A 230686-nucleotide genomic window follows, 5' to 3' on the forward strand; every position below is an offset into this window, starting at 1 on the left:
GCGCCGATGGTACTGCACTCGACAGGGTGTGGGAGAGTAGGACACCGCCGAACACAATTTGAGTAAGCCCCCCAACCATTCGTGGTTGGGGGGCTTTCTCGTACCCAAAACACCCCACACCACCCGCCCGGGATCGAGCGAACGACACTGTCGTCGCCTCAGATCGACCGAACGTACCGTTCGCACGATCAGGGCAGGGGTCCGAATGACGACGCCTCGGGATGCTTTCGACGGATTACTCGATTCCATCGGCGGTGGCTGTTGCATACTGCGGCCGGCCGGTAGGCAGATACCGCTGAATCGTCACACCCTTTGGAGTGGCTCGCGATTCGGCCAGCTCGAGTGCGATGTCTCGGCCGGAGTCGGGAAAGAGTCGCGTGCCCTGGCCAACGACCACGGGCACGATCAGCAGGATCATCTCGTCGACGAGATTGTTCGCGAGAAGCCAGCGGCACAAGTTGCCACTGCCGTGCACCTGAAGCTCACCGCCGGGTCTGGCTTTCAGTTCGCCGATCGCGGCGGCGGTGTCACCTGAAAGGGCTGTCGTGTTCCTCCATTGCGGATCGGTGAGCGTCGTCGACGCAAGATACTTGGGCCGCGAATTCAGTGCGCTTGCAATGGGGTTGACCTCCGGATTCTCTAACGCGCCCCAATAGCCGGCAAAGATCTCGTAGGTTCGCCGGCCGAACAGGAAGGCGTCAGCTCGCTGGTAGACCTGGACGAGGTAATTCATCGCTTCGGTGTCCACCAATGGCGCGGACCATCCGCCTCGCTCGAATCCACCACGGCGGTCTTCGTCCGGCCCACCGAGTCCTTGCATCACTCCGTCGAGAGTGACGATGGTAAAGGTCGTCAGTTTCATAGTCGTACCCTTCTCCCCGGCGTCGTCGGATTTCCGCTGTTCCGATATAGACCGTCGGGAAGCGGGAAAGTCATCGAGCGAACGTGGCGTTCGTCGCCTTGGATCGACCGAACGTGCCGTTCGCTCGATTGGGGGTGGGGGTCAGGGCTGAACGGGGACCGAGTCTGCCGGGGTGGGCTCGGGCTCGGGCTCCAGGGCATCGCAAGGAATCGCGAGCTCGGTCTGTTCGAGGCGTCCACGAAGGGTGATGTTCTCGGTGATCGACCACTGCGCAGCTTCGGCGTTGTCAGCGGCAGCCACAGCCCGTCCGGATGCGGCGAGGTTACCCGGAACCGTCTTTGCGACCTCGGACAGTCGCGCTGCTTCGTTGACCGGATCACCGATGACGGTGTACTCGAATCTTTCTCGCGCACCGACGTTTCCGGCAACGGCAATACCCGCAGCGACGCCGATTCCCGCGCTCACTTCCGAAACTTCGGCACGCAGGCGCTGCTGAATCTTGCGAGCGGCGGCAAGTGCACTGCCGGCGTGATCGTCGAGTGTTGTCGGCGCTCCGAAGATCGCCAGCGCTGCGTCGCCCTCGAACTTGTTGACGAATCCGCCGTGAGCATCGACTTCGTCGACGATGACGTCGAAGAATCGGTTGAGTAGCGCGACCACCGCAGTAGGGGAGTTGGTGGCGGCAATGGTGGTCGAACCGATGACGTCGACGAAGAGAACAGCAACGTCACGCTCTTCGCCGCCGAGTTCCGGGTTTCGGCGCACCGCGTTTGCGGCAACCTCGTGTCCGACGTGGCGCCCGAAAAGGTCGCGAATTCTCTCGCGCTCACGCAGACCCTCGGCCATGCGATTGAAGCCGGTCTGTAGCAGCCCCAGTTCGGTCCCGTCGTAGACGACGACGGACGCGGTGAGGTCACCACGGGTGACTTGTTCCATGCCTCGTCGCACAGACCGAATGGGAGCCGCGGCGGACCTGATGTTGATGTAGGTCAGCCCGAGTCCGACGCACAGGGTGATCCCACCGATGACGAGGATGGCGATCGCGAGGGCTTGCCACGAAGCAGGTCGGATGAAGCTGAAGACCGCCACGAGCATCAAGCCGGCTACGGGGACACCGCTGCCGAGCAGCCAGATGAGGATCGTTCGGCCGGTGAGGCCGAGGACGGCGGCCTTGCGGGGAGCTCCGGATTCGAGTGCGCGTGCGGCGATGGGGCGCAGTGCGAACTCGCTGAGCAGATAGCAGAAAGCACAAGTGGTGATGCCGCTGAAGGCCACGGTGAACAGGACTTTCGGAATGGTGTTGGGATCGACGATTCCGTACATGGTCGTGAAGGTGATGAGCGCGGCCGTCCACAGGACGGCTTGAACTCGGGTCAGCCGCCACGGCCCGCGCAATGCCGCGCGTTGATTCTGCTCTGTCGGCGGGTGATCCTCGGTGGCCCACCGGAGATCTCGCATGAGGCGTTTGGTTCCCCAGAGCAGCCCGATGAGAAAGACACACCCGATGAAGATCGGTACGGCGATGAAGTTGATCCACGCGAATTCGGGGTCGATGATCTCAGGCCCGGGAACCACGAATCCCACGAGGACAATCGACAGCACCGCTCCGATCAGGTTGGTGACCAGGAGAGGGGCGGTCAGTAGTGCCTGGACGCGGATTCGGCGCCGCCTGGGGCTTTCGTCAGTGGATCCGAGCAGCCACGACCCCAGGGGCGCACTCGGGACACGGCTTCGCTGCATAGTGTGTCGAGAGTAGTCGTAATGATCGCTTAGGGTGGTCCGGTGCGCCTAGTTATTGCTCGTTGCCGTGTCGACTATGTGGGACGCCTGACTTCCCACCTCCCTACCGCAAGACGACTGCTGTTGGTCAAAGCCGACGGATCGGTCAGCATTCATGCCGACGATCGGGCGTACAAGCCGCTCAACTGGATGAGTCCGCCGTGCTGGTTGGTCGAGACCACCGGAGACGGCGACGACATCCTGTGGGTGGTCACCAACAAGGCGGGCGAGGAACTTCGGATCACTCTCGAAGAGGTCGAGCACGATTCGTCGTATGAACTCGGTCTCGATCCGGGTTTGATCAAGGACGGTGTCGAGGCACACCTTCAAGAACTTTTGGCGGAGCATGTCGAGACGCTCGGCCCCGGCTACACCTTGGTACGACGCGAGTACATGACGGCCATCGGGCCGGTCGACCTTCTGGTCCGTGACGCGGACGGCGCCTCGGTGGCGGTGGAGATCAAGCGGCGCGGCGAGATCGACGGCGTCGAACAGTTGACGCGCTACCTGGAGTTGCTCAACCGTGACCCGCTGCTCGCGCCGGTCACGGGAGTGTTTGCGGCGCAACAGATCAAGCCGCAGGCAAAGACTTTGGCAAACGATCGTGGAATCCGCTGCCTGGTCCTGGACTACGAGGCCTTGCGCGGCACCGAAAGCACCGAGTTCCGACTTTTCTGACGCTGTTTAGACTCGAACCATGCCGCGCCGCAAACCTTCGCCGAAGCAAACCCGTCGAACGGATACTCGGCGTGCTCAGAATTCGAGCGCGGAGTCGGCGTCACCTGGCGGTGTGTTGTTCGGCGGAGCGCTGGTCCGGGAGGAGCCAGGGCCGGGCGGTGAAATGTACATGGTGCGGCCGATACCCGGCTCCAACGCGACGAAGTTCTACCGGTGCCCCGGCTGCGATCACGACATCAGGCCGGGTGTCGCACACGTGGTGACCTGGCCTTCGGAACCAGGCGGCGCGAACGAGCGCCGGCACTGGCACACCGGGTGCTGGTCAGGCCGCGGAACTCGCAGCCTGACCAGACGGTGGTCCTGAGCGGCGATCAGTTCCTGGACTGGGCTCGCTGCTCGACGGCGCGGGTGTTGATCTCGGCGGTGTTGGTGTCGTCCGAGTCCTCGAGAACGTCGTCTTCGACGATGTTCGGCCCTGATTTGACCGGATCCGCGTCGGCCGGATCGGAGTCGGCTTTCTTGTCTTCGATCTCGAGATCTTCCTCGGCTTCGACGATGACCGGAGCAGGCGGTGAATCGAGAAGTTCGCTCTCGCGATTGACCGATGCGAGCATGGCCGGAACCGAGTCGAGTTGTCCACGAATTCCCAAGAGCTGGGCCAGGATTCGGCCGCGGAGAACGCGCAGTTCTTCGGTGAGTTCCTTCGCGTGAGCGATCTTGCGCTCGGATTGATCGGTCGCGGCTTGCAGCCTGCGCTGAGCTTCGTGCGACGCATCGGCGAGTCGACGCTCGGCCTCTGCCTTGCTCGACGACTCCAATTCGTTGACGGCGGCGACGACCTTGGCGCGGCGCTCCGACATCGAGATGTCGAAGTCTTCGCGGATCTGAGTGCGCTTGGCCTCGGACTCGGCAGCCAGTCGATCCCGCTCGGCCTGTGCAGCTTCGACGATCCGGGCGGCTTCGGTACGGGCCTGCGCCATGGTCTGCTCGTGCATGGTTTCCATCGCGTTGCGACGGTCCTCGAGCTCGGCGATCAACGACTCGTAGTGCCCACGTAGACGGGCGCCGTCCTGTTCGGCGATGGAGGTCATCTCGGCTGCGTCGGCCTCGGCCTTCGCGCGAACCTCCGATGCCTCGTCTGAGGCAAGGCGCAGCATGCGGCTGATGCGATCGCTCATGCCCTCCGCAGTGGTGGGCGGAACGGAGAGACGGTCGACGTCCTTGCGGAGGTCGTCGATGTCGTCGCGCGCATCGTCGAGCTGCTTGGCAAGGTCACGGGCCTGCGCAGCGGCAGCATCACGATCGGCTGCTGTAACTCGCAGCTCCGCGTCGAATCGCTCGAAGTAGTTACGTACCTCGTCGCGGTCGTATCCCTTCCGTGCGATCTGGAACGGAAGTTGGATCGAACCGCGGTCCTGCTCGTATGCCATGGCGACAATCTACCTGGCATACGAGCTGGAGTCGGGTCTGCTAGTGGCTCGCGTCGGGTTCGACCAGTTCCACCAGGACGCCGCCGGCGTCCTTCGGGTGAATGAAGTTGATGCGTGAGTTGGCCGTACCGCGTCGGGGAGCGTCGTACAGCAACCGAACACCGCGGTCGCGAAGCTCGGCGGAGATCGCGTCGATGTCGGTGACTCGGTAAGCGAGCTGCTGCAGTCCGGGGCCGCTTCGGTCGATGAACTTGGCGATCGTCGAGTTCTCGTCCAGCGGCGCGAGCAGCTGAACGGCAGTGGATCCGGCGGGGGAGCCGACGACGGAGAGCATGGCCTCACGCACGCCCTGCGATTCGTTGATTTCCTCGTGGGTCGACACCATGCCCAGGTGCTGCGTGTACCACGCGATTGCCACGTCGAGATCGGGCACCGCGATTCCGACGTGATCGATCGCGACGACGAGGTCGGAGGACAAAGGCGCGAGTGCAGAACTGGGGGAGGTCTGTGTCATACCTTTCACGGTAGCGCTACCGTTTGAGGAGTACACGTCGGGATGTGACTTGGCTCTTAGGCCGCACGGAACCGACGACTATGTCTCTTTTGCAGCCGGAGGAAATCGTGACCAGTTCTGTGATTGTTGCGGGAGCTCGTACCCCGATGGGTCGACTCCTCGGATCGTTGAAAGACCTCTCCGGGTCCGACCTCGGCGCCGTCGCCATCAAGGGCGCCCTGGACAAGTCCGGAGTCGCACCCGAACAGGTCGAGTACGTCATCATGGGACAGGTCCTCACCGCCGGCGCCGGCCAGATGCCCGCCCGCCAAGCCGCCGTCGCCGCCGGCATCCCCATGAACGTGCCCGCCCTGAGCATCAACAAAGTGTGCCTGTCCGGCATCGACGCCATCGCCCTCGCCGACCAACTCATCCGCGCCGGCGAATTCGACATCGTCGTCGCCGGCGGGCAGGAATCGATGTCCCGCGCACCCCACATGCTCGAAAAAAGCCGCGAAGGCTTCAAGTACGGCGACGTCACGATGCGCGACCACATGGCCTACGACGGCCTGCACGACATCTTCACCGACCAGGCCATGGGCCTGCTCACCGAACAGGTCAACCAACACGAGACCGCCCACATCACCCGCGCCGAGCAGGACGCGTTCGCCGCGGCCTCGCACCAGAACGCGGCCCGCGCCTGGAAAGACGGCTACTTCGACAACGAAGTGGTCCCCGTCTCCATCCCGCAACGCAAGGGCGACCCCATCGTCTTCGCCCAGGACGAAGGCATCCGCGCCGACACCACCACCGAATCCCTCGGCAAACTGCGTCCCGCGTTCAGCAAGGACGGCACCATCACCGCCGGCTCCGCGTCGCCGATCTCCGACGGCGCCGCCGCCGTCGTGGTGATGAGCAAGACGAAGGCCGAAGAACTCGGCCTGACCTGGATCGCGGAAATCGGCGCCCACGGCGTCGTCGCCGGACCCGACTCCACCCTCCAGTCCCAGCCCGCGCGGGCGATCGCCAAGGCCTGCGCCAAGGAAGGTATCGACCCCACCGACCTCGACCTCGTCGAAATCAACGAAGCGTTCGCCGCCGTCGGGATCGCCTCCACCCGCGAACTCGGCCTCGACCCCGCCAAGGTCAACGTCAACGGCGGCGCCATCGCCGTCGGACACCCCCTGGGCATGTCCGGTGCCCGCATCGCCCTGCACCTCGCCCTCGAACTGCAGCGCCGCGGCGGCGGCATCGGCGCAGCCGCACTCTGCGGCGGCGGCGGACAAGGCGACGCACTCATCGTTCGCGTCCCCAAGGCCTAGGTCCACAAGGCTTAGGTCCGCAAGGCTTAGGTCCACAAGGCTTAGGTCCGCAAGGCTTAGGTCCACAAGGCTTAGGTCCACAAGGTCTACGTACCGAGGCATAAGCGTCACCCTGAATACACCTGAACGAGCGCTCTCGCTCTGCGACGCCCCGTGGTTTTCCTCACACAACTACGGGGCGTCGTAGTTGTTCGGGCACAATGGCCTGATGGCGAACATCTTTGACGTATCCACTCCCGCGAAACGCTTCCGTCTGGTGGCGTGGTGGGAAGCTGTGACCTGGGCGGCCTTGCTGGTTGCCATGTTCTTCAAGTGGGTTCTCGGACACGAAGAAGCGATTCGCATCCCCGGAATGGTCCACGGCACCGCTGGCTTCCTGGTGTTCATCGTTGTTGCGCTGCTGACCGCGTGGTCGCTCAAGTGGGACATCAAGACCACGATCCTTGCGCTGATCTCGAGCGTTCCGCCGTTCGGCACCGTCATCTTCGAACGCTGGGCAGTGCGAAACGGCAAGCTCGGTGAGCTGTCCACGGAGTTCGAGGCTGCCAAGGGCAACGCGGCGCTCGTCTGAGTGCTGCATCCCTCTACGTAGCTTCACTCAACTCGTGACAAACTGGGAGTCGTGACTCGACCAGGTTCCAGGCCCCCCGCGCGTTCGTCCGCAGTTGCTGCCGCCATGAGCGGCGCAGTCGACTTGTCCGCCTTCAAAGAGCGGGCTACGGCCCCACCACCGCCGCGTGACACCAGCGGCGACGGGGCCGTTTCTGCTGTCTCCGGGGCAGTGATCGAGGTGACCGAGGACAACTTCGAAAGCGAAGTCCTGCTCAAGTCGAGCCAGGTCCCGGTCATCGTCAACATCGGTGGCCGCGCATACGAGCCCTCCGTTGTCTTCACCGAAGTTCTCGAATCGTTTGCAGCGCGTGCCGGCGGCAAGTGGATTCTTGCCAACGTCGACGTCGACGTGAGTCCTCGCATCGCGCAGGCTTTCGGCGTCCAGTCGGTGCCGACGGTTGTTGCCGTCGCGGCCGGTCAACCGTTGGCCGATTTCCAGGGCGCTCAGCCAGAGGAGCAGCTCAGCCAGTGGTTCGACGCAGTGCTCCAAGCTGTCGAGGGCAAGTTGAGTGGTCCTGCCCCCGACGGTGACGAACCGGTGGAGGAGGTCGAGGATCCTCGATTCGTGGCCGCTGAAACCGCGCTGGACGAGGGCGATCTCGACGGCGCCATCGCCGCGTACCAGGTGATTCTCGACGCCGAACCCAACAATGCGGAGGCCAAAAGCGCTGTCCGCCAGGTGAAGTTCATGGCTCGGGTTCAGGGCGTCGATCCCGAGTCGATTGCGGCCGCGGATGCTGATCCGTCCAATCTCGAACTCCAGTTCGCAGCGGCCGACCTGGAAATGTTCGCGCAGCAACCAGAGGCGTCGTTCGCCCGCTTGATCTCGGTGGTCTCGCGAACTGCCGGCGACGACAAGGCCGCGGCTCGCACACACCTGCTCGAGCTGTTCGAACTGTTCGACCCGGCAGAACCGATCGTCATCGCGGCCCGCCGTAAGTTGGCTTCCGCTCTCTACTGACTTGTGAAGAGGCAGCCGCTACTCCGTGTAGCGGCTGTCGCACACTTCCCGCCCACCCAGTACGCCGGTCCGGAACGCGTCGACGCGCGCAAACCCGCTCGGAACCGTCTCGCCGTTGACGTCACTGGCGGCGAGGCCGTCGGTCAGCAGTCCCGATACGGCTTCGTCGAGGTCGCCAGGGGAGAGCGTGACCTGAGCTCCGGACGCCGCGGCGTTGGTGGGGCTGAGAGCTGCGGTGATGACGCCGGACAGGCACGCGGCGCGCAAGGCTGTCTGCGGGGTGTCGAGGGATTGGCCTTTCTCCTTCTGCATCGCGAGGGTGTATCGCGACGCGAGCAGGACGTAGGCGTTGTAGTCACCGGTGATGTTGGTCTGGATCAACTCGCGTCGTCCGACGCGGCCCGGCGTGCCGCGCTCGGCCAGTTCGTCGACGCTTATTCCGATGGTGTTCGTCGACGGGCAGTACGAGACGGGTTCGGTTACAACGGCGTCGCTGCACCCGGTGTCCGCGCCGGTGAACACGACCTTCGGCGGCTCGGGTAGATCGAAGATCGCTTGGAACGTCTTCACGAACTCGTCGAGAGTTGCCTCGGTGACCGGCAGTTCTCCGGAATCGTTGCCTTCGGCGAACTGCTGCGGGAGGTCTGCGCGTCGTGACTCGATTTCGTCGGCGTCCATCTTCGCACAGGCGCCGCCGCCGTCGGTGAATCCGATCTGAGTGGCGGTGACGCGCTCGAAAGCCGAACCATGGTGGCTCTCAGGATCATTGGGGTCTTCGTCGCGGATGGCGACGGCCGAGGCCAACACCTTGTTGAGGCCGTCGGAGGTGTTCATCGTGAAGTGCGCGGCCTTGTCCTCGGCGACCTGCCGCAAGAAGGCCCCACCGAAACAGTCGGCTTGCTGTTCGCGCACCAGGGCGGCATCTCGTTTACCGCCGACGATCCCGGCTTTGCGTTGAACGGCGTGGCCGTACTCGTGCGCGAAGATGAAGGCAACGGCCACTTCACCGAACTTCTCGCGCACCTCGGGCAGCAGCAGTTCGCGATCCCAACCGATGGTGTGATCGATGCTGCAATACCCGGCGTTGATGAGTTCTTCGGTGGTCTCCTCGCAGAAGTCCGGGCCGTTCGATTCGGTGGGGTCCCACGAGATCAGCTCGTCGACCGGTTCGAAGGGCTTGTCGAACAGTGCCGGGTACTCAGCGGCCCAGTAGGTTTCGATGTCGGTGATGGCGTTGGCCGCCAGGGCGTCGATGTCCCCGCCGTCGGTGCCGGTGATCGCTCGGTCGGCATTGGGGGCTCCCGGGCGCAACCCGCTCGGTCCTGCCGTTGCGTCGAGTCCAGCGACGCGGAACGGATCGTGATAGATCGAGACGGCATGGCCACTCGTTCCGCGGGCACAACCGGCGAGCAGTGCGGCCACTGCCAGCAGTGACGACGTGACAATGACTACTCGCCGGCCGACCATCAACGCTCCAGACTTATCCAAATCGCTCCAGCAGCTGGCAGCGCCACCTGTGCGGAGGCTGGCCGACCGTGCCACGAACGCGACGTTGCCGTGACCGCTCCGAGGTTCCCGACTCCGGAGCCGCCGTACACCTCGGCATCGGTGTTGAGAATTTCCACCCATCGGCCGGGCTCTGGTAGCCCGACGCGGTAGCTCGAGTGTTCGCTGCCCGAGAAGTTGAACAGGCAGGCGACAATCGAACCGTCAGTACCGTAACGCAGAAAACTGAGGACGTTGTTCTCGGTGTCGTTGGCGTCGATCCAGGAGTATCCGCCGGGGGAGGTGTCGAGTGTCCACATGGCCGGATGGCGTCGGTACGCGGAGTTGAGATCGCCGACCAGTCGCTGGACGCCGCGATGGAGAGTTCCCGTGTACTGATCGTCGAGCTGCCACCAGTCGAGGCCGCGCTCTTCGGACCATTCCGCGCTCTGGCCGAACTCCTGTCCCATGAACAGCAGTTGCTTGCCAGGATGCGCCCACATGTAGGCAAGCAGTGAGCGTAGGCCGGACGCCTTGGCGAAGTCGTTGCCGGGCATCCGCGTCCACAGAGTTCCCTTGCCGTGCACCACCTCGTCGTGGCTGATCGGTAGCAGGTAGTTCTCACTCCACGCATACATCAGCGAGAAAGTGATCTCGTGATGGTGGTAAGTCCGGTGCACCGGGTCGTGACCGAGGAACCCGAGAGTGTCGTGCATCCACCCCATGTTCCACTTCATGTTGAACCCGAGGCCGCCGACATTGGTCGCCCGTGTGACTCCGGGCCACGCTGTCGACTCCTCGGCGACGGTGACGACTCCTCGATGATTCTTGTGGACGGTGGCATTCATCTCCTGCAGGAACGCAACAGCTTCGAGATTCTCGCGGCCACCGTGAATATTGGGAGTCCATCCACCTTCCGGACGTGAGTAGTCCAGGTACAGCATCGATGCGACGGCGTCGACGCGCAGTCCGTCGATGTGGAACTCCTCGAGCCAGAACAAGGCGTTGGCGACGAGGAAGTTCCGGACCTCGCGGCGACCGAAATCGAATACGTATGTGCCCCAGTCCAACTGCTCGCCGCGACGCGGATCGGCGTGCTCGTACAGGGGAGTTCCGTCGAAACGGGCAAGCGCCCACTCGTCTTTGGGGAAATGCGCGGGAACCCAGTCGACGATGACGCCTATTCCTGCAGCGTGCAGGTGGTCGACGAACCAGCGGAAATCGTCCGGTGTGCCGAAGCGGGAGGTCGGTGCGTAGTACGACGTGACCTGATATCCCCAGGAGCCACCGAACGGGTGCTCGGAGACCGGCAGGAGTTCGATGTGGGTGAATCCGGTTGTGGTGACGTATTCGGCGAGTTGCTCGGCCATCTGACGGTAGTCGAGCCCGGGGCGCCACGATCCGAGGTGCACCTCGTACACGCTCATCGGCGACTGCGAAGGGTCGACACCTGCGCGGGTTTCCAGCCAGGCCGCGTCGTTCCACACGTGGGAACTGGTGGTCACCCGCGACGCCGTCGCCGGCGGGACCTCGGTACCGAACGCCATGGGATCGGCCTTGTCGCGAACCGAGCCGTCGTGGCCGTGGACCCGGAACTTGTACAGCGAACCGACTGCGATGTCGGGTAGGAAGATTTCCCAGACTCCGGTGGAACCGAGGACTCGCATGGGAGCGAATTGCCCTCCCCACCCGTCGAAGTCGCCGACTACGGTCACGCCGCGGGCAGCCGGAGCCCAGACGGCGAACGAGGTGCCGTCGACGGGTCCGTCCGGTGTCTCGTAAGAACGCGGGTGTGCGCCGAGAATGTCCCACAGTCGTTCGTGTCGGCCCTCGCCGAACAGGTGGAGGTCGAGTTCGCCGAGGGTTGGCAGGAATCGGTAGGGATCCGCCGCGAGAACGGTATGTCCACCCGGGTAGGTCACCGCATAGCGATAGTCGATCAGTTCGGGGTAGGGGACCAGCGCCGCGAAGATGCCGTTCGAAACGTGCTCGAGGGGAAAGGTTTTGCCGCCGATGACAGCGTTGACGGACTCGGCGTGGGGACGCAACGCTCGCAGAACCGTGCCGTCGGCATGGGGATGTGCACCGAGGACACTGTGCGGATCGTGGTGTTCACCACTCGCCAAAAGTTCCAGATCGTGACTGTCCGGGGCAATACCCGACGGGGACTTGTCTGTTGGCATCACTTGCCTCCACTCGCGCGGTGCGCATTGCGTGCTTGATAGGCCAGCGAGATCCGGGCCGGATACGGAACGGGCGGGAGCGCGAGGATGTGCGCCACCGAACGCCAGGGCTCGAGGCGGACGAAATTGGCTTGGCCCCAATTGAACTGCTCGCCCGTCACTTCGTCGAGCACGGTCATATGGTCGTGCCATTCGCGTCCGAGCGCCGGCATGTCCAACCAGACGGTGCCCTCCTCTGCCGCGAACGGGTTGAGGTTGATCACCGTCAGGACGGCATCGCCGGTCGAGGCGTCGAACTTCGAATAGGCGATCAAAGCGTCGTTGTCGATGTGGTGAAAGTGCAGGTTCCGCAACTGCTGCAGCGCGGGATGCGCACGCCGGATCCGGTTGAGCGCGGTGATCCACGGCTCGAGAGATTCGCCTCGCGCTGCTGCTTCGGCGAAACGGCGCGGACGAAGTTCGTACTTCTCGGAGTCGAGGTACTCTTCGCTGCCGGGGCGAACGGCTTGGTGTTCGTAGAGTTCGTAACCGGAGTAGACGCCCCAGGTCGGCGCCAGGGTGGCGGCGAGAGCTGCTCGTAGCGCGAACATTCCGGGCCCACCGTGCTGGAGGGACTCGTGCAGGATGTCCGGTGTGTTCACGAAGAGGTTCGGTCGGGCTTCGTCGGCCTTTGCCGCCAGCTCGTTGCCGAATTCGGTGAGTTCCCACTTCGCCACTCGCCAGGTGAAGTACGTGTACGACTGGGTGAATCCGCGTCGCGCCAGGCCGTACATGCGTGCCGGACGGGTAAATGCCTCAGCAAGGAACAGGACGTCGGGGTCGGTCTTCTTGACCTCGGAGATGAGCGTCTCCCAGAAGTTGGGCGGCTTGGTGTGTGGGTTGTCGACCCGAAAGATTTTGACGCCGGCGCTGATCCAGTGTCGGACGACTCGCAGGATTTCCTTGTCCAGGCCGCGCGGATCGGTGTCGAAGTTGACCGGGTAGATGTCCTGATACTTCTTGGGCGGGTTCTCGGCGTAGGCGATGGTGCCGTCGGGAAGGACGTTGAACCACTCCGGATGCTTTTTGGCCCATGGATGATCCGGGGCGCACTGCAGCGCGAGATCCAGTGCCACTTCGAGATCGAGCTTGCGGGCCGTGGCGACGAAGGCTTTGAAATCCTTGAGCGTGCCGAGTTGCGGGTGGACTGCGTCGTGCCCGCCGTCGACCGAGCCGATGGCCCACGGCGAACCGACGTCACCGGGTTCGGGGGTGAGGGTGTTGTTGCGTCCCTTGCGGTTGATCTCTCCGATGGGATGGATCGGCGGTAGGTAGACGACGTCGAAACCCATTGCGGCGATGCGGGGCAGATCCTCGGCCGACGTGCGGAACGTACCGTGTTGCGGCACCCCGTTCTCGTCCCATCCACCGGTCGAGCGAGGGAAGAACTCGTACCAAGAGCCGAACAGTGCACGGGTGCGATCCACGACGACGGGGTGAGACTCGCCCTTGGTGACCAGTTCACGGAGCGGAGTGGCGCGGAGCAGTTCGGCCACGTCGGAGGCGAAGGCCGGAGCGACGCGAGCAGTCAGCGTCTGATCGCTGCGCAGCGACGCGGTGACGGCCTCGAGCCTGGAACGGTTGCCCCGCGGTACCTCGTGCGCGGCCTGTTCGAACAGGCGCGCACCGATTTCCAAGTCGTTGGCCAACTCGGCTGCACCTTGCCCGACGGCCAGCTTTGCTTCCACCGCGTGCTTCCAGCTGGCGATGGGATCGCTCCACGCCTCGATCCGGAACGACCACATGCCTTCGGCGGACGGCGTGAAGACTGCATCGACGGTGTCCGGTTCGGTGCCGGGATCCATCGGAATGCGCAGCGGCTTGGTACCGCGCGGACCACGCACGACAAGAGTGGCGGAAATGGCGTCGTGGCCTTCTCGCCACACGGTGGCGTGCACCGGGAAGACTTCGCCGACCACGGCCTTTGCCGGATAGTTACCCGAGATCTCGGGTACCACGTCGTCGATACCGAGGCGTCCTGACACGGGAAGCTCCATTTCTGATGATGGATCGCGGTAAAACTTTCTTTCGCCGCGTTCAACCGTAGTGGGTGTGGCGCTGGAGTGCTGATAACGACGAATTCGGGTCTGTCGGTGGTGAGGTCGGGTCGGGCATCAAGTTCCACCAGACAGAGTCCAACGAACTCGACTAGGGTTCGCGGGGTGAAAGCCTTGCGTCGGTTCACTGTCCGAGCCCACCTTCCGGAGCGCCTTGCCGCGCTCGGCCCCCTGTCCACCAACCTTCGGTGGTCGTGGCATCCCGAGACACAGGATTTGTTCTCGCGACTCGACCCCGAACTCTGGCAAGCAGTCCAGTTCGATCCGGTCCGCATGCTCGGGGAAGTCGACCCCACTCGGCTCGACGAACTCAGCGGTGACGAGGCATTCCTCGGTGACCTCGACACTGCAGCAGCCGATCTCGACGCCTACCTGAGCACACCGCGCTGGTATCAGTCCCAGCAAGCCAAGGGCACGTCGCTGGCGGGCGGAATTGCGTACTTCTCCATGGAGTTCGGCGTCAGTGAAGTTCTGCCCAACTACTCGGGTGGATTGGGCATCCTTGCCGGGGATCATCTCAAGGCCGCGTCCGATCTGGGTCTGCCGCTCATCGGCGTCGGACTGCTCTACCGATCCGGCTACTTCCGCCAGTCCCTGACTGCCGACGGTTGGCAGGCCGAGCACTACCCGCCCCATGATCCTCAAGGGTTGCCTCTTCGTTTGCTGACGGACGCAGGCCCGACTTCCGACGACGGATCACCGGTTGTCATTCACGTCGCGATGCCCGGTGGACGAGTGCTGCGCGCGCGCGTGTGGATCGCTCAGGTCGGACGAGTGCCGTTGCTGCTGCTCGATTCCGACATCGCCGAGAACGACGCGGACCTGCGCGGCGTCACGGACCGTCTCTACGGCGGGGACCAGGATCACCGCATCAAGCAGGAGATCCTCGCGGGTATCGGCGGCGTCCGCGCGGTGCGTGCCTACACCGCGGCCTACGGATTGCCCGATCCCGAGGTGTTCCACATGAACGAGGGGCATGCCGGATTCCTCGGCATCGAACGGATTCGGGAACTTGTCACCACCAGCAGTCTGGACTTCGATTCCGCTCTGGCCGCGGTCCGCGCCGGAACCGTCTTCACGACACACACCCCGGTACCCGCCGGAATCGACCGCTTCCCGGCGGATCTGGTCCGTCACTACTTCGGTGGCGCAAACGGCGAGAACGAATCGAGTTTGCTTCCCGGTCTGACCGTCGACCGCATCGTCGGGATGGGGCGCGAATCCGATCCGTCGATCTTCAACATGGCGCACATGGGCCTTCGCCTGGGTCAGCGCGCCAACGGTGTATCGAAGTTGCACGGCATCGTCAGCCGCGACATGTTCAACGGACTCTGGCCGGGGTTCGACGCCGACGAGGTTCCCATCGGTTCGGTCACCAACGGTGTTCACGCGCCGACGTGGGCCGCGCCGGAGTGGATGGACGTGGCCAGGCGGATCGTCGGGCAGGAGCAACTCGAAGAAGCACGCGGTTGGGAGCGCCTGCACGAGTTGTCGGCCACCGAACTGTGGGAAACACGTAATGCGTTGCGCGGCAAGTTGGTCGAAGAGGTGCGTCGTCGCGTCCGCGCATCGTGGCTCGAGCGGGGCGCCACCGAAGCCGAACTCGCTTGGACCGCTGGAGTTTTCGATCCGAACGTCTTGACCGTCGGATTCGCCAGACGCGTTCCGACGTACAAGCGGTTGACGCTGATGCTGCGTGATCCCGAGCGTCTGCGTGCGATGTTGCTCGACGAGAAGCGTCCGGTGCAGTTGGTGGTGGCCGGTAAGTCGCACCCCGCCGACGACGGCGGCAAGGCGCTCATCCAGCAGGTCGTGCGATTCGCCGACGAAGCGGATGTGCGTCATCGCATCGTCTTCCTGCCCGACTACGACATGTCCATGGCCCGCTACCTCTATTGGGGCTGCGACGTGTGGCTCAACAACCCGCTTCGACCGCTCGAAGCCTGTGGAACGTCGGGCATGAAGTCCGCGCTCAACGGTGGACTCAACCTCTCCATTCGCGACGGATGGTGGGACGAGATGTACGACGGTGAGAACGGGTGGGCCATTCCGACGGCCGACGGTGTGCTCGACGACGTGCGGCGTGACGATCTGGAAGCCAGCGCACTCTACGAACTTCTCGAGCACGCGGTACTGCCGACGTTCTACGACCGTGATGCTGCCGATCTGCCGACGCGCTGGGTCGAGAGGGTTCGCCACACCCTCGAGAATCTGGGCCCGAAGGTGTTGGCATCACGGATGGTTCGTGACTACGCGGTCGACTACTACGCCCCGTCGGCGGAATCAGCTCGCGCTGTGGTGGCCGACGATTTTGCCGGCGCCCGTGAGGTGGCCGAGTTCCGTCGCCGTATCGAATCGCAGTGGCCGTCGGTTGCGGTCGAGCAGGTGGACGGTTCCGGTTTGCCGGACACTCCGGAGATCGGTGCGACCATCTCGTTGAAGGCCAAGGTTCGCCTCGGCGGCTTGTCGGTTTCGGATGTCGAGGTCCAGGCAGTCCTCGGACGCGTCAGTCCAGGCGAGGAACTCACCGACGTGGTGACGTTCCCGATGACGCACTTCGGCGCCGAGGACGGAACCGAGATCTTCGAAGCCGAGGTTGCGCTTCCGGTTTCCGGTTCCGTGGGCTACACCGTGCGGGTGCTACCGCATCACCGGTTGTTGGTCGATGCGTCCGAACTCGGTTTGGTGACCACTCCGAACGCCTGACGTATTACATTCTGCCCCGGTCCGTTCGGTCGGTACCGGGGCAGAATTGTGCCCTGTGAGAACTGGGTCAGGGACGTGAGTCGCGGATGCGGGTGAGCGCCTTGCGGACGACTTCGGGGTTGGTCGTCTCCCAGAACGGAGGCAGTGATGCGCGAAGGTAACCCGCGTATCTGGCCGTTGCCAGACGCGGATCGAGCACGGCCACCACGCCCTTGTCGTCGGTGCTGCGAAGCAGACGGCCTACGCCCTGTGCCAGGAGCAGTGCGGCGTGATTGGCCGAGACGCTGAGAAAGCCGTTGCCGCCATGGGATTCGATAGCTTGCTGACGAGCCATCAACAGTGGATCGTCCGGGCGTGGGAACGGAATACGGTCCAAGATGACCAAGCTCAGCGAGGGCCCCGGGACGTCGACGCCCTGCCACAGGGACAGAGTGCCGAACAGCGACGTGGGTTCGTCCTTGGCAAATGCCTTGACGAGGGTGCCGGTGGCGTCGTCTCCCTGGCACAGGATCGGGGTGTCAAGGCGTTCGCGCATCGCCTCCGACGCCGCTTTCGCGGCACGCATCGACGAGAACAAGCCGAGAGTGCGTCCGCCCGCAGCCTCGACAAGTTCGGCGATCTCGTCGAGATAGACCGGGGAGAGGCCGTCGCGGCCGGGGGTGGGCAGGTGCCGGGCAATGTAGATAATGCCGGCCTTGGCGTGGTCGAACGGTGACCCGACGTCGAGTGAGTTCCAGCGGAAAGCCGAAGCGTCAGAAGGTGCTTCGGTACCGATGGCAGTGCCCGAGTCGGGGCGCACCGACGATTCCGCCGGCAGACCCCAGTTGACGGCGAGCCCGTCGAACGATCCGCCGACGGTCAGTGTCGCAGAGGTGAGAACGACGGTGGATTCGGCGAACAGTCTCGAGCGAAGCAATCCGCCGACGGAGAGCGGAGCCATCCGGACGGAGCGCCGCACCGATCCGCGGAGTTCGTCCGAGGACAGCCAGACGACGTCCTTGCGCTTGGCCGGGTCGGGTTCGTCGAAAGCTGTGAGGATGCGCACGGCGCTGTCGTGGACGTCGTCGACGGACGAGAGCGCAGCGTTGCGGGCCGCCGCGGCTTCGGGGTCTGCGGCTGCCATGCCAGGTTTGGCGGGGCCGATCGCGGTGCGCAGCGACCAGGCTGCATCGCGGATCGCGGCCAGTGCGGGCGCCGCCCCGTCCGGGAGGCCTTCCCATCGACCTGGACGCAATTCCTCGAGGAGTCCCGCCCAACCCTCGCCGGCAGCTTCGAGTCGGTCGGCGTCCTGTTCTTCGGCGATCTTGCCGCAACGCCTGGCCGCGGCACTGATCGAAGAGGCGGTGAGATCGGCCGTCGCCACGCCGGTGACGCGGTCGACCAACTCGTGGGCTTCGTCGATCACCACGACGTCGTGGTCGGGCAGGATCTGAATGCCGGTGATGGCGTCGATGGCGAGCAGTGCGTGGTTGGTGACGACTATGTCGGCCTTCGACGCCTCGACGCGGGCGCGCTCGGCGAAGCAGTCCTCACCGACCGGGCACTGGTTCTTGCCGATGCACTCGCGGGATGTGACGCTGACCTGCCGCCACGCCTGATCGGACACACCTGGCACCAACTCGTCACGATCACCGGTTTCGGTGTCGGAGGACCATTCGGTGAGGCGGACGACCTCGCGGCCGAGACGCGAGACCGTGAACGGATCGAACAGTTCGTCCTCGGGTGGCTGCTCGGACGCACCGGTGTGGATCTTGTTCATGCACAGGTAGTTGTTGCGGCCCTTGAGGATTGCGAACTCTGCGCGTCGGCCGAGTGGCTTCTTCAGGGCGTCGGCGAGCCGTGGCAGATCTCGATCGACGAGCTGACGTTGAAGCGCGATGGTGGCGGTGGACACGACCACGGTACGTCCCGATTCGACCGCGTGGCGCAGGCTTGGGACGAGGTAGGCGAGTGACTTACCGGTACCGGTGCCGGCCTGAACGGCCAGATGCTCGCCTGTGTCGATCGAGTGCGCCACGGCCGACGCCATCGTCAGCTGGCTGGTTCGTTCGGCACCGCCGAGCGACCGCACCGCTGTCTGGAGCAGTTCGGGAACGTTCGGGAGTTGATCGGCCACCCACGAAGGTTAATGGATCCCTACGTCAGAAACGTCCACGGCTTGCGGCCGGGACCCTTCGGTGGCATCCACGCCTTCTGCCGACGAAGCCTCGTCGCGCCCGACCAGCAGTACACCCGCTTCACGCATCTGCACCAACGCTGTCTCGATCGTGGCGGTCGACACACCGGCAGTGAAGGGGAGAAGGACTGTCGTACCGAATCCTGCGCGCGCCGCATCGATGGCCGTGGCCTTGACGCAGTGATCGGTGGCAATGCCGATCACGTCGACGTCGGTGATCTTGTGGGCGCGGAGCCAGTCCTCGAGTGTCGTGCCGTCCTCGGCTGCTCCTTCGAAACCGGAATAGGCCGCGCTGTAGGCGCCCTTGGAGAAAACTGCCGAACCGGCGACGGAGGCGTCGAATGCCGGATGGAACTCGGCGCCGGCCGTCCCGACGACGCAGTGAACCGGCCAACTGTCGACGAAGTCGGGAGTCTCGGAGAAGTGCGCCCCAGGGTCGATGTGGAAATCGCGGGTCGCGACTACGGCGTCGTACTCGTGGGAGTTGACGAAATCGTTGACTGCCGCCGCAACCGCAGCACCGCCGTCGACTGCGAGAGCGCCACCTTCACAGAAGTCGTTCTGGACGTCGACGACGATCAGTGCTTTTGTGCTCACCGGTGCTCACCCCCGGAGAATCGAACGGGAACAGCCGAGTCTCCGCGTGAAAGCCCTAGCCCTTCCCACGGCAGGCTCACGAGCCCTGCCTTCAGAACTGCGCGGCTCTCTTCGAGTGTCGGTGCGCTCTCGACGACCTTGCCTTCACGAACCAACGGGATCAACAGCTCGGTCGCGCCGTCCGCCTCGGAAACAGGAGAAGTTGATCCGGCGGGGTAGATGACTTCTTCGACGATCGTTCCGGTCGGACGCACTACGCGCAGTGCCTTCTTGGCGCCGCCGCGAGATGCCTTGTTGGTACTTCTCTTCTCGACCGCAATGCCGTCGACCTCGACAAGTTTGTAGACCATGCCTGCAGTGGGCGCGCCCGATCCGGTGACCAGTGAAGTGCCGACGCCGTACGAGTCGACGGGTTCGGCGCGCAGAGCCGCGATGGCGTACTCGTCCAGGTCGCCGGAGACGACGATGCGCGTCTTGGTGGCACCGAGGTCGTCGAGTTGTTGGCGTACCTGGCGAGCAAGGACGCCTAGGTCGCCGGAATCGATGCGCACGCCGCCCAGTTCGGGACCGGCAACGGCGACAGCAGTTTTCACACCTTCGGTGATGTCGTAAGTGTCGACCAACAACGTAGTGGATACGCCGAGAGCGGCGACCTGACCGCGGAATGCCGCCGCCTCGTCCGGACCGTCTTCGGTGGTGTGCAGCAGGGTGAAAGCGTGTGCACTCGTTCCTGCGCTGGGCACGTCGTGACGCCGCGCGGCCTCGAGGTTCGAGGTGGCGTCGAAACCGGCGAGATACGCGGCACGTGAAGCGGCAACCGCTGCCTGTTCGTGTGTACGACGCGAGCCCATCTCGATCATTCGTCGACCGCCCGCTGCGCTGACCATGCGGGCTGCGGCCGAAGCGATCGCGCTGTCGTGGTTGAGGATCGAGAGAATCAAAGTTTCGAGGATGACGCACTCGGCGAACGTTCCGCGGACCGAGAGGATCGGTGATCCGGGGAAGTAGAAGTCGCCTTCGCGGTAGCCGTCGATGTCGCCGGAGAATCGGTAGTTGCGCAGCCACTCGACGGTCGTGTCGTCGAGGAATTTCGCAACGATCGCCAGTTCCGGTTCACCGAATCGGAACTGCTCGAGCGCGTCGAGTAGGCGCTCGGTACCGGCGACGACGCCGTAGCGGCGGCCGTCGGGCAGTCGCCGTGCGAAGACCTCGAAACTGCAGTTGCGGAAGGCAGATCCGTCGGCGAGAGCCGCCGAGAGCATGGTGAGTTCGTACTGATCGGTGAGCAGTGCGGTGCTGGCACCGGCGTCGCGGATGTCGGAAATTTGCGTAGGCACGCACACAACTCTAGGCGCGAGACGACGTGGGTGGGTGTTGTCGCCTCTCGCCGCGCCGTACCCTGGATACATGGTTTTCGGCGGCGCGACTGTGTCCGACACTTACTCGGCGAACGTAACGATGAGAGGCGCTACGGCTTCCTCTCCTCAAGCCACGCCCGAGCAGTCGGAGGCTGTGGCGACCATCGAAGCCGCCGATCGGCCCTGGGTGACCATCGTCTGGGACGACCCGGTCAATCTCATGCACTACGTGACTTACGTGTTCCAGAAGCTGTTCGGCTACAGCAAAGCCAAGGCCACCGATCTGATGATGCAAGTTCATTCGGAGGGCAAGGCCGTGGTCTCGAGCGGTTCGCGAGACAAGATGGAGGCCGATGTGCGTCGCCTCCACGCGGCCGGTCTCTGGGCCACCATGCAACGCGACGACACCTGAGAACGTTTTTCGACCGAATTGTTCGCCCAACTCGTAGACGGGAGTCCGACGCGTGCGGACGTGGAGTAGGAAGAGTTCACTCGGCGGAGTGAAGTTCAAGTCCGAGATGGACGGTCACGAAGCGGCGGTTCTACGCTCGCTCGTGGAGTCGGTGACGGGGCTGCTCGACGAGCGTGCGTCTTCGGCGCCGCAAGACGAGCTCGCCGCGCTGACCGGCCTTCGGACCGGTAATTCCGAGACACCCGACAATCCGGTGTTGGCGCGGTTGCTTCCCGACTTTCAGCGCACCGATCCGGACAAGGTCACCCCGAACAGCGACGATCTCGACGACGCGGGTGCCAATGTCAATGGTGCCCTGCGCAGTTTGCACGAGCCCGAGATCATCGATGCCAAACGCGAGTCCGCCCGTATGCTTCTGGCTTCACTTCCCGAGGCCGGCGGCAAGGTCGTTCTCACGCAGGAACAGGCCGACGCCTGGTTGTCCTCGCTCAACGACGTCCGTCTCGCGCTCGGAACCAATCTCGGCATCGACGCCGACACCCCGGAGAGCCTCGAACCCGACGACCCGCGCGCCCCGCATCTCGACGTCTATCACTGGTTGACGTGGATGCAGGACTCTCTCGTCCAGGCGCTCATGCCATGACTACGACGCGAACCGGGCCCACTGATTCACTGACAGATGTCGCCGGCCTCGCAGTCGGTCATCACCACAAGCTCGACGAGGGCGTCACCCTCGGAAGCGGCGCAGCCACCGGCTGCACAGTTGTGCTCGCATCGGCGGGTGTGGTTGCCGGAGTCGACGTCCGCGGCGGTGGGCCTGGTACCCGTGAGACCGACCTTCTCGACCCGAGCCATTCGGTTCAGCAGGTCAACGCGGTGCTGTTGACCGGCGGCAGTGCATACGGATTGGCCGCGGCCGACGGCGTGATGCGCTGGCTCGAGGAACACGATCACGGGATCGCGATGGGGACTCCTGGTCAGGTTGTACCGATCGTGCCTGGCGCCGTGATCTTCGATCTGCCGGTGGGGGACTGGACCGTTCGTCCGACCGGAGACTTCGGTTTCCTCGCTGCCGACACCGCTTCGCGCGAATTCGCCACGGGCACGGTCGGCGCCGGAGTAGGGGCGCGAGCCGGAGCGCTCAAAGGTGGGGTGGGAACGGCCAGCGTCGTGATCGCCGACGGCCCCGCCGAGGGCACGACGGTCTCCGCTTTGATCGTGGCGAACCCGGTGGGTTCGGTCTTCGACCCTCGAACAGGTTTGCCGTGGGGCGTCGGCTCGGACGGGGCGGAGTCGTTCGGCCTCAGGCTTCCCGACGCGTCCGAACTCGCCGCGGCCAATGCCGTCGCGGCCAAGGGCACCGTCCTCAACACCACGATCGGCGTCGTCGCGACCGACGCCGCCCTGACCAAAGCCGGGTGCCGACGCGTCGCCGTCGCCGGTCACGACGGTCTGGCTCGTGCGATTCGGCCCGCACATTCGCCGCTCGACGGCGACACGATCTTCGCGCTCGCTACCGGTGATCACACTCCGAATTCGGAGATCGCGGTTCCGGCCGCTTTCCCGAACGATCTGCCGATACTCGACGCGGTGTGCGCGGCTTCGGCACAGGTGGTCGAACGGGCGATCGTGAAGGCCATTCTCGACGCCACGTCGGTTGCCGGAATCCCGAGCTATCGCGAACTCTTTCCGTCGGCATTTCTCTAGGCAGCGCTCCTGGAATCGGCGGTAACCTCGAATTGAGCCTGGTTGCAAGTGACCGATCAGAAAACCGGATCGACGGTGGAGGACGCACACGATGACGATGGATTTCAACAATCCGGATTTCGGCACCCGAACGCCGGCACCGAAATCCGGTCCGCCTTCGGTGTGGAAGCAGTCGGCCGTGTTGGTGGGCGGCTTCGCGATCCTGCTCTACGTGATCGAGATCGTGGATGTCATCTCCGGTCAGAACGTCCAGAATGCCGGCGTCACCCCGCGCACGCTCGACGGACTGTGGGGAATCCTGTTCGCCCCGGTGCTTCACGACGACTGGGGTCACCTGATCGCCAACACCATTCCGGTGCTGATCCTCGGATACCTCGTGCTGGTGTCGGGAATTGCGCGCGGACTCGCGGCTACCGGCATCATCTGGGTGATCGGCGGTGTCGGGACCTGGTTGTTCGCGGGTTCGAATTCGAATCACGTCGGTGCGTCCGTGCTGATCTTCGGCTGGGTGACCTACCTGTTGGTGCGCGGATTCTTCACGCGAAGTTTCACGCAGATCCTGATCGGTGTTGCTGTCTTCGTCGTGTACGGCGGAGTGCTGTGGGGCGTTCTGCCGAGCGAGCCCGGTGTTTCCTGGCAAGGACATCTGTTCGGAGCGCTCGGCGGCGTGGTGGCCGCCTGGGCGCTGACGTCGGGGGAGAGGGCCAAGCGCGCAGGGTCGGCGCCGGCCGTTCGACCACCGAGTTTCTGAACGGACGTGGGTCACACCCTCACTGCGGTGTGACTTCGACGCGCCAAAACCACCAAGAGCTTTTTCCCAGACGGGTAGACGTGGCAGCATGACCGGTATGCGCATGACCGTCCTGGGGTGTTCCGGCAGCGTCACGGGTCCGGATTCACCGGCTTCGGGATACCTGCTCACGGCACCGGGAACTCCGCCGCTCGTGATCGACTTCGGCCCGGGAGTTCTGGGGGCGTTGCAGCGGTACGCCGATCCGGGCGAGGTGACGATCCTGCTTTCGCACCTTCATGCGGACCACTGTCTCGACATGCCCGGCCTGCTCGTCTGGCGTCGCTATCACCCCAACCCGCCGGTTGGCCGTGCTCTGGTCTACGGCCCCACCGACACCGCCTGCCGCATCGGAGTGTCCTCCGCTGAGTGCGCAGGCGAGATGGACGACATCTCCGACACCATCGACGTCCGGCTCTGGGCCGAGAACGAACCGGTGACCTTCGGAGAACTGAGCGTCGTCGCGCGCCGGATGAACCACCCGCCCGAGGCTTACGGTTTTCGGATCACCGGCGCCGACGGCCGCGTGCTCGTCTATACCGGCGACACCGGCATGTGCGACAACGTCGTCGAACTCGCGCGCGATGCGGACGTGTTGCTCTCCGAAGCGTCGTGGACCGACGGTCCCGATCGACCCGAGGGAGTTCATCTCTCCGGCAAGGAAGCCGGCCGAGTGGCCGCGCTCGCCGGCGTCAAGGAACTTCTCCTCACACACATCCCGCCGTGGACGTCCCGTGAAGACGTGATCGCCGAAGCGAAATCCGAATTCTCCGGACCGGTCCATGCCGTCTCGGCCGGAAGCGTCTACGACATCTGATTCCTCTCACATTCGATGCAGTGCCGACCGGACGACCGCTAGGCTCACGAAGGTGACTACACGAGAAGACGGTAGGGCGGACGACGAGCTCCGCACGGTCAAGATCACCCGCGGGTTCACCAGTCATCCGGCCGGATCCGTTCTGGTCGAGTTCGGGAACACACGCGTCATGTGCACAGCCAGCGTCGAAGAGGGTGTTCCCCGCTGGCGCAAGGGTTCCGGCTTGGGTTGGCTGACAGCCGAATACGCGATGCTTCCCGCCGCGACGCACACGCGCAGTGGCCGCGAATCGGTCAAGGGAAAGGTCGGTGGCCGCACTCAGGAGATCAGTCGACTCATAGGCCGGTCACTTCGAGCGTGCATCGACCTCGCGGCAATCGGCGAGAACACCATCGCCCTCGACTGTGACGTTCTCCAAGCCGACGGCGGCACTCGCACCGCGGCAGTGACGGGGGCGTACGTGGCCCTGGTCGACGCCGTGACGTACCTGCGCGCTGCCGACCTGCTCTCCGACCCGCAGCCCATCTCGTGTGGCATAGCGGCCGTCAGCGTCGGTGTCGTGGACGGACGAGTACGTCTCGATCTTCCGTACGAAGAGGATTCGCGTGCCGAGGTCGACATGAACGTCGTGGCCACCGATACGGGCACCCTCGTGGAAATCCAGGGAACCGGTGAGGGCGCCACGTTCCCACGCTCGACGCTGGACAAGCTGCTCGACTCAGCTCTCGCAGGTTGTGAGCAACTTTTCGAGATTCAGCGTCAGGCGTTGGCCGAGCCGTATCCCGGGGTGCTACCCGAACCGAAGAATCCGGAACCCAAGAAGAAGTTCGGTGCCTGAGCTGTGAGCGTACGAGTGTTGGTTGCAAGCCGAAATGCCAAGAAACTGAAGGAACTTCACCGAGTTCTCGACGCCGCCGGAGTGAACGGAATCGAGCTGGTCGGGCTCGACGAGGTTCCGCCGTTTCCCGAAGCTCCCGAGACCGGTGCGACGTTCGAGGAGAATGCGCTCGCCAAGGCGCGTGACGGCGCTGTGGCTACCGGAATGCCTTGCATTGCAGACGATTCCGGTGTCGAGATCGATGCGCTGAACGGTATGCCGGGTGTGCTGTCCGCGCGGTGGTCGGGCACTCACGGAAACGACGGCGCGAACACCGCCCTGGTACTGGCTCAGCTGGGAGACGTGCCCGACGAGAGGCGCGGCGCAGCGTTCGTCTCCGCCTGTGCGCTGGTGATTCCTGGTGGCGACGAGACCGTGGTGCGCGGCGAATGGCGTGGGGCAATCGGCCGCGAACCGGCCGGTGACGGCGGTTTCGGATACGACCCGATCTTCCGTCCGGACGGCGACACCCGCTCTGCCGCAGAACTCACCCCGGCCGAGAAGGACGCGGCGTCACATCGGGGGAGAGCGCTCGTGCAGCTCGTTCCAGCGTTGGCAGCACTGGCCGGCTGATCCGAATCCGAAAAGTACAGCCCTGAACGTGTCTGCGTTCAGGGCTGCACTTCGTCGAAACTCTCAGAGCTGGTAAGCCTGCTTCACCTGGGCGGTTCGCTTGTGCTCGAACACGAACGACAGGAACGGGATCGTGCCGGCGAGCGCGGTGGCGACCGTCGTACCGGGCTTCCACCGTGCCTTGATCGCGAGGTCGATCGTGAAGACGAGGTAGAGCATGTAGAACAGGCCGTGGATCTGGCCGATGTAGAACAACCACGCCGGTGCATCCGCAGAATTGTCCAGAATCAGGTACTTGTAGACCATCTCACCGGTCAGGAACAGCAGCCACAGGCCGGTGATCCAGGCGAGAACGCGGTATCGGACGAGCGCCGACGCAACCTTCTTCTGCTTTTCTGCGTTGACTGCGGGGGTAGCGATGCTCGCTTCCGAACCGGTACTCACGTCGTGCTCCTATCGGACTCGCGAGCGGCGAGCTGCGCAAGGTAGTCGTTGTATTCGAGCATTTGGCGGGCTTCGGGATCGTCGACGTCGAGGTTTACATCGTCGAACTCGACCTGCGGGCGTTGCGGCAAGAGGTCGGCGGGAATCTCACGCGGCTCCGCTGAGGCTTCCTCGGCTTCGGCCTCTTCGGGGTCCACGTCTTCGAGCTGAACGAACTTGCGATACGCGTACACGACAAACGCCGCGAACAGCGGCCACTGGAACGCGTACCCGAGATTCTGTCCCGAGCCACCGACGGCTTCGAAGCGCTCCCACTGCCACCAGCCGAGCGCGAGGCAGCCGGCGGCTGACACGATGACCAGCAGAATCAGCGCAGGTCGGCGTTTAGTAGCGTTCTTGGACACACTAAGACGGTACCTGAGAGCTATAGTGCCTCGCCCTGCGATCTCCGACACGGTGTCGTAGAGGCCGTGCCACGGCGTGTCGTAGAGGCCGTGGCGTGGACGGTGTGTTCATCACGTGTTTCGCCGATCCTGGGGTGCACGCTGCCCGAGAGATCACCGACGCACCGGTAGCTGGCGGCTTCGAGCCGTCATTTCTGACAGCGATGAGTCTGGGTGATCGCGTCGGTGTCGTGACCATCCTGCCGAACGTCGTGCCGATGCTCCGATGCTCCGATGCTCCGATGCTCCGATCGCTCACTCGGCGGTACGGGCTGGACAATCGGCTGGGCAGTATTCGAGTCGTGGACATGCCGGTGCTGGGCCTCACCGATCGGGAGGAACCTATCGATCGACTGGCTGTCCAGGCGACAGCAGCGGTGGGGAACGGCGAGGCTGACTCCATCGTTCTCGGTTCCACCGGGATGCTCGGTGCGACCGGCGCTGTCCGAGACAGGCTGCATCGCAAAGGTATTCATGTTCCGGTTGTGGATCCGACGGCAGCGGCGATCACCTGGTTGGAGAGCTCGATCCGTTTGGGACTGACGCCCAGCCGGACGACGTACATGACTCCACCGGTCAAGGCTCGAAAGCGCTGAGCTTGATCAAGGGATGAAAGACCCCTGATCGAGAATTGAAAAAGCCCCGCCGGATCAGATCCGGTGGGGCTCTTCGTTGTGCGCGAGGGGGGACTTGAACCCCCACGTCCTGAGACACTGGAACCTAAATCCAGCGCGTCTGCCAATTCCGCCACTCGCGCGCGGAATTCAAAGGATACGCGAGTGGAATCGCTCGCGGGAACACCACCCTGGTCGGGATGCGCCCGCCTGTCCTCACGCCGTTGCGGCGAGTGGATCCGTTGCCGGTGGGGTGGTGGTTTTCTTCGATCGGCGCGGTTGCTCAGCCGTGCGTTGATACCGCCACGCAGCATGGGTGAGTGTCTGAATGTCGATGCCCATGGCGTCGGACACCGCAACAAGCAATTCGGCTGCGCCGGTGCTCGACAACAATTCCTCACTGTTGCTCGCCTCGGTGGCGAACCGTGCAAGCAGATCTATCGAGGTTGCCGTCAACTTCCCGGACAGGAACACCAGTGTCTCGAAGGTCCTTGGGCCGAGGCCCGGAACGGAGACAACTGCCGAGCGGAGGCTTTCGGTGTCCTCGACGTCGGCACTGGACCGGCAACCGGCTTCGACGAGCGCCTTGGCTGCGCGAGCCACGCCTTCGGCTTTGGTGGAGTAGTTGCCCGGTACGCGCTGGCGATTGCCGAGAATCGTTGCGAGTTCGCCACGGTCGGTGAAGGCGGCGAGAGCGGACAAGCTGTCAAGGTGTTCGCCGGCGGCCACCGACCGGTGCGTGCGCCAACGGTCGACGACAGCGCGGACTCCGGTCTTCGGCGTTCCGTACGCGGCGCGTGACGAGAAGATCGCGTCGAGAAGGGCCGCTTCGGACTCGCGCGGCCAGCCTTGATTCCAGTGCGGCCACGCCTCCCGCGGAAGTTCGGCGCCGATGAATTCGACGGCTCTGACTACGTCTGTGTCGTCCATGATTTCTCCCCCCGAGAAGTTGTCCTGTGTGGACGCGCTGAACGTAGCGAGGGGGTCCGACAGATTGTGGCCCCAAACGCACGGGATCGACCGTCCGTCAAGGAGGTCACGAATTGATAACAATAAATATGAGGGGTTCCTCAGGTTTCTGAAAATCGCAGTAACAGTCCCAGGCAGGGCGTTCGTGACCTACTCGCGAGTCACTTTCTCGAAGTCTCGTGAGGAAGATCACGGCCCTGAAAGTCCAGATTTCGAGGGCGTCGACAAACGTGAGGAAATCCTCATGATTCTGTGTAAACCTTGTCTTGCACGAACGCCCTGACTCCGTCGATTCTCTCGACGAATTCGCGAGCACTTCAGCCGGGCAGCACACCGCAAATCCCACCTCGCCGCAGAGGTGACCAGGAGAGGACGTACGCGTGACGATCGATGACACGACACCTACAGGAAACGGACGCGACTCGAAGGGTGGACGCCGTTTCGGCGTCGATGGGGGACAGTCCCGCACGACCAGCAAAGGTGCCCTCGTCGATTCGCTGAACAACGGCGTTTCCTACGCAATCGCTTTCGGCGGACAGGGTGCTCCCTGGCTCACCTCGCTCGAGGAGCTCAGCCGTGACAACGGCCTGGAGCCCGTTCTGACCGATCTGGTCAACCACGCAGCCGCACGCCTCGCGCCCGTCGCACAGGATCTGCTCGTGGTTCGCCCGGTCGGATTCGATCCGATCGCGTGGATGCTCGAAGCCGAGATCGTCGACGAAGAAGAAGGTGAGAAGTCGGCGGGGCCTTCCGCTGCCGCGCTCACCGCTGCTCCGGTGTCGCTACCCGGCGTCTTCCTCACGCAGCTTGCGGCGTTGCGTGCTCTCTCCGCTCAGGGTCTGGATGTAGCCGGCAACCCGCCTGCTGCCGTCATCGGCCACTCGCAGGGCCTTCTTGCTTCGGCCGCCGTAGCCGCGCAGGGCAACGACGACGGTGAGCTCCTCGCCGTCGCACAGCTCGTCGGTGCTGCTGCCAGCTTGGTCGGCCGTCGCCGCGGCGTCATCGCCGGCGCCTCCGCAAAGCCGATGGTTGCGGTCTCGGGTGTCGATCCCGAGCGTCTCGCTGCCATCGTCGCCGAGCTTGCCGAGGGTGTTGCGCCCGAGCGTGCAGCAGTCCTCGCCATCCGCAACGGCCGTCGGCGTGTCGTCCTAGCCGGGCCGCCCGCTCAGTTGGCACGCGTGCAAGAGCGCTGCGAGCAGATCGAAGCCGAAGAAGCCCGCGAGCGTGAGGGCAAGAAGCGTGGCGGTTCCGTCTTCGCTCCGTCCTTCGATCCGCTCGACACCGAAATCGGCTTCCATCACCCCGCGTTGGCCGAGGCCGTCGAACTGGTCGGCAGCTGGGCAACCCGTTGCGGTCTCGACGCGGACCGGGCGCGCGAACTTGCCCAGGGTGTCCTCGTCGATCCTGTCGACTGGGTCGAGGCTGTCGACGGTGCAATTTCCGCCGGCGCCCAGTGGATTCTCGATCTCGGACCCAGCGATCAGCTGACCCGCATGACGTCCTCTTCGCTGCGCGGACAGGGCGTCGGCATCATCGCCGCAGCCACGCGCGGTGGACACCGCAATCTGCTCACTCCCGGTGCTGCGCCTGAGGTCTCACGTTCGTGGACCGAATTCGCGCCGAAGCCCGTTGCGCTTCCCGGCGGCCGCATCGGCGTCGAGACCGCGTTCACGAAGCTGACCGGGCGTTCGCCGATCCTGCTCGCAGGCATGACGCCGACGACGGTCGACGCCAAGATCGTTGCCGCGGCAGCCAATGCCGGTCACTGGGCCGAGCTTGCCGGTGGCGGACAGGTCACCGAAGAGATCTTCGAAGACCGTGTCGCAGAACTGAAGATGCTGCTCGAGCCGGGCCGCGCGGTCCAGTTCAACTCCCTGTTCCTCGACCCGTACCTGTGGAAGCTGCAGCTCGGTGGCAAGCGCCTCGTGCAGCGTGCCCGTACTGCCGGTGCTCCCATCGACGGCGTCATCGTCACCGCCGGTATCCCGGAACTCGAAGAGGCTGTTGCCCTTATCGACGAGCTGTCCGAGATCGGCATCACCAACATCGCATTCAAGCCCGGCACCGTGGCGCAGATCCGCTCCGTGATCCGCATTGCCAACGAGGTTCCGAACTTCCCGGTCATCGTCCACATCGAAGGCGGCCGCGCCGGCGGACACCACTCGTGGGAAGACCTCGACGATCTACTCCTCGATACGTACGCCGAGCTGCGCACGCGCCCGAACCTGGTCATCTGCGTCGGCGGCGGCATTGGAACGCCCGAGCGCGCAGCCGATTACCTGACCGGCCGCTGGTCTGCCGCAGCCGGTTTCCCGGCCATGCCCGTCGACGGCATCCTGGTCGGTACTGCAGCCATGGCGACTCTCGAGGCCACCACTTCTCCCGAGGTCAAGCAGCTTCTCGTCGACACACCCGGTACGCCGGACTGGGTCGGTGCGGGTACCGCTGAAGGCGGAATGGCCTCTGGCCGTAGCCAGCTCGGTGCCGACATTCACGAGATCGACAACGCGGCTTCGCGTACCGGACGCCTCCTCGACGAGGTTGCCGGCGATTCCGAGGCAGTGGCCGAGCGCCGCGACGAGATCATCGCCGCCCTCGACGTCACCGCCAAGCCGTACTTCGGCGACGTCGAGACCATGACGTACGGACAGTGGCTGCGCCGCTACCTCGAGCTGACCGTCGGCATCGACGCGGCGAAGGAATTCGACTGCGGCGCAGATATTCAGGACGCCATCGTCGAGGCGACCTCGAGCCCGTGGCTCGATATCACCTGGCGTGCTCGCTTCGGCGAGATGCTCCGGCGCGCCGAGGCGCGTCTGCACCCGGTCGACCGCGGTCCCATCCCCACACTGTTCGGCGATGCCGAGACCCTCGAGCGTCCCGAGGCTGCGATCTGCGCACTGCAGGCGTCGTACCCGGACTACTCGACGACCGTTCTGCATCCCGCAGACGTCTCGTTCTTCATCTCGCTCTGCAAGACACCGGGCAAGCCGGTCAACTTCGTTCCCGTCGTCGACGGTGACGTGCGTCGCTGGTGGCGCAGTGACTCCTTGTGGCAGGCACACGATCCCCGCTACACAGCAGATCAGGTCTGCGTCATCCCCGGCACCGTTGCCGTCGCCGGCATCACCCGTGTCGACGAGCCGGTCGGTGACTTGCTCGATCGTTTCGAGAAGGCCACCTACGACGAATTGGTTGCTGCCGGAACCACTCCGGTTGCACTTGCGAGCCGTCGCCACCAGGATTCCGCACCCGGACTTCTCGACGCCGTCCTCTCGGCTCCTGACCTCCAGTGGGCCGGCCGCCTGACCCAGAACCCCGTCCGTCGTCTCGGCGACCTCGAGGAGTGGAGTGCAGAGTCTGCCGACAAGGCAGTACACGGCACCACCGGGTCCAGCCTGACCGTCGTCGATTCCTCGCACGTGCTGCTCTCGGTTCCGTTGGTGGCAGACAAGTCCGTCGACATCACGATCACCATCCCCGAGTCCGTCATCGACGGCGGCGCTCCGGTTGTCACCGAGGCCGACGCCGAAGGTGCGATGTCCGCACTCCTGGCAGTTGCTGCCGGGCAGGAATTGCCTTCAGTCAAGAACGGCAAGGCTCGCCTCAACGTCGCGTGGGTTCCCGATCGCATCGCCGATCATGCCGGTGTCACCGGTTCCGGTCTGCCCACCACGCTCAGCGTCAGCGGCAAGGCCGTTCCGGACGTCGTCGTCGGAGCATGCTGGCCCGCCGTCTTCGCCGTCCTCGGCGCAGCCAAGCTCGACACTGAAACATCCCCCGTCGCTTCGCTCGCCCCGGTCCCAGTCATCGAAGGCATGCTCGATCTGGTCCACCTCGACCACGCCGTCGACTTCGTCGGTGAGCTGCCCTCCGAGACAAGCATTCTCGTGGTCAACGCCGAGGTCGCCTCGGTTCTCGACACCGACCTCGGTCGCGTCGTCGAGGTCAAGGTCGAGGTCGGTGCCATGCTCGGCGAGGGCCTCGACGCCCCCGCCGTCGTCACCATGACCGAGCGTTTCGCCATTCGTGGCCGCACCGGAGCAGGCGAACTCGCCGACCCGGCTCGCGCAGGTGGATCGATCAGCGATGCAGCTGTCGACACCTCACGTCGTCGTCGCCGTGACGCGAAGATCCTCGCGCCGGTCAGCATGGGCGCATTCGCTCAGGTTTCCGGTGACCACAACCCGATTCACACCTCCGACAACGCAGCTCTGCTGGCCGGCCTCGGAACCCCGATCGTGCACGGCATGTGGCTCTCCGCCGCAGCGCAGCAGGTTGTCACCGCAGTCGACCCGGCCGAGACCCGCGTTCCCCCGCGCCGCCTGACCGCCTGGACCGCCCGCTTCCTCGGGATGGTTCGCCCCGGCGCCGAGATCGACGTCCGCGTCGACCGTGTCGGTATCGACCAGGGCGCAGAAATCGTCGAGGTCGGCTGCCGCATCGACGGCGAACTGGTCATGGTCGCCACCGGTCGCACCGCGGCGCCCAAGACCGTCTACGCCTTCCCCGGTCAGGGCATCCAGCGCCCGGGCATGGGCCTCGACGCCCGCGCCCGCTCCAAGGCTGCGCGCGACGTCTGGGAGCGCGCCGACAAGCACACCCGCAAGGCGCTCGGATTCTCGATCCTCGCTGTCGTGCGCGACAACCCGGTGACCGTCAAGGCCCGTGGTGTCGAGCACAAGCATCCCGACGGTGTCCTGCACCTGACGCAGTTCACCCAGGTGGCCATGGCCGTTCTCGGTGTGGCTCAGGTTGCCGAGCTGCGCGAGTCCGGAACCTTCATCGAGGATTCGCTTCTGGCCGGTCACTCGGTCGGTGAGTACAACGCACTCGCCGCTGTTGCCGAGGTCTTCCCGCTCGAAGCACTTCTCGAGGTCGTCTTCCAGCGTGGCTCTGCGATGCACCAGCTCGTTCCCCGTGACGAAGCCGGACGCTCCGACTACCGCATGGCCGCTATTCGCCCGTCGCAGATCGGTGTCTCCGACGACGACGTGCAGGGCTTCGTTGCCGGTGTCGCCGAGGCTTCCGGTGAGTTCCTCGAAATCGTCAACCTGAACCTGCGCGGCAGCCAGTACGCCATTGCCGGTTCGGTAGCCGGTCTCGACGCACTCGAGATCGAAATCGACCGTCGCCGAGCAGAATTCGGTGGCAAGCGGGCATACATCCAGGTCCCCGGCATCGACGTGCCGTTCCACTCCACCGTCCTTCGCGGCGGCGTGGCGGACTTCCGCGTATGCCTGCAGGACTTGCTCCCGCACGACATCGACCCGGACATCCTGATCGGCCGCTACATCCCGAACCTGGTTCCGAAGCCGTTCTCGCTGCGTCGTGACTTCGTTCAGGAAATCGCCGACTTGGTGCCGTCCGAGCCGCTGCAGGAAGTCCTCGCAGACTTCGACAGCTACGCGGCGCGCACTCACGAGTTGTCCCGCATCATCCTGATCGAGCTCCTGGCTTGGCAGTTCGCCAGCCCGGTTCGCTGGATCGAGACGCAGGACCTGTTGTTCGGCGACGAGTCCGAAGGTGGACTCGGGGTCGAGCGCTTCGTCGAGATCGGTCTCGGCGCTGCCCCGACCGTCGCGAACCTCGCGTCGCAGACCCTCAAGCTGCCGGGCCGCTTCGGCTACCCGGTCGAGGTTCTCAACGTCGAGCGCGAAGCCGCGATCGTCTACGGCACCGACGTCGATCCGGCCGTCGATGACGACGACGAGATCGAAGCCCCTGCCGTGCAGGCTGCCCCGGTCGCCGCAGCTGCCGCTCCGGTCGCTGCTGCTCCCGCGGCACCTTCGGGCGGACCGCGTCCGGATGACCTCACCTTCAAGGCGCCCGACGCCACGAAGGTACTGATCAGCCTGTGGACCAAGCTCCGTCCCGATCAGGTCGGCCCTGCCGACACGATCGAGGCACTGTGCGACGGCGTCTCCTCGCGTCGTAACCAGCTGTTGGTCGACCTCGGCTCCGAGCTGTCTCTCGGAGCCATCGACGGTGCCGCAGACGCCGACATGGGCTCCTTGGGAGCAACCGTCGACAAGCTCGCCCGTACGTACAAGCCGTTCGGACCGGTGCTCTCCGATTCGATCAACGATCACCTGCGTAAGGTCTTCGGCCCCTCGGGCAAGCGCCCCGGCTACATCGCCGACCGCGTCAAGAAGGTCTGGGAACTGGGCGACGGCTGGGCCCACCACGTCACCGCAGCAGTTGCTCTCGGCACTCGTGACGGCGCCAGCATCCGCGGCGGCGAGCTCGGTGGCCTGAGCTCCGGCGCACTGGCCGACCTGGCAGCAGTGGACGCAGTCATCGACAGCGCAGTTGCTTCGGTCGGCTCTGCTCGCGGAGTCAGCGTCTCGTTGCCGGCTACCGGCGGCGGAAGCGGCGGAACCGTCGACGCAGCGGCTCTGGGTGAGTTCACCGAGAACATCACGGGCCGCAACGGCGTTCTGGCCTCGGCCGCACGCCTGGTGCTCGAGCAGCTCGGACTGAACGAAGAAACGGCAGTCGCGACGGTCGAGGACACCGAACTGGTCGACCTGGTCTCGGCTGAACTCGGCTCGGACTGGCCGCGTCTGGTCGCTCCGGCATTCGATGCGCAGAAGGCCGTGCTGCTCGACGACCGTTGGGCAAGTGCGCGTGAGGATCTCGCTCGCATCTGGCTCGGTTCCGACACCCTGTCGGTCGAGAACTTCATCGGAGCCGGTAACACCGTTGCCGCTCAGGCGAAGTGGTGGGCAACCCGTGCCACAAACGAAGGCCGCACGGTGCTCGCCGAGGTCTACACCCGCATCGCTGATGCGGCTGTGACGGCGGAATCCGACGCACCCGAGTGGGCAGGCGAGGTCGCAGTCGTGACCGGCGCCAGCAAGGGCTCCATCGCGGCAGCGGTCACAGGCAAGCTCCTTGGCGGTGGCGCAACGGTATTCGTGACCACCTCGCGACTGGACGGTCAGCGTCTCGGCTTCTACCGCGACCTGTACCGCGAGAACGCTCGCGCCGGTGCCGCCCTCTGGGTGGTTCCCGCGAACATGGCGTCGTACACCGACGTCGACGCGTTGATCGACTGGATCGGCGACGAGGCCACCGAGAACGCAGGCGGCGCAAAGAAGCTCATCAAGCCGGCCATGACGCCGACGATGCTCTTCCCGTTCGCAGCTCCCCGCGTCGGCGGCGAGCTTTCCGACGCCGGCGCTCGCGCCGAAATGGAAATGCGCGTGCTGCTCTGGTCGGTGGAGCGCCTCATCGGCGGTCTGTCGAAGATCGGTTACGACAGCGACGTCGACACGCACCTGCACGTAGTGCTGCCCGGTTCGCCGAACCGCGGAACGTTCGGTGGCGACGGTGCTTACGGTGAGGCCAAGGCTTCGCTGATCGCCGTGGTCAACCGTTGGAAGGCCGAGCGCAACTGGGCCGAGCGGGTCACGTTGGCACACGCGGTCATCGGTTGGGTTCGCGGAACCGGACTCATGGGTCACAACGATCCGATCGTCGACGCGGTCGAAGCTGCGGGCGTCCGCACCTGGTCCACCCAGGAGATGGCGACCCAACTGCTGAAGACGGCAACCCGCGAGTCGCGTCGCGCTGCTGCAGAGGCTCCGCTCGAGGTCGACCTGACCGGTGGGCTCGCCGAGGCGAACCTCGACCTCGCCGCACTGGCCAAGGAAGCTGCCGAGGTTGCCGAGATCGCCGAGGCTGTCGACGAAGCCGTCGACGAGTCCAGCATCCTGGCACTGCCCGCGCCGGCTCGCATCGACGACTCGGTCAAGGCTCCGAGCTGGCCCGAACTGGACGTCACCCCCGCGGACCTCGTAGTCATCGTGGGCGCCGGAGAGCTCGGACCCTACGGTTCCTCGCGTACCCGATTCGAGATGGAGGTCGACGAGCAGCTCTCTGCCGCAGGCGTTCTCGAATTGGCATGGAACACCGGACTCATCGTCTGGGAGAACGACCCCAAGCCGGGTTGGTACGACGTCGAATCCGGTGATCTGGTACCCGAGGCGGAAATCGCCGACAAGTACCACGACGCAGTCGTCGAGCGTTGCGGCATCCGTCGCTACGTCGACGAGGGCGCGATGATCGACAACACCGCGCCGCTGCTCACCTCCGTGTTCCTGGACAAGGATCTGAGCTTCGTGGTCGGCAGTGAGGCCGAGGCTCAGGCCTTCGTCGAATCCGATCCGGAGAACACGACGGCGACGGTTTCCGCCGAGTCCGGAGACTGGACGGTCACCCGCCGCGCAGGCACCGAGATCCGCGTCCCGCGCAAGATGAAGCTGACTCGTAGTGTCGGCGGCCAGATCCCGACCAACTTCGACGTCACCAAGTGGGGCATCCCCGCGGACATGGCAGATTCGGTCGACCGCGTCGGACTCTGGAACATCGTCGCGACGGTGGATGCCTTCCTCACGGGCGGCTTCACCCCGAGCGAACTGCTCCGTTGGGTACACCCGAGCCTGGTCGCCAACACGCAGGGCACCGGCATGGGCGGTATGACCTCCATGAGGAGCCTGTACATCGACACGCTGCTCGGCGAGAACCGCCCGAACGACATCCTGCAGGAAGCGCTGCCGAACGTCATTGCAGCGCACGTCGTTCAGTCGTACGTCGGCGGTTACGGCGCGATGGTTCACCCCGTCGCCGCCTGCGCCACGGCAGCAGTATCCGTCGAAGAAGGCGTCGACAAGATCCGACTCGGCAAGGCGCAGTTGGTTGTTGCCGGCGGGTTCGACGATCTGAGCACGGAAGGCATCATCGGCTTCGGTGACATGTCGGCCACTGCCAAGACCGAGGACATGCACGCCAAGGGCATCGAGGATCGCCGCTTCTCGCGGGCAAACGATCGTCGCCGCGGCGGATTCGTCGAGTCGGCCGGTGGCGGAACGATTCTGCTGGCTCGCGGTGACCTGGCACTCGAGATGGGTCTGCCCGTCCTCGGTGTGGTCGCCTGGGCCGGATCGTTCGCCGACGGTGTCCACACCTCGATCCCGGCACCGGGACTCGGAGCACTGGGCGCCGGACGTGGGGGAGCGGATTCACAGCTCGCACTCTCGCTCAACGCCCTCGGAGTGAGCGCCGACGACATCGCCGTGATCTCCAAGCACGACACCTCCACTGCCGCCAACGATCCCAACGAGGCAGAGCTGCACGAGCGCCTCGCCGGGGCATTGGGACGCAGTGAAGGCGCGCCGATGTTCGTGGTCTCGCAGAAGAGCCTGACCGGTCACGCCAAGGGTGGTGCCGCAGCCTTCCAGCTGATCGGACTCTGCCAGGTACTGAGCCAGGGCATCGTCCCGCCGAACCGCAGCCTCGACTGCGTCGACGACAAGATGGCCGAGTTCGAGCACCTCGTGTGGGCGCGTCAGCCGCTCAAGTTCGGTGAGCAGCTTCCGCTGCGCGCCGGCTTGCTGACCAGCCTCGGCTTCGGTCACGTTTCCGGACTGATCGCAGTCGTGCACCCGCAGGCATTCGTCGAGTCGGTTCCGGCCGACAAGCGCGCGGACTATGTTGCGGCGGCGCAGCAGCGGACGATCGACGGTCAGCGTCGCCTCACCAAGGCGATGTGCGGCGGCGACAGCCTGTACGAGCGTCCGGCGGATCGTCGCCTCGGCGCCGACGGAACGCCGGCCAAGGCGTCGCGTCAGCTCGAAGCGGACATGCTGCTGAGCGAGGACGCACGACTCGGCGCAGATCAGGTGTACCGCTCGAATCTGCCCGGCTGCAAGTAATAATCACGGTATGGGAGTTCTGGGTATCGGCTTCGACCTCGTGACGGTGTCGGAGTTCGCCGAGCAATTGAACAGGCCGGGAACGGCAATGCTCGACAACTTCACACCGGGCGAGCGTCGAGACGCCGCTACCCGGAGCTCCGAACCGGCACGACACTTCGCGGCGCGGTGGGCAGCGAAGGAAGCAGTGATCAAGGCTTGGTCAACTGCTCTCTTCGCCAGCCCGCCGGTGCTGGGGGAGATGATCCACAATCAGATCGAAGTCGTCTCGGACGCCTGGGGTCGCCCCGGCATCCGGCTTCGCGGTGACGTGGCCAAACACCTCACCGGCGTCAAGATCCACATCTCACTCACTCACGACGGGGACATTGCCGGCGCGTTCGCGGTCATCGAATCCGAACCGGAGTAACACCGCCGGATACGAAAGAGCCGGTCTCCCAAGGGGAGACCGGCTCTTTGCCGTTCGACTAGTCCTTCGTGCGCGATTCCTTCTCGGCAACGAGGAGATACGCGATCATCAACCTCTTCAGTTCGGCGACGGCGTCGGCATGCGACTGACCGTCCTGAACCGAGAAATTGAGCATCGAATACACCACGTGGACAAGGACTTCCGCCATCATCAGGCGACGATCTCGCCGCGTACGCGGCGTCAACGGGCCCAGCATTTTCGCGACAGTCTCGGCGAACTGCTTCTCGTGAATGACGCCGGTTGCCCGAGTGGACGGCGTCGACTGCATCGCCAGCCAGACCTCGCGGCGCGACGGATCAGACGTCCACAGCCCGGCCATGTGATCGACGAAACTGTTCAAGAACCGCAACCAGTCGAGCGAGGGCACTTCGCCGCCGAACTGTGCAAGCTCGTGCTGGACCCCGACGAGGTCCTGGCGGTTCAATTCGCACACGATGACGTACTTGTTCGCAAAGAACTGGTAGAGCGTCCCAATCGGGACGTCAGCACGTGCCGCGACTTCTTCACAGGTGAACGATTCGAATCCGACATCGGTGAGGAGTTCACGTGACGCCGCCAGGAGGGCGTCGAACTTACGCTGGCTGCGCTCTTGCGTCGGACGCTTGCGCGGCAGTAGTTCTTGCGGCTCTTCGAGGCTTTGTGGGTTTTCCAGCGCAGGGTCGACTCGTCGCCGCGCGCGGTGACGAGTCGTGGGCTGCACGTCTTCCAGGCTATCGGTGTTTTCTGTCGAATTTGGGACTTGTGCGTTATCCGGTGTCATCGGCCACCTACTTCGGCGATCGTGATCGGTCGAAACGCACCGCGCAGGTGCGCGCACACGAGTCCCGATGCTGTTGCCACAACTCGATACTAGGTGACCACCTGTCCAGTAGCCGAAGAGGTTGCTGCGCGGTGTGGCGCAGCGGCGATCCTGCCGACTCCATTCGTCTGATTCGGGCAGACTGAGATTCTTCGGGCACACCGAGATTCGATGCCGAGAAGAGGGAGACGATGACGGAAGAACTGCGAACCGCGGTACGTGAACTCATGCCGCGTGCCCGTGAAGATCTGAGTGCACTTGTGGCAATGAAGTCCGTCGCCGATGCACGGCAGTACCCGCCGGAAGAATGCGCGGCCGCGGCACATTGGGTCCTGGAGGCATTCCGTGAACAGGGTTTCGCCGATATCGAGGCGATCGAGACCTCCGACGGTTCGGCCGCCGTCGTCGGGCGTCGACCAGGTCCGGGCGGTGCTCCGACCGTTCTGCTGTACTGCCACTACGACGTTCAGCCGCCGGGAAACGAAGAGCTCTGGGGCTCGCCGCCTTTCACACTCACCGAGCGCGACGGACGGTGGTACGGACGAGGTGCTTCCGACTGCAAGGGCAACGTCGTCATGCATCTGACGGCGCTGCGAGCGCTTGCCGCTGCCGGTGTGGATCCGAGCGCGCATCTGACGATCGTCGCCGAGGGTTCGGAGGAGATGGGCACCGGCGGTCTCGAGGATCTGGTGCGGGAGCGGCCCGAACTCTTCGCGGCAGACCTGATCCTGATCGCCGATACCGGCAACACCGAGGTTGGGGAGCCGACGATCACGACGTCACTACGCGGGATCGCCAACGTGGTGGTCCACGTGTCGACGCTCGGGGGTGAGATTCATTCCGGTGTCTTCGGTGGACCGGCGCCCGATGCGATCACCGCGCTGGTGCAGATTCTGTCGACGCTGCACGACGGCGCCGGAAACACCACCGTCGAAGGCTTGACCAACGACCAGGAATGGGCCGGGGTCAGCTACGACGACGATCAGTTCCGCTCCGATGCGGGAGTACTCGACGGCGTGCAGCTGACCGGTTCCGGTTCGGTCGCCGAGCAGGTGTGGGCTCGTCCGGCGTTGACCATTCTGGGTATCGACTGCCCGCCGGTCGTGGGCTCGGCGGCGGCGATCACGCCACGCGCGTCCGCACGCCTGAATCTTCGCGTCCCGCCCGGCACGGATCCGGCGCAGGCCCAGAACTTGTTGACCGACCACCTCCTGGCAGAGGCGCCGTGGGGCGTCCACATCGAGGTCGTACCGGAATCGACGGGATCACCGTTCTCGTCCTCGACGGACGGGGCTGGTTTCGCGCAGCTGAAGTCAGCGCTCACCGATGCCTATGGCCGCGAAGTGGGATTTGCCGGCCAAGGGGGATCGATACCGCTGTGCAGTGCACTGGCCGAGCAGTTCCCCGACGCGGAGATCGCGTTGATCGGCGTCGAGGAACCGCAGTGCCGCATTCATGCACCTGACGAAAGCGTCGACCCGTCGGAGATCGAGAATCTCGCTTTCGCGGAGGCGCTGTTCTTGAGCAGGTACGGGAGTTAGACCGACAGATCGCGTCGTAGCTTGGCGACGTGGCCGGTGGCCCGGACGTTGTACTGGGCCACCTCGATCTTGCCTTCCGCGTCGACGAGGAACGTCGAGCGGATGACGCCCTGGACCGTCTTGCCGTACATCTTCTTCTCACCGAACGCGCCCCAGGCTTCGAGCGTCGTCTTCTCGGGATCGGAGAGAAGCGGGAAGGTCAGTTCTTCGGTATCGCGGAACTTCGCGAGTTTGGCGGGCTTGTCCGGTGAGATTCCGATGACCTCGAGGCCGGCGCCGTTCAGTTCGACGAGGCTGTCGCGGAAGTCGCAAGCCTGCTTGGTGCATCCCGGGGTGCTGGCCGCCGGGTAGAAGTACACGATGACCTTGCGGCCGCGGTAATCGTGGAGCGAAACCTCGTTGCCGTCGGCGTCGGGGAGCGTGAAATCCGGCGCGACGTCGCCGGCGGACAATCTACTGTTCTCGGTCACGGGAATCGAGGTTAGTCGACAAATTGCGCGGCAGGTGGGCGCGAGGGCATTCTGCTCCTCTACGGTAGAGCGAAGTGTCGGCGCGCTGCGTCCACACAGCAGACCGCACACAGAGCAGCAGAACACAGACAAGTTGGAGGACACGTGCCCAGGGACACCGAGAGCATCGAGCGCGAGATCGAGAAGGCGCGTAACCAGCTCGCGAGCACACTCGACGAACTGACGGTCCGCACCAACCCGAAGCGGCTGGTCGAGAACACCAAGAAGACGGTGCTCGCCAAGCTCAACGAGCCGGCCGTGAAGTACGCGCTGATCGCAGTCGGTTCAGTGGTGGGACTACTCGTGGTCCGGAAGATCATTCGCTGACCCGAGCTTTTTCGAAGACAGAACATGAAGAAGGCCCCCACCTCGTGAGGTGGGGGCCTTCTTGCAAGTGCGCCCACAGGGACTCGAACCCCGGACCCAGTGATTAAGAGTCACTTGCTCTACCAACTGAGCTATAGGCGCTCGCTCTTGCGAGACAGAACATTAGCCGACGGGCTCAGGAGTTTGCAAAACGCGTGTTCATCGTGGTGACGATGGTTACACCGCTTCCGAAATTCACGAGTGTGGCGGGCGCGAATCCGGCCAGCGGAGGGTGCTTTCCAACTCCTGTGCGACGGCGAGAATCGCCGGTTCGCCACCGCTGCGCGCAACCAGTTGGACGCTCAGGGGGAGCCCGCCTTCGGAGAATCCGGCGGGTACCGCGGCCGCCGGATTGCCGCAGACATTCCAGATCGAACAATAGGCTGCGATCGGCAACGCCTTACGGATTGCGGACAGAAGGCCGGTTCCTTCGAGCTGTCCGATCGGGCGTGGCAAGGCGGGCGTCGTCGGCATCAGGACCAGGTCGAAGGTGTCGAAGACCTGGTTGACCGCCGCTGCAATTCGCTCACCTTTGCGGTAAGCGAATTTTCCGACGCGCTCGGGGGCGGCTATCCGGCCGATGGACGCGAGTGCGCGCGTGCGCTTCTCGAGGAGCGCCGGATGATCGACGCGCAGTGCCTCGTCGCGGACGCCGCCGAGCACCTGGGGGAGAAATGCTGCAGTTGCATCCGGGTACTCGGGATCGTGCTCTTCGACGTGATGTCCCAACGCGCTCAACATCTCTGCGACGGAGCGCACCGCGCCAATCACCTCCGCGGACGGGCGGACGCCCCGGACCGGACTCCGGGTGGACACCGCGATGCGGAGCGGCCCGGGTGCCGACTCGGCCGATTCGGCAAAGCTGGTTCGGAGCGGCGCAGCTGTGTAGTCGTCGGTCCCGGTGGTGCCGGCGATCGCGTCGTACACGAGCGCGCTGTCCTCGACGGAACGAGTGAGAGGGCCGAGTGTGCCGAGTCCGCGCCAGAGATTTCGGTTCGGCGCAGTGCTCACCCGGCCGCGTTGCGGCTTGAGCCCGAACAACCCGCAGAACGCCGAAGGCAACCTGATGGAACCGCCGCCGTCGCCGCCAATCGCCGCCGCGACCATTCCCGAGGCGACGGCCGACGCAGATCCTCCGCTCGATCCGCCGGTGGATACGCCAGTGTCCCAAGGGTTTCTGGTGTAGCCGTTTGCGGCAGTCTCGGTGAAGGGCCAGATGCCGAACTCGGGCATCGTCGTCTTGCCGACGATCACCGCGCCCGCCTCGCGCAAACGGCGAACGACCTCCGAGTCAGTGGAGGCGATGCGAGTTGCTGCCGCACCGCCGTAAGTCGTCGGCGTTCCGGCGACGTCGTTCTCGTCTTTGATCGCGATCGGGACTCCGTGCAGTGAGCCCAGGCTTTGGCCGTCGGCCTGGCGCTGATCGAGCCGTATCGCCTCGTCGAGCGCTTCGTCTGCGAGAACTCGCACAAAGGCGTTGAGCGTCGAATCGAGGCGTTCGATCCGACGAAGCGTGTTCTCGGTGAGTTCGCGGGCGGACAATTCTCCGGACCGGATCAGAGCGGCCTGAACCGCCACCCCGGCAAATGCCAGCTCGCGGCCAGGTGTGGTTCCGCGCTCAGTCATCAGTCCTCCAGGCCGTGGTTCCGATATCTGTGAAGTCTATTCACCACAACCTGTTCACCACGACACAAAGAAAAATCCCCACCTTCCGAAGAAGGTGGGGACCTTTGCAAGTGCGCCCACAGGGACTCGAACCCCGGACCCAGTGATTAAGAGTCACTTGCTCTACCAACTGAGCTATAGGCGCTCGCTCTTGCGAGACAGAACATTAGCCGAATCGCCGGTTCTGGAGCAAATCGCCAGGTGGAGGCTTCACTGCCGTAGTCCGATCGGAGGAAATCCGCCGGAAGCGGTAACAAAACGGACGGTTCGGAGCGATTGATACTTGAACGTTACTGACGGCGTGGCCCTTCATGACCGTTGGTAACGAGCGCGCCTGGCATCATTGGTGCAGCGCAGTCATACCGCAAGTCCCACTTGCCTTCCGGTAAGTGGGATTCGCATGTGACGCGGAAGTTAGTCGGAGAAATTGTGAAGCGGAGTCGAACGATGAGTCGTCAAAGGTGGGGTCTGTCCGTGCGCGGGGGGAACGGTCGAGCGTCGAAGGGCGCGGCGATTCTCGCGGTGTCACTCGGTGCGCTCGTTCTGATGACCGCGTGCACGTCGGGTGGCAAGGACGTCAGCACGGAGGGGTCGGCGCCGATCGATTCCAATCCGCTCACCGAACTCATCAAGCCGAAGCTCACTTCGACCGCCGCAGACGGGGCTGTCGGCTTCTCGCCGGGTGACCCGGTCAAGATCAACGTCGCCGACGGCGCCCTGTCCGACGTGACGATGGTCAATCAGGACGGCAAGGCAGTTGCCGGCGCTATCACCGCCGACGGTGCGTCGTGGACGACCACCGAGCCGCTCGGATACAACCGCAAGTACAAGATCGAAGCCCGTGCGTACGGATTGGGCGGCGCCAGTACGACGGTCACGTCCTTCACCACCAGCGCGCCCGGCAACGTCACCAAGCCGTACGTCTTGCCGAACGAGGGCGACGTGGTCGGCATCGGTCAGCCCATCGCCGTGCAGTTCGACGAGAACATCCCGGATCGCAAGGCTGCCGAAGCCGCGATCACCGTCACCACGACTCCGGCCGTCGAAGGTGCGTTCTACTGGGTCAACAATCGTGAGGTCCGTTGGCGTCCGGAGAACTACTGGGCACCGGGCACCAAGGTCGACGTGAACGTCAACGTGTACGGGCGCAGTCTCGGAAAGGGAGTCTTCGGGCAGGAAGACGCGAAGAGTTCCTTCACCATCGGTGACGCCGTCATCGCCACGGCAGACGACAACACCAAGCAGGTCACGTTCCAGGTCAATGGCGAAACCGTCATGACCATGCCCACCTCCATGGGCAAGGACAGCACTCCCACCGACAACGGCGTCTACATCATCGGCGACCGCTTCGCGAACATGATCATGGACTCGTCCACCTACGGCGTCCCGGTCACCTCCGCTCAGGGTTACAAGACCCCCGTCGACTGGGCGACCCGAATGTCCTACAGCGGCATCTTCTTCCACTCGGCACCGTGGTCGGTCGGGCAGCAGGGCTACTCCAACACCAGTCACGGCTGCCTCAACCTGAGCCCGTCCAACGCCAAGTGGGTCTACGACAACACCAAGCGCGGGGACATCGTCGTCGTCAAGAACACCGTCGGTGGCACGCTCTCCGGCACCGACGGCCTCGGCGACTGGAACATCCCGTGGAGTGTCTGGAAGACCGGCAACGCGGACGTCTGAGCGCGTCGCTGAAGCACTGAACGTCAGAATGCCCCCGACCGTCCGGTTGGGGGCATTCTGCATCTGCCTCCTTTTGTGAGCGAAAGTGCCTCTCGGTCTATCTGAGGCGACGAGAGGTACGTTCGCTCGGTGTCAGCGTCGATCGAAGGCGTTCACTCCGGTCATCTCAGCGGACAGTGCCCACAATCTGTCTGCGTCGGCGGGATCGGTAGCCCAAGGCTTCACGCCGCCGACGCTCATGTCATCGGTCTGCGCGACGTCCGCGATGTTGCAGTCCTGGAGGTACGCGCCGGCGTGATCGGCGAGTATCGGTGCCGTCGCCGCCCACACCGTTGTAGCGGCGCCCTGGGCGGGAGTCTTGAATCCCGGCATGGCGTCACCCTTCGACGTCGTCCATCCGAGCTCGTGTTTCTCCGATGCGGAGAAGTGACGTTGTAGGGGAGTGAGGATGCTCCCGGGATGGACGGAGAACGCAGTGATTCCGCGTGAAGTACCGGCGTTCGCGAGCTGTACAGCGAAGAGGGCATTTGCAGTCTTGGCTTGACCGTACGCAAGCCAGCGGTCGTAACCGTTGCGGAAATGTAAGTCATCCCAACGCACTCCCGACAGAAAATGTCCCGCCGACGAGACAGCGACCACGCGAGAACCGTTTGCGGGCATGGCAGGCACAAGCAGGTTCACCAGTACAAAGTGCCCGAGGTGATTGATCGCGAACTGTGATTCCCAGTCAGACCCGACGCGGACCTCCGGACAGGCCATAATCCCCGCATTGCAGATGATGATGTCCGGTCTGATCCGGGATTCGAGAATTTCTCGCGCACACGATCTGACACTGCTCGTGTCCGACAGGTCGCACCCTCGTATTTCGATACCCGGAAAGTCTGCCACCGCGCGCCGTGCCTGTTCCGGTCGACGGGCAAGAACTACAACTCGCGCGCCGACCGACGAAAGTGACCGCGAAATCTCGAATCCGAGTCCGGAGTACCCGCCAGTGACCAATGCGGTGGTGCCGGTCAGATCTAATTCGGAAAGCACGTCGTCGGCGGTGGAGGTTCGGCCAAATCCGGTGTTGATTTTGCGCTGGATGGAATTCATGGCCGCGACCGTAAAATCTGGAGTGCACTCCAGGTCAAAGGAAAGGTAGCCGGGCAATGCGCGAACTTCTAATCGGTGATGTAGCCGTCGAGACCGGTATCAGCATCGATTCTCTCCGCTACTTCGAGCGCGAAGAGTTGCTCGTTCACGAGGTTGCCCGCTCGGCAGGTGGGCGCCGGGTGTACTCCGAAAGTGATGTCTCTTGGTTGAAGCTGTGCAATCGCTTCCGAGACTCGGGTATGCCGATCGCCACGATCCGCGAATTCGCCGCACTCGTCAGGTCAGGACCAGGAAACGAGAAGGAACGGCTTTCACTTTTACAGTCGCATGAGGAGTTGATTCGATCCAGGATCTCTGCGATGCAGGACAACCTGACCGTCATTCACGACAAGGTTTCGGCATACGAGCGACACGTGTGTGAGGGGACCGTAGCGGGAGTCTGGGAGCCCGACCCGCGAGTCGAATGATCGTCGGGTGGGTTATTTGTGGTGATTTCCCGGCTGCCCCCAGGTAAGCGAAAGTGCCTCTCGGTCTATCTGAGGCGACGAGAGGTACGTTCGCTCGGATAGGGGTGGGTTGGGGAGGCGACGAGAGGCACGTTCGCTCGGATAGGGGTGGGCTGGGGAGGCGGGGTAGCCGACGAGACGTGCCCGGGCATTCGGGCTTGCGCAGAAACCAAAAGAACCCCCGAAAATGTCTTTCGACATTCTCGGGGGTTCCGCTTGGGTGAGCGACGGGACTCGAACCCGCGACAGCCAGGATCACAACCTGGTGCTCTACCAACTGAACTACGCCCACCATTGCCTCGGCCACCGGTTTGACCCGGCTGCTTTGACGAAAGAGATACTAGCGCGAAAGTCGGTCAGGAAGCCAATCGGCAGGTCAGGCGGGACCCAAGCCCTCTACGACTGCTGCGATCTCTGCGCTCGACGGTCCGGGCGCCGCGACGAATGCAGTGCCTCGGTAGTACTTGAGTTCGCGGATGGATTCCTTGATGTCGGCGAGCGCTCGGTGGGCGAGACCTTTTTCGGGCTGACCGAAGTAGATTCGCGGGTACCAGCGACGGGAGAGCTCCTTGATGGAGCTGACGTCGATCATCCGGTAGTGCAGGTAGGTGTCCAGCGCCGTCATGTCTCGTGAGATGAACCCACGGTCGGTGGCGATGGAATTGCCTGCCAAGGGCGCCGTACCGGCGACGGGAACGTGCTTGCGGATGTACGCGAGCACCTCTTTCTCCGCCTCGGCGAGGGTGACCGTCGACTTTCGGACCTCTTCGGTCAGTCCCGACTTTGCATGCATCTTCTTCACGACGTCGGGCATTGCAGCCAGTGCGTCGTCGTCGGTGTGGATGACGATGTCCACACCCTCGCCCAAGATGTTCAAGTCGCTGTCGGTCACCAGAGCCGCAATCTCGATGAGTTTGTCCGACTCGAGTCGCAGCCCGGTCATTTCACAATCGATCCATACCAATTTGTCCTGCACCAGGAACACAGTAGTGCGCGCGGGCGCGGGATAAGGTCTGCGGTGGAAACTCGACGTGTGTAAGACGGCGTTCGGGTGATGACAAGAACTTCGCCGCATTGCAACGAGGAGGGCTTTTCGATGACCGTGGATCCGAAGGACGGAGCCGCGCCGCTGACGCCGGCGGAGAAGGCCAAAGCTGCAAAGGCCGCAGCTGCCGAAGCCGCTCGAGTTGCAGCTGAAGCTGCCGCAGCAGCTGAGGAAGCAGAGAAGGAAGCGGCTGCCGCTGAGGCCGAAGCATCTACAGGAGCCACCCCCACCGCCCTGGCGCCGTCGGGTGCTGCAGCTGAAATCGCGGCGGGCTACTCATCCGAGGGGCGGGCACTCGAGCTCGGCTCGGTGGTGATCGACGGAGTGGCAGATCCCTCCGCGCGGGTGCGGATTCCGTTGGCGACGATCAACCGTCACGGCCTGATCGCCGGTGCGACGGGTACCGGGAAGACCAAGACGTTGCAGGGCATCGCCGAGCAGCTGTCCGCCGCGGGTGTGCCGGTCGTGATGGCCGACGTCAAGGGCGACCTCTCGGGGCTGTCGAAGGCGGGGGAACCGAGCGAAAAGATGAAGGCTCGCGCAGTCGAGACGGGCGACAATTCGTGGACTCCTGCTGGGATGCCGGTCGAGTTCTTGTCGTTGGGTACCGACGGAATCGGTATCCCGGTGCGCGCAACGATCACCAGCTTCGGGCCTATCCTGCTGAGTAAAGTGTTGGGCCTCAACGAGACCCAGGAATCAACACTCGGACTGATCTTCCACTGGGCTGACACTCAAGGCCTCGCCCTGCTGGACCTCAAGGATCTGCGTTCGGTCATCGCCCACCTGACGAGCGCTGAGGGCAAGGCGGATCTGAAGGGTATCGGCGGGGTTTCCTCGGCGACGGCGGGAGTGATTCTGCGCGCGTTGGTCAACCTCGAAGCCGACGGCGGTGACACCTTCTTCGGCGAACCGGAACTCGAAACCGAGGACCTACTGCGGGTCGTCGGTGGTGCCGGTGTGATCACGCTGTTCGAACTCGGTGCCCAGGCGGCGCGTCCGGCGATGTTCTCCACCTTCCTGATGTGGGTGCTCGCGGATCTGTTCCAGACGCTGCCCGAAGAGGGGGATCTGGACAAGCCGAAGCTCGTGTTCATCTTCGACGAGGCGCACCTTCTGTTCGCGGACGCGTCGAAGGCCTTCCTGCAGCAGGTCGAACAGACGGTCAAGCTGATTCGCTCGAAGGGCGTCGGCGTGTTCTTCTGCACGCAGCTTCCGACCGACATTCCCAATTCGGTTCTGTCGCAGTTGGGGGCGCGCGTCCAGCACGCTCTGCGTGCATTCACGCCCGACGACCAGAAGGCACTCAACAAGACTGTCCGCACCTACCCCAAGACCGAGCACTACGACTTGGAGAAGGCGCTGACTTCACTGGGCATCGGCGAAGCGATCGTGACCGTGCTCTCGGAAAAGGGTGCGCCGACGCCGGTGGCCTGGACCAAGATTCGTCCTCCGAGGTCGCTGATGGACACGATCGGAAACGACGCGATCAAGGCGGCCGCCTCGTCGAGTCCCCTCAATCAGAAGTACGGCCAGACGATCGACCGCGAGTCGGCGTACGAGAAGTTGACGGAGAAGGTTTCCGGTGCTCCGACGGCGGATCAGTCCCTGGATCTTCCGTCGCTACCCGACCTGCCGCCACCGCCGCCGGCCGAACCGGAGGGCCCCAACATTGCCGAGCAGATCTTGGGCAACTCGGCCGTCAAGAGTTTCCTGCGCTCCGCGGCTTCGGCTGCGGGACGGGAGATTTCGCGAAATATCTTCGGTACCGGTAGCCGCCGCAAGCGCTGAGGGTTCGACGCCCGCGAGGTCAGATGCCGACCTCGCGGGTCAATAAGTCGTTGATCGATTCGCGTCTGATCAACGGCCGCGCGATCCCGCCGAGCACAGCGACGACCGGTGGCCGGCCGACGCTGTTGTAGGTAGAGGCCATGCTGTGGTGATAGGCACCCGTACACGGCACTGCCAGCAGATCGCCTTCGTGCAGGTCGGCGGGAAGCTTGGCGCCGACGGCGATTTCGTCCCCCGATTCGCAGTGCCGCCCGGCGACCGTGACCTCCTGGAGCGGTGCGCTCGAATGTCGGTTCACCAGTTCGACGTCGTAGTGGCTGTCGTACAAGGACACTCGAGGATTGTCGCTCATCCCGCCGTCGACGGAAACGAAGGTTCGTCCGCCGCTGATCGATTTGATGTTCTGTACGCGATAGAGCGTGACTCCGGCGCGCGCAGCGATCGCTCTGCCAGGTTCGAGCACGATTTCGGGGCGAGGGAAGCGGTTTCGGGTGCAGGCGTCGTCGAGAGTGTCGTCGATGACGTGAGCGAGGCGGGTCAGATCCAGTTGGGCATCCCCCGGCAGGTACGCGATCCCGTGGCCACCGCCGAGATGGAGCTCGGTGAGGATGATTCGGTGTGCGCGTCGAATGTCGTCCATCTGCGCGATCATCGTCTCGATCGCGGGGCGGAAGAGTTCGGGATCGGTGATCTGGGAGCCGAGATGGCAATGCAGGCCGATGAGTTGCAGGTGCGTCGCGGTGGCGACCACGGACACCGTACGTTCCAGTTCTTCGGAAAAAGCTGGTAAGCCGAACTTTTGGTCCAAGATGCCGGTGGACACTGCCTTGTGTCCGTGTATGTCGATGCCGGGTGTGACTCTGATCAGTACCTTCTGCGGACGGGTGCATACCGACGCCAGGCGTACCGCTTCGCTGGGGGAGTCGAGGGCAATTCGGCCGACACCGGCGTTGACTGCTGCTCTCAGTTCGGCAACCGATTTGGCGTTGCCGTGCAGGATGATTCGCTTCGGGTCCACGCCCGCGGCCAGAGCAATGGCAAGTTCACCGGAGGAACAGACGTCTACCCCGAGGCCCTCGTCGGAGACCCAGGTGGCCATCGCACGGATCATCAGCGCCTTGCCGGCGTACACGATCTCCGAGTCGGGGAAGATCTCTCGATACGTGCGGCAGCGGTGCCGCACGTCCGCCTCGTCGACGACGTACGTCGGAGTGCCGTACTGGTCCGCGATCTCTTCGAGGGAGACGTCGCCGATGCAGACACGACCGCTGTGATCGTGGCGAGTGCTGATGGGCCATAACGCAGGATCCATACGAGGGGTCATTGCGCCACGTAGGGAGGGGAAGATTTCGAGTAGCGTCACGTCGATCTCCTGAAGGTGACCCGCCGTGTTGCGGGCTACTTTCAGATCTACTCCCGAAGACCACCGGTGGGGCGGGTCTTGACGCTTACTTGACGCGCCGCCGAACGAGGTTGACGCGGCCCTGACGGCCTCGACTCTGTGCCCGTCGACTCACTGTGCACCTCGCCGCTTCCATCCGAACCAACCGAGCGCCGCGAGTAATGCCACCGCTACGGTTCCGCCGATGACCGTCGATCTGTCGACGGACACACCAACGGATGGAACTCCGCCGGCGCGCGGGGCGTAACCGGCGCCGTACACGGACTCGACCGCTGCTTGGACGTCGAAGTCGGTCCCGGTGTAAGGCTCGCAGCCGTACCCCTCGTGCTCGGCGTCGACGTCGTACGGCGCTGAAACGAACATCAGGCGCTCGGTGCCGAGTACGTAGCTTGTGCCACAACCGTTCCCGTCGGCGAGTGTTCCTACCGACGTCACCGACGCGAGATCACCCTTGTAGACACGGCTGACGTCGAACAGATAGATGTCCGCGAACCCCTCCGAGGATTTCTCCGTCGGAGTGCCGAGAAAGACAGTGCTGGCGACGCTCACGGCTTCTTCCGGGGACTCAAAAGAAGCGCACGAGCACGCATACGCTGTCGTGGGCAGCAGTAAGGGCAACCCTCCGGTCAAAAGAAGGATTGCCCCTACTGCCAGTGTTCTTCGCATCGCCATTAACCGACTATACGGTCTGCTCTGAGAAGTTTGCGTGAATCAGCCGCCGAGCTTCTTGTAGAACGTGCCCACGATGGGCGCAACGACAGCGCGGGGGCTGTAACCGCCGGCGACAGACATCGCCTTGCTCAAGATGCCTGGTACGACGCGCATCTTGTTCTCGGCCAGGCCGTCGAGCGAGACCTTGGCGGTGTACTCGCTCGAGATCCAGAAGAAGTCCGGAACGAGCTTGTCGACGATGGACGCTTCGGCCGGGTCCGGAGTTTCGGTGCGTACGGGGCCCGGAGCGAGGAGGGTGACGTTCACCCCGGTTCCCTTGAGTTCACCACGCAACGATTCCGCGAACGTGTTCACGAACGCCTTCGTGGCGGCGTACGTCGCGTTGTTGGGGATCGGCATGTTGCCGGCCGCGGAACCGACCATCAGGATCGCTCCGGACTTGCGGGCGAGCATGCCGGGCAGCACGGCCAGGGTGAGGTCGTGCACCGCGACGGCGTTGAGCTCGACCTGGTCGCGCTCGTATGCCGGGTCCAGCTCGGCGATCGGGCCGAAGGTGGCGATCCCGGCGTTGTTGCACAGGATGCTGATGTCGCGCCCACCGAGTTCCTCGACGAGAACGGCACGCGCCGCGCTGTCGGAGAGGTCCGATGCACGGACTTCCACCTCGACGCCGTGTGCGGCGCGAAGGTTCTCGGCGAGGACCTCCATGACCTCGCCGCGACGGGCGACGAGGATCAGGGAGTGTCCGCGTGATGCCAGATCAGCGGCCAGTGCCTCTCCGATGCCGGAGGAGGCGCCGGTCACGACGGCGCGGGCTGTGGTTGTGGGTGTCGGCAGGCTCACGATCAGTCAGCGTAGCCGGTCAGATCTTCGCGGCCAGTCGTGTGCCCTGTTCGATGGCACGCTTGGCGTCCAGTTCTCCTGCCACGTCGGCGCCGCCGATGATATGGGTCACCACACCCGCGACGGTCAGTTCGTCCACGAGGTCGCGAACCGATTCCTGCCCGGCGCAGATGACGATGGTGTCGACCTCGAGGAGCCGGGGCTTCTCGTGCTTCTCACCGAACGTGATGTGCAGACCGGCGTCGTCGATGCGCTCGTAGTTGACGCCCGAGAGTTCGTGCACGCCCTTGTTCTTGAGGGCTGCCCGGTGGACCCAGCCGGTGGTCTTCGCGAGTCCCGCGCCGATGCGTCCGGGCTTGCGCTGGAGGAGGTAGACCTCACGTTCCGAGAGCTCCGGTACCGGTGTGGTGAGTGCGCCCGGCGCCATTTCGGGTTCGGTGACGCCCCATTCCTGCTTCCACTCCTTGAGATGAAGGGTGGGGGAAGTCGGGTGGGTGAGGAATTCACTGACGTCTACGCCGATGCCGCCGGCACCGATGACGGCGACGGACTTACCGACCGGCTTGCCCTCTCGGACGACCTCGGCGTAAGTCAGCACCTTCGGGTTCTCGATGCCGGGGATCTTGGGAACGCGCGGTGTCACTCCGGTGGCAACCACCACTTCGTCGAAGGAGCCGATGAGATCTGCCGGTGCGACGCGGGTTTCGAGCTTGACCGTAACTCCGGCCACGTCCAGCATGCGCGTGTAGTAGCGAATGGTTTCGGCGAACTCTTCTTTACCGGGAATGAGCTGTGCGATCCCGAACTGTCCGCCGATCTTGTCCGAAGCCTCGAACAACGTGACCGAATGACCACGCTGAGCAAGATTGAGTGCCGCGGAAAGTCCTGCAGGCCCGGCACCGACGACGGCGAGGTTCTTGGTCCGCCGAGTGGGGGAGAGGATCAGTGTGGTCTCGCGGCCGGCGCGCGGGTTGAGCAGGCAGGAGACCTGCTTGTGCACAAATGCGTGGTCGAGGCAGGCCTGGTTGCAGGCGATGCACGTGTTGATCTCGTCGGACGCTCCGCGCTCGGCCTTGTTGACCCAGTCGGGATCGGCGAGCATCGGCCGGGCCATCGAAATCAATTGTGCGTCACCGCGGTTGAGGATTTCTTCGGCTGTCTCCGGCATGTTGATCCGGTTCGAGGCCGCTACCGGAATGTCGACGTGCTTCTCGAGCTTGCCGGTGATGTCCACGAAGGCTGCTCGGGGAACCGAGGTGACGATGGTGGGAACTCGCGATTCGTGCCACCCGATGTCGGTGTTGATGATCGTAGCGCCGGCAGCTTCGACTTCCTTTGCCAGTGAGACGATGTCGTCCCAGGTCTGGCCACCCTCGACCAGGTCTGCCATCGACAGCCGGAACACGATGATGAAGTTCGGGCCGACGGCCTTGCGTGTGCGTCGCACGATTTCGACAGCAAGGCGTCGACGATTCTCGGAACTGCCTCCCCATTGGTCGGTGCGCTTGTTTGTGCGCTCGCAGAGGAACTGGTTGATGAAGTAGCCCTCACCGCCCATGATTTCGACGCCGTCGTAGCCCGCGGACTTGGCCAGGCGCGCGCAGCGAATGTAGTTGCGAATCTGCCAACGCACCCCGCGGCCGGTCAGCTTGCGCGGACGGAACGGGTTGATGGGCGCCTTGATCGACGACGCGGAGACACTGAACGGCTGATAGCTGTACCGACCCGCGTGCAGGATCTGCATGGCGATCTTTCCGCCCGCGTCGTGAACCGCCTTGGTGATCCGGCGGTGACGGCGCGCTTCGACGCGGTTGGTCAGCTTGGCGCCGAACGGCAACAGCCAACCGGTGCGGTTCGGCGCGTAGCCGCCGGTGATGATCAGACCGACACCGCCACGTGCGCGTTCGGCGAAGTACTCGGCCAAGCGGTCGGTGTCCTTCGCGCGATCCTCGAGGCCGGTGTGGATCGATCCCATGACGACGCGGTTCTTCAGCGTCGTGAATCCGAGGTCGAGCGGTTCAAGAAGGCGGGGGAACCGTGTATCCGTCATGGCTGGGGATGTCCTTCCGTGGCGTACTCGCCAGTGGCTTCGGCGGCGTAGTCGCCGGTGTCTTCGGTGGCGGGCTCGCCGGTGTCTTCGGTGGCGGGCTCGCCGGTGTCTTCGGTGGCGGGCTCGCCAGTGGGCAGTGCGTCCAGAACTTCTTGGCACCAGTCGGTGAAACCTTCTTCGACGCGGATGCCGCCGCGAAGTACGAGGTACTGGTGCAGCGAAGAGCCGGAAAGTGCTGCTGGATTGGGGAAGTCACGCTTCTCGATGAGTCGGTAGACGTCGAGGCGGGCGGCGTGGCCGTCGCGGTGGCGAGCGACTTCGCGTCGTAGAGCGGGAAGATCGGCGTGCGCTGCGGCCCTGATCTTGATGGCCAACTCGTTGCGCAGGTGGTTCGGTTCGGACGGCTCGGCGATCCATCGGGTCAGTTCGGCACGGCCGGCGTCGCTCACGCGGTACATCTTCTTGTCCGGGCGGCCGTCCTGCGCGATGGCCTCCACCTCCACCCAGCCGGCCTCGTCCATTCGCTTGAGGACTCGGTAGATCTGCTGGTGCGTCGCGCTGTGGAAGAAGCCGATCGACTTGTCGAACCGGCGTGTGAGGTCGTATCCCGACGCATCCTGTTCGGACAGGGAGACGAGCAACGCATGTTCGAGTGCCATGGAAAAAGTATCTATGCACTCAGGTGCGTATGCAACTAAGTGCGTACTAACTTGGGTGCATAGAACGTCGTGTATGTCGACTTCGGAGAGAGGCGCCGAGTCGCCCGCGCGCAGTTAGGCTTCGCCGTATGAGCGCCGAGTCCACGAGTACCCAGGCCGAGCCACCCGCAGGCATCGGTGGTGCGGCCACGAAGAGTCAAGTGTTCGCGTGGGGGCTGTGGGATTGGGGATCGGCCGCATTCAACGCAGTGATCCTCACTTTTGTCTTCTCGGTCTATCTCACCGACGCGGTCGGCGACGACCTGCCCGGCACGATTTCGGCAACGACGTGGCTCAGTTGGGCCCTTGGAATTGCCGGCTTCTTCATCGCGATACTCGCCCCGATCACCGGACAGCGCTTTGATGCGTCGGGTAAACGCAAACTCTCGCTCGCGATACTTACCGGCATCACCGTGCTCTCGATGGCGGGCCTCTACTTCGTCGAAGACAACTACCGCTACCTATGGCTCGGATTGGTTCTGCTCGCAATCGGTTCGGTGATCTTCGAGCTTGCCGGCGTGCCGTACAACGCCATGATGCGGCAGGTGTCGACACCGGAGAATCTGGGTAGAGTCTCCGGCTTCGGCTGGGCCATGGGATATTTCGGCGGAATCATGCTGCTGTTGCTGTGTTACTTCGGATTCATCGTCGGCGACGGTGACACTCGGGGATTCCTGGGATTGACCACCGACGGCGGCATGAACATCCGGATGGTGGCACTGCTGGCCGCAGTATGGTTCGCGATTTTCGCGATCCCGGTATTCTTCAAGGTTCCCGAGTTGCCCAGCCCCGCAGTCGATCCTGGTGCGTCGAAGGCTGGATTCCTCGACTCCTATCGGGTGTTGTGGCGTGATTTGCGTGAACTCTGGAACGTCGACAGGCGAACGATCTGGTACCTGATCGCGAGCGCACTCTTCCGTGACGGTCTGGCGGGTGTGTTCACCTTCGGAGCCGTGCTGGCCGTCAACGTCTACGGAATCAGCGCAGCAGACGTCCTGCTGTTCGGTGTTGCCGCCAACGTGATTTCCGCAATCGGTGCATTGGTGGCCGGACGCTTCGACGATCGGATCGGACCCAAGCAGGTCATCACCGTCTCGCTTGCGTCGATGATCGTGGTCGGCGCGATATTGATCGCGGTGTCAGGGCCGGTGATGTTCTGGATCTTCGGACTCGCCCTCTGCCTGTTCGTCGGGCCTGCTCAGTCGTCGGCACGAACGTTCCTGGCGCGCATCACCCCGCCCGGGCGTGAAGGTCAGATGTTCGGCTTGTATGCGACAACAGGCCGAGCAGTGTCGTTCCTCGCGCCGACACTGTTCGGCCTGTTCGCCTGGCTCTTCGGCGCCGACCGCGCCGGCATCATCGGACTGCTGGTAGTGCTCGGTGTCGGCCTTGCCGCCCTGTCGATGGTCAAGGCGCCAGAAGGGGACAGCGCGGTGGTTGTCAGTCCTTGAAGTAGACCAACTGGTGTGTCGTAGCGAGCAATGCGCCGTCACTGCCCCATATTTCTGCCGACTGATCGAAGTACCCGTTGCCGAACCGCTGAGTCCGCGCGGTGCCCAGGACGGAATTGTCTGCCTGTTCGATCAGTGCCTGAGCGTCGGCGTGGAAGTAGATTGTCATCGAGACCGTTCCGGCTGGTGCCATCTTGCCTCGGCGCAGGAAAACTCGCGGGAAGAAGACATCGCACAGTGCGGTCAGTGACGTGTAGCCGAGAGCGCGTGCAGGCTGATCGCGCACCCAGAGTGTCGTAGTCGAGTCGGGGTGCTCGCCTGACTCCAGATCGGGGATCGCACCTTCGACAAAACGCATCTCGTAGTTCTGTGCCCAGGCGATGAACTCGGGGAACGGCAGTAACGCAACGTCTTCGGCTGACGGAACCTCCGGCATCGTGATCTCGGTCGACGACCACGTCTCCCGCCTGGTGCCGAATACCGCCGTCGCGGTGGTGGCGACGGTTCCGTCCTGAGACAGTTCGATCGACCAGTGCTGCGTCGAGCGGTTCGTGCGCACCGGGCGGGCGGAGATCTCGAACGCACCCTCGGTGATCGGACCGGCAAAGTTGACGGTCAACGACAGCGGATCGCCCAGTCGCTCGGGGTGCTTCAGCACAGATTCGAGCAACGTGGCAGCAGTGACGCCGCCGAAAGGTCCGACCATGTTGTTGTACGCCGCATTGGTTTCGCCGGTCGACAAGCCGGCGGTGAGCGGCGTCAATCCGACAGCGGTGTCAAACGGATGGGGTGGCGCAACGGTCTCGCTCATCGCAGAACTCCTGGTGGTGGAATCAATTCGGCTCTATGTATGACAACATACATAGAGCCGAATTCTTCGCTTCGGTCAGGATCCCGCACGCGCGAGGATTGCCTCGGCCAACTCTTCGGCTCGCTCTTCCGGGATCCAGTGACTTCCGCCTTCGAGCACGACGAACTCGTAGGGCGCGTCCACGAATTCACCGCAGCGCTCTGCGCCTGCCCGGCCGAGCGCCGAGTCGCCGGTGCTCCAGACGTACGTGGTCGGCACCGTGGTGCGATCGATGTCGCCGAAATCGCGCGTCATCGCGCGATACCAGTTCAAGGCGCCGGTCAGCGCGCCCTCGCCGCTCAGAACACGAATGTGCTCGTCGGCGAATTCAGGATCGATCTGGCCGTCGAACATGCCGCGCAGCCGGCGGAAGTTGTCCTCCGACAACACTTCCTCGGCCTTGCCCTCCTGTCGGAGAAGTCCGATGTACGACGAGCGTTGCTTCTGGTCCTCGTCCTCGCGTAGTGCCCAGCCGAAAGCTGTGGGGTGGGGGACCGAGATCGCGGTCAGGCTACGGATCCGGTTCGGGTGGCGGCCGGCGACCTGCCAGGCGACCGCCGAACCCCAGTCGTGGCCGACAAGATGTGCGTCTGGCAGACCGAGTGCGTCGAGCAATCCGACGACGTCGGCTACCAGGTGCTCAATGCGGTAGGCATCCACACCTTCCGGGCGTGCGCCGGCGGAGTAGCCGCGCTGATTCGGTGCGATCACGCGGTATCCCGCTTCGGTGAGTAGTGGCGTGACCTTGCTCCAGGATGCGGCGCTCTCCGGGAATCCGTGCAGCGCTACCAGCGGAATACCGTCGTCCGGGCCCGAGATCAGTACGTCGAAGGTGAGGTCGCCAACGGGGATTTCGAATGTACTCGTGGAAGACATGGCTCTCACCGTACGTCGAAAAGGTGAACCCGAGGTCAGTTTCGAGGTGGATTCCAGGTGGCCATTCCGAGCATGATGATCCGCAGCTGCTTCTCTGCTCGTGTGATGACAGCGGCTTCGTCGCGATATCCGGCAGTCCCGGCGTCCAGGAGCTCGACGACGGCACCGAACATCGTCGAGACGATCAGATCGGCGGCCATTTCCAGATCGTCAGACGACCAGCTTTCGAGTCCGGAAATTCTGGACAGATCGAGGGTCAATTCGCTGACGAACAACCGCATTTCAGTGGCTATCGCGCGTCGCACCTCGCTGACGCCGCTATAGCGTTCACGGCAGAGGAACCGAAACTGTCGTTCGTGTGTATGCACCTGTCGCACAAGGATGCCCAGTGACGTAGTGGCGTCCTTCGTGCTGGGGTTGCGCCTGGCGTCGCGCAGCATCTGACGCAACATGCGCATGCTTTCCTCGACGAGGACAACGCCGAGGTCTTCCAGTGAGGCGAAGTGGCGATAGAACGCAGTCGGAACGATCCCGGCTTCCCTGGCAACCTCTCGCAGGCTGATCCCGGCGAAGCCTCGGTCGGCCGAGAGATCCATTGCCGTGTCCAAGAGGGTTTGGCGCGTGCGCTCCTTTTTGGCGGCACGGCTTTCCGGTTCCCTGTTGTCAGGTTCCCTGCTCTCAGGGTTCACCGGTCCGGCCTTCGTCACGACGTCGAGTGTAGGTACAGGCATCCCGGCTCCTTTCGGCAACTCGTGTAACTCGGGTCACATTCTTGTTGACATGTACTTGTGTGCACCTGTCACACTATCTTCGGTGAACATTTGTACACTGAATTCACGCAGTCGGGGGAAGCTAGCCCGGCAAACGATTTACCCGGCAATCGAAACACGAGGAGGGTCATGACAATCGCATCTGCTCCTGAGAACACGACACCGAAGCCCACAGCTCGGCGCGGACTGTCCTTGGTGGGACTGATCGAAGCCATGGCCGCTCCACATCAGATCGATCGCTACCTGGAGCTGATCAACCCGATGGCGACCGTTCGTGACATCCGCGCACAGGTTGTTGCCGTCGACTATCCGACCGCGGACTCCGTCACGCTGACGCTGCGTCCGACTCGCCAGTGGCGCGGATTTCAGGCGGGCCAGTTCGTGCAGTTGGGCGTGGTGATCGACGGTATTCGTCACACTCGGTGCTACTCGCCGGCCGGGGGCGCGTCTACCCGAAACGGGCTGATCGAGCTGACCGTGAAGGCTCATCCGGGTGGATTGGTGTCGCAGTATCTGTACGCCAACGCGGTGCCGGGACTTGTAGTCAGTCTTTCGCAGGCAGACGGGGTGTTCTCCCTCCCGGTCGACCGCCCGCGTCGGGTGTTGTTGATCAGCGGTGGCAGTGGAATCACCCCGGTGATGTCGATGCTGCGGACGCTCGTCGATGAGGAGCACTCGGGCGAGATCGTGTTCGTGCACTACGCGAACACCGATGCCGACGTGGCGTACACGCGCGCCCTGAAAACCATCGCCGAGCAGAACTCGAACGTGAAATTGGTACTCGTGTACACCGAAAGCGGTGGAGGGGACCTCCAAGGTTTCTTCGATCGTGGGCATCTCGACGCGGTGGCCCCATGGATCGCTGATCCGGAAACGGTCGACGCCCAGGCTTATCTCTGCGGGCCTCCCGGACTGATGCGGGGGGTGCGCGAGGTGTTCCGTGAGGTCGGCGTCGAGCACTTGCTCAATACCGAGGAGTTTGCACCTGCCGTGGCCGAGCCAGGTGAGGCCGGCGGCGAGGTGTCATTCACCAAAAGTGGAGTGGTGGCCGAGAATTCGGGCGAAACACTGCTCGAACAAGCAGAAGCTGCGGGCCTCGATCCCGAATACGGATGCCGGATGGGAATCTGCTTCTCCTGCACCTCCGTCAAGAAGGCGGGTCGTACCCGCAACGTGCGCACCGGTGAGACCGACGACGAGCCGGACAAGAAGATCCAGCTGTGCGTCAGCGCTCCCGTCGGCGACGTCACCGTCGACATCTGAAGTCCCATTTTCCTCACGACTGTCTGGAGACCGACATGTTTGGACTTTCACTTCCCACCCTCCCTTTCCTCGGCAACGGTTCCGATGCGAAGAACGACGCTCCTGTTGTCCTGACGTACGAGCAGGTCGAGGAGATCGGCCGCGAGTTGGACGCACTGCGTGATCGCACCGTCGCCTCGCTCGGTGCTGAGGATCGGGAGTACATCTACCGGGTCATCAAGGCGCAGCGTGGTTTCGAGGTCGCGGGTCGCGGCTTGATGTACCTCGGCTTCCTGCCGCCGGTTTGGCTCGCCGCCGTCGGTGCACTGAGTGTGTCGAAGATTCTCGACAACATGGAGATCGGCCACAACGTCATGCACGGTCAATACGACTGGATGCGTGAGCCCGGGCTCAATTCCGAAGTCTTCGAATGGGACACGGTGTGCCCGGCCGACCAGTGGCGCCACTCGCACAACTACATGCACCACACGTACACCAACATTCTCGGCAAAGACCGCGACATCGGATACGGCATCCTGCGTATCGACGACGCGCAGAAGTGGAACCCCTATTACCTCGGTAATCCGGTCTGGGCTTTTGCGTTGATGGTGCTGTTCGAGTGGGGCGTGATGATGCACGACCTCGAGATCGAGAACGTCATCCAAGGTAAACGCAAGTGGCACGACGTCAAGCCGCTACTCAAGGGCTGGTGGAACAAGGCAGGCAAGCAGGTCCTCAAGGACTACGTCATCTTCCCGGTTCTCACGGGACCGCTGTTCGTGACCACACTGGCGGGGAACGTCACCGCCAACCTGGTGCGAAACGTGTGGACTTACTCGATCATCTTCTGTGGCCATTTCCCCACCGGCGTCCAGAGCTTCACCGAGGACGAGACGGCTGACGAGACTCGCGGTCAGTGGTATGTGCGGCAGATGCTCGGCAGCGCCAACATCGAGGGAAGCCCGCTCTTCCACATCATGTCCGGCAACCTCTCGCACCAGATCGAGCACCACCTGTTCCCGGACTTGCCTGCGCATCGTTATCCGGAACTAGCTCCCCAGGTGAAAGAATTGTGTGTGAAGTACGGTTTGCCGTACAACACCGGTGGGTTCTTCAAGCAGATCGGTTCGGTGTGGGGCAAGATCTTCAAGCTCGCTCTGCCGCCCGGTTTGGTCAAGTCGAAGACCCCTCCCGGTGTTATCGTCGAGCGCCAGCGAACAGCAGCCTGAGAGGCACACTTTGATGGTCGGGAAATTCGAGCGCCGCAAGGACACCGTCCAGGAGTTGACGGAAAGTGCAGCCAACCACGTCGGCTCCATCGCGATGATCATCGCCGGGGCAGTTCGAGACGTGACGCGCGAGATCGGTGACTGGGTGTCCGACGGTATCGAGATGCGTGAAGCGGCGAAAAAGGCTGCGGCTGACGATCGTTCGGAATCCGTGACTATCGAACACGACGACACCGATCCACCTGAAGACTGGCGTTGATCCTACTGCGCCGCACCCGTTCGGCGTGACCGACGACGTTGCCCTCCGTCCTTTGTGGCGGAGGGCAACGTCGGTTTCACGGACTGCATACCGATCAATGGCGGTGAATCAACCTTCGATCAGCGGGAGATGCTAAGCAGCGCTCCCGAGACTCGCCGAGTCGAAGCTGCCGAGCCCGGTGCTACCGAGACCGCTGCTGCCGACCCCGCCCAAAGCGAGCGCGTTGCTGCTGCCCGCGCTCAGTAGCTGGACGATGATGTTGATGACGATAGGGTCGCCGGTGAGCGGGATTGTAGGCACAGGGAGACCTGCTTTCTGTTTCGAGATGTGGTGAGAATGTGAGCGGCAACGGGATCGTCGACGTAGTCGGGACGGCTTTTTCAGGCACTTCCGGTGCTGCCGAGCGACACGATCGAGCCGTTGCCGAAGCCGAGTGCCCTGGAGAGCGAGCCGAAGTCGATAACCAGGCTGCCCTGGGTGTGCGGGTTTATCACGGTGATTCCTGTCTGCGCCGCGACGTTGTGGTGCGAGCGGGTAAGTCGATCAGGGAGCAGGCGTCGTGGGAGTTTCGCCGCCGCCGATCGGAGAGTTGTTCGTGTAGAGGAAGCTGCTGCCCGCGTTGAACATCTGAAGGACGGTGTTCAAGACGACGGCCAAAGCGCCTGTGGTTGGTGCGGCGATCATGTGCTGGCTCCTGGTTTCAGCGGTGGCGACATGGTGGTCACCGTGGTCACCGCCCTCACAGTGTCAGGCGGCTTGGAGCGGGCCCCGTGCGAGAGAATCTCGCACAGGGCCCGCGATTCGTCCTAGGAGACGCCGCCGCCATCCGTCGAGCCCGTGCCGGTGCTGCCCGCGTTGAAGAGCTGCAGGATGGTGTCGAAGAAGGCACCGAGGAGAGCGTTGTCCTGGCCGTTGATCATGTGGTTCCCCTTAATTGTTACTGGTTTGCGCGGTGATTCGCACCACACTTTTATAGCCCGGCTCGGTGCGGAAAAGTGGGGTCGAGGCCACCATTCGTGGAGAGCTAATAGTGAGGGTGTGAGTGTTCACACTTTCGCTGGACGGTTGTCCACATCAGTGCTGGCGAAAGAAAGCGAGATCATCGCGGCGCGCAGTTTGAGCAGCTCAGAGGGCAGAGCCGGATCCAATCCGGTCAGGGCGGCGATGCGCTTGATCCGGTTGTCGACGGTGTTCGTGTGCAGGCCCAGTGCTGACGCGGTGCGCTGGCGATGCTGGCCGTTGGCGAGATGTATGGACAGTGTCTGCAGCAGTTCCGGGTTGCCGTGGAGTGGCTTGAGTAGGTTGATCAAGCTGTCGCGGCCTGCGCCGCTCCGCGTCAGTTGGTACTCGAGCGCGAGGTCCTCCATCCGGTATGACCGCGCCGGCAGTCTCAGGCGCCGCACGATTTGCGCCAATTCATGTGTGGTTGCCTGGGCGGCGGCGATGTCTCCGACGGCGGCACTCTCGCCGATGGCAGTGATCTCCACGCCGACCGTCGCACGCGCATTTTGGATGATCTCGCACACCGATTTCCAGTCGGGTGTGCCCTCGATCAGGACCAGGCCGCGTTGCGGTGCAGGCGCTTCGAGCAGCGCCGAGCCGAAGTGGGCCGCGATCTTTGCCTGAACCACCGTGAGATCGCGATAGGCATGTATGCGCTGGTGCGTGCCGTTGCGGGCCCCTGTTCGCGTGGGCGGCAGGTTCACCATCAGTCGTAGGACGAGATAGCGGGGTGCGAGTTCAATGCCCATCTGGAGCGCGAGTTGGGTGGGATCGTCGCCGTCCAGCATGGCTTTCACGAGGGCGCCGGCGGAGTATTCGCCGAGTTGGGAACCGGCCGGAAGAGCCGCGAGATAGCTGATCGAGATGAACGAGTGAAGCCGCTGCGCCAGTGCAAACAAGAACTCGTTGAGATCTCCGAGATTGGCGGAGTCCCCGGCGTCGGCCCGACTGAGGATGAGGGTGCGAAAAGTGCTGATGCCCTCGTTCGTCAAGCTGAGAATTGCGCTGAGTGGCACGCCTTTCAGTGCCTGCTGGACGGTCATGGTGTGAATGCCGTCCAGGTCTTGGTCGGTGGGGAGTTTGCGGTGATCCAATAGCTGGATCCCTACTTGAAGCCCCTGCACGATTACCGCGATCAGCTCCCGACGTACTGCCTCCGTTTGGAGGGAAGTCAACGTCGGGTTGGCACGGGACAAGTGATCTACGAGATCGCTTGCCAGTGGGATGACGTCATTGACCGCTGTGGAGGCGGGCTTGCCTCCCAACATGAGCGGTCCCGGGTTGTTCAGCAGCGCTGGGGACATGGGTGGCCTCCTCTAGACAGATGCGTCGCGCGGCACAGGCACCCCGAGGCTCGGCGCGTTACGAAGCGGGGTACACGCTGAGGCCATGTTCGGGGGCATACTCGCCGCTGAAATCTGCGGATCGAATTGCGCCAGGCGTTGTGATTTCTACCACATGAACGAATGTCCAACTATGAAATGGACAAATGTGAAGATAAGTCCATATGCCCCACGCGTCGCCGAACTAAACAATCGTCCATTTATGATGTTTTTCGACGTCAAAGCGGAAACGGATTCGGAGGACACCGCAAGTTCCGTCTGGGATCATTGCCGTCGCCAACGGCGTTCGTCGCGGGCGATTTGCTCAGATCATGGTCGAGGGCCCTGGGTCCGACGCTGTCGCGGACCCAGGGCCCTCGAGGCCTAGGTGTTGATTCGACCAGTCCGACGTACGGGGACCGGTTCAGGGTGGAGGCAACCTTTTTGTGCTGCCGTCTGTGTTGCGAAATCTCTAGATGACGCCCAGCGAAATCATGGCGTCGGCGACCTTCACGAAGCCGGCGATATTGGCGCCGTGAACGTAGTCGCCCGGCTTGCCGTACTCGGCAGCGGTGTTGATGGTGCGCTTGTGGATACCGCGCATGATTCCGGCAAGGCGCTCGTCGGTGTACTCGAAGCTCCAGGAATCACGCGAAGCGTTCTGCTGCATTTCGAGAGCAGAGGTTGCAACGCCACCGGCGTTGGCTGCCTTGCCGGGGGCGAAGGCCACGTTCGCGTCACGGAAGAGCTGGATTCCGCCGGGGGTGGTGGGCATGTTCGCGCCCTCGGCAACGGCCTGAACGCCGTTGGCGATCAAGCTCTTTGCGGCATCTTCGTCGAGCTCGTTCTGAGTCGCGCAGGGGAGCGCGACGTCGCACGGCACGTCCCAGATGGACCCGTCGGCGACGAACTCGGCGTGCGGAACTGCATCGGCGTACTCGCTGATGCGGCCGCGGCGAACTTCCTTGATCTCCTTGAGGAGGTCGAGATCGATGCCCTTCTTGTCCACGATGTATCCCGAGGAATCCGAGCAGGCGATTGCGACGCCGCCGAGCTGGTGAATCTTCTGGATGGCGTAGATGGCGACATTGCCGGATCCGGAGATCACGACGTTCTTGCCTTCGAGGCATTCACCCTTCGCCTTGAGCATTTCGGCGACGAAGTACGCGACGCCGTAGCCGGTGGCCTCGGTGCGAACCTGCGATCCGCCCCAGGTGATGCCCTTGCCGGTGAGGACGCCCGACTCGTACGTGTTGGTCAGCCGCTTGTACTGGCCGAACAGGTAGCCGACCTCGCGACCGCCGACGCCGATGTCACCGGCCGGAACGTCGGTGTATTCACCGATGTGGCGCTGCAGTTCGGTCATGAAGGACTGACAGAAGCGCATGACCTCAGCGTCGGAGCGGCCCTTCGGGTCGAAGTCCGAGCCGCCCTTACCGCCGCCGATGGGAAGGCCGGTGAGGGAGTTCTTGAAGATCTGTTCGAAGCCGAGGAATTTTACGATGCCGAGATTGACGCTGGGGTGGAAGCGCAGGCCGCCCTTGTAGGGGCCGAGTGCACTGTTGTACTGCACTCGGAAGCCGCGGTTGACATGAACACTGCCCTGGTCGTCGGTCCACGGCACGCGGAAGATGATCTGGCGTTCCGGCTCGCAGAGCCGCTCGATGAGTCCGGCGTCGGCGTAGCGAGGGTGACGTTCGAGCACTACGTGAAGAGACTCGAAGACCTCTGCGGCGGCCTGATGAAACTCGGGCTCTCCTGCATTGCGAACCAAAACCTGATCGTAAATCTGCGCTACGCGGTCACGTACGGACACCGCTCACCTACCTCGTTGTGAGAACTCTTTTACATTTCCGTTACATACTAGGCGCCCTTATTGCTGTATCGGACAACTGTCGTGTGAAGGTGAAATCGGACACAGCTGTCACTTGTGTCAGTTGAACGGGCGATTTATAACAATTTGCTCAGCTTTCACTCTCTTAACACAATCCAAGTGGTTTGCTTCTGCGGTCGGGGATCACTGTGCCTGTGGTCCGAACGCGATTCGAAATGATCAGAGGGGCTGCACGTGCGTAAAAAACACTCCATGTCGGCGATGTTGTCGATAGGCGTCGTCACGATTGCCGCGACGATTGCCGCAGCACCGTCCGCGTCGGCGATCGGTGGACCGTGTGGTTCGGGAGGAAGTGGTTCCGCCGGATCGATGACGGGTTCGCTCGGATCACTCGGCAGTGGTTCAGCCGGTACGGGATCCCTCGCCAACGCGTTGCCTTGGATCACCGGCGCCCCCAACGGCGCTCTGCCGGTGCTGACCGGCCGGACCAAGGCGATCGAAATGGTCACTGGCCCAGGCAGTCCCAACAACACCATCGAGCGGTTCAACGTGTCGGGAACCGACCTCGGAATCATGTGGGACAACGGCCTTTCTGGGCCGGATCACGACGTGTTGATGGCCTTCGGCGATACAGTGGGCGACTGCGACACCCCGGGCGACGACTGGCGCAGCAACGTGTTGTTCCGCAGCAACGACACCGCCATCGCCGACGGCATGAAGATCGACAGTTCTCCTTTGGATGGCCCCAATCATTCCAAGGAGATCGTTCCGGGATTCGGCATTCCGGGCGAGTTCACCACCATCCCGACCGCTGGAATCTCTTACGGCGGTGTGCAGTACATCAGATTCATGTCCGTTCGGTCGTGGGACGAACCCGGAGCCTGGACCACCAACTACTCGGCTCTGGCGTTCTCTACGGACAACGGCGAGAACTGGGAACTCGAGCCGGCGACGGTTCGCGCCAATACAGAAGGACTCGGTATTCCGGGGATTCCGGCAGTATCGCCGATCAATTCCAACTTCCAGCAGAGCGCCTTCCTCGACGGTCGGGACGGCTACATTTACGAATACGGAACTCCCTCAGGCCGTTTCGGCAAGGCGATCCTGGCGCGAGTGGCCGGCGCAGACATCAGAAACCTCGGCGCCTACGAATACTGGGACGGCTCCGATTGGAGTCCGCGAGATACCGATGCCGTTCAGGTCATCAAGGCACCGGTCAGTGAACTCGCAGTGCAGTGGAACGACTACCTGAACAAGTACGTTGCCATGTACACCAGCGCCGAGGGCAACCTTGTGATCCGTCAGGCCGACCAACCGCAAGGCCCGTGGAGCGGTACGCAAACTCTGCTGAGCGGAATCACTTTGCCTGCGTTGTACGGCGGATTCATGCACCCGTGGGCGAGCGGTCAGTTCCTCGAATTCGTCGCCACCACGTGGGACCGTTACAACGTCATCTACATGCGGACCGATTTGAACGGACTCCAGATGGCGTCGTCGGATTCCCGCGATCGTCCGGACCCCGCGACCACCGGTGAGGCTCGCGTCCTCGAAGTCACGATGCCGGAAAACCGCTAGCCCGAACAACGCTCAACAACTGTGGCCTGCAACTCGATCGAGTTGCAGGCCACAGTTCTGTGGGCGTTGATATTCGGGTGATGCTCAGAGAATGAAGAGCATTTCCTGATACGTCGGGAGTGGCCAGTGATCGTCGGCGACGATGGTTTCAAGGTAGTCGGCTGCGGCGCGCACCTCGGCCATCGCGGGCAGGAGTGCGTCCTGTGCGTGCTTGGCCTGATTGAATGGTGACTCGCCGGCATCGGCGTCGATGGCGGCGCGCAGGGCAGCGAGCGCAGTTCGCAGGGCCGCAACGGGTGCCGACACTTCTTCGAGTGGAGCAGAATCCGGTTCGAGGCCGGCGGACTTCAGCGCGACGAAGTTTTGAGCAACTTCCGTCTGGTGGCGCACTGCCGCCGGAAGGATAAGCGTCGTACCGATTTCGGCGGCCAGGCGTGCTTCGACTCCGATGCTCAGTGCGTACTGTTCGAGTCCGACCTCGTAGCGGCTGTGCATCTCTCGGTGGTTGAAGACCTTGTACTTCTCGAAGAGCTCCATCGAGGACTCGGTGATCAGTTCGGGCAGGGCGTCCAGCGTCGTGCGAAGGTTCGGCAGGCCGCGAGACTCGGCCTCGATCTGCCAGTTCTCGGAGTAACCGTCGCCGTTGAAAACAACCGCGCCGTGATTGGTGATGATTTCGGTGAGCAGATTCTGGACGGCGGTGTCGAAATCGGCACCGTCGGCGACTGCCGCCTCCAGTTCGGTGGCCATGTAGTCGAGAGCCTCGGCCATGATCGTGTTGATGGTGACCATCGGACCGTTGACTGTTTGCATCGATCCCGGCGCGCGGAACTCGAAACGGTTGCCGGTGAAGGCAAATGGGCTGGTGCGGTTGCGGTCGCCCGGGTCGGTCGGCAAGACAGGAAGGGTGTCGGCGCCGATCATCATGGTGCCCTTGTCCTTCGACGACGTCGCCGCACCCTTGGCAATCTGCTCGAAGACGTCGGCAAGCTGATCGCCGAGGAAGATCGAGATGATCGCCGGGGGAGCCTCGTTGGCGCCGAGACGGTGATCGTTGGTGGCCGATGCGACCGACGCGCGGAGGAGTCCCACGTACTTGTGGACGGCCCGGATGACAGCGGCACAGAATACGAGGAACTGGGCATTGTCATGCGGATTGTCGCCGGGGACAAGCAAACTGCCGAGTTCGGAGTTGCCCAGAGAGAAGTTCACGTGCTTGCCGGAGCCGTTGACACCTTCGAACGGCTTCTCGTGGAAGAGGCATTCCATGCCGTGCTTCTTGGCGATGGTTTTGAAGGTGGTCATCAGCAACTGCTGGTGGTCGGCGGCAATGTTCCCGCGCTCGAACATCGGGGCGATTTCGAACTGACCGGGCGCAACCTCGTTGTGCCGCGTCTTGGCGGGGATACCAAGTTTGAACAGTTCACGCTCGGTGTCCATCATGAATCCGAGCACACGTTCCGGAATCGCCCCGAAGTAGTGGTCGTCGAACTCCTGGCCCTTGGGCGGCTTTGCGCCGAAGAGTGTTCGGCCGGCGTTGAGGAGGTCGGGGCGGGCGAGGAAGAAGTGTCGATCGATCAGGAAGTACTCCTGCTCGGGACCGCAGAACGACACGATGTGCTCGGGGTCGGTGTGGCCGAACAACTTCAGGATTCGTTCGGCGTGGTAACCCATCGCCTGCTGTGAACGCAGCAGGGGAGTCTTGTGGTCGAGCGCTTCGCCGGTCATCGAGACGAACACGGTCGGGATACACAGTGTGTTGCCGTTGGGGTTTTCGAGAACGTAGGCCGGGCTGGTGACATCCCAGCCGGTGTATCCGCGAGCCTCGAACGTGTTGCGCAGTCCGCCGTTCGGGAAACTCGAAGCGTCTGGTTCACCTTGGATCAAGGTCTTGCCGGCGAACTCCGCCAGTGCACTGCCGTCACCGACCGGTTCGAGGAAGCTGTCGTGCTTCTCGGCCGTCAACCCCGTCAGCGGATAGAAGACGTGGGCGTAGTGGGTCGCGCCCTTCTCCAGTGCCCAGTCCTTCATAGCGGATGCGACTGCGTCGGCGACCATGGGATCGAGCGGTTTGCCTTGCTCGATCGTCGCCATCACCGATTTGTAGACGAGCTTGGGCAGTCGCTTCTGCATGACCACCTTGTTGAAGACGTTGGCACCGAACACTTCACCGGGCGTTTCATCGGTCGTGAAACTGACCACCGGAGGTGTGTAGGCCTCGACGTCCTTGATCGCTTGCAAGCGAACTGCATTTCCACTCATGTACTTACCCCTCGCCCGGGCCCAGGGCTGCGCTGCTGATTGCGAGCCCGACTTCGGCAAACCCTACGAACCTCCGGTATCGGGGGTGTTTCGTAGATATTGCGCCTGTCCGCAAACTTCGAGTCACAACGGAAATGTCGATCTGTCGTAGGTTTACGGCACACTACGATCCGACGGGCTAATGCGGGACAGTCGAATCGGAGAGTGTTTGTGATCAGGGTTTTGGTGCCAACCTCGGTGGAGCAGACCGACCTCGCAGAAGTACTTCGGTTGTACGACGAACTTGTCACCGAGACCCGAAAAGAGGCCGGCTGCATCAACTACGAGTTATTGCAGCGCACTGACAATCCGTGTGAGTTCGTCCTGGCAGAGGAGTGGGAATCGCAGGAGCACCTCGACGCCCACACCCATACCGAGCACTTCGTCAGGTTGGTCGCGGCGCTGGACAAGCTCGAGACAGCAGCGCCGGCGCAGATCTACACGAAGGTTCTGTAGCGGCGAGGTCAGACCTCAGTGTCTACCATCATTCAGGCCGGAGCGAGCGTGCCGTCCAATTTGGGGGCCACGGTGCCGCAGTGAAAGCAGTGGGTTCGTCGAGGAATCGCACCCCGTGTCTTCCGTCGTGAAAAGAAGTTCGAATCGAATGACAGGCGGCTGTGACGTCGACTGCGAGAGAGCCGTCGACCGCCGATAGCACCCATGTGTCGAATTCTTCGAGCAGTACAGCGAACCCCCTGTCGCATCCGTCGCAGGCGCAGTCGGGAATGGAAGCCATCGCCACAGCCGGGTTGCCCGCGGCGATCGTGACATTGAATGGATGGGCGCTGTCGACCGGAGTGTGCGTCGTCAGCACGAGCGGAACCGCACCGTCACTTGAAGGCGCCAAAACGGTGTCGACCCCGCCGGATTCCAATGGACGGAGCGCCCACCGCACATTCGATGCCTCTCGTGCCCAGACGCGATCAAGAAGAACCCTTGTCCACGCTCGAGCTCTTGCCACCACGATCAGGAATTTCTCGGGATCGGTAGAACGCTCGTACGAGTCCTTGCCGGGTTGGGTGTCGCCGCTGAACGGGCTCAGCCACCCTGGTGTCTGTGCGCCCGTGATGGCGAATGCGGCAGCGACGTCATCGAGTAGGTCGCACAGTTCTCGAGAGAGCGTGGAATCGTCTTCGCTCCAGCCATTTTCGCGGGCGGAGAGGACATCGTTGTTGTAAGTCTCCCACCACGGCGTCGGCGGGTCCGTATTCATGACGGCGACATGACAAGCAGGTCCGAAAATCAGTCGCCGATATATCCGGTCTCTGGGTTGATCTGGCTGAGGAAGTCGCGGATCGACGCGTGGTGTTCCTCGATGGTTTCGCGCTGAATTTCGTTGGATGGGCTGCTCGCTCGGTCGAGAACACTGTAGTAGGAGACACGCTGAAAACTGGAAAGCCCGTACCCATCATTCGGCCCAGATTTCCAATTCTTAGTCGCACGCGCCCGGTTCCCCGGGGCGGAGCGTCACCGTGAAGATTTCTCCATCGACTTCCAGCGTGAGTGGCCCATCATCTGCAATCGGACGGCTTTCACCTGTCGACTCGTCCTGTCCCTCGAACTTCATGTGTCGACCCTGTCACAAGGGATGCGCTACAACGGTTGGTCGGGTCCGGTCAACGACGCGGGACCGGCCGTCGGTTGGTGTGCGCCGGTGAACCGCTCGACAACGGATACAACGACGATCGCGAGTGCCAGGATTCCAACGGTCCGGGCGAGTGACTTCAGCGTCTTCGGGAGTGCCTTCTTCATGCGAGGCAGATTACTGCGGGCGGCTCGCGATTTATGGCCTACGTTTCGGACCGTATCGCGATCGCTCTGCCGGGAAGTCGCTCATCCATGCAGTGTGACCATCCGTATTGCAAATCTTGTGGTGCCCCCGGCAGGATTCGAACCTGCGACCAGGTATTGGCGGAGCAAACCATGATGGTTTCGTTGCCGCCGCTATTCCTCTCGTCAGGCAGGCGTAGACGGCGCGTGATCGTCGAACTCATCGCTCTTGGCGGCATGCTTGGCGCGAAGGGCCTCGAGTTGGGCAGACTTGGCCGCGGCCATGCGTTCGCGGGTAGCGGCGGTACGAGCCGGAGCCGGAGCGGGGTCGACGAGGTCGGCGTCGAGGTCGGGGGAGGACGCCCCGGGAGGCGCGGGGACCTCGACGGTGCGCATCGCCTGGCCCAGCAAGATGAACGGGAGGATGAAGACCCAGAGGAAGATTCGGTACTCGCCACTGTGGAAGAACACAGCCAGGTAGATGCCGTAGCTCAGGAACGCGGTGCCGATGAGACCGTTGACAACGCGGCGGCCGGGGTGCAGTTCGGAGGTCACCAGCGCCAAAACGATCACGCCGATTCCGCTGACGAACAGCGCCGTCACATAGAAGCCGAACACGTATTGCCTTTCACGATCGACACGACCGGGTTTACCCCGTTGGTACTCGTGGTGCAGAACGTCCGCGCGAGGCCAATTGCAGTCTCGTCGTCATACTCACCGGTGAGGCTCTGATTCTCGAGGCTCGACAAGAACAATGCATCGCCAGTGAGCGGCTCCGCTTCTGCCTTTCCCGAGTCGCCCGAACCGCAACCAGTCAGCACCAATCCTGCAAAGGCCGGTACCTCCACGAGTGTCTTGTACATGGGGGTATCCAACCAGACAAACCGGACGGTTGTTAATCGGTGAGCGAAGTGCCGTCCAAATGACCCGCAAACCCGAAGTCGTGTCGGGCCGAAACCACCCGCACTTCAGCGAACTCACCCCTGGGGAGTGACACCCGGTAGGCGAGCGGTTGCGGCGGCGCTTGAGTCCGACATCAAACCGCCGCACCGCTGGTATTGCCGCTCGTATGGACGGTCAACCCCCGACCTAGGAAGCACACGGGCCGGGGGTTCGTCGATCGTCATCCGCATTGAGCACACAACACGGCGACCCACTATCGGTGCCGAGCCGCCCCCTCATGACTCACCCCGCACTTCCAAGGTAAGCCGCCCGCCGACACATCGCTCGACGTAGCGAAATTTTGTAATGCGTTTGCAATCCAAATACTTTGGGTAAAAGGTTTGAAGGTCGGGACACGCGGATCCGAGAGTGACTACGGACCTTGGATCGCACGACTTAGGCACCCGGTGGTTGAGCACACAGCCGTCGGGAGCTGCCTGTTGGTTTTCGCCGACATGGCTAGGCATCCAATCCATTACGGGATTCGGGACCTCGCATGTCATGTCAACATTCCGGAGGCTTCAACGGACCTTTCCGCTGCCCTGCAGGCGACCCGCCGGTCATACACGGCGATGTCATTCCGGCGGGCCAAACGGTAGTGCCCTCGCCGCTCGGGCTGTAAACCCGAAGCGACCCGCCGAGGTGTATGCGCGTTCACCCCGACGGGTCGGCGCGCCTGAACTGTCGGGACCGACGCGCTCGGATTGGCCCATCAGGCGACCGGCCAGGGTCGAAGCCGGTGAGTCAATGTGTGTCGAATTGGTAGAAGGCGCGACATTCCGTGATCGCTCGCCCGGCGAATTCGACACCTCGAACATATTCCGCAAGGGCGAATCAATCGTGCAGATTGCGCAGAAATCCACCTAATGGTCGAGACGGCCCTCACCTCGCTGCACACAACGGCTGGGATCGGGTAGTCCGGGGCTGGCGTTGGGGACCCGGCCTGGCCATGTTGTGACCGGGTCCCGTCGAACGCCACCCGTGTTGAGCACACAACACGCATGACCAACCACATGTCGGATTCGACCCCTCGATTGAATCCGACTCATCGAACGTATTCGGCAAGCATCAGGCAAACACGCAAATCGGACAGAAATCCACCAAACGAACGAAGGAGACCCCCCGACCTCGATGGGAGATTGGGAGGGCAATTCAATCCGTTGGCGATCCAGGCTCCTTATCTCGCATCCGGCGACAGTGGCCCCGCCGAGGTAGTAACAAGGCGGGACCACCGCGCTTGGCATGTCAACATCCGTGAAGGGTCAACAGCCATCACGCAGAGTACAGAACCGGACGAACGTTTTCTTTCTGGCGATTTGCGCATGATTGGTGCAGTTAAAGCGTGCGCGCAAATCGAACAAGAATTGCGGAGCCCGGCTGGTCTTCCCTAACCGTCCGGACTCCGCGAAACCGATGCTACCGTCTATCGAACGTGTGTGCGAACCTTTCGGTATGCCGTCCGCTGAACGATCCCCGCAACGCTGCCCCAATGGGCATCCGTTGGCGGCCAACACATTGTCTCGTCGGACGGGAAGTCTGCGGCTGCAAGACAGCGCACAACGGTGGGCATCGAACCTGCTACTGCCGCCGATGCGGCAAGACTATCCGGACGCCCGAGTGTGTCGGCGCCAGTCCGCAGAAGTCGCGATGGACTAGCTCCCGGCCATCTCGATGATGCCGATCTTGAACTGAGGAACCGTCAACTTGTAGTCCGCAGTCGACGTGTACGAATACTCGCCATCGACAATAACGAACATTTTCACTTCGTCATCCCTAACGAACGGCTTCAGTGTGGCAGGGTCGCCAACCATGTGAGCCGACTCGTAGTTACCGATACCGAGCGCGGAGGTTCCGACATCCGCGAGGAACTGTCCGGGACCGGTTGCACTGTCGAACTGCGCAACCGATCCATAGAGGATGATGCGCTGGCCAGCGTGTGCTCGCATGTCCTTCAGGATCAGCGCCAGCTCCCGCTCGTCGACCTCCTTGTAGGTCGATGCATCTGCGAGGTTCGGTTCGATCTTTGGCGGCGTCGTCTCGGAAGCGGTGTTCTTCGTTGTCGACGACGGGCTTGTGACGATCGATAGTCCGACGATGATCACGATCAGCCCACCGAGTACGGCAAGGATCGGTATCAGCACCTTGCCTTTCTTCTTCGGCGGTTGCCCACCGAAGGGAACCGGCTGCCCTGGCTGCGAGTGCTGGGTCCACTGGTTGCCGTCCCAGTAGCGCATAGCCGCGAGATTTTGAGGATCTGGATACCAACCGGGCTGTGAGTTCATCGTCGCGTCCTTACTCGGCCCCGTGGCGGGGAAGTGTCAGCAATACATACCAGACAGTCGGGACGGCGGACGCGTTGCATGTCGGACGCGGGTAGTGATTCCGGGATTCAATTAGCGCATGATCCATAGGGATGAATGCGACTGCGCATCTGACCGCAATGGCGGATACCGGACGCAATTCTGCCGAAGGTGTAGTGAGACGATCTGGACGCCTGAGCGCGCCGGCGGGCGTCCGTAGAAATCTCGGCGGGCTAGCTGAACAAATTCTCCCAGGGTGACGACATTCCGGCCTGCGCGCGCGCACGTCGGCGATCTGCACGCCGCTGCTTACGGGCAGCTCGACTCTCCACCGTGTTCTCTCGATACAAGACGTAGAGGCCGATCGCGAGCGCGAAATAGGGCCACGCGCCGTACCCGCCGAAGAAGAGTAAGACGATGCCGATCGCGAGAAGTGTGGTGCCAATCGGTTTCACTGCGAATCCAATCAGGATCGTCGAAGACTAAATGTAGGTCGGCTTGACGATCCGGCCGCCCAATTGTGCCTTCACGTCCGTGCATGTGTTCGTGGCTTTCGTATCGCCACAGTTGATCATCCACTTCGAACCGACCAGCAATCCGTATTCCATTTTGACCGGCTCGAAGGCCCCCACAAAGCTTGCGATGTTCTCCTCTTGCAGATCATCGGAGGTGAAGATTGATAGAACCATCTCGTGTCCGTCGATGGTGCAACGACCCGCGTCGGCCGAGTATTTCGTCGATTTGTCCTTTGTGAAGTTCTCGCAGGTGATTCCGGCGGCAGTTAGTCATCTGCGATGGCCTGTGGGGAGTCGTATTGCTGAGTCCCCGACCGGGCCTTGAAGTCCTCTGCGTCGCCCGATGAACATCCGGTGGCAAGTAGGACCGCTCCAATGGCTGCAACCGCGGCGAAGGTCTTCTTCATGTCAGTATCAAACCAGACGGACAGTACGTAACGACCATTCGAACCCTTACTCGGTTGGTGCGCTGTCCAGCGCCTGCAATCTCCGACTTGTATCGGAGTCGGCGCAATCAAACCGATCGGGCGTGCAGGTTGATCGGCTCCGGCCGGCCCCTAGCCCCATCCTGACTCCGCGCTTACTCCGCGCTTTGGTCGAAATAACTCGACATTTCTCGACCTATGTCGAATTGGCGCTGGCTTTTCGGTGCAGGTCAGATGAATATCGTGACCTGCGAGAAGGCAAAGAAAAGTGCCCCCGGCAGGATTCGAACCTGCGACCAAGAGATTAGAAGGCTCTTGCTCTATCCCCTGAGCTACGGAGGCGCGTGGAACATCATACTCGAGGGTTCGGGATGTGACGCGCGCCGCCCAACTCCGACGCGTTGTCGTAGTCGGTTCGCGAAGGTCCTACCCTTGAGGTATGGCTACACCCGACCTCGCGCCGACAGATTCCCCACCGGAGTCCACACCGCACAGCGGTGCACCCGCTTCTTCGACCGCCATATTTGTGGTCAGTGGACTCATCGCAGGGCTCACCGCAGCCATTGTGGTGGGATTCTCGGCGTCGCAGGCGCTGACACTTCTGGGCATCCCGGATCCAGGTCCGATCACCACGTACGGCCTGCCCGCGATGCGCGCAGTGGGGGAGATCGCCGCGGTCATTGCGATCGGCTCACTGCTGCTGGCCGCGTTCTTCGTGCCGCCGCAGAAGTCGGGCGTCCTCGACGTCGATGGCTATCGAGCAGTCCGAACCGCCTCGCAGGCCGCCATCGTGTGGGCGATCTGTTCGTTCATGATGGTGCCTCTGACGCTCTCTGACACGTCGGGTCAGCCATTTGCCGAAGCCGTCAAACCGGCGAACCTCTGGTCGGGACTTGATCAGGTCGAGATCGCCGGCGCTTGGCGTTGGACGGCCATCATCGCGGTCGTTCTGGCGATCCTGGCCCGACTGACACTGCGCTGGTGGTGGACTCCGCTCCTGCTGCTGATCGGTCTCCTCGGGCTGATGCCGCTCGCTCTCACCGGTCACTCCTCTTCGGGCGGCTCGCATGACATCGCCACCAACAGCCTGATCCTGCACCTCGTGGCCGCTTCGCTCTGGGCCGGCGGCTTATTCGCGTTATTGGCACACGCCCGACGCGGTGGCGATTACACCGACGTGGCCGCCCGACGCTTTTCGACGGTCGCATCCATCTGCTTCGTCGTCATGGGATTCAGCGGCGTCATCAATGCGATTGTCCGTCTGCCTCTCGACGACGTTTTCACCACGACGTATGGCCGCTTGATCGTCGCCAAAACCGTTGCACTGATCATCCTCGGGTTCTTCGGTTGGGCTCAGCGGAGTCGGGCGCTGCCGGCATTGGCCGAGAACCCGAAGAGTCGCTCTGCACTGATTCGGTTTGCCGGCGCTGAAGGGATCGTGATGGCGGCGACCATCGGGCTCGCGATCGGCCTCGGTCGTACCCCGCCGCCCCCGCCGCTGACCATTCCCTCGATCCCCGAGGTCGAACTCGGCTACAACCTTCCCGACCCGCCGTCGTTCATGGCGTTCGTGACGGATTGGCGATTCGACCTCATGTTCGGCACCGCTGCCGTTGCTGCGGCGATTCTTTACGGCATCGGCCTGCGTAAGTTGGCCAAGCGAGGAGATTCCTGGCCCGTCGGCCGAACCATCGCCTGGATGAGCGGTTGTGCGGTGCTCTTGATCGCCACGTCGTCGGGCGTCGGCAAGTACGCGCCGGCAGTCTTCAGCGTTCACATGGGTGCGCACATGGCGCTGTCGATGTTGGGCCCTGTCCTGCTTGTTCTGGGTGCGCCGATCACCCTGGCGCTGCGAGCACTCGATCCGGCAGGCAAGGACGGCGTCCCAGGCATTCGCGAGTGGATTCTGACCGCGCTGCACAGCCCGTTCTCGCGCTTCATCACCCACCCGATCGTGGCGGCAGTTCTCTTTGTCGGCGGCTTCTACGCGCTCTACCTCGGCGGAATCTACGGTGCGACGGTCGACTCGCACAGCGCTCACCTGCTGATGAATCTGCACTTCATCCTGAGCGGCTATCTCTTCTACTGGGTGGCGATCGGAATCGACCCGTCACCGCGTCAATTGCAGCCGGTGACCAAGCTGGCGATGGTTTTCGGCTCGCTTCCGTTCCACGCGTTCTTCGGCGTGGCATTGATGAGCACCACCGCTGTGATGGGCGGCGCGTACTTCCGTTCGCTCGGCCTCGGTTGGAACAACGACCTGATCGGCGATCAGCAATTGGGCGGCAGCATCGCCTGGGCGACCGGCGAGATTCCGCTCATGGTGGTCATGCTCGCGCTTCTGGTGCAGTGGTCGCGCAGCGATGGTAGGACGGCGCGCCGAACCGACCGTGCGGCCGAGCGTGACCACGACGCCGACCTCGCCGCGCACAACGCGATGTTCGCTGAATTGGCCAGGCGGGACCGCGAGGGTTGGAAGCCCAGTGAGACTGCTGACGCGGAGACTCCCGGTGTGGACACTGCGGACCAGATATCCGGCAACAAGAAATCCGACGAATCCTCGACTAGCAGCTAGCTCCGACACTGCCCGGGCCGTTTGGCTCGGGCAGTGCTGTTTCTCCACAGCTGTCCCGCCGATGTACAGGTGGAAATCGAAATCCCGAGCTACGTGTTTGTCGTTCCATAATCGAAACTGCCGACGCAATGATCGGCCCCGCGGCAGTTGGCGGGTTCTGGAGTTCGAAGGGGGATCGGACATGTACGAAACGCATGCAACCGTTGTCGGCACGGTCATCACCAATCCGGTGAAGCGGCAGACCACCAATGGTGAAGAGGTGCTGAGCTTTCGGATGGCGAGCAACACGCGTCGCAAAGACGCGGTGACGGGGGAGTGGACGGACGGAGCGACCCTGTATCTCACGGTCAGCTGCTGGCGGCGGTTGGTCACCGGCGTCGGCGCATCGATCATGAAGGGTGATCCGGTGATGGTGGCGGGGGAGTTGCGCACCAACGAATACACGACCAAAGAGGGTGTGCCTCGTTCCGATCTCGAGCTACGGGCGACGGCAGTAGGCGCCGACCTTGCTCGTTGCATCTCGAAGATCGAGCGTCAGAGCAAGCCGACGTCAGCGGAGAACACGGAGAACGCCGAGGATGCAGTCGACACCGTCGCTGCTTGAGAACTCAGACCGAGGGTTTCGGGTAGTCGCGGGGCCGAGAGCAATCGTGCCCCGCGTCCACTCGCTCGAGGAGTTCGGTGAGAGTTGTTCGCTCCGACTCGTCGAGGTCGTCGAATACATCGGAGGATTCGCGTCGTTGAGCTTTCGCGACGTCCGCAGCCAGGGCAGCGCCGGCGCCGGTCAACTCGAGCAGTACTGCTCGCCGATCGTTCGGGTCGGGAGTGCGGCGCACCCATCCGGCATCTTCGAGGGAATCCACGACGTCGGTCGCCGACCGCGGAACTATGCGCAATCGCTCGGCAAGAAAACCGAGTCGAACCGGTTCGCCCACTCGGGTCAGCACTCGCAGCGCTCGGCTTTGCGACGGCGAGAGGCCGAATGGTTCCAGCGCTGCCACTTGGCGTCGGCGGATGAGCCGTGCCACGGACATCACGACATCGGTGAGTTCGCGCTCTCGGGAATGCATGGCGCCATTCTAGCGTTGTTGGTGTCAGCCTCATAGTGAGGTAACCTCATCAAAATGAAACTAGGGTGAGAGAGCCTCCAGGAGGTAAACGTGAAACCAGATCACATGCGAAACATCGAACGATCCGCTGTCGAGATCACTCCGGCGGAATCTGTACCGGCAAAGCGCGTACTCGGACTGTTCGCGCCGTATCGAACTCAGATCGCCATCGTCACCGCGGTCATCACACTCAGCGCGATCGTCGCGTTGGGCAGTCCGCTGCTCCTACGCGAAATGCTCGACAAGGCGATCCCGGACAAGAACCTCGGACTCGTCAGCGTTCTGGCCATCGGCATGATTGCCATTGCCGTGATCACGAGCTGTCTCGGCGTGGCGCAAACCTGGATGTCCAACAGCATCGGCCAGAAACTGATGCACCAATTGCGCGTGCGGGTCTACTCGCATCTGCAAAATCAGTCGCTCGGATTCTTCGCTCGAACCCGAACCGGGGAAGTTCAGTCGCGCATTGCCAACGATATCGGCGGTATGCAGTCGGTGGTCACCAACACGGCAACGTCCATCGCGCAGAATGCAACGACCGTGGCAGCCACCATTGTTGCTCTGTTCCTTCTGGATTGGCGACTCGCCATCTTCTCGCTGGCAATCTTGCCGGTGTTCATCCGTATCGCACGCAAGATCGGTGACGAGCGCCGAAAGATCTCGGGCAAGCGGCAGAAGCTGCTCAGTGATCTGTCGGTCCAGGTAGAGGAATCCCTTTCCGTCAGTGGCATTCTCCTCGGCAAGACGACCGGCGCGAAGTCGGCTTTGACGGATCGATTCACCGAGCGTTCAGCGGAAGTCGCGGACGTCGAACTTCGGGCCATGATGGCCGGCAAGTGGCGCATGGCGACCATGTCGATCACCTTCGCGGCCATGCCTGCATTGGTCTACTGGTTTGCCGGTTTCACTCTCGATCACGGCAATACCATCACCGTCGGCACCCTCGTTGCATTCACTACGCTGCAAACACAATTGTTCCGGCCCACCATGATGCTCCTCAACACGGGCGTCGAGGTGCAGAGCTCCATGGCTCTGTTCAGTCGCGTGTTCGAGTACCTGGATCTGCCGATCGACATCGCGGATCCGGAAGAGTCGAAGAGCTTCGACCGCACGAAGATGTCCGGTGAACTTCGGTTCGACCACGTCGACTTCTCGTACCCGGGAACCGACAGCAAGACTCTGGACAACATCGACCTCACGGTCCCGGCAGGCGGAACCTTGGCGCTGGTCGGTTCCACCGGCTCGGGCAAGACCACTCTCGGATATTTGGCCGCACGTCTGTACGACCCGACGGCGGGATCGGTGAGGATCGACGACGTCGATCTGCGGGACCTTGATCTGGCGACGGTCTCCGACCTGGTGGGCGTGGTGTCGCAGGAGACGTACCTCTTCCACACGACAATTCGTGAGAACCTTCGGTTCGCGAAACCCGACGCCACCGACGCCGAGATCGAGCAGGCAGCGCGCATCGCGCAGATTCACGAGTTCATCTCCGGTCTCGACGACGGTTACGACACCATGGTCGGAGAGCGCGGCTACCGATTCTCCGGTGGTGAGAAGCAGCGCATCGCGATCGCGCGCACAGTCCTGCGGAATCCTCCGATCCTCGTCCTCGACGAGGCGACGAGCGCCTTGGATAACCGCACCGAACGTGCGCTGCAGGACGCGCTCGACGAACTGATGGTCGGACGCACCACTCTTGTTGTAGCGCACAGGCTTTCCACGGTTCGGGATGCGGATCTCATCGCGGTCCTCGACCAGGGCGTCGTTGTGGAAAAGGGTACCCACGACGAACTGGTGCAACAAGGCGGGCGGTACGCGCAGCTGCTTACGGCTTCAGGTAGCGACGCAGTCGAACTGCCTGCGGAATTGCAGACCGTCTGAGTGTGAGAAATGTCGACCGTTCCACTTCCGTAAGTTTCTAGAACATGTTCTACTTTAGTGGTCGTTGGTCGAATATCGGTGGAGGCGGAAAGATCATGGGTCAGGTTCTGGACAACATTTCACAGTTCGCCGACGAGATCCGCGCCGACGGAGTCGAGGGCGACAAGCTGATGCGCTTGACGGACGGCAGCGCGAAGCGTCTGCGCGACTCCGGTGTCATCCGGATGTTCCAGCCGAAGGAGTTCGGTGGGCTCGAGGCGCATCCGCGTGAATTCGCCGAGACGGCAATGGCTATCGGTGCGATGGACGGTGCCACCGGCTGGGTCAGCGGCATCGTCGGGGTCCATCCGTGGGAGCTCGCGTTCTTCGACCGCAAGGCTCAGGAAGAGGTGTGGGGAACCGATCCCGATACGTGGATGGCGTCGCCGTATGCGCCGATGGGTGTTGCGAGGCCCGTCGAGGGTGGGTACATCCTCAACGGCCGCTGGTCGTTCTCCTCGGGTACCGATCACTGTGACTGGATCATGATCGGCGCGATGGTCGGTGACGAGTCCGGCAAGCCGCTGATGCCGCCGAAGCACCTGCACGTGCTGTTGCCGCGCTCCGATTACGACATCGACCAGGACAGCTGGAACGTCGTCGGCCTGCGCGGAACGGGTTCGAAGGATCTGATCGTCAAGGACGCATTCCTGCCCACCTACCGCACGATCGACGCCGGAAAGGTGTACGACGGGACGGCGTGGAAGGAAGCGGGCCGTACGGAGACGTTGTACAAGTTCCCGTTCTCGTGCATTTTCCCGTTGGGGATCACCTCGTCGTTGATCGGTATCGCGGAAGGTGCGTTGGCGTGCAACATGGCGGCGCAGCGTGAGCGGGTGACGGTCAGTGGTGTTCCGATCAAGGAGGATCCGTACGTGCTCTTCGCGATCGGTGAGGCGGCTGCCGAGATCGCTGCTTCTCGGGCAGCGATCTTGGAGACGGTGGATCGTTTCTGGGACATGACCGAGAAGGGTCAGGAAGTTTCGTTCGAGCTTCGTGCGATCGGTCGGCGTACGCAGACTGCTGCGGCGTGGCGTGCGGTGCGGGCGGTGGACGAGATCTTTGCTCGTTCCGGTGGTGGCGCGTTGCAGTTGAGCACGCCGATGCAGCGGTTCTGGCGTGATGCCCATGCCGGTTTGGCGCACGCGATCCATGTGCCCGGTTCCATTTTCCATGCGTCGACGCTCTCGCAGCTCGGTGGCGAACCGCAGGGCATCCACCGGGCAATGATCTGAGCCGTCCGGGGGACTCTCGGAAGTGTCCCAATCACGGTTTTCGTGGGGGTCGATAAGCATGTCGGTGAATCTGGTCGGTGACCTCGGACTGTCCGCAGAACCCGCATCTGAGTGACAGCCAACGCGCAATGTGGGTTATAGGACAAACACCGATAGGCTGGCGGTCATGGCTGAGTTCATTTACACGATGTTGTTGTAGACCCTACGCACAATGTGAATCCATTGTCAATGGTAGAGGGCGTATTTGCAGTTGATAGCCCATTTTGTGCTCACGAGAGTGTGCGCGTTTGCGGCACGTTCGGCGTGCAAAGTTTGTTTCGGTCGGGGGATATGTGGGAGTCCCCCGCACCCGATACACTCCTCGAATGGGATCGATACAGCGCCGCACGTACGCCGAGGGGAAGCCGCCCCGGTACATTGCGCGGACGCGTGTCGGCGGCAAGGAAATCTCGAAGAGCTTCGCGAAGCAGAAAGAAGCCCGTGACTGGATCCGGGATCGCGAAGGACTCAAGCCAACTGGCGCACGCGTAGACAATCAGATGCTCAGCAAAATCCTCGAAGCCCACATTGAACAATCTGCAACCGAGTCAACTCGGGCAGTACGCACGCATCTTGCCGCGAACCTCGGTGATCTTGAGTTCAAAAAGCTAGGCGACATCGACGCCGACGATGTTCGGGGATGGCGAGCAGTCCTTGCGAATGGGCGTCCGTGGGTTGATGGTCGGCCGCTGTCGAACAGTTCGATCCGTACGCTCACTGGGACCTTGTCGGCTGTGTTCAATGATGCAGTAGCCCAAGGCCAGATCGTTAGAAATCCGGTGACTGCGGTGCGTCGAAAAGGGACCGCGAATCAGGCTGTCGAGCCCCATCAGATCCTATTGCTCGATGAGATTCGAGCGCTGATGGCTGCGGCTGATGAACCATTCGTAACAATGCTTGAGTTCGGTGCGACAAGTGGTCTGCGAGCTGGTGAGCTTGCCGGATTGCGTGTCCGTTCGATCGATTTCGAACGTCAAGTCGTGGACGTAACCGAGCAGGCTGACGGACATCACACCGCGTTTGGTTGGCGACCCCTGAAGTCGGAGAAGTCTCGGCGAACGATCCCGCTGCCGGATTCCACGATTCGAGCCATCGAGGCGCATCTCGAATCTCATCCGGACTACGGCCCGAGCACGCCGCTGTTTCGTGCCACTCAGGGCGGTCAATGGTCGAGCGCGCACATTGCGAAAGTGTGGCGAGCAGTGGCTTCGGAGGCTGGCGTTGAGAATCACTCCTGGCATTCGTTACGTCACTTCTTTGCGTCCGCGTTGATCGCGTCAGGTGCTTCGGTGACGACGGTTCAGCAGAGGTTGGGTCATGCATCGCCAATGGTGACGTTGGCGGTTTATTCACATCTGTGGCCAGGGGAGGACGAGAAGACCCGCGCTGTGTTCGATGGTCTGCTTTGAGTGCAGGGATTGCATTGAACTAAGTCACTGACCTAACTCAGGTGTCCCAATTGGCGCACCTCGTCTATGTCGGTTGCTTCCCGGAGCGCTCACTGCAAGTAGCTCTGGCCCGGCCGCCCCAGAGCTACTTTGCGCCGATTCCCGACACCCTGGGAATGCTCCCGACTATGTCGCCTGGATCCGTGGCGGGCGCTTGAGCTCTGCTACAGCGGGTGCTTAGCGGGTGCTAGCGCTTTGCTACAGAAGGTGCTTGGAACCCTGGTCTATCACCGCCCGACGACAAGCCAGTGTGTGGCCTGAGTTTGGCTGTGGGATTCCGCGTCTACCTGCGGTGATGGCGTTTTTGTCCCGGTGGGAATTCTCGGGGAGTCCCCGCATGTGTCCCCAGGGGACATGTTGTTGCGGCAGTCTGTTGCAAGTTGTCGCAAAGGGCCGTCGCAGGCAGGCCCGTGGCGAATTATTGAGAGTCTCGGAGATCCGATGTAGATCACCGCAGGGGACTCGGAGGGATACGCCGGGGGCTCGGAGGAGTCCTGTGGGGAGAGCGAATCATCGCAGGTCAGCCAGCCTGTGACTCGGCATGCACTTGGTTCTGTAACGCACGTGTAGCGCCGCTACATGTGGTTATCGTGGCAGGTAGGCGCGGTATTGCTCGGCATGAACTGTCACCGCGCCGGCATAGGTTCGGCAACAGCGAGGATGGGGTGGCAAATTTACGACCCCGGGGGGTGGCAAATTTACGACCCCGGGGGGTGGCAAATTTGGGGTACAAACAAGAACCACTACTAAACAAGATCCATTAGTAACTATGGGCCCACACGAGGTGGGCGACCAGGTGACGATCTTGAAGAGATGAAAAGCGGCATGGGCGGGATGAGGCACACGATCGTGATGTGCAAAACGCCGATCGGATTTATCGGATCCGATACAAGCCTCAACTGACCTGCATCCTTAGTGGATCTGACTCACAACATCTCGCGTTATGTGTTTCTGTCGGCCACGAGGGCTACGCTTGCGGTAGAACGGAACAACGTGTACCATGCCGATTGAGCAGACTCGTCGGGGCGACATCTAACAGTCCCGCACCGCAGCTCATTCTTGTGACGCAACGCCCGCACAATGCGGATTTCGTTGCGTCATTCTCCGTGCCGATTTGTCGGCTACAGCTCTGCCCGCTGCCAGGTGGGGGATCCTTGTCAATTTCACAGCGTCAGATCTATCGCTGCATGCCATCAAGGCGTGTGGCGCGTACGTGCATTTTCAACTCGATCGAGTGCAATCGATCGTCAACTACCTGGAAAAGGAGGCTATCAGCCTATGGACTTTTTGGACAATCTGGCAGCCGCGATGGGCTGGACCAGGCATGAAGTTCTTGAGTCCCTTGGCGAACTCGAGAAGTCTCACGCCATCACCACAATTCGATCTGAAGATGACGTTGCCGGCGTTTGGCTTAACGCGCTCGGGGCGGCGGTGAAATTTGACTAGCGCCGACATGTTCGCGCGGATCCCCTTCTCAGTGATCAAGATGGCCGGCGTCCAAGGCGACGGAACGAAAGGGTTTGGCTACAAAGCTCTTTCGCTGTACGCGGTGATGGCAATGCATGCCGATTTCGAGACGGGCGAGTTCTATGCGAAGCGTGAGACGTTGGCGGCTGAGATGGGCCTCAAGGGCGGAGACGCCATCGACAAAGCATCAAGTGCACTCGTCGCGGCTGGACTGCTCACTGTCCGACACCAGTGGAAGGACGGCGGCAACCCGCCGTCCTTCTCGTTCACGAAGGACGATCGGTTCAGCACCCAGGCAGCCAACCATTACACGCTGCATTGGACGCCGCACTCGACGGAACGGCCACCCAAGGCGGAGCGAGAACCGCTGCCCGACTGGCTGGATCCGAACGATGATGAGGCTGTGCTCGCCTGGATCGATGAGGTCGTCGGTGGCATTGATGATGAGTCGACTGTCTTGGGGATCCTGGCGACCGGGACTTACTCGCCTCGGTTCGCGGTGCAGGTTGCTCTTGAGTCTGCTCGGAAGCTGAAACGCGAAGGGCCAAGGTCTCTGGCGAGTCCGGGAGGTTCAGCCTCTAGAGGTGATCTGGGCGGGTGGTAGCCCAGCAGCCAACGGATCTCGACGGAACCCATAACCGGCGAAAGTTGCCAGCAGTTGAAGTGCGCAAATTGCGCACCAGAACAGGAGGAAGAATGGCAGAGACAACGTTTATAACTGTGAAGGACCTTTCGATGCGATGGGTGATCTCCGAACGAAGAGTCCGTGACCTCGCGGCGTGCGGTGAAGTTCCCGCGATGCGGATCGGAAAGTTGTGGCGTTTCAACGTGGACAAGATCGTGGCGTGGGAGAGGGCAAACGCGTAACCGCACTTACCGCTGAACAGATTTGTGCCTTCGAATAGGAATATTTTGTCTAAACTTGAACGCCCCCAGGTGGATCCACGCATCGCCGAACTACTCGCTGCCGCTCCACCCCTCACTGAGGAACGGTGGAGTCGACTAGCTGCACTCTTCCGCGCAGGAACCGGCGAATCTTGACGTAAACCGGTGTGAGACATGCAGATGCAATGATCTAAGTACTACTGGTTTGAACCAGAAAACATCACAGCCAGGCCGCCACTGAGACCGATTTCAGAGGTGGCCATCTTCATGCCCAAAACTGCCACACCACCCACAGAGAAAGGCACGCCAACGCGTGAACGAGAACCATGAACGAGATACCTGGATGACGCGGTACGAGGCAGCTGAACGCCTCTCCAGATCGACACGAACCATCACAAAATGGGCGACCGACAACAAGCTGGAATCCAAAGGCGAAGGCCGCTATGCGAAGTGGCGACACTCCGACCTTCTGCGGATCAAACTACAGAGCGAGGCCAACAAGGCGAGTGGACTGTTCACTTCGCAACGACGCCCCGAAGGCGCAGGCCGGCCGAAACCGTGCCCTGCAAACGACTTTGACTACTGACTACATGGAAGCTTCACCAAAATCTCGAAGGAGACACATGAGTATCGTTGGAGTCCACCCGTATGCGGACAAGTTTCCGATGTTGTCGGATGGCGAGTTGGATGAGCTTGCGGAGTCGATCAAGACCGTCGGCTTGCTCCATCCGCTGACAGTCACCAATGGCGGCCTGTTGTTGGATGGCCGCAATCGTTTGGAGGCGTGTAATCGGGCTGGTATCGAGGCTCGAACCGAGGTGTACGCCGGCGATGATTTCGCCGAGTTCGTCATCGCCTGCAATGTGGGTCGTCGTCACATGTCAACTGGTGCGAGGGCGATGAGTACGGCATTAGTATTGGCCGCCGATGGACGCAGGAAAGATAATGGACGATGGGAACGCCACTCAGTTCATATTGGAGAATCTTCCAATATAGATCTCTGGCGCAAGGCATTGAACCAGGCCGGCGTTGTCCTCGACTTCGCGCCTGACCTTGCTTCTGAAGTGGTTGACGGCACCCTGGCTCTCGATGCGGCATTCAAACGTGCCTGTGAGAATCGGGATTACGAGACCTCGCTCCTCGAGGAAGAGAAGCGCGCCGAGCAGCGTGAGACCGATGCGCGCACGTTCCTCGAAGCCAAAGCGCCCGACTATCTGACAGGCAATGAAGCGCCGTCTGTCTCAAAAGCTCGCTGGGAAGCGGACTTCAAAAGGGAGGCCGCGACGGCTCGACGTGAAGCTGAGGAAGCCGAACGCGCCGCCAAAGCCGAACGCGACATTCGCTACAGCCTGTACACCGGCTGCGCGCAATCCATCCTCCCGCTCGCAGCGAAACGCAACATCCCAGCTGCAGAATTCATGGACGGATTCAATGCTAAGGAGCTGGCCGACCTGAACGCATCCGCATACACCGCCGACAAAATTGAGGGCGCGATCAGCTTCCTCAGCGACCTCCTGGAGTGGACAAAGAAATGAACCAAGACCTCAACAAGTTCTTCAATGAGACTGTCGCCCAACTGGCAAACGACGCCGACGGCATCGACGAGACACACCTATGGTCGTCGGTCGAAGCAGACTTCCGATCCAAAGTTGCAGCAGGCTATTTTCCCAACCTAGACCCGATCGCCCAAATGGTAAGGGCGCAACAGAAACGGTGGGTCGACTACTCGCGGAGCACGTTTAACCGGAACCTGGCGGAACTAGTTCAACTATTGAAGCAAGCGGGAGAAGGGCTTTGGGGTTCCGCCTCGAAGCACCTAGAGCTTCCGGTGCGCGTCAACGGGGTGATCATCCCGACGGGGAGCTTGACCGCAGAGGACCTGCTCCACCTGTTGGAAAATCGTCGCGGCAATCTTCAGAAGCAGCAAGGCGCATTCGACAACTCGGAGAACTCAACGGCATATCTGGTCGACGCGATGTCGATAACTGGTTCCCGGGTTCTCAGTGGGGTATTCCTTGACTCCATGGCAGTCGCGGCATAAACCGGCTCGGGCGACCGGACCGTAAACTTTAGTTGTAGCTGGTTTGAAGTTGGGTGTCTCAGATACTAATCGCGACCCGCCAAACCAGCTGCTGCATCCCCGCCCACAAAGGGCGGAAGATCTGCCCCGTTACGCAAACAGGCAAAGCGGCATTCCACAAAGGAATGTGTGTGCGAGTTCAACTCTCGCACGGGGTACGGCTCACATGTCGGTGTGAGAACCTGCGGGCGTTGGCCAGTCGCGGCAGGGTGGTGTTGACCCGGTGAGCTTGTGGGTGGTTCCCGTGGTCCGCCTTGGCGGGTGGCGGTCTGGTTCAGGCCACCACCCTGCCTACAAACAGGGTGGCTATGCGCCCAACGCTTGAGGCAGTTGTATCAGGACGCCGAACGCCGAAAAAGACAACCCCAGCACGGCGGTCCTCAGTTCGATAACCGCATGCCCGGCGTGTTCGCGGGATTGTTCCGACAGTGCCGCGAGAAAACTCCGCTCGATACGCTGATCCTCGGCCACGAGCTTCTCAGTTTGTTGCTGCACGACTGAAGTGAGTGCGGCGATATCCCGACGTGCCGCATTCAGATTGGCTTCCAGTGCAGTCACACGTGGCCTAAGCGGCAGATCTGGATCGATGCTGACTTCCACTAGCGCAGTGGAACTGCCTATCCCGATGTTGGAGGCCGTGGCGTAGACGGTGGCATGTTGTCTACGTCGAAACGGATTCAGATTTCGGATCCGTTCGGGAAGCAGGTGCGCACCATCGGCTGAGTGTCTCCATGCGAGGAATAGCCCTCTGGCAGCCAGGGTGAGGCCTCCGATTTCGAGGACTTTGCCTACGAACACAACCCACATATGCCTGCACAGTCCTTTGATTCGGAAGCAGCTTTGGATAGCACCGTCAAGACAAGAAGGGTAGATGAGTTGAAACGATTTCGGGAATGGGTCGTTGAGACGTACTACGACTGGTTGTGCAAGTTTTTGTGCCATCAGATGCAGGTTTGAGCGAGTGCCCCAGGCGATCAGTCTGGGGCACTTTTTCTGTATCAGAACGTGAGTGGCGTTAAGAGCAGCGATTTCGAAAGCCTCGTCTGCGGTTAACGGGCGGGCTGCGACTCGGAGCTGTCGTGATCTGAAACAGTGTCATCCCCGGCTACGGGTGCTTCCGAGTTTTCGGCGTGAGCCTGATCTGTTTCACGGGCTTGCTGTTTAGCTTCCTTGTGACGAGCGATCTCGGCCTTGTTGCCGTTGCTCCGCCCGAATCCTCGCACCGTGAAGGGGGCCTGAAGGAGGTTAAGTGCCCCTCCCACCAACGCGATCAAGGCAGCGGGCCATGGGACGTCCTCAACGCGTTGTGCGCCGTCGATCTTTCCCAGGACGACGTACGATCCAAGGGCAATGCCTATGATCGATATAGCGCATAGTATGCCGATATATATTTTTTGTTTGCGAGTGAGAGGAAGCGGTTTGACTCTTCTCACATACATGTTCCTGACGTATTCGGTTAGTCGATCGTCGAGCAGCTTTCGCAGCAAGTTGCTTGCCTCGTAGTCGGGGAATTTATCAAGCAACTCCGCGTCCGCGACGAGGGTTGAGCGTTCATCCATCGCCTCGATCCTTCGAATCACCATTGCTGCGACCCCTGCGATAAACGGACCGAACAGCAGCGCTGTCAATGCGACTATCCACGGCATTTGCTGCCACCAATTCATGTGACAAGTGTGCACTATGCGCCGTGAAGCGGCAGCAGTATCCCGCATTCGCCCACTAGCTGTCCCGTGGCGGCACATCCTCACCATCAGAGTGAAATGACAGTCGACTCGCAGGCGGATCATACTTCGTGCGCAACCGATCAAGCGTCCGCTGACACGACCGAACCAGATCGGTGAGAGCATCAGTAGCCCGCAGCTGAAATCTGCGATGATTGAACTTCAATCCGAGGGGACTCATGCCAACCGCCAACACTTCCTCGAGGATCGCGGTATGGGTATCTATCAGTTTCCTCATCGACTGGTTGGAATCCAGCCCAAGCAGTCGCAGTTTCATCTCCACAGGCCGGCACTTGTCGATGTACTCGCGGACATAGGTGTAGGTCGGTATGGGATCTGTTGATTCTCCTCGTGCCCCAGCGGCCATGCTAACCGCGAGAACAGCATCATTTGCCGCTGCCGCTACGTCGAGGGCTTCCACCAGAACGCTCATGGCTTCCTCGCGCCTTCTCTCAACAGCTGCCGATGTCTCCTTTTCTTTATGCTGCTGGTGGTTGCGTCGGATTCCGAGCCATGTCACTCCTGCGACGACGAGGGCGACCATTGCCGCTATCAGAGTCGCTACAGGCTGGGTGAGCCATGTAGAGGATTGCGCGGGAATATTTTGCACGATGACGGGCGCAACCTGGGTGTGGAGAAAGTTCACCGACGAATCGTTGCATACGGGGTAGCGATTCTTGACTTGGGCTGAGCAAAACCGGTGTGTCCCTGCGACTGCCATGATGGACATATAAGCCTTACAGCCCACGCGTCAAACAAATCTTGCCCTGCCAACCTTCGGGTCGGTGGGGCTTTTTTGTGCCCCAAAACAAGGAGGTGCCCGTGAGTGAACGACTAACCCGGGCATACGAACAAGTCGACGCCGCGATCAAGGAACTCACCACCGCAGCCGACGAAGCCGAAGGCACACAAGAAGCCTGGATCGTCTCCCACTATGCACTCGTGGTTGGGCAGCAACGCTTCACAGATGAAGGCACTGTCGACTCAACCCAGTACTTGGCCTTGCCTTTCGGTGGGCCGCTCACATATTCCATCAAGGGACTGTTGAGCGAGATCCCGGAGTTGATCGGGCAGACAGAAGAGGCAGACCTCGAATGACTCCGAAGCAGGCGATCGGGATGGAGCGATGAGAGCCCGGCAAAGAGTTTGCAGCCAACCAGGATGCCCACTCATGCAACCAGAGCCCGAATGCCGACAACACAGGGCAGCACGCAACGCCCACCAATGGGCAACCACACCCACCAAGCGCACACGCACAGCAGCCGAACAGAAACGCAGAGCCACAGCAGTAACCGAACACCGAACACGCGAAGGCAACTGGTGCCCAGGGTATGAGAAGCGTCAACCGCACCCGGCGACTGACCTGACTGCTGACCACACCACGGCGATCGCTAACGGCGGTGCACCAGATGGGCCACTTCAAGTCCTGTGCAGATCATGTAACTCCGCACGCAGCAACAGATTCTAGACAGCAGCCTCCAAACAAAACACTCAAACAAAACTTCTGAATCAAATTTTCTAAACAGATTTTCTAAACAGAATCTTCCGCAGGCACAACCACTGCGGTGGACGAAGCCTGCCCTGACGCCAACAGGAGCACCATGTCACGGCGAGCAGACGGCACACTCCACGGCACGTGCTACGACCGCACGTGCATACACTGCGGCCACACATTCCGCACACGCAAAGCAGACGCCAAGTACTGCGGATACCGATGCGTCAACCTCGCACGCTACGACAGGACAGGAAGAACCGGCAAAGCCGAACCAGTCCGATCCTCGAAGGTCTACCCACGGGACTGCGACCTATGCCGGCAACCGTTCATCGCAAGACACTGCGACGCATACCAATGCATCATATGTAGAGATGCAACGAAGACCTGCCGAGTGTTCATCACCGAATGCGCCACATGCGCAACCCTCTTCACATGTAGATACACCAGACGCACATGCTCACCCGAATGTGCAGAGACCGCACGACTCATGGCCAAGCGTGAAGCGAAGCACCGCCGCCGAGCCATCAAGCGAGACGCCTACATAGCAAACGTCTCACCTCGAAAGGTCTTCGAACGAGACGGATGGAAATGCCACCTATGCGGTAAGGCACTGAACCGCAAAGCTGTCGTTCCACACCCCAAGGCCCCAACCATCGACCACATCATCCCACTGTCATCGGGCGGCACACACGAACCGCTCAACTGCAGGTCAGCGCACTTCCAGTGCAACAGCATCAAAGGTAACCGTGGCGGTGGAGAGCAGCTCCTCCTGGTCGCCTGACCCACCCCACCCCGTTACCCCCAAAACGCGAAACGAAATTCACCGCGGGGGAGGGCGCGCAATGGTGCGAATAGTTCAAAAGTTTTCAGGTCGGCGCGATGCTGGCTTGGTTTGATGCGGCGCGATGCTGCTGAAGGTGGTGGTTGTGGTGGCTCGTGGTGGTGCTCGTAGTAGGTCTGGGCCGCAGCCTGATCCGACTTCTGGTCGTTCTGATCGGCGTGGTGTGGGTGGTGGTGTGGTGTTGCCGGCTGAGGGTTATTCGGGGCCGGTGCCTGATTGGCCGTTTGGGTCTGGGACTGCTCGTGAGCTTGAGGTGTGGGGGAAGGCGTGGGAGTCGCCTCAGGCTGCTGCGTGGGCTAGGGAGTCGTGGCGTTGGGAGACGGTTGCGATGTGGGTTCGGTGGAAGGTTCGTGCTGAGTCTGCTGATGCTGGTCCGGGGGAGGCTACTGCGATGTTTCGTTTGGCTGATCAGGTGGGGATGTCGCCGGCGGGGTTGCGTGAGAATGGTTGGTCGATCGCGTCGGATGAGGTTGGCGTTGTTCGTGAGGAGAGTTCTGGTCCTGTTGTTGCGGTGGGTACTCCTGAGCGTCGGTTGCGGGCTGTTGATGTCGGGCAGTGAGTTTGTGGTTGATTTTCCGACGTTGGGTGATTTGCAGGATGGGTGGGTGCGGCAGCATTGTCGTGTTCCGAATGGGTTTCAGCGTGGTAAGCCGTTTGAGATGGCGGACTGGCAGTTTTGGTGTACTGCTAACCATTACAGGATTCGGTCGGATGCTGAGTGGGTTCCTGAGAATCCGTTGTTGAATCAGGCGTTTACGTATCGGCGTTCGCAGATTGTGGCTCCGCAGAAGACGGGTAAGGGTCCGTGGTCGGCGGGGATTGTGGCTGTGGAGGCTGTTGGTCCGAGTTTGTTTGCTGGTTGGGCTGGTGAGGGTGATGGCTATGCCTGCTCCGATTGGGGTTGTGGGTGTGGTTGGGAGTACCCGTATTTGCCTGGTGAGCCGATGGGGATGCGTCATCCTTCGCCGTTGATTCAGTTGACGGCTACGTCTGAGGATCAGGTTGCGAATGTGTATCGCCCGCTTGTGGCGATGATTAAGTTGGGTCCGTTGTCGGATTTGATGTATCCGCGTGAGGGTTTCATTCGTATTGCTGGTGAGTCTGGCGATGATGATGGTGACCGTATTGATGTTGTGACTGCGTCGGCGAATTCGCGTCTGGGCAATCCGATTAGTTTCGCGTTGCAGGATGAAACCGGTCTGTACACCAAGACAAATAAGATGGTGAATGTTGCTGATACGCAACGTCGTGGTGCTGCTGGTATGGGTGGTCGGACGTTGGAGACCACGAACTGTTGGGATCCGTCCGAGAATTCGGTTGCGCAGGCTACGTATGAGTCTCAGGTGCAAGACATTTTCCGGTTCTATCGGAAGCCGCCGGCTGGGTTGTCGTATCGGAATAAGCGTGATCGTAGGAAGATTCACCAGTATGTCTACGAGGGTTCGTGGTGGGTGAATCTGGATTCGATCGAGGCTGACGCGGCCGAGATTTTGGAGCGTGATCCGGCTCAGGCTGAGCGGTTCTTCGGTAATCGGCTGGTGTATGGCCAGGGGTCTTGGCTTCGTGATGGTTTGTGGGAGTCGAGGTTCGCTGGTGTCGAAGAAAGAGGCGTTGCCTAATCCTGCTCCTGGAACTGCTATCTCGTTGGGTTTCGACGGGTCGGAAAATAATGACTGGACTGCGATTCGGGCTGAGACGCGTGATGGTTTTCAGTTCACGCCTTTGTATGGTCCTGATCGGTTGCCGACGATTTGGAAGCCTGTTGATTGGGGTGATCAGATTCCGCGTGGCGAGGTGAATGCTGCTGTGGATGAGATCTTTTCGACGTGGCGTGTTGGCCGGTTCTATTGTGACCCGCAGGACTGGTATTCGGAGATCGGTGATTGGTCTCTTGCTCATGGTGATGGGCATGTGTCGGAGTGGCCGACGAACAAGATTGATCGAATGTTTCACGCTATTAGGCGTTTTGAGACGGATCTGGCTAGTGGGCGAATCACTCAGGATGGTTGTCCGATTACGGCGATCGCTATGGCGAATTGTCGGAAGGTCGCGAAGCCGGGTCAGAAGTATGTGTTGGGTAAGCCGGCGGATCATCAAAAGATTGATCCTGCAATGGCTTCCATTCTTGCTCATGAGGCTGCGGCTGATGCTCGTGAGGCTGGTTGGTCGGATGCTCCGAGTAGCCGAATGATTGTTTTCTGAAAGTGGGTGGTTGTGCCGATGGCCGACACTGTGAACGCTATTGACCTGATCCCGGTTCTTGAAAAGGGTTTGACGGCTGATCTGGCGAATCTGACGAAGTGGGACAACTATTTGGAGGGCGAGCAGCCTCTCAAGTACATGTCTGAGGCGATGAAGGAAGAGCTTGGTGACACCGCTGTCGAGTTGGTGTTGAACTGGGCTCGTCTGGTTGCTGATGCGTATGAGAACCGTTTGGATGTCGAAGGTTTCCGGTATGCGGACTCGGACACTGAGGATGCAGATCTGTGGGCGTGTTGGCAGTACAACGACATGGATGAGCAGTCTCAGCAGGGGCATCTGGATTCGTTGGCGTTGTCGCGAGCCTATGTGCTGATTTCCTCGAATGAGGAGAAGGACAAGCCGCCGCGGAATACGGTCGAGTCACCGTTTCAGGTGTGGGCGCAGCGCGATCCGAAGACCCGCAAGGTGAATGCGGCGATCAAGAAGTGGAAAGACCTGGACAAGGTCGAGCATGTCCTCGTGTACACGCCTGCTGAGACAGTGGAGTTCGTCAAAGACGGTGGCGACTGGAAGCAGGACGGGTTCGAAGACAAGCACAACTTTGGGATTGTTCCTGTTGTGCCGCTGGTCAATAAGCCTCGCCTGTTGCGTCCGGATGGGATGACGGAGTTCAGGGACATCATTCCGTTGGCTGACGCGGCGAACAAGATGGCTACGGACATGATGACTTCGGCTGAGTTTCATGCGATGCCGCGCAGGTGGGCGTTCGGGTTGAAGGCGAGCGACTTCGTTGATCGTCAGGGCAATCCGGTGAGTTCGTGGTCGAAGATCAAGGGGCGTCTGTGGGCGTCTGAGAACAAAGATGTCAATGTTGGCACGTTCCCTGAGGCTGACCTCGCGAACTTCCACGGGACAATAAAACTGTTGGCGCAGTTGACTTCCCAGCTCGCTGCGCTGCCGCCTCACTACATGGGGTTCAACAGCGACAATCCTCCTTCGGCGGATGCGATGCGTTCTTCGGAGTCGCAGTTGGTGAAGAAGGTTGAGCGCAAGCACACGTTCCTCGGTGGGGCATGGGAGGACGTTCAGCGCATCAACTTGATGTTCATGCGAGGGAAGCCTGAGCTGGAGGATCGCGATTACCAGTTGGAGACGGTGTGGCGTGATCCATCGACACCGACTGTGGCGCAGGTTGCTGATGCTGCGGTGAAGAAGTATGAGTCTGGTTTGGTTCCGTTGGAGCAGACGCGTATCGATCTGGGGTACAGCGCTACTCAGCGGGAGCAGATGCGGAAGATGGATGAGGAATCCTCTCCTGCGAATCAGATTGCCGGCATTGTGAAGGCGAATGCTGCCTGATGCTGCGGCCGCGCACTACGCGGAGCAGCGGGGGATTACGGCTGAGGTGTTGGGGATCGCCGCCGATATGTGGGGTTCTCGACCGCCTTCCGATTTCGATACGTGGTTTGACCGGAATTTGCCGATGCTTATGCAGTTGGTGGCTTCTGGTCAAGGTCGGGCGATGGCCGGGTCGGGTGTGTATGTCGCTGATGTGCTGGACGAGTTGGGTATTGGCGTTCAACCGGATGCGGTGCCGAATCTTGATGGCTTGATCGGTGTGGCCTCTGATGGGCGTGCGCTGGAGTCATTGATGTACGGCGCTGTGATCACTGCTAAGGGGCAGGTTGCGCAGGGTGCTTCTACTGCTCAGGCGTGGGCGTCGGGGCTTTCTGCGTTGCTTGTGAGGATGCAGGTGCAGGTTGCAGATGCGTCTCGCGCTGCAACGTCGCTGCATATCGCATCGAGGCGACGAGTCGGGTACGTGCGAATGCTCAATCCGCCGTCATGTCCGCGGTGCACAGTGTTGGCGGGCAAGTTCTACAAGTACAACGTGGGGTTCCTTAGGCACCCGGGGTGCGATTGCCGGCATATCCCTTCTACGGAAAACCGCTCTGGTGATCTGACCACCGATCCGAACGAGTATTTCGAGTCGCTTTCTGTGGAGCAGCAGGATAGGCAGTTCACTGTTGCTGGCGCTCAGGCGATTCGCGATGGTGCTGACATTAGTCAGGTTGTGAATGCACGTCGGGGGATGTCCACGGCTCAGGTGTTCGGCGAGGAGCTGCTTGCGACTCACGAAGGTGTGACTCGTAGAGGTGTCGCTTACCGGGCGATGTCGAACGCGGGGTCTGCCCGTAGATCGACTGATGTTCGCGGCCGACGTTACTTTCAGGCGCGTCCACCTAGGTTGATGCCTGAGTCGATTATGGCGATGGCCGAGGATCGTCCTGATGCTTTGCGTCTCCTGAAGCTGTATGGCTACATGGCAGACGAGGTTCCTATGCGATCGAAGCCGGTTCCTTTGACCGGCGCTGGTGGCGGGAAGCCTCCCGTTAAGCCTCCGACGCGTGGGCAATCGATCCAAGGTGGCGATCCGCCTCGCAAGGGCAATGTGGACCGCACGCAGGTTAAGCATGTGGAACAACACGAGTTGGACACTGCTGAGCGGCTGGCGCTGCTGGGTCATAACGTGACGTTCCGCCCACCGATCGCAGCTCGCCGTGAAGATGTTCTGATCGAGGGACCTGACGGGGCTGTCGCTTGGGAGTTCAAATCGCCTACGTCTTCCAGCAGAAACACCATCATGCGGCAGATCACCAAAAGCATGGGCGAACAGGCGAATCGTTGGATTCTGGATATCAACCGGTCGGATATAAGTTTCGAGGCCGCTGAAGAGCTGTCATCGAACTTGATTGGTAGATATGCTGATGTGCACGAGATCTGGATCATCGGTGCCGCCGGCGCAGATGGTTTGCCGTTACAACGAAGGATTGGAGGCTCTGATGGCTAACGTCGATTACGTGGAAGTGTCAGGCGCTTCCTCCCTGAATGATGTTGTTTCGGCGGTTTCGGATGTTCTCGGGGCTGCGGTGCTGGATGGGCCGCAGCCGTGGATGGCTCCGGATGATCGCACTCGGGTGGGGGTTTCCCCGGATCCTGAGGATGCCGGCACTGTGTTGGTGGAGATCTACTACGCGGGCGGTTTGGCTGCTCGCCGGCGGTGCGCACAGTCCATCTTCGATGCGCTGGTTGCACGTACTCGGTGGGGTTTGCTGTTGACGTCTGATGACGCTCCTGGTGAGGGTGTTGTTGCTGAACGGGTCCGCTCTGCTGCGTAAGCGCGAGCTTTGCCGTTGAACCCCGAAGTGTTTGATGCTTCGGGGTTTTTTCATACCCGAAACCGGTGAAATCTTGGTAACCAACGCGACTTGATAGATCCCAATCTTTGAGGCCCCGTGAGCTTTCTGCTCCGGGGCCATTTTTGTACCCAAATTCTTTTGGTCACGTTCTGTGGCTGTTCTCATTCCCGCCCGGGCGATCCGGTGCGGGCCAATTCCCCCGCGATGGAGGCGTTCTACCTATGTCTGAAGTTACCCCTGCTGTTCCTGTTGTTTCTGATCCGAATGTTGTGCCGCCGGTTCCTGGTGTCACTCCTGAGGCTGTTCCTGTTGTGCCTGCAGCTCCTGCGCCGACTGCTCCTGTTGTTCCTGCCGCGACGGCTGAACCTCAGTATCCCGAGGGTCTCGGTGACCCCGGCAAGAAGGCGCTCGATGCCGAACGTGCACGTGCAGAAAAAGCTGAACGAGATTTGAAGGCTTTGCGCGACAAGGCTGCTGCTGATGCGAAGGCGGCTGAAGATGCGAAGCTGTCGGAACTTGAACGGGCGCAGAAGATTGCGACTGAAGCGACCGCTGCGGCGGAGAAGCAAGCGCAGGAGAATTTGCGTCTTAACTTCGCTTACAACAATGGCGTCCCCAAGGAATGGGTGAATCGCCTCGAAGGCTCGACTCCTGAAGAACTTGCGGCTGACTGGGCGATCCTGCAGCCGACGTTGGTGGCCCCGGTGGCTGCTGTCGATCCGAACGCACCTCGCGTTCCTGCTCCGGTTCCGTCTCCGGGACCGCAGCCCAGTCCGACCAAAACTGAGGATCAACTCCTCTACGAGCAGGTCTACGGGTCTGCTCCGAATCGAAAGTGAGACAAAACTTATGGTTGAATATACTCCGATCCGTAAGCCTGGCGCTGATGTGCCGATCGCTACGTCTGCTGCTGTGACTGGCGGGCAGGTGGTTGCCATTTCCGGTAACAGCACTGTCGCTCCCGCAGGTGCCGCGACTGCTGCCTGGTTTGGTGTTGCGGCGTTCGATGCTGCAGTCGGCGAGACGGTGACTGTGCATCGCGGCGGTGTTCACGAGTTGACTGCAACGGGCCCGATTGTTGCCGGCGCGAATGTAATTACTGCTGCTGCTGGCGCTGTCGCCACTGCTGGAGCTGGCACATTCGATCAGGTTGTGGGAATTGCGATTTCCGCTGCTGCTGGCGGCAAGGTACGTGTCGCGCTCCGCTGAGTGCCGCTCCCTTTCTCTTATTTCATTCTTCGAAGCCCTCACGTTCTCGTGTGGGCTTCTTTAGGCTCTGGAGGGCCGAAATTTGTCTATTACCTATCCGGCTGGTCCGCCTACTTTCGCTGCGGACACTGCGACCATCAATCGATTCCTCAACAGTCCGACGGCTGTTGCTACTCGAGTGAATGAGATTGCCCGTCAGCGTTTCATCTCCGATTTCATTCTGACTTCTCGCCAGGATGTGTCGGGCGGCGCGATCGTATTCGAGCAGGACGATCCGCTCTACACGGATCGTCCTGTTGAGGCGATTTCGCCTGGCGCTGAGTACCCGCTGGCTGGTGTCGGGTCGAGTACCCCGCAAGCTGTTCGGGTCACCAAGTGGGGCCAGGACGTGCCGATCACGGATGAGAAGATCAAGCGGTCGAACTTCTCCCCGGTCGAGAAGGCGTTCAACAAGATCGTCAACCAGCTTGTGAAGACGGTCGATTCGTTGTCTTTGTCGCTGATTGCTTCTCAGGTCACTGCCACTCAGACAGTCACAGGCGGTAAGTGGGATGTCTCCACGAAGATTCTTCGTGACATCATGCTCGCGAAGGCTAAGGTGGTAGGGCTGAACAAGGGCTACGACCCGAATGTCATGGTCGTGGACGATAATACGTGGGCTCTCCTCGCATCCGATGACAAGCTGTCCACCCTGCTTGCTCGCGAGGACAAGAGCAATACCGTGTACACGGGTGAGTTCCGCACTATCGCGGGTCTGACGATTCTCCCGACCCCGAACCTGCCCGCTCCCGGCGCGTGGATCATCGACACCAACGCCCTGGGCGGTATCGGTGACGAGAAGCTCGGCGAAGGCTATGCCGGTGACATCGTGGAAACGAAGTCCATCCGTGATGACAACAACGATCAGTGGCGTGTCCGTGGCCGCCGTGTCTGCGTCCCGTATGTGAACGAGCCTGGCGCTGCTATCAAAATCGACGGAATCGCGGCCTGACCATGACAAATTACGTTGTTGTGGCCCCTCTTGTCGGGGTGAATGGTGCTGACGGCAAGCTGAAGTACCTGTTTGCGGGTACTCCGGTTCCTGTTGATGTGTCGGAAGCGGATGTTGCGCGTCTCGCTGCGGGTGGCCTGATCGAGAAGATCGAAACCGAAACGGTTGAGCCCGAGGAGGTCGAGACCGAGAAGGTTGAGACTGTCGTGAAGGCAACTCCCGCAAAGGCAGCCCCCAAGAAGCCCGCAGGGGCATCGAGTGACAGCACCGCTTAGCCCGCTCATCACAGTTGAAGACGTTCAGTTTCGTCTGGGGGAAACCTTCGATGACGCTGAACGCCTTCAGGTTGAGTCGTTGATCGACTTCGCGTCGGCTCGACTGCGTGCGTATCCGCTGGACATTGACACCCGTATCGCGCAGGGCTCACTGAGTCCTGCGCTCGTAACGGGGGTCCTGGTCACTGCGGTGGCCCGCGCTGTAGATGCTATGCGAGTGGGGTTGCGGGTCCGCTCGGAACAGTACCCGGAGATCAGCACCACGTATGTGGATGTCGATCCGTCGCTGATCTTCTTCTCCGCTGATGATCTGACTGTGCTCGATCCAGCCGTGGGAGTTCAATTCGGTGGCGCTTTCACGATTGTGCCGGGCTGATGTCGAAACTACCTGAGAAGTGGGTGTTGTTGCAGGACAACCCCCCAGAGCTTGATCCGTCTACGGGCAATCGACGGCCTGTTGCCCCTACTGAGGTGCCGTGGACAGGCCTGTTGCAACAGCGACAGCTCGCCTCGTCATCCGTTGATGCCGGCAACGTGGAGATCGTGGACGGCCACGTGGTGAGTTCGTATGTGCTGCTGTTGGATCCGGGTCTAGTTCCGCATCCTGTGCCACGCTCCAAGTTTCGCGACGAGGACGGCACTGTGTTCACGGTTGTCGGAAAACCTCGGGTTAGGCGTCCGGTTCGCGGGTCCCGCAAACCAAAGTACATTTCCGCGATTGTGCGGAGTTCAACTGATTACCAGGAGTGACTATGGCGATTGTGTCCTATACCGACGAGGACGGTGTGCATTTCACCGATGAAGACTCGAAGACGTACGAAAAGCATCTGAAGGCTGTGGCCGAAAAGGGTGCGGTGAAGCCGGCGGAAACGTCGAAGCCGGAACCTGTGAAGCCCGTCTCGAAGCCGGATGTGAAGTCTGACCTCAAGGTCAGCTAATGGCGCGGGTCACGATCTACCGTGACAACGCGCAGCGGGAGGCTCGGGAGCTCTCCACCGAAGGCCGCAAGGACATCGCGGAGAAGATCAAATCCGAGTTCGATGCGACAGCTCCCAGGCGCACAGGGGAGTTCGTTGGGGGTTCGGCGCTGGTAGTTGAAGGTGACCGCGTGTTCGTCGAGGACAACGATCCTGAGGCGTTCTGGAAAGAGTACGGAACGTCGCGGATGCGCGGCATTGCGGCGATGACGAACGCTGCCCGCAAGCACGGCAAGTATTCCGGGTTCAAACCTCGGGGATCGAGGGCCTGATGACTGCTTTCACACCGTTCGCTCCTGGAGCTATCCGCGACTTCCTGATCAACAATGCCGAGTTCACTGCACTTGTTCCTGCGGTAAACATTTCGACGCGGGACATCCCTGATCCTCTGACTGGTCCGTTCGTGACTTTGTCGGCTCCCAGTAATTATGGGGAGGATCCGATGTTGCGCCGGCCGATGATTCAGTGCGATGTGTGGGTGCCGAAACTTGAAATCCTGGGCGGGGATACAGATCCGGAAGAGTTGGCATGGAACATTGCTGACATTGCTGGGCGGCTGGTGCACAAGGCTCCGTCGTCGCAGCGCCGGTTCCGTAACGGCTCTTGGAAGGCTACGTGGATTGACGGTCCGATTACGGATGTCGACAAAGAGCGTGGCCCCGAGAATCTGTTGTTCCGTGCGCTTGTGCGTTGGGACTTGAAGATGATCGTCCGCTAACTCGCCACCGATGTGTGGCGTCTCAATTGTCCTGCCCTGAATGTTTGCCGCGCCAGGCGCATTCGGGGTGGGACTCACTTATTTCTGCCTGCGCTTGGTGTGGGCTTTTCTGGAGGTTTTTGTGAGTACATATGCAGATCCGAATAAGGCTTATGTTTGGCAGGATGGTGACGCGTTCCGCGCTCCTGCTGGCACTGCTGTGCCGACTAATCCGTTTGCCCCAGTTCTTGTTACTGGCACTGCGCCTGGTGTGACGTGGGATGCGTTCGGCGGCATTGAGGCTGGGTTCGAGCAGAATCCCAGCCAGGACACCAAGGAGTTGCCGATCTGGAACTACCGTCAGTCGTCTTACAAGATTGCTCGCGGCCCGCGCTCTGATCGTCTGAAGCTGAAGCCTGTCGATTACTCGAAGGCGACTGTGCTCACGCTGCTGCAGGGCGGCGAGATCGTGACCACTGGCACAGCCCCCAACGAGGTCCATAAGTGGGTCATCGGCGATTCGGAGGAGTTCGCGATCCTGCTGCGCCTCGAAGACGAGGACGACAAGCAGGTTTTGTATTGCGAGCGGGCGACGTTGTTCACTCCGCCTCCGCGTTCGCTTGGTGGCGACAAGATCGATGGCTTTGAGATGGAGCTGCTGGCGTTGGCTCCGGTTCAGCTTCTGACTAGCAGTAATCCGCTCGTTCCCTGATTTGAGGAGTTGTTTGTATGCCTGGCGCACCCCGTAAGTCCGCTGCGACAAAGGTTCAGCCGAAAGCGGTTGAACCGGTTGTGGATGAAGTGGATGAAGATGTATTCGACTTGCTGTCGGTTCTCGATACCGAGGATCTTCCGCCCGTTCCTGTGACGCTCCGTGGCGTCAAAGCTCAGATCCGGCGCAGTTACAGCGGTGCCGAATCCGTGCTGTTCACCGAGTACCTTCGCCAGGAAAAGGTGGAGGAATTGCTCACGTTGATTGCTGGCGATGAAGGTGGACCTGCGTTGTCGAAGGCTCTCGCTGCGTTCAACACTGAGCAGGGGGTCAAGCTGTTCAACTGGTTGGCTAAGACTTCGACGCTGACTTCGGGGGAAGCCATGGCGCTCTTGCCTGCCTACGCACGCGGGATGGATGGAGCGCAGCCCACGCAGGATGCGAACGCTTCTACGGCAGAGCCCTCCGTGAAGTCCTAAAGGAACGCAGAGAAGAAGCCGGTGTGCTAATCGCTCAGGCAGTTGAGTGGTTGGCTGCCGAGAAGCGAGATTCAGAGAATCTCGCGATGCTCGTAGACCGAGACGACTACTGGTTGAACTCGGAGTATGCGTCCTGGATCGCGGATCCTGATGACAAGGAAGCGCAGAAGGAGCGGGAGCGTCGAAAGCGCGAGGGGATTAAGCCTCCGCCTGTTCCGGTGTTGCCGCCGGTCGCCAAGCGGTCCGCTAAGGACATGTCTGCGCTGGCAGCCGAGTTTCTTGAGAAGCGTGCTGTAGTCGAGCCACCGAAGCCCAAACCGAGTTTGGCGAATCTAGTGACGCAATGGCAGATCGGTTGACCGATGACTTCTATGGCCTGACGCCATCGTTCTCAGATTCGATATTTACATCGCAAGCAAAGCCCGAAAGCACATCGCTTTCGGGCTTTCTGCATTTCTATAGGAGGTGGCCGTGGCTGGTGGCCGCATTGATGTCGAGGTCGCAGCAGACCTGTCCGAGTTTAATTCTCAGTTCGAACAAGGCCTTGAAGGTGCGGGTGACGCGGCTTCGAACTTCGCAGGAAAAATCGCTGGCGTACTCGCCTTTACTGGCGCGGCGGTCTCGTTCGCTTCTGTTATCGACAAGGGTAACGAGTTCACGCGAACCCTGAACGCGATGTCAGGTGTCACCGGCGCTACTGGCGAGCAGATGGATGTCATCAAGGCGAAGGCGATGGCACTCGGCAACGATGTTGAGTTGTCTGCCACCTCAGCTAACGATGCTGCTGCTGCGATGACGGAACTCGCCAAGGGCGGGTTCTCTGTCGACCAGTCGATGGAGGCAGCGAAAGGCACTTTGCAGCTTGCTGCTGCGGCACAGATAGATGCTGCTGAGGCGGCCACAATTCAGTCCCAGGCGTTGCAGGCGTTCGGACTTGACGCAAGCTACGCCGCTACTGCATCGGATGTGCTGGCGAATGCAGCTAACGCATCTAGCGCTGAAATCACCGACATTGCTGCGGGACTGCAGCAGTCGGGCACGGTGGCGAACGGCTTCGGCGTGTCAATGGAAGACACGGCCACGATGCTCGGTTTGTTTGCAAACGCAGGCATTACGGGTTCGGACGCGGGAACTTTGCTGAAGTCCTCCCTGTTGGCGTTGACCGATCAGGGTAAGCCCGCTCAAGCCGCAATCGAAGAACTGGGTCTTACCGTTTACGACGCTCAGGACAAATTCGTCGGAATGCGGTCACTGTTCGAGCAGCTGTCAAACGCTTCAAAGAACATGTCGCAAGAACAGTTTCAAGCTGCAACGGCGACACTGTTCGGATCGGATGCGATCCGGCAGGCAATGGTCGCAGCTGAGGGAGGTGTCGAGAAATACGACGCAATGCGGCTCGCGATCGGCCGGCAAGGTGCCGCGGCTGAACTCGCTGCTGCACAGAACCAGGGCCTGCCCGGCGTGTTCGAGAAGATCGAGAACACATCCGAGCGACTGCAACTGCAGTTGTATGACCTGATTGATGGGCCACTGACTTCGTTCGGCAACGCAACGGTTGGTTTGGCGGATGGTGCGCTGGACAAGTTCGATGTGGCACTGGGTAACTCAGGCGGCGTGCTGGTTGGGCTGAACGACGTCATCTTGAACTCCCTAACTGGTCTCCCTATTCTGGCGGGAATTTTTGACGACGTTGTGAGTTCGGGCCAGTCCTTGTGGGCGATAGCAACCGACATTGGCGGCGGGCTCGGGAGCCTGGCAGGCGGTGCGTTGAAGTCTGGCGGGGCCCTGGATGTCCTGCAAACGGCTCTCTCGGGAGTGACTGCATCAGTTTCAATTGTGTTCAACGCTATCGAACCGATCGTTGGGGTTGTTGCCACAGCCGCAGGAGCATTCGGTGCACTTCCTGCGCCCATCCAGGCCGTAGTCACGGGTCTTGTTGCGTTGAAGTTGGCTTCGATGGCCAGTTCGGCGTTCATGGCGCGGAACACAGATGGTATGGGGCGGATGGCCACTGCGGCGCACGGTTTGGGCACTCGGATACAGGGTGTCGGTCCTGGGTTGCGCGCTGCTGGTTCAAATGTTGCTGCATTTGGATCTGCAGTCCGAACTTCCGCACAAATGGTCAGTCAGGCCAACCCGCATATGTCTACGTTCGGTCGGACCATGACTGTGCTCACAGCGCAGTCGTCAGGTCTGACGAGCATGCGAACAGCCTTTACGGGCGCAGCAACAGGAGCAACTCGGTTCAGTGGCGCTCTTGCTGCTGCCCAGGTTGCCGGTAGAGGCATGGTTACTGCCGCGGGCAGCATGGTTTCCGCTCTTGGTGGCGGACTCATGATCGGAATTGTTGCTGCAACAGTCGCGATTACACAGATCAGTAGGGCATCGGCAGATATGCGTGCTCAGCAGCAGGCAGTTGTTGAGGGGTCAAATGCTGTTGGCGCGGCGCAGCGCGACATGGCCAAGGAGATTCAAGCGGCGAACGGCGCTGTGTCCGACGCCGTTACGGCCGCGGTCGCAATGCAGGTTGACGCGATCCAAACGGAACAGAAGAAGCTTGCTGATGCGAAGCCTTCAAAGTTTTGGTCCACGATCAAAGACAACTTTCAGGATGATGCTAAGGGCGCACGTGACGCGACTGACGCTGCGATCGCTTTGGGCGAGCAGGCTGAACGGATCAACACATCGTTCAGCGAGGTGGGACTAACCTCCGCAGAGCTAAGCGGGAAGATAACCGGCACTGATGCCGCGTTTCGTGGCCTCGTTGGCAGCCTGGAGGGAACCAGCAATGGCGGGGCGGATGCAGTTGCAGAGATGCAAGCACTCCGGGACAAGTTTGTTGCAGCCGAGAAATCGGCCAAGGATTCTACGCCTGGATTCTTTGATCTAACTGAAGCGGTCCGGGTCCTCGGCGATGAGTCGTCTAGTTCGGCGGACCGTGTTAGCGCGATCAAGACTGCTCTTGATGTGTTGTCAGGCAAGGCGATTCCGCTCTCCGACGCTGTGCAGCAATACAACAAGACATTGAGAGAAACGGCCGAGGCTGCCGCGGCGGGTATCGATCCCGCTAAAGGGTTCGGTGACGCGCTTGTCGGCGAGGGCGGCGTTCTCAGCACCGCTACAAGCAATGGTTCGGCGTTGCGTGATTCGCTGACCGGGATCACTAGCTCGACAGTCACGTTGACTGAGGCGACGATTTCGGCGGCGCTGGAGCAGGGAAAGTCTCTGCCTGAGGCGCAAGCCGCTGCCCGTGCAGCAATGGCGCAGAACGAGACTGCTCTGCAGAATTTGGCAAAGCAGTACGACCAGCCCATCTGGAAGATCAAGGAATGGGCGGCGGCCGAGGGGCTCTTGCCGGATCAGATCATCATGTTGGCATCGCTATCTGGTGCGACCGATGTTGAGCAACAGATTTCGGTCATCTCTGCGATGCTCAAGGGAGTCGGCCAACCGGTCGATATCCCCGTTGACGCTCTCACTGACGAGGCGAAGCGGAAGCTTCTCGATACCGGTGCGACGGTAGACGCGGTCACGGGCAAGCCTGGGATCGTTCGGGTAACCGCACCCAACCAGCAGGCGCTAGATCAGATTCGGGCCGTACAGCTGGCACGGGATGGATTGCAAGACAAAACCGTCACGATCAGCGTTCAGTACAACTCGATCCGAGACGTGGCGTTGGCGTACGGACCTGGTTCGCCCGAAGCGTGGGCGGAGATGGCTCGGCAGCAGCAAATAAGTGGGCGAGCCCTCGGTGGCCCAATTGAAGGCGGCATTCCAGGTAAGGACTCAGTTCCGATTCTGGCGATGCCTGGCGAGCACATGCTCACCACTGCGGATGTCGACAGTCTGGGCGGGCAAGAAGGGGTCTTCCGATTCCGTGCTGCACTAGCGCAGGGCAAGGTCGGGAAGTTCGCAGATGGTGGGGCTATCGGCTCTGACGGTCTCGACAACATGATCAACTTTGCCCGCGCCAAGGCCGGTATCGGTTATGACTACGGGCCGTGGGACTGCTCGATGTACATGTCTCACATTGCTGCAACGGGCATGGGGCAGCAAGCGCGGCGTTTGTGGACGACCTACTCGATCCTCGGCGGCGACCTGCAGGGCATGCAGCCTGGTGGCAGTGAAGGTCACTTCCGGATCGGTGTCAGCCAGGAACATATGGCTGGAACGTTGTTCTTCAAGGACGGTTCTCGGGTCGATGTCGAGAACGGTGGCAGTAACTCCGGTTCGACGTTCGGCGGTAACGCTGCCGGCTATGACGACAGTCAGTTTCCTGCGCAGTTCCATCTTCCGGATTCGGCACTTTCGCCGGCGTTGCAGATGGCTCTCACGGGTGGTTCTGGCGCGTCGTACTCGGGTGGTGTCGCGAAGGAGCCGTGGACTGAGAAGGATGCTCTGGCGCTGGAATCGGCTCGTGTAGCGGTCATTCAGGCGAAGGAAGCTCAGGACAAGGTCAACGCGAACGAGAAGAAGTCTGATGCTGATAGGCAGCAGGCTGAGTTGAAGGTTCAGCGGGCTGAGTTGAAGGTCCGTGAGCTTGAAGGGAAGCGTGACGGTACGGGTTCAGGTAAGGCGATTGGTCCTGCTCCTGAGCTTGCAGGCGCGATGACTGATGATGCGATCTCGTTGCGGAACGCTGAAATCGCTGTTGTTGACGCGCAGTTGGCGCGTGACAAGACGTATGCGGCGGCCGAGTCCACGTCTATCGACCGAGAGAAAGCCGACATTGCCGTGTTCTCGGCGACGAACGCTCTCGAAAAGGCCAAAGCGGGGGACGGCGCGAAGACCTTCAACCTGAAGGATCGCGTGAAGAGTTACGGCACTGACGTTGTCGGCATCCTGGTTGACGCTGCATTCGAACAACTTCCTAGCGCTCTTTCGGAGTCTCGTTGGATCACAACAGACTGGGAAGGGTTGATGGGGGTTAAGCCTAAGCCTGTGGCTGCGGCTCCGTCGTTCTCTCAGGCCGAGATTGATGCGCAGTTGCCGGCAACTCCGGGTGCGCCTGGCTGGCAGACAGCCATTGCTTCTGTGGCTGGCGATGATTGGCAGAAGCGACTTGCTGACGCCTTGAACATGCCGACTGTCCTTCGTGATGGCGGTGGGCCTGTCCCTCACGGCACGGCGGCGCTGAATCTGTCAGGCGCTGAGGAATGGATGCTGACGGCGGACGAGCGACTGAATTTGTCTCGTGACTTCGCGTTGATGCGCGGCGCAACGAACCGTGGTGGCGACGGTGCGTCTCTGGATCTGTCTGGGCTGATGTCGCAGGTAGATCGCCTGGTCGAGCATGCCGACCGACCGAACGTCACCTATCAAACCAGGGATATCGATGCGGCATTGCGGCAGGACCGCCTTGATCGCAGGAAGCAGTCTCTGACGTTTTCACGAAGATGAGGTAACGAATGCCCGACACTCTTGTCGAGCTGGAGGACATTCGTGGCAACTTGTTTACATTGGCAGGCCCAGGACAAGGCGATCGTGGCATTGTCCTGGGTACTGATGTGGACGGTATCTACGATGCTCCAGTCAAAACGATTCATAATTCGCACGCGTTCCAGACGGGTTCAACGTATGGCGGCAAGCGAAACCTGCAACGCGACATCGTATTCGGAGTTTACGCACACCATGATGATGGTGACAAGAACTGGAGTTTCAATGACTCTGAGTGGCGTAAAGGCTGGTCGTACGAGCAGGACTGCAAGCTGTGGATCACTACTGAGGATTCGCGGCGCTATCTGAAATTGCGGATGTCTCAGCATCCAGAGTTCAAACCTGAGCACGATCCGAATGGGACGCAGATCGAAAAGGTTGTAATGACCTGTGTCGCAAACGATCCGTGGTGGTACGAGAAGAACGATGTGACCGACCTCTGGGAGTCGCCGACAAGCACTCTCAATGGTTCGATCAATTACGGGACTGTGTCGGTGTCGAACCCGACGGATGTCCCGATCTGGCTGAAATACATCGTGCATGGTGCAGCGAAACCGATGTTGCCGGACTTCAGTTTTGGTGACGACCGATATGAGCGTGCCGAGATCGATGCAGATCGGAAGCTTTGGCTGCCGAAGATTACGGCCGGCGACACGATTCTGTACGACACCGATGAGGAAGCCGATCAGGCCACCTCACGTCTGAAGATCCCGTATTGGCAGCAAATGAAGGGGGTGACGTTCTGTTACCCAATTCGTCCTTACACGAAAAAGATTCAGCTGCCGGTGGGGATGACGTTGGCTGCGGCCGGCATGGGAATTCAGGTGCGTTGTCCACGCCCGTGGTCACGTCCGTGGGGACTTCAATGATTGGGGGTGTTCGATGACGGCACCTTCGATTACTGATTACGATGCTGCGTTCGCCGAGATCACCAATCGCCTGAAGGCCGAGAAGAAACGTCGGCTGGTTCCTCCTCTTGTCCGGTTGTGGGATGGGGATTGGAATCTCCGCGGCATTGTGAAACGCGAAAACAACGCATCGTTCCAGTATCTCGATAACGAGACTGGGATCGGTTCGTTGGAGATGCCGCTGGACTATTTCATGTCGAAGTGGCTTGTAGACGTTGACGGCCGCGGTACGACGAATGTTCACATCACGGTCGATAAGGACGGCTCCCGCTGGGGTGGCCGGATGGATGAGTTCAAGATCATCAAAGATGATCAGGGACGCAAGTTCATTCGGGTCTTCTTCAAGAATGACTATGAAGAGCTGAAACACATTCTGGCGTGGTCGAATCCGTTTCTGCCGGCTGAGATTCAGTTCCCGCGTTTGTGGGTGTGCTTCGGGCGTGCTCGTTGGGCGTTGAAGACGACTCTGCTGGTGAACCTTATGCGGCTCGAATCGTCGTTGTTCATGTTGCCTGATGATCCGATGGATCCGGGGCAGTGGTTCAACTTCGATCAGTCGACGTGGTGGAACGTCGTCAAACCTGATCTGACACCGGATCATTCGGTGGGTGCGCTTGTGCATTCGCGTTTCAAGAATATGCATGAGGTTTCGAAGAAGATTGTTGCGGATGCGCAGTTGTCTTGGGAGCCGCGGCGTTTCTTGGCGGGTGATCCGCCTCCGTGGCCGGGTGCGAATGTGCGTCACGGTTGCCTTGTCTGGGATTTGATCGACAAGTCAGGTTGGAATACTGGTACATCGTTCGGCGGCAACATCTTCAGTGGTCTCATCCATGAACTGATCAGTATCGGTGCGGATGGCAAAACAGAGAATGTTGAGCAGGTTGATGATCCGAATGTTCCGGGCGAGTATCTGACTCCGGGCTACAAGGGCACGATTCCGTCGATGCCGGGTGTTGTTTACCGCGAGGGTGAGCACACGGGCATTCAAGCATCCGAGTTCAGCCATAGGCCGGCTACTGATGTTGGGGTTGTGGCTGGCGGCCACTCTATGCCAGGAATGAACGAGTTGATCTCTGCGACTGTGCAGATGGTCGGCGACCTCACGGCAATGATACCGGGTGTGCCACCTCTAGGTGGCGTGGCGGACGCGGTGTTGAAGCCGCTGTACACCGATGTGTTCATGGCGTTCGGGAAGTGGAAGAGCCCGCAGAGGGCGCAACGTCTCGGCAAGAACCACTATCACGAGCGGTGGGCTGACGGGGCGGACAAGGCGTACACGCTGTCGTTCCTGTTGGCGATGCGTTCGGGCATGTGGTCGACGCGTGAAACGAACAGTGTCACTTTGACTGTCGCTGATGGTGCGCCGTGGCGTATCGGTCAACTTGGTCACGGGCATTTCTTCCTTGGCGATCGTGTGGCGTTCTCAGTTCTGGGGATGAAGCCGGGACGTTTGTTCGTGGAACGTGTTTCGGAGTTGACGCTTGCTTGGGATCGGGACACCACTCCCACTTGGCAGATTCAGATCGGCCAGCGTGAAGCCGAGGATCCGATTGCTCGTATGGCTGAAGATTTGCAGGACTTTTTGGGGATGCTTCAAGAATTGGGGGTGGTCTAGTGTCGGATCGTATTCCCACACTGGAGAATTGTGATCAGTCTGATCCTGAGCAGGTGCTGCAGTGGATTGCGGTGCAGCTGCCGTTTGCTGGGAAGCAGGAGTACACCCCTGGCCCTGATCAGCGTGCTGCGTGGTCGAAGCGTTGGGATTCGCTGGCGATTGTGTATGCGCCGAGTTTGGCGAACTTGGCTGACGAGAACGGAAACATTCATGTCAGCCAGCTTCCGCAGCCGAAGCTGAAACTTCGTGTTCCGCATCGTGGTCAGCAGCATTATTTGAATGGTGCGATGCAGTGGGTTGATATTGATGAGCCTGAGCTGGATCCGGTGGCGTTGCCTGACATGGCTGAGTACACGCGGCATGAGCAGGAGTTCGTGGCCGAACAGCTGCGGTATCACGGTGTTTTGAAGGATGTTGCGTCGGAGTCGGATTCGGCTGAGGTTGTTGACTCTTCGGAGTTGTTTGATCCGGCTGATCATACGGTTTCTGGCGTTAATGGATATTTGTTGGCTCCGATTCCGTTGTCGGAGAAGCGGCGTGTGATTGCTGCGGAGATGGCGTCGAAGAAGCCTCGGCAGGGGATTCTGAATGCGCCGCAGAATAGGGGTTTGTGATGGCTGCGAAGTTTTGGCCGTTGGAGCGAGGACTGGTGGTGACTTCAGGTTTCGGTTCGCGTTGGGGGACCACTCACTGGGGTACTGATTTCGGTAAGGATGGTGGCTCTGGTGGGCTCCCGGTGTTCGCGGTTCAGGGTGGCACTGTTGTCAACGCTGGGGCGGCGTCGGGGTTCGGTCAGTGGGTTGTGGTGGATCATCCGACTGCTGACGGATCCGGCACGACTGTGTATGGGCACGTGATCCCCGAGGTTGCGGTCGGCGCTCGTGTTGAGGCTGGTCAGCGCATTGCCCGTATCAACCCTGTGAAGGGTGCGGGGAACGGCAATGTTGACCCGCATCTGCATTTGGAATGGCACAGATCGGTGTGGTCGGCGAATGGTGCCGACCGTATGGATCCGTTGCCGTTGTTGGATGGTGCGTCGTATCCCGGTGAGGGTGCGCCGAAGCCTGAGGTTGGGGGTGAACGGGTGACGTTCTTCGGGATTGATATTGCGTCGTATCAGGCTGGTTTGGATATGTCGCGGGTGAAGTCTGAAGGCTTCTCGTATGTGATTGCGAAGGCAACTGAGGGTGCGAGTTACACGAACCCTGAGTACCGCCGGCAGCGTGATGGGGCTCGGGCGAACGGACTGTTGTTCGGGTCGTATCACTATGTGAAGTCGGCGGATTCGGCTCGGGCGCAGGTTGACCGGTATGAGTCGGTTGAGCCTGACCGAAGTATTCCGGTGATGCTGGATCACGAGTTGTCGTCTGGTGATGTGGGTGTTCTGCGGGCGGTGTTAGCAGAGTTCGTTGCTCGCGGCTATCGGGTGAATTTGGTGTATTTGCCGCGCTGGTATTGGTCTGGGCATATCGGTTCACCGGATCTGTCGGGTTTGCCGCCTTTGATGGCGTCGAACTATGTGACCGGTGGCGGTTTCGCCAGCGTCTTGTACGACAGGGCGGGTGGCGACGGGTCTCCTCGTTGGGATGGCTACGGCAACAACAGTGTTGCGGTGCTGCAGTTTTCTGATCAGGGTCGTGTGGCTGATTACTCGTTGGATGTGAATGCCTTCCGGGGCACAGTGGAAGATTTGGCTGCCCTGTTTGGGGTGGCCCCTTTGGAGGTTGTTATGTCTCTTGCGGATCAAGAGTTGGGGAAGTCGTTCCCTTCGCGGTCGATTTATCGTGATCACGATCAGGTCGTGGACACGTTGGCCGGGTTCGTGCTCAACATGGATGCACGCATTCATGAGGATTTTGTTGTGGCTCAGGCGAAGTTGGGTGTGTCTGAGTATGTGGAGAAGGTTCGTCGTGTGGCGGCGAATGGTATGGCTGGTGTGAGTGATCAGGATTCGAAGAACCGCGCTCAGGCTGTGTTGGATGGGCTGGCGGTGAGCGATGTCTGAGGTTACGCAGGTTGCGAATTCGTGGCGCACTACCGTGCGCACTGGGTTTCAGGTGGGGTTGGCGTTGGTGTCGATTCTGCCGGTGTTGTTGTTGACTTCGGGTTTGTCGGCGACTGTGGTTGGTGCGCAGTTGATTGCGGTGTCGGCGGTGGTGGCGAAGGTGATGGCGTTGCCGCAGGTGAATGGGTTCATCGAGAGGTTTGTGCCGTGGTTGGCTGCTGAGCCGGTTCCGGTGACTGCGAAGCATCGGGCGATGCCTGCGGGCGGCGTCGGTGAATCCGCCTGAGACGCATCCTTTGGTCTTGTGGGTGGGGGTGATCGCGGCGGTACTTGCTGTCGTCGCGGTCATTGTCGCTAAGACCAAAGAGATTGCTGCTCCGATTGCTGTGTGGTTGTCCAGCATTGAGGAGCGCAGGATTGAGCGTCAGGCTCGTATTGAGGCTGCTGCACGAATTTTGAATGATGCTCGGGTGGATACGCTTTCGGTGCAGGTGCGTGGTTTGGCTGGGCAGTTGGATGAGGCGTTGCGGGAGATTGTGTCTTTGCGTGCGGAGTTGCATGCGGAGCGTTCTGCTCGTGAGCGGTTGGCTGAGTTGGAAGCGGAGAATGCGGTGTTGCGTACCCGCGTGAATGGCTTTGGGGGTGTGTAGTGACTACTCCTGGTATTGGCGCTCCGGATGGGGCGTATGTCGTTGGTTCGCGTTACGGCCAGGATGTGCCGAGAACTGAAGCCGGTGTGATGGCGTTGGTGAAGGGACAGACGACTGTCCCTTGGCAGCGCACTCAGGATAAGTTTCGGGTGAATGGCCGGGCGCTAGAGGAAGATTTGCGACTCATCAACAAGCATGAGTCGGAAATTGGGGAACTGGTCGACGCTTACCGTCAGCTAATCCTTCAGGGCGAGGCTCAGGTGTTCACCAAGTCTGGCATGTATCGCAAGACTGAGGGCTGCGTGTCCATTGAGGTCATCATGATCAGCGGTGGTGGAGGCGGCGGCGCAGGCAAATGGGACATTCGCGGTGGAGACTGGCGTGGCGGTGGGCACGGCGGCGGCGGTGGTGGTGAACTGTATGCGAAGATTCCGGCGATGCTTTTGCCGGATGAAATGCTGGTGGAGGTTCACTGGGACGGGCTGGGCGTCGGCGGCGTTGGTTCCGAAGCGTCTGGCGTTGGCGGCGGCACCGTCAAGTTCGGCAATGTTCTCACTGCGGTTGGCGGCACTGGTGGCCTCGGCGCTAGCGGCAACCTCCGACCCGCTGCGACTGGCGGCACTGGCCTAATCGTTGGCGGCACTGGCGGGTTGGGCTGGGTGGTCAATGCGGACAATGCGGAGTCTCCGCAAGGACGCGGTTCGGTTGGCGGCAATTCCACATATGCTGGTGAGCTTCGCGGCGGTGGTGGTGGCGGTGGTGGCGGGTCGCCGTACATTGGCTATTCGTGGCGCGGCGGGACCGGCGCGGCCTTCCCTGGCGGTGAACCTGGATTCGATGGAACTTCTCCAGCACAGATCATTGCAACTGGCGGTGGTGGTGGCGGCGGCGGAACTGACGCTCGAAGGAATGGCGGCAATGGCGGCTGGCCCGGTGGTGGCGGCGGTGGCGGTTGCGGCGGGACGAATTCCAGCAACAACGGCTATGGCGGAAATGGCGCTTCTGGCGTTGTTTACATCATTGAGCGGATGACGTAATGCCTTACGTGGAGCTGAAACTATTTGGGGAGAACGGAATTTGGGTGAAGCCTCCACGGCTTTACGCTGTTGAATTCGTGTGCCGTGGGGCTGGTGGCGGCGGTAGTTTGCTAACTGGCACTGGTGCCGGCCATGGAGGCGGAGGTGGTTCCGCTACCCGTTCGTTGCGCAGGGTACTGGCTTCTGACTTGCCTGATTCACTGGAAGTTGTTGTGGGTCAGGGCGGTGCGGGTGGACGCTCTGGTGGCAATCGGAATGGCGCGGATGGCGGCGAGTCGAAGTTCGGCGATTTCATTGCTGCTGGAGGAGGAACGGGCGCAACTACTTCAGGTCCAGGCTCTGGTGGTATCGGTTCATTCGTTGGCGCTAACGGTGGAGTCGGCGGCCAGAGAGGGCGGGACGCAGTATCCAGCAAGCGGGACATGTTCACTGGCGGGGCTGGCGGCGGCGGTGGTGGCCAGCCTGGCGGTTCCGCCGGTTGGCGCTTCCCAGGCGAAGGCGTTCCCACAGCGGGGAATAACGGAATCGGATGGCGCACATGGTGGCAGGTTCTCAGCTCTGGGTGCGGTGGAGGTGGAGCTACTTCGTCCACATCTGGCATTGCTGGGGCTGGAGGTTTCCCCTCTGGCGGTGGTGGCGGCGGCAATGGGAATGTGGCGGCCGGCAATGGCGGGAATGGTTGCGTCACGGTCATTGAATACATTTATGACAATGAAGGGTAGTGGCTACGTGAGCAAAATTGCGAAGGTACTGGTTGACGACTACAAGGGCGCACCGGGCCGGGCAAGACTGTTTCGATTGTCGGAAACGCTGGATGGTTACGATGAAGTTCTGATTTGGCTTCAAGATTCGATTGGCCCGATGGGACCTGAAGTCAATGTGGTTGGCACCAACCTTATTACGGGCAAGCCTAAGCTGGGTTTTCCGCTTCCGGGTTCGTGCAAGCTACAGCACATGGTTGAGTTTGAAGACGCCTGTTCCTGGGCGTTGGCGACCGCTGGCGGATACACGATGGAACCGGCTGACTTGAAGCCGGAACCCGATGAAGTGTCATTTTCTCGGGATTTGCGCGTCTATGAAGTGGCTTACAAACTTGATGTTCCATCAGCTCGCGTAATCGAGGCGCTCGAAGCTCTTGGCATTGAAGGTAAGACACCGAGTTCGAATGTTGGCCCTGCGGATGCTGTGCGTGTTCGCGACTACCTTAGTGAGGCGACAGATGGCTGACATTCGCAAACCAACACCCAAGGGCGCATTAAACCTGCCTACGGTCGGAGATTTTGTGTACTGGTACGCGTTCGAGGACGGTACTGAGTTCCCAAACGGCACTCAAATGTACTTTCTGTTGGGCGATCCTGAAGACACACAGTTGAAGTGGGACTTCGCAATTACGGGCGATACAGCGTCGATCAAGATTGAGTCTGAGGTGGTCGCAACTGTCGACACGGGAACAAAGTATTGGTTGATGCTGAAAGACACCACAACAACCCCGACAACTGAGACTGAGTTGCAGACCGGAACTGTGAAGAAGGTGAACGCATGATTCTGGTTGGTAGTGACGGTGATCGGATTGTGTTGGGGGAGGAGGCTTCGCAGAGCGGCGGCATTCTGGTTCCTTCTCCGGGACGCCCTGGCAACAAGGGCGACAAAGGCGACCAGGGCGACACTGGCCCAAAGGGTGATACTGGCGCTGCATCCACCGTTCCCGGACCGCAGGGTATTCAAGGCGTACAGGGTGAGCGTGGCGAGAAGGGCGATACCGGCGCTGATTCGACAGTCCCAGGCCCTAGAGGTGATCGCGGTGATGTTGGCCCGAAGGGCGACAAAGGCGACACGGGAGCTGATTCCGTAGTCCCTGGCCCTAAGGGCGACAAGGGAGATCAGGGGGAGCGCGGTCTCCAGGGTGAGGCTTCTACGGTTCCTGGCCCGAAGGGCGATAAGGGTGATCCTGGTGGCGTGACGACTGTCGGCGGATTTGATGGTGTGGTCACGAAGGCGCAGCTTGGCATTGATCAGGTGGACAACACCCGAGACGCGGACAAGCCCGCTTCAACTTCTGTAGCTGCGGCGCTCGCGGGCAAAGCTCCAACGACACATACGCACACCGAAGCTCAAATCACTGGTCTGACAGCGAAACTTAACACGAAGGCCGATGTAGACAGCAACGGTTTCCTAGTCCAGTCCCAGATCCCGGCCGTTGCAATCCGAGAGTTCCTTGGGTCAGTCGCAACACAGTCCGCGATGCTCGCGCTTGTGGGGCAGAAGGGCGACTGGTGCTCAAGGTCTGATCGAGGTTCTGATTTTCAGATCATCGGCAACGATCCGACACAGCTCGCGAGTTGGCGCGAGAACACCTATCCCGCGTCACCAGTTTCGTCGGTCAACGGACGCCAGGGTGCTGTCACTACGCAGGCTGTCGACATCACCGACTCCACGACAGTCGGCCGAGATGTTCTCAAGGCCGCCGATGCAGCAGCTGGACGGACCGCAATCGGCGCGGCCTCGTCAACGGATGCTCGCCTTTCCGATACTCGTACCCCGACAGTGGGGACTGTGCCGTACGACATCACGTTTGTGGCGCAATCCGGAAACCGGGCAACCGGGCTCGGGGATGTTCCCGCGGGAATCAAGCTGCGGCGCGCAGTCACGTTCTCCGAGGTGCTGTTCCATTGCGAGACTGCAGATGCGTCGGGGAACCTCGTGGTTGAGGTACGTAAGAATGGTTCGGCGGTGTCGGGTACTTCGACCACGATTGCTGCGGCAAATCAGGTTGCGGGTGGCACGTCGACAGGTACGTGGGCGTACGCGGCCGGCGACTTCCTGACTATCAATGTCACTGCAGTTGGCGCGACTCCAGGCAAGGGCGTGACTGCCGAGTTGAAAGGGCTGTGCTGATGCCCCACATTTTCGTGCGTGGAAACGGCCTGACATTCGTGCCGGTCGGCATGGTCAAAAGCGCTGACTCGAACATCACCTCTGCCACGGCTGCACTTGTTACCGGGATGGCGGCGAACATCAATTTGCCTGGATCTGTCGTGACCTCTGATGCACTCATCAGCGGTTTCGCTGGATCCGCGCGAGTTGGGTTCTCGATACAACTGTCGTCCAGTGGTGGCACTACCGGTTACGCTGCGGTGTTCAAAAATGGTGTGCAGGTTGGTGATACGTTCACGATGACTGTGCCGTACAACGGTGCGTCGCTGATCACAGGATCTGCGACGTTCACTGTGGTTATGGGTGACGCCATTACTCTGCGATATTGGTCCGCCTCGACCTCGTATCCCGTCAGCGTCAAAGCCACGACTACTCGACTCAACATGTCCAGCGGCGACTCGGTGGCCCTTGGCGGAACAGTGAGCGCCAACTACACACCTGGTGATGGCTGGACCGATATGCCTATCGTTGCCGATTCGGGCACGACTTTGAGCGGCAACGCGGTTGTAGTCCCGGCGGCACACCCGAACGCGATACTGACAGCGGCGGCGGTCATCAGCTCGGGCTCACCGATGGCCTTGCGTTTCCTCGTGAACGGCAGTGTTGTCCACACGGGGCCGACAGCACCCGCGTACGACGTTCGCATGGTCGCCGCAACCGGCCTGGCACTCGCAGCTGGCGATCTGGTCAAGTGCCAGGTGCAAAGGGTCAGCACTTTTGCTACGACTGTTTCGGCCGGTGCATCTTTCAGGATTGTGTGACGACCTGAGAGGATCGGGGTATGGCTTTCGAACCTGACCCTGACACCGGCGAACCCGGCACTGTGAAACTTGCCGATGGGCGCTGGGCGTACCGATGGAAAGATGCATCAGACGCCGAACTGATCATCATGAAACAACCAGAAAACTAAACAAATACGAGCAAAGGGTGCCGCCCACAGAGATTGTGGGCGGCACCCTTTTGTGTATCACCATCAGAAAGGGCGACCAAATGCCGCTCGAATACTGCACTCTCCGAATCAATCTCACCACCATCGCCGCGGATGGCATCGACGTGGACGACATCCCCGACGACACACCGCTCACCGGCACCCTGGAACTAGCTCCGATGATCGCGACCGGATCCGCAATCCAATATAGCGACGGCGAGACACTCAAACTCAAAACCGTCTCAGTAATCAACGTGGACATCGGAATCACCGGCGACATTGCACACCAAGGCCGCGACTACGTGAAGGTACTTGCGCCTACTGCAGCCACGACGAACCTTGCTCAATTGCAGTGGCGCGCAAGCTTCAAGAACCTGCGTTTCGGCAGTCAAGCAATCACGATGCAGCCCATCTACTTCTACGCGACCCCTGGCGCTGAGATTAATCTGGCTGAACACGTAAATGTTGCACCGTCATCGTTGGCTGTCCAACTGTCGCGTGGGCCAAGAGGTTTCGGTATCGCAGAAGTAGCAACGGACGTGGACACCGACGAGTTGGTGTTCAAACTTGACGATGATTCGGGCACGGAAGTCGGCCGTGTCGAAATCCCCGAGATTGCGGTATCGGACGGAGCTGTCGCCGATCTAATCGGTTCGAGCACGGCCACGAAAGCAATCTTGGATGGCACCTATGTCACGGCGGCGGCACAGTCCCAACGGCTTCTGTCCAAGCTCGAGCGAGGTGTCGAAAACTCGGTGATGGCACTCGTGGGCGACTCGACCGCCAATGAACCTACCGAGCACGCTTACCTCGAGTTCGCGAAGCTTGCCACCAGATTCCCGGCCGTCACTTTCATCTACATGCTGGTGAATCCCACCACGGGCGCGTACGACAACGCTCCGGTGATGGTGCAGACGGGCACAGGTCCGGCCACCTGCACCCTGTACAACTGCTCCATCTCAGGCTCGCGCCCCGGCTATGTCCTCGGCTCCCGATATGCTGCCGCCATTGCGGCGATACCTGACCCCGATTTGGTGATGATCAGTCACGGCCACAACCTCGCCGATCCCACCACCGCAAACGGCAGGATGGGTGTTCGAGGTAATTACCTGGCGCTGACCGAGGCGGTCTCACAGGAGTTTCCGAAGGCCGGGATCATCCTCGAATCGCAGAACCCCAGCGGCATGGCAGGCAGGGAAACGTGGCAGGCGATCAAGGCTGGGATCGTGCAGCAGATCGCCGCCCAACGAGGCTATGGGTTCATCGACGTTCATCAGGCGTTCGTCAAGTACATGGCCGAGCACTCCGTCACGATTGCCTCACTGCTCCTCAATGACGGGACGGACACCCACCCGAACGCAACCGGATCGCAGATCTGGGCCGATGAGGTCGGCAAAGCGCTGGTGTACTCGCCAACGAATCTCGCCCCCGGACAGAACTCGTCATCACTGTCTCAGGTCGCAGAATCGCTGATCGAAGACCCCTCGTTCGAGGATTGGACAGGATCACTGCCCGCGGGTTGGACTGCATCGAATGCGACGGTGGAGAAGGATTTCACCAACTTCGAGACCGGCACGTACAGCTTGAAGGTCACATCATCCGCCACCAGCGGGGGCGCGTACGCGGAACTGTTGGTAGACCCGGCCACTCTGGGCATTAAAGGCAGGGTGTCGGGGAAGGTAGTCACCTTCGCTGCCCGCATGTACGCGCCGGCCGCGAACACTGGAACTCCCAGCGTCATGCTGAGAGATCAGACGGAGTCGACCAACCAGCGGCAGACGGACATGGACTCATCCACCCGTGACGGATGGGTATGGGTGATCTGCACCAAACGCTTGACCTCGCCGACGACCAGCATCCGAGTTCGGTTGCATTCGAAAACGTCTGGTGTCACCACGGGTTCGGTGAGCATCGACCGGGTCGCCTTCGCTGTTGGCGATCTTCCTCGGGCTGCGGTGTCACCGAAGAAGGTCACCACCGTCAACTCGATCGCCTTCAACGAGACGTACACCCCACTGCTCGATCAACTCTCCACTCTCGGAGCGGGTATCCCGGTCGGGATCGTCGCAGGTGTCGACCAGACATTCACGACAGCCGGCACAGGGTCGGCGGTGCTGATCGTGCCTCCACGCAACTATGTGGTGAAGTACCTCGATTGGCGCACTGGCACTGTCTCGGCGGGCAACTACGACATCGGGGTCCTGGATTCGACAGGGCATGTCCTCTGGAGCAAGGGTGGCACCGCATTCCCTGCGGTGTCCACCGACGTGACCGAAGACTTGTCGGCCACACCCCTGACTCTCGCTGCTGGTACTCCGTATTGGGTTGTGATCGCCGGCGACTCGGCTACGGCGAATGTTCGTGGCTTGAGCGCTCCGACTGCCGCGTTCAATCGTTTGGCGAATGGCACTTACAGGTGCCGTGGTGTGGCGGGCGCGTATCCGCTGGGTGCGGCAGGGACGGTGAAGACGCTCGGATCGACGGGCAGTGTTCGCACTCCGATCATCATGCTCCGTGAGGCATAGTCTGTGAGCCGGATGGTGCGATTACAGGGGGAGGGTTCTCGAGAAACCCAGCCTTGGCAGTTGAACGAGTTTCTGATGGAAGGCCGACTGCCCCCTCGCCTGATGGAACAGGAGAGCCAACCCAACCGTTGAACTGGTAGATGTCATACTTCAGTCGAGTGTCAGACCTTGATGCGAGACTGGGCGCACCAGCAGGGATCTGCTGGAGTGAAGTGGAAAGGATGGAGTCATGGCTTTCGATGCAACCCTAGTTTGCAACAACATCCTGAAGCGAGCGTTCGAAGAAGATGTCCCTGTCACCCCGATGAAGCTGCAAAAGATTCTCTATTTCGTGGCAAGTGAATATGCGAAGGACACCGGAAGTCCGCTCCTCCGGGAGCCGTTCCAGCAGTGGCAGTATGGACCTGTGGTTGCGTCCGTGTACTCGGAGTTCAAGCCGTTCGGGAGTGGGGCCATTCGCCGATACGGAAAGGACTCGCAGGGGAAAGCGTACGTGGTGGACGAAGACCAGAGCGGGGAGCTTCGTGAGGTTCTAGGCCGAGTCTGGCCTGTGGTGAAATCTCAAGGTGCTGTTCAGTTGTCTCGAATTACGCACCTTCCTGGATCTGCGTGGCGGAAGGCGTTTGACGCCAATGAGCAGTACATCGATGATGCTGACATTCGCGCAGACGAAAGCTATCGTTCGATGTTGGGCTTAGCTTGAGCGACGCTGTCGTCGGTGCAGGTGGAGACCCCCTGCCCATACCGAACTCGGCTTCTGTCGATATTCCGCCTGGTTCAGCAGGTAGTCCAACTGCTGTAACTCCTGTCAGGGATCCTGAGGCGGATCACCGCAGGGATATGGATAAGACGAAGCTGAAGTTCGCCATCATTTTCACCTCCGTGACCGCGGCGGGGGCCGTGGCGATCGGGGTCGTTGAATTCTATGCACCTGGGTATGTTGCAAAGTCGGGTGGCACTCTGGGTTCAACGTCCGATGTCTTGAAATTGCTTGCCACAACATCTCTCGGGTTCGTGTTCGGTCGGACTCTCGGTAACGGCGACTCGTGATCTAGTTGCAACTGACGCCCCACCCTCACCGCGAGGGTGGGGCGTCAGTTGTCGTTTGTGCGGGGCCGAGCTGGTCTTCCCTTACCCTCCCGACGCCACGGAACCGACGCTACCACCCATCGAACAGGTGTGCGAATATTGGGATGTGCCGTCGACTGAACGATCTCCGCAACGTTGCCCGAATGGGCACCTGTTGGTGGCGAACACATGCCTCGTCGGGTGGGAAGTCTGCGGCTGCGGCACCGCGCACAATGGCGGTCATCGGACGCATTACTGCCGGCGGTGTGGTGAGACGATCCGGACGCCTGATTGTTTGGGGGCGGATCCACAGACAGACCGCTGGAACTAGCCACCAATAGACATGAACGGTCCGGATCGAGCATCCTCGTTTGAGTAAGTGACGACTCCGCGATGCGACACCTCGACCTGATAGAAGTCCAGGTCCGCGGGGACCGGAATCGAGAACGTCAGCATGCATGCGCCGTCTATGTACTCACTACCTGTGATCGATCCTGTTGCGACAGTCTTTCCCGCCTCATCGCCGATTGTCACGGAAGCACCTTCTGACAGGTCTTTGTATCCACCCTTTCCTGCGCAGCGATTGTCTGACAACTCGCTTGCGCCGTCGATGATCCCGACATTGCCTTCCAAGTTGAATGTCTTGGGCTCAGTGTCCCGCAGTGTGAACACCGCAATGATCGCGATGACTATGGCCGCGATAACAACTCCGCCGATGATGAGCACGCGCTTGTTGTTGTTCGACGCTGGCTGCGGAGCTGGGGTAGGGAAGCCCGTTTCGGGGGGTGGGGGATATGTCATTGGACTGACCTTCTGTTGATGTAAGTGGATGCTAGCTAACCGAATCGGGATCGAACGTGAATGTGACTCACGGGTTTCGGCCCTCGGAGGGCACTGATCGTCGCAGAGTTAACCATGCAGCTCCCGCGCCAATAATGCCGATCAATCCGATGACGAACACGATCAACCCGCCGCGATTGGCGCTCACGCACCGCCCGATATTGATTGACGTGTCCACGCAGTCAGAGAATTTATTCGTCTCGTAGATATCGAATCCAAGGCCTAGCAGTATGAGGGCTGCCGATACAGCGAGGGTTGCCGCTGTCAGGGCTTTGGTGTTTGCGTTCATGGGTGTTTACTACCAGATGAGTCGGACATTGCGAACTGTCCGGTCTGAAATCTGCCAGAGCCTAAAGGTTCGGCTGACCGAAATCTGACTCATCTTCTTGACCTGGATCCACCTGGCGCGAGCCCCACACAATGTTGCCTCGGTTGAGGCGCTCCCGGCTGCCGGTGTCGCCGGCCAGCCATTCGTCGAATTTGGCACTGTCGATGATCCACTGAGTTCCGCGAAACTTGTAATTGGCCAGTTCGTTTGACCACAGTGCTCGGTAGATGAACTCCTGATGGCAACCGAGTCGTGCGGCAGCATCTTGAGGAGTCATGATCCGCTCCAGAGGAAACCCGCCGGTCCGCCACTGTGTGAGGTCTTCGAGTTCCGTGCGCCAGTGACCGTTTGGGGATTTGTGCTGGTACCCGCTTAGCTCTCCGTCTTGCAGTGCGAAGATGACTGCATTTCGACTACATCGCGCCAATTCGGCCGCTTCGGATGTGGTGAGCCACGTCCTACGGTCCGGTACAGGTTGCTGGTCTGTTTTGTCGCGCTTGTTGATCCATCGGTCAATGTCCGATTGCAGGAAAAGCCACCTGGAATGGGCTTTGCGTTGATGTCCTACGAGTTGTCCCGAGTTGGCGGCGAGCGTGATTGTGCTGCGGTTACATCGGGCGTATTCAGCTGCCTCGGTGCTCGTCATCCAGGGGCTTTGCAGCGGGACATTCGGTGAATGCTTCGTCATTGCCGTGCACGGTAACGAAAGATTGCGGTTCAATCAAACCTGTCCCATATCTGAGACATTTCGGCCCAACAATGCTGCCGTTCTTGGTCTTTCACGTGTCAAGTTGGGACCTGCTTGAGCCTTCGTTTCAGCATTTGATTTGAATCACTCGCCGCGAATCCACCGATCCAGATCTGCAGGATCAATGAGCCACGGGCCCTTGACTGCGTTATGTCGTTTGCGTTGAAACCCTTTGAGTTCACCTGCTGTCAGAGCTGCGTAGATGTGAGTCCTGTTGCAGCGTGCGATCTTTGCGGCTTCGAGCGGCGTGATCCATTGAGCCGCCATGGTGTTCCTCCTATGCCGAGGTTGCGTAAGTGTCGGGGTGGAGTCCGTAGTGACGTATTGATAGCAGGTTGTGTGCACGTGCCCTGCCGATCGGTCCGAAACGTGTTGAATGTGGTACCACCTACGAATGAGATTCTCACAGGACATCTACGACACGCACCGCGAACACCTAAGCGACAGCGGGACGCTCGTACCCACGGCCGTCGCAGTTGCACTTCAAAGCCTTACCCCCGGCGAGTCACCGAACGCTTCATTGATTGCCCGTTCGTCGACGGCAAACGAGACGACGTGGAAGGTGTTCTGGCTTGCTGGATCAGACCTGGTCTTCGTGGAGGCGACGGCGGCGCATCACGCGTGGAACGGCAGCGATGACGGTGATGATGTCTTGGATGCCGCGGTTGCCGGATGGGTGCGCCCGGTTCTCGACATTCGTGCGTTCGAGATTGTTAGCCAGAAGACTTCGCATGAGGACGGGCGCCGCCGCATGTCGGTGGGTGCCTCCGATTGGGTGCTGAAATTCCCTGATGTGCGGGTGCCGTTGTTCTCTTCGACTGGCTTGGGCAGTCTTGATGATTTCGTTTTGTCGTTGCGTCAGGCGTGGATTCGCGAGGATTGATGGCGGATGCCGAGTGGCTGGACATCGAACGTTCCGATTGTCGCCCGTACGAGTCTGATCAGGTCGTGCGGAGTCGAAGCACAATCGAATCGATCAGGGCGGACAGCGGCAGGGGGCTGCGGAGGGCTGTTAGGGGTGTGCCCCACCTGAGGATGTCCAGGTGGGGCACGGTCAGGTCTACGGTCTCGGATCGGACCGTGTGCGTGACGAGTGGATCTGCGACCAGAAGTTCAGCACCAGAGCTACTACTGTTGCGCCGGCAGTGGGATCAGGGGAATGCGCTATCGCAAGGCCTGCTCCGACCGCTACTGCTGTGACCAGTATAAACACCAGGATGTGCGGAACTGTTAGCGTCGTGTTTACACTATTTTCGTTGTCAGGGCCCCCAGGCCCCGGTACGTTTGAACTTGTCAAAGCTCGTCCAATCTAGCTGTAGTGGGCGGATGGGGAGTTTTGAGAAGAATCGCCCCGGCCTTTCGTAGAGGTCGGGGCCCTTCTCGTATTTGAGCCTATGTGCCGAAGGCGCAAGACGCCACGGAACGAGCCGCACATCCGGTGAACGCCAGGTAACAAAATGCCACTCGTGTGATTCAGTGTGACTCAGGGTCATTCACTCGCCCCGAATCCAGCGCTGCAAGTCGTCGGGATCGATCAATCAGCGGCCCCTCGGCTACGCCTTTCAGCTCACCGGCCAGCGCCTCGCAGGTGAAGTTCCGGTCCCACCGGGCGATCGGTGCCGCCTCGGCCGGCGTAAGCCACTGAGGTGATGGGTGGTTGTGTGCGTTGGTTGCCCTTCGTGCCCGATATGGAGCGCAGTCTTGGCAGGTCGAAAGGTCTCAGACATGAGACGAACGCCCCAGCCGACGCATAGTCAGTTGGGGCGTTCGTTCGGTGCAGAACTAGCAGATGCTGGTGGTCACAGCGCGATGTTGAGGGCGTTCGAGATCCACATGCGGAACGCCTCTGTATCCACTGGCCCCAACTCCGGAGCCTTCTCCCGCAACCATGCTTCGACGGTCTCTGCCGCCAATGCCTTCTGCCGCTGTTCCTGCTCCTCGTGTTTGCGGGTGTGCTCGGTAAGTAGCGCTTCTGCGTGTGCGTCGAGCGTTTCCTCGCTGGGGTTGAGAAGCTCGAGAATGTCGATCGCCGCTGATACGTGTTGCTGGAGTGCACGCAGTTGGTGGACGTTGGCGGTGAGTTCGCTATGCCCCTGTTCGATGAGGACGGAGTATTCGGGGATGTCGCCGGGCTTGATGAAGGTTTGGGTGCGGATGCTGATGGGGTGGGAGTAGCTTTCGCCGCTGGCGGGGATAATCTCGCGTGAGTGGTAGATGGCATACGCTCCTTCGTCGTCAATGCTGAGGTCGAGTTCGGTGTAGTGCAGGTCTGCCATGGGGTTGCTCCGTGTCTACGGGAGCGCTGTTAGGCGCTGAGAAGGCTTGTGAGGGATTAGCTTTGGTGACCGCAGAGGGAGCAGCGGGAGGGAAGGGCAGAGCGTTCCCCGTTCGCGATTGGAACGGGGACACTCGCCGTGCCGCGTCGGTCGCTGCGGTCGGTTGGTTGATGTGTCCACGCCTGGCGGGTATTAGTCGCAGGGCGTCAGGGCCGGTGTGTTCACAGATGCGCTACGGCTGCCACGCCGTTCCAGCTCGGGCCTGCCTTGGACCTGGTGTCATCTTGTGATCGAGATGATGCTTATTCCCAGCAACGGGAGACGGCACCAGGGGCTAGCTGGCCCACCCGAAATATCTCTCGGGCGCAGGAGGTCGATCTGAGTTCCGAACGGGGGAGCGGTGATCTACGGGTGCCGGATCGGTCCGAGCATCACTGGCTTCGCCGCTTGGATCAGGCGTGCCAGCCCAAGAGGACTAGGACCTTCAGCACGCCGTAGACGACGGCGTAGCTGGTGAAGAGGATCAGCATGACGGCGGTGGCTTCACGCACGTTTCTGCTGGTAAAAAGTTTGTCGGTGGGTGTCGATACAATCTTGGTACGGTTCACGGGAAGTTGGATTCCTTCGTTCCGAGGCTCCGGAGCTGGTGTTAGCGCACCAACCGGGGCCGATTTGGTTTGTCGGATAACATCGAGGGATAGAAGCCCGAATGGCCTGTGGGGGATCTGAGAGAGATTCCCGAGGTCGTACTCAAGAATTCCCAGCTAGGAGACCCACGGCGTGGCCGAGTTCATTTACACGATGAAGAAGGTGCGCAAGGCGCACGGTGACAAGGTCATCCTCGATGACGTCACGATGAGCTTTTACCCCGGCGCGAAGATCGGTGTCGTCGGACCGAACGGCGCTGGTAAGTCCAGCATCCTCAAGATCATGGCCGGGCTGGACCAGCCGGGCAACGGCGAGGCGTTCCTCGCGCCCGGCGCGTCGGTCGGCATCCTCATGCAGGAGCCGGAGCTCGACGAGACCAAGACCGTTCGCGAGAACGTCGAAGAAGGCCTCGGCGAGACGATGGTCCAGCTCAAGCGGTACAACGAGATCGCCGAGCTCATGGCTACTGATTACTCCGACGAGCTGATGGAGGAAATGGGCGAGCTTCAGGAAAAGCTCGACCATGCGGATGCCTGGGAGATTGATTCTCAGCTCGAACAGGCCATGGACGCGCTGCGTTGCCCGCCGCCCGAGGACATGGTCACCCACCTCTCCGGTGGTGAGAAGCGTCGCGTCGCACTGTGCAAGCTGCTGCTGAGCAAGCCCGACCTCCTGCTTCTCGATGAGCCCACCAACCACCTCGACGCCGAATCGGTCCTGTGGCTCGAGCAGCACCTCGCTGCTTACCCCGGCGCAATCCTCGCCGTGACCCACGATCGTTACTTCCTCGATCACGTCGCACAGTGGATCTGTGAGGTCGACCGCGGACGCCTGTACCCGTACGAGGGCAACTACTCCACCTACCTGGAGCAGAAGGCTGCACGCCTCGAAGTTGCAGGCAAGAAGGATCAGAAGCTGCAGAAGCGCCTCAAGGACGAACTCGCCTGGGTCCGCTCCGGCGCCAAGGCTCGTCAGGCCAAGAACAAGGCTCGTCTCGATCGCTACGAGGAAATGGCGAACGAAGCCGAGAAGACCCGCAAGCTCGACTTCGACGAGATCCAGATCCCGGCACCGCCGCGTCTGGGTGACGTGGTCGTGGAGGTCTCGAACCTCGACAAGGGCTTCGACGGCCGCGTCCTGATCAAGGACCTCTCGTTCACGTTGCCGCGCAACGGAATTGTCGGCGTCATCGGCCCCAACGGTGTCGGTAAGACGACGCTGTTCAAGACCATCGTCGGTCTCGAAGAGCCTGATGCCGGTGAGGTCAAGATCGGTCAGACGGTCAAGCTGAGCTACGTCGACCAGAACCGTTCCGGTATCGACCCCAAGAAGACGGTCTGGGAGACCGTGTCCGACGGGCTCGATTTCATCGTCGTCGGCCAGACCGAGTTCCCGTCGCGCGCATACATCAGCTCATTCGGTTTCAAGGGCCACGATCAGCAGAAGCCGGCCGGCGTCCTCTCCGGTGGTGAGCGCAACCGCCTGAACCTGGCGATGACGCTCAAGCAGGGCGGCAACCTGATCCTGCTCGATGAGCCCACTAACGACCTCGACGTCGAAACCCTCGGCTCGCTGGAGAACGCTCTCGAAGAGTTCCCCGGCTGCGCCGTAGTGATTTCGCACGATCGCTGGTTCCTGGACCGCACCTGTACCCACATCCTCGCGTGGGAAGGTGGCTTCGGCGACAACGAGGCAGCCTGGTACTGGTACGAAGGCAACTTCGAGGGCTACGAGGCGAACAAGGTCGAGCGACTCGGCCCCGACGCCGCCCGCCCGCACCGCGTCACTCACCGCAAGCTCACCAGGGACTGATCCGGTGTCCGACGTATACACAGCGCAGATCCAGGTCCGGTGGGGCGATTCCGACCGGTTGGGTCACGTCAACAACACGCGTTACGTCGAGTACATGCAGGAAGCTCGCATCCAGTTCCTGGAAGCGAAACTGGCGCCGCTCGGCGGCCGGCCGGGATACCTCGTGGTTCGAAAGATGACCATCGAGTTCCTCAAGCCGGTCACCGATCGGTCCGGTCCCTTGAACGTGGAGATCTTCACGACTCACGTCGGGACTTCCTCGTTCACGGTTCGTCACATCATCCGTGACAACACGGGTGTCGAATGCGCATTCGGTGACGCGTTGATGGTCGGATTCGACACGGTGTCCGAAAAGTCAAGACCGCTGGCGGACAGCGAACGCGCGGTGCTCGAAGCATCGCTTGTTCAGATGACGACATCGTAGATTTCGTTTCTCAGTTCACCCTAGGTACTGGTTGCCGCGGCTAGTCTCGAGTCAGAGATTGGTCGCGGCGATCAGAACCCACAAGGATGTGAGCCAGGAATGACAGACCGTGTACGGCAGCAGGGCACAGGCCTCGACGAAGCGACGTTGTTGACGCGTCTTCGCGAGGCCTTTTTCACGCATATCGACGAGGGTGACAGCGACGACGTCATCAACGGTCGATCGGATCGAGTCCTGCTCGCGCATCTTGCGCTCGGGAGGCAGCGGACGCCAGGCACGGCCGTATGGCGTGTGTACCGCCCGTCAGGATCCGAGGGTCTCGGCGCTGCCGTCCAGATCGTCACCGACGACATGTCGTTGCTTGTCGAGTCCGTCACCGCGATGCTCAACCGACAGGGTGTAGGAATCAGTCAATTCGCCCACCCGATCCTGACGGTCGAACGCGGCGACTCGGGAAATCTGATTTCCTTGGGCGACAGCAGTATCCAGGAATCCTGGATGCACGTCCAGTTGGATTCCGAAGTCGAGGATTCCGCGCTTGACGCGATCGAAGCGCACCTCGGCAAAGTGCTCGCAGACGTCCGCCAGGTGGTTGGGGACACCCCGGACATGAAGGCACTGCAACTGCGCGTTGCCGACGAGCTGGCGAGCGCCGCAGAAACCGCCTCCGGCAGGATCACCCCCGAAGAGTTCTCCGACACCGCTCGACTACTTCGGTGGATGGCCGACGGAAATTACGCCGTTCTCGGGTACCGGCGATTCGAGGGAACGAAGGACGGTTCACGTACGGTAGCGGGGAGTGGACTCGGTGTGCTGCGCTCCGACGCGGTCACCGAAGGCCCGATGAGCTTGCCTCCCGTCGCAGACCTCCCGGATCGACCGCTTCTGGTCCTGACGCAGGGATCGTTCCCCGCCACGGTGCACCGCGCTGTCTACCCGTACTTCGTGGGTGTATCGATCCTCGACGACAACGGAAACATTGTGGGGGAGCACAGGTTCCTGGGAGTGTTCACCGTGGTCGCACTCCACGAGAACGTCCTCGCGATTCCCCTGATCGAGCGCCGCGTCCGCGAAGTAATCGCGCGTGCCGGTGTCAACCTGCATTCGTACTCCGGTCAGGCGATGCTCGAGGTCATCCAGTCGTTCCCGCGCACCGAGCTGTTCTCGAGCGATGCCGAGACCTTGTTCGAGACCGTCCATGCCGTGCACAGCATCGGGCTCCGCCGGCAGGTACGACTTTTTGTCCGCGAGGACACGTTCGGACGCTTCGTGTCCTGCCTGGTGTATCTACCTCGCGACCGGTACACGACGCGAGTTCGACTGGCGATGCAGCATCTGCTCTGGCGCGAATTCGGTCCTGGCACAGTCGATTACACCGCCAGGGTCACCGAGAACGATCTCGCGCTGCTGCATGTGACCATCCGGCGCGATCCCGGCAGCGAACCGGTTCATCTGGATGTATCCGAAGCCAACCGCGAGCGGGTTCAGGCGCTGTTGACCGAAGTCAGTCGTAGCTGGGACGACCGCATCACCGATCTCGTTCGAGAAAGCCCAGGCGTGGATCCGGAACTGGTGCAGCGGTACTCGCGGGTGCTTCCGGACGGATACAAAGAGGACTTCGAACCGTCACGCGCGCTCGCCGACATCGCCAGGCTCGAGGCGTTGGCACCAGGCGCGATCGACGTGCTGCTCTATCGCGCCGTCGACTCCGCCCCCGGTGCCTGGCGCTTCACCCTCTTCATCGGCGGCGACGGTATCTCGTTGAGCCAGGTCCTGCCGGTGCTGCAGTCACTCGGTGTCGAAGTTCTCGACGAGCGGCCCCACGTCGTACAGCGCCTGGACGGCGTTCAGTGCTGGATTTACGATTTCGGATTGTCGGTACCGGCGGATCTTCGAGCGTCGATCGAAGTCGACCTCGATGCGCAGGTACCACTCGAGACCAGTACCGCTCCGCTGACCGAGGTCCAGAAGCGGTTCACAGCCGCATTCGGTGCAGTCTGGTTCGGCCGGGCAGAAGCTGACCGATTCAACGAGCTGGTGCTGCGCGCGGGTATGTCCTGGCGTCAAGCCGTGGTGCTGCGTGCATACGCAAAGTATTTGCGGCAGGCCACATTTCCGTACAGCCAGTTCCACATCGAAGGAATCGCACTCACGCATCCGCAGACCGCGTTTGCATTGGTCCAGTTGTTCGAGGCGATGTTCGACCCCGAGAAACAGGACGAAATCCGCGTCGCGGAATTGGACGAGCAGTTGCGTGTGTCCATCGACGAGGTTCTCAGCTTGGATGCCGATCGCATTCTGCGTGGAATGTTCTCGTTGGTGAAGGCGACCTTGCGCACCAATTTCTACGTCGTCGACGCCGATGGTCGTTCTCGTGACTACCTGTCGGTCAAGCTGGATCCCTCACGGATCAGCGAGTTGCCCAAGCCGCGACCGGCTTTCGAGATCTACGTGTACTCGCCCGAGGTCGAAGGCGTGCACCTGCGATTCGGCGCCGTCGCGCGCGGCGGGCTCCGCTGGTCCGACCGGCGCGAGGATTTCCGTACCGAGGTGCTGGGCTTGGTGAAGGCGCAGGCCGTCAAGAACGCAGTGATCGTCCCGGTTGGCGCCAAAGGCGGCTTCGTCGTGAAGAATCCGCCCTTGCCGACGGGCGATCCGGCCGCTGATCGAACGGCGACGCTGGAAACCGGTAAGGCCTGCTACACCACGTTCATCTCCGGATTGCTCGACATCACGGACAACGTGCATGCCGCCACCGGCGAAGTTGTGACGCCGGATCGCGTGGTACGCAAGGACGATCAGGATCGCTACCTCGTAGTCGCCGCGGACAAGGGCACGGCGACGTTCTCCGATCTCGCGAATTCGGTTGCCGCCAAGTACGACTTCTGGCTCGGCGACGCGTTCGCCTCTGGAGGCTCGGTGGGATACGACCACAAGGGCATGGGCATCACCGCCCGCGGCGCCTGGGAAAGCGTCAAGCGGCACTTTCGCGAACTCGGCGTCGACACGCAGACCGAGGATTTCACGACGGTAGGCGTCGGCGACATGAGCGGTGACGTGTTCGGCAACGGAATGCTCCTCAGTCGGCACATCCGGCTGGTGGGTGCGTTCGATCATCGACACATCTTCCTCGATCCCGACCCGGAGGCGGCGAGCTCGTTCGTGGAACGTCGTCGGCTCTTCGAGTTGCCTCGGTCGTCGTGGGCCGATTACGACACCAGCCTGATCAGTGAGGGCGGCGGCGTCTGGGATCGCACGGTCAAGTCGGTTCCGATCGCCGAAAGCGTTCGGGTCGCACTGGGGCTGGCCGAGGGAGTCACGAAGCTCTCTCCGCCGGAGTTGATGCAGGCAATTCTGTCGGCACCGGTGGACCTACTCTGGAACGGCGGAATCGGTACGTACGTCAAAGCGTCGACCGAGACCAATGCGCAGGTCGGCGACAAGAGTAACGACGCCGTGCGAGTCGACGGTCAAGATCTGCGTGCCAAGGTGATCGGCGAGGGTGGCAACCTCGGCGTGACAGCCCTGGGACGAATCGAGTTCAGCGCCAACGGCGGTCACATCAACACCGACGCCATCGACAACTCGGCCGGCGTCGACTGCTCCGATCACGAAGTGAACATCAAGATTCTTCTCGATTCGCTCGTGCGCTCGCAGTTGCTGCCGTCACCGGAACGGAATCCGCTACTGGCGTCGATGACCGATGACGTGGCCGCATTGGTGTTGGCGGACAACATCGCTCAGAACGCGTTGCTCGGAATCTCACGGGTGACCGCGCCGCAGATGCTCGGTGTTCACCGCCGTCAGTTGACGGACCTGAGCAAGGCACGTGGCCTGGACCGCAAGCTGGAGGCGTTGCCGACCGACAAGGAGATCGAGCGTCGACTTGCGGCCGGTGTGGGACTCACGTCGCCGGAACTGGCGACGCTGACGGCGCACGTCAAGCTTTCCCTCAAGGACGATCTGCTCGCAACCGAGTTGCCGGACAACGATTTCTTCGCCCAGCAGATCCCGCAGTACTTCCCGACCGCTGTTCGCGATCGGTTCGAAACGGAGATCAAGGCACACCCGTTGCGGCGGCAGATAGTCGCGACGATGCTCGTGAACGAAGTGATAGACAACGGCGGAATCACGTACGCCTACCGCTTGGCCGAGGAGACCGGAGCGAGCAGTACGGACTCGATCCGTGCCTACGCCGCTGTGCGGGAGGTCTTTGCACTCGACGAGGTGTGGTCGCGAATCCGCTCGGCGGGCGTCAGTGCTGAGATCGAAAACGAGCTGATCGTGGAATCATGCCGACTGCTCGACCGGGCGTCGCGATGGTTCCTGGCCAATCGGCCCCAGCCGATCGCAGTCGGCGCCGAGGTTGCGCGTTACTCGGCAGCGTATCGGGCGACGGCCCCGCTGGTTCCCGGACTGCTCGCCGGCCATCAGCTCGACGATCTGCTGGTGCGCGCTCAATCGGTGATCGACCGTGGGGCTCCGGAAGCGTTGGCGCTGGACGTGTTCCGACTGCTCGACGTCTACTGCCTGCTCGACATCGCGGATATCGCCGACATCGCAGATCACGACATCACGGAAGTCGCGGAGCTGTACTACGCCTTGGATGCGCATCTGGGAATCGACTGGTTGCTGAGCGCGGTCTCGGGACTCGAGCGCGGCGATCGCTGGCACTCGCTCGCGCGGCTCGCGTTGCGAGACGACCTCTACAGTTCGCTTCGGCAGCTGACGATGGAGGTTCTGGCCGGCGGCGAGCCGGGGGAGTCGCCGCAGGAAAAGATCGACGAATGGGAATCGACCAACGCCTCGCGCCTGAGTCGGGCGAGGGCAGCTCTCGTCGAGATCTTCGAGTCTGGGACGCTTGACCTCGCGACGCTCTCGGTGGCGGCGCGTCAGGTTCGTAGCATGGTGCGCAGCATGGGCACCCGATCGGAGGTAGGACGTTGAGCGAAGGATTCCACGCTGAAGTTGTGGTTCGGTGGTCCGACATGGATGCCTTCCAGCACATCAACCACGCACGAATGGTGACGTTGCTCGAAGAGGCGCGGATTCCTTGGTTGTTCGAAGACTCGCGTCCGACGGTCACCCTGCGTGACGGGGCCGTGATTGCCGATCTCCATGTGCGGTACCGCGGCCAGCTGCGGCACGACGATTCACCGCTCGACGTTTTCATGTGGGTCGAAAAGGTGCGCGCGGTGGACTTCACCATCGCGTACGAAGTTCGGCCGCGCGGTGCCGATCTCAGCGTCCCGCCGTCCATCGTCGCGTCGACTCAGATCGCGGCCTTCGACATCGACACACAACGTCTGCGCCGTCTCAGCAGCCCTGAGCGCGAGTACCTGGAGAGCTGGCAACGTGCATGAACGTGTACTGACCGTGCCCGAGGAGGCCGAGCGAAAGAACTTGGCCAGCTTCATCGGTCATGCACTGCGCTTGGACGAGTCCACGGTCATCAGGATGCGTCGACGGGGAGATGCCCACCTGAGTGTCTGGGCACCAACGGGTTTCGACGCTCTGGCAACGCGAACCGTGGCGGGCACCATCAACCCCGACGACACCTCGGCTGCCGGCGATCAGTTGCTCGCAGCCGTGGAGCAGGCAACGGGCGAGGTGATCGATCCGGGGTTCGCCATGGATTCGGCGTGGCGTGGGGCGTTGCCGCCCATGGAAGGCTTCGAGCACCTGGACGACGTACCCGCCCGGGTGCTGATCGAACTGGCGCAGCGGGGCAACGCCTTGGCACAGGAGCATGGCAGTAGTCACGGTCCGCCGGCGTCGTTGCTCGATCAGGATGTACTCGAGGTCAGTGGTCCGTCCGGCACGGTCGGGATCTCGATGCGAGTTGTTTTTGCCTTGACCGCAATGGGATTCGTCCCGCACGCCGGATCCGAAGCGATGACTGCCGACATCGATCTCGAGCAGATCGACGCGTCGGAGTTGGTTCGGGTGCGGGCGAGCAAATCCTGGGTGCGCCTCGATGCACGATTCGGCTCGATCTACCGTCACCGCGGAGGTTCGATACCTCTGATGGTTGCTCGCTAGCAGGTCGGGCGGTGGGTGCGCCGGAACTGCGCGAACTTCAACGTGCCCGCCGCCAGCGAGGCCAGCGCTGCCAGGACCGTTGCCATGCCGAGAATTGCCGTCGTGCCGAGCTTCTCGTTCAACACCACTGCACCGAGCACTGCGGTGACCACCGGTTCCAGAAGGTCAGCGTCGCGACCGTCGCGGGCGGTAGGTGGCGGAGTCCGGCGGCGAAGAGCAGGTACGCGATCACCGTAGGTACTGCGACGAGATAGACCACGGTCACCGACCCGGCCGCGGTGTCGAGTCCACCCGGCCACTGCAAGAGCAACATCGGCAGCAGGATGATGCCGCCGACCCCGAACATCTGGCCCATTGCGCCTTGTGGTGACGTACCTGACTCGATCAGTCGGTCCCCGGCGACCGTGTAGGTGGCGTAACCCAGGCCCGCGATCAAGGCAGGGATCGCACCGGCGATCACGTCGGACGAACCGTCGCCTGATTGTCCGGCGACGATGAGCGCCATTCCCGCCACGGCGACCGCCGTCGAGAGGAACCACTGTAGGCCGGGACGGCGTCGATCCACGATCCACTGTAACGCCCCGGTGAAGGCCGGCCCTGACCCCAACGCGATCATTGTGCCCGCAGCGACGCCGGCGGTCTGCACTCCGGTGAAGAACCCGAGTTGGTATGCCGCAACACCGATTCCGCCGATTACCGTGGACCGGGCACCGGGCACCGGAGCGGTTGAATTCGAGCCCGCCGCGCCAGTGCGCGAGCAACGCGAGCGCGAGACCGGCCAACAGCACGCGGGTCGAGCCGACTACCAACGGATCGAGGTCGTAGCCCAACTCGCGCGAGGCCAAAGCCTGTGCGGTGCCGGTGGTTCCGAACAACACAGCGGCGGCCACCACCAGAGCGATGGGGCCGCCGCGTGACGACGTGTGGGGGTGTTCGGTCAGATAAGCCACGCCGCCGCGTTGACGGGCAGTTGACCGTCGACGAGAGGCGCGCTGCTCAGCAGCAGTTGCCCGCTCGGCAGCGCGATGGGCATCTCCGTCGTGTTGAGAGCACAGATCAGACCACCGCGTCGATGGAAAGCGAGGCAGCCGGGGGGACTGCCGTACCAATCTATGTCGGTTCCGGAGAACTCCGGCCTGGCGCTACGAAGTTCGAGGGCGGCGCGATAGAGCGAGAGCATCGAGTCCACGTCCTCGATCTGCGCCTCCACCGTGAGCGTCGACCACTCGGGTGGCATCGGCAACCAGGTGCTCGCACTGGTAGTGAAACCGAAGGGTGGTTCGGTTCCTTCCCACGGAAGGGGCACGCGGCAACCGTCACGTCCGCGCTCGGTATGCCCGGATCGTTCCCAGACCGGGTCTTGCAGTGCGGCGTCGGGAAGGTCGACGTTCGGCAGACCGAGTTCGGCTCCGTTGTAGATGAAGGTCGCGCCCGGGAGCGCCAACTCGACGAGGATCATTGCCCGTGCGCGTTGTGTTCCGATCCGGCCCCCGCCGTAGCGCGTGACTTCACGTTCGACGTCGTGGTTCGACAGTGTCCACGTGGGCACACCTCCGACCTCGGCGACGGCTGCGAGGGAGTTTTCCACGGCCTCTCGGACAGACTCGGCCGAGAACTCGGTTTCTGCGAGTCGGAAGTTGAATCCGAGGTGGAGTTCGTCGGGCCGGATGTATTCGCCGAACTTCTGGTTGTCCGTCACCCAGATCTCGCCGACGGTCATGGCCTCCGGGAACTCGTCCATGACCTTGCGGATCCCGCGGTGGATTTCGTGAACGGCCGGGTTGTTGAACCGCGGGTCGTCGTCGGAATTGCGCATGAGCTCGTTGAGCTCCCAGTCGTGGTCCGGCAAACCGTCGGGCTTGGCCATTCCGTGCGCCACGTCGATGCGGAATCCGTCGATTCCGCGTTCGAGCCAGAAGCGCAGAGTCTTCGCGAGGTCGTCGAAGACCTCGGGGTTGTCCCAGTTCAGGTCCGGCTGCTCCTTGGCGAAGATGTGCAGGTACCACTGGCCGGGTTTTCCGTCGGATTCGGTCACGCGGGTCCATGCCGGGCCGCCGAAGATGCTGGGCCAGTTGTTCGGCGGTTCGCTGCCGTTCTCACCTTTGCCGTCTCGGAAGATGTAGCGGGATCGCTCCGCAGAGCCGGGCGCCGACGCCAGAGCCGCCTTGAACCACTGGTGCTGATCGCTGGTGTGGTTCGGAACCAGATCCATGGTGACCTTGATTCCGCGTTCGTGAGCCGACGCGATCAGTGAATCCATCGTCGCCAGATCGCCGAACAGGGGATCGATGTCGCGAGGATCCGAGACGTCGTAGCCGTGGTCGGCCATCGGTGACTTCATTACCGGGCTCAACCAGATCGCGTCGATACCGAGAAGCTCGAGGTAGCCGAGTTTCTCCTCGACTCCGCCGAGGTCGCCGATCCCGTCACTGCCCGAATCGGCAAAGGAACGCGGATAGATCTGATAGAAGACCGCCTCGTTCCACCACGGGGCTTCGGGCCGGCTTACAGAGGATGAATCCGTGGGGGTGCTCACAGCAGTTCATAGTGCCAAACCTCCGGCACTCTCACTACTTGGACACGGCAAAAGCGCGACTCTTTACCTAGCCTTGGTGTACTTTGCATTGACGCGGTGACGCCATGTGGCAACTTTGGTGTTACTGCCGGGGGAGAAACATCGAGAATTCAACCAAGGGGGGTTGGCCTTGACTTTGTCGGCAATCGAAGCGGTCAGTTTGGATCACGTACTGCTCGAGGATGATCCGATCAACCGGGACTGGATAATCTCCGGCACACCAGCTGCGCGGTCGGCGCAATGGTCGGTGAGTAAAGACGGCACCACGACTACGCACGTCTGGGATTGCACGAAGGGGCGCTTTCGCTGGTACTTCCATGCGGACGAGATCGTGCACATCATCGAGGGGTCAGTCACCGTTCAGGCCGACGGAATCGCGAAGCGGACCCTGGGCGTCGGTGATGCCGCACTCTTCCGTGCGGGCAGTTGGTCGGAGTGGGAGGTCGAAGAGTACGTGCGCAAGCATGCAATCCTGAGTTCGCCGCTTCATCCCACGGTGTCGTTCGGAGTACGAGCCGCCCGACGGATCGCGCGCACGCTCAGACCGATGGCGAGGTAACGGTCAGATGGCGGAGTTCACCATGGAGGCAGCTGCCATCTCCATGTAGTCGATCAACTGCTTGCGGTGCACGGGACTCAGAGTCTTCTCGTCGATGGACGCGATGGCGACGTGCATGCACCGCAGCCACGCATCACGCTCGATCGGGCCGATCACGAAAGGATTGTGGCGCATCCGCAGACGCGGGTGCCCACGCTCCTCCGAGTACGTGTGCGGCCCGCCCCAATACTGCTCGAGGAACATCCGCATCCTCCGCTCGGCCGGGCCGAGATCGGCCTCGGGGTAGAGCGGGCGCACAACCTCGTCCTTCGCGACTTCTTCGTAGAATCGCGCGGTGAGCTTGTGAAACGTCTCGGCTCCGCCGACGGCGTCGTAGAAGGTCTGCTGCACGTCGTGCTGTACGTCATTCATGGCAACTTCCATTGTGCCTGACGGCCGTAGTGGTCGGTTTCCGGGTCGACGACGGCTGTATCGGGTCGGAATGCGTACCCATTCACCGGAAATTCACCGCCCGTCCTGGCAATTTTGTTCGAAATGGGAGTGCGTAAAGCGATCATCCGTGGTCAACTTGGGGGCAGTCTCCCGGAGGTCGTATGAAGAACCGACATGCTGCACGCAATCACCGACAACTCCAGCCCACTAGCGCGCGGAACGACCACGCGTTAGGGGCTGTTCTGGAAGTTGTTCCTGACGGGTTCGCTCACACTGCTGACCCACTCTTTTCCGAAGAACATTCTCGCCTCGAGATGTTCCCTCCCGATCGCGTCGTCCCCGAGTGGGTAAAACGTCGGGTACTACTGCTCAACGTCACCTACGAACCGCTGACCGCCCTTCCCGCACGGCGCGCGGTCGTACTCATGGCCTGCGGCAAGGCCGATACCGTCCACGAGGACGAACAAGGCCCGGTAGTCCATTCCGCGGACTGGTCGGTGCAGGTTCCCTCGGTCATTCGATTGCGCACCTACGTGCGTGTTCCGTATCGCGCCCGCATACCGATGACCCGCGCCGCACTGATGCATCGTGACCATTTCCGATGTGCCTACTGCGGAGCCAAAGCCGAAACCATCGACCACGTTGTTCCCCGCAGCAGAGGTGGCGGGCATTCGTGGGAGAACTGCGTCGCGTGCTGTGCCCCCTGTAACCACCGCAAAGCAGACAAGATGCTCAGTGAGCTCGGATGGAGCCTCCGTGCGGAATTGGTTCCGCCGTCCGGCCCGCACTGGCGTCTGCTCGCGGCGACCAAGGAATTGCATCCGGCGTGGATGCCGTATCTCGGCGTGGGCGCAGCCTGAGCTTTGTTTCGGCGTGGGCGCAGCCTGAGCTTTGTTTCAGTGTGGGCGCAGCCTGAGTCGTGTTCTAGCGTCACCGGAACGAAATTGCCCGAGAATTTGTGGCCCTGACGCTTTCCTTCCTGGCGTTCTGGGCTACGTTACTGGTGTGAGCATTCTCGAGGTAGTACTGATATACGTTGGGATTCCGGCCTTGATCACCGCGTTCTTCGCGGCTGCGTCCTTCCTTGGGAAGAAGACGCCGGGACCGGTTCCGCCGGCGTTCCATCTCGGTGAGTCGTGGGATCACGCTCCCGTCCTGTGGAGTGCTGTCGACGAGGTCACCGTTCGCGGTGGTCATCACGCCGGCGCACACGCAATCGAAGCCGGTTCGGCTGATCTGATCGGAGGGTCCGCAAGTGGCAAGTGGTGATCATGGGACCGCGCTCGCAGTAGCGCCCGAAGACCTGCCTGTGGGCAGCGTCGTCACATCCAGTGGACGCATTTCCGGTGTGCACCGAGTCGGCGAGCCGTTCACGGACGATCTTCCGTTCGCCCCGATGGATCTGGTGGCGCTCGATGTCGCTCTGACCGAAGCGATCCGCGCAACCAAGGTGCGGTTCAACGCGTACATCGGTGATCTGGGCGCCGATCCCGCGGCGGGTGCCGACGCACTGTTCCCGAACACTCCCGAGTCCGAACGTTCCGTACTGATCGCTGTCTCGCCCAACCAGCGGACCGTCGAGGTCCGCAGCGGACGAGCAGTTGCCGATCGGGTCACCGATCGCGTCGCTCAGCTCGGCGCCACTGCCGCAGTGTCTTCGTTCAGCGAAGGCAATTTGATCGATGGACTGATCAGCGCGATCCGCGTCATGTCCGCCGCCATTGCTGCACCCTGATTTTTCGGTAAACACAAGATCGGTGCCCCACGTCGATTCTCCGGAATCAACGTGGGGCACCGGTCTTTACGCGATCAGCTCGCGTCGAACTTTCGGGCCGCCAGTGAACGGATTACTCCGGCCTGACCCTCCACGACCAGACGGCGGAGCGCCGGGGGGAGATCGCCCTCGAGGAAACGATCTGCGGCTGCCACCGATTCGGCTGTGATCGACCACCCCGGGTAGAGACCGATGACGACGGTCTGTGCAACCTCGCTCGAACGTCGTTCCCAGACCGACGCGATGTCCGCGAAGTAGCGTGCGACGAAAGGCTCGAGAATCTCGTCCTGGCCTTCCCGGACAAAACCGCCGATGATCGAGCGCGCGGTGATGTTCGGGACCGAATCGTCGTCGACGACCTTTGCCCACACCTGCTCTTTGACCGCAGCCTGCGGGCGTCCCGCGGCTGCGGCAGCGGCCTGGCGAGCTCCCGCAGCGGTGGGATCGCGCTGGGCTTCGGCGTCGATGAACGGCGTTTCGATGCCGTCTGCGTCGATCTCACCGGCTCCGGCGAGTGCTCCGATGATGCGCCAACGCAGGTCGGTGTCGACAACGAGCCCGTCCAGCCCGACAGTCGACGGATCGGCATCGAGCAGCTCGCGGAGCACTTCGGTGTGCCACGGCGAGAGTGCGGCACCCGTCAGTGCGTTGACGAATGCCAGCTGGTGGTCGGACCCGGCCACTGCCTCACGGGCGAGTTCGAGCAAGCGATTGGCGAAGCTCGCCGCGCCTTCGGCCTCGGCCCAGGCCGGATCGGCGTAGGAGCCGATGGCGGTTTGGGCTTGGAGCAAGAGACGTTGCACCACACCGACTTCGGTCTCCGAACTGATTCCGCGTCCGACCAGTGCGACGAAGTCGCGTGCCTTCAGGTCGGCTTGGCGGGTCATTTCCCACGCCGCCGACCAGACCAGGGTGCGGGGGAGTGAGTCGGTGATGTCACCGACCCGCTCGATCGCCGTTGCCAACGATTCGGGATCGAGTCGCACGGAGCCGTACGTCAGATCGTCGTCGTTGACCAACACGAGCGCACCGCGGGCAACGCCGACAAGCCCGGGAACATCCGTGCTTTCCGCAGCATCGAGGTCGAGTTCGACGCGATGGGTGCGCACCAACTTGCCGTCGACGTCGTCGTAGATTCCGATGGCGATTCGGTGGATTCGACGCTCCCCGGCGCCGGGGGCAGCACCGTCCTGCAGGACGGCGAAACGGGTGAACTTTCCGTCCGTGTCGACGTCGAAGTCGGGGCGCAGGATATTCAGGCCGGTGGTCTTGAGCCACTGCCGACCCCAGTCGGAAAGATCACGGCCCGAGGACTTTTCGAGTGAACCTAGTAGATCGTCGAAGGTTGCGTTCCCGAATGCGTGCTCACGGAAGTACTCCCGCAGTCCGGCGAGGAACGGCTCGAGTCCGACGTATGCGACCAACTGCTTGAGGACGCTGGCGCCCTTGGCGTAGGTAATGCCGTCGAAGTTGACCTCGACGGCGGCCAGATCCGGAATGTCCGCGGCGATCGGGTGCGTCGACGGCAACTGATCCTGGCGGTACGCCCACGACTTCTCGACGTTGGCGAACGTCGTCCAGGCGTTCGTGTACTCCGTGGCCTCGGTCTGGCACAAGACCGAAGCGAAGGTCGCGAACGACTCGTTGAGCCACAGGTCGTCCCACCACGCCATCGTGACGAGGTCGCCGAACCACATGTGTGCCATTTCGTGAAGCACGGTTTCGGCGCGACGTTCGTACGAGTACCGAGTCACCTTGGAACGGAAGACGTAGTCCTCGAGGAAGGTCACGGCGCCGGCATTTTCCATCGCCCCGGCATTGAACTCCGGAACGAACAGCTGGTCGTACTTGCCGAATGCGTAGGGAACGCCGAAATTGCGGTGATAGAAATCGAAGCCCTGCTTGGTCTCGGTGAAGAGCCGCTCTTCGTCCATGAATTGGGCAAGCGAGGCACGGCAGAAGATTCCGAGCGGGATGGTGCCGTGCTCGTCGGAGTACGTATCGGTCCACTGCGCATACGGACCGGCGATGAGCGCGACAAGGTAGGTGCTCATCTTCGGGGTGGTGCGGAAGATGTGCTGACCCGGATCTGCCGCGACAGTGTCGACGACGGCCGAGTTGGAGATCACCTTCCACGACGTGGGCGCCGTGACGCGGACGTCGAACGTCGCCTTCAGATCAGGCTGATCGAAGCACGCGAACATGCGCTTGGCGTCAGCCGTCTCGAACTGTGAATAGAGGTAGACGGCGTCATCGGTCGGGTCGACGAATCGGTGCAGCCCCTCGCCGGTGTGCGAGTAGACGCAGTCGGCCTCGATGACCAACTCGTTGTCGGCAGCGAGGACGGGCAGGCTGATGCCCGTCGACTCGTCGTAGCTGGATACGTCGAGTGCCGTTCCGTTGAGAACTGCGGAATGGACTCGGGCCGCGACGATGTCGATGAAGCTGCTTGCTCCGGCCGTAGCCGTGAACGTGACCGTGGTCTTCGAGGAGAACGTCTCCTCGCCGGGTGCGTCGTTTCCGTCCGTGAGATTGAGTTCGATCAGATAGTTGTCGACGGTCAGCAGTGCTGCCCGCTCGGCTGCGGTTTCGCGTGTCAGATTCGGTGCGACCACAAAGATCTCCTCGTAGATGGTGCGGATCCAGTGCGTCCATCCCATCACGAAGCGAGCGTTGCTACTTACGCGGACACCTCTGCCAACGGAATTGCGGAATCGGCCAGTCGAGCCGGATCCACGGGACGCGGCGATGCGACCAGTTCCTTGATGGCGTCACCCGCATCCCAGATGTTGACGTTCATCCCGGCGAGCACCGTGTTCTCCGAATCGAGCCAAAAGGCCAGGAACTCACGCTTGGCGACGTCGCCGCGGGTGACGACGGAGCTATATGTACCGCGTGGTGCGTGACCGACGTACTCCATCCCGAGGTCGTACTGATCGGTGAAGAAGTAGGGCATCCGGACGTACTCGGCCGGGCGACCGAGCATGGTGTCTGCGGCGATCTCCGGTTGGTTGAGCGCATTTGCCCAGTGCTCCACCCGGATTCGCGCATTCAGGATCGGGTGCTGGGCGGCCGCGATGTCGCCCACCGCGACGACGTCCGGGTCGCTGCTCTGCAGACCCGCGTCGACGAGGACGCCGTTGTCGACGTCGATACCCGCCTCCGACGCCAACTCGATGTTGGGCAGCGCGCCGACGGCGATCAGGACGGCGTCGGCGGGAATCACGGTGCCATCCTCGAGCGTGACGCCGGTGGCGCGGTCACCGTCGAGCGCGATGGCCTTGACGTCGGTGCCGGTACGCAAGTCGACGCCGTTCTGACGGTGAAGCGTCGCGAACACCTCGCCCATCTCCGGTCCGAGCGTCGATTCGAGCGGAAGATCGGCGTGTTCGAGGACGGTGACGGCCACGCCGAAACCTCGTGCGGATGCGGCGATCTCCAGGCCGATCCAGCCGGCGCCGATCACGACGAGTTTCTTGTCGGCCGCCAGGGTGTGCAGCAACGCAGCGGCTTGATCGACTGTTCGCACGTAGTGAATGCCCTCGGCGTCGGACCCCGGGATGTCGAGGCGCCGCGAACGTGAACCGGTGGCCAAGGCGAGCTTGTCGTAGCTGATAGTGGAACCGTCCGGAAGTGACACGGTGTGTGCAGCGGTGTCGATCGCCGTTGCCGTGGTTCCCGGTCGAAGATCGATGCGATGGTCGCGGAACCACTCGCCGTCGTGGACGGTGAATTCTGGGAGGGTTTTCTTTCCCGCGAAGAACTCTTTCGACAGTGGCGGCCGCTCGTACGGCAGGTGGTCTTCTTCGCTCAAGACGGTGATTTCACCGTCGAAATCTCTGTCACGCAGGGCTTCTGCGATCTTTGCGCCCGCGAGCCCGCCGCCGACGATCACGAATCTCCGGTTGGTGCTCATTACTGAACCGCTCCTTCGCACTCGTTTCTTTTCGACACTACTGCGATCGGAAGGTGGTTCGGGGAAAAGCGCGGGAAGGATTGCGGGTTCATGATTGTTGGCAGGACGGGAGTATGTCCCCGAACTGATATGACCTGACCGACATGAACTGATAGGGAGTTTCTTCGTGAGCGCAACCTCGAGCAAGACCACGGACACTGCTGACTTCTGGTTCGACCCGCTCTGCCCGTGGTGCTGGATCACCTCGCGCTGGATTCTCGAGGCCCAGCAGGTACGCGACATCGAGGCCAAGTTCCACGTAATGAGCCTTGCGGTTCTCAACGAGGGCCGCGACCTGCCCGACGAGTACCGCGAGATGATGACCAAGGCCTGGGGCCCGGTCCGCGTCGCCATCGCTGCGGCGCAGCTGAAGGGTGACGAGATCCTCCTGCCGCTGTACACGGCGATGGGTACGAAGATTCACAACGAGGGAAACAAGGACTTCGCCGACGTCATCAAGTCGTCCCTCGCCGAGGTCGGCCTGCCACCTGAACTGGCCGAGGCCGCCGACACCGACAAGTACGACGAGGCTCTGCGCGAGAGCCACCACAAGGGCATGGACGCCGTCGGACCCGACGTCGGAACCCCGACGATTCATGTCAACGGTGTGGCGTTCTTCGGCCCCGTGCTTTCGCGCATCCCGCGCGGCGAGGACGCAGGCAAGGTGTGGGACGGCGCAGTCGCGCTGGCCGGCTACCCCCACTTCTTCGAGCTCAAGCGGACCCGCAACGAGGATCCTCAGTTCGACTGAGCAGCAGTGAGCGCCGGATTTCGGTAGAGCTGACCGGGCCGGAAGAACAGATGACCTGAGTGCGTGCGGTTGCGAAGCGCGGCCGCACGCCAGGTCAGCACCGGGTGCGACGACAAGATGTTGACGAACCACGGAAAGAACCCGGATTCGAGTGTCGCGCGATCGGCGAGTTCGTCGAACCCGACCAGGCCGACCAGATACTTGCCCGCGCCGAGGACGCCCATCGCGCCCGGAGCGCCCTGTGGGCGCATGTGAAAACCGAAGTTGTCCGCCGTGTACTCCATGGAACGCGACAGCGAAGACCCGATCACCGGAATGTAGTTCGACGCGAACTGTCCCCACTGACGCCAGTACGACGCATGTCCAGCAGCGATGTGACCGACCTCGTGGCCGATGATGAACGCGAGCGCGTCGGGCTGGCGTGCCTGCCCACCGACTTCGAACAGGTCGCTGTAGACGACGACAAACCGGCGAAATCCGTGCCCCGACGCAAATGCGTTGATCCGTCCGTTCCCCAGCACGACGTAGGCATCCGGCGGAGTTTTCATGCCGAACCGTGCGGCAGCCTCCGCAACCAGCTGATACCCCTCCGGAAATTGTGAAGGCGTCATCTTGATTCCGTTGACCTGCTGCGACCCGTACAGCTGACCTCGCGCGAGGAACAGCAAGATCGGAGCCGCGAGCACCACGAGGATCCACGTCGACAGATCACCCGCAGCGATCAGAACGATCGCCACCACATAGGTGACGACCGTCGTCAGAACTGCGAGCACGAGTAGCGGGATTTCCCACGGGTGGCGAACCGCGTCACTACCCGGTGACACGCGAACGGCGGGTGCAGCGGCCTGAGCGTTGGCGGGGTACATGGGCACCACGATAGGTGCGCTCGCACGGCGATGCGCGCTCCTGAAAGTGTGACGTCGACCCGGGTGCGCCCGGCTGGTCGGGCCTGAGAGAATTGTCGCCATGCGCGTATACCTGGGTGCCGACCATGCCGGATTCGAACGTAAGAACGAGATCATCGAACACCTGAAAGCGAACGGCCACGAGGCCATCGACTGTGGTGCTCACGAGTACGACGCCGTGGACGACTACCCGGCCTTCTGTATCGAAGCCGCAAAGCGCGTCGTCGCCGACGAGGGCAGCCTGGGAATCGTCCTCGGTGGCAGTGGCAACGGCGAGCAGATCGCAGCGAACAAGGTTCCCGGCGCACGGTGCGCCCTCGCCTGGAGCGTCGAAACGGCGAAGCTGGCCCGCGAGCACAACAACGCTCAGCTGATCGGCATCGGCGGACGTATGCATTCCCTCGAGGAGTCGCTTGCCATCGTCGACGCTTTCCTCGCCACCGCATGGTCGGGTGAAGAGCGCCACCAGCGTCGTATCGACATCTTGTCCGAGTACGAGAAGACCGGCGTCGCACCGGCTCTGCCGCAAGCCTGATCCGAAAGTTGTTCCGTGCCTGAAGGTCATACCCTGCACCGGCTGGCACGGTTGCATGCCCGCAAGTTCGTCGGTTCACCGGTCCGCGTCCTCAGTCCGCAAGGCAGATTCGCCGAGGACGCGCGCCTGGTTGACGGACACGTACTCACGTCATCGGATGCCTGGGGAAAGCACCTCTGGCACACGTACGACAACGGATTGACAGTTCACGTGCACCTCGGGTTGTACGGAAAGTTCACCGACGCCACCCTGCCGATGGAAGAACCGGTAGGCCAGGTCCGGATGCGAATGGTCGGTGCCGATTTCGGCACCGACCTTCGTGGTCCCACCGCCTGCGAAGTCTTGCTACCGCCTCAGGTCGCCGCGATAGAAGCCCGGCTCGGGCCGGACCCACTGCGCCGCGACGCGGATCCGCAGAAGGCTTGGATGCGAATCTCCAAGTCCAAGACGGCAATCGGCGCCCTGCTGATGGACCAGGCGGTCCTCGCAGGTGTCGGCAACGTTTATCGCGCCGAGCTTCTCTTTCGCCACGGAATCAACCCCGAACGAGAAGGAAATCTCGTCTCTCACGACGAGTGGACTGCCATGTGGGCAGACCTTGTCGAATTGATGAAAGTCGGTGTCAGGCGCGGGAAGATGCACGTCGTTCGCGCCGAGCACGACAACGGCGATCCGGGGTACGCAAAAGATCGTCCGCGGACCTACGTCTACAGAAGAGCAGGATCGCCGTGCCGCGTATGCGGCACACCGATCCTGCATTCCGTGATGAAGGCACGAAACCTGTTCTGGTGCCCGGTGTGTCAGGCTGGGTAGAACAGCCGGACGGTTAAAAGTCCATGCCGCCGAAGTCCCCACCACCGCCGAAGTCGCCGAAGTCGCTGCCCCCGCCGTCGTAGCCACCGTCTGCCGTGTATTCCGTGTTGTCGGTACTTCCTTGGTCCGCACCGGAATCGCCGGCGTCCTGGCCCTGATCTCCGGAGTCGCCGGCTCCCGTATCGGCGCCGGGATCGCCACCCTGGGCGAAAGCTTCTGCGCCGTAAGGAACCCCGGCCATTCCGGAGAACATGGTCGAGAACAGCATCATCGAACCCAGACCCCAGGCGCCGGCGACGAGGGCAGGCTTCCACCAGGGCTCGGAGTACCAGCCGGCCGGGACCGGGCGTCCTGCGACTCGGCCACCGGGGTAGTAGTTGGGTGTGTGCGAAGACGGATTGGGTGATGCGGCGACCTTGCGGCCCTCGAATTCGACCTCACGGTCTTCGGTGACAGAACCCGCAGCCTTCTGACCGTCGATGGAGGGAACTTCCGGTCCCGGATCCATGCCCATCGCCACCCGTGCCGCGCGGATGTAGTAAAGCCCTTCCAGCGCAGTCTGTTTCGCGAGACGAGCCTGAACCGGCGTCGCAGCCTGATCGATCTGCGAGCCTGCGGCGTTGTATCGTTCGGCCGCGTCGGCGAGGGCTTGGCGCGACGCGTTGTCACTGCCGGTCAGGTTGTAGACCTGACCGCCGAGGCGTTCGATCGCTTGCCTGGCATCGGCTTTCGCGTCGTCGAGTTGTGTTGCGCTGTGGCCGGAACCGCGTTGCTGGCTTTTCATGACCAGAAATACGACTACGGCCAAAACGACGAGTATGAGAAGAATCGTAGTCACGAGTGGCCTCCCGAGCAGAATCGATCCGGACAACTCCAGGATACGGACCGCAGGGGAGTGGTCTGAGTGCACGAAATTCAGCGCGCACAAAAAAATCCGCACCGGCCAGGCCGATGCGGATCTTTGTGGAGTGTCCCTCCTGATGGAGGGGATGACGGGAATCGAACCCGCGTGATCAGTTTGGAAGACTGAGGCTCTACCATTGAGCTACATCCCCGTGCATACGACAACTCGGGATCGCCGTGTTCGTCGTCTGCGATACGAAACTGTACCCAATGCCCCTCCGGATTTCATAATCGGGGGGTCGGGGAAGTTCGATACCGTCGTTCACCTGGGGAATTGCCGAATTGCCCGGCGAGTCGTGTGTGTCTTCGCCGGCGGCGCAGCGTCCAGTTCGGGTGTCGTGATCGGTCAGTCAAGGACAGTCAGGCAACGACATCAACGGGGCCGCGGGTCGGATGACATACTTGCGGAGTCGGACAGGCGGGCCGTGTACAAATGACGGTCGGGTTCGTGAGAGAGTAGTGAGCGCGATAGGGTTGTGCGCGGTCACCGATGGTGGCTCCCTTTGTGGCCCGTGTCTTTGTGGCCTCAGAAGGCCGTATCGTGTGTTCGGTGTTTCATGTGTTCGGTGTTCATGTGATCGGAAACGGGATGTAGCGCAGCTTGGTAGCGCATCCGCTTTGGGAGCGGAGGGTCGCAGGTTCAAATCCTGTCATCCCGACAAGTACGTACATGGCACTTCACCTCCAGTTCGTACGGGAGTGAAGTGCCGCGCCAGACAGCAGTACCGATTCAACACAAGCAGTACCGATTCAACACAAGTTGTGAGCAAGACCAGACGAAGGAGCGAAGTTTCGTGAAGAGCACCGTCGAGCAGCTCAGCCCGACGCGAGTCCGTATCAACGTTGAGGTGCCCTTCGCGGAACTCAAGTCTGATTTCGACAAGGCCTACAAGGCCCTCGCGCAGCAGATTCGTCTCCCCGGCTTCCGTCCCGGCAAGGCTCCGGCCCGCCTCCTCGAAGCACGTGTCGGTCGCGGCGCTGTGCTCGAGCAGGTCGTCAACGACGCTCTGCCGTCGCGTTACTCCGAGGCTGTCACCAGCGCCGGCGTGAAGGCCATCGGCCAGCCCGAGATCGAGGTCACCAAGATCGAAGACGGCGAGCTCCTCGAGTTCACCGCCGAGGTCGACGTGCGCCCCGAGATCGAGCTCCCTGACTTCAGCTCCATCAACGTCGAGGTCGATCCGATCGAGATCACCGACGAAGCCATCGAAGAGCAGTTGCTTTCGCTGCGTCAGCGTTTCGGCACCCTCACCGGCGTCGACCGCGCAGTCGAGGACGGCGACTTCGTCTCCATCGATCTGTCGGCCACCGTCGACGGAGAGAACGTTGCCGAGGCAACCGCGAGCGGACTGTCGCACGAGGTCGGATCGGGCCAGCTCATCGAGGGCCTCGACGAAGCCATCATCGGCCTCAAGGCCGGCGAGTCCAAGGACTTCACGTCGACGCTGGTCGCCGGCGAGTACGCAGGCAAGGAAGCTGTTGTCACCGTGACCGTGCAGACGGTCAAGGAGCGCGAGCTTCCGACTGAGGACGACGAGTTCGCTCAGCTCGCCAGCGAGTTCGACACCCTGGAAGAACTGAAGGCAGACCTCCGTGAGCGCGTCGCACGCGTCCGCAAGGTCGAGCAGGCCGGTCAGATTCGCGACAAGGTTCTCGAGCAGCTGCTCGAGACCGTCGAGGTTCCGTTGCCGGAGGCCGTCGTCAAGGCCGAGGTCGACGCTGCACTGCACGACGCCGTTCACGGTCTCGATCACGACGAAGAGGCACTGAACAAGCTCCTCGAAGAGCAGGGCAGCAGCCGCGAAGAGTTCGACAAGGATGCCCAGGAAGCCGCTGAGCGCTCCGTCAAGACGCAGCTCCTGCTCGACTCGATCGCCGATGCGGGCAACGTCACCGTCGGTCAGGACGAGCTCACCGAGCGCATCTTGTTCCAGGCGCAGCGTTACGGCATGGCTCCTGAGCAGTTCATCCAGCAGATCCAGCAGGCCAACCAGCTCGGCGCCGTCTTCGCAGACGTCCGTCGTGGCAAGGCTCTCGCGTCCGTCGTCGAGTCGGCCGGTGTCAAGGACACCTCCGGTGCCGTTGTCGACACCGCAGAGCTGTTCGGCAGCAGCGAAGACGAAATCGAAGCGGATGCGTCTGATTCCGCCGAGAGCGAAGACAAGTAAAAACGCAGACGGACGGGTGTTTTCACCACGATCGACTGCACTGAGTTTTCCGCTTTGAGCGAAGTAGGGCGGCACCGGGACTCCGGTGCCGCCCTACTTCGTTACTGTCTGTGTCAGTAGAAGTGTTTCGCATAGACGATCCACCGCACAAGTAGATCCACATAGAAGGCAGGTACCGTGACTTCCAATCACCTGGAGACTTTGCAGAGTCCCGCCATGACTTCAGCGACCGCTGGGTTGAACCTCAGCGACTCGGTGTACGAGCGCTTGCTGCGAGAGCGCATCATTTTCCTCGGTACCCAGGTCGATGACGACATCGCCAACAAGCTGTGCGCACAGATTCTGCTGCTCTCGGCCGAGGACCCGACGCGAGACATCTCGCTCTACATCAACTCGCCCGGTGGATCCGTGACCGCAGGTATGGCGATCTTCGACACCATGCAGTTCGCCGAGTGCGACATCGCCACCTTCGGCATGGGCCTTGCGGCGTCGATGGGTCAGTTCCTCCTCTCGGCCGGCACCAAGGGCAAGCGTTACGCACTGCCTCACGCCCGCATCATGATGCACCAGCCGTCCGCCGGTATCGGTGGTTCCGCCAGCGACATCGCGATCATGGCTGAGCAGTTCAAGCACACCAAGCGTGAAATGGCCGAGCTGATCGCTCAGCACACCGGTCAGACGGTCGAGCAGATCACCGCGGACTCCGACCGTGACCGTTGGTTCACGGCGAAGGAAGCTCTCGAGTACGGCTTCGTCGACCACGTCGTCTCCCGTGCGAATCAGGCCGGCGGCACCGGCAACTGAGCCGGTTCGTCCATCCTTTCGCTGCCCAATTCATACTTTGGAGAACTGATGACCAATCTTTTCGGAGCTAACTCGCTGGGCGGCCAGGCGCCGTCGGGCCCCCAATCGCGCTACATCCTGCCCCAGTTCACGGAGCAGACCAGCTACGGCGTCAAGACGTCCGACCCGTACAACAAGCTGTTCGAGGAGCGCATCATCTTCCTCGGCTCGCAGGTCGACGACATCTCCGCCAACGACCTGATGGCGCAGTTGTTGGTTCTCGAATCGCAGGATCCGGACCGCGACATCACCATGTACATCAACTCGCCCGGTGGTTCGTTCACCGCGCTGATGGCGATCTACGACACGATGCAGTACGTCCGTGCCGACATTTCCACCGTCTGCCTCGGTCAGGCTGCTTCGGCAGCTGCCGTGCTTCTCGCCGGTGGTACGCCGGGCAAGCGCTTCGCGCTCCCCAACTCGCGCATTCTGATCCACCAGCCGGCCACGGGCGGCATCCAGGGTCAGGTTTCCGATCTGGAGATCCAGGCTGCGGAGATCGAGCGTATGCGTCGACTCATGGAGAGCACGCTGTCGCTGCACACCGGCAAGGATCCGGAGACCATTCGCGTCGACACCGATCGCGACAAGATCCTCACGGCCGAGCAGGCCAAGGAGTACGGCATCATCGACGACGTGCTCGCTTACCGGAAGCTCAGCGCACAGAAGTAGTCGATTTCCGCCTCGTGTCGAGGATCTGTATCCCGATTCCCGACACGAGGCGGACACGTCGAGAAGTGCCAGGTGGAAGGCTTGCCAGGCCGAAATCTCGGCACTTTTCTTTTTTATCCGCAGGCGAAATGCCGAGAACAGGTCGACCCCGTTCGGGATCTGCGGGTACCGTCACTTCACGGGCTGGTTCTCGACCGGCGTTCTGCGATTGTTAGACCAGATTTGTTCGATCAGTTTGTTGATCAGTTTGTCTGATCTGACAACTCTGACCTGACAACTACCGACGTACTGCGGAGCATCTCGACCGATCGAGTGGCGGCGAGTGCACGTACATGAAGGAAAGTAGGGACCTCACGAGATGGCACGCATCGGCGACGGCGGGGATCTGCTCAAGTGCTCTTTCTGCGGTAAGAGTCAGAAGCAGGTCAAAAAGCTCATTGCAGGACCCGGGGTGTACATCTGCGACGAGTGCATCGACCTCTGCAACGAGATCATCGAAGAGGAATTGGCCGAGTCGAGCGAGGTCAAGCTCGACGAGCTTCCCAAGCCTGCGGAGATCCGAGAATTCCTCGAGAACTACGTCATCGGTCAGGACTCCGCCAAGCGGACGCTGGCCGTGGCCGTCTACAACCACTACAAGCGCATTCAGGCCGGCGACAAGGGCCGTGATGCGCGGGGTGAGACGGTTGAGCTCGCAAAATCCAACATCTTGATGCTCGGCCCCACCGGCTGCGGCAAGACGTACCTCGCTCAGACTCTCGCAAAGATGCTCAATGTCCCGTTCGCCATCGCCGACGCGACGGCGTTGACCGAGGCCGGCTATGTCGGTGAGGACGTCGAGAACATTCTGCTCAAGCTGATTCAGGCTGCCGACTACGACGTCAAGCGCGCCGAGACCGGAATCATCTACATCGACGAGGTCGACAAGATCGCGCGTAAGAGTGAGAACCCGTCGATCACGCGTGACGTGTCCGGTGAAGGTGTCCAGCAGGCGTTGCTGAAGATCCTCGAAGGTACGCAGGCGAGTGTCCCGCCGCAGGGTGGCCGTAAGCACCCGCACCAGGAATTCATCCAGATCGACACCACGAACGTGCTGTTCATCGTCGCGGGCGCTTTCGCCGGTCTCGAGCGGATCGTCTCCGATCGTGTGGGCAAGCGCGGTATCGGTTTCGGTGCCGAGGTTCGGTCAAAGGCCGAACTGGATACGGTCGATCGTTTTGCCGAGGTCATGCCGGAGGATTTGATCAAGTTCGGTCTGATCCCCGAGTTCATCGGCCGACTGCCGATGATCGCGTCGGTGACCAACCTCGACAAGGAATCCCTCGTTCAGATCCTGTCGGAGCCGAAGAACGCTCTCGTCAAGCAGTACCGTCGACTCTTCGACATGGACGGCGTCGAACTCGAGTTCACCGAAGAGGCGCTCGACGCGATCGCCGATCAGGCGATCTTGCGTGGAACCGGTGCTCGTGGCCTGCGCGCCATCATGGAAGAGGTTCTTCTTCCGGTGATGTACGACATTCCCAGCCGTGACGACGTCGAAAAGGTGGTTGTCACCGCGGAGACCGTCAACGACAACGTACTTCCGACCATCGTTCCGCGTAAGCCGGAACGTGGCGAGCGTCGCGACAAGACGGCGTAGAAACTCTGAAACGACTGTGGCCCGGCATCTCTCGTGAGATGCCGGGCCGCAGTGGTTCGTGCAGGATGTCTCTGGGGTATTCGGCTAGATGGGGTTGCCGAGTTCCTTGAGGGGAGTGCGGAACGTCTCCTTGGCGGTGAACGCCGAGATTGCGCAGATGACGCACGCCACTGAAGTCAGAATGGCGACGGGCATCCAATGCGTCTTGTCGCCGCCCATGAGGGCGTTGCCGATGGCGGGGGCAAAGCCTGCGAGGGCGAAGCCGACCTGGGTGCCGATTGCGATGCCCGAGTAGCGGACCTTGGTGTTGAACATCTCGGAGTAGAACGACGGCCAGATGGCGTTCGGGGCCGCGTAGAAGACCGACATCAATCCGATTGCGGCGAGGAAGATCAGGGGGACGTTGCCGCTGGCGATTGCGCCGAAGTACACGTAGATGAACACTGCGCTACCGAGCGCGCCACCGATGAACAGCGGCCTGCGACCGATTCGGTCGGAGAGCATCGCCCAGGCGGGCTGACTGAGCAATGCCACAGCGTTGGCTGCGATGGCAACCCAGAGCATGGTCGACTTCGGAATCCCCACTTCTTCGGTGGTGGCGAAGGCGAGTCCGAAGACGGAGAAGATGGTCGAGACGACGGCGATGAAAGCGCAGCAGATCACGCGAATCAGATTTGCGCTGTGGGTGCGAAGAAGATCGGCGACAGGCAATTTGGCGACGGTCTTGGATTCCTGCTGCTGGGTGAACTCTTCGGGTTCTTCGAGCCTGAGACGCATGATGTATGCCGCGACCAGAACGATCAGGCTGCCCCAGAACGGGATGCGCCAGCCCCACGTGTAGAGGATGTCGTCGGGGAGTGCAGCGATGGGCAGGAACACGAGGCTGGCGAGGATGAAGCCGGCCTGGGTGCCGTTGAGGGTCCAACTGCAGAAGAATGCGCGTCGACCTTCGGGAGCGTGTTCGAGGGTCAGTGAGCTGGCACCGCTCTGTTCACCCGCGGCGGAGATGCCCTGAGCGATTCTCATCAGGACCAGAAGTATCGGTGCAAAAACTCCGATCGAATCGGCGCTGGGAATACATCCGATGAGGAAGGTGGCTGCGCCCATCAGAATGAGCGTGAGCAGCATGATCTTCTTGCGGCCGACGCGGTCACCGAAATGGCCGAGGACCACTGCACCGAGGGGACGCGCGACGTACGCGACACCGAATGTGGCCAGCGAAAGCAGTGCCGCATGTCCGCTGTCCGGGAAGAACACCGTGGGGAAGATGAGCGCAGCGGCAGAGGCGTAGATGTAGAAGTCGTAGTACTCGAGCATGCTGCCGAGAAACGACGACGTTGCTGCGCGCTTGACCTTGGTTGTGTCCGGCCTGGCCAAGGATCCCGCCTCTGGGCCGGACGGTGTAACCGTGCTAGCTGACATGCTCATCTCCTGGGTGGAAGCGTCGTGGAGGCTCTACATCCGCCGATAGTGTTCGTATTGAGAACGTCTGTGCGGAGAGCGATACAAGGAATGTAACCGACGCCACAGCAACTACACAAGATTATTAACCAAATAGTTCATAAAAATCTACGGGTGAACTCATCGCACGTCGAAACTGCAGTTCAGGGGGTCAGGAGGCCGGCTGCCCTGCGGCCGCCACCAACTGCTCCACCTGTTCCTCGGTGATCCCCAGGCCGAAGGTGGCGAGCTTTCCGAGCGGCATCGAACCGGCGAGCGCCATCATTTCGGGGCTCACCGACTGCGCACCTTCGCCTGCCGCGGCGGACATGGCGGACATGGCGGCGCCGAGAACGACACTGCCGACGGGATGGGCGAGCCATTCACCGATGGTCGACATGGCGTCGAGCGTGCCGACGCCGACGTTTCCGGCCAGAGTGATCGTGTCGGTGGTCGCGATGTCCCGAGACGAGAAGCCGACGCGGATCTCGTAGTCGCCGGGTTCGATCGCCCAGTCCTGTGCCGTTATGGACCAGTAGGCAAATGCCCTGGTATCGAGCGTGATGGTCACAGTCGCAGATTCGTCGGGGTCGAGGTGGACCTTGGCAAAACCCTTCAATTCCTGGGCGGGACGGTCGACGCCTTCCGAGGCGCCGTGAACGTAGACCTGAACGACGGTGCTGCCCGCTCGATCGCCGCTGTTGCGCACGGTGACGGTCACTTCGGCGGAGTTCTCGCCGGCGTCGACGGTCGTATCGGTGATGTCGAAGGTGGTGTAGCTCAGCCCGAACCCGAACGGGTACGCCACCTCACGCAGAGCGGAGTCGTAGTAGCGGTACCCGACGTACAGTCCTTCGCCGTAGCGCACGTGCTGCTGTGATCCCGGGAAATGCAGATACGACGGATTGTCTTGGAGGCGAAGCGGAATGGTCTCCGTGAGACGCCCGGACGGATTCGTGATGCCGAATAAGAGATCTGCAATCGCAGAGCCGCCGGCCTGGCCGAGTAGCCAACCCTCGAGGATTGCGGCTGCATGATTCTTCCAGGGCTCGATCGAAATCACGGCTCCGTTGGAGAGCACGACGACGGTGTTGGGGTTCGCGCCGTGTACCGCTTCCAGCAGGGCAATCTGGTCGGCGGGCAACTCGATGTCGGTTCGGTCGAACCCTTCGGATTCGGTGGCGGACGGTAGTCCGAGGAAGAGCACGGCGACGTCAGCGCGGCGCGCAGCGTCGACAGCCTCGTCGACCATGTCGCTGTCTGGAGTGCCGTCGAATGTGAAGCCCGGTGCGAAGGTGACGCGGTCGGCGCCTTCGAGGTCGAGGATCGCGTCCAAGGCATTGTCGAGCAGGGTCGGAACGACCTGTGAACTTCCTGCCCCCTGATACCGCGGGCTGCACGCGAATTCGCCGATCACCGCGACGGTTTGCCCGCCGGGCGTCAGTGGCAGTAATTCGCCGTCGTTCGCAAGGAGAACAGCGGACTCCGCTGCCGCAGTCCGAGCCAACTCGTGGTGACGCGCGACGTCGTACGTGTGGCCTTCGGTGCGCGCAGCGGCGGTGCGTTTCACCAGCGTCGACAGTCGCTCGGCTGCAGTGGTGAGCACGGATTCGTCAAGGTCGCCGCCGCGCACGGCGTCGACGATCTGGGTATCGGTTCCGGTCGGCGGCATTTCCAGGTCGAGGCCAGCGGCGAGTGCCGCCACGCGGTCGTTGACTGCTCCCCAGTCCGAGACGACGAGGCCGTCGAAGCCCCACTGCTCGCGGAGTACCTCGGTGAGCAGCCAATGGTTCTGGCTCGAGTACACACCGTTGATCTTGTTGTACGAGCACATGACCGTCGTCGGGGCCGCAGTCTTGACGGCGTACTCGAATCCGGCCAGATAGATCTCGCGCAGCGTCCGCTCGTCGACGTCGGCGCTGACTCTCATCCGGTCGTGCTCTTGGTTGTTGGCAGCGAAATGCTTGAGCGAGGTTCCGACGCCGCGAGACTGGATGCCGGTGATCAGCGCCGCCGCGACGCGGCCGGAGAGGAATGGGTCCTCGGAGACGTATTCGAAGTTCCGGCCGCACAAGGGGGATCGTTTGATATTGATACCGGGACCGAGGAGAACCGAGACCTGTTCGGCTTTGGCCTCGTCGCCCAGGGCCTCACCGACCTGGCGGATGAGGTCGAGGTTCCACGACGAGCCCAACCCGACTGCCGGTGGGAAACACGTCGCGGGAATGCTGTGGCCGAGTCCGAGCGCGTCGCCGCCCTCGGGTTGTTTCCGGACTCCGTGCGGACCGTCGGTCAGCAGTATCGACTCGATTCCGGCGACAGACTGGCTGTGCCAGAAATCCGAGCCGGACGTCAACGACGCCTTCTCCTCGAGTGAAAGCCCGTCTAGGTAATTCTCGGTCACGTCATTCCTCCCGGTGGCTGCTGTGAGTTCCACTCACCACCGTAGGGGGATTTTTCGGACTTCGGGGTGGGTCAGGACGGCGTCGGTGAGGTCAGGAACGCAACGACCATGTCGCCGAGCATCGTTCGTAGATGTTCGCGATGGGTCGAGTCGGTCAGATCACGGTCGAAGAGCGCTTTGAACGTGTGGCGGTTGGCGATGCGGAAGACGCAGTAACTGCTGATCAACATGTGAATATCGAGAGCATCGACGTCGGAGCGGAATACCCCCGCCTGCTGCCCGTCGTGGAGGATCTGCGAGACCAGGTCGGCGGCGGGTGCCCCGAGGCCGCTGAGTTGCTCGGACTTCTCGATGTACTCACCGCGGAGCATGTTCTCGTTGGCCACCAGCCGAATGAAGTTCGGGTGCTGTTCGTGGTGGTCGAAGGTGAGTTCGGCCAACGCGCGGACTGCTGAGGTGGGGTTCAATCCCTCGAGGTCGAGTTCACGTTCCTGCGCACGAATCACGCTGTACGCGTGCTCGAGGACAGATTTGTACAGTCCTTCCTTGTCGGTGAAGTAGTAGTAGATCATCCGCTTGGTGGTGTGCGTCTTGGTTGCGATCTCGTCCACCCGAGCGCCGGCGAAGCCCTTGTCGGCAAACTCCTCGGTGGCGACGGCGATGATGTTCACCCTGGTCAGATCACTGTTTCGGCGTCGCTTCTCCGGCTTCGACGCCACGGAGTTCACTGACTGCTCGGAAACCATGTGCTCACTCTATCTGTCAGCAGTTTGTCGACTTTGCTTGTCGAGTTCGCGTCGGGGGAGTAAGGTCCACTGAACTAACTCACTAGTTCGTACATTAATCTCGAACGTCGACACCGAGGTGCCCTGATGACTCCATCTCCACCGGTTCTGGTTCTCAACGGGCCCAACTTGAATTTGTTGGGCCAGCGCCAACCGGAGTTCTACGGGACGGACACCTTGGACGACGTCGTTTCCCGCTGCGAAGTTGCGGCCGAGAAGTTCGGAGCGGTGGTCGAAGCAAAGCAGTCGAACCACGAGGGTCAACTGATCGATTGGATCCACGAGGCCAGGGGAAGAGTCGCTGGCATCGTCATCAATCCCGGTGGGTATTCGCATACCTCCGTTGCGTTGCGCGACGCTCTGGTCACACTCGACGTCCCCGTGGTGGAGGTGCACATCAGCAACATCCACGGCCGCGAAGAATTCCGTCACCACTCCTACGTGTCCGGGATCGCCGACGCGGTCATCTGCGGGTTGGGAATCGACGGTTACAGCGCCGCAGTCGAATTCGTCTGCATCCGAGAAGGGAAGAACTGATGAGTGATTCGATCCTCTGCGGTCTGATCGGCACCGGCATCGGAGCCTCCTTGACTCCGATCATGCACGAGGAAGAAGGGCGCAGACAGGGCCTGCCGTACGTTTACCGCATCCTCGATCTCGACGCGATGGGGATGGCGCCGTCGGACATCGGTGAACTTCTCACTTATGCACGACGTTTCGGGTTCCGCGGCCTCAACATCACTCACCCGTGCAAGCAGTTGGTGATCGAGCACCTCGACGAGCTCTCGCCGGACGCAGAGAAGCTCGGCGCAGTGAACACGATCCTCTTCGACTCCGGCAAGGCGATCGGACACAACACCGATTGGTCGGGCTTCGGCCGGAATTTCGACGAGGGGCTACCCGCTGCACAGCTCGATCGCGTCGTGCAGCTCGGTGCGGGCGGAGCAGGTGCGGCGGTTGCCTATGCCGCGCTCACCCGCGGCGTCGGGACGCTGACGTTGGTCGATTCGAGCCTGGCTCGCGCGGAAGAACTCGCGCATGCCTTCTCACGGCAGTTCCCGGCGCAGGTAGTCGAGGCGCGGCACACGAGCGACCTCGCCGAAGCGCTCGGCAACGCAAACGGATTGATCCACGCAACACCGATGGGAATGGCGGCCCATCCCGGAATGGCCTTCTCCCCGGATCTGCTCCGCCCTGATCTGTGGGTGGCGGAAATCGTCTACCGCCCGCTCGAAACGGAACTGTTGCGTCAGGCCAGGTTGATCGGAGCGCCGACGCTCAGCGGAGGCGGAATGACTGTCTTCCAGGCCGTCGACGCATTCCGGATCTTCACGGGCATCGAGCCCGACAGTAAGCGGATGCTCGCTCACATGACCGAACTGGTGCACGGCGAACAGACTGCGGCAGTGCTGTGAGTGCCCCGGTTCGGACGTCGATCGCGACGGTATCGCTGAGCGGCACTCTCGAGGAGAAGCTCGACGCCATCGCGGCCGCCGGCTTCGACGGCTTCGAAGTGTTCGAGCCGGATTTTGTTGCTTCGCCGTGGTCCCCGAAGGAATTGCGAACGAGGGCTGCGGATCTGGGTCTGACCCTCGATCTGTATCAGCCGTTCCGTGACTTCGACACGGTGGGCGAAAGTCAACTTGCTCGAAATCTTGTTCGAGTGCAACGCAAATTCGAACTGATGGATCAGCTGGGATGCGAGACGCTCCTGGTGTGCTCCTCGCCTCTACCGACCGCGAGTCACGACGACGGTCAGTTGACGGAGCAGTTCGGAGCTCTCGCCGAATTGGCGTCCGAGCACGGCAAGAGAGTTGCGTATGAGGCACTCGCGTGGGGTGCCCACGTCAACACCTACGGCCACGCATGGAAGATCGTCGAAGGGGTCGACCATCCTTCACTCGGAACCTGTCTGGACAGCTTCCACATCCTCTCGCGCGGTGACGATCCCGCCGGAATTCGCGAGATTCCCGGCGAGAAGATTTTCTTCCTCCAGTTGGCGGACGCGCCGTTCTTGGCGATGGACATCCTGCAGTGGAGCCGGCACCACCGAAACTTCCCGGGACAGGGCAGTTTCGATCTGAACGCTTTCGCTCAGCACGTCTACGCCACGGGTTACGACGGACCGTGGTCGCTCGAGATCTTCAACGACGTATTCCGTCGCGCCGACACCCAGCGAACGGCAATCGACGCTCATCGGTCGCTGCTCCACCTCGAAGAACAGGTCGCTGCCGCGAACCCAGCCGCCGGTGGACCCACGCTGTTCACCGCCCCGGAGCGCACGCCGCTCGAAGGAATCGTGTCTCTGCGAATCGCGGCGGGACCGGCTAAGCAGGACCAGGTGCACACGATGCTCTCCCGCGTCGGTTTTCATCTTCTCGGACGGCACCACGACCACGATTTGCAGCTGTGGCGGCATGGATCGCTCACCGTTGCCGTGGACGCGACTGCGGGCACGGTGTGGACGGCGCCCGGGCTGCCTGCGGACCTACCGGTTCTCACTCAGATCGGCATCCGGGCAACCGAACCCGAAGTGTGGGGTGAGCGAGCGCTGGCTCTCGAAGTGCCGGCGACCCGAGTGCAGTTGCCGGGATCGAGCGACGAGAACTCCGAGGTACCGGACGTCGTACGCCTGAAGGTCACCGATGCGACATCGATCGACCTTCGTGGCCCTGGCAGTGCTGCGGCGTGGGAATCGGCTTTCGAGATCTATCCGCTACCCGCCGAGCGCAATCGTGAACAGGGTGCAGTGTTCACCGGGATCGACCATGTGGCGCTTGCAGTTCCGGCCGAGAGCTGGGACGGCATCATGCTGCTCCTGCGGTCGGTGTTCGAGATGCAACCGCACGAGGGGCAGGACGTCACCGATTCCGTCGGCCTCATGCGGAGCCAGGCGCTCACGCTCGTTCAAGACGGTGACGGACAGGCCCTGCGCATCTCGCTGAACATGGTGGAGGGCAGTCGAAGCGGGCTGCCGACGGTTCGCCGCGGCGGCGTCAGTCATGTTGCCTTTGCGTGTGAGAACATCTTCGGTGTTGCCGCGTCGATGCAGGACTGGGGCTTTGTGCCGCTACCCATTTCACCGAACTACTACGACGATCTCGACGCGCGTTTCGGACTGAATGCCGAACTGCTCGACCGTATGCGTAGCGCCGGAATCCTTTACGACGCGGACGCTCAAGGCGAGTTCTTCCACCTGTTCACCCCGACCGTCGGGGGAGACCTGTTCTTCGAGGTCGTGCAGCGAGTGGGTGGGTACGAGGGCTACGGGGAAGTCAACTCCGCTGTGCGACTGTCGGCTCAACTGCGCGCGAGTTCGACGTGACCTCGACTCGGTGCGGGTGCGAGTAGACGTTCATCGAATCGCCGCGGATGAAACCGGCGAGAGTCAGCCCAGACTCCTGCGCTAGTTCCACGGCCAGTGACGACGGCGCGGAGACAGCACCGAGGATCGGAATGCCGGCCATGACGGCCTTCTGGACGAGTTCGAACGACGCCCGCCCGCTGACGATCAAGATCGTGTCGTAGAGCGGTACTCGGCCGTCGGTGATTGCCCACCCGATCACCTTGTCGACGGCGTTGTGACGGCCGACGTCCTCGCGCAGTGCCAGGAGTTCGCCGGTGGCGGTGAACAGTCCGGCTGCGTGCAGGCCACCGGTGCGCTCGAAGATCCGTTGGCTCTCCCGCAGCGTGACCGGCATGGTCGACAGGAGGGTGGAGGTGACGGAAGTGGTGTCACCGACCAGCGGATGGCGCGTCGTGGTCCGGACGGCGTCGAGTGAGGTCTTGCCGCACACTCCGCACGCGGAACTGACGACGGTGTTGCGGTCGGTGGTGTGATCGGGCAACGGCACTCCGGGAGCGAGAGCGATGTCGAGGACGTTGTACGTGTTCGCGCCGGTGTCGTCGACGCCGTCGCAGTAGCGGACGACGCTCACGTCGTCGCGGGTGGCGATGACACCTTCGCTGAGAAGGAAACCGTGTACGAGGTCGACGTCGTTGCCGGGTGTTCGCATCGTCACCGCCAGCACCTGGCCGCCGACCCTCATTTCGAGTGGTTCCTCGACGGCCAGCGTGTCGGGGCGCGTGACGACCCGATCACCCGAGATTCGAACGACCGGTGTTCGTGCGGTGACTCGTCCCATCTCAGGCGCCTGATGCTTCGAGTCGAACGGTGACTGCCTTCGATACCGGCGTGTTCGACTTGGCTGCAACGTGTTCGAGGGGAACGAGCGGATTTGTCTCGGGGTAGTAAGCCGCCGCATTGCCGCGTGGGGTGTCGTAGGAGACGATGCGGAATTCCGTGACCCGACGCTCTTCGAGCGTGCCGTCTGGTGTCGTCCACTCGGACACGATGTCGACGAGATCGCCGTCGCGGAATCCGAGTGCGGTGATGTCTTCGGTATTGACGAGAATGACTTTGCGTCCACCCTTGATGCCGCGGTATCGGTCGTCGAGGCCGTAGATCGTGGTGTTGTACTGGTCGTGGCTTCGCATGGTCTGCAGAATCAGACGGCCACTGGGAGTGGGTATCCAGTGCAGGTCGTTTACGCCGAAGTTGGCTTTGCCTGTGTGCGTGCGGAATTCGCGCGAGTCACGTGGGGGGTGGGGGAGCTGGAATCCGTCGGGCTGACGGACCCGGGTGTTGTAGTTTTCGCAGCCCGGCACCACCCGTGAGATGGAATCGCGAATCAGGTCGTAGTTGCCCTCGAAGGCCGACCAACGGACGGAGTGATCGCTGCCGAGTAGTTCGCGGGCGAGTTGGCAGATGATGGCGACTTCACTGCGCAGGTAGGGGCTGACCGGTGTGAGGCGTCCGCGGGACAGGTGCACCATGGACATCGAATCCTCCACGGAGACAAGCTGCTTTCCGCCGGCTTGGACGTCGAGGTCGGTGCGTCCGAGGGTGGGGAGGATGATCGCGGTCTGCCCGTGGACCACGTGACTGCGATTCAGTTTGGTGGAAACCTGCACGGTGAGTTCGCACTGGCGCAACGCCGTTTCGGTGGCCGCGGTGTCCGGGCTTGCCTGGATGAAGTTACCGCCCATCGCCATGAAGAAGCTTGCCTTGCCTGCGTTCATGGCGCGGATCGCGTCGACGGTGTCCCAACCGTGCTTGCGAGGGCTCGAGATCGCGAACTCGGTGTCCAGAGCGGCCAGGAACTCTTCGGGCATCTTCTCCCAGATGCCCATCGTGCGGTCACCCTGGACGTTGGAGTGTCCTCGCACCGGGCAGACGCCGGCACCTGGTTTGCCCATCATCCCGCGCATGAGCAACAGGTTGACCGCTTCCTCGATGGTGGCGACTCCGTGTGTGTGCTGAGTGATGCCCATGGCCCAGCAGGTGACGGTTCGTTCGGATCGGACCAGGGCGGTGGCTGTTTCCTCGAGCTGCGCCATCGACAGGCCCGTCGCTTCGATCACCGTGTCGAGATCGACTGCGCGGATGTGCTTCTCGTACTCGTCCCAACCGGCGCAGTACCGGTCGACGAATGCGCGATCGACGACGGTGCCGGGAGCGCGATCTTCCTGTTCGAGCAGCAGCTTCCCCAGGCCCTGGAACAGTGCCATGTCTCCGCCCAGCCGGATCTGCAGGAACTCGTCTGCGATCTCGACTCCGTGCCCGATCACGCCGGACACCTTTTGTGGATCCTTGAACCGTCGCAATCCCGCTTCGGGCAGAGGATTGATGGCAATGATCTTGGCGCCGTTGCCCTTTGCCTTCTCCAGCGTCGAGAGCATTCGAGGATGGTTGGTGCCGGGATTCTGCCCGGCGATGAGGATGAGATCGGCGTTCTCGAGATCGGGGACGGTCACGGAGCCTTTGCCGATGCCGATGGATTCGGTCAGTGCGCTCCCGGACGACTCGTGACACATGTTCGAACAGTCGGGCATGTTGTTCGTGCCGTAGCTCCGAATCATCAACTGGTAGAGAAAAGCGGCTTCGTTGGAAGTGCGACCGGAGGTGTAGAACACCGCTTCGTCCGGCGACGCGAGGCTGTTCAGATGTTCGGCGATCAGTGCGTACGCGCCGTCCCAGTCGATCGGCTGATAGTGGGTTGCGCCCGGCGTCAGAACCATTGGGTGTGTCAGTCGGCCCTGCTGCCCGAGCCAGTAATCGGTCTTGCCTTCGAGGTCGGCGATCGAGTGCTCCGCGAAGAACTCGGGTGTGACGGTGCGAAGCGTTGCTTCCTCGGCAACAGCCTTCGCGCCGTTCTCGCAGAACTCGGCGGGCTTGCGATGGCCGGGAGTCTCCGGCCATGCGCACCCCGGGCAGTCGAAGCCGTGGCGCTGGTTGAGTCTGGTGAGCGTTCGGGCGGTCCGCAATGCTCCCATCTGCTCGATTCCGCGTTGCAGCGACACCAGGACGGCCGGTACTCCGGCGGCGTAGTCCTTGGGATGCGTGACTTCGAGATCCGATTCGTCGATGTCTTTCGAGGGGCCCTGGCGCGTCATGTCTCCATAGTGGCCCGAACGAGCCGGTACTGCCATCGAACGGGCCGGTCGAACTCGCCGGAAAGCGACATTCATCGGCTAGCCTTACCTACTGAACCAGCGGACTTAAGGGGTAAGAGCATGGATCGAACGGACGCAGGTCGGCTGACCCGGCGCGGATTTCTGATCGGCACGTCGGGAGCGTTGCTGGCATTCGCCGCAGCCTGCTCCAGTTCGAACGACGAGGACACACCCGCAAGCGGTGACACTGCGGGATCGATCACCCACAAGTTCGGTACCACCGAACTGCCCAAGGATCCGCAGCGGATCGTCAGTGTCGGGTACAACGATCAGGATGCGATTCTCGCGCTCGGCGGGACCTTGGTCGGAACCTTCGACTGGTACGGCGACTACCCCTCGGGTGTGTGGCCGTGGGCGCAGCCTCTACTGAACGGGTCGGCTCCGGAGATCATCGGAACCGCGGGCACCACTATTCAGATGGAGAAGGTCGCCTCCGTGACACCCGACCTCGTTGTGGGCACCTACTCCGGGCTCACTCAGGCGCAGTACGACAAACTCAGTGCCATCGCGCCGACGGTGGCACAGCCGAAGGAGTTCGCGGATTACGGAATCCCCTGGCAGAACCAGACGACCATCATCGGCGAGGCATTGGGGCAGCAGGGAAAGGCCACCGAGCTGATCGCCGGCGTCGAGGAGAAGTTCGCCGACGTGAAGACGGCCAATCCGGCGTTTGCCGGCAAGACTGTTCTGGTGGGCGCGTTGAAGGGGCCGGGGCAGTTCGGGGTCTACGGACCGGAAGACCCCAAGGTGCGGTTCTTCACCGAACTCGGATTCGTGAATCCGCCTGTCACCGATCAGATCACGGGTAACTTCGCCGAGATCAGCACCGAGCAACTCTCTCTTGCCGACGTCGACGTACTCGTCTGGTACGCCGGTGGTGGCTACGGCGACAAGCTTCGCGCGGAATTGGACAAGACCCCGATCTACCAGGAACTCGACGTCGTGAAGGACGGCCGTGCGATCATCCTGGAAGACGCTGCTGCCGAAGCCATGACGTGGAGCACGGTACTGAGCCTGCCGTACGCGCTCGAACAGATTCCGCCGCGGATTGCGGGCTTGCTCGTCTGATCGGTTCACGGACAGCTCGGTTCAAGGACCAGCTCAGTTCAAGGACCCGGGATTCGGACAGTCGGCGGTACTCTCGCCTCATGGGTGTACACGTGCGGCCGGCTGTCCGATCCGATGTTCCAGCACTGTCGGCAGTGTTGGCCGAGGCGTTCGAGGACGATCCCTTGATGGCGTGGATGTTGCCGGACGCGGCCACCAGGGCTGATCGCCTGACGAAACTGTTTGCCGCAGAAGCTCGTTACCACCACCTCGCCGGTGGCGGTGTAGAGGTGGCCACCGATGACAACGGCGTGATCGGCGGGGCAACTCTGTGGGATCCGCCGGGGCGATGGAAGCAGTCGTGGATCTCCGGGCTCATGAGCTTGCCCGCAATGGTGCGCGTCTTCGGCAGCGGGCTGCGACATGCGGCCGAGGTCAGCTCCGTTCTCGAAGGAGCACATCCGAATTCGCCGCACTGGTATCTCGCGACCGTCGGGACCGGCAGTGCAGCGCGAGGTGGGGGATACGGCAAAGCGCTACTGAACTCCCGGCTGGAGCGTTGTGACCGTGAACATGTCGACGCCTACCTCGAGAGCAGCAAGGAATCGAATATCCCGTACTACAACCGCTTCGGTTTCGAAGTGACCCGCGACATCGTCATGCCAGGCGGCGGGCCGACGATCTACGCAATGATGCGTCAACCCGGGGCGCGTGATACCAACTAGTGGTGACCCAGATTCCCGAGCTCCACGCAGGCACACCGTTCGACGAACTCGACGACTACATCGCTCTGGCCAGGTTGTCCGGTCTGGTGTTGTCACCCGACGGCTCGCTGCTCATCTGCGCGCGCGCCGTTCTCGAGGACAAGAGCGCCGAATACGTGTCCTCGTTGTGGGAGATCGACCCGGAAGGTCGACGTCCTGCGCGTCGGTTGACCTGGGGTTCGACCAGTGAGTCCGGTGCCGCCTTCGCGTTCGACGGCGACGTGCTCTTCACCGCCACGCGAGCCGTGCCCGGCGAGAGTGACCCGCAACCCGCACTCTGGCGCCTACCTGCGGCGGGCGGAGAAGCTCAGCTGCTGATCTCACGTCCTGGTGGCGTCTCGTCAGTATTCGCAGCCAAGGCAGCGCCGACGTTCGTGGCCCAGACTTCGGTCATGGCTTCGGCGATCAGCCTCGACCAGGACGATCAGGTGCGATCGGCGCGCAAGGACAAGAAGGTCACGGCGATGCTGCACACCGGTTATCCGGTGCGCCACTGGGACCACGACCTGGGCCCCGATCATCCGCATCTGGTTGTGGCTGAAACGGATTCGAAGGAATCCGTCGAATTGCGGGACATCACGCCAACTGCAGGCGCGGCGCTGCGAGAGACGTCGACCACGATCTCCGACGACGGTCTCTTCGTCGTGACGACGTGGACTGTCGGCGATCCGAGTGCCGCTCGCCGATCGACGTTGGTTCGGATCGACACGGTGACCGGCGACCGAACCACCCTTGTCGACGAGGCCGACGCGGACGTCTACAACCCGGTGCTCTCGCCGGACGGAACCAAGCTCGCGTTCATTCGGGAGACCCTCACCACGCCGGAGTCCGCGCCGCGAATGACTCTGCAGCTCTACGACTTCGGATCCGGTGCCGTGACCGGCGTCGCCGACGGCTGGGATCGTTGGCCTACCTCCCTGGCTTGGCTGCCCGACGGATCCGGGCTGGTGGTCACCGCTGACGACGGCGGCCGCGGTCCGATCTTCACGATCGATCTGTGGGGCCAACCGGTTCGCCTGACAGCCGACGACGCGGCGTACACCGACGTTCGAGTGGCGCCGGACGGCGAGTCGATTTACGCGTTGCGGGCTTCGTACGAAGCGCCCCCGCACGTGGTGCGGGTGGATCTGCGATCAGGTGAGATCACCGTACTTCGTGGGCCCGACCCGTTGCCGGAGCTGCCGGGAACGCTGACCGAGATCACCGCGCGCGCCGAGGACGGTTCGACAGTGCGTAGCTGGTTGGCGCTGCCGACCGGCGCCGCGCCGCATGCACCGGTGCCATTGCTTCTCTGGGTCCACGGCGGGCCCCTCGGATCGTGGAACACCTGGTCCTGGCGGTGGAATCCGTGGCTGCTCGTCGCCAAGGGCTATGCCGTGCTGCTGCCCGATCCTGCGCTCTCGACCGGATACGGGCAGGACTTCGTTCAGCGCGGGTGGGGTCAGTGGGGCAAGGCGCCCTTTACCGATCTGATGGCGATCACCGATGCTGCCGTCGCGCAGCCTGAGATAGACCCCAAGCGAACAGGCGCGATGGGTGGTTCGTTCGGCGGTTACATGGCCAATTGGATCGCCGGCCATACCAACCGTTTCGACGCGATCGTCACCCATGCGAGTCTCTGGGCACTCGATCAATTCGGCCCGACCACGGACGCTGCGTGGTACTGGCAGCGCGAGATGTCGCCCGAGATGGCCGTCGAGAACTCGCCGCATCTGTACGTCGCAGACATCACGACGCCGATGCTGGTGATCCACGGCGACAAGGACTATCGGGTTCCGATCGGTGAGGGCTTGCGGCTCTGGTACGAACTGCTGGCAGAGTCAGGTCTGCCCGCCGACGACGACGGGAAAACGGACCATCGCTTCCTGTACTTTCCCGACGAGAATCACTGGGTGCTCAAGCCGCAGCACACAAAGATCTGGTACGAGGTGGTCACCGCGTTCCTTTCCGAGCACGTTCTCGGTGAAGATGTGGCGCTGCCGGAAATTCTGGGCTGAACTGCGCGTGCCTCGTTCGGTCGTTTCGGCCGAACGAGGCACGATCTTGTTCGCGTGGATCCGGATTGGAATCAGGCGCCGGGGCAGCGAACGGTGTACGCCCACTCGGTATGGTCGGTGCCCGTGACGCGGACCAGTACGGACGAGGCCCCGCCGGCGGGCACGTTGACGACCGCCGAACCGGTTCCCTCTCTGATGTCGTCGCCGATGTATCCGGTGCTGTGGATCAATCGTCCTTCGTAGTACACCTCGATCAGGTCCGGGATGCCCTCGGTCTCGTACCCGAGTACGAACGACGTCCGGCCGCCGCGGCCGAGCTCGTGCTTGGTGGTGGTGATTCCTGCGCCGCCGGAGACCGTCGAGGCGTCACACCGCTGCGTCGGCGCAAACGATCCACCGCCACCACTGCCGCTCGCCAGCCCACTGAGAATATCCCTGACATTGCCGCTGGCCAGGCCGTTGACGATGTCCGTAGCGCTCGTCGAGCCTGCGGGCAGGCCGCCGATGATGTTGTCGCGTTCCCGATGGCGATTCCGCCGACGATGTCGCTGACGATGTCGCCCACGCTGCCGCTGGCGATGCCGTTCGCGATGCCGTTCCCCAGGTCGCCCACGCTCCCGTTGATCGTGGCGCTGCCACTGTCGACGCTGCCCTGCACGCTTCCTTCGATGCCGGGTGCAGCGGACGCAGTCGCCGGAAGCGCCAGGGCAACCGCCGCTCCGATCGTCGCGGCAGCCGCCACGGTTCGAACGCCGGGACGGCGAGAACTTTAGTTGTTCAACATATTTGCCCCACAGGTCGTTGGTCGGTCGTCCTTCAGAGTGATCCTGTCAGCGGAGCAGATCGGTGAATCTCGTTTGTTCGGCTGACCCCCGGACTGTGGTGACCGTCGTTCGTGGCCACCGCGGCGCCTGACGGGCGAATTCGTTCACGACGGGGGAGTCATTAGGATCAAGTGGTGACCAGTGCAGCTCCAGAGAACCCCCAGACCCCCGCCGACGCCCTACCCAAGAGCTGGGACCCCAGCGCGGTAGAGGCCGATCTGTATCAAGGCTGGGTAGACGCCGGGTACTTCCAGGCCGACGCGACCAGCGACAAGCCCGGCTACTCCATCGTGCTGCCGCCCCCGAACGTCACCGGCAGCCTGCACATGGGTCATGCCCTCGATCACACACTCATGGACGTGCTCAGCCGCCGCAAGCGGATGCAGGGCTACGAGGTTCTGTGGCTGCCGGGCATGGACCACGCCGGTATCGCCACGCAGTCCGTCGTCGAGAAGCAACTCGCTGCCGACGGCAAGACCAAGGAAGATTTCGGCCGCGAGCTGTTCATCGACAAGGTCTGGGACTGGAAGCGCGAATCCGGCGGAACCATCGGTGGCCAGATGCGGCGCATCGGTGACGGCGTCGACTGGAGCCGCGATCGTTTCACGATGGACGAGGGCCTCTCGCGTGCCGTTCAGACCGTCTTCAAGCGCATGTTCGACGAGGGCCTGATCTACCGCGCCGAGCGCCTCGTGAACTGGTCGCCGGTGCTGCAGACCGCGATCTCCGACATCGAGGTGAAGTTCGAGGACGTCGAGGGTGAACTGGTCTCCCTGCGCTACGGCTCGCTCGACGACAACGAGCCACACGTCATCGTCGCGACCACCCGCGTCGAGACGATGCTCGGTGATACCGCAGTGGCTGTCCATCCCGAAGACGAGCGCTACAAGCACCTCATCGGCACAACTCTCGATCATCCGTTCACCGGGCGTCAGATCCCGATCATCGCGGACGACTACGTCGACCCCGAGTTCGGAACCGGCGCAGTGAAGATCACGCCGGCTCACGATCCCAACGACTTCGAGATGGGCCTGCGGCACAACCTGCCGATGCCCACCATCATGGACAAGACCGGCAAGATTGCCGACACGGGAACCGAATTCGACGGTATGGACCGCTTCGAGGCTCGCGTCAAGGTTCGCGAAGCCCTCGCCGAGCAGGGGCGCGTCGTAGCCGAGAAGCGCCCGTACCTGCACAGCGTCGGACACTCCGAGCGCAGTGGTGAAGCTATCGAGCCGCGCCTGTCGCTGCAGTGGTGGGTCAAGGTCGAAACCTTGGCCAAGGCTGCCGGCGATGCGGTTCGCAACGGCGACACCGTCATTCACCCGGCAAGCCAGGAACCGCGCTGGTTCGACTGGGTCGACAACATGCACGACTGGTGCATTTCCCGCCAGCTCTGGTGGGGGCACCGCATCCCGGTCTGGTACGGCCCCGAGGGCGAAGTTGCGTGCTTCGGCCCCGACGAAACGGCACCGGAAGGCTGGGTTCAGGATCCCGACGTCCTCGACACCTGGTTCTCCTCCGGACTGTGGCCCTTCTCGACGATGGGTTGGCCCGACAAGACGCCCGAACTCGAAAAGTTCTATCCCACCAGCGTTCTCGTCACCGGCTACGACATCCTGTTCTTCTGGGTCGCCCGCATGATGATGTTCGGCACCTATGTGTCCGAGGACGAGCCGATCACCGCCGGTCCGGGTAAGTCCGGCGCGCAGATGCCGTTCAAGGACGTGTTCCTGCACGGACTTGTTCGCGACCAGTACGGCAAGAAGATGTCGAAGTCTCGCGGTAACGGTATCGACCCACTCGACTGGGTGGATCGTTTCGGCGCCGACGCCCTGCGATTCACACTCGCACGCGGGGCCAACCCGGGTAGCGACCTGTCCGTCGGTGAGGATTCGGCGCAGTCCTCACGCAACTTCGCGACCAAGTTGTTCAACGCGACCAAGTTCGCGCTGATGAACGGCGCCGCTCCGGCGCCGCTGCCCGCTCGAAGCGAACTGACCGACGCCGACCGCTGGATCCTCGACCGTCTCGACACGGTCCAGGCCGAGGCGGATGCCGCTTTCGATCGTTACGAGTTCAGCAAGGCATGCGAAGGCCTGTTCCACTTCGCGTGGGACGAGGTCTGTGACTGGTACCTCGAACTCGCCAAGGTGCAGTTCGCCGGCGACGAGGCCGTCGCCGCGAACACCCGCGCAGTGCTCGGCAACGTTCTCGATGCACTGCTCCGCCTCCTGCATCCGGTCATTCCCTTCGTGACCGAAACCCTGTGGAAGGCGCTCACCGGGGGTGAATCCGTCGTCGTCGCCGACTGGCCGACGCTGTCCGGCGTCGCAATCGACACTGCGGCCGCCACCCGGATCGAAGACACCCAGAAACTGATCACCGAGGTGCGACGTTTCCGAAACGATCAGGGTCTCAAGCCTTCCCAGAAGGTTCCGGCGCGTGCGTCCGGGCTCTCGGAGGCCGGCATGGACGGCCAGTTCGCCTACGTGGCAGCGCTGGCCAAGCTGACCGAACCCGAAGAAGGATTCACCGCGTCGATCTCCGTCGAGGTGCGTCTGAGCCAGGGCACCGTCACGGTCGACATCGACACCTCGGGCACCATCGACCTCGGTGCCGAGAAGAAGCGGCTCGAAAAGGACCTCGCGGCAGCGCAGAAGGAACTCGTCACCGCTGACAACAAGCTTGCGAACGAGGCTTTCCTGGCGAAGGCACCCGACGCCGTCGTCGACAAGATCAAGAACCGTCGCCAGATCGCCGTCGAAGAGATCGAGCGCATCACCGGACGTCTGAAGGAGTTGGCCGACAAGTGAGTTCGTACGAGCCGTCCCAGTTCGACGCTCAGAGTTCGGTTCCGACTCCGGTCGACATCGCCGAACTGGCGCTGGTCGAGGCCGAACTCGACAAGCGTTGGCCCGAGACCAAGATCGAGCCGTCACTGACTCGTATCGAGGCGCTGATGGACGTGCTGGGCTCGCCGCAGCACAACTATCCGTCGGTGCACGTGACGGGGACCAACGGCAAGACGTCGGTGACGCGCATGATCGATTCTTTGATGAGCGCTCTGCATCGTCGTACCGGCCGAACCACCAGCCCTCATCTGCAGATCGCGACCGAGCGGATCAGCATCGACGGTCATCCGATTTCACCGCGGCTCTACGTGGACACGTTCCGCGAGATCGAGCCGTACGTGCAGATGATCGACGCACAGTCCGAGGAAGCCGGGGGACCGGCGATGAGCAAGTTCGAAGTGCTCACCGCGATGGCCTATGCGGCATTCGCGGAGGCACCGGTCGACGTCGCCGTGGTCGAGGTCGGCCTCGGCGGACGCTGGGACGCCACCAACGTGATCGACGGACAGGTCGCGGTGATCACCCCGATCAGTCTCGATCACGCCGAGTACCTGGGCACCGACCTGGCCGGGATCGCGGAGGAGAAGGCCGGAATCATCAAGAAGGGCCGCGAGGACCTGGTTCCGGTGGACACAGTCGCGATCATCGCCGAGCAGACTCCCGAAGTCATGGAGGTATTGCTGCGGCGAGCAGTCGAGGTCGAGGCCGCGGTCGCTCGCGAAGGCTCGGAGTTCAAGGTGCTTGCTCGCCAGATCGCGGTGGGCGGACAGCAGCTCGAACTTCAGGGTCTGAGCGGTGTGTACACCGACATCTTCCTCCCGCTGCACGGCGAGCATCAGGCGCGCAACGCAGCCCTCGCGCTCGCTGCTGTCGAAGCGTTCTTCGGTGCCGGTCCGGATCGACAACTCGACCAGGATGCAATCCGCAACGGGTTCGCCTCGATCGTCAATCCGGGTCGCCTCGAACGTGTTCGGAGCGCACCGACCGTATTTCTCGACGCCGCCCACAATCCTGACGGTGCCCGCGCCCTCGCGGCCGCACTGGCCGAGGAGTTCGACTTCCGCAAGCTCGTGGGAGTGGTCAGCGTCATGGCGGACAAGGACGTCGACGCAATCTTGACCGCATTCGAATCCGTCTTCGACGAGATCGTTGTCACCCACAACGGATCACCCCGCGCGATGGACGTCGAGGAACTGGCGAACATTGCCGTCGCGAAGTTCGGCGACGAGCGCGTCGTCGTCGCGCCGGTGCTTGCCGACGCCTTGGAAGTCGCGATCGAAATCGCCGAGCAGGTCGCCGAACCCGGCGAAGCCGTATCAGGGGCAGGTGTCGTGGTGACGGGATCCGTCGTGACCGCGGGCGCCGCCCGCACGCTGTTCGGAAAGGACCCCGCGTGAGTACCCCGTCAGAATCCAATCCCGAGTCCGGCGACGCCGCCGGTGAGTTCGGGCCTCCGACCAAGGACCCGTGGAAGAGTTTCCGCGGAGTGATGGCCGGAACCCTGATCCTCGAGGCGATCGTCGTGCTGCTGGCATTGCCGGTCGTTGCGGTCGTCGGCGGTGGCCTCACCGCGGTCTCGGCCGGATTCATCATCGGGTTGGCGGTACTGATGATTCTGGGAGCCGGAGTCCAGGGCAAGCCGTGGGCGATGGGGTTCAACGTCGCACTTCAGGTGATTCTTCTGTTCGGTTTCTTCGTCCACCCGTCGATTGCCGGTGTAGCTATCACCTTCGGGATCGTCTGGGGATACCTCGTCTACCTGCAGAGAGACATCAAGCGCCGGATGGACAAGGGCCTGCTTCCCGGTCAGCGGGGCTGACCATTTAGGCTGTCCGCTGTGACTGAGCGCACCCTCGTACTGATCAAGCCCGACGCCGTTGCCCGTGGATACGTAGGAGAAATCCTCAGCCGTATCGAACGCAAAGGCCTGACAATTGCTGCACTCGATCTCCGCGTAGCTTCCGAAGAGGTGGCTGGTAGCCACTACGCAGAGCACGCCGAGCGCCCGTTCTACCCGAGCTTGTTGGAGTTCATCACCTCCGGTCCGCTGGTGGCCGCAGTGCTCGAAGGCCCCCGCGCCATCGCTGCTTTCCGTCAGCTGGCCGGCGGAACCGACCCGGTCGACAAGGCTCTTCCGGGCACGATCCGCGGCGACTTCGGACTCGAAGCGCAGCAGAACCTCGTTCACGGCAGTGACTCCGTGGAGTCGGCAGAGCGTGAAATCGCTCTGTGGTTCCCCGCGCTGTCGTCCATCTGAATCTTCGATCCGGGCCTCTGGCCCACATGACACGGGCCCTCGGCCCACATCTCCACAGCGAATTCTCGGCACGTATCCCACATCGGTGCGCCCTTTGCAGTTGCAGGCGCGTCGGTGTGGGATACTGCTTTCAGTTGAACCGCAATTTGTTTTACGCACGTTCAACCGGATGACACCTAGGTTCGATGCCCTTTCATCGCTGCTCCAGGTCAACAGGAAATCCCTGGACCTCTGCACGCTGGATGATCAGGCGCTCGCGCACAGGACAACGGCCATCCAGCCAGGCACTTCATGCGCTCGCAGTGAATAACGGGCACTGCGGACCATGCGGAGCGAGACCTTACAATCTCGTACTCACTTCTGAGTGCGAGTACACACAGCACGCTCCCGCGTGGCCGCGTGACAACTCGACTTCTGGGTTGGACGCGCCCGGGGGCTGAGGAGACTTACGTGGCCGATCAATCCCCAACCGAATCAGATTCCAGCACCACCCCGGAATTTCCCGACAAGATGCGCGTTCACGCGCTGGCGAAGCTGCTCGGTGTCACCAGCAAGCAGGTCCTCGCCGAAGCTGCAGCGCTCGGGACCGAATTGCGCAGTGCGCAGTCGAGTCTTCAACGTGACGTCGCACATCGGATTCATGCCTCGCTGACTTCCGCGAGCGAGGCCATCGAGCCGGTTGTCGCCGAGCTCGACACTCTCATCGACCCGGTGGTCGAAGCGCCTGCTGCCGAAACTCCGGCCGAGCAGCCTGCTGCCGAATCTCCAGCCGAGAAGCCGGTCAGGGCTCGTCGTTCACGCAAGAAGGTAGTTGTCCCGGAACCGGCAGCAGAAGAAGCGGTGGATCCGGCGGTTGCCGAGATCAACGCTGGACTCGACGCCGCTGCTGCGCTGCAGAGCAAGGAAGCCGAGCAGTCCGATCTGTTCACCTCCTTCGAGGCGCCTCAGACCCATCAGCCCGAGGTGGCCCCCGCCGCGCCGCAGGTCCCGCTGTTCCTGCAGCCGGATCTCGAGGCAGCCGAGGTGGCTCCGCGTCGTCGTCGCGCCCGCCGCGAGCCCGCTGCACCGGCAGCCGTCGAAGAGAAGCAGACAACTGCGGAAGCCGAAACAGTCGCACCCGAGGCCTCACCGGTTGCAGTTCCAGCTGTCGAAGAGCCGGCTGTGACCGCCCCGCAAACCGAGGGCGAGAGTGCCGAGTCCGAGGACGAGGACGACGATCAGCCGCGTCGCCGTCGTCGTGGACGCCGTGGACGTGGCCGTGGCCGCGGAGAACAGGGTGGCGAACAGGGTTCCGAGCAGGGCTCGGACGAAGAGTCGGATACGACCACCGAAGCGGAGCAGGAAACTGCCCCCGAGGCAGTCGGGAAGCAAACCGAAGATGCTTCCGGCGGAGAATCCGGGAACAAGACCGAGTCCGACGCGGATGCGGACGCGGAATCCGAGAACGCCGACGATTCCGACCTCGACGCTGACGGATCGAGCCGTCGCCGTCGTCGCCGTCGCCGTCGTAAGACCGGCACCGATGGCGCCGCCGACGCGACTGCGACGTCCGAGGACGATCCGCCGAACACTGTCGTTCACGAGCGCGAACCGCGCAACAAGACCCGTGTCAAGGACGAGGTCCAGGGCATCAGTGGTTCGACGCGTCTCGAAGCGAAGCGTCAGCGTCGCCGCGACGGTCGTGACGCCGGCCGTCGTCGCCCGCCGATTCTCACCGAGTCGGAATTCCTTGCCCGTCGTGAAGCCGTCGACCGCGTCATGGTTGTGCGCGATCGAGCAGACAGCGGTCAGCCGCACGCGACTACACAGGTAGCAGTCCTCGAAGACGGAGTGCTGGTCGAGCACTTCGTCACGAACTCGGCTTCCGCGTCGATGGTCGGCAACGTGTACCTCGGACGCGTCCAGAACGTGCTCCCCAGCATGGAAGCTGCGTTCATCGACATCGGGCGTGGCCGCAACGGCGTGCTCTACGCCGGTGAGGTCAACTGGGAGGCAGCCGGTCTCGGTGGCAACTCGCGCAAGATCGAGCAGGCTCTCAAGCCGGGCGATCAGGTGCTCGTTCAGGTCAGCAAGGATCCGGTTGGACACAAGGGTGCCCGCCTGACCACGCAGATCTCGCTGGCCGGACGCTTCCTCGTCTACGTTCCCGGCGGTACGTCCACCGGCATCAGCCGCAAGCTGCCCGACACCGAGCGCAAGCGTCTCAAGGAGATCCTGCGCGATATCGTTCCGGCCGACGCCGGCGTGATCATCCGCACGGCGTCCGAGGGAGTCAGCGAAGAAGAGTTGGCGCGCGATGTCACTCGTCTGCAGGCGCAGTGGGCCGGTATCGAGGAGCAGGCAGCGGCTGCGGACACCGGCAAGTCCGGGAACCCGCAGGCCCTGTACGAAGAGCCGGACATGCTGGTCAAGGTCATTCGCGACTTGTTCAACGAGGACTTCACCAAGCTCGTCATCGAGGGCGAGAAGGCGCATACGACGGTGGAGAACTACATCAACTCCGTCGCGCCTGATCTGCTGCCGAGGCTCGAGAAGTACACGCCGACGAGCAACATCGACGTCTTCCAGGCCCGTCGTATCGACGAGCAGTTGGCAAAGGCACTCGATCGCAAGGTGTGGCTGCCGTCCGGCGGCACCCTGGTGATCGACCGCACCGAGGCCATGACCGTCGTCGACGTCAACACCGGCAAGTTCACCGGAGCCGGCGGAAACCTCGAAGAGACCGTCACCCGTAACAACCTCGAAGCTGCCGAGGAGATCGTTCGCCAGATGCGCCTGCGCGACATCGGCGGAATGATCGTCGTCGACTTCATCGACATGGTCCTCGAATCGAACCGGGACCTGGTCCTGCGTCGGCTCACCGAGTGCCTGGGTCGCGATCGCACGCGCCATCAGGTGTCGGAGGTCACCTCCCTCGGACTCGTGCAGATGACGCGCAAGAAGTTGGGCACCGGATTGGTCGAGGCCTTCTCGACTACCTGTGAGCACTGCCACGGCCGCGGCATCATCGTCCACTCCGAGCCCGTCGAGGTGAAGTCCTCGGACGACGGCGGATCACGTTCGGGCTCGCAGCGCAGTGAATCCGGTACCTCGCGCAAGAACAAGCGTGGCCGCGGAGACAAGTCGGCTTCGACCGAGTCCAACGGACAGGAAGCTCCGGCGCCGGAGGTTCCGGCCGTCGACGCGACGGTCAAGCGGGCTCATCCGGTGGCATTGGCGATGGCCTCGCATCACCACGACGACGACGAGACCGTCGCGGCCGACTCGATCGAGTTTGATTCCGCCGGTACGTCTTCGGGGGATGATGCATCCAAAAGTGCCGATCGGCAACAGGATCGGCCGATTGATACTCCTGCTGCTACTGAGCGCCCTGACGCTCCTGTTGTGGACTCTGCTGCGGAAGAAGCTCCCGCAGGGGGCGACGAGCGGGAAGAAGCTCCGCGAGGTCGTCGGCGTAGTCGCCGGGCGTCGCGGGCAGCGTCGGCACCGGTTGCCGAAGCAGCTCCCGAGGTGGGCACGGTCTTCGTGATTCCGACTCCGGACCCCGTGGCGGAAGCGGTCGCGGAAATTGTTCCGGCTCCGGCCACCGAAGCTCCGGCCACCGAAGCTCCGGCCACCGAAGCTCCGGCCGAGGAAGAAGTTGTCGTCGTCAAGCGGCCCCGTCGCAGGCGTGCAGCAGCACGTCCCGCGGGTCCGCCGGTCGACGGAGAGTAGAACTACCGTCTTTCGGTCGGTTGGATGTCCTGGCGATGAGCGAGGACATCCAACCGTTATCCGAAGTTTCAGCTGGTAGAAGCAGTACAGAGTAGTAAGCACCACCCCTCGGCGGGGCGGTTTGACCCTGACGGTTGCTTTCCCGTAACCTTGGAGGGTCGCCACCCGGCGGTAGAGATTCTGTGTGCCTAGAGTGCGCGTGAATGTCCCGGTACGTCAGTACCGAGCCGAGGTGACATAAACCAGACCAGTCGCGATGCATTTGAAGCCTCAGGCAGCAGCGCGAGCAAGTTCGAAGAAGCAAGGGGTAGCCCTCCGATGGCAACGTACGCGATCGTCAAGACCGGCGGAAAGCAGTACAAGGTCGCTGTTGGTGACCTCGTCAAGGTCGAGAAGATCGAGGGTGAGCCCGGCACTGCTGTCTCGCTTGCTCCCGTTCTCGTGGTCGACGGATCTGACCTGACCACCGACGCGGCCAAGCTGGCCAAGGTCGCAGTCACCAGTGAGATCGTCGAGCACACCAAGGGCCCGAAGATTCGCATCCACAAGTTCAAGAACAAGACCGGTTACCACAAGCGTCAGGGCCACAGGCAGCCGATCACGGTGCTCAAGGTCACGGGCATCAAGTAACCAGTTCTTTCTAGCTAATTTCACCCGAGGAGGGTCAATAGCATGGCACATAAGAAGGGTGCATCCAGCTCCCGTAACGGTCGCGATTCAAACGCCCAGCGCCTCGGCGTGAAGCGCTTCGGCGGCCAGTCGGTCAGCGCAGGCGAAATCCTGGTTCGCCAGCGCGGCACGCACTTCCACCCCGGCGTCAACGTCGGCCGTGGCGGCGACGACACCCTGTTCGCTCTCGCTGCCGGTGCAGTCGAGTTCGGCCAGAAGCGTGGACGCAAGACCGTGAACATCGTTCCGGCCGTCGTTGCGGCTGAGGTCTAGTCTTTCTCGCTAGTTGTGCGTCATCGGTTCTACTTCGGTAAGCCGGTTCTACTTTCGGTAAGAGAGTGACGCGTTCCAAGCTCCCGATAGGGGCGGACCAGGGTTGAAATAACCCGGTCCGCCCCTATCGTTTGTTTAAGCAGTACCTGTTTACCCCGAGCAACCCTGCTCACCAGAAGTTCAGCTCATCGCGTGAGACCCGCAATTGACTGAGGAAGGATCCGGCAGTCATGTCCCGATTCATTGACCGTGTTGTGCTGCACGTCAGCGCTGGAAAAGGCGGCAATGGTTGCGCCTCCGTACACCGCGAGAAGTTCAAACCGCTCGGCGGTCCGGACGGTGCCAACGGAGGTCGCGGTGGCGACGTCATCCTCGTAGTCGACGAGAACATCCACACCCTCCTCGACTTTCACTTCCATCCCAACGCGAAGGCGACCAACGGCAAGCAGGGCGCCGGCAGCAACCGCGAGGGTGCAAACGGTGAAGACCTCATCCTCAAGGTCCCCGATGGCACTGTCGTTCTCGATGCCGACGGCAACGTGCTGGCCGACCTCGTGGGAGTCGGTTCGCGCTACGACGCCGCTCAGGGCGGCCGCGGCGGACTCGGTAACGCAGCGCTGGCGTCGAAGGCCCGCAAAGCTCCCGGTTTCGCACTCCTCGGTGAGGACGGTGTCGAGCGTGACCTGGTTCTCGAACTCAAGTCGGTAGCCGACGTCGGTCTGCTCGGATTCCCCTCTGCCGGTAAGTCTTCACTGGTGTCCGTTCTCTCGGCGGCCAAGCCGAAGATCGCCGACTACCCCTTCACAACTCTGGTCCCCAATCTCGGCGTCGTCTCGAGCGGTGACACCACCTTCACCGTCGCCGACGTGCCCGGGCTGATCCCCGGTGCCAGCGAAGGACGCGGTTTGGGCCTGGATTTCCTGCGCCATATCGAACGCTGTGCCGTGTTGGCGCACGTGATCGACTGCGCCACTCTCGATCCGGGACGCGACCCGATTTCCGACATCGACGCGTTGGAAGCAGAGCTGGCTGCATACACGCCCGCGCTCTCCGGCGACTCGGGACTCGGTGACCTCGACAAGCGTCCGCGTGTCGTGATCCTCAACAAGACTGACGTTCCCGAGGCGGCCGAGTTGGCCGAAATGGTCACGCCTGAGATCGAAGCGCGCGGATGGCCGGTCTTCACCATCTCGGCAGTGAGCCGAGAAGGCCTGCGACCGTTGACTTTCGCGCTGGCGAAGATGGTCCGTGACTACCGCGAAGCTCATCCGAAGCCCGAACCGAAGCGTCAGGTCATTCGCCCGGTCAAGGTCAAGGATTCCAGTTTCACCATCGAGAAGGATCCCGATATTCCCGGCGGGTTTGTCGTCCGCGGCACTCGCCCGGAGCGGTGGATTCGTCAGACCGCCTTCGACAACGACGAAGCGGTGGGTTACCTCGCCGACCGTCTTGCTCGATTGGGTGTCGAGGACGCATTGGTCAAGAAGGGCGCTCAGCCAGGGGCTTCCGTCACCATCGGTGACGTGAGCTTCGAGTGGGAGCCGATGACGCCGGCCGGTATCGACCTGACCCGCACGGGCCGTGGAACCGATCCGCGTCTCGATCAGGTGGAGCGCATCGGCGCAGACGAGCGCAAGCATGCTCGTCGCGTCCGCCGCGGCCTGCTTGACGAAGACGCCTGACACGCGATTTCAGGACGAAAAACCGAAGAGAGGGAACGGGACTGTGCTCGGGTCCACCAGAGAGTCGATAGCGTCGGCTCACAGTATCGTCGTGAAGATCGGGTCGTCTGCTCTCACCAGTCTGGTGGCGGGACTCGATACTCACCGACTCGATCTGTTGGCCGATGCCATCGAGGCCCGCATGCGTGCGGGTTCCGATGTTGTTGTCGTCTCGTCCGGTGCCGTCGGCGCTGGATTGGCGCCGCTGGGGCTGACCAAGCGACCGCGGGATCTCGCGACCAAGCAGGCTGCGGCCAGCGTCGGACAGTTGGCGCTGGCTCACGCCTGGGGTACGTCGTTCGCCCGGTACGGGCGCACCGTCGGGCAGGTCCTTCTCACTGCGGATGACATCGCTCGACGGACGCAGCACCGGAACGCTCAACGGACGCTCGATCGTCTGCGGGCGTTGCACGCGGTGGCAATCGTGAACGAGAACGACACTGTCGCCACCACCGAACTTCGGTTCGGTGACAACGATCGGCTGGCTGCTCTGGTTGCGCATCTGGTCGGCGCCGACGCGTTGATCCTGTTGTCGGATGTCGACGGTCTTTACGACGGCGATCCCCGAAAAGGTGATGCCACACTGATTCCCGAGGTCAACAGTCCCGAGGATCTGGACGGTGTGGTTGCCGGCTCGGGTGGCGCTCTCGGTACCGGAGGCATGGCGTCGAAGCTCTCAGCAGCACGCCTGGCCGCTGATTCCGGAGTGCCGGTGCTGCTGGCGGCGGCCTCGGACGCCGCGCAAGCACTCAGTGGTGCCGATGTCGGAACCGCTTTTGCGCCGCGGCCGACGCGATTGTCGGCTCGCCGATTCTGGGTCCGTCACGCCGCCGACACACAGGGTGACCTTCACCTCGACGAAGGCGCCGTTCGCGCGGTCGTGTCCAAGCGTCGAAGCCTGCTGTCCGCGGGCATTGTCGGCGTATCCGGTGACTTCCACGCCGGCGACGTCGTGTCCCTGATGGGGCCGGGGGAGAAGCCCGTCGCCCGGGGTGTCGTTGCGTTCGACGCTACGGAGATCGAGGAGATCCTGGGGCGCTCCACCGCCGATCTACCGGCCGACATGCAGCGTCCCGTGGTTCACGCGGACGACTTGGTGGCGCTGTAACTGTCGTGCTCGACCAGGGCGGAAAGTGCTTCAGCACAACCGACTTCGAGCTTGAGGTCAGCGAATTCGTCGCCGCGGGTCGAGCCACGATTGACGATGGCGATCGGCTTCCCGGTCTTGGCGACATGCCGGACGAAACGTAGGCCGGACATCACGGTCAACGACGACCCTGCTACCAACAGCGCGTCGGCTTGGTCGACGAGGCTGTACGCCCGGGCCACACGTTCCTTGGGGACGGACTCGCCGAAGTAGACGATGTCTGGTTTGAGTAATCCACCGCACACGGCGCAATTCACGACGTGAAAATGCGCGGTGGATTCGATCACGGCATCTGCGTCGGGTGCGATCTCGACTCCCGTTGCAGCAGCGACTGTTTCGGTGAATCCGGGGTTGGCTTCTTCCAGTCGCTCCGCGAGCGTGGTGCGGGAGATCAGCCGCTGGCAGCTCAGGCATCGAACCTGCGCGTAGGTGCCGTGGAGGTCGATGACGTTTCGCGCGCCGGCCTTGGTGTGCAGGAGGTCGACGTTCTGGGTGATCACGCCGACGGCTCGCCCTGTTCGCTCGAGTGCTGCGACGGCCCGGTGGCCCTGGTTGGGCCGGGAGCTGTCCATGTATCGCCAGCCGATGTGGTTGCGCGCCCAGTAGTGCCGTCGAAACGCCGGATCGCCGATGAACTGCTGGAACGTCATCGGATTGCGCGGGGGTGAATCGGGCCCGCGATAGTCCGGGATTCCGGAGTCGGTGGAGATGCCTGCGCCGGTCAGAATTGCCAGGCGACGGCCGGCCAGGAGCTCAGGAAGGGCGTCGAGGCGGCTGTTGTCGGTAGGCACTGTTCCAGGATAGGCGCGTGTGCGAAATGGAGGTGCGGAGGAAGTCCGAAATGTTCAATAGAACACGTGTGCGATGGCCAATACTCGTAAACATGAACATCGTGAACCCAATTCCCGCTGGTTACCGCACTATCACGCCCTATCTCGCGGTGCCGGACGGCCATGCCGCGCTCGACTACTACAAGCGAGCACTTGGAGCCGAGATAGTCGATGCGATGAACGCACCTGACGGCTCCCTCATGCATGCGGAGATCCGGATCGGCGATTCGATGCTGCAACTCTCGCAGGAGATGCCGGACTTCGGTCTCAAATCACCGCAGGACGGCTGGGTGCACTCGTCGATCGTCGTGTACACGACGGATACGGATGCATTTGTCGCCCGCGCTGTCGACGCGGGCGGAAAGCTCGTCTCACCCGTTGCCGACGCGTTCTCAGGTGACCGGCACGGAGTATTCCTCGATCCCTTCGGGCACCGGTGGGCGGTGTGCACCAAGATCGAGGACGTGCCCACCGAGGAGGTTGCTCGGCGGGCACGGGCGCTGTACTTCCCGGATGTGGAGTCGCCGTAGTAGCGAGGATCGGCAGCGGAGCTGACTAGGCGTATGTGCCTGGGTTCTCGCGGTGATCGCTCTACTGATACAGAGCAGTATCTGCTTCGTAGGCGGCCGGAGCTTTGCGTATGTGCCGCAGCAGGAGCGAGATGACGACAGCGATCATCAGGGCTCCGATACCGAGGTAGGGCAGGTGTGCTGCTCTGTGCCCCGCCGCGAGAGCGGCACCGCCGACCCATCCCGCGGCGGCGATGCCGATGTTGAACGCGGAACTGTTGACCGCGAGGGCGAGGTCCGGCGCGATACCCTCCGCACTCGTCGCGATCCACGTGTTCAACGGCGGGAACGTCGAGGAGTAGGTGATCCCGACCAGGGCGAGGCCCGCCACCGCCCCGACCACGCTCCCGCCGATCAGCCCGGCGACGAGGAGGGCGAGGCCGGTGCTGCCAAGACTGAGGGTGAGGGCACGGCCGAGACCGCGATCGGCGAACTTGCCGCCGATGACATTGCCCGCCAGGCACGCAGCTCCGTGCAGGAGCAAGAGCGGGGCCACTGCGCGGTCGTCGATGCCGGTGCTCGTGAGGAAGGGCACCGCGAACGCAAGCAGGGCCATAGCTCCGAATCCGGCCAACGCCGTCATCGCCACCCCGCCGGCAACCGGGGCGCGGGTAAGGACGCGCAGGGATCGCCAGCCGGTCTCGCCGCGCGCGGAGCGATCGTCGGGGAACGCGGCGACCACGATGATCAAGGTCGCGCCGATCAGCGCGGCGATCAGTGCGAATGCCCACTGCCAGCCGAGGGTCTCTGACAGGGCGTTGCCGACGGGCACCCCGATCACGGTTGCGACGCCGAGCCCCAGGGTGATCCGCCCGACCGTGCGCCCGCGCTCGCCTTCTCGCGAAAGGCGAAGGGCGGTGAGCATGAATGCGACGAGCACCGGGGTGTGCATCGACCCAGTGATGATCCGCGACACCATCAGCACCGGGTACGTCGGTGCAGCCGCAGCCAACACGGTTCCCCCTGCATAGATTGTCATTGCGGCGATCGTGAGCGTGCGCAGCGGCATCCGTGCGGTCATCAGCGCGAGTACCGGGCCGAGGATCACGGCGGTGCCGGCGTAGGCGGTCACGAGTAGCCCCACATCGGAGATGGGCACGTCGAGCGCTTCGGACAGGCGCGGCAGGATGCCGGCGATGACGTTCTCCGAGGTGCCCAGGGCGAACGCGCCCAGTATGAACGCGAACGACAGCAGCCGGGGCACACCGACCGGCCGGGAGATGTCAGCGGAAGCAATCATGCGATCGACGCTAAACTCTGACATGGGCGTGAGAGTCAAGCGGAGGGAGCGCGAGATGCGGATCGGTGAGCTGTCCAGGCGTTCGGGGGTGAGCATCCGCTCGCTGCGCTACTACGAGGAGCAGCGCCTGCTCTCGCCGACTCGGCTGCCCAGCGGATACCGCGTCTACGACGACGCGGACGTGACCCAGGTGCAGCGCATCCAGGCGCTGCTGGCGGCCGGGCTCAGCACACGCAAGATCGAGCACATCCTGCCCTGCTTGGCCCAGCACACCGACGGCGTCGCCCTGTCTTGCTCGGACCTCTACGACGAGCTCGTCGCTGAACGAGACGAACTGCTGACCCGGATCGAAACGCTCCGCGCCTCCGTCGAGGCCCTGGAGACGGTCATCTCCGCGAGCCCGAGACCTGTTGCGGTGCACCACGACGACTTGACTCTCACACCAGCGTGAGGCTTTAGCGTCTCGGCTATGAGCAAGCGCATCGCCTACTACGCATACGGCAGCCCTGACGTCCTCCGGGCGGAAGACGAGCGCCCTGGCGCCCCGGGCCCTGGGCAGGTGCGTCTCCGCCAGGAGATGATCGGCGTGAACCCGGTGGACTGGAAGATGGTCGCCGGCTATTTCCGTCAGACCGACCGCGCCCCGTTCCCGCATGTGCCCGGTTGGGCGAGCGCTGGCATCATCGAGCAGGTCGGCCCCAGGGTCGCAGGCCTCTCGGTCGGCGATGCGGTGATCGCCGGGGCCCACGGCGGCGCATACCGGGAGCAGCTCGTCATCGACGCACGCCTGGTCGTGCCGCGCCCCGAGGCGGTGAGCATCGAGCAGGCCGCCGCCCTGCCCTCCTCGGCGGTCGCGGGCTACTCGTTGGTGCAGAACCTCCGCATCACAGACGAAGACACGCTGCTGGTGCACGGGGCCGCGGGCAGCGTCGGAGCTGCGACCGTGCAAATCGCGCTCGACCAGGGGGCACGAGTCATCGGCACGGCCTCGGCCCGCAACCACAACTACCTACGCTCCCTGGGCGCCATCCCCGTCCTCTACGGCGACGCCCTCGCCTCCGCACTCCGCCGGCTCGGCCCGATCACCGCCAGCGCTGACGCGGTCGGCGGACGAGAATCAGTCGACGCGACCCGAGCAGTGCTCGTCGAGGGCGGCCGTGCAGTGACGGCGTGGGGCGACGAGCATTCCCGCGCCGCGGACATCCCGTGGGTGCGGCACCCGGACGACGAGTTGGAGCAGACCGTCGCGATCGCCGCTCGGGGCGCGCTCACGGTCCGTATCGGCGAGACCTTCCCACTCGAGTCCGCCGCAGACGCTCTCGAGCTCAGCCACACGGGTCACCCGGCTGGGAAGATCCTCCTCGCGCCCTGATAGCCGGACGCTCACACGGCCGTCGACAGCGCACGGAACACGCCACCCGACGAATGGAGAACATGGACCTAGATCGGGAAAGAGGCGGTGCGAGTCCTACTCCCGACCGTGCGTCACGGTGGGGCTCCGTATCTGACGAGGCACCGACCGCCCAATTTCTACACGTGGTGCGCCGACTCGAATTTCTCAGAACAACGTATTTCGACGTAGCGGTGGAGATCGTGTTTTCCACCGAACAGTTCCCTCGCCTCGGATCGGGTGCTGCAACCGCAGGATCCGAGGCGGGAATCACCGACGTACTCAGTAGCCGGCAACCGGATCGACGACGGCAGCCAACGCCTCGCCCTTCGCGAAGCGGGTCACGTTCTTGGAGACGTGATCCGCAAACGCGGCGGGGCGAACGCCTGGCGGATTGGAATCGTGGGGAGTGATGATCGCATTCGTCAGATCCCACAGAGGGTGACCGTCAGGGAGGGGTTCGGGGTCGGTGACGTCGAGTCCGGCGCCGCCGATCTGTTCCGACTCGATCGCCTCGACCAGCGCGTCGGTGTCGACCAGTGATCCGCGCGCTACGTTGATCACCCAGGAATGGGGTTGCATCGCTGCCAACTGTGCGCGGCCCACGAGGTGACGGGTGGCCGGGGTGGCAGGGGCCGCAATCACGAAGTGATCTGCGCAAGAATAGATTTCATCCATCCTGGATGCAGGGTACGTTGAGATGGCTCCGGGAACCGGGCTACCGGAACGATTGACTGCGATGCTGTCCGTCCCCTGCGCGGCCAGCATCGGAATCAGCGCGCGGCCGATACCGCCTGCGCCGATGATCGCAACCGTCGAACCACGGAGGGTGCCAATCTTGGGAAAGAACTCGAACTGACGCCACGTTCGAGCTTCGATGTGCGCGGGCAGGTGACGAACTCCGGCCAACAGCAGCATGAGCGCGTGCTCGGCCACCGATGCCGAAAACGCGCCGGCCGCCGAGGTCCACGTGATGTCGGTATCCTTCGGAATCACACCGGAGTCAAACCAATCCTCGATTCCCGCCGACGGCAACTGCACCCACCTGACCGACGCCGGCAACTCCGACGGAAAGGTTTCGGGTGAGCCCGCCCAGATCAGGGCGTCGGCAGTGTCGATCGGACTGATCAGACCACCGCCCCGAAGCACCGCGCTGTCGAGCAGTGCATCGGGGACGGGGCCGATCGCTACGCGTGGAGAGGTGTCAGTCGCCATGACTAGACGCTACGCGGGGACCTCCACCAGTGGGTAGACACCATTCTCGTCGTGTACCTCGCGCCCGGTGACCGGCGGATTGAACACACACAGCATGCGCATCTGCGTGTCGGGCTCGACGCGATGACGCTCGTGGCCGTTGAGCAGGTACATCGACCCCGGTGCGAGATCGTATTCCTTGTTGTTGTCGAGGTCGATCAGCTTGCCGGTGCCCTCGACGAGCCAGACAGCCTCGACGTGGTTGGCGTAATGGAACTCGTTGACCGAACCCGCCTTGATGGTGGTCTCGTGGAACGAGAACCCGACGCGGTCGCCGCCGAGGACGATGCGCTTGCTGCGCCAGTTGCCGTCCTCACTCGTGATGTCGCGGTCGGTGTCGGTGATCTCGGTGGTGGTGCGAACGATCATGGGAGAGTCCTTCCTCTAGCTGCAGACCTTGAGTGTCGCCTCGGCCAGGATGGAGAGGCCGTGCTCGAGCTCTTCGTCGGTAATCGTCAGTGCCGGAAGCAGTTTCACAACCTGGTCGGACGGTCCGGAGGTCTCGGCGAGCAGCCCCTCGTCGAATGCGAGCTGGCACACCTTTCCGGCGCGCTCCGGCTGGTCGAAGACCAAGCCCTGAACCAGGCCGCGTCCGCGGTGAGAGACCTCGCCGGGGAACTGATCGGAGAGATTGGCGAAGCATTCGCTGATGCGTGCGCCCTTCTTCAGCGTTGTCTTGGTCAGTGCGTCGTCGGACCAGTAGTGGTCGAGTGCCACCTTGGAGGTGACGAACGCGGGGTTGTTGCCACGGAAGGTGCCGTTGTGCTCGCCCGGTCCCCAGACGTCGAGTTCACGCTTGAACAGCGTGAGCGCCATGGGCATTCCGTAGCCGCTGATCGACTTGGACAGCGTGACGATGTCGGGAACGATTCCGGCCTCTTCGAAGGAGAAGAACGGGCCGGTACGGCCGCAACCCATCTGGACGTCGTCGACGATCAGCAGGATTCCGCGATCCGAGCACAGTGTTGCCAGCGCTCGAAGCCATTCGGGGCGAGCGACATTGACGCCACCTTCGCCCTGCACGGTTTCGACGATCACTGCCGCGGGGCGGTTGATTCCACTACCGGAATCATCGAGAACGCGGGAGAACCACTGGAAGTCCTCGGTGACACCGTCGAAGTAGTTGTCGAAGGGCATCGGTGTCGTGTGCACGAGGGGGACACCGGCGCCCGCGCGCTTCATCGAGTTACCGGTCACGGAGAGTGCACCAAGTGTCATTCCGTGAAATGCGTTGGTGAAGTTGATGACTGCCGAACGTCCGGTGACCTTGCGAGCCAGTTTCAGTGCAGCCTCGACGGTGTTCGAGCCGGTCGGCCCGGGGAACTGGACCTTGTAGTCCAGGCCGCGCGGCTCGAGGATGTTGCGCTGAAAGGTCTCCAGGAACTCGCGTTTGGCGACGGTGGACATGTCGAGGCCGTGCGTGATGCCGTCGTTCATGATGTAGTCGACCAGTGCGGATTTGAGCACCGGGTTGTTGTGGCCGTAGTTGAGTGCGCCGGCGCCGGCGAAGAAATCGAGGTAATCGCGTCCGTTCTCGTCACGAATCCAGGATCCGGATGCGCTGGTGAACACTGCAGGCCAGTCACGGCAGTAGCTGCGAACCTCGGACTCGAGGGTTTCGAAAATGCTTGCTTCGTTGATATTCATATCTTCTTTGTTCCTCCGGGGCATGCTGTATGCCGAGCGCGAAGTGCGCTAGGCGCCGATCGTGTAAAGATCTTCGGCTTCGTGTCCATCGGGAAAATCGTTGGGCGAGAACAAGGTCTGCCTGGTTATCGGTACTTCGCGTCGACGTGCGAGCGCAGTGAAGAGTGCGATCGAAGCCTCGTTGTCGGGGCTGATCGTCGTCTCCAGATGTGTAACACCCAGTGGGGCAGTGCGATCCATCAAGTCGGACAGCATGCGGGCAGCAATTGCCTTGCCGCGCTGGTCCTCGTCGACCGCGACTTGCCACACGAACAGGGTTTCCTGTGCGCTGGGACGGGTATAACCGGAAACGAATCCGACTACGCGGCCGTCTACCTCTGCGACGATGGACGTCGCGCTGAAATCCCTGCACCACAACAGGTATGCATAACTAGAATTGAGGTCGAGCACCTTCGAATCACGTGCGATCTCCCAGAGCCGGACTCCGTCATCGATCTGTGGGCTTCTGAACAACACCGCGTCCGGCGCGGTGGTCGGGATAGCTCTCGTATCAACAGGCTTCATCGGTCATCTGAACGTAACAATCATTGCTGTCGAAGTCATGCAGATGTCCGTTTCGGGCCGTGTGGAACCCGTTGCGCCCCAGGTGAGGACATGAATGTGATGGTGCTCACATTATGTAACTTTTGCCGTTGTCAGAGCGACTATTTCGGGCAAAAACTCGCTATTTCGGGCTCGCGAGCGCCAGCGGAAGTACCGAGTGAGCGCCAGCCTGTCGAAGTGCGCGTGCGGCCATCGTGAAAGTCCAACCGGTATCGGCGATTGCGTCGACAAGAAGTATTGGTCCCTGGTGGATACTCATGTCCGGGACTTCCCAAACATCGACCAGTCCGGACACGCGATAGGCGGAGTTCGCTGCCGACACCGGAGGGTGGTCGGGTCGCAAGCGAAGGGTGCCCAGGTCGGTCAATCGCCCGACCTCGGCCAACTTGGCAGCCAGGCTCGACACCAGCAACGGATGCGTCGTGGATTCGAGGGCCATGACACCGGTGGGGCGCTCGGCCCAATTCCAAGCCGCCAGAACGCTGATACACGCACTGACCACCGCATCGGGTACCTCTGCGTCGGGACCGTCGAAAAGCGTGCGGAGACGTTGGCCCCAGCCCAGGTCCGACATCCGTCCGAGAATGCGCCCGGTTTCCGGTCCCTCGGTGATCTTCCCAGAGAGCTTGACGCCCAGCTTGCTCAGACCGGTCGGCCACATCTTGCGCGGCTCGAGGTCGAATCCGGGGCGCTGCAAGCGTGCCCGAGTCTCGTCGAGGGCGGCGGTGTCGACAGTGGTGTCGTAGCGATTGCCGGTGCAGTTGTCACAGCGTCCGCACTGTGAGTTCTCCGAGGTCAGTCCAGGATCGTCGAGTTGTTCACGCAAGAAGGTCATTCGACACGTCGTGATGCTCTGGTACTCGACCATTGCGGCCTGCTCGGCCTGGCGAGCGTCGTCTAGTCGGCTGTAGCGCTCGGCGTCGTACACCCAAGGTTCGCCGGTGCTGATCCACCCGCCCTTGACACGTTTGACCGCACCGTCGACGTCGAGAACTTTGAGGACCATCTCGAGACGCGTGCGATTGAGCTCCACCAGAGGTTCGAGTGCCGGTGTCGACGTGGCCTTTTCGGTGTCGAGGTGTTCGATAACACTGCGGACCAGATGCTCGCGGGGGAAGGCGACCGAGGCGAAGTAGCTCCAGATCTGCTTGTCCTCGGCGCCCGGCAGCAGGATCACGTCGGCCCGGTCGGTGGAACGACCAGCGCGGCCCACCTGCTGGTAGTACGAGATCGGCGACGACGGTGCGCCGAGATGGACGACGAACCCGAGATCAGGCTTGTCGAAGCCCATTCCGAGGGCCGAGGTGGCCACCAGGGCCTTGACGCGATTGCCCAACAAGTCCTGCTCGAGGGATTCACGTTCGGTGGGATCGGTCTGGCCCGTGTAGGCAGCGACGGTATGCCCGCGTTCGGACAGCAGGCTTGCGAGGTCGCGTGCGGCCGAGACCGTCAGCGTGTAGATGATGCCCGATCCCGGCAGCGTCTCGAGCATGTCGGCGAGCCAGGCAGCGCGCGCCGTCGCCTCGGGAATGTGAACCACGGAGAGGTGAAGTGACTCGCGTTCGAGCCCGCCGCGAAGTACGAGCGTTTCCTCGCCGCCGACGCCGAGTTGGGCGGACACGTCCTCGACGACGCGGTTGTTGGCCGTAGCCGTGGTCGCGAGGACGGGGATGCCCTCGCCGAGTTCGGCGATCAACGTTCTGATGCGCCGATAGTCGGGACGAAAATCGTGTCCCCAGTCGGAAACGCAGTGAGCCTCGTCGACCACTACCAGGCCGGCATCAGCTGCCAGGGACGGCAGAACCTGATCGCGGAAGTCGGGGTTGTTGAGGCGCTCGGGGCTGACCAGAAGTACGTCGAGATCGTTGGCTGCGACGCGGGCGTGGATGTCGTCCCATTCGGTGACGTTGCCCGAGTTGATGGTTGCGGCTCGCACCCCGGCACGCTCGGCAGAACTGACCTGGTTTCGCATCAGGGCCAACAACGGAGAGACGATGACCGTGGGGCCGTGGCCTGTCGCCCGGAGCAGCTTCGCCGAGATGAAGTAGACCGCCGACTTGCCCCAGCCGGTCCGCTGGACGACGAGGGCACGCTTGCGTTGCACCACCAGCGCCTCGATGGCCGTCCACTGGTCCTCGCGTAGGCGGGCATCCGGCCCCGCGAGTTCGCGGAGCAGCCGCTCGGCTTCGTCGCGCATGGCTGGGGCAGTGGCGGTGGTCATGGACCCCATGGTGCACGACCCTGCCGACACGTGCGGGCTTCAGGCCTTGGCAACAGGTTCCTGGAGCTCGGTGACCCAGCCGTCGACATCTTCCGGGCACGCCAGCGTCACCTCACGGCTGGGGCCGGCATTGCGGTATCCCGCTGCGTCGATCCATTGAGCCAAGGCCTGATAGGCGGGCAGGCAGTTGTCCATCGAACCCTTGTGCAGCAGCGAGGCCACGTGCTCTTCGGCCCGCAGGTCCACCACAGCGAACTCGTAGTCGCCCTCGGGATCCGCGTCGACCGGTAGCGCGGCATGTACGACGACGTCCTCGTCGTCACCGGCATCCTCGTAGTAGGCGACAGCGGGTCCGACCGGGACGACACCGGCACGATCCAAACCGGTACAAAGCCGCTCGTACAACCCGCGAACGACCGGACCGATCGATGACGGATCCATCGTCTTGGCGGTACCGGTCAACTCCGCGACCCGCAGCGCCGGAACGGACTTGATCACAACCTCGTATGCGGACATCTGTCCCTCACTTTCGATGATGCGGAGGCGGCTGGACGTGCGCCAGTCGCGCGGTGTCTTCCTGGATCCGGGTCTCGAGTTCTGCTCGGCGAAGCGTGAGCATCCCGCGGATCTCGTCGACGGTGACCGCCGACTCCACCACCTGCTGGACCTGGGCCAGGGTCAGGCCCAACTCCTTGAGCGCGACGATGCGGTTGAGCAGCGCCAACTGGCCCGCGGTGTACGAGCGATACCCGGTGGATACGTCGACCCTCGCGGGTGTGAGCAGGCCGATGGCGTCGTAGTGGCGGAGCATGCGCACAGACACACGACCTGCTCTCGCGAAGTCTCCGATGCTCAACATGGTTACTCGCCCCGTTTCTCCCTCACGAACCCGACACCTACAGGTTTACGACCTCACACGGTGTCAGAGTCAAGCCGAGCTTGCTGTGTCAGAGTCAAGCCGAGCTTGCTGTGTCAGAGTCAAGCCTGACGCTTCAGCACTTTCTCGATCGCAGCGCGAGTAGGCGACGACACCGAAGCGCCGCGAACCGTCGTCGCCAGGCTTCCCGCCGTGGCAGCGAACTGCAGGGCGCGTTCATGGTCCTGCACCCACTCCACGGCGAAGGCCCCGGTGAAGGCATCGCCTGCGCCGGTTGTATCCACGGGTGTCACGGCCGGGGAATCGGCGTGGACGGTCTCATCACCGGACCGAAGGTCCGCGCCGCCTGCCCCGAGCGTCGTGACGAGGTATCGGACGTGACCGGTGCCCGCGGCCAACTGCTCCGACTCGGTCTGGTTGACGATCAGGATGTCGACAGACTCGATCAGTGCGCCCGGAAGGTCTTGCACCGGCGAAGGATTGAGGATGACGGTTGTTCCGTTGGCGCGTGCGTGCCGGGCCGCTGCGGTGACCGTGTCGAGGGGTATTTCGAGTTGGCACAGGAGAACGTCAGCGTGTGCGATCGCGTCGAGGTCTGCGTCGGACAACGAGGTGACCGAGGAATTGGCGCCTGGGACGACGATGATGTTGTTCTCCGCGTCCTCGCTGACGGTGATGGCGGCAACGCCACTCGGGCCGTCGACACTACGTAGCAATGCGGTGTCGACGCCGGCGTCCTCGAGCGTGTCTCGCAACTGGGTGCCGAAACTGTCTTCGCCGACCGCTCCGATGAACGAAACGTCGCCTCCTGCCTTCGCGGCGGCGATGGCCTGATTACTGCCTTTGCCTCCCGCCGTGGTGGCAAAGGCAGTGCCGAGCAGCGTTTCTCCTGGAGCGGGAAATCTGGACACTGAGGTGATCAGGTCCATGTTGATACTGCCGACGACGACGATTCGAGGCGTGCTCATACCTCGAGGTTATCGGCCTTCATTCTCTTTCGGCGAACCTTGCGGATGATCCGACGTGCTTCCTCGTCGGTGGCGACGGAGGGCGGCGAACCGTCGAGTGGTTTGCGCGCCGTCTCGGGGATGAGCAGTACCGCGATGCCGCCGATCACTGCCGCGATCATCATGTACATCGGCGCGACCAGGTTGCTGCCCGTTGCACTTTCGAGGGCGGTCAGCACCAGGGGAGTGGTTCCGCCGAAGATGGAGACCGCGAGGTTGTATCCGATTGCCAAGCCGCCGTATCTGATTCCGGTCGGGAACAGTGCGGGCAGCACGGACGGGAACACTCCGACGAACAGCAGGAGCAATCCGCCGAGAATTGCGAGTCCCAGGAAGACCGTCACGTAGTTGCCGACGCCGATCAACAGGTATGCGGGCAGGGAAAGGACGAAGAATCCGATGAACCCGCTGAGCAGTAATGGTTTACGCCCGACTCGGTCCGAGAACTTTCCGACGTAGCTGATTCCCATCATCATCACGATCATGACGATGATCATCAGAATGAGTCCGTGGGATTCGTCGTAACCCAACGTGTTGGTCAAGTACGTCGGCATGTAACTGAGCAGGCCGTAGTGAGCGATGTTGTACGTGGCCACGAGAACGATGCACAGAACGAGCGGTCGCCAGTTGTCGACGAGAGTTTCGCGCAGCTTCTTGCCGGTGGATTCGTCTGCGAGGGAGCGCTCTTCGGCCTGCTCCATCATCTGGAACGCGGGGGTTTCTTCCAAGCGCAGACGGAGGTACAGGCCGATGAGACCCAGCGGTCCGGCAATGAGGAAGGGGATGCGCCAGCCCCACTGGAGGAGGTCCTCGGCGCTGACGACGGTCTGGATGATCGTGACGATGCCCGCTGCCGCCACATATCCTGCCAGGGTGCCGAATTCGAGGAAGCTGGCGAAGAAGCCGCGCCGCTTGTCCGGCGCGTATTCAGCGACAAACGTACTGGCCCCGCCGTATTCGCCGCCGGTGGAAAAGCCCTGCAGTAGGCGTAGGAGTACCAGCAGGATCGGGGCGGCGATACCGATGGATTCGTAGCTCGGGATGAGGCCGATGGCGAAGGTACTGCCCGCCATCAGAATGATGGTGGTGGCCAGGACTTTCTTGCGTCCGATGCGGTCACCGAGTGGGCCGAAGAACAATCCGCCGAGGGGGCGGACGATGAAGGCTGCCGCAAAAATTGCAAAGGTCGAGAGGAGTTGAGCGCTGCCGCTCGCGTCCGGGAAGAACACTTTTCCGATAGTGGTAGCTAGATATGCGTAAACGCCGAAATCGAACCACTCCATGGCATTTCCGAGCATCGTCGCCTTGACCGCGCGCTTGACGGACGCATTGTCGGTGACGCAGACATCGGGTGATTCGGCCACTTCGAGAGCGCTGATCGAGTTCTCTGGTGTAGTCATGACATGCGCTCCCCAGCGCAATCATCGAACCGAGCGGGGCACGTACCTGATGCACGCATCTTTCGTTGCCCACTCGCCGATGAGCCGGTCGGGAAATCGAGCGTCCGCGTGCCCTGTGGCTCGTTGCGACCCCCGTCGCACGGCTCTGGCCCGCAGCAGTGTCCGGAGCCCAGAGGGCTCCGGACTACCGGCAAGTAAGACGCTTACGCTATCAAAGTTGTGCGCGGGAGCCGATTTTCGGGCTAGAAGGCGCGGGCGTACTGCGACGGGATATGCGGTCCTACCTCGGCGTTCAGTTCCCGAGCCGCCCGGCGCGCCCAGTACGGATCACGCAGCAGCTCGCGGCCGAGGAGCACGGCCACGGCGCTTCCGTCCTCGACGATCTTCTCGGCTTGTTCGGGTTCGGTGATGAGGCCGACGGCGGCGGCCGGCAGCACGCTCTCGTTCTGCAGGCGGCGGGCGAACGGAACCTGGTATCCCGATTCCACCGGAATCTGCGCCGCCGGTGAATTACCGCCGGTGGAGACGTCGACGAGATCGACTCCGTAGTCGGAGAGGATGTTGGCGAGGGCAACGGTCTGATCGGCGGTCCAGCTGTCAACCTCGAGCCCACGCTCTTCCGTCAGCCAATCCGTTGCCGAGACTCGGACGAAGAGCGGCAACTCGGCCGGCCACACCTCGCGGACTGCTGTCAGGATTTCGAGGAGCAACCGAATGCGGTTCTCGAAGCTGCCCCCGTAGCGGTCCGTTCGCTTGTTGCTCTCGGGGGAGAGGAATTGATGGATCAGGTATCCGTGGGCCGCGTGAATTTCCACGACCTTGAATTCGGCCTTCAATGCACGGGTTGCCGCCGCTGCAAAGTCTGCGACGACCTTTTCGATGCCCTCGATGGTGAGCTCGACCGGATCGGCGAGATGACCGAACGGAACCGCGCTGGGAGCAACTGTCTGCCAGGACAGACGGTCGTCGGCAGGCAGGCTCTTGCCGCCGCGCCACGGAACCTGCGTCGACGCTTTGCGTCCGGCGTGGGCCAACTGGATCCCGGGCACTGCGCCGAAGTACGCGAGTTGTGCGTTGATCTCGGCGAAGGCTTGCGCCTGCGTGTCGTTCCAAATTCCCAGATCAGCTGCCGATATCCGGCCTTCGGGACTGACGGCCGTCGCCTCGGTGAGAATCAGTCCGGTGCCGCCGATCGCACGGCTCACCAGGTGCGTGCGATGCCACTCGTTGGGCACTCCCACCTGGTCGCCGATGACGTCAGCCGAGTACTGGCACATCGGTGCCATCCAGACGCGGTTCGGGATGGTGACGCCGCGCAGGGTCAATGGCTCGAACAACACACTCACGGATGGCTCCTGACTCGAAGAAGAAGGTCGGTGGGTGCAACAGTGCCGCGCGCCGGAATTGTTCCCCGGCGGTCCGTCGAAATGTTCTCGGGTGGTCACAGCCTTGTTCCGCCGAGCAGTCCGCCGCGGTGGGTGGTTAATGTGTATTCATGACCGCTGTGACATCCACCGCAGAAACCGTCGACTCGAATGCGTCCGACACCAAGGCCGTCGTGCACGACGCCGCACGCCGAGCCCGTAAGGCTTCGCGTGTCCTGGCTCTGCTGACCACCGCGCAGAAGGACGCTGCGCTCCACGCCGCAGCCGACGCGGTACTCGCGGCCAGTGATCGGATTCTCGCGGCCAACGCTCTCGATATCGACACTGCGAAGGCCGGCGGCACCGAGGAATCACTGCTCGACCGACTTCGGCTGACCGCTGACCGGATCGAGGGCATCGCGTCGGGTTTGCGTCAGGTTGCCGGGCTACCCGATCCGATCGGTGAGGTGCTTCGTGGATCCACTCTGCCGAACGGCTTGGAACTACGCCAGCAGCGCGTTCCGCTCGGTGTCGTCGGCATGGTCTACGAGGCTCGTCCCAACGTTACCGTCGACGCTTTCGGGCTGACTCTCAAGTCGGGAAATGCTGCGCTGCTTCGTGGTTCGTCCTCGGCGGTCAAGTCCAACGAAGCGTTGGTGGAGGCGCTGCGCGCGTCGTTGGTTGCGCAGGGACTGCCCGAGGACTCCGTTCAACTTCTGCCGAGTGCAGATCGGTCGACGGTCACGCACCTCATCCAGGCCCGCGGCCTCGTCGATGTAGTCATACCGCGCGGCGGTGCCGGCTTGATCAGCGCAGTCGTGCGTGATGCCACCGTGCCCACCATCGAGACCGGTGTCGGTAACTGCCACATCTACGTTCACTCGGCCGCCGATCTCCTGATGGCCGAGAAGATTCTTCTCAACTCCAAGACCCGTCGGCCCAGTGTCTGCAATACAGCCGAAACCGTGCTGGTCGACTCTGCGATCGCCGAGACCGCCGTGCCGAAGCTGCTGCAAGCGCTCCAGATGCACGACGTCGTGGTCCACGGTGACCTACCTGGACTGGTCCCCGCCACCGAGGACGACTGGTCGAAGGAATACCTCACCCTCGACGTCGCTCTCAAGGTCGTCAAGGACTTGGACGCTGCCGTCGAGCACATCGACCAGTACGGAACCGGCCACACCGAAGCCATCGTGACGTCCGATCTCTCGGCTGCCCGCGAGTTCACCGCTCGCGTCGACGCCGCTGCCGTCATGGTCAACGCGTCGACTGCATTCACCGACGGTGAGCAGTTCGGATTCGGCGCCGAGATCGGCATCTCCACCCAGAAACTGCACGCGCGTGGCCCCATGGGGCTGCCGGAACTGACGTCCACAAAGTGGATCGTCTGGGGCGACGGGCACACCCGACCCGCCTGATCGTTGACCAGACTTGCCCCACCTCTCAAGGAGTTAACCGTGGACCGAGCACTTCCCGACACGACGCCGTTCTTCTCGACCGTCGACGACGTGATCGAACGTCTGGCCGAAACCGGCTACCTGTCCGACAAGGCCACGGCCACCTCGGTGTTCCTGGCCGACCGACTGGGCAAACCGCTGCTCATCGAGGGCCCGGCCGGTGTCGGAAAGACAGAACTCGCCCGCGCGGTCGCGCAGACCACGGGCGCGGAATTGGTGCGTCTGCAGTGCTACGAGGGTGTCGACGAGGCCCGTGCGCTCTACGAGTGGAACCACGCGAAGCAGATTCTGCGGATCCAAAGCGGCTCGGACCACAGCTGGGATTCGACGAAGGCGGATGTGTTCTCGGAGGAGTTCCTGCTCGCCCGTCCACTGCTCAAGGCCATTCGCCGCGAGGACCCGACGGTGCTGTTGATCGACGAGACGGACAAGGCCGACGTCGAGATCGAAGGCCTGCTCCTCGAAGTGCTCAGCGACTTCGCGGTCACCATTCCGGAACTCGGAACCATCACCGCCACCCGCAAGCCCTTCACTGTGTTGACCTCGAATGCCACTCGCGAACTCTCCGAGGCACTCAAGCGTCGTTGCCTCTTCCTGCATCTCGATTTCCCGGATGCGGACCTCGAGCGCCGCATCCTCGCCAGTAGGGTGCCGGAACTGCCCGAAGCGATTGCCGAGCAGCTGGTCAACACCATTCGCGTTCTTCGCGGAATGCAGCTCAAGAAGGTCCCTTCGGTGTCGGAGACCATCGACTGGGGCCGCACACTCCTCGCTCTGGGCATGGACACTCTCGACGACGATGCTGTTCGCGCCACGCTCGGCGTGATCCTCAAGCACCAGTCGGACCAGGTGCGTGCCGCCGCTGAACTTCGGCTGAACTGAGGTCTGACATGGCTCCCGCAGGATCGACGTCGCCGCTCTCGCCTGGCGGCCTGGCAGCGCCGCACGGGATTCCCGGTCACCTCGTCGATTTTGTCGAGGCGCTGCGACGACGCGGAATCATGGTCGGCCCGTCCGAGACCGTCGACGCCGGTCAGGTCATGTCGGTTCTCGATCTGCTCGATCGTGAGGCGCTTCGTGAAGGGCTGGCGTGCTCGCTCCTGCGTAGGCCGACCCACCGGGCGACGTTCGACGCCGTCTTCGATCTGTGGTTCCCCAAAGCGATCGGTGACCGGGCGGTCGGAGACGTCGACGTCTCACTGCCGCGTAAGCCCGACGGTTCGATAGATCTGCAGGCCTTGCGTGAGCTGATCGCCGAATTGCTGACAGACGGCAGCGACGAGGCGATGGAGTTGACCGAACTTCTCACCGCGGCAATGGTCGAGGAACTCGGGCAGTACCAGTCGAGCAACGGCCCGTCGTTCTCCGCCTACCAGGCACTGCGCGACGTCGCCCCGGAGACTTTGCTCAACAAGATCCTGCAGGGTCTTCTCGGCAACCAGGAGGGTTCCGGGTCCGAGGGCAAGGACAACTCCGACTATCAATCCGAGGTCGCCAAGCGCACGGCAGCGCAGCGCATCGCGGACTTCCGCAAGATGGTCGAGAAGGAAACGCGTCGACGCACGGCCGAGAATTTGGGCAAGGAACGGGTCGCCACATATGGCGTTCCGAAACTCGCCGAGGAAGTCGACTTCCTGCGGGCCTCCGACGCCGAACTCACCACGCTGAAGAAGAACGTCGCACCCCTGGCTCGTCTGCTGGCCAGTCGTCTCGCCGTGCGTCGTAGCCGCTCTCGCGCGGGTTCGATCGATCTGCGTCGCACGTTGCGCAAGTCCATGTCGACGGGCGGCGTGCCGATCGATTTGGTGCAGCGCAAGCCGAAGCGAGCACGGCCGGAACTTGTGGTGATGTGTGACGTATCCGGCTCGGTGGCGGGGTTCAGTCATTTCACCCTGCTGCTCGTGAACGCCTTGCGTGAGCAGTTCTCGCGAGTGCGGGTGTTCGCGTTCATCGACACGACCGACGAGGTCACGCGGTTCTTCGACTCGAACGCAGACCTCGGGTCCGCGATGTCACGGATGGTGCGTGAAGCCGAACTGATCACCTACGACGGCCACTCCGACTACGGACACGCATTCGGTGTGTTCCAGGAGAAGTTCGCGCAGACCATCACCAGTCGCACGTCGCTGCTGGTCCTCGGCGACGGTCGCAACAACTACCGCGACCCCAACCTGCAGTCGCTGTCGCAGATGGTGGCAGTAGCCAAGCACGCGCACTGGCTCAACCCTGAGCCGAAGGGGCAATGGGGGACGGGCGACTCCGCTGCAAAGGTCTACAACGAGGTCATCAGCATGCACGAGTGCCGCTCGGCCCAACAGCTTGCCGACGTCGTGTCCCGCCTACTGCCGGTCTGACCCGTAAGCTCGACACTCGTGCAGAAGGGACTATCGGTGGAACGTGCTCGACGCCTCGGAGTGATGGGTGGCACTTTCGACCCCATTCACCATGGGCACCTCGTTGCGGCCAGTGAGGTCGCCGACAGGTTCGGACTTGACGAAGTGATCTTCGTCCCCACTGGACGGCCCTGGCAGAAGCAGGGGAAGGGCGTCAGTCCTGCCGAGGACCGGTACCTCATGACGGTCATCGCCACCGCCTCCAACCCGCGGTTTTCCGTCTCTCGGGTCGACGTCGATCGTGAAAAAGTCACGTACACCGTGGACACACTGCGAGACCTCCGGGCCTACCACCCCGACGCCGAACTCTTCTTCATCACCGGTGCCGATGCGCTGGCCAGCATCCTTTCCTGGCAAGATTGGGAAGAGTTGTTCGCATTGGCGAAGTTCGTCGGGGTATCGCGACCGGGTTTCGATCTCAATGCCGAACACCTGGCCGGTCACCTCGACACCATGCCCGCCGACGCGGTCACGTTGATAGAGATTCCGGCACTTGCCATTTCGTCGACCGAATGTCGGCGTCGGGCAAGTGAAGACCGCCCCGTCTGGTACCTGGTGCCGGACGGAGTGGTGCAGTACATCTCGAAGCGGAACCTGTATCGACCTGTCGACGCGGAGCGCCGCGACGGAGCTACAACGATGTCGGAGCCCGCACCGGGGAAGTCGGAAGCCGTCCCGGGCGCAACCGACTCGAACTAGCCGAGAACTAAAAAGCACGTTCTCGCTTGCCGAGAACAATGAGTACTTTCTGAAGACGAAACTGGAGAACATCGAGTGAGCGCAAACACCGAAGCCATCGACATGGCACGCATCGCGGCCCTGGCAGCCGACGAGAAGCTGGCCACCGAAGTGGTGGTGCTCGATGTGTCCGAACAGCTGGTCATCACGGACTGCTTCGTGATCGCGTCCGCGACCAACGAGCGTCAGGTCAACTCGATCGTCGAGAACATCGAGGATCGCCTCCGTGAAGCCGGACACAAGCCTGTCCGTCGTGAAGGCACCCGCGAGGGCCGCTGGGCACTGCTCGACTACGCCGACATCGTCGTCCACGTCCAGCACGACGAGGAGCGCAACTTCTACGCTCTCGATCGTCTGTGGAAGGACTGCCCGACGGTCGAGGTCGAAGGCCTCGGACAGAACCGTCCCGGCCCCGCCGACGCCAACACGGTGTTCGAGACCGACACGGTTTCCGAGCCGGACGCGCAGGATCCCTCGCTGTGACTTCATCGGCGCCCAGTGCGGCGTCGAACCCTGTCCGCCGGCTCATCCTGCTGCGTCACGGACAGACCGGATACAACGCCGACTCTCGGATGCAGGGGCAACTCGACACCGACCTGTCGGAGTTGGGGCGTACGCAGGCCAAGAGCGCAGGTCCGGTAATCGCCGATCGCAGACCGTTGACGATCGTGTCCTCGGATCTGCGGCGGGCGTACTTCACCGCCGTCGCTGTCGGTGATGCCGCCGGACTTCCGGTCCTCACCGACACGCGTCTGCGTGAGACGCATCTGGGCGATTGGCAAGGCCTGACCCATCATGACGTCGACGAGCGCACTCCCGGTGTGCGATCTGCCTGGCGGGCGGATGCCACTTTGGCGCCGCCCGGCGGCGAAAACCGAATCGACGTCGCGAACCGCAGTCTTCCCGTAGTTCACGAACTACTGGAGACGCACCCGGACTGGGCTGAGAGGCCCGTGGTTCTGGTGGCGCACGGAGGCTTGATCGCGGCACTGACGGCGGCATTGCTCGACCTGCCCATCGATCGCTGGGCCGTCCTCGGTGGATTGGGAAACACCAGTTGGGTGCAACTCAGCGGACATGGTGACGTCAAGTCGATCGAGTGGCGACTCGACGTATGGAATGCTTCTGCGAGTGTCGCAAATGACGTCCTCTGACAGTGCCGACGGGCAGCGCCCCGTCCTCCTCGTGCTCGCGGATTCGCTGTCGTATTTCGGCCCCAAAGGTGGCCTCGCGGCAGATCATCCACGCATCTGGCCCAATATCGTGGCCGACGAACTCGGCTGGGATGTCGAACTGGTCGCCCGGATCGGCTGGACGTGCCGCGACGCGTGGTGGGCACTGACTCAGGATCCTCGTGTGTGGGCGGCTGTGCCGCGGGCCGGCGCCGTCGTGTTCGCGGTCGGCGGTATGGACTCGCTACCGTCCCCCTTGCCCACCGCACTCCGCGAGACCATCCGCTACGTTCGTCCTCCCGCGCTTCGACGCGTGGTGCGCGAGGGCTATCAGTGGCTGCAGCCGCGGCTTGCCCCTCTGGGCCGCCCGGTCGCCCTTCCTCCCAAGCTGAGCGTCGAGTATCTGGAAAGCTCGCGAAATGCGTTGGAGTACATGCGGCCGGAACTGCCGATGATCGCGACCCTGCCGTCCGTGCACCGCAGCGATGCCTACGCAAGCGTGCACGCCGGCCGGCCGGCTGCGGTATCTGCGATCACCGAGTGGGCAACGGAGAAAGACGTTCCCGTAGTCGACCTCGCGGATGCAGTGCGCGACAACGTCTTTTCCGAGAACGGCAATCCCGACGGTATCCACTGGGGTTGGGACGGTCACGTCGGCGTAGCCCGGGCGATGATTGCCGCTATCCGCGGGGTCGAGTCGCAGAAACCGGTTTCGCCGCAACTTGTCTCACCACCGAGCGAAGTCGGGTAGCAGAGTGCCGGTCGTCGTCGTCACGGATTCCTCCGCCTGCATTCCGCAGGAGTCGGCCAAAGCATGTGGCATTCAGGTGGTTCCGCTCCACGTGCTCCGTGACGGCTGCGACTTGCGTGAGGGCGTCGACGCAATGCCGAACGATCTGTCGGGAGTGACAACGGCCGGAGCGTCGCCCGCCGAGTTGTCCGAAGCGTACGCACGCGCCCTGGAGATGAGCGACGGTGACGGTGTCCTCGCTGTGCACATTTCACGCCAACTGTCGGGAACGTGGGAAGCTGGACGGGTCGCGGCCCAGGAGTTCGGTGGCGCCGTCCGGATCGTCGATTCACAGTCCGCCGGAATGGGTTTGGGATATCCAGTTCTCGAAGCTGCTCGCTTGGCCGGGAAAGGCGCTTCACTCGAAGAGGCATACGGCCGAGCCGTCGACGTCGCGAGCCGTGGGCGCTGCTACATCGTCGTCGACAAACTTGATCAATTGCGCCGGGGCGGACGAATCGGAACTGCGGCTGCACTGCTGGGTACTGCATTGGCGATGAAACCGATCCTGCATCTGGTGGACGGCAAGCTCGTGCTCGGCGAGAAGACGCGTACCACCACCAAAGCGCTTGCACGTTTGGTGGATTCGGCAGTCGAGCGCGCTGGTCTCGGTCGTGTGGCGATAGCCGTGCATCACATGCGAGCGCGAGAGCGTGCGGACAGGATAGCGGAACAGTTGGCCGAGCGCATTCCCGATGTTGCGGAATCCGTGGTCACCGACTTCAGCGCGGTTATCGGAGCGCACGTCGGCGTTGGCGCGATCGGTGTTGTGGTGTGCCCGTTGCCGGAGATCGACACGAGCGCCTGAGCGGTCTTGAACTTTGCTTTGTGGCTCGATCACAGTGCTGATGTCGATGCATCAAAACAAATCGATCGCGTAGATGTTCGTTCGCTCGTATCATTCTCGGCCGTGAGCCGATAGCTCGAACTTCATCGGTACCGCTGTCGGAATGGGTCGGGGGACGACTCTTCGCAGAGCATTCGGGGCGCAGGGGGAGAGAAGTCGCATGCAGATTGGCAACCTTGCGAGTTTCGCAGTTCTTTGCCTGGCGTTGTCGATATCGCCGGGTCCCGATTCACTACTGGTGATCAAACTTGCGCTTGAACGTCGATTCTTCGGGTTCATGGTGGCCGCGGGATCCGCAATCGGATCGATTGCATGGGCAGCACTTGTTGCGGTTGGAGCGGCAAGTTTCCTAGCGCACACTCCAATGGCGGCAGCAGCACTCCATGTCGCGGGTGGCCTGTATTTGATGTACCTGGGTGTCCGAGAGTTTCTCAATCGGGACACTTCCGACCTCGAATTGGATTCAATTGCTCTGCGGGCACAACCAACCGGATGGCGTGCATTCGCTCAGGGCTTCGTTTCGTGCATCCTCAATCCGAAGGTCGGATTGTTCTTTCTACTCGTGGCGCCGCAGTATGCGCAGCCATTGACGGTGTATTCCGTTCTCAGTCTCGGAATTGTCGATGCCGCAGTGGCATTCGGGTGGCTTGGAACTCTTGCATTCGGCGCGGCCTTCATGTCGAAGAAACTGAGCGACGCACGAATTCGACAACGTGTCTTCAGATCGATGGGCCTGGTGATCACAGCCGTCGGCGTCTATGTAGTACTGAGCGCTTTCGCCTAGGTATTCTCCGGCCGGATCACTCGGTGACCACAACCAGCAGCGAGACGAATTCTCCACAACCCGTGAGTTCTCCACAGATTGAAATTGTTCGTCGTTGGCGGCGAGGTCTCTCGTTAGCGTCCAGTCATGAGGATCAGCGAGGAGCGCGAGCGGGCGCGTGATCGCCTCGCGGCGATGGACGGAAACTACAGGCGGCGACACGAGGACGTCGACGAATTCGAGGGTTCAGTGTCTTTCGAGAGGTCCCCGCAGCCATTCGAGAGGTCCCCGGAGTGGCTTCAGGACTTCGAGGAGGACGAAAACGAAGCTCAACCCGTCGCGTCTAGGTTCGATCGACTGCCCGAGCGTTGGCGCGGAACACGTTGGCGCCCTAGCCGATCGGCGACCTGGGTGTTGGCGATCGTCGCTGCGCTGGCCACGGCGATCGGCCTGTTCACCGTGTGGTGGGATTCTCCGAGTATGCAGGCGGTCCCACCGCTGCCCGCAGCTCAGAACCTGGCCGAGCAGGGTGTTGCCGTGGTCAACACTGAAACCTCTGATTCAGCCCAGCCCGTACCCGCGGGCGTCGTAGCAGAGCAGCCGCCTGAGGCTCTGGTAGTCAGTGTCGTCGGGCTCGTGCGCACGCCGGGGCTTGTCAACCTACCTCCGGGCTCGCGCATCGCTGACGCGCTCGCTGCGGCAGGTGGAGTGCTCGACGGAGCCGAGACGGTGGGCCTGAATCTGGCGCAGAAGCTTGCCGACGGTGATCAGATCGTGGTGGGTGCTGCCGATCAGTCCGGCGGTGGTTCAGCGAGTTCGAGCACCACCGCGGGAGATACCGGCCCCGCCGCTGCAGGCGAAACGGGCGGAGCCGGCCTGGTGAACCTCAACACCGCGACCGAGGCCGAACTGGACGAGCTGCCCGGGGTGGGGCCGGTAACGGCCGCGGCGATTATTTCCTGGCGCACTTCCAACGGAAAATTCACGGACGTAGAACAATTGGGGGAAGTCGACGGGATCGGCCCGGCAAGGTTGGCGAAGCTGCGAGTGCTGGTGTCGGTATGACCGAATCGGAGGTCCAGCCCGTTCTCGACGCTCGGCTGCTGCCGTCGGCAGTCGCAGTGTGGGGGAGCAGCGCCGTGGGGATCTTGTACGGTGCGACCACTGCGTGGGTGCTGGCGGCATGTGCGGTTCCAGCGGCAATCCTGACTGTCGTCGTTGTACGCCGGACATCTGCGGGGTGGGCACGAATCATGTTGGCGGCATTACTGTTCGGTATCGGGTGCAGTGTCGTCAGCGGATGGCGGGCGTCCGAGGTGGAGAGTCACCCACTGACCCGAGCTGCCCTCGACGGAGCCTGGGTGAGTGTCGAAGTGGAACCTGTGGAGGATCCGCGCGCGGTCTCCGGTGCGGCGGGTCAAGGTCAGGTCTTCTTCAGGGCAACCGTCAATTCGGTGACTGCACATAACCACAGGTACTCCGGAGGCGGCCTGGTCACGATCCGGGCGCCCAGTGCGTCGTGGCTCGAAGTTGTTCCAGGGCAGAGCCTCACGGTTCGCGGCCGGGCGAGTCAGCCATGGCGTAGCGATTCCACGCTCGCCGTGATCACGTCCGAAGGGCCTCCCGTCGCGGTGGGAGAAGTGCCCTGGTATCAGCGATGGGCGAGTGTGGTGCGCACTCGTTTCGCGGCTGCGTGCTCGGCTGCGCTCCCGCCGGATCAGGCAGGTCTGCTGCCGGGCCTCGTCGTCGGAGACACGTCGGCGTTGTCGCCGGTGGTGAAGGACAACTTCACCGTTGCCGGGCTTTCCCATCTCACCGCGGTGTCCGGCGCCAACATCAGCATTCTGCTCGGGGCCGTCCTGCTGTTGGTCAGAGCGGCGGCGCTGAGTCCGCGGGTCGGCGCCGTCTTGGCACTGATGGCCCTCGTTGCTTTTGTTGTCGTCGCGAGGCCGTCGCCGAGTGTTCTGCGTGCGTCGGTGATGGGCCTGATCGGCCTGCTCAGTTTGGTCACCGGTCGTCGCAAACAGGCGCTGCCTGCTCTTGCTGCAGCTGTCATCGTTCTGGTTGTCGTGATGCCCGAGCTTGCCGTCGACTGGGGGTTTGCGCTGTCGACCACGGCCACGGGTGCGCTGGTGATCATTGCCCCCGTGTGGGTGGATGTCCTCCGTCGGCGAGGTTGGCCCCGTTGGCTTGCGGAGATGACGGCTGTCTCCAGTGCTGCGTTTGTCGTGACTGCACCGTTGGTGGGCGCCATGGCGGGAACATTCAGTGTCGTCACGATTGCCGCGAACATGGCGGTAGCTCCCGTGATCGGAATTATCACGGTGTTCGGTGCGGTGATTGCCCTGTGCGCGCTGATCAGTCCATCGATTGCCGTGTTCATTGCTCCGCTCGTCCGGCCTCCGATGGGGTGGCTGCTGTACGTGTCCGAGTGGACCGCGTCACTTCCCGGAGCGTCGGTGGTGGTACCGGCAGGAATGATCGGTGCTCTTGTCATCGCGGGCGTCTTACTGGCCGTAGCGCTGACACTGTGGAATCGGATCTCGAGATGGGTGGTCGGCGTCCTCGTGCTGGGTGTCGTTCTGGCCCTGATCTTTCAACATGTGTTAGGGGTGGCCGTATTGCTCCGGGGTGGGTACTGGTGATGTGCGACGTCGGTCAAGGGGACGGCCTCGTGCTCGCGACCGGAGACGACAGGGTGATTGTCATCGATGTCGGTCCCGACCCCACGTCGATGGATCGTTGCCTGAAGATGTTGGACGTCAACGACATCGCGTTGCTCGTGATCAGTCACTTTCACGCCGATCACATCGGGGGATTGGAAGCAGTTCTGGGTGGACGTTCGGTCGCCGCAGTCGGAGTCGGTTCGATGTTGTTGCCGGAGTCGGGTTTTCGAGCGGTGAAGGATGCCGCCGACTCGCACGGTGTTCCAGTTGTCTCGTTGCGGGCGGGCGCACAGTTGACGTTGGGATCGGTGAAGTTGGAGGTCCTCGGCCCGTCGGTTCCGGCTCCCCGCGATTCCGTCGACGCCGCGGATGCCGCGGATGCCGCCAACGATCAGTCGCTGGTGGTCATGGCGCACACGGACGCGGGTCGAATTCTGTTGACGGGCGACGCCGAAGTTGCGGGGGAGGAGGCCATTCTCCGATCGGGAACGGACGTGAAGGCCGATGTGTTGAAGCTACCCCATCACGGTTCCCGGACCACGTCGTCGGCATTTCTGGAAGCGGTGCGTCCGAGGTTGACGATGATCAGCGTCGGCGCCGGCAACAGTTTCGGGCACCCGAATGCTGAGGTCCTCGATGAACTGGCGTCGTTGGGTGGTGCGGTGGTTCGGACCGACCTCGATGGCACTGTCGCCGTGTACGGCGGGGGCGGCGGGTCTGTGTCGATCGTGTCGGTTCCTCGTGGGACCATCTTCGGGTGAGTAATCCGTCTGGTGTCGATCCGTTGCATCTTGTTCTGGGGGACGACGAGTTCCTCATCGACCGCACGGTGTCGCAGCTCATCAGAGCCGTCCGCGGTGATCGCGGCCAGGGCATTTCGGATCTCCCGGTGACCAAGATGCGTGCCGGAGACACCAACGCACCCGAGTTGGCTGAACTGCTCAGCCCGTCACTTTTTGCCGAAGATCGTGTGATCGTCTTGGAATCGGCCGCAGAAGCAGGCAAAGACGCCGTAGCTCTTGTACTCGAAGCGGCGCGCGAGCCTGCCGAAGGCGTCGTTCTGATCGTCGTGCACTCGGGCGGCGGTCGCGCGAAGGCACTGGCACCCGCGCTCGAGAAGCTCGGTGCCACGGTGCACAGCTGCGGAAAACTGAACAAGAGTCAGCTGGTCGACTTCGTCCGCGGTGAGTTTCGGACCGCCGACGTCAGGGTTGCGCCCGACGCGATCGCAGCGATGATCGAAAGTGTCGGCTCCAACCTCCGCGAACTGGCGTCGGCCTGCTCACAATTGGCGGCAGATACCGGCGGCAAGATCGACGTCGATGCAGTCCACAAGTATTACTCGGGCAAGGCCGAGGTTTCCGGTTTCGACGTGGCCGACAAGGTCATCGTCGGTGATACCCGGGGCGCACTCGAGGCTCTGCGATGGGCCGATCAGATCGGAACTGCCCATGTTCTGCTCGCTGATGCCCTCGCCGACGCAGTCCACACCATCGCGAAGGTAGGCCCGTTTGCCCGGGGCGGTGACCCGTTCCGGTTGGCTTCGGATCTCGGGATGCCTCCGTGGAAGGTCAAGAAGGCGATCAAGGAAGTCGGCGGCTGGGATCCCACGTCGATCGGCGCTGCGATGCAGATCGTCGCTGCTCTCAACGCCGACGTGAAGGGCGCCGCCGTCGACTCGTCCTTTGCGCTGGAGATGGCAGTGCGGAAAGTGTGTGCACTGCGGAAGAACTGAGGAAAACATGGCCGAGTGCGCGGGCGGCCAGCAGTAGTCCCGCGACCGTGGAGCCGCCCGCCCAGTAAGCCCGATCGAGAACGCAAAATAGCCGCCTGGTCTTTCGACCTGGCGGCTATCGAGACGAACGAGTATGACGGCGAACCGTCACAGTGGAAACGTCAGAGCTTGTTGGCAGCCTGCGAGAGTGCAGACTTCTTGTTGGCAGCCTGGTTGGCGTGAATAACGCCCTTGCTGGCTGCCTTGTCGAGCTTGCGGCTGGTGGAGACGAGGAGCTCGTTGGCCTTGTCCTTGTCACCGGCTGCCGCAGCCTCGCGGAATGAACGGATCGCGGTACGCAGCGAGGACTTCACCGACTGGTTACGGAGTCGGGCCGTCTCGTTGGTACGGATTCGCTTCACCTGGGACTTGATGTTGGCCACGCGTAAAATCCTTGTCGTCTTTAGCTGGTTACGGTCGAAAAAGCTGTGGGCGCACTGATGCACCGACTGGCAAGTTTACCAGCCGAGGGCCCAGGAACCCAAACCGTCGCACGTTGCGTCTGGAAAGAAGAGTACACCGAGCGCCCGATTTCTCGCCGCGCTGCCGAATAGCCCCACTTGTAGCAGCATGTTGCCCTATGACGCCGCCGCCTTCGAAAAGTTCGAGTAAAACAGGTTCGACCACCACCCGAGCGCGTCCCGCCGCAGTGTTCGACGGATATTCAGACATCGGTCGCTACGAGTTGGCTTTCGACGAGATGTTCGAGCCCGACGGCTCGGTGCGTGCTCCGTACAAGGGCGTGTTCAAAGCCCTGGCGCCGACGAGCAGTGCCGACCTCGCCGCGCGTGCGGACGCGCTCGGACGCGCATTCATCGATCAGGGCGTGACATTCTCGCTGTCCGGGCAGGAACGACCATTTCCATTGGATCTGGTGCCGCGGGTCATTGCCGCGCAGGAGTGGTCGCGGCTGGAAAAGGGCATCAAGCAGCGTGTGAAGGCGCTCGAGCTGTTCCTCGCGGACATTTACGGCGAGCAGCGAATCCTGCGCGATCACGTGTTGCCGCGCCGTCTGGTCACCTCGTGTGAGCACTTCCACCGTGAAGCGACCGGCATCGTGCCGCCCAACGGTGTGCGAATCCACGTCGCCGGTATCGACCTGGTCCGCGACGAGGCCGGGGAGTTCCGAGTTCTCGAGGACAACCTGCGATCTCCATCCGGCGTCTCCTATGTGATGGAAAACCGTCGCACGATGACTCGGGTGTTCCCGGACCTGTTCATGTCCCACAAGGTGCGGGCCGTCGGGGATTACGCAACACACTTGCTGAGGGCGCTGCGCGCGGGTGCTGCACTCAACGAAGCGGACCCCACAGTGGTTGTTCTCACACCGGGTATTGCCAACTCGGCCTATTTCGAACATTCGCTGCTCGCTCGTCAGATGGGCGTGGAACTCGTCGAAGGTCGCGACCTGTTCTGCCGCGACAACATGGTTTACATGCGCACGACGGAAGGCGAGCGCCAGGTCGACGTCATCTATCGCCGCATCGACGACGAGTACCTCGACCCGATGCACTTCCGCCCGGATTCGATTCTCGGCGTCGCAGGCCTACTGAATGCGGCGCGAGCGGGCAACGTGGTCATCTCGAGTGCCGTCGGCAACGGAGTCGGTGACGACAAGCTGGTCTACACCTACGTTCCGCAGATCATCGACTACTACCTCGGTGAGAAGCCGCTCCTGCAGAACGTCGACACGTTCCGCTGTTGGTTGGACGAGGAATGCGAGCAAGTCCTCGACCGGGTTGCGGAACTCGTCATCAAGCCGGTGGAAGGGTCCGGCGGCTACGGAATTGTCTTCGGACCCGACGCGAGCCCCAAGGAACTGGCCGCGATCACCCGCAAGATCAAGGCAGACCCGCGCGGGTGGATCGCGCAGCCTCTCGTGCAGTTGTCCACGGTGCCGACCAAGATCGACGACGTTCTCTCGCCGCGCCACGTGGACTTGCGGCCCTTTGCCGTCAACGACGGCGAAGACGTGTGGGTTTTGCCCGGCGGCCTGACCCGGGTGGCACTTCCGGAAGGTTCGCTGGTGGTCAACTCCAGCCAGGGCGGCGGCAGCAAGGACACGTGGGTGCTCGCCAGCCGCACCTCTCACGAGGATCCGGAACTCTCCGGTGAGGAACTGGTGTCCGAGCCCCCGGAATCCGCGGAGCCGGTGCAGGGACCGGAGCTGAGCACCTCGCAACAACAGCAGCAGCAGCAGCAACAGTGAACTACTCAGAAGCGAACTCCTCAGAAGTGCCCAGCTACCAAGAACTATCAGCGAACGGAGCGTGGTGACTGATGCTTGCTCGCAACGCAGAGTCTCTCTACTGGATCGGCCGCTACGTCGAGCGGGCGGACGACACCGCTCGGATCCTCGACGTCGCCGTCCACCAACTGCTCGACGACGCCACCGTCGACCCTGACCGCACGTCGCGCTTGCTTTTGCGTGTCCTCGGCATCGAGGCGCCGGAGGAGAAGCTCGACGTGCGTTCCCTTACCGATCTGGTTGCGTTCAGCCGCAACCAGGTTGGTTCGATCGTGGACTCGCTGGCGAGTGCCCGCGAGAATGCTCGCGGAGCGCGTGAGGTCACGTCGAGTGAGATGTGGGAGTGCTTGAACACCACATATAACGGATTGGCCGAGCGTGAACGTGCATCACGCAGGTTGGGGCCGCACGAGTTCTTCCGCTACGTGGAGGAACGCGCAGCGATGTTCGCGGGCCTGGCGGATTCCACGCTCAGCCGCGACGACGGCTACCGGTTCCTTCTGCTGGGGCGCTCGATCGAACGTGTCGACATGATCGTCCGGATGCTGCTGGCGCGCGCCGGTGACCGCCCGTCGTCGCCGGCGTGGGTCAGTGTTCTTCGCTCGGCGGGTGCACATGACACTTATCTGCGTACGTATCGCGGAGCGCTCGACGCCAATCGCGTCGTCGAGTTCATCTTGTTGGACAGGCTCTTTCCGCGCTCGGTGTTCCACTCGATCAGGCAGGCCGAGAAGTGCCTGCAGGAACTCGACCCGCAGCCGGGCAGTCGCGTCGGAATCCGGGCGGAGGCGCCGCGGCTTCTGGGCCGCGCACGCAGTGAGCTCGAGTTTCTGCCGCAGGGCGTGTTGCTCGAGGATCTGCAGGGACGGTTGCTCGGTTGGCAGGAGACCTGCCGCGAACTGGGTGAAGCAATTGCATTGCAGTACTTCCACGCCGCGCCGTGGGTCGCTTGGACGGATGCCGGGGCCGCGTACGCGGATTCGACGGTGGAGGGAGAGCTGTGAGCTGGCGAATGAGGGTCGTGCACACCACGGGATATGCGTACGACGCCCCGGTGACATCGTCGTACAACGAGGCGCGATTGACACCTCGCGGCGACACCAGGCAGACGGTGATTCTCACGCGCGTCGAAACCCAGCCGGCAACGCGTTCCTACCGGTACACCGATTACTGGGGCACCGCGGTGACCGCGTTCGACTTGCACGCCCCACACACCGAACTTGAAGTGACCGGACTGTCGGTGGTGGAAACAGAACCGTTCGTTCAGCCCGAGGAAACCGTCGACTGGGATGAATTGTCAGGTGAAGCGATCAAAGACCGATTCAACGAGCAACTGAGTTTCACGAGATATGTTCCGCGTGATCGTAAGCTGGCGACAATTGCCAAGGAATTGCGCAAAGATAAATCACCTGAAGATGCAGTAGTCGCTGCGTCGCAATGGGTTTACGGTGAAATGTCATATGTTCCCGGTACGACCGGAGTGCACACGTCGGCGGTCGAGGCTTGGTCTGCCAGGAAAGGTGTCTGCCAGGATTATGCGCATCTGACCTTGGTATTGCTACGAACGATGGGTATTCCGTGTCGTTACGTTTCCGGCTATCTCCACCCCAAACGTGATGCGGCAGTCGGGGACACGGTGGTCGGGGAATCGCACGCGTGGATCGAGGCGTGGACCGGTGCGTGGTGGGGATACGACCCGACCAATGCGGTAGCTGTAAATGAACAGCACGTCTCGGTCGGAATAGGAAGGGACTATTCGGATGTGCCGCCTTTGAAGGGAATCTTTTCCGGCGGCCGCTCCACAGATCTCGAAGTTGTTGTGGAGATCACCAGGCTTGCGTAAAGTCCGGCAAATCTAGTCGCGTGAGCATTACTACCGTTCGATGAGAAGAAGGTGGGAATATGTCTCCAACTGCACAGGAATTGACTGAGGTCGAACCGATCTCGGATGTGAAGAAGTATGTGGCCGAAGCGGTGGGGACTTTTGTGCTCGTGTTCTCCGCGGTCGGAACTGCCGTATTCGCAGGGGCGAAAGTCGGCAATCTCGGAGTGGCCCTCGCATTCGGGTTGACCCTGCTGTTCCTCGTGTACGCGATCGGACCGATTTCCGGTTGCCACGTCAACCCGGCGGTGACTCTCGGCCAATTCGTGATCGGGCGCATCTCGGCCGTCAATGCGGCGATTTACGTTGTCGCGCAGGTGATCGGCGGTTTGGTAGCCGGCGTCGTGATCTACACGGTTGCGAACAGTCTTCCGGCGTACAACCGTGCTGCTGACGGACTGGGCGCAAACGGTTGGGGTGCACACAGTCCTTCGGCCGAGAAGAACCTTCTCGGCAACGTGGTTTCGGACGGTTACGGCATCGGTGCCGCCATGATCATCGAGATCCTGCTGACAGCACTGCTGGTGTTCGTCGTTCTCGCGTCGACCGATCAGATCTCGGACGTACCGCTTGCCGGGGTGTCCATCGGCTTCACCCTGGCTGTAATCCACCTGATCTCGATCCCGATCGACAACACCTCGGTCAACCCCGCGCGAAGCCTCGCCGTGGCGCCGTTCCAGGACGGTGCATTAGGTCAAGTGTGGTTGTTCATCGTGTTCCCGCTCATCGGCGGTGCGCTCGGTGCACTCATCTATCGCGCACTCTTCGGACGGTTCAACCGTCTGAACAGCTGATCGATACTGCTTCTATCCTTCGGGTCGGCTTCAGCTCCAGCTGAAGTCGGCCCGAAGTTTTGCAGCGACCGCGTCGAACTTCTTGTGATCCATGACGGCGCCCTCGCGCCGGATCCCACTCTCGGGAACATCGAGCACCCGGTCGAGCCGGATCCAACTCGGCCTGCCCTCGCCGTCCCACGGGCCCGAACCGATGGCGAGCCAATCGCGCTCACCCTCGCGCTTGCTCTGCGAAGACAGCATCAATCCGAGCAGCGTGTCGCCGTCGCGGCCGACTACCAGCACCGGACGGTCTTTGCCCTGGGTCGGATCTTCCTCGTAGGCAACCCAGGTCCAGACGATCTCGCCCGGATCTGCCTTGCCGTCGAGGTCGGGGGAATACTCCACCCTCCTGGCGCGATGTGCAGTGGGAGACGTCCGCGCGGCGATCGGTCGGCCGGACGGACCCGGCTTCGAGGTAGACGACTGAGACGTTGACGACTGCAACTGGCGCAGTAGCGCAGGTCCCTTCTCCACCGCGAGGGCGCCGAGGGTTCTGCCGATCTGCTTCCACATGCTTGCCATAGCGCCCGAGCATAATCACCTGCCCGCGGGAACCCCTGGCACAGTCGCGGCAAGACTTGGATATCCTTCAAGGTGACAGTGGCCCGGATCCGGGCCGCCGCCGGTCCGACTAAGGGGTCTCCCATCAGCAGCTTCGCCGACAAGACGTTCACGGATCCTGCGCAGATCCGGAACTTCTGCATCATCGCGCACATCGATCACGGTAAGTCGACGCTGGCAGATCGCATGCTTCAGCTCACCGGTGTGGTCGAGGAGCGGGCGATGCGTGCGCAGTATCTGGACCGCATGGACATCGAGCGTGAGCGCGGCATCACCATCAAGGCGCAGAACGTGCGCCTGCCGTGGACGGTCAACGGCGAAGAATTCGTTCTCCACCTCATCGACACCCCCGGACACGTCGACTTCACCTACGAGGTCTCCCGAGCACTCGAAGCATGTGAAGGTGCAATCCTGCTGGTCGACGCCGCTCAGGGCATTGAAGCCCAGACGCTGGCCAACCTGTACCTGGCGATGGAGAAGGATCTCAAGATCATTCCCGTCCTCAACAAGATCGACCTTCCCGCCGCCGATCCGGACCGGTACGCCGAGGAGATCGCGCACATCACCGGCTGCGAGCCCGGCGACGTGCTGCGCGTCTCCGGCAAAACCGGAATGGGTGTCAAGGAACTGCTCGACGAAGTGATCGTCCAGATCCCCGCACCGGTCGGTGACGCGGACGGTCCGGCCCGCGCGATGATCTTCGACTCCGTCTACGACGCCTACCGCGGCGTGGTCACGTACGTGCGTGTGGTCGACGGCAGGATCCGTCCCCGCGAGAAGATCACGATGATGTCCACCGGCACCACCCACGAACTGCTCGAGGTCGGCATCATCTCGCCGGAGCCGAAGGCCAGCGTCGGCCTGGGCGTCGGTGAGGTGGGCTACCTCATCACCGGTGTGAAGGACGTTCGGCAGTCGCGAGTCGGCGACACCGTGACCACGGCCCGGGGCGGCGCCACCGAACCTCTCGTCGGATATCGCGACCCCAAGCCGATGGTCTACTCGGGTCTCTACCCGATGGATGGTTCCGACTACCCCGTGCTCCGCGATGCTCTCGACAAGCTGCGCCTCAACGACGCGGCACTGGCATACGAGCCCGAGACGTCGGTTGCTCTGGGCTTCGGTTTCCGTTGCGGCTTCCTCGGCTTGCTGCACATGGAGATCACCCGAGACCGCCTCGAGCGCGAGTTCGGGCTCGAGCTCATTTCCACCGCCCCCAACGTCGTGTATCGCGTCGTGATGGAGGACGGGGCCGAAGTTGTGGTCACCAACCCGTCGTACTGGCCCGAAGGCAAGGTCCGTGAGGTGTACGAGCCGGTCGCGAAGTGCACCGTCATCGCCCCGAGCGAGTACATCGGCGCCATCATGGAGCTGTGCCAGGCCCGCCGCGGTGAGCTCGGCGGTATGGACTACCTCTCCGAGACTCGCGTCGAGTTGCGGTACGAGCTGCCCATGGGCGAGATCATGTTCGACTTCTTCGACGCCCTCAAGTCCCGCACCAAGGGTTACGCCAGCCTCGATTACGAGGAGGCCGGCGAGCAGCAGGCCGATCTCGTCAAGGTCGACATCCTCCTGCAGGGTGAAGCTGTCGACGCGTTCTCGTCGATCGTGCACCGCACCAACGCCGGCGCGTACGGCGGACGTATGACGTCGAAGCTGCGTGAGCTGATCCCACGCCAGCAGTTCGAGGTTCCGATCCAGGCCGCGATCGGCGCCAAGATCATCTCGCGTGAGAACATCCGCGCGATCCGCAAGGACGTTCTTGCCAAGTGCTACGGCGGCGACATCAGCCGTAAGCGCAAGCTGCTCGAGAAGCAGAAGGAAGGCAAGAAGCGCATGAAGACCATCGGTCGCGTCGAGGTGCCTCAGGAAGCATTCGTCGCAGCCCTGACGTCGGAATCGGTTGGCGAGAAGCCCAAGAAGTAGGAGCGCATGGTCACCACTTGGTTGTCCCGAGAGTTCGGAATCGATATCCCCGTTCTCGGGGCACCCATGGGTGGCCGCGCGGGCGGCGCGCTCGCCGGATCGGTTTCGGCTGCCGGCGGTTTGGGTCTCTTGGGCGCGGCCCGGTACAACACACCCGAGTGGATCGAGGCCGAAGCCGAGGTGGCTCGGTCGATCGGCGGAAAATTCGGCGTCGGACTGATGACGTGGTCACTGCCCGAGAACGAGCTGATGATCGACGCCGCGATTGCCGTCGCACCGACCATGATCACCCTGTCCTTCGGTGATCCCGCGGCGTACGTCGGACGCATCCACAATGCCGGGATTCCTGTTGTGTCACAGATCAATACGCTCGAAGACTTGCGCGTCGTCGAGGCGGCCGGGGTGGACGCCGTGATCGTGCAGGGCGGCGAGGCAGGGGGGCACACCGGACGGATCGGGACGCTGCCGCTGCTGCAGGAGATCCTGGAAGCGACGTCGCTGCCGGTTCTTGCTGCGGGCGGAATCGGAACCGGACGCGGCTTGGCTGCAGTTCTGGCTGCCGGTGGCGAAGGCGTGATGATCGGCACGGCGCTGCTCGCCAGCCCGGAGACGGTCGGACCGGACTACGCCCGCGACCGCGTCGTCGAAGCCGGAAGCACCGACACGATCTACACCTCCGTTTTCGACCGTGCCCGAAGTCAGCCGTGGCCGCAGCGGTGGGGTGGCCGCGCGGTGGCCAACGAGTTCACCGCCGCATGGCACGGAGTCGACGCCGACGAGGAAACGCTGGCAAGGGCGTACGACCCGTCGGATCCGCACAGCGGCGTCGTCTACGCCGGAGAAGCGGTGGGTCTCGTGCACGGAACCCATCCGGCCGGCGACGTGGTTCGACGCATCGGCGCCGAAGCGGAGCGTATGCTCGCTCGTTTCGCCTGAAAGCAAGGTCGGACACAGCCGGGTCCCATATGGGAAGGTTAGCCTCTACTAACTAGTGGAGGAGTATTTTCGTGCGTGCGATGAAGTTCTCGGCGGTGGCTCTCTTGGGTGCATTGGCCGTTGGTATCAGTGGTTGTTCGTCTTCGGACGCCGACGAGATCGCGGACGGCCGGGTCACCACGGTCGACCACAAGTTCGGTGCACCACGATCACCGGGACGCCGTCCCGCATCGTCGCGGCCGACACCCAGTGGCTCGACGCCCTGCTCGAGCTCGGAATCCAGCCGGTGGGGTACCTGGCTGCCGGCCCGATGGGCGATGAGCGTGGCCTGTTCCCGTGGGAGAGCGGCGTCGACGCGTCGGCGAAGGAACTCGATCGCTCCGCGATTCAGCAGTTCGGGGTCCCACTCAAAGTCGAAGAAATCGCAGCCTTGGATCCCGATCTGATTTTGGGTGGGTTCTCCGTCGCCGATCAGGACGATTTTGATCAGTTGAGCAAGATCGCTCCGACAATTGCCGGTCTGTCCGACGTCCAGGTCGATCCGTGGCAGGACCAGGTCGAGATTCTCGGTCGAGTCCTCGACAAGGAGTCGCGGGCCGACGAGATCGTCGAGTCCACGAACGGGCAGATCGATGCGCTCGCACAGCGACTGCCGGGGCTGAAGGGAAGGACGGCACTTCTGTCGCAGTACGTCTTCCCGACCTCTCAGTTGGTGATCGTCGCCGATCCCAAGGACGGTGCATCGGGATTGTTCACGCGCCTGGGAATGTCGTTGCCGCCCAGGCTGGTCGAAGAGGCCGGTGTGACCGGTGGTCGGCTGGTGCTCAGCCCGGAACGGGTCGACGCTCTCAGTGCCGACGTCGTGGTGCTGCTACCCAACGGCGGAACGCTGGAAGACATGATGAAGCTGCCGGGGTTCGCCGACCTGCCTTCAGTCAAGAGCGGCGGATTGGCCATCGTCGACTATCCGACTGTTGCCGGACTGAACACTCCGTCGTCGCTGTCGCTGAAGTACTCGCTCGAATCGATCACGCCGCAGCTCGAAGCGGTGGCCGGCTAGAACTGCTGTGCGCCTTTATTAACCGCGGGCGGTTAATAAAGGCGCACAGCAGTGGGTCTAGGTTGCGTTGTGCGCCGGCTGGAATGCGCCGGCTTCGGCAGCTTCCTCGGCGCGGATCACGTGGACCACGGCGTTGATCAGCGCCAGGTGTGTGAACGCCTGCGGGAAGTTACCCAGATGGCGACCGGTGTGTGCGTCGATCTCCTCCGCGTACAGCTTGAGCGGGCTCGCGAATCCGAGCAGGCGCTCGCAGAGATGCTTTGCGCGATCCAGTTCGCCGATCTCGACGAGTGCGGACACCAACCAGAAGGAACAGATAGTGAACGTTCCTTCCTCGCCGCTCAATCCGTCGTCGGTGGTGTCGACGCGATAGCGCAGGACCAGACCTTCTTCGGTGAGCTCGTCGGCGATCGCCAGCACCGTCGCGCGGATACGTGGATCGTCGGCCGGCAGGAAGCGGAGCAGCGGAGCCAGCAGTAGAGACGCGTCGAGTGAATCGTGTCCGTACCGCTGTGTCAGAACTCCACGCGAATCGACTCCGTGCGTGAGGATGTCGGCTTTGATCTCGTCTGCGATGGCCGTCCATTGTTGCGCAAAGCTCTTCTCGCCCTGCATCTCTGCGAGCTTGGCGCCGCGATCGAGGGCGACCCAACACATGATCTTCGACGACGTGAAGTGCTGCGGTTCACCGCGCACCTCCCAGATTCCGCGGTCGGGTTGGCGCCAGTGCTTGATCGCTTCCTCGACCTGCTTCTTGAGCAGCGGCCACAACGCCTCGGGGACACGCTCGCGGGTGCGGATGTGGAGGTACACCGAGTCGAGCATGGTGCCCCAGATGTCGTGCTGCTGTTGATCGAACGCGCCGTTACCGATACGCACCGGACGGGCGCCGTCGTATCCGGAGAGATGGTTGAGTTCGGATTCCTCGAGCGTGCGCTCGCCGCCGATGCCGTACATCACCTGCAGTGGGTGCGGCTGGCCGTTGTCCGAACTCGACACGTCGTAGATGAAGTTGAAGAAGTCGTTGGCTTCGCGGTCCAGCCCGAGCGTGTAGAGGCCCCACAATGCGAAAGTGGAATCGCGAACCCATGCGTAGCGGTAGTCCCAGTTACGTTCTCCGCCTGGTGTTTCCGGTAGCGACGTCGTGGAAGCCGCGAGAAGGGCTCCGGTCGGTGCGTAGGTGAGGCCCTTGAGTGTGAGCGCGCTGCGCTGCAGGTATCCGCGCCACGGGTGATCGGGGAACTTGCCGATGGTCACCCACTCGCGCCACGACTTCGACGTCTGCCACATCTTGTCCGCGGCTTCGTCGAACGTCTGTGGCGCTGGTAGGTCCGACCACGAGAGCGCGACGTAGACGTTGTCGCCTTCGACCAGTCGCGTCCGGGCCCGGGCCTCGCGACCTTCCAGACCCAGTCGGAGATCGGTGGTCAAGCGCAGAGTCGGATGGTCGCCGGGCTTGGCGGAGCGACACGTTGCCGTCGCTTCCTCGTAGACCTTGCCGGTGTACTCCCAATTGGCGGTGCCGCGGTGATAGTCGAACGCGGGCTCGCAGCTCATCTCGAGTTCGACGGTGCCGCTGACACATTTGACCGTACGGAGGAGCGTGTGTTCGGCGTCCCAGTCGGTCGGTGTGCGCTTGTGCGTGTTCGATCGCTTGTCGACGTTGTGCCACGGGCCGAGAACCAGGGCGTCACGAACGACGAGCCAACCGGTCTCCGTCTGCCATGTTGTCTCGAGGATGAGTCCGCCCGGCAGATAGCGTCTGGCTGCGGGCACGTTCTGGCCGTAAGGGCCGATACGGAAATGGCCTGCGCTGCGGTCGAGGATGGCACCGAACACACTGGGGGAGTCGGGGCGGGGAACGCACATCCACTCGACAGATCCGTTACGGGCAATCAGGCACGAGGTTTCGCAATCGGAAAGAAACGCGTAGTCGTCGATCGGGGGAAAGTTGCTTCGATGGTGACCCGTGGAGGCGGGAGGAATCGTCTGCACCACTTCGTCGTCAGCACTCATTCGGCCATCATCCGGCCAGAATCGACACACGTCCAATCCATACGCTGTCGGGACCGTTTCGGTCGAAGGATAGGGTGATGGCGTGGATCGGATAGCGGATTGGTGGGACAGCTTCGAGCTGTGGATGGCGGGGCTCCCGTTCATCCCGCAGGTCGCGTTGGTCCTGATCGTCGTCGTTCCGCTGTGCCGCCTGGTGGCAATCGGTCTGGATCGCGTGTTGGCCGCCGTGCTCGCTCTGCCGCTGTTCGGCTGGTTACGTACGAATTCTCGAGAAGTAGAGGAAAGCTGATGCCCCGCTCACGGGTCACTCTCGCCCTGATCGCCCTGATTCTCCTCGTGATCGTGGCGTGGCTTCTCACCCGTTAGTTCTCCCGATTAGAGTGGGCGCCGGTGCTCTGCTAAAGTCCACCGCGTGTCCGAAGCAACAGCACCCGTAATCCGCCACCAGTTGGCGTTGATTGCTGTCGGCATGCTCGACGTCGCTGACGTCGCCTGTTGTTGATTTCCTGAGTTCGACCTCTCCGGTGTTGCTACGCACCCCACTCGAACTTCTCTGCGCGTAACTCGCGCCCCCGATTCAGGGCTCTTTGCCCGTCGGCTCTCCATGTCTGAACGTCCCGATGGATTCAGCCCCAGAGGTCTCGGACTTGTCGTTTGATCAACCCTCGTTTGTCAGTCCTTTCAGGAAGGTATCTGCAATGAAACGCCGTTCCCGCACACTTCTCACTGCTATCGCGACCATGGGGGCCGTGGTACTCACAGCGTGCAGTGGTGGCTCGAGCGACACCGTGGGTGGTGACAGCGCCGCCAGCGACGGTAGCGCCGGCACGATCAACCTGTTCGCCTACGCCGTGCCGAAGCCCGGCTTCGACAAGCTCACCGCAGCCTTCCAGGCGACCGACGAGGGCAAGAACGTCAACTTCAATCCTTCGTACGGCGCCTCGGGCGACCAGTCGCGCAAGGTGAAGGACGGTGCCGAGGCCGACTTCGTCAACTTTTCCGTCGAGCCCGACATCACCCGACTGGTCGATGCCGGCCTGGTCGATCAGAACTGGAACCAGGACGCCTACAACGGAATTCCGTTCGGATCGGTTGTCACCATCGTGACCCGTCCGGGCAACCCGAAGGGGATCAAGGACTGGGACGACCTGCTTCAGCCCGGCCTCGAGGTCGTCACGCCGAACCCGTTCAGTTCCGGCTCGGCCAAGTGGAACCTCCTGGCGCCGTACGCCGCAAAGAGCGACGGTGGCAAGAACCCGCAAGCGGGCCTCGACTACGTCACCGCCTTGGTCAACGATCACGTCAAGATCCAGCCCAAGTCGGGACGTGAGGCTTCGGAAGCCTTCCTGCAGGGCAGCGGCGACGTTCTGATCAGCTACGAGAACGAGGCACTGTTCATCGAGGGCAACGGCGACCCGGTCGAGCACGTCACCCCGCCCACGACCTTCAAGATCGAGAACCCGGTTGCCGTGATCTCGAACAGCAAGGTCCTCGACAAGGCAACAGCGTTCAAGGACTACCTGTACACGACCGAGGGCCAGACGCTCTGGGCCGAAGCAGGATTCCGTCCCGTCGATCCCGCCGTCGCTGCAAAGTTCACGGACAAGTTCCCCGAGCCGACCAAGCTGTGGACCATTGCAGACCTCGGCGGCTGGAAGGCCGTGGACAGTGCTCTGTTCACCAAGGACACCGGTTCGATCGCAGTGATCTACGACAACGCGACCAAGTAAGACCGACGTGACTGACACTATCGACCCCACCCCCGTGGCTCGTCGGCGGAAACTCGCGCGGGTCACGGGGAGTGTGGGGCCGCTCGGAATCGGAGTGGCCACCCTGTGGCTCTCCGTGATCGTTCTGCTTCCGCTCGCCGCGTTGACCGCCACCGCGTTCGACGAGGGGATCTCCGGATTCTGGGACGCCGTCACCGCACCCGTTGCTTTGGCGTCGTTGCGCGTGACGTTGTTCGTCTCGGTGATCGTCGCATTGCTGAACGTCGTGATGGGCACGATCATCGCGTGGGTACTGGTCCGGGACGACTTCCCGGGCAAGCGCATCGTCAACTCGATGATCGACCTGCCGTTCGCGTTGCCGACCATTGTGGCGTCGATCGTGCTGTTGTCCCTCTACGGTCCGCAGTCTCCGATCGACATCCACCTCAACGCAACTCAGCCCGGTTTGATCGTGGCGCTGGCTTTCGTGACCTTGCCATTCGTCGTTCGCTCAGTGCAACCGGTGCTGATGGAGGTCGACCGTGAGGTCGAGGAAGCCGCTGCATCGTTGGGCGCTTCCAACTGGACGATCTTTCGCTCCGTCGTTCTTCCGACGCTGGCGCCCGCCGTCATCTCCGGCGCGGGACTCGCGTTCGCGCGAGCGATCGGCGAATACGGTTCCGTCGTCCTCATCGGCGGCAACATCCCACGAGTGACACAGATGACGTCGCAGTACATTCAGCAGCAGATCGAGATCGATCGTCCGACCAACGCCGCTGCAGTGTCGGTAGCGTTGCTCGCCATCGCATTCGTGACGCTGTTCGTCCTGCGAATCTTCGCTTCGCGCGGACAGCGACGTGAGGAGAGTTCCCGATGAACGTGTCCAGAGGATCAAAGATCGGTCTGCGGACCATCGCTCTCGTCTACCTGTTCGTGTTGTTGGTCGTGCCGATCGGCGTGATCCTGACACGAACGTTCGAGAACGGGATCGGTCCGTTCATCGAATCGATCACGACACCGGCAGCGATTTCCGCGCTGAATCTTTCGCTGATCATCGTGGCGATCGTGGTTCCGGTGAACGTCGTGTTCGGCGTCGTCACCGCACTGGCCCTGGTGCGTGGTCGGTTCCCGGGCCGCGGAGTTCTGCAATCGGTGGTCGACCTGCCGTTCGCAGTCTCGCCCGTCGTCGTCGGGGTGTCCTTGATTCTTCTGTGGGGTGCCAACGGCTGGTTCGGCGGCATCGAATCGTTGGGATTCAAGGTCATCTTCGGCTTGCCAGGCATGGTGATCGCGACGATCTTCGTGACGCTCCCCTTTGTCGTCCGGGAGGTCGAACCCGTCCTTCACGAGATCGGCGACGAGCAGGAACAAGCTGCCGCGACGCTTGGTGCCTCGGGTTGGCAGACGTTCTGGCGGATCACCTTGCCCGCGATCCGTTGGGGCTTGACGTACGGAATCGTGTTGACGGTGGCGCGTTCGCTCGGTGAATTCGGCGCAGTCATCATGGTCTCTTCCGGTTTCCCGGGGGTGTCCCAGACACTGACGTTGCTGGTGCATTCGCGATACATCGACGACCACAACACCTTTGGTGCGTATTCGGCGGCAACGCTGCTGATGGGCATCGCCATCATTGTCCTGTTGCTGATGACGCTGCTGGACCGTAAGAGGAGCACCACATGATCACAGTGACCGGGGCCCGAAAGAACTACGGTGATTTCGCGGCGCTCGACGACGTGACGGTCAACATTCCCTCGGGTTCGTTGACGGCATTGCTGGGGCCCAGTGGCTCGGGGAAGTCGACGTTGCTGCGTTCGATCGCCGGGCTCGAAGAGCTCGATTCGGGAACCATCACCATCGCCGGCAAGGACGTCACCGGCATCTCGCCGCAGAAGCGTGACATCGGCTTCGTGTTCCAGCACTACGCCGCGTTCAAGCACATGACGGTGCGGGACAACGTGGCGTTCGGGCTCAAGATCCGCAAGCGCCCGAAGCCTGAGATCGAGAAGAAGGTCAACGAACTACTCGAGATCGTCGGACTCGACGGCTTTCAGCATCGGTACCCGGCGCAGCTGTCCGGTGGCCAGCGTCAGCGCATGGCGTTGGCTCGTGCTTTGGCTGTCGACCCTCAGGTTCTCCTGCTCGACGAGCCCTTCGGCGCGCTCGACGCGAAGGTCCGTGCCGACCTGCGCACATGGTTGCGTCGCCTGCACGACGAAGTGCACGTCACCACCGTTCTGGTCACCCACGACCAGGAAGAGGCTCTCGACGTCGCCGACCGGATTGCAGTGCTGAACAAGGGGCGGATCGAGCAGATCGGTGAACCTGCCGACCTGTACGACCGACCGTCCAACGACTTCGTGATGTCCTTCCTCGGATCCGTCGCGAAGCTCAACGGGCAGCTGGTTCGTCCGCACGACATCCGCCTCGGCCGCGATCCGAGCATGGCTCTCGCTCAGGAGTCCGGAACGGCCGAGTCCCTCGGCGTCACACGCGCAACCGTCGAGCGCGTCGTGTACCTCGGCTTCGAGGTTCGGGTCGACCTGCGCAACGAGGCAACCGGTGAGCTGTTCTCGGCTCAGGTCACCCGCGGTGACAGTGCAGCGCTGCACCTCGAGGCGGGCGAGACGGTGTACGCCCGGGCAACTCGGGTGCCGGATCTGCCGGAGACCCCGGTGTCGACGCCGGTGCAGGAGCCGGTCACGGTGAGCGTCGTCGGCCAGGTTTGACCTGTTAGCCCTGTTTGCCCTGTTTTCACCCCCGCTCCTGGTTGAGTGAACGGCACTTTCGGTCTCCTGAAAGCGTCGAAAGTGCCGTTCGCTCAGAAAAAGGGGGGGGCGCCGCAGCTGTGCGGGTTCAGCCCTCGCGGCAGACGAGGACCGGGCACTGGGCGTGGTGAATGAGGCTCTGACTGGTCGAACCGACGATCGACGCCATGAACGGGCTGCGGCCGTGGCTACCGACGACAACGAGCTGCGCCTCAGCTGAATGCTCGAGCAGTGCCTTCATCGGTCCGCTGCGTTGGACGCTGCGGGTGACTTCGACGTCGGGGTACTTCTCGGTCCAACCGGCAAGGCACTCGGACAACAGTGCGTGCTCATGCTGCTCGTACGGTCCCCAGTCGACGAAGCGCCTGGCTTCGGAATACCCGCCCAGCGAGGCGTGCTCGTTCCACGTGTGGACCGCCACCAAAGGTGCGCCGAGGAACGCGGCAAACTCGAAAGCATGGGCGACGGCGAGTTCGCTGAGCTTGCTCCCGTCGACGCCGACGACGATGGGCCTGGTGTCGGCCCTCGCGTGATCACCCGTACCTCGGAATACGGCCACGGGACAGTGCGCACGGTTGACCACCCGAATGGTGTCGGATCCGAGAAACACGGATTGCATCTCGCTGGTGCCGGCCTGACCCAGTGCAACGATGCGAGCCGACTTCGAGAGTTCGACGAGTGTGGTTGCGGGAGTACCAGTCACGAGGCCGCGTTCGATGGTGACGTCGGTGTGATCATCGCGGATGGCGTCCTCGGCCTCGTCGAGTAATTTTGCACCCTCGACGCGAAGGTGGTGGTCGAACATCTCTTCGTCGGTGACGTTGGTACCTCCACCGGACTCGGGTTGTCCTGGCAGCACGTGGGTCAGGCGAAGTGGTTCGTCGAATCTCTTTGCAGCCGATGCTGCCCACCTCGCGGCGTTGACCGCGCTTGCCGAGCCGTCGATACCGGCCACGATTCCGTGTCGAACAGGTGCACTGGTCATGGAAGTCTCCTCGCGTCGCGTCCTTACCAGTGTGTCCCTGCTCACCCCCGGTTCGCTACAAACCGGTCAGCTCGCGAGGCGCGAGAACGTCGGTGGGCACTGCTGCGCGAGATCGGCGCGGGCGCAACGACAACAGAGCGGTGACGAATCCGTTACCGGGCAGTGTCAGTTCCACGTTCTTCAACACGGTTCGGCGCATCAATGCGAGCAGGGCTGCGACGCCGGTGACAGCCATCCACATAGGTAGTGGGTACAGCGTCAGGCGCTCACCCAGGCCGAAGGTGAGGGTTCGTCCGAGAAGCAGTACGGCGCCGACGATTCCGGTGGCCGCGCACAGTCCCGACCACACTGCGATCCACCGACGATGCCGCCAGAAAGAAATGGCCATGAGTACGAGAACGGCATGCCGGGCGATGAAGCCGGGGAACACGGCAGTCCAGTGTACGAAGGTTCCGTCGTTGGCAGGGAAGAGGCCGGTGGCCGCGGTACTCAGTGCAACGACGACGGCGAGTCCGAGGATCCACTTCTTCGCACGACCGTCCGGAATGTACTTGTGCAGCAAGGCCGCGCCGACGATGGTGAGCGCACCGAGGATCATGAAAGCAGCGTTCATGACGTCGTGCATCGGCGAACACGAATCCACGCTGCATGTCGTCACGCCCAGCGAACTGATGGAGTCGCGCGCGAAGCTGTACGGCGTCTTCCAGGCTCCGGCCGTGAAGATTTCGACAAGCAGGTAGAGCACCGACAGGACCCATGCGATGCCAGCTGTGCCGAGGCGAAGATTGTGAGTGATGGTGTTCCCTCTCGCGGCGCTCTGAGGGGATTGCACCCAAAGATCTGTTTCGCAGGCGAAGGAGGTACCTTCGCGAGCTGGACAGCTCCAACACTACGGTAACAATCTGATAACGGCCTGTGAAACCGGATCAGGCAAAGCGGACCAGACGGCCGGGTAGTGCATCAGCGACTTGTCGGTAACGGTCGATCATCGTTTCGATCAGTAGAGAGTGCCCACCGATCGTGTCGGCGAAACGCGCGCGCGGACATGCCGTTGCTGCTGCAGTGCTCAATCGGTCGGTGAGTAGGCCGGGAGCCAAGAACCACGGTGCGACGACAACGCGTTCGGCGCCGTCCTGCTCGAGAGCGGAGATCGCCTGGGCAACTGTCGGTTCCGCAGACGTGGCGAAGCAGATTCGAACACCCGACCAGTTGGTTCCGGCCAGAAGTGTGGACGCCAATTCTGCGGTTGCGGCGTTGGCGCGCGCGTCGGACGAGCCGACTGCCGCAAGAGCGACCCCTACCGACGGATCGTCCAGCTGGGCACCTGATTCGAGGATTCGCTCACGCACCGCCTCGATCAACCGAGCGTCGCGGCCTAGTACGTCAGCTTGGAACACGGTCAGCTGGCGGTGGCGTATCGCGGCAGCGGCCAAGAGCCCGGGCAGATCTACCCGAGCATGGAACGCGTTGCCCAGCAACATCGGGACAGCGACGGCTTGCGTGTGTCCGTCGGCAGCAACACCATCGAGGACCTGATCGATGGATGGCGCGTTGAGATCGAGGAAAGCCAGCCGGACGTCGAGATCTGGCCGCGCTTCACGAAGAGCCGCGACGGCAGCCGCGATCACCCGAGCAGAACGGGGATCACGGCTGCCGTGCGCAACAGCAATGAGCGGAACCATCTACTTAGACGCGCTCGCCTAATTCGACGGCGGAGATGACGTCGCCGACGAGGCCTGCGGCGAGGGTGTTTCCGCCCGCGGGATCGATCAGCAGGAAGCTGCCGGTGTGGCGGTTGACGGCGTAGTCGTCGGCCACGATCGGCTCGGCTACTCGGATCGAGATCTTGCCGATTTCGTTGAGCTCGAGAGTTTCCGGGCCCTGATCTGTGGTCAGGTCCTGCTCGTTGAAGCGCTCCACCAAGCTGCCCACGATGGCCTGCGTGGTACGCGTGCCGTGCTTGAGCAGCAATCGTGCACCGGGGCGCAGCGACTTCTCGGCCAGCCAGCAGACTGTGGCGTCGAATTCGCCGATCGGCTCAGGTGCGTCAGACGGGGACGCGATGGTGTCGCCGCGTGAGACGTCGACGTCGTCGGCCAAGATCAACGTGACGCTGCGTCCCGCGTGGGCGACGTCCAGTTCACCGTCGGCCGTGTCGATACGAGTGACGGTGGTGCGCGTACCCGAGGGCAGGATCACCACTTCGTCGCCGGGCACGACGGAACCGGCGGCAACCTGACCGGCGTAGCCGCGGTAGTCGAGGAACTCGGCGGTGCGGGGACGAATCACGTACTGCACCGGGAAACGCAGGCCGACGCGATGCGGCTCGGCGTCGACCGGAATCGACTCGAGGTGCTCGATCAGCGTGGGGCCGGTGTAGTACGGGGTCTTGTCCGAGCGGATCGCGACGTTGTCTCCGTGCAGCGCAGACACCGGGATCTCCACGACATCTTCGCTTGCCCAGCCCAGCGAGCTGGTGAGTTCGTTGAACTCGGCGGAGATCGAGGTGAAAACCTCTTCGGGATTCTCGACGAGGTCGATCTTGTTCACGGCGAGAACCAGCTTCGGAACACCGAGCAACGCGAGAACCGCTGCGTGCCTACGTGTCTGTGCGATGACACCCTTGCGGGCATCGACCAGCAAGATCACGAGCTGCGCCGTCGAGGCACCGGAGACCGTGTTGCGGGTGTACTGCACGTGGCCCGGCGTATCGGCCAGCACGAACGTGCGCTTGGGGGTCGCGAAGTAGCGGTACGCCACGTCGATGGTGATGCCCTGCTCGCGCTCGGCGCGCAGACCGTCCACGAGGAGCGAGAGGTCAGGGGTGTCGAGACCGCGGTCCACCGACGCGCGGGTCACGGCGTCGATCTGGTCGGCGAGAACGGATTTGGTGTCGTACAACAGACGGCCCACGAGGGTGGACTTTCCGTCGTCGACGCTGCCGGCAGTGGCCAGTCTCAGAAGCTGTGCGGAATGAGTGCTCCGCGGGCTCCGCACTTGGTCGCTCATGATCAGAAATAGCCCTCTCGCTTGCGGTCTTCCATGGCCGCTTCGGAAACTCGGTCGTCGCCACGGGTCGCGCCGCGCTCGGTCAAACGTGATGCCGCAACCTCGGCCAGAATGGCCTCGTTGTCAGCCGCATCGGAGAGGACTGCGCCGGTGGTCGAACCGTCGCCGACGGTGCGGTAACGCACCGAAAGGGTCTGCAGCTCTTCGCCGTCAGCCGGTCCACCCCAGACGCCGGGCGTCATCCACATGCCGTCGCGCTGGTACACCGGACGCTGGTGGGCGTAGTAGATGCTGGCGAGTTCGACGTTGTCGCGGGCGATGTAACGCCAGATGTCCAGCTCGGTGAAGTTGCTGAGCGGGAAGACTCGCACCTGCTCGCCGGGGGAGTGGCGACCGTTGTACAGGTTCCACAGTTCCGGGCGCTGCTTCTTGGGGTCCCACTGACCGAAAGCGTTGCGCAGCGAGAAGATCCGCTCCTTCGCGCGGGCCCGCTCCTCGTCGCGGCGAGCGCCACCGAATACGGCGTCGAAGCGGTTCTCGGAGATCGCGTCCAGCAACGGTACGGTCTGCAGCGGGTTGCGGATACCGTCGGGGCGCTCGGTGAGGCGACCGTCCGCGATGTACTCCTCGACGCTGGCCACGTGCAGGCGCAGGTTGTACTTGGCCACCACGTGGTCGCGGAAGTCGAGGACTTCCTGCAGGTTGTGGCCGGTGTCGACGTGCAGCAGGGTGAACGGCAAAGGCGCGGGCCAGAAGGCCTTGATCGCCAGATGCAGCAGCACCGTGGAATCCTTGCCTCCTGAAAAGAGGATGACCGGGCGTTCGAATTCGCCGGCTACCTCTCGGAAGATGTGGATCGCTTCGGACTCGAGGGCGTCGAGAGTATCGAACTGTGTGCCGTCGAGCTGAGGACGTGAAAGTGTCAAGTCAACTGTCATGATGCGTGCAACCCGCATTCTGTCTTGGAGGCACCGGCCCAACGACCGCTACGCGGATCGCTGCCGGGGGCTGGCTTGCTGGTGCAGGGTGCGCAGCCGATGGACGGATATCCCTCGTCGACAAGAGGATTGACGAGGATGGAATGGGTGTCGATGTAGTTCTGCATCTCCTCGTCCGACCACGGAGCGATC

At 62.2% G+C, this 230686-nt stretch carries 211 protein-coding genes, 8 tRNA genes and 1 pseudogene (1 of these 220 cut by a window edge); 133 read left to right on the plus strand and 87 right to left on the minus strand.

Annotated features, from left to right (window positions below):
• Positions 1-235: 235 nt before the first annotated feature.
• Positions 236-862, minus strand: coding sequence for a dihydrofolate reductase family protein (locus tag QM716_RS09875; RefSeq protein WP_283304000.1), 627 nt, complete (start codon positions 860-862; stop codon positions 236-238).
• A gap of 141 nt (positions 863-1003) precedes the next feature.
• A complete protein-coding gene (locus tag QM716_RS09880) occupies positions 1004-2602 on the minus strand; it encodes an adenylate/guanylate cyclase domain-containing protein (protein ID WP_283304001.1) in 1599 nt (532 codons plus the stop codon).
• Between the two features lie 42 nt (positions 2603-2644).
• Between QM716_RS09880 and nucS the strand changes: the two genes are divergently transcribed.
• Entirely contained in the window at positions 2645-3319 is a 675-nt protein-coding gene (gene nucS / locus QM716_RS09885; RefSeq protein WP_007733244.1) for an endonuclease NucS, read from the plus strand.
• Positions 3320-3338: 19 nt separating this feature from the next.
• On the plus strand, positions 3339-3683 hold the full coding sequence (locus tag QM716_RS09890; protein ID WP_283304002.1) for an Rv1322 family protein: 345 nt from the start codon (positions 3339-3341) through the stop codon (positions 3681-3683).
• Between the two features lie 7 nt (positions 3684-3690).
• Here QM716_RS09890 and QM716_RS09895 read toward each other — a convergent pair whose 3' ends face one another.
• Together QM716_RS09895 and mce are read right to left on the minus strand one after the other, a co-directional pair.
• Positions 3691-4749: a hypothetical protein gene (locus tag QM716_RS09895; RefSeq protein WP_283304003.1), complete on the minus strand. Its 1059-nt coding sequence runs from the start codon at positions 4747-4749 to the stop codon at positions 3691-3693.
• A gap of 40 nt (positions 4750-4789) precedes the next feature.
• Positions 4790-5263 (minus strand): methylmalonyl-CoA epimerase, encoded by a 474-nt coding sequence (mce, locus tag QM716_RS09900; protein ID WP_037131968.1) that lies wholly within the window; start codon positions 5261-5263, stop codon positions 4790-4792.
• Between the two features lie 107 nt (positions 5264-5370).
• Between mce and QM716_RS09905 the strand changes: the two genes are divergently transcribed.
• The 3 genes from QM716_RS09905 (at position 5371) to QM716_RS09915 (ending at position 8137) form a co-directional block, all read left to right on the plus strand.
• Positions 5371-6564 (plus strand): acetyl-CoA C-acetyltransferase, encoded by a 1194-nt coding sequence (locus tag QM716_RS09905; RefSeq protein WP_283304004.1) that lies wholly within the window; start codon positions 5371-5373, stop codon positions 6562-6564.
• A gap of 208 nt (positions 6565-6772) precedes the next feature.
• Positions 6773-7135, plus strand: a complete 363-nt coding sequence (locus QM716_RS09910; RefSeq protein ID WP_230814089.1) for a DUF3817 domain-containing protein — start codon at positions 6773-6775, stop codon at positions 7133-7135.
• A gap of 105 nt (positions 7136-7240) precedes the next feature.
• Positions 7241-8137, plus strand: a complete 897-nt coding sequence (locus QM716_RS09915) for a tetratricopeptide repeat protein (RefSeq protein WP_283304457.1) — start codon at positions 7241-7243, stop codon at positions 8135-8137.
• Positions 8138-8155: 18 nt separating this feature from the next.
• Here the strand turns inward: QM716_RS09915 and QM716_RS09920 are convergent, their stop codons facing one another.
• Genes QM716_RS09920 through QM716_RS09930 form a run of 3 tightly spaced genes read right to left on the minus strand, consistent with a single transcriptional unit; the run spans position 8156 to position 13829 of the window.
• Entirely contained in the window at positions 8156-9604 is a 1449-nt protein-coding gene (locus QM716_RS09920) for a neutral zinc metallopeptidase (protein WP_283304458.1), read from the minus strand.
• Positions 9604-11805, minus strand: coding sequence for a 1,4-alpha-glucan branching protein GlgB (gene glgB, locus QM716_RS09925; protein ID WP_283304005.1), 2202 nt, complete (start codon positions 11803-11805; stop codon positions 9604-9606). Before glgB ends, QM716_RS09920 begins: the two co-directional genes overlap by 1 nt.
• A complete protein-coding gene (locus QM716_RS09930) occupies positions 11805-13829 on the minus strand; it encodes an alpha-1,4-glucan--maltose-1-phosphate maltosyltransferase (RefSeq protein WP_283304006.1) in 2025 nt (674 codons plus the stop codon). Before QM716_RS09930 ends, glgB begins: the two co-directional genes overlap by 1 nt.
• Before the next feature lie 177 nt (positions 13830-14006).
• Between QM716_RS09930 and glgP the strand changes: the two genes are divergently transcribed.
• On the plus strand, positions 14007-16607 hold the full coding sequence (gene glgP / locus QM716_RS09935; RefSeq protein ID WP_283304007.1) for an alpha-glucan family phosphorylase: 2601 nt from the start codon (positions 14007-14009) through the stop codon (positions 16605-16607).
• Positions 16608-16674: 67 nt separating this feature from the next.
• On the opposite strand, the gene QM716_RS09940 is transcribed toward glgP, so the two are convergent.
• The 3 genes from QM716_RS09940 to QM716_RS09950 are packed head-to-tail and all read right to left on the minus strand — an operon-like array spanning position 16675 to position 20717.
• On the minus strand, positions 16675-18723 hold the full coding sequence (locus QM716_RS09940) for an ATP-dependent DNA helicase (RefSeq protein ID WP_283304008.1): 2049 nt from the start codon (positions 18721-18723) through the stop codon (positions 16675-16677).
• Between the two features lie 9 nt (positions 18724-18732).
• Positions 18733-19380 carry an isochorismatase family protein gene (locus tag QM716_RS09945; RefSeq protein WP_283304009.1) on the minus strand — a complete coding sequence of 216 codons (648 nt, stop codon included), beginning with the start codon at positions 19378-19380 and terminating at the stop codon, positions 18733-18735.
• Positions 19377-20717, minus strand: coding sequence for a nicotinate phosphoribosyltransferase (locus tag QM716_RS09950; protein ID WP_283304010.1), 1341 nt, complete (start codon positions 20715-20717; stop codon positions 19377-19379). The genes QM716_RS09945 and QM716_RS09950 overlap by 4 nt, the downstream gene beginning before the upstream one ends.
• Before the next feature lie 121 nt (positions 20718-20838).
• Here QM716_RS09950 and clpS point away from each other — a divergent pair, with 121 nt between their 5' ends.
• The 7 genes from clpS to rdgB all read left to right on the plus strand — a co-directional run bounded on the left by clpS (position 20839) and on the right by rdgB (position 25914).
• Positions 20839-21150, plus strand: coding sequence for an ATP-dependent Clp protease adapter ClpS (clpS, locus tag QM716_RS09955; protein ID WP_029255695.1), 312 nt, complete (start codon positions 20839-20841; stop codon positions 21148-21150).
• Between the two features lie 52 nt (positions 21151-21202).
• Positions 21203-21793, plus strand: coding sequence for an oxidative stress transcriptional regulator AosR (aosR, locus tag QM716_RS09960; protein ID WP_283304011.1), 591 nt, complete (start codon positions 21203-21205; stop codon positions 21791-21793).
• Positions 21790-22857: a P1 family peptidase gene (locus QM716_RS09965; protein ID WP_283304012.1), complete on the plus strand. Its 1068-nt coding sequence runs from the start codon at positions 21790-21792 to the stop codon at positions 22855-22857. Before aosR ends, QM716_RS09965 begins: the two co-directional genes overlap by 4 nt.
• Positions 22858-22948: 91 nt before the next feature.
• Complete coding sequence (locus tag QM716_RS09970; protein WP_283304013.1) at positions 22949-23608, plus strand: rhomboid family intramembrane serine protease; 660 nt, start codon at positions 22949-22951, stop codon at positions 23606-23608.
• A gap of 97 nt (positions 23609-23705) precedes the next feature.
• Positions 23706-24464 carry a cyclic nucleotide-degrading phosphodiesterase gene (locus QM716_RS09975; RefSeq protein WP_283304459.1) on the plus strand — a complete coding sequence of 253 codons (759 nt, stop codon included), beginning with the start codon at positions 23706-23708 and terminating at the stop codon, positions 24462-24464.
• Between the two features lie 52 nt (positions 24465-24516).
• The gene (rph, locus tag QM716_RS09980) at positions 24517-25302 is read left to right on the plus strand and encodes a ribonuclease PH (protein ID WP_003945332.1); all 786 of its coding nucleotides are present in this window, start codon (positions 24517-24519) and stop codon (positions 25300-25302) included.
• Between the two features lie 3 nt (positions 25303-25305).
• The gene (gene rdgB / locus QM716_RS09985) at positions 25306-25914 is read left to right on the plus strand and encodes an RdgB/HAM1 family non-canonical purine NTP pyrophosphatase (protein WP_283304014.1); all 609 of its coding nucleotides are present in this window, start codon (positions 25306-25308) and stop codon (positions 25912-25914) included.
• A 63-nt stretch (positions 25915-25977) separates the two neighbouring features.
• On the opposite strand, the gene QM716_RS09990 is transcribed toward rdgB, so the two are convergent.
• Positions 25978-26358 (minus strand): DUF3817 domain-containing protein, encoded by a 381-nt coding sequence (locus tag QM716_RS09990; protein ID WP_283304015.1) that lies wholly within the window; start codon positions 26356-26358, stop codon positions 25978-25980.
• Positions 26355-26762 (minus strand): transcriptional regulator, encoded by a 408-nt coding sequence (locus QM716_RS09995; protein WP_283304016.1) that lies wholly within the window; start codon positions 26760-26762, stop codon positions 26355-26357. The genes QM716_RS09990 and QM716_RS09995 overlap by 4 nt, the downstream gene beginning before the upstream one ends.
• Before the next feature lie 95 nt (positions 26763-26857).
• Between QM716_RS09995 and QM716_RS10000 the strand changes: the two genes are divergently transcribed.
• A complete protein-coding gene (locus tag QM716_RS10000) occupies positions 26858-27397 on the plus strand; it encodes an aspartate/glutamate racemase family protein (RefSeq protein WP_283304017.1) in 540 nt (179 codons plus the stop codon).
• 79 nt (positions 27398-27476) lie between these two features.
• Here QM716_RS10000 and QM716_RS10005 read toward each other — a convergent pair.
• Positions 27477-27558: transfer RNA gene (locus QM716_RS10005), tRNA-Leu, on the minus strand.
• 73 nt (positions 27559-27631) lie between these two features.
• Positions 27632-28345, minus strand: coding sequence for a DUF8548 family protein (locus tag QM716_RS10010; RefSeq protein WP_283304018.1), 714 nt, complete (start codon positions 28343-28345; stop codon positions 27632-27634).
• A 419-nt stretch (positions 28346-28764) separates the two neighbouring features.
• Here QM716_RS10010 and QM716_RS10015 point away from each other — a divergent pair, with 419 nt between their 5' ends.
• Together QM716_RS10015 and acpS are read left to right on the plus strand one after the other, a co-directional pair.
• Complete coding sequence (locus QM716_RS10015; RefSeq protein ID WP_283304019.1) at positions 28765-38103, plus strand: type I polyketide synthase; 9339 nt, start codon at positions 28765-28767, stop codon at positions 38101-38103.
• Between the two features lie 10 nt (positions 38104-38113).
• Complete coding sequence (gene acpS / locus QM716_RS10020; RefSeq protein WP_283304020.1) at positions 38114-38512, plus strand: holo-ACP synthase AcpS; 399 nt, start codon at positions 38114-38116, stop codon at positions 38510-38512.
• A 58-nt stretch (positions 38513-38570) separates the two neighbouring features.
• Here acpS and QM716_RS10025 read toward each other — a convergent pair whose 3' ends face one another.
• Positions 38571-39272 (minus strand): TetR family transcriptional regulator, encoded by a 702-nt coding sequence (locus QM716_RS10025; protein WP_003945379.1) that lies wholly within the window; start codon positions 39270-39272, stop codon positions 38571-38573.
• Between the two features lie 290 nt (positions 39273-39562).
• Between QM716_RS10025 and QM716_RS10030 the strand changes: the two genes are divergently transcribed.
• Complete coding sequence (locus tag QM716_RS10030; RefSeq protein WP_283304021.1) at positions 39563-40912, plus strand: dipeptidase; 1350 nt, start codon at positions 39563-39565, stop codon at positions 40910-40912.
• Here QM716_RS10030 and bcp read toward each other — a convergent pair.
• Positions 40909-41382: a thioredoxin-dependent thiol peroxidase gene (gene bcp / locus QM716_RS10035; protein ID WP_283304022.1), complete on the minus strand. Its 474-nt coding sequence runs from the start codon at positions 41380-41382 to the stop codon at positions 40909-40911. The two genes, QM716_RS10030 and bcp, sit on opposite strands and share 4 nt — an antisense overlap.
• A gap of 144 nt (positions 41383-41526) precedes the next feature.
• Here bcp and QM716_RS10040 point away from each other — a divergent pair, with 144 nt between their 5' ends.
• Entirely contained in the window at positions 41527-41748 is a 222-nt protein-coding gene (locus QM716_RS10040) for a DUF3618 domain-containing protein (protein ID WP_003945299.1), read from the plus strand.
• Positions 41749-41816: 68 nt separating this feature from the next.
• On the opposite strand, the gene QM716_RS10045 is transcribed toward QM716_RS10040, so the two are convergent.
• The 3 genes from QM716_RS10045 to QM716_RS10055 all read right to left on the minus strand — a co-directional run bounded on the left by QM716_RS10045 (position 41817) and on the right by QM716_RS10055 (position 43597).
• Positions 41817-41889, minus strand: a tRNA-Lys gene (locus tag QM716_RS10045).
• Positions 41890-41982: 93 nt separating this feature from the next.
• Positions 41983-43413: an amidase gene (locus QM716_RS10050; protein WP_283304023.1), complete on the minus strand. Its 1431-nt coding sequence runs from the start codon at positions 43411-43413 to the stop codon at positions 41983-41985.
• A gap of 111 nt (positions 43414-43524) precedes the next feature.
• Positions 43525-43597 (minus strand) — tRNA-Lys (locus tag QM716_RS10055).
• Positions 43598-43899: 302 nt separating this feature from the next.
• Here QM716_RS10055 and QM716_RS10060 point away from each other — a divergent pair.
• A complete protein-coding gene (locus QM716_RS10060; RefSeq protein ID WP_283304024.1) occupies positions 43900-45135 on the plus strand; it encodes a L,D-transpeptidase in 1236 nt (411 codons plus the stop codon).
• Between the two features lie 132 nt (positions 45136-45267).
• On the opposite strand, the gene QM716_RS10065 is transcribed toward QM716_RS10060, so the two are convergent.
• Positions 45268-46230: an oxidoreductase gene (locus tag QM716_RS10065; RefSeq protein WP_283304025.1), complete on the minus strand. Its 963-nt coding sequence runs from the start codon at positions 46228-46230 to the stop codon at positions 45268-45270.
• A gap of 56 nt (positions 46231-46286) precedes the next feature.
• Here QM716_RS10065 and QM716_RS10070 point away from each other — a divergent pair, with 56 nt between their 5' ends.
• Positions 46287-46697 (plus strand): MerR family transcriptional regulator, encoded by a 411-nt coding sequence (locus tag QM716_RS10070; protein WP_283304026.1) that lies wholly within the window; start codon positions 46287-46289, stop codon positions 46695-46697.
• Positions 46698-46955: 258 nt separating this feature from the next.
• On the opposite strand, the gene QM716_RS10075 is transcribed toward QM716_RS10070, so the two are convergent.
• Together QM716_RS10075 and orn are read right to left on the minus strand one after the other, a co-directional pair.
• Positions 46956-47028: transfer RNA gene (locus QM716_RS10075), tRNA-His, on the minus strand.
• An 84-nt stretch (positions 47029-47112) separates the two neighbouring features.
• Positions 47113-47712 carry an oligoribonuclease gene (gene orn, locus QM716_RS10080; RefSeq protein WP_283304027.1) on the minus strand — a complete coding sequence of 200 codons (600 nt, stop codon included), beginning with the start codon at positions 47710-47712 and terminating at the stop codon, positions 47113-47115.
• A 120-nt stretch (positions 47713-47832) separates the two neighbouring features.
• On the opposite strand from orn, the gene QM716_RS10085 reads away from it, so the two are divergent.
• Positions 47833-49572, plus strand: coding sequence for a helicase HerA-like domain-containing protein (locus QM716_RS10085; RefSeq protein WP_283304028.1), 1740 nt, complete (start codon positions 47833-47835; stop codon positions 49570-49572).
• A gap of 19 nt (positions 49573-49591) precedes the next feature.
• On the opposite strand, the gene lysA is transcribed toward QM716_RS10085, so the two are convergent.
• The 5 genes from lysA to QM716_RS10110 all read right to left on the minus strand — a co-directional run bounded on the left by lysA (position 49592) and on the right by QM716_RS10110 (position 55198).
• Entirely contained in the window at positions 49592-50935 is a 1344-nt protein-coding gene (gene lysA / locus QM716_RS10090; RefSeq protein ID WP_283304029.1) for a diaminopimelate decarboxylase, read from the minus strand.
• Between the two features lie 150 nt (positions 50936-51085).
• Positions 51086-51523, minus strand: coding sequence for a hypothetical protein (locus tag QM716_RS10095; RefSeq protein ID WP_283304030.1), 438 nt, complete (start codon positions 51521-51523; stop codon positions 51086-51088).
• Positions 51524-51685: 162 nt separating this feature from the next.
• Positions 51686-52489 (minus strand): mycolate reductase, encoded by an 804-nt coding sequence (gene cmrA / locus QM716_RS10100; protein ID WP_283304031.1) that lies wholly within the window; start codon positions 52487-52489, stop codon positions 51686-51688.
• A 19-nt stretch (positions 52490-52508) separates the two neighbouring features.
• Positions 52509-54539: an NADPH-dependent 2,4-dienoyl-CoA reductase gene (locus QM716_RS10105; RefSeq protein WP_283304032.1), complete on the minus strand. Its 2031-nt coding sequence runs from the start codon at positions 54537-54539 to the stop codon at positions 52509-52511.
• Positions 54536-55198: a PadR family transcriptional regulator gene (locus tag QM716_RS10110; protein ID WP_283304033.1), complete on the minus strand. Its 663-nt coding sequence runs from the start codon at positions 55196-55198 to the stop codon at positions 54536-54538. Before QM716_RS10110 ends, QM716_RS10105 begins: the two co-directional genes overlap by 4 nt.
• Before the next feature lie 128 nt (positions 55199-55326).
• On the opposite strand from QM716_RS10110, the gene QM716_RS10115 reads away from it, so the two are divergent.
• A complete protein-coding gene (locus QM716_RS10115; protein WP_283304034.1) occupies positions 55327-56688 on the plus strand; it encodes an MFS transporter in 1362 nt (453 codons plus the stop codon).
• On the opposite strand, the gene QM716_RS10120 is transcribed toward QM716_RS10115, so the two are convergent.
• From QM716_RS10120 to QM716_RS10130, 3 genes are all read right to left on the minus strand, one after another.
• Positions 56678-57499 carry an acyl-CoA thioesterase gene (locus tag QM716_RS10120; RefSeq protein ID WP_283304035.1) on the minus strand — a complete coding sequence of 274 codons (822 nt, stop codon included), beginning with the start codon at positions 57497-57499 and terminating at the stop codon, positions 56678-56680. The two genes, QM716_RS10115 and QM716_RS10120, sit on opposite strands and share 11 nt — an antisense overlap.
• Before the next feature lie 75 nt (positions 57500-57574).
• Positions 57575-58414: an alpha/beta fold hydrolase gene (locus QM716_RS10125; RefSeq protein WP_283304036.1), complete on the minus strand. Its 840-nt coding sequence runs from the start codon at positions 58412-58414 to the stop codon at positions 57575-57577.
• 35 nt (positions 58415-58449) lie between these two features.
• Positions 58450-59145 (minus strand): TetR family transcriptional regulator, encoded by a 696-nt coding sequence (locus QM716_RS10130; RefSeq protein ID WP_283304037.1) that lies wholly within the window; start codon positions 59143-59145, stop codon positions 58450-58452.
• 168 nt (positions 59146-59313) lie between these two features.
• On the opposite strand from QM716_RS10130, the gene QM716_RS10135 reads away from it, so the two are divergent.
• The 3 genes from QM716_RS10135 to QM716_RS10145 are packed head-to-tail and all read left to right on the plus strand — an operon-like array spanning position 59314 to position 61914.
• A complete protein-coding gene (locus QM716_RS10135; protein WP_283304038.1) occupies positions 59314-60447 on the plus strand; it encodes a ferredoxin reductase in 1134 nt (377 codons plus the stop codon).
• Between the two features lie 35 nt (positions 60448-60482).
• Positions 60483-61655 carry a fatty acid desaturase family protein gene (locus tag QM716_RS10140; RefSeq protein WP_283304039.1) on the plus strand — a complete coding sequence of 391 codons (1173 nt, stop codon included), beginning with the start codon at positions 60483-60485 and terminating at the stop codon, positions 61653-61655.
• A 13-nt stretch (positions 61656-61668) separates the two neighbouring features.
• Positions 61669-61914: a hypothetical protein gene (locus QM716_RS10145; protein ID WP_283304040.1), complete on the plus strand. Its 246-nt coding sequence runs from the start codon at positions 61669-61671 to the stop codon at positions 61912-61914.
• A gap of 132 nt (positions 61915-62046) precedes the next feature.
• Here QM716_RS10145 and QM716_RS10150 read toward each other — a convergent pair whose 3' ends face one another.
• From QM716_RS10150 to gdhA, 4 genes are all read right to left on the minus strand, one after another.
• Positions 62047-62214: a hypothetical protein gene (locus QM716_RS10150; RefSeq protein WP_003945367.1), complete on the minus strand. Its 168-nt coding sequence runs from the start codon at positions 62212-62214 to the stop codon at positions 62047-62049.
• A gap of 243 nt (positions 62215-62457) precedes the next feature.
• Positions 62458-62598, minus strand: coding sequence for a hypothetical protein (locus QM716_RS10155; protein ID WP_283304041.1), 141 nt, complete (start codon positions 62596-62598; stop codon positions 62458-62460).
• Positions 62599-62960: 362 nt separating this feature from the next.
• Complete coding sequence (locus QM716_RS10160) at positions 62961-64220, minus strand: PucR family transcriptional regulator (RefSeq protein WP_283304042.1); 1260 nt, start codon at positions 64218-64220, stop codon at positions 62961-62963.
• 490 nt (positions 64221-64710) lie between these two features.
• Complete coding sequence (gdhA, locus tag QM716_RS10165) at positions 64711-66054, minus strand: NADP-specific glutamate dehydrogenase (protein ID WP_283304043.1); 1344 nt, start codon at positions 66052-66054, stop codon at positions 64711-64713.
• A gap of 270 nt (positions 66055-66324) precedes the next feature.
• Between gdhA and QM716_RS10170 the strand changes: the two genes are divergently transcribed.
• Positions 66325-67647: a glycoside hydrolase family 183 protein gene (locus tag QM716_RS10170; RefSeq protein ID WP_283304044.1), complete on the plus strand. Its 1323-nt coding sequence runs from the start codon at positions 66325-66327 to the stop codon at positions 67645-67647.
• Between the two features lie 84 nt (positions 67648-67731).
• Here the strand turns inward: QM716_RS10170 and QM716_RS10175 are convergent, their stop codons facing one another.
• A complete protein-coding gene (locus QM716_RS10175) occupies positions 67732-69909 on the minus strand; it encodes a glutamine synthetase III family protein (RefSeq protein ID WP_283304045.1) in 2178 nt (725 codons plus the stop codon).
• A gap of 237 nt (positions 69910-70146) precedes the next feature.
• On the opposite strand from QM716_RS10175, the gene QM716_RS10180 reads away from it, so the two are divergent.
• Positions 70147-70404 carry a putative quinol monooxygenase gene (locus QM716_RS10180; protein ID WP_283304046.1) on the plus strand — a complete coding sequence of 86 codons (258 nt, stop codon included), beginning with the start codon at positions 70147-70149 and terminating at the stop codon, positions 70402-70404.
• Between the two features lie 28 nt (positions 70405-70432).
• Here QM716_RS10180 and QM716_RS10185 read toward each other — a convergent pair whose 3' ends face one another.
• The 7 genes from QM716_RS10185 to QM716_RS10215 all read right to left on the minus strand — a co-directional run bounded on the left by QM716_RS10185 (position 70433) and on the right by QM716_RS10215 (position 76242).
• Entirely contained in the window at positions 70433-71161 is a 729-nt protein-coding gene (locus QM716_RS10185; RefSeq protein ID WP_283304047.1) for a DUF6226 family protein, read from the minus strand.
• A 380-nt stretch (positions 71162-71541) separates the two neighbouring features.
• A complete protein-coding gene (locus QM716_RS10190) occupies positions 71542-71700 on the minus strand; it encodes a hypothetical protein (RefSeq protein WP_283304048.1) in 159 nt (52 codons plus the stop codon).
• A gap of 204 nt (positions 71701-71904) precedes the next feature.
• Positions 71905-72336 (minus strand): hypothetical protein, encoded by a 432-nt coding sequence (locus tag QM716_RS10195; protein ID WP_283304049.1) that lies wholly within the window; start codon positions 72334-72336, stop codon positions 71905-71907.
• Positions 72337-74312: 1976 nt separating this feature from the next.
• On the minus strand, positions 74313-74942 hold the full coding sequence (locus QM716_RS10200) for a DUF2510 domain-containing protein (RefSeq protein ID WP_283304050.1): 630 nt from the start codon (positions 74940-74942) through the stop codon (positions 74313-74315).
• A 251-nt stretch (positions 74943-75193) separates the two neighbouring features.
• Positions 75194-75415, minus strand: a complete 222-nt coding sequence (locus QM716_RS10205; RefSeq protein WP_283304051.1) for a hypothetical protein — start codon at positions 75413-75415, stop codon at positions 75194-75196.
• Between the two features lie 27 nt (positions 75416-75442).
• Positions 75443-75649, minus strand: a complete 207-nt coding sequence (locus QM716_RS10210; protein WP_283304052.1) for a hypothetical protein — start codon at positions 75647-75649, stop codon at positions 75443-75445.
• Between the two features lie 520 nt (positions 75650-76169).
• Positions 76170-76242 (minus strand) — tRNA-Arg (locus QM716_RS10215).
• A gap of 97 nt (positions 76243-76339) precedes the next feature.
• Between QM716_RS10215 and QM716_RS10220 the strand changes: the two genes are divergently transcribed.
• Positions 76340-78475 (plus strand): bifunctional copper resistance protein CopD/cytochrome c oxidase assembly protein, encoded by a 2136-nt coding sequence (locus QM716_RS10220; RefSeq protein ID WP_283304053.1) that lies wholly within the window; start codon positions 76340-76342, stop codon positions 78473-78475.
• 181 nt (positions 78476-78656) lie between these two features.
• The gene (gene ssb / locus QM716_RS10225; protein WP_283304054.1) at positions 78657-79079 is read left to right on the plus strand and encodes a single-stranded DNA-binding protein; all 423 of its coding nucleotides are present in this window, start codon (positions 78657-78659) and stop codon (positions 79077-79079) included.
• A gap of 4 nt (positions 79080-79083) precedes the next feature.
• On the opposite strand, the gene QM716_RS10230 is transcribed toward ssb, so the two are convergent.
• Positions 79084-79545, minus strand: a complete 462-nt coding sequence (locus tag QM716_RS10230) for a MarR family winged helix-turn-helix transcriptional regulator (RefSeq protein ID WP_283304055.1) — start codon at positions 79543-79545, stop codon at positions 79084-79086.
• A 105-nt stretch (positions 79546-79650) separates the two neighbouring features.
• Between QM716_RS10230 and QM716_RS10235 the strand changes: the two genes are divergently transcribed.
• From QM716_RS10235 to QM716_RS10275, 9 genes are all read left to right on the plus strand, one after another.
• Positions 79651-81468 (plus strand): ABC transporter ATP-binding protein, encoded by a 1818-nt coding sequence (locus QM716_RS10235; protein ID WP_283304460.1) that lies wholly within the window; start codon positions 79651-79653, stop codon positions 81466-81468.
• A gap of 95 nt (positions 81469-81563) precedes the next feature.
• A complete protein-coding gene (locus QM716_RS10240) occupies positions 81564-82742 on the plus strand; it encodes an acyl-CoA dehydrogenase family protein (RefSeq protein WP_214514246.1) in 1179 nt (392 codons plus the stop codon).
• A gap of 539 nt (positions 82743-83281) precedes the next feature.
• Complete coding sequence (locus tag QM716_RS10245) at positions 83282-84190, plus strand: tyrosine-type recombinase/integrase (protein ID WP_283304461.1); 909 nt, start codon at positions 83282-83284, stop codon at positions 84188-84190.
• 1317 nt (positions 84191-85507) lie between these two features.
• Complete coding sequence (locus QM716_RS10250) at positions 85508-85675, plus strand: hypothetical protein (RefSeq protein ID WP_283304056.1); 168 nt, start codon at positions 85508-85510, stop codon at positions 85673-85675.
• 31 nt (positions 85676-85706) lie between these two features.
• On the plus strand, positions 85707-86300 hold the full coding sequence (locus QM716_RS10255) for a hypothetical protein (RefSeq protein ID WP_283304057.1): 594 nt from the start codon (positions 85707-85709) through the stop codon (positions 86298-86300).
• A gap of 92 nt (positions 86301-86392) precedes the next feature.
• The gene (locus QM716_RS10260; RefSeq protein WP_283304058.1) at positions 86393-86563 is read left to right on the plus strand and encodes a helix-turn-helix domain-containing protein; all 171 of its coding nucleotides are present in this window, start codon (positions 86393-86395) and stop codon (positions 86561-86563) included.
• Positions 86564-87204: 641 nt separating this feature from the next.
• Positions 87205-88116, plus strand: a complete 912-nt coding sequence (locus tag QM716_RS10265) for a ParB N-terminal domain-containing protein (RefSeq protein WP_283304059.1) — start codon at positions 87205-87207, stop codon at positions 88114-88116.
• A complete protein-coding gene (locus tag QM716_RS10270; protein WP_283304060.1) occupies positions 88113-88622 on the plus strand; it encodes a hypothetical protein in 510 nt (169 codons plus the stop codon). Before QM716_RS10265 ends, QM716_RS10270 begins: the two co-directional genes overlap by 4 nt.
• Positions 88623-88745: 123 nt before the next feature.
• Positions 88746-88819: transfer RNA gene (locus QM716_RS10275), tRNA-Leu, on the plus strand.
• 148 nt (positions 88820-88967) lie between these two features.
• Here QM716_RS10275 and QM716_RS10280 read toward each other — a convergent pair.
• From QM716_RS10280 to QM716_RS10290, 3 genes are all read right to left on the minus strand, one after another.
• Positions 88968-89261 carry a hypothetical protein gene (locus tag QM716_RS10280; RefSeq protein WP_283304061.1) on the minus strand — a complete coding sequence of 98 codons (294 nt, stop codon included), beginning with the start codon at positions 89259-89261 and terminating at the stop codon, positions 88968-88970.
• 449 nt (positions 89262-89710) lie between these two features.
• Positions 89711-90325: a hypothetical protein gene (locus QM716_RS10285; RefSeq protein ID WP_283304062.1), complete on the minus strand. Its 615-nt coding sequence runs from the start codon at positions 90323-90325 to the stop codon at positions 89711-89713.
• A 55-nt stretch (positions 90326-90380) separates the two neighbouring features.
• The gene (locus QM716_RS10290) at positions 90381-91028 is read right to left on the minus strand and encodes a hypothetical protein (protein WP_283304063.1); all 648 of its coding nucleotides are present in this window, start codon (positions 91026-91028) and stop codon (positions 90381-90383) included.
• Positions 91029-91204: 176 nt separating this feature from the next.
• Here QM716_RS10290 and QM716_RS10295 point away from each other — a divergent pair, with 176 nt between their 5' ends.
• The 33 genes from QM716_RS10295 to QM716_RS10445 all read left to right on the plus strand — a co-directional run bounded on the left by QM716_RS10295 (position 91205) and on the right by QM716_RS10445 (position 122201).
• Positions 91205-91480, plus strand: a complete 276-nt coding sequence (locus tag QM716_RS10295; protein WP_283304064.1) for a DUF7213 family protein — start codon at positions 91205-91207, stop codon at positions 91478-91480.
• A gap of 884 nt (positions 91481-92364) precedes the next feature.
• Positions 92365-92658 carry an HNH endonuclease gene (locus QM716_RS29345; RefSeq protein WP_502942005.1) on the plus strand — a complete coding sequence of 98 codons (294 nt, stop codon included), beginning with the start codon at positions 92365-92367 and terminating at the stop codon, positions 92656-92658.
• A 605-nt stretch (positions 92659-93263) separates the two neighbouring features.
• A complete protein-coding gene (locus QM716_RS10300) occupies positions 93264-94337 on the plus strand; it encodes a terminase large subunit domain-containing protein (RefSeq protein ID WP_211921263.1) in 1074 nt (357 codons plus the stop codon).
• The gene (locus QM716_RS10305; RefSeq protein WP_257230614.1) at positions 94312-94920 is read left to right on the plus strand and encodes a terminase; all 609 of its coding nucleotides are present in this window, start codon (positions 94312-94314) and stop codon (positions 94918-94920) included. Before QM716_RS10300 ends, QM716_RS10305 begins: the two co-directional genes overlap by 26 nt.
• A gap of 18 nt (positions 94921-94938) precedes the next feature.
• Positions 94939-96279, plus strand: a complete 1341-nt coding sequence (locus tag QM716_RS10310) for a phage portal protein (protein WP_283304065.1) — start codon at positions 94939-94941, stop codon at positions 96277-96279.
• Positions 96269-97771, plus strand: coding sequence for a CdiA C-terminal domain-containing protein (locus QM716_RS10315; protein WP_283304066.1), 1503 nt, complete (start codon positions 96269-96271; stop codon positions 97769-97771). Before QM716_RS10310 ends, QM716_RS10315 begins: the two co-directional genes overlap by 11 nt.
• Positions 97764-98099, plus strand: a complete 336-nt coding sequence (locus tag QM716_RS10320; protein ID WP_283304067.1) for a hypothetical protein — start codon at positions 97764-97766, stop codon at positions 98097-98099. Before QM716_RS10315 ends, QM716_RS10320 begins: the two co-directional genes overlap by 8 nt.
• A gap of 242 nt (positions 98100-98341) precedes the next feature.
• The gene (locus QM716_RS10325) at positions 98342-98959 is read left to right on the plus strand and encodes a hypothetical protein (protein WP_210377285.1); all 618 of its coding nucleotides are present in this window, start codon (positions 98342-98344) and stop codon (positions 98957-98959) included.
• 10 nt (positions 98960-98969) lie between these two features.
• A complete protein-coding gene (locus QM716_RS10330; RefSeq protein ID WP_283304068.1) occupies positions 98970-99329 on the plus strand; it encodes a DUF2190 family protein in 360 nt (119 codons plus the stop codon).
• A gap of 178 nt (positions 99330-99507) precedes the next feature.
• Complete coding sequence (locus tag QM716_RS10335) at positions 99508-100320, plus strand: phage major capsid protein (RefSeq protein ID WP_283304069.1); 813 nt, start codon at positions 99508-99510, stop codon at positions 100318-100320.
• A gap of 2 nt (positions 100321-100322) precedes the next feature.
• On the plus strand, positions 100323-100595 hold the full coding sequence (locus QM716_RS10340; RefSeq protein ID WP_283304070.1) for a hypothetical protein: 273 nt from the start codon (positions 100323-100325) through the stop codon (positions 100593-100595).
• Positions 100579-100971 carry a hypothetical protein gene (locus QM716_RS10345; RefSeq protein WP_283304071.1) on the plus strand — a complete coding sequence of 131 codons (393 nt, stop codon included), beginning with the start codon at positions 100579-100581 and terminating at the stop codon, positions 100969-100971. Before QM716_RS10340 ends, QM716_RS10345 begins: the two co-directional genes overlap by 17 nt.
• 376 nt (positions 100972-101347) lie before the next feature.
• The gene (locus QM716_RS10350) at positions 101348-101533 is read left to right on the plus strand and encodes a hypothetical protein (protein WP_283304072.1); all 186 of its coding nucleotides are present in this window, start codon (positions 101348-101350) and stop codon (positions 101531-101533) included.
• Positions 101533-101844, plus strand: a complete 312-nt coding sequence (locus tag QM716_RS10355) for an HK97 gp10 family phage protein (RefSeq protein ID WP_283304073.1) — start codon at positions 101533-101535, stop codon at positions 101842-101844. Before QM716_RS10350 ends, QM716_RS10355 begins: the two co-directional genes overlap by 1 nt.
• Positions 101844-102290, plus strand: a complete 447-nt coding sequence (locus QM716_RS10360) for a hypothetical protein (protein ID WP_210377271.1) — start codon at positions 101844-101846, stop codon at positions 102288-102290. Before QM716_RS10355 ends, QM716_RS10360 begins: the two co-directional genes overlap by 1 nt.
• A gap of 40 nt (positions 102291-102330) precedes the next feature.
• Positions 102331-102981: a hypothetical protein gene (locus QM716_RS10365; protein ID WP_283304074.1), complete on the plus strand. Its 651-nt coding sequence runs from the start codon at positions 102331-102333 to the stop codon at positions 102979-102981.
• 17 nt (positions 102982-102998) lie between these two features.
• Positions 102999-103460 carry a hypothetical protein gene (locus tag QM716_RS10370; RefSeq protein WP_283304075.1) on the plus strand — a complete coding sequence of 154 codons (462 nt, stop codon included), beginning with the start codon at positions 102999-103001 and terminating at the stop codon, positions 103458-103460.
• Positions 103461-103483: 23 nt separating this feature from the next.
• Positions 103484-103819 carry a hypothetical protein gene (locus QM716_RS10375; RefSeq protein WP_283304076.1) on the plus strand — a complete coding sequence of 112 codons (336 nt, stop codon included), beginning with the start codon at positions 103484-103486 and terminating at the stop codon, positions 103817-103819.
• 112 nt (positions 103820-103931) lie between these two features.
• Complete coding sequence (locus QM716_RS10380) at positions 103932-108860, plus strand: phage tail tape measure protein (RefSeq protein WP_283304077.1); 4929 nt, start codon at positions 103932-103934, stop codon at positions 108858-108860.
• A gap of 8 nt (positions 108861-108868) precedes the next feature.
• Positions 108869-109765, plus strand: a complete 897-nt coding sequence (locus QM716_RS10385) for a phage tail protein (RefSeq protein WP_283304078.1) — start codon at positions 108869-108871, stop codon at positions 109763-109765.
• Between the two features lie 13 nt (positions 109766-109778).
• Positions 109779-111419, plus strand: coding sequence for a Gp37-like protein (locus QM716_RS10390; RefSeq protein WP_283304079.1), 1641 nt, complete (start codon positions 109779-109781; stop codon positions 111417-111419).
• Entirely contained in the window at positions 111419-112033 is a 615-nt protein-coding gene (locus QM716_RS10395; protein WP_283304080.1) for a phage gene 29 protein family protein, read from the plus strand. The genes QM716_RS10390 and QM716_RS10395 overlap by 1 nt, the downstream gene beginning before the upstream one ends.
• Positions 112033-113424: a GH25 family lysozyme gene (locus tag QM716_RS10400; RefSeq protein ID WP_283304081.1), complete on the plus strand. Its 1392-nt coding sequence runs from the start codon at positions 112033-112035 to the stop codon at positions 113422-113424. Before QM716_RS10395 ends, QM716_RS10400 begins: the two co-directional genes overlap by 1 nt.
• The gene (locus tag QM716_RS10405; RefSeq protein WP_283304082.1) at positions 113417-113710 is read left to right on the plus strand and encodes a hypothetical protein; all 294 of its coding nucleotides are present in this window, start codon (positions 113417-113419) and stop codon (positions 113708-113710) included. Before QM716_RS10400 ends, QM716_RS10405 begins: the two co-directional genes overlap by 8 nt.
• Positions 113697-114074 carry a hypothetical protein gene (locus QM716_RS10410; protein WP_283304083.1) on the plus strand — a complete coding sequence of 126 codons (378 nt, stop codon included), beginning with the start codon at positions 113697-113699 and terminating at the stop codon, positions 114072-114074. The genes QM716_RS10405 and QM716_RS10410 overlap by 14 nt, the downstream gene beginning before the upstream one ends.
• Complete coding sequence (locus QM716_RS10415) at positions 114074-115111, plus strand: glycine-rich domain-containing protein (RefSeq protein WP_283304084.1); 1038 nt, start codon at positions 114074-114076, stop codon at positions 115109-115111. The genes QM716_RS10410 and QM716_RS10415 overlap by 1 nt, the downstream gene beginning before the upstream one ends.
• On the plus strand, positions 115111-115833 hold the full coding sequence (locus tag QM716_RS29350) for a glycine-rich domain-containing protein (protein ID WP_502942007.1): 723 nt from the start codon (positions 115111-115113) through the stop codon (positions 115831-115833). The genes QM716_RS10415 and QM716_RS29350 overlap by 1 nt, the downstream gene beginning before the upstream one ends.
• Positions 115834-116122: 289 nt before the next feature.
• Positions 116123-116338, plus strand: coding sequence for a translation initiation factor IF-2 N-terminal domain-containing protein (locus QM716_RS29355; protein ID WP_502942021.1), 216 nt, complete (start codon positions 116123-116125; stop codon positions 116336-116338).
• Positions 116331-116654 (plus strand): LtfC-like domain-containing protein, encoded by a 324-nt coding sequence (locus QM716_RS10425; protein ID WP_283304086.1) that lies wholly within the window; start codon positions 116331-116333, stop codon positions 116652-116654. Before QM716_RS29355 ends, QM716_RS10425 begins: the two co-directional genes overlap by 8 nt.
• Complete coding sequence (locus QM716_RS10430; protein WP_283304087.1) at positions 116651-118006, plus strand: hypothetical protein; 1356 nt, start codon at positions 116651-116653, stop codon at positions 118004-118006. The genes QM716_RS10425 and QM716_RS10430 overlap by 4 nt, the downstream gene beginning before the upstream one ends.
• Positions 118006-118806 (plus strand): hypothetical protein, encoded by an 801-nt coding sequence (locus QM716_RS10435; protein WP_283304088.1) that lies wholly within the window; start codon positions 118006-118008, stop codon positions 118804-118806. Before QM716_RS10430 ends, QM716_RS10435 begins: the two co-directional genes overlap by 1 nt.
• Positions 118807-119035: 229 nt before the next feature.
• Positions 119036-121498, plus strand: coding sequence for an SGNH/GDSL hydrolase family protein (locus QM716_RS10440; RefSeq protein WP_283304089.1), 2463 nt, complete (start codon positions 119036-119038; stop codon positions 121496-121498).
• A gap of 229 nt (positions 121499-121727) precedes the next feature.
• Positions 121728-122201, plus strand: a complete 474-nt coding sequence (locus tag QM716_RS10445) for a Panacea domain-containing protein (protein ID WP_283304090.1) — start codon at positions 121728-121730, stop codon at positions 122199-122201.
• Positions 122202-122893: 692 nt separating this feature from the next.
• On the opposite strand, the gene QM716_RS10450 is transcribed toward QM716_RS10445, so the two are convergent.
• The 4 genes from QM716_RS10450 to QM716_RS10465 form a co-directional block, all read right to left on the minus strand.
• Positions 122894-123367, minus strand: a complete 474-nt coding sequence (locus tag QM716_RS10450) for a hypothetical protein (RefSeq protein WP_283304091.1) — start codon at positions 123365-123367, stop codon at positions 122894-122896.
• Between the two features lie 67 nt (positions 123368-123434).
• On the minus strand, positions 123435-123695 hold the full coding sequence (locus QM716_RS10455) for a hypothetical protein (protein ID WP_283304092.1): 261 nt from the start codon (positions 123693-123695) through the stop codon (positions 123435-123437).
• A 61-nt stretch (positions 123696-123756) separates the two neighbouring features.
• A complete protein-coding gene (locus tag QM716_RS10460) occupies positions 123757-124380 on the minus strand; it encodes a helix-turn-helix domain-containing protein (RefSeq protein ID WP_283304093.1) in 624 nt (207 codons plus the stop codon).
• A gap of 186 nt (positions 124381-124566) precedes the next feature.
• On the minus strand, positions 124567-124749 hold the full coding sequence (locus QM716_RS10465; RefSeq protein ID WP_283304094.1) for a helix-turn-helix domain-containing protein: 183 nt from the start codon (positions 124747-124749) through the stop codon (positions 124567-124569).
• A gap of 253 nt (positions 124750-125002) precedes the next feature.
• Here QM716_RS10465 and QM716_RS10470 point away from each other — a divergent pair, with 253 nt between their 5' ends.
• The gene (locus tag QM716_RS10470; RefSeq protein ID WP_283304095.1) at positions 125003-125365 is read left to right on the plus strand and encodes a hypothetical protein; all 363 of its coding nucleotides are present in this window, start codon (positions 125003-125005) and stop codon (positions 125363-125365) included.
• Positions 125366-126281: 916 nt separating this feature from the next.
• On the opposite strand, the gene QM716_RS10475 is transcribed toward QM716_RS10470, so the two are convergent.
• Complete coding sequence (locus QM716_RS10475; protein WP_283304096.1) at positions 126282-126758, minus strand: hypothetical protein; 477 nt, start codon at positions 126756-126758, stop codon at positions 126282-126284.
• A gap of 780 nt (positions 126759-127538) precedes the next feature.
• Here QM716_RS10475 and ettA point away from each other — a divergent pair.
• The 5 genes from ettA to QM716_RS10500 all read left to right on the plus strand — a co-directional run bounded on the left by ettA (position 127539) and on the right by QM716_RS10500 (position 135684).
• Positions 127539-129218 (plus strand): energy-dependent translational throttle protein EttA, encoded by a 1680-nt coding sequence (gene ettA, locus QM716_RS10480; protein ID WP_283304097.1) that lies wholly within the window; start codon positions 127539-127541, stop codon positions 129216-129218.
• A gap of 4 nt (positions 129219-129222) precedes the next feature.
• Positions 129223-129642: an acyl-CoA thioesterase gene (locus QM716_RS10485; RefSeq protein WP_283304098.1), complete on the plus strand. Its 420-nt coding sequence runs from the start codon at positions 129223-129225 to the stop codon at positions 129640-129642.
• 99 nt (positions 129643-129741) lie between these two features.
• The gene (locus QM716_RS10490; protein WP_283304099.1) at positions 129742-134589 is read left to right on the plus strand and encodes an NAD-glutamate dehydrogenase; all 4848 of its coding nucleotides are present in this window, start codon (positions 129742-129744) and stop codon (positions 134587-134589) included.
• Complete coding sequence (locus QM716_RS10495; RefSeq protein ID WP_283304100.1) at positions 134586-135005, plus strand: acyl-CoA thioesterase; 420 nt, start codon at positions 134586-134588, stop codon at positions 135003-135005. The genes QM716_RS10490 and QM716_RS10495 overlap by 4 nt, the downstream gene beginning before the upstream one ends.
• Positions 134998-135684, plus strand: a complete 687-nt coding sequence (locus QM716_RS10500) for a DUF8010 domain-containing protein (RefSeq protein WP_283304101.1) — start codon at positions 134998-135000, stop codon at positions 135682-135684. Before QM716_RS10495 ends, QM716_RS10500 begins: the two co-directional genes overlap by 8 nt.
• On the opposite strand, the gene QM716_RS10505 is transcribed toward QM716_RS10500, so the two are convergent.
• The 3 genes from QM716_RS10505 to QM716_RS10515 all read right to left on the minus strand — a co-directional run bounded on the left by QM716_RS10505 (position 135681) and on the right by QM716_RS10515 (position 138220).
• Complete coding sequence (locus QM716_RS10505; protein ID WP_283304102.1) at positions 135681-135809, minus strand: hypothetical protein; 129 nt, start codon at positions 135807-135809, stop codon at positions 135681-135683. The two genes, QM716_RS10500 and QM716_RS10505, sit on opposite strands and share 4 nt — an antisense overlap.
• Positions 135803-136402, minus strand: coding sequence for a DMT family transporter (locus QM716_RS10510; RefSeq protein WP_283304103.1), 600 nt, complete (start codon positions 136400-136402; stop codon positions 135803-135805). Before QM716_RS10510 ends, QM716_RS10505 begins: the two co-directional genes overlap by 7 nt.
• A 219-nt stretch (positions 136403-136621) precedes the next feature.
• On the minus strand, positions 136622-138220 hold the full coding sequence (locus tag QM716_RS10515; RefSeq protein WP_283304104.1) for a glycoside hydrolase family 13 protein: 1599 nt from the start codon (positions 138218-138220) through the stop codon (positions 136622-136624).
• A gap of 163 nt (positions 138221-138383) precedes the next feature.
• Here QM716_RS10515 and QM716_RS10520 point away from each other — a divergent pair, with 163 nt between their 5' ends.
• On the plus strand, positions 138384-138818 hold the full coding sequence (locus QM716_RS10520; protein ID WP_283304105.1) for a cupin domain-containing protein: 435 nt from the start codon (positions 138384-138386) through the stop codon (positions 138816-138818).
• Positions 138819-138821: 3 nt separating this feature from the next.
• Here the strand turns inward: QM716_RS10520 and QM716_RS10525 are convergent, their stop codons facing one another.
• The gene (locus QM716_RS10525; RefSeq protein WP_003944464.1) at positions 138822-139229 is read right to left on the minus strand and encodes a globin; all 408 of its coding nucleotides are present in this window, start codon (positions 139227-139229) and stop codon (positions 138822-138824) included.
• Between the two features lie 182 nt (positions 139230-139411).
• Here QM716_RS10525 and QM716_RS10530 point away from each other — a divergent pair, with 182 nt between their 5' ends.
• The 3 genes from QM716_RS10530 (at position 139412) to QM716_RS10540 (ending at position 140985) form a co-directional block, all read left to right on the plus strand.
• Complete coding sequence (locus tag QM716_RS10530) at positions 139412-140110, plus strand: HNH endonuclease (protein ID WP_283304106.1); 699 nt, start codon at positions 139412-139414, stop codon at positions 140108-140110.
• Positions 140111-140255: 145 nt separating this feature from the next.
• The gene (gene ctaJ, locus QM716_RS10535; RefSeq protein ID WP_283304107.1) at positions 140256-140519 is read left to right on the plus strand and encodes an aa3-type cytochrome oxidase subunit CtaJ; all 264 of its coding nucleotides are present in this window, start codon (positions 140256-140258) and stop codon (positions 140517-140519) included.
• The gene (locus QM716_RS10540) at positions 140506-140985 is read left to right on the plus strand and encodes a DUF5130 family protein (RefSeq protein ID WP_283304108.1); all 480 of its coding nucleotides are present in this window, start codon (positions 140506-140508) and stop codon (positions 140983-140985) included. The genes ctaJ and QM716_RS10540 overlap by 14 nt, the downstream gene beginning before the upstream one ends.
• Positions 140986-141059: 74 nt before the next feature.
• Here the strand turns inward: QM716_RS10540 and pepN are convergent, their stop codons facing one another.
• Both pepN and QM716_RS10550 read right to left on the minus strand, forming a co-directional pair.
• Positions 141060-143639 (minus strand): aminopeptidase N, encoded by a 2580-nt coding sequence (gene pepN, locus QM716_RS10545; protein ID WP_283304462.1) that lies wholly within the window; start codon positions 143637-143639, stop codon positions 141060-141062.
• Between the two features lie 65 nt (positions 143640-143704).
• Positions 143705-144940, minus strand: coding sequence for an NAD(P)/FAD-dependent oxidoreductase (locus QM716_RS10550; RefSeq protein ID WP_283304109.1), 1236 nt, complete (start codon positions 144938-144940; stop codon positions 143705-143707).
• 166 nt (positions 144941-145106) lie between these two features.
• Here QM716_RS10550 and QM716_RS10555 point away from each other — a divergent pair, with 166 nt between their 5' ends.
• Entirely contained in the window at positions 145107-145730 is a 624-nt protein-coding gene (locus tag QM716_RS10555; protein WP_003944541.1) for a DsbA family oxidoreductase, read from the plus strand.
• Here the strand turns inward: QM716_RS10555 and QM716_RS10560 are convergent.
• Entirely contained in the window at positions 145718-146596 is an 879-nt protein-coding gene (locus tag QM716_RS10560; RefSeq protein WP_283304110.1) for a M48 family metallopeptidase, read from the minus strand. The two genes, QM716_RS10555 and QM716_RS10560, sit on opposite strands and share 13 nt — an antisense overlap.
• A gap of 100 nt (positions 146597-146696) precedes the next feature.
• Between QM716_RS10560 and QM716_RS10565 the strand changes: the two genes are divergently transcribed.
• Together QM716_RS10565 and QM716_RS10570 are read left to right on the plus strand one after the other, a co-directional pair.
• Positions 146697-147170, plus strand: a complete 474-nt coding sequence (locus QM716_RS10565; RefSeq protein ID WP_003944571.1) for a ribose-5-phosphate isomerase — start codon at positions 146697-146699, stop codon at positions 147168-147170.
• A gap of 15 nt (positions 147171-147185) precedes the next feature.
• Positions 147186-147983 (plus strand): Fpg/Nei family DNA glycosylase, encoded by a 798-nt coding sequence (locus tag QM716_RS10570; protein ID WP_283304111.1) that lies wholly within the window; start codon positions 147186-147188, stop codon positions 147981-147983.
• Between the two features lie 13 nt (positions 147984-147996).
• On the opposite strand, the gene QM716_RS10575 is transcribed toward QM716_RS10570, so the two are convergent.
• The gene (locus QM716_RS10575) at positions 147997-148767 is read right to left on the minus strand and encodes a DUF1542 domain-containing protein (protein ID WP_283304463.1); all 771 of its coding nucleotides are present in this window, start codon (positions 148765-148767) and stop codon (positions 147997-147999) included.
• A 197-nt stretch (positions 148768-148964) separates the two neighbouring features.
• Positions 148965-149038 (minus strand) — tRNA-Gly (locus QM716_RS10580).
• Positions 149039-149471: 433 nt separating this feature from the next.
• Here QM716_RS10580 and QM716_RS10585 point away from each other — a divergent pair.
• The 5 genes from QM716_RS10585 (at position 149472) to clpX (ending at position 154208) form a co-directional block, all read left to right on the plus strand.
• Positions 149472-149545 (plus strand) — tRNA-Pro (locus tag QM716_RS10585).
• A 135-nt stretch (positions 149546-149680) separates the two neighbouring features.
• Complete coding sequence (gene tig / locus QM716_RS10590; protein WP_283304112.1) at positions 149681-151054, plus strand: trigger factor; 1374 nt, start codon at positions 149681-149683, stop codon at positions 151052-151054.
• Between the two features lie 216 nt (positions 151055-151270).
• Complete coding sequence (locus QM716_RS10595; RefSeq protein WP_007730960.1) at positions 151271-151858, plus strand: ATP-dependent Clp protease proteolytic subunit; 588 nt, start codon at positions 151271-151273, stop codon at positions 151856-151858.
• Positions 151859-151906: 48 nt separating this feature from the next.
• Positions 151907-152569 (plus strand): ATP-dependent Clp protease proteolytic subunit, encoded by a 663-nt coding sequence (locus QM716_RS10600; RefSeq protein ID WP_283304113.1) that lies wholly within the window; start codon positions 151907-151909, stop codon positions 152567-152569.
• A 358-nt stretch (positions 152570-152927) separates the two neighbouring features.
• Positions 152928-154208 carry an ATP-dependent Clp protease ATP-binding subunit ClpX gene (clpX, locus tag QM716_RS10605; RefSeq protein ID WP_003944582.1) on the plus strand — a complete coding sequence of 427 codons (1281 nt, stop codon included), beginning with the start codon at positions 152928-152930 and terminating at the stop codon, positions 154206-154208.
• Between the two features lie 84 nt (positions 154209-154292).
• Here clpX and QM716_RS10610 read toward each other — a convergent pair whose 3' ends face one another.
• The 3 genes from QM716_RS10610 to QM716_RS10620 form a co-directional block, all read right to left on the minus strand.
• Positions 154293-155630 (minus strand): MFS transporter, encoded by a 1338-nt coding sequence (locus tag QM716_RS10610; protein ID WP_283304114.1) that lies wholly within the window; start codon positions 155628-155630, stop codon positions 154293-154295.
• Positions 155631-155820: 190 nt separating this feature from the next.
• A complete protein-coding gene (locus tag QM716_RS10615; protein ID WP_283304115.1) occupies positions 155821-158052 on the minus strand; it encodes a glycoside hydrolase family 3 C-terminal domain-containing protein in 2232 nt (743 codons plus the stop codon).
• Between the two features lie 71 nt (positions 158053-158123).
• The gene (locus QM716_RS10620) at positions 158124-158798 is read right to left on the minus strand and encodes a TetR/AcrR family transcriptional regulator (protein WP_283304116.1); all 675 of its coding nucleotides are present in this window, start codon (positions 158796-158798) and stop codon (positions 158124-158126) included.
• 126 nt (positions 158799-158924) lie between these two features.
• Here QM716_RS10620 and aroQ point away from each other — a divergent pair, with 126 nt between their 5' ends.
• From aroQ to QM716_RS10635, 3 genes are read left to right on the plus strand one after another with little or no spacing between them, the layout of a single operon-like run.
• A complete protein-coding gene (gene aroQ, locus QM716_RS10625; RefSeq protein ID WP_283304117.1) occupies positions 158925-159374 on the plus strand; it encodes a type II 3-dehydroquinate dehydratase in 450 nt (149 codons plus the stop codon).
• Positions 159374-160252 (plus strand): shikimate dehydrogenase, encoded by an 879-nt coding sequence (locus tag QM716_RS10630; protein ID WP_283304118.1) that lies wholly within the window; start codon positions 159374-159376, stop codon positions 160250-160252. The genes aroQ and QM716_RS10630 overlap by 1 nt, the downstream gene beginning before the upstream one ends.
• Complete coding sequence (locus tag QM716_RS10635; RefSeq protein WP_283304119.1) at positions 160249-162162, plus strand: sugar phosphate isomerase/epimerase and 4-hydroxyphenylpyruvate domain-containing protein; 1914 nt, start codon at positions 160249-160251, stop codon at positions 162160-162162. Before QM716_RS10630 ends, QM716_RS10635 begins: the two co-directional genes overlap by 4 nt.
• Here QM716_RS10635 and fdhD read toward each other — a convergent pair.
• Positions 162113-162982, minus strand: a complete 870-nt coding sequence (gene fdhD / locus QM716_RS10640; protein ID WP_283304120.1) for a formate dehydrogenase accessory sulfurtransferase FdhD — start codon at positions 162980-162982, stop codon at positions 162113-162115. The two genes, QM716_RS10635 and fdhD, sit on opposite strands and share 50 nt — an antisense overlap.
• Before the next feature lies 1 nt (position 162983).
• The gene (locus QM716_RS10645; protein WP_283304121.1) at positions 162984-165293 is read right to left on the minus strand and encodes an FdhF/YdeP family oxidoreductase; all 2310 of its coding nucleotides are present in this window, start codon (positions 165291-165293) and stop codon (positions 162984-162986) included.
• A 120-nt stretch (positions 165294-165413) separates the two neighbouring features.
• Here QM716_RS10645 and QM716_RS10650 point away from each other — a divergent pair, with 120 nt between their 5' ends.
• The 3 genes from QM716_RS10650 to QM716_RS10660 all read left to right on the plus strand — a co-directional run bounded on the left by QM716_RS10650 (position 165414) and on the right by QM716_RS10660 (position 169161).
• On the plus strand, positions 165414-166421 hold the full coding sequence (locus QM716_RS10650; RefSeq protein WP_283304122.1) for an iron-siderophore ABC transporter substrate-binding protein: 1008 nt from the start codon (positions 165414-165416) through the stop codon (positions 166419-166421).
• 80 nt (positions 166422-166501) lie between these two features.
• The gene (locus QM716_RS10655) at positions 166502-167125 is read left to right on the plus strand and encodes a GNAT family N-acetyltransferase (protein ID WP_283304123.1); all 624 of its coding nucleotides are present in this window, start codon (positions 166502-166504) and stop codon (positions 167123-167125) included.
• A gap of 2 nt (positions 167126-167127) precedes the next feature.
• Positions 167128-169161 carry a S9 family peptidase gene (locus QM716_RS10660; protein WP_283304124.1) on the plus strand — a complete coding sequence of 678 codons (2034 nt, stop codon included), beginning with the start codon at positions 167128-167130 and terminating at the stop codon, positions 169159-169161.
• A 71-nt stretch (positions 169162-169232) separates the two neighbouring features.
• Here the strand turns inward: QM716_RS10660 and QM716_RS10665 are convergent, their stop codons facing one another.
• On the minus strand, positions 169233-169391 hold the full coding sequence (locus QM716_RS10665; RefSeq protein WP_283304125.1) for a hypothetical protein: 159 nt from the start codon (positions 169389-169391) through the stop codon (positions 169233-169235).
• Here QM716_RS10665 and QM716_RS10670 point away from each other — a divergent pair.
• The 10 genes from QM716_RS10670 (at position 169383) to proB (ending at position 182582) form a co-directional block, all read left to right on the plus strand.
• Entirely contained in the window at positions 169383-169934 is a 552-nt protein-coding gene (locus QM716_RS10670; protein ID WP_283304126.1) for a hypothetical protein, read from the plus strand. The two genes, QM716_RS10665 and QM716_RS10670, sit on opposite strands and share 9 nt — an antisense overlap.
• A 185-nt stretch (positions 169935-170119) precedes the next feature.
• Positions 170120-172801, plus strand: a complete 2682-nt coding sequence (locus QM716_RS10675; RefSeq protein ID WP_283304127.1) for a valine--tRNA ligase — start codon at positions 170120-170122, stop codon at positions 172799-172801.
• Complete coding sequence (folC, locus tag QM716_RS10680) at positions 172798-174237, plus strand: bifunctional tetrahydrofolate synthase/dihydrofolate synthase (RefSeq protein ID WP_283304128.1); 1440 nt, start codon at positions 172798-172800, stop codon at positions 174235-174237. Before QM716_RS10675 ends, folC begins: the two co-directional genes overlap by 4 nt.
• Positions 174234-174659, plus strand: a complete 426-nt coding sequence (locus tag QM716_RS10685) for a DUF4233 domain-containing protein (protein ID WP_283304129.1) — start codon at positions 174234-174236, stop codon at positions 174657-174659. The genes folC and QM716_RS10685 overlap by 4 nt, the downstream gene beginning before the upstream one ends.
• Before the next feature lie 18 nt (positions 174660-174677).
• The gene (gene ndk, locus QM716_RS10690) at positions 174678-175097 is read left to right on the plus strand and encodes a nucleoside-diphosphate kinase (RefSeq protein ID WP_003944527.1); all 420 of its coding nucleotides are present in this window, start codon (positions 174678-174680) and stop codon (positions 175095-175097) included.
• A gap of 450 nt (positions 175098-175547) precedes the next feature.
• Positions 175548-178811: a translation initiation factor IF-2 N-terminal domain-containing protein gene (locus QM716_RS10695; protein WP_283304130.1), complete on the plus strand. Its 3264-nt coding sequence runs from the start codon at positions 175548-175550 to the stop codon at positions 178809-178811.
• A 318-nt stretch (positions 178812-179129) separates the two neighbouring features.
• Positions 179130-179441, plus strand: coding sequence for a 50S ribosomal protein L21 (rplU, locus tag QM716_RS10700; RefSeq protein ID WP_003944533.1), 312 nt, complete (start codon positions 179130-179132; stop codon positions 179439-179441).
• Positions 179442-179483: 42 nt separating this feature from the next.
• Entirely contained in the window at positions 179484-179753 is a 270-nt protein-coding gene (gene rpmA, locus QM716_RS10705; RefSeq protein WP_003944532.1) for a 50S ribosomal protein L27, read from the plus strand.
• Positions 179754-179983: 230 nt separating this feature from the next.
• Positions 179984-181435, plus strand: coding sequence for a GTPase ObgE (gene obgE, locus QM716_RS10710; RefSeq protein WP_283304131.1), 1452 nt, complete (start codon positions 179984-179986; stop codon positions 181433-181435).
• Between the two features lie 43 nt (positions 181436-181478).
• Positions 181479-182582, plus strand: coding sequence for a glutamate 5-kinase (proB, locus tag QM716_RS10715; RefSeq protein WP_283304132.1), 1104 nt, complete (start codon positions 181479-181481; stop codon positions 182580-182582).
• Here proB and QM716_RS10720 read toward each other — a convergent pair.
• Positions 182555-183412, minus strand: coding sequence for an NAD-dependent protein deacetylase (locus QM716_RS10720; RefSeq protein ID WP_283304133.1), 858 nt, complete (start codon positions 183410-183412; stop codon positions 182555-182557). The genes proB and QM716_RS10720 overlap by 28 nt on opposite strands.
• 92 nt (positions 183413-183504) lie before the next feature.
• On the opposite strand from QM716_RS10720, the gene QM716_RS10725 reads away from it, so the two are divergent.
• A complete protein-coding gene (locus tag QM716_RS10725) occupies positions 183505-183981 on the plus strand; it encodes a VOC family protein (protein ID WP_283304134.1) in 477 nt (158 codons plus the stop codon).
• 61 nt (positions 183982-184042) lie between these two features.
• On the opposite strand, the gene QM716_RS10730 is transcribed toward QM716_RS10725, so the two are convergent.
• Positions 184043-185260, minus strand: coding sequence for an MFS transporter (locus QM716_RS10730; protein WP_283304135.1), 1218 nt, complete (start codon positions 185258-185260; stop codon positions 184043-184045).
• A gap of 55 nt (positions 185261-185315) precedes the next feature.
• Between QM716_RS10730 and QM716_RS10735 the strand changes: the two genes are divergently transcribed.
• Both QM716_RS10735 and QM716_RS10740 read left to right on the plus strand, forming a co-directional pair.
• A complete protein-coding gene (locus QM716_RS10735) occupies positions 185316-185711 on the plus strand; it encodes a MerR family transcriptional regulator (RefSeq protein WP_283304136.1) in 396 nt (131 codons plus the stop codon).
• Positions 185712-185729: 18 nt separating this feature from the next.
• Positions 185730-186632, plus strand: coding sequence for an NADP-dependent oxidoreductase (locus tag QM716_RS10740; RefSeq protein ID WP_283304137.1), 903 nt, complete (start codon positions 185730-185732; stop codon positions 186630-186632).
• Positions 186633-186932: 300 nt separating this feature from the next.
• Here QM716_RS10740 and QM716_RS10745 read toward each other — a convergent pair whose 3' ends face one another.
• The 10 genes from QM716_RS10745 to QM716_RS10790 form a co-directional block, all read right to left on the minus strand.
• Complete coding sequence (locus QM716_RS10745) at positions 186933-187865, minus strand: D-isomer specific 2-hydroxyacid dehydrogenase family protein (protein WP_283304138.1); 933 nt, start codon at positions 187863-187865, stop codon at positions 186933-186935.
• Between the two features lie 9 nt (positions 187866-187874).
• Positions 187875-188273 carry an ectoine synthase gene (locus QM716_RS10750; RefSeq protein WP_003944463.1) on the minus strand — a complete coding sequence of 133 codons (399 nt, stop codon included), beginning with the start codon at positions 188271-188273 and terminating at the stop codon, positions 187875-187877.
• Between the two features lie 15 nt (positions 188274-188288).
• A complete protein-coding gene (gene ectB / locus QM716_RS10755) occupies positions 188289-189551 on the minus strand; it encodes a diaminobutyrate--2-oxoglutarate transaminase (RefSeq protein WP_230813966.1) in 1263 nt (420 codons plus the stop codon).
• Positions 189552-189599: 48 nt separating this feature from the next.
• Complete coding sequence (gene ectA / locus QM716_RS10760) at positions 189600-190115, minus strand: diaminobutyrate acetyltransferase (RefSeq protein WP_003944572.1); 516 nt, start codon at positions 190113-190115, stop codon at positions 189600-189602.
• Positions 190116-190275: 160 nt separating this feature from the next.
• A complete protein-coding gene (locus QM716_RS10765; RefSeq protein ID WP_283304139.1) occupies positions 190276-192375 on the minus strand; it encodes a RecQ family ATP-dependent DNA helicase in 2100 nt (699 codons plus the stop codon).
• A 39-nt stretch (positions 192376-192414) separates the two neighbouring features.
• Complete coding sequence (locus QM716_RS29360; protein WP_283304140.1) at positions 192415-192891, minus strand: GyrI-like domain-containing protein; 477 nt, start codon at positions 192889-192891, stop codon at positions 192415-192417.
• Between the two features lie 7 nt (positions 192892-192898).
• Positions 192899-193234, minus strand: coding sequence for a MerR family transcriptional regulator (locus QM716_RS29365; protein WP_283304141.1), 336 nt, complete (start codon positions 193232-193234; stop codon positions 192899-192901).
• Between the two features lie 119 nt (positions 193235-193353).
• Complete coding sequence (locus QM716_RS10780) at positions 193354-194220, minus strand: ribokinase (protein ID WP_283304142.1); 867 nt, start codon at positions 194218-194220, stop codon at positions 193354-193356.
• Positions 194217-195659 carry an MFS transporter gene (locus tag QM716_RS10785; RefSeq protein WP_283304143.1) on the minus strand — a complete coding sequence of 481 codons (1443 nt, stop codon included), beginning with the start codon at positions 195657-195659 and terminating at the stop codon, positions 194217-194219. Before QM716_RS10785 ends, QM716_RS10780 begins: the two co-directional genes overlap by 4 nt.
• A gap of 242 nt (positions 195660-195901) precedes the next feature.
• The gene (locus QM716_RS10790) at positions 195902-197005 is read right to left on the minus strand and encodes an NADH:flavin oxidoreductase/NADH oxidase (RefSeq protein WP_283304144.1); all 1104 of its coding nucleotides are present in this window, start codon (positions 197003-197005) and stop codon (positions 195902-195904) included.
• Between the two features lie 149 nt (positions 197006-197154).
• On the opposite strand from QM716_RS10790, the gene QM716_RS10795 reads away from it, so the two are divergent.
• The 12 genes and pseudogenes from QM716_RS10795 to holA all read left to right on the plus strand — a co-directional run bounded on the left by QM716_RS10795 (position 197155) and on the right by holA (position 209584).
• Positions 197155-198441, plus strand: a complete 1287-nt coding sequence (locus QM716_RS10795) for a glutamate-5-semialdehyde dehydrogenase (RefSeq protein WP_283304145.1) — start codon at positions 197155-197157, stop codon at positions 198439-198441.
• 39 nt (positions 198442-198480) lie between these two features.
• Positions 198481-199362, plus strand: coding sequence for an AAA family ATPase (locus tag QM716_RS10800; protein WP_230813952.1), 882 nt, complete (start codon positions 198481-198483; stop codon positions 199360-199362).
• 8 nt (positions 199363-199370) lie between these two features.
• The gene (locus tag QM716_RS10805; RefSeq protein ID WP_283304146.1) at positions 199371-200834 is read left to right on the plus strand and encodes a vWA domain-containing protein; all 1464 of its coding nucleotides are present in this window, start codon (positions 199371-199373) and stop codon (positions 200832-200834) included.
• An 18-nt stretch (positions 200835-200852) separates the two neighbouring features.
• Positions 200853-201572, plus strand: a complete 720-nt coding sequence (nadD, locus tag QM716_RS10810; RefSeq protein ID WP_283304147.1) for a nicotinate-nucleotide adenylyltransferase — start codon at positions 200853-200855, stop codon at positions 201570-201572.
• A gap of 75 nt (positions 201573-201647) precedes the next feature.
• Positions 201648-202094, plus strand: coding sequence for a ribosome silencing factor (rsfS, locus tag QM716_RS10815; RefSeq protein WP_003944502.1), 447 nt, complete (start codon positions 201648-201650; stop codon positions 202092-202094).
• Positions 202091-202765 (plus strand): histidine phosphatase family protein, encoded by a 675-nt coding sequence (locus QM716_RS10820; protein WP_283304148.1) that lies wholly within the window; start codon positions 202091-202093, stop codon positions 202763-202765. The genes rsfS and QM716_RS10820 overlap by 4 nt, the downstream gene beginning before the upstream one ends.
• Complete coding sequence (gene octT, locus QM716_RS10825; RefSeq protein WP_283304149.1) at positions 202752-203534, plus strand: diglucosylglycerate octanoyltransferase; 783 nt, start codon at positions 202752-202754, stop codon at positions 203532-203534. Before QM716_RS10820 ends, octT begins: the two co-directional genes overlap by 14 nt.
• Before the next feature lie 4 nt (positions 203535-203538).
• Positions 203539-204381, plus strand: coding sequence for a DegV family protein (locus QM716_RS10830; protein WP_283304150.1), 843 nt, complete (start codon positions 203539-203541; stop codon positions 204379-204381).
• Positions 204382-204580: 199 nt separating this feature from the next.
• Entirely contained in the window at positions 204581-205204 is a 624-nt protein-coding gene (locus tag QM716_RS10835) for a LysE family translocator (protein ID WP_283304151.1), read from the plus strand.
• Positions 205205-205330: 126 nt separating this feature from the next.
• Positions 205331-206248, plus strand: a complete 918-nt coding sequence (locus QM716_RS10840; protein ID WP_283304152.1) for a ComEA family DNA-binding protein — start codon at positions 205331-205333, stop codon at positions 206246-206248.
• Positions 206245-208610: pseudogene (locus tag QM716_RS10845) on the plus strand (ComEC/Rec2 family competence protein). The gene QM716_RS10840 and the pseudogene QM716_RS10845 overlap by 4 nt, the downstream one beginning before the upstream one ends.
• The gene (gene holA, locus QM716_RS10855; protein ID WP_283304155.1) at positions 208607-209584 is read left to right on the plus strand and encodes a DNA polymerase III subunit delta; all 978 of its coding nucleotides are present in this window, start codon (positions 208607-208609) and stop codon (positions 209582-209584) included. Before QM716_RS10845 ends, holA begins: the two are co-directional and overlap by 4 nt.
• A gap of 161 nt (positions 209585-209745) precedes the next feature.
• On the opposite strand, the gene rpsT is transcribed toward holA, so the two are convergent.
• On the minus strand, positions 209746-210006 hold the full coding sequence (rpsT, locus tag QM716_RS10860) for a 30S ribosomal protein S20 (protein ID WP_283304156.1): 261 nt from the start codon (positions 210004-210006) through the stop codon (positions 209746-209748).
• A gap of 197 nt (positions 210007-210203) precedes the next feature.
• On the opposite strand from rpsT, the gene QM716_RS10865 reads away from it, so the two are divergent.
• The 4 genes from QM716_RS10865 (at position 210204) to QM716_RS10880 (ending at position 214547) form a co-directional block, all read left to right on the plus strand.
• On the plus strand, positions 210204-211832 hold the full coding sequence (locus tag QM716_RS10865) for a circularly permuted type 2 ATP-grasp protein (RefSeq protein WP_283304157.1): 1629 nt from the start codon (positions 210204-210206) through the stop codon (positions 211830-211832).
• 71 nt (positions 211833-211903) lie between these two features.
• Complete coding sequence (locus QM716_RS10870; protein ID WP_095969748.1) at positions 211904-212875, plus strand: alpha-E domain-containing protein; 972 nt, start codon at positions 211904-211906, stop codon at positions 212873-212875.
• Positions 212876-212883: 8 nt separating this feature from the next.
• Entirely contained in the window at positions 212884-213714 is an 831-nt protein-coding gene (locus QM716_RS10875) for a transglutaminase family protein (RefSeq protein WP_283304464.1), read from the plus strand.
• A 59-nt stretch (positions 213715-213773) separates the two neighbouring features.
• A complete protein-coding gene (locus QM716_RS10880; RefSeq protein ID WP_283304158.1) occupies positions 213774-214547 on the plus strand; it encodes an aquaporin in 774 nt (257 codons plus the stop codon).
• A 30-nt stretch (positions 214548-214577) separates the two neighbouring features.
• Here QM716_RS10880 and QM716_RS10885 read toward each other — a convergent pair whose 3' ends face one another.
• The gene (locus QM716_RS10885) at positions 214578-215111 is read right to left on the minus strand and encodes a type II toxin-antitoxin system PemK/MazF family toxin (protein WP_283304159.1); all 534 of its coding nucleotides are present in this window, start codon (positions 215109-215111) and stop codon (positions 214578-214580) included.
• A 72-nt stretch (positions 215112-215183) separates the two neighbouring features.
• Between QM716_RS10885 and lepA the strand changes: the two genes are divergently transcribed.
• The 3 genes from lepA (at position 215184) to QM716_RS10900 (ending at position 219072) form a co-directional block, all read left to right on the plus strand.
• Entirely contained in the window at positions 215184-217076 is a 1893-nt protein-coding gene (gene lepA, locus QM716_RS10890) for a translation elongation factor 4 (RefSeq protein WP_283304160.1), read from the plus strand.
• Positions 217077-217082: 6 nt separating this feature from the next.
• On the plus strand, positions 217083-218012 hold the full coding sequence (locus QM716_RS10895) for an NAD(P)H-dependent flavin oxidoreductase (RefSeq protein WP_283304161.1): 930 nt from the start codon (positions 217083-217085) through the stop codon (positions 218010-218012).
• Between the two features lie 133 nt (positions 218013-218145).
• On the plus strand, positions 218146-219072 hold the full coding sequence (locus QM716_RS10900; protein WP_283304162.1) for an ABC transporter substrate-binding protein: 927 nt from the start codon (positions 218146-218148) through the stop codon (positions 219070-219072).
• A 57-nt stretch (positions 219073-219129) separates the two neighbouring features.
• Here QM716_RS10900 and QM716_RS10905 read toward each other — a convergent pair whose 3' ends face one another.
• Complete coding sequence (locus tag QM716_RS10905) at positions 219130-221088, minus strand: glycoside hydrolase family 15 protein (RefSeq protein WP_283304163.1); 1959 nt, start codon at positions 221086-221088, stop codon at positions 219130-219132.
• A gap of 82 nt (positions 221089-221170) precedes the next feature.
• Between QM716_RS10905 and QM716_RS10910 the strand changes: the two genes are divergently transcribed.
• The 6 genes from QM716_RS10910 to QM716_RS10930 all read left to right on the plus strand — a co-directional run bounded on the left by QM716_RS10910 (position 221171) and on the right by QM716_RS10930 (position 225523).
• Positions 221171-221377 (plus strand): hypothetical protein, encoded by a 207-nt coding sequence (locus QM716_RS10910; protein WP_192712958.1) that lies wholly within the window; start codon positions 221171-221173, stop codon positions 221375-221377.
• Between the two features lie 123 nt (positions 221378-221500).
• Positions 221501-221590, plus strand: a complete 90-nt coding sequence (locus tag QM716_RS29250) for an Ms4533A family Cys-rich leader peptide (protein WP_309599318.1) — start codon at positions 221501-221503, stop codon at positions 221588-221590.
• A 196-nt stretch (positions 221591-221786) separates the two neighbouring features.
• On the plus strand, positions 221787-222818 hold the full coding sequence (locus QM716_RS10915) for a sulfate ABC transporter substrate-binding protein (protein WP_003944569.1): 1032 nt from the start codon (positions 221787-221789) through the stop codon (positions 222816-222818).
• 7 nt (positions 222819-222825) lie between these two features.
• Positions 222826-223674: a sulfate ABC transporter permease subunit CysT gene (gene cysT / locus QM716_RS10920; RefSeq protein ID WP_283304164.1), complete on the plus strand. Its 849-nt coding sequence runs from the start codon at positions 222826-222828 to the stop codon at positions 223672-223674.
• Positions 223671-224477, plus strand: coding sequence for a sulfate ABC transporter permease subunit CysW (gene cysW, locus QM716_RS10925; RefSeq protein ID WP_283304165.1), 807 nt, complete (start codon positions 223671-223673; stop codon positions 224475-224477). Before cysT ends, cysW begins: the two co-directional genes overlap by 4 nt.
• Entirely contained in the window at positions 224474-225523 is a 1050-nt protein-coding gene (locus QM716_RS10930) for a sulfate/molybdate ABC transporter ATP-binding protein (RefSeq protein ID WP_283304166.1), read from the plus strand. Before cysW ends, QM716_RS10930 begins: the two co-directional genes overlap by 4 nt.
• A gap of 127 nt (positions 225524-225650) precedes the next feature.
• Here the strand turns inward: QM716_RS10930 and QM716_RS10935 are convergent, their stop codons facing one another.
• From QM716_RS10935 to QM716_RS10960, 6 genes are all read right to left on the minus strand, one after another.
• Positions 225651-226547, minus strand: coding sequence for a universal stress protein (locus QM716_RS10935; RefSeq protein ID WP_283304167.1), 897 nt, complete (start codon positions 226545-226547; stop codon positions 225651-225653).
• Positions 226548-226602: 55 nt separating this feature from the next.
• Positions 226603-227379, minus strand: a complete 777-nt coding sequence (locus QM716_RS10940) for a DUF998 domain-containing protein (RefSeq protein ID WP_283304168.1) — start codon at positions 227377-227379, stop codon at positions 226603-226605.
• Between the two features lie 94 nt (positions 227380-227473).
• A complete protein-coding gene (locus QM716_RS10945) occupies positions 227474-228229 on the minus strand; it encodes a sirohydrochlorin chelatase (protein WP_283304169.1) in 756 nt (251 codons plus the stop codon).
• Positions 228230-228233: 4 nt separating this feature from the next.
• On the minus strand, positions 228234-229556 hold the full coding sequence (locus QM716_RS10950) for a sulfate adenylyltransferase subunit 1 (RefSeq protein WP_283304170.1): 1323 nt from the start codon (positions 229554-229556) through the stop codon (positions 228234-228236).
• 2 nt (positions 229557-229558) lie between these two features.
• The gene (cysD, locus tag QM716_RS10955; RefSeq protein WP_020908199.1) at positions 229559-230494 is read right to left on the minus strand and encodes a sulfate adenylyltransferase subunit CysD; all 936 of its coding nucleotides are present in this window, start codon (positions 230492-230494) and stop codon (positions 229559-229561) included.
• Positions 230491-230686 carry the 3' portion of a phosphoadenylyl-sulfate reductase gene (locus QM716_RS10960; RefSeq protein WP_283304171.1) on the minus strand. Its footprint extends 578 nt past the window's final position, so only the last 196 of its 774 coding nucleotides appear in the window; its start codon lies off the right edge, out of view; its stop codon occupies positions 230491-230493. The genes cysD and QM716_RS10960 overlap by 4 nt, the downstream gene beginning before the upstream one ends.

Origin of the sequence: Rhodococcus sp. IEGM 1409 (assembly GCF_030056735.1) — a bacterium.
Classification (GTDB): Bacteria; Actinomycetota; Actinomycetes; order Mycobacteriales; family Mycobacteriaceae; genus Rhodococcus_F.

Bases quoted from the DNA above. Each gene is read 5' to 3' on its own strand.
- QM716_RS09875 (WP_283304000.1), bottom strand. From the start codon at position 862: ATGAAACTGACGACCTTTACCATCGTCACTCTCGACGGAGTGATGCAA.
- QM716_RS09880 (WP_283304001.1), bottom strand. From the start codon at position 2,602: ATGCAGCGAAGCCGTGTCCCGAGTGCGCCCCTGGGGTCGTGGCTGCTC.
- QM716_RS09890 (WP_283304002.1), top strand. From the start codon at position 3,339: ATGCCGCGCCGCAAACCTTCGCCGAAGCAAACCCGTCGAACGGATACT.
- QM716_RS09895 (WP_283304003.1), bottom strand. From the start codon at position 4,749: ATGGCATACGAGCAGGACCGCGGTTCGATCCAACTTCCGTTCCAGATC.
- mce (WP_037131968.1), bottom strand. From the start codon at position 5,263: ATGACACAGACCTCCCCCAGTTCTGCACTCGCGCCTTTGTCCTCCGAC.
- QM716_RS09910 (WP_230814089.1), top strand. From the start codon at position 6,773: ATGGCGAACATCTTTGACGTATCCACTCCCGCGAAACGCTTCCGTCTG.
- QM716_RS09915 (WP_283304457.1), top strand. From the start codon at position 7,241: ATGAGCGGCGCAGTCGACTTGTCCGCCTTCAAAGAGCGGGCTACGGCC.
- QM716_RS09920 (WP_283304458.1), bottom strand. From the start codon at position 9,604: ATGGTCGGCCGGCGAGTAGTCATTGTCACGTCGTCACTGCTGGCAGTG.
- glgB (WP_283304005.1), bottom strand. From the start codon at position 11,805: ATGCCAACAGACAAGTCCCCGTCGGGTATTGCCCCGGACAGTCACGAT.
- clpS (WP_029255695.1), top strand. From the start codon at position 20,839: ATGAGAGGCGCTACGGCTTCCTCTCCTCAAGCCACGCCCGAGCAGTCG.
- QM716_RS09965 (WP_283304012.1), top strand. From the start codon at position 21,790: ATGACTACGACGCGAACCGGGCCCACTGATTCACTGACAGATGTCGCC.
- QM716_RS09970 (WP_283304013.1), top strand. From the start codon at position 22,949: ATGACGATGGATTTCAACAATCCGGATTTCGGCACCCGAACGCCGGCA.
- QM716_RS09975 (WP_283304459.1), top strand. From the start codon at position 23,706: ATGCGCATGACCGTCCTGGGGTGTTCCGGCAGCGTCACGGGTCCGGAT.
- QM716_RS10010 (WP_283304018.1), bottom strand. From the start codon at position 28,345: ATGGACGACACAGACGTAGTCAGAGCCGTCGAATTCATCGGCGCCGAA.
- acpS (WP_283304020.1), top strand. From the start codon at position 38,114: ATGGGAGTTCTGGGTATCGGCTTCGACCTCGTGACGGTGTCGGAGTTC.
- QM716_RS10030 (WP_283304021.1), top strand. From the start codon at position 39,563: ATGACGGAAGAACTGCGAACCGCGGTACGTGAACTCATGCCGCGTGCC.
- QM716_RS10050 (WP_283304023.1), bottom strand. From the start codon at position 43,413: ATGACTGAGCGCGGAACCACACCTGGCCGCGAGCTGGCATTTGCCGGG.
- QM716_RS10060 (WP_283304024.1), top strand. From the start codon at position 43,900: ATGAGTCGTCAAAGGTGGGGTCTGTCCGTGCGCGGGGGGAACGGTCGA.
- QM716_RS10065 (WP_283304025.1), bottom strand. From the start codon at position 46,230: ATGAATTCCATCCAGCGCAAAATCAACACCGGATTTGGCCGAACCTCC.
- QM716_RS10070 (WP_283304026.1), top strand. From the start codon at position 46,287: ATGCGCGAACTTCTAATCGGTGATGTAGCCGTCGAGACCGGTATCAGC.
- QM716_RS10085 (WP_283304028.1), top strand. From the start codon at position 47,833: ATGACCGTGGATCCGAAGGACGGAGCCGCGCCGCTGACGCCGGCGGAG.
- QM716_RS10105 (WP_283304032.1), bottom strand. From the start codon at position 54,539: ATGACGGATACACGGTTCCCCCGCCTTCTTGAACCGCTCGACCTCGGA.
- QM716_RS10110 (WP_283304033.1), bottom strand. From the start codon at position 55,198: ATGGCACTCGAACATGCGTTGCTCGTCTCCCTGTCCGAACAGGATGCG.
- QM716_RS10115 (WP_283304034.1), top strand. From the start codon at position 55,327: ATGAGCGCCGAGTCCACGAGTACCCAGGCCGAGCCACCCGCAGGCATC.
- QM716_RS10120 (WP_283304035.1), bottom strand. From the start codon at position 57,499: ATGAGCGAGACCGTTGCGCCACCCCATCCGTTTGACACCGCTGTCGGA.
- QM716_RS10125 (WP_283304036.1), bottom strand. From the start codon at position 58,414: ATGTCTTCCACGAGTACATTCGAAATCCCCGTTGGCGACCTCACCTTC.
- QM716_RS10130 (WP_283304037.1), bottom strand. From the start codon at position 59,145: ATGCCTGTACCTACACTCGACGTCGTGACGAAGGCCGGACCGGTGAAC.
- QM716_RS10135 (WP_283304038.1), top strand. From the start codon at position 59,314: ATGACAATCGCATCTGCTCCTGAGAACACGACACCGAAGCCCACAGCT.
- QM716_RS10140 (WP_283304039.1), top strand. From the start codon at position 60,483: ATGTTTGGACTTTCACTTCCCACCCTCCCTTTCCTCGGCAACGGTTCC.
- QM716_RS10145 (WP_283304040.1), top strand. From the start codon at position 61,669: ATGGTCGGGAAATTCGAGCGCCGCAAGGACACCGTCCAGGAGTTGACG.
- QM716_RS10155 (WP_283304041.1), bottom strand. From the start codon at position 62,598: ATGATCGCCGCACCAACCACAGGCGCTTTGGCCGTCGTCTTGAACACC.
- QM716_RS10160 (WP_283304042.1), bottom strand. From the start codon at position 64,220: ATGTCCCCAGCGCTGCTGAACAACCCGGGACCGCTCATGTTGGGAGGC.
- QM716_RS10170 (WP_283304044.1), top strand. From the start codon at position 66,325: ATGTCGGCGATGTTGTCGATAGGCGTCGTCACGATTGCCGCGACGATT.
- QM716_RS10175 (WP_283304045.1), bottom strand. From the start codon at position 69,909: ATGAGTGGAAATGCAGTTCGCTTGCAAGCGATCAAGGACGTCGAGGCC.
- QM716_RS10185 (WP_283304047.1), bottom strand. From the start codon at position 71,161: ATGAATACGGACCCGCCGACGCCGTGGTGGGAGACTTACAACAACGAT.
- QM716_RS10190 (WP_283304048.1), bottom strand. From the start codon at position 71,700: ATGAAGAAGGCACTCCCGAAGACGCTGAAGTCACTCGCCCGGACCGTT.
- QM716_RS10200 (WP_283304050.1), bottom strand. From the start codon at position 74,942: ATGAACTCACAGCCCGGTTGGTATCCAGATCCTCAAAATCTCGCGGCT.
- QM716_RS10210 (WP_283304052.1), bottom strand. From the start codon at position 75,649: ATGGTTCTATCAATCTTCACCTCCGATGATCTGCAAGAGGAGAACATC.
- QM716_RS10220 (WP_283304053.1), top strand. From the start codon at position 76,340: ATGGCTACACCCGACCTCGCGCCGACAGATTCCCCACCGGAGTCCACA.
- ssb (WP_283304054.1), top strand. From the start codon at position 78,657: ATGTACGAAACGCATGCAACCGTTGTCGGCACGGTCATCACCAATCCG.
- QM716_RS10230 (WP_283304055.1), bottom strand. From the start codon at position 79,545: ATGCATTCCCGAGAGCGCGAACTCACCGATGTCGTGATGTCCGTGGCA.
- QM716_RS10235 (WP_283304460.1), top strand. From the start codon at position 79,651: ATGCGAAACATCGAACGATCCGCTGTCGAGATCACTCCGGCGGAATCT.
- QM716_RS10240 (WP_214514246.1), top strand. From the start codon at position 81,564: ATGGGTCAGGTTCTGGACAACATTTCACAGTTCGCCGACGAGATCCGC.
- QM716_RS10245 (WP_283304461.1), top strand. From the start codon at position 83,282: ATGCTCAGCAAAATCCTCGAAGCCCACATTGAACAATCTGCAACCGAG.
- QM716_RS10250 (WP_283304056.1), top strand. From the start codon at position 85,508: ATGGACTTTTTGGACAATCTGGCAGCCGCGATGGGCTGGACCAGGCAT.
- QM716_RS10260 (WP_283304058.1), top strand. From the start codon at position 86,393: ATGGCAGAGACAACGTTTATAACTGTGAAGGACCTTTCGATGCGATGG.
- QM716_RS10265 (WP_283304059.1), top strand. From the start codon at position 87,205: ATGAGTATCGTTGGAGTCCACCCGTATGCGGACAAGTTTCCGATGTTG.
- QM716_RS10270 (WP_283304060.1), top strand. From the start codon at position 88,113: ATGAACCAAGACCTCAACAAGTTCTTCAATGAGACTGTCGCCCAACTG.
- QM716_RS10285 (WP_283304062.1), bottom strand. From the start codon at position 90,325: ATGAATTGGTGGCAGCAAATGCCGTGGATAGTCGCATTGACAGCGCTG.
- QM716_RS29345 (WP_502942005.1), top strand. From the start codon at position 92,365: ATGGCCAAGCGTGAAGCGAAGCACCGCCGCCGAGCCATCAAGCGAGAC.
- QM716_RS10300 (WP_211921263.1), top strand. From the start codon at position 93,264: ATGTCGGGCAGTGAGTTTGTGGTTGATTTTCCGACGTTGGGTGATTTG.
- QM716_RS10310 (WP_283304065.1), top strand. From the start codon at position 94,939: ATGGCCGACACTGTGAACGCTATTGACCTGATCCCGGTTCTTGAAAAG.
- QM716_RS10315 (WP_283304066.1), top strand. From the start codon at position 96,269: ATGCTGCCTGATGCTGCGGCCGCGCACTACGCGGAGCAGCGGGGGATT.
- QM716_RS10320 (WP_283304067.1), top strand. From the start codon at position 97,764: ATGGCTAACGTCGATTACGTGGAAGTGTCAGGCGCTTCCTCCCTGAAT.
- QM716_RS10325 (WP_210377285.1), top strand. From the start codon at position 98,342: ATGTCTGAAGTTACCCCTGCTGTTCCTGTTGTTTCTGATCCGAATGTT.
- QM716_RS10330 (WP_283304068.1), top strand. From the start codon at position 98,970: ATGGTTGAATATACTCCGATCCGTAAGCCTGGCGCTGATGTGCCGATC.
- QM716_RS10340 (WP_283304070.1), top strand. From the start codon at position 100,323: ATGACAAATTACGTTGTTGTGGCCCCTCTTGTCGGGGTGAATGGTGCT.
- QM716_RS10350 (WP_283304072.1), top strand. From the start codon at position 101,348: ATGGCGATTGTGTCCTATACCGACGAGGACGGTGTGCATTTCACCGAT.
- QM716_RS10355 (WP_283304073.1), top strand. From the start codon at position 101,533: ATGGCGCGGGTCACGATCTACCGTGACAACGCGCAGCGGGAGGCTCGG.
- QM716_RS10360 (WP_210377271.1), top strand. From the start codon at position 101,844: ATGACTGCTTTCACACCGTTCGCTCCTGGAGCTATCCGCGACTTCCTG.
- QM716_RS10365 (WP_283304074.1), top strand. From the start codon at position 102,331: ATGTTTGCCGCGCCAGGCGCATTCGGGGTGGGACTCACTTATTTCTGC.
- QM716_RS10370 (WP_283304075.1), top strand. From the start codon at position 102,999: ATGCCTGGCGCACCCCGTAAGTCCGCTGCGACAAAGGTTCAGCCGAAA.
- QM716_RS10385 (WP_283304078.1), top strand. From the start codon at position 108,869: ATGCCCGACACTCTTGTCGAGCTGGAGGACATTCGTGGCAACTTGTTT.
- QM716_RS10390 (WP_283304079.1), top strand. From the start codon at position 109,779: ATGACGGCACCTTCGATTACTGATTACGATGCTGCGTTCGCCGAGATC.
- QM716_RS10400 (WP_283304081.1), top strand. From the start codon at position 112,033: ATGGCTGCGAAGTTTTGGCCGTTGGAGCGAGGACTGGTGGTGACTTCA.
- QM716_RS10405 (WP_283304082.1), top strand. From the start codon at position 113,417: ATGTCTGAGGTTACGCAGGTTGCGAATTCGTGGCGCACTACCGTGCGC.
- QM716_RS29350 (WP_502942007.1), top strand. From the start codon at position 115,111: ATGCCTTACGTGGAGCTGAAACTATTTGGGGAGAACGGAATTTGGGTG.
- QM716_RS29355 (WP_502942021.1), top strand. From the start codon at position 116,123: ATGGAACCGGCTGACTTGAAGCCGGAACCCGATGAAGTGTCATTTTCT.
- QM716_RS10425 (WP_283304086.1), top strand. From the start codon at position 116,331: ATGGCTGACATTCGCAAACCAACACCCAAGGGCGCATTAAACCTGCCT.
- QM716_RS10430 (WP_283304087.1), top strand. From the start codon at position 116,651: ATGATTCTGGTTGGTAGTGACGGTGATCGGATTGTGTTGGGGGAGGAG.
- QM716_RS10435 (WP_283304088.1), top strand. From the start codon at position 118,006: ATGCCCCACATTTTCGTGCGTGGAAACGGCCTGACATTCGTGCCGGTC.
- QM716_RS10440 (WP_283304089.1), top strand. From the start codon at position 119,036: ATGCCGCTCGAATACTGCACTCTCCGAATCAATCTCACCACCATCGCC.
- QM716_RS10445 (WP_283304090.1), top strand. From the start codon at position 121,728: ATGGCTTTCGATGCAACCCTAGTTTGCAACAACATCCTGAAGCGAGCG.
- QM716_RS10450 (WP_283304091.1), bottom strand. From the start codon at position 123,367: ATGACATATCCCCCACCCCCCGAAACGGGCTTCCCTACCCCAGCTCCG.
- QM716_RS10455 (WP_283304092.1), bottom strand. From the start codon at position 123,695: ATGAACGCAAACACCAAAGCCCTGACAGCGGCAACCCTCGCTGTATCG.
- QM716_RS10460 (WP_283304093.1), bottom strand. From the start codon at position 124,380: ATGACGAGCACCGAGGCAGCTGAATACGCCCGATGTAACCGCAGCACA.
- QM716_RS10465 (WP_283304094.1), bottom strand. From the start codon at position 124,749: ATGGCGGCTCAATGGATCACGCCGCTCGAAGCCGCAAAGATCGCACGC.
- QM716_RS10475 (WP_283304096.1), bottom strand. From the start codon at position 126,758: ATGGCAGACCTGCACTACACCGAACTCGACCTCAGCATTGACGACGAA.
- QM716_RS10490 (WP_283304099.1), top strand. From the start codon at position 129,742: ATGACAGACCGTGTACGGCAGCAGGGCACAGGCCTCGACGAAGCGACG.
- QM716_RS10525 (WP_003944464.1), bottom strand. From the start codon at position 139,229: ATGAATGACGTACAGCACGACGTGCAGCAGACCTTCTACGACGCCGTC.
- QM716_RS10530 (WP_283304106.1), top strand. From the start codon at position 139,412: ATGAAGAACCGACATGCTGCACGCAATCACCGACAACTCCAGCCCACT.
- QM716_RS10550 (WP_283304109.1), bottom strand. From the start codon at position 144,940: ATGAGCACCAACCGGAGATTCGTGATCGTCGGCGGCGGGCTCGCGGGC.
- QM716_RS10560 (WP_283304110.1), bottom strand. From the start codon at position 146,596: ATGTACCCCGCCAACGCTCAGGCCGCTGCACCCGCCGTTCGCGTGTCA.
- QM716_RS10565 (WP_003944571.1), top strand. From the start codon at position 146,697: ATGCGCGTATACCTGGGTGCCGACCATGCCGGATTCGAACGTAAGAAC.
- QM716_RS10575 (WP_283304463.1), bottom strand. From the start codon at position 148,767: ATGAAAAGCCAGCAACGCGGTTCCGGCCACAGCGCAACACAACTCGAC.
- QM716_RS10595 (WP_007730960.1), top strand. From the start codon at position 151,271: ATGACTTCAGCGACCGCTGGGTTGAACCTCAGCGACTCGGTGTACGAG.
- QM716_RS10600 (WP_283304113.1), top strand. From the start codon at position 151,907: ATGACCAATCTTTTCGGAGCTAACTCGCTGGGCGGCCAGGCGCCGTCG.
- clpX (WP_003944582.1), top strand. From the start codon at position 152,928: ATGGCACGCATCGGCGACGGCGGGGATCTGCTCAAGTGCTCTTTCTGC.
- QM716_RS10610 (WP_283304114.1), bottom strand. From the start codon at position 155,630: ATGTCAGCTAGCACGGTTACACCGTCCGGCCCAGAGGCGGGATCCTTG.
- QM716_RS10620 (WP_283304116.1), bottom strand. From the start codon at position 158,798: ATGGTTTCCGAGCAGTCAGTGAACTCCGTGGCGTCGAAGCCGGAGAAG.
- aroQ (WP_283304117.1), top strand. From the start codon at position 158,925: ATGACTCCATCTCCACCGGTTCTGGTTCTCAACGGGCCCAACTTGAAT.
- QM716_RS10630 (WP_283304118.1), top strand. From the start codon at position 159,374: ATGAGTGATTCGATCCTCTGCGGTCTGATCGGCACCGGCATCGGAGCC.
- fdhD (WP_283304120.1), bottom strand. From the start codon at position 162,982: ATGGGACGAGTCACCGCACGAACACCGGTCGTTCGAATCTCGGGTGAT.
- QM716_RS10645 (WP_283304121.1), bottom strand. From the start codon at position 165,293: ATGACGCGCCAGGGCCCCTCGAAAGACATCGACGAATCGGATCTCGAA.
- QM716_RS10650 (WP_283304122.1), top strand. From the start codon at position 165,414: ATGGATCGAACGGACGCAGGTCGGCTGACCCGGCGCGGATTTCTGATC.
- QM716_RS10655 (WP_283304123.1), top strand. From the start codon at position 166,502: ATGGGTGTACACGTGCGGCCGGCTGTCCGATCCGATGTTCCAGCACTG.
- rplU (WP_003944533.1), top strand. From the start codon at position 179,130: ATGGCAACGTACGCGATCGTCAAGACCGGCGGAAAGCAGTACAAGGTC.
- rpmA (WP_003944532.1), top strand. From the start codon at position 179,484: ATGGCACATAAGAAGGGTGCATCCAGCTCCCGTAACGGTCGCGATTCA.
- obgE (WP_283304131.1), top strand. From the start codon at position 179,984: ATGTCCCGATTCATTGACCGTGTTGTGCTGCACGTCAGCGCTGGAAAA.
- QM716_RS10725 (WP_283304134.1), top strand. From the start codon at position 183,505: ATGAACATCGTGAACCCAATTCCCGCTGGTTACCGCACTATCACGCCC.
- QM716_RS10730 (WP_283304135.1), bottom strand. From the start codon at position 185,260: ATGATTGCTTCCGCTGACATCTCCCGGCCGGTCGGTGTGCCCCGGCTG.
- QM716_RS10735 (WP_283304136.1), top strand. From the start codon at position 185,316: ATGCGGATCGGTGAGCTGTCCAGGCGTTCGGGGGTGAGCATCCGCTCG.
- QM716_RS10740 (WP_283304137.1), top strand. From the start codon at position 185,730: ATGAGCAAGCGCATCGCCTACTACGCATACGGCAGCCCTGACGTCCTC.
- QM716_RS10745 (WP_283304138.1), bottom strand. From the start codon at position 187,865: ATGGCGACTGACACCTCTCCACGCGTAGCGATCGGCCCCGTCCCCGAT.
- QM716_RS10750 (WP_003944463.1), bottom strand. From the start codon at position 188,273: ATGATCGTTCGCACCACCACCGAGATCACCGACACCGACCGCGACATC.
- ectB (WP_230813966.1), bottom strand. From the start codon at position 189,551: ATGAATATCAACGAAGCAAGCATTTTCGAAACCCTCGAGTCCGAGGTT.
- ectA (WP_003944572.1), bottom strand. From the start codon at position 190,115: ATGAAGCCTGTTGATACGAGAGCTATCCCGACCACCGCGCCGGACGCG.
- QM716_RS10765 (WP_283304139.1), bottom strand. From the start codon at position 192,375: ATGACCACCGCCACTGCCCCAGCCATGCGCGACGAAGCCGAGCGGCTG.
- QM716_RS29360 (WP_283304140.1), bottom strand. From the start codon at position 192,891: ATGTCCGCATACGAGGTTGTGATCAAGTCCGTTCCGGCGCTGCGGGTC.
- QM716_RS29365 (WP_283304141.1), bottom strand. From the start codon at position 193,234: ATGTTGAGCATCGGAGACTTCGCGAGAGCAGGTCGTGTGTCTGTGCGC.
- QM716_RS10780 (WP_283304142.1), bottom strand. From the start codon at position 194,220: ATGAGCACGCCTCGAATCGTCGTCGTCGGCAGTATCAACATGGACCTG.
- QM716_RS10785 (WP_283304143.1), bottom strand. From the start codon at position 195,659: ATGACTACACCAGAGAACTCGATCAGCGCTCTCGAAGTGGCCGAATCA.
- QM716_RS10795 (WP_283304145.1), top strand. From the start codon at position 197,155: ATGACCGCTGTGACATCCACCGCAGAAACCGTCGACTCGAATGCGTCC.
- QM716_RS10805 (WP_283304146.1), top strand. From the start codon at position 199,371: ATGGCTCCCGCAGGATCGACGTCGCCGCTCTCGCCTGGCGGCCTGGCA.
- octT (WP_283304149.1), top strand. From the start codon at position 202,752: ATGACGTCCTCTGACAGTGCCGACGGGCAGCGCCCCGTCCTCCTCGTG.
- QM716_RS10835 (WP_283304151.1), top strand. From the start codon at position 204,581: ATGCAGATTGGCAACCTTGCGAGTTTCGCAGTTCTTTGCCTGGCGTTG.
- QM716_RS10840 (WP_283304152.1), top strand. From the start codon at position 205,331: ATGAGGATCAGCGAGGAGCGCGAGCGGGCGCGTGATCGCCTCGCGGCG.
- QM716_RS10865 (WP_283304157.1), top strand. From the start codon at position 210,204: ATGACGCCGCCGCCTTCGAAAAGTTCGAGTAAAACAGGTTCGACCACC.
- QM716_RS10870 (WP_095969748.1), top strand. From the start codon at position 211,904: ATGCTTGCTCGCAACGCAGAGTCTCTCTACTGGATCGGCCGCTACGTC.
- QM716_RS10875 (WP_283304464.1), top strand. From the start codon at position 212,884: ATGAGGGTCGTGCACACCACGGGATATGCGTACGACGCCCCGGTGACA.
- QM716_RS10880 (WP_283304158.1), top strand. From the start codon at position 213,774: ATGTCTCCAACTGCACAGGAATTGACTGAGGTCGAACCGATCTCGGAT.
- QM716_RS10885 (WP_283304159.1), bottom strand. From the start codon at position 215,111: ATGGCAAGCATGTGGAAGCAGATCGGCAGAACCCTCGGCGCCCTCGCG.
- QM716_RS10895 (WP_283304161.1), top strand. From the start codon at position 217,083: ATGGTCACCACTTGGTTGTCCCGAGAGTTCGGAATCGATATCCCCGTT.
- QM716_RS10905 (WP_283304163.1), bottom strand. From the start codon at position 221,088: ATGAGTGCTGACGACGAAGTGGTGCAGACGATTCCTCCCGCCTCCACG.
- QM716_RS10915 (WP_003944569.1), top strand. From the start codon at position 221,787: ATGAAACGCCGTTCCCGCACACTTCTCACTGCTATCGCGACCATGGGG.
- cysW (WP_283304165.1), top strand. From the start codon at position 223,671: ATGAACGTGTCCAGAGGATCAAAGATCGGTCTGCGGACCATCGCTCTC.
- QM716_RS10930 (WP_283304166.1), top strand. From the start codon at position 224,474: ATGATCACAGTGACCGGGGCCCGAAAGAACTACGGTGATTTCGCGGCG.
- QM716_RS10935 (WP_283304167.1), bottom strand. From the start codon at position 226,547: ATGACCAGTGCACCTGTTCGACACGGAATCGTGGCCGGTATCGACGGC.
- QM716_RS10945 (WP_283304169.1), bottom strand. From the start codon at position 228,229: ATGGTTCCGCTCATTGCTGTTGCGCACGGCAGCCGTGATCCCCGTTCT.
- QM716_RS10950 (WP_283304170.1), bottom strand. From the start codon at position 229,556: ATGAGCGACCAAGTGCGGAGCCCGCGGAGCACTCATTCCGCACAGCTT.
- cysD (WP_020908199.1), bottom strand. From the start codon at position 230,494: ATGACAGTTGACTTGACACTTTCACGTCCTCAGCTCGACGGCACACAG.